Source organism: Sinomicrobium halophytocola, assembly GCF_052983395.1.
The window spans coordinates 1-170,404 of record NZ_JBRKIT010000037.1 but is presented as its reverse complement, the minus strand read 5'-3'; the positions used below and the strand labels follow the sequence as shown (position 1 = coordinate 170,404).

133 protein-coding genes and 2 tRNA genes are annotated in these 170,404 nt (G+C 43.6%); 77 read left to right on the top strand and 58 right to left on the bottom strand.

Going from position 1 to position 170,404, the window contains the following annotated elements; genetic code table 11:
- Positions 1-14: 14 nt before the first annotated feature.
- From ACVBDY_RS16295 to ACVBDY_RS16285, 3 genes are all read right to left on the bottom strand, one after another.
- Positions 15-893 (bottom strand): IS982 family transposase, encoded by an 879-nt coding sequence (locus ACVBDY_RS16295; protein ID WP_447174384.1) that lies wholly within the window; start codon positions 891-893, stop codon positions 15-17.
- Between the two features lie 64 nt (positions 894-957).
- Positions 958-1,341: a S26 family signal peptidase gene (locus ACVBDY_RS16290; protein WP_447176522.1), complete on the bottom strand. Its 384-nt coding sequence runs from the start codon at positions 1,339-1,341 to the stop codon at positions 958-960.
- A gap of 151 nt (positions 1,342-1,492) precedes the next feature.
- A complete protein-coding gene (locus ACVBDY_RS16285) occupies positions 1,493-2,482 on the bottom strand; it encodes a hypothetical protein (protein WP_447176519.1) in 990 nt (329 codons plus the stop codon).
- 703 nt (positions 2,483-3,185) lie between these two features.
- Between ACVBDY_RS16285 and ACVBDY_RS16280 the strand changes: the two genes are divergently transcribed.
- The 3 genes from ACVBDY_RS16280 (at position 3,186) to ACVBDY_RS16270 (ending at position 6,184) form a co-directional block, all read left to right on the top strand.
- Complete coding sequence (locus tag ACVBDY_RS16280) at positions 3,186-4,463, top strand: hypothetical protein (RefSeq protein WP_447176518.1); 1,278 nt, start codon at positions 3,186-3,188, stop codon at positions 4,461-4,463.
- A gap of 162 nt (positions 4,464-4,625) precedes the next feature.
- The gene (locus tag ACVBDY_RS16275; protein ID WP_447176517.1) at positions 4,626-5,021 is read left to right on the top strand and encodes a hypothetical protein; all 396 of its coding nucleotides are present in this window, start codon (positions 4,626-4,628) and stop codon (positions 5,019-5,021) included.
- Positions 5,022-5,044: 23 nt separating this feature from the next.
- Complete coding sequence (locus ACVBDY_RS16270; RefSeq protein ID WP_447176516.1) at positions 5,045-6,184, top strand: DUF4934 domain-containing protein; 1,140 nt, start codon at positions 5,045-5,047, stop codon at positions 6,182-6,184.
- Positions 6,185-6,733: 549 nt separating this feature from the next.
- On the opposite strand, the gene ACVBDY_RS16265 is transcribed toward ACVBDY_RS16270, so the two are convergent.
- On the bottom strand, positions 6,734-7,114 hold the full coding sequence (locus tag ACVBDY_RS16265) for a YegP family protein (RefSeq protein ID WP_447176515.1): 381 nt from the start codon (positions 7,112-7,114) through the stop codon (positions 6,734-6,736).
- 816 nt (positions 7,115-7,930) lie between these two features.
- On the opposite strand from ACVBDY_RS16265, the gene ACVBDY_RS16260 reads away from it, so the two are divergent.
- Genes ACVBDY_RS16260 through ACVBDY_RS16250 form a run of 3 tightly spaced genes read left to right on the top strand, consistent with a single transcriptional unit; the run spans position 7,931 to position 11,077 of the window.
- Complete coding sequence (locus tag ACVBDY_RS16260) at positions 7,931-9,079, top strand: COG1470 family protein (protein WP_447176514.1); 1,149 nt, start codon at positions 7,931-7,933, stop codon at positions 9,077-9,079.
- A 2-nt stretch (positions 9,080-9,081) separates the two neighbouring features.
- Entirely contained in the window at positions 9,082-10,059 is a 978-nt protein-coding gene (locus ACVBDY_RS16255; RefSeq protein ID WP_447176513.1) for an ABC transporter ATP-binding protein, read from the top strand.
- Positions 10,034-11,077: an ABC transporter permease gene (locus tag ACVBDY_RS16250; protein ID WP_447176512.1), complete on the top strand. Its 1,044-nt coding sequence runs from the start codon at positions 10,034-10,036 to the stop codon at positions 11,075-11,077. Before ACVBDY_RS16255 ends, ACVBDY_RS16250 begins: the two co-directional genes overlap by 26 nt.
- On the opposite strand, the gene nagA is transcribed toward ACVBDY_RS16250, so the two are convergent.
- From nagA to ACVBDY_RS16235, 3 genes are all read right to left on the bottom strand, one after another.
- Positions 11,074-12,180, bottom strand: a complete 1,107-nt coding sequence (gene nagA / locus ACVBDY_RS16245; protein ID WP_447176511.1) for an N-acetylglucosamine-6-phosphate deacetylase — start codon at positions 12,178-12,180, stop codon at positions 11,074-11,076. The two genes, ACVBDY_RS16250 and nagA, sit on opposite strands and share 4 nt — an antisense overlap.
- 83 nt (positions 12,181-12,263) lie before the next feature.
- Positions 12,264-13,514, bottom strand: coding sequence for an aspartate kinase (locus ACVBDY_RS16240; protein WP_447176510.1), 1,251 nt, complete (start codon positions 13,512-13,514; stop codon positions 12,264-12,266).
- A gap of 106 nt (positions 13,515-13,620) precedes the next feature.
- Positions 13,621-14,103, bottom strand: a complete 483-nt coding sequence (locus ACVBDY_RS16235) for a GNAT family N-acetyltransferase (protein WP_447176509.1) — start codon at positions 14,101-14,103, stop codon at positions 13,621-13,623.
- Positions 14,104-14,458: 355 nt separating this feature from the next.
- Here ACVBDY_RS16235 and fbp point away from each other — a divergent pair, with 355 nt between their 5' ends.
- The 5 genes from fbp (at position 14,459) to ACVBDY_RS16210 (ending at position 18,985) form a co-directional block, all read left to right on the top strand.
- Positions 14,459-15,466, top strand: coding sequence for a class 1 fructose-bisphosphatase (gene fbp / locus ACVBDY_RS16230; protein WP_447176508.1), 1,008 nt, complete (start codon positions 14,459-14,461; stop codon positions 15,464-15,466).
- Positions 15,467-15,529: 63 nt separating this feature from the next.
- Positions 15,530-15,886, top strand: a complete 357-nt coding sequence (locus tag ACVBDY_RS16225) for a fructose 1,6-bisphosphatase (RefSeq protein WP_447176507.1) — start codon at positions 15,530-15,532, stop codon at positions 15,884-15,886.
- Between the two features lie 286 nt (positions 15,887-16,172).
- Positions 16,173-17,003 (top strand): cell envelope biogenesis protein OmpA, encoded by an 831-nt coding sequence (locus tag ACVBDY_RS16220; RefSeq protein ID WP_447176506.1) that lies wholly within the window; start codon positions 16,173-16,175, stop codon positions 17,001-17,003.
- Positions 16,990-17,475, top strand: coding sequence for a Rab family GTPase (locus tag ACVBDY_RS16215; RefSeq protein WP_447176505.1), 486 nt, complete (start codon positions 16,990-16,992; stop codon positions 17,473-17,475). The genes ACVBDY_RS16220 and ACVBDY_RS16215 overlap by 14 nt, the downstream gene beginning before the upstream one ends.
- A gap of 1 nt (position 17,476) precedes the next feature.
- Positions 17,477-18,985, top strand: coding sequence for an ATP-binding protein (locus ACVBDY_RS16210; RefSeq protein ID WP_447176504.1), 1,509 nt, complete (start codon positions 17,477-17,479; stop codon positions 18,983-18,985).
- Between the two features lie 342 nt (positions 18,986-19,327).
- Here ACVBDY_RS16210 and ACVBDY_RS16205 read toward each other — a convergent pair whose 3' ends face one another.
- Positions 19,328-19,759 carry a tellurite resistance TerB family protein gene (locus ACVBDY_RS16205; RefSeq protein ID WP_447176503.1) on the bottom strand — a complete coding sequence of 144 codons (432 nt, stop codon included), beginning with the start codon at positions 19,757-19,759 and terminating at the stop codon, positions 19,328-19,330.
- A gap of 373 nt (positions 19,760-20,132) precedes the next feature.
- Between ACVBDY_RS16205 and mfd the strand changes: the two genes are divergently transcribed.
- The 6 genes from mfd to ACVBDY_RS16175 all read left to right on the top strand — a co-directional run bounded on the left by mfd (position 20,133) and on the right by ACVBDY_RS16175 (position 27,222).
- Positions 20,133-23,489, top strand: a complete 3,357-nt coding sequence (gene mfd, locus ACVBDY_RS16200; RefSeq protein WP_447176521.1) for a transcription-repair coupling factor — start codon at positions 20,133-20,135, stop codon at positions 23,487-23,489.
- A 133-nt stretch (positions 23,490-23,622) separates the two neighbouring features.
- Positions 23,623-24,501: a cell division protein FtsX gene (locus ACVBDY_RS16195; protein WP_447176502.1), complete on the top strand. Its 879-nt coding sequence runs from the start codon at positions 23,623-23,625 to the stop codon at positions 24,499-24,501.
- A gap of 35 nt (positions 24,502-24,536) precedes the next feature.
- Positions 24,537-24,803 (top strand): DUF3098 domain-containing protein, encoded by a 267-nt coding sequence (locus ACVBDY_RS16190; protein WP_447176501.1) that lies wholly within the window; start codon positions 24,537-24,539, stop codon positions 24,801-24,803.
- 66 nt (positions 24,804-24,869) lie between these two features.
- Entirely contained in the window at positions 24,870-25,670 is an 801-nt protein-coding gene (locus ACVBDY_RS16185) for an undecaprenyl-diphosphate phosphatase (RefSeq protein WP_447176500.1), read from the top strand.
- Positions 25,670-26,368 (top strand): tRNA pseudouridine(55) synthase TruB, encoded by a 699-nt coding sequence (gene truB, locus ACVBDY_RS16180; RefSeq protein WP_447176499.1) that lies wholly within the window; start codon positions 25,670-25,672, stop codon positions 26,366-26,368. The genes ACVBDY_RS16185 and truB overlap by 1 nt, the downstream gene beginning before the upstream one ends.
- 110 nt (positions 26,369-26,478) lie before the next feature.
- Positions 26,479-27,222: a hypothetical protein gene (locus ACVBDY_RS16175; protein WP_447176498.1), complete on the top strand. Its 744-nt coding sequence runs from the start codon at positions 26,479-26,481 to the stop codon at positions 27,220-27,222.
- A gap of 15 nt (positions 27,223-27,237) precedes the next feature.
- Here ACVBDY_RS16175 and ACVBDY_RS16170 read toward each other — a convergent pair whose 3' ends face one another.
- Together ACVBDY_RS16170 and ACVBDY_RS16165 are read right to left on the bottom strand one after the other, a co-directional pair.
- The gene (locus ACVBDY_RS16170; RefSeq protein ID WP_447176497.1) at positions 27,238-28,170 is read right to left on the bottom strand and encodes a helix-turn-helix domain-containing protein; all 933 of its coding nucleotides are present in this window, start codon (positions 28,168-28,170) and stop codon (positions 27,238-27,240) included.
- 232 nt (positions 28,171-28,402) lie between these two features.
- Positions 28,403-29,173 carry an SDR family NAD(P)-dependent oxidoreductase gene (locus tag ACVBDY_RS16165; RefSeq protein WP_447176496.1) on the bottom strand — a complete coding sequence of 257 codons (771 nt, stop codon included), beginning with the start codon at positions 29,171-29,173 and terminating at the stop codon, positions 28,403-28,405.
- 100 nt (positions 29,174-29,273) lie between these two features.
- On the opposite strand from ACVBDY_RS16165, the gene ACVBDY_RS16160 reads away from it, so the two are divergent.
- Positions 29,274-29,636: a winged helix-turn-helix transcriptional regulator gene (locus tag ACVBDY_RS16160; protein ID WP_447176495.1), complete on the top strand. Its 363-nt coding sequence runs from the start codon at positions 29,274-29,276 to the stop codon at positions 29,634-29,636.
- Here ACVBDY_RS16160 and ACVBDY_RS16155 read toward each other — a convergent pair.
- Entirely contained in the window at positions 29,620-30,816 is a 1,197-nt protein-coding gene (locus ACVBDY_RS16155; RefSeq protein WP_447176494.1) for an anhydro-N-acetylmuramic acid kinase, read from the bottom strand. The genes ACVBDY_RS16160 and ACVBDY_RS16155 overlap by 17 nt on opposite strands.
- Positions 30,817-31,034: 218 nt before the next feature.
- Here ACVBDY_RS16155 and polA point away from each other — a divergent pair, with 218 nt between their 5' ends.
- Complete coding sequence (gene polA / locus ACVBDY_RS16150) at positions 31,035-33,872, top strand: DNA polymerase I (protein ID WP_447176493.1); 2,838 nt, start codon at positions 31,035-31,037, stop codon at positions 33,870-33,872.
- Between the two features lie 13 nt (positions 33,873-33,885).
- Here polA and ACVBDY_RS16145 read toward each other — a convergent pair whose 3' ends face one another.
- Both ACVBDY_RS16145 and ACVBDY_RS16140 read right to left on the bottom strand, forming a co-directional pair.
- Positions 33,886-36,540, bottom strand: a complete 2,655-nt coding sequence (locus ACVBDY_RS16145; RefSeq protein ID WP_447176492.1) for a DUF5916 domain-containing protein — start codon at positions 36,538-36,540, stop codon at positions 33,886-33,888.
- Positions 36,541-36,702: 162 nt separating this feature from the next.
- Positions 36,703-42,774: an alpha-2-macroglobulin family protein gene (locus ACVBDY_RS16140; RefSeq protein ID WP_447176491.1), complete on the bottom strand. Its 6,072-nt coding sequence runs from the start codon at positions 42,772-42,774 to the stop codon at positions 36,703-36,705.
- A gap of 324 nt (positions 42,775-43,098) precedes the next feature.
- Here ACVBDY_RS16140 and rplM point away from each other — a divergent pair, with 324 nt between their 5' ends.
- The 12 genes from rplM (at position 43,099) to ACVBDY_RS16080 (ending at position 57,517) form a co-directional block, all read left to right on the top strand.
- Positions 43,099-43,554 (top strand): 50S ribosomal protein L13, encoded by a 456-nt coding sequence (rplM, locus tag ACVBDY_RS16135; protein WP_123214577.1) that lies wholly within the window; start codon positions 43,099-43,101, stop codon positions 43,552-43,554.
- Positions 43,554-43,940 carry a 30S ribosomal protein S9 gene (gene rpsI / locus ACVBDY_RS16130; protein WP_447176490.1) on the top strand — a complete coding sequence of 129 codons (387 nt, stop codon included), beginning with the start codon at positions 43,554-43,556 and terminating at the stop codon, positions 43,938-43,940. The genes rplM and rpsI overlap by 1 nt, the downstream gene beginning before the upstream one ends.
- Positions 43,941-44,130: 190 nt before the next feature.
- On the top strand, positions 44,131-44,958 hold the full coding sequence (gene rpsB, locus ACVBDY_RS16125) for a 30S ribosomal protein S2 (protein ID WP_447176489.1): 828 nt from the start codon (positions 44,131-44,133) through the stop codon (positions 44,956-44,958).
- 106 nt (positions 44,959-45,064) lie between these two features.
- A complete protein-coding gene (tsf, locus tag ACVBDY_RS16120; RefSeq protein WP_447176488.1) occupies positions 45,065-45,889 on the top strand; it encodes a translation elongation factor Ts in 825 nt (274 codons plus the stop codon).
- A gap of 162 nt (positions 45,890-46,051) precedes the next feature.
- On the top strand, positions 46,052-46,759 hold the full coding sequence (gene pyrH, locus ACVBDY_RS16115; RefSeq protein WP_447176487.1) for a UMP kinase: 708 nt from the start codon (positions 46,052-46,054) through the stop codon (positions 46,757-46,759).
- Positions 46,760-46,798: 39 nt separating this feature from the next.
- Entirely contained in the window at positions 46,799-47,356 is a 558-nt protein-coding gene (gene frr, locus ACVBDY_RS16110; RefSeq protein ID WP_447176486.1) for a ribosome recycling factor, read from the top strand.
- Between the two features lie 105 nt (positions 47,357-47,461).
- Positions 47,462-49,987, top strand: a complete 2,526-nt coding sequence (locus ACVBDY_RS16105; protein WP_447176485.1) for a DUF5686 and carboxypeptidase-like regulatory domain-containing protein — start codon at positions 47,462-47,464, stop codon at positions 49,985-49,987.
- A gap of 95 nt (positions 49,988-50,082) precedes the next feature.
- Positions 50,083-52,470 (top strand): efflux RND transporter permease subunit, encoded by a 2,388-nt coding sequence (locus ACVBDY_RS16100; protein ID WP_447176484.1) that lies wholly within the window; start codon positions 50,083-50,085, stop codon positions 52,468-52,470.
- A gap of 320 nt (positions 52,471-52,790) precedes the next feature.
- On the top strand, positions 52,791-54,224 hold the full coding sequence (gene asnS, locus ACVBDY_RS16095; protein WP_447176483.1) for an asparagine--tRNA ligase: 1,434 nt from the start codon (positions 52,791-52,793) through the stop codon (positions 54,222-54,224).
- Positions 54,225-54,460: 236 nt separating this feature from the next.
- Positions 54,461-55,225, top strand: a complete 765-nt coding sequence (locus tag ACVBDY_RS16090) for a hypothetical protein (protein WP_447176482.1) — start codon at positions 54,461-54,463, stop codon at positions 55,223-55,225.
- 181 nt (positions 55,226-55,406) lie between these two features.
- Positions 55,407-56,870: an RNA polymerase factor sigma-54 gene (gene rpoN, locus ACVBDY_RS16085; protein WP_447176481.1), complete on the top strand. Its 1,464-nt coding sequence runs from the start codon at positions 55,407-55,409 to the stop codon at positions 56,868-56,870.
- Positions 56,871-56,920: 50 nt separating this feature from the next.
- Positions 56,921-57,517 (top strand): hypothetical protein, encoded by a 597-nt coding sequence (locus ACVBDY_RS16080; protein ID WP_447176480.1) that lies wholly within the window; start codon positions 56,921-56,923, stop codon positions 57,515-57,517.
- Here ACVBDY_RS16080 and ACVBDY_RS16075 read toward each other — a convergent pair.
- The 9 genes from ACVBDY_RS16075 to ACVBDY_RS16035 form a co-directional block, all read right to left on the bottom strand.
- Entirely contained in the window at positions 57,512-58,225 is a 714-nt protein-coding gene (locus ACVBDY_RS16075; RefSeq protein WP_447176479.1) for a porin family protein, read from the bottom strand. The genes ACVBDY_RS16080 and ACVBDY_RS16075 overlap by 6 nt on opposite strands.
- 283 nt (positions 58,226-58,508) lie before the next feature.
- A complete protein-coding gene (locus ACVBDY_RS16070; protein WP_447176478.1) occupies positions 58,509-58,991 on the bottom strand; it encodes an ExbD/TolR family protein in 483 nt (160 codons plus the stop codon).
- Between the two features lie 10 nt (positions 58,992-59,001).
- A complete protein-coding gene (locus ACVBDY_RS16065; protein WP_447176477.1) occupies positions 59,002-59,619 on the bottom strand; it encodes an ExbD/TolR family protein in 618 nt (205 codons plus the stop codon).
- A gap of 2 nt (positions 59,620-59,621) precedes the next feature.
- Positions 59,622-60,050, bottom strand: coding sequence for a hypothetical protein (locus tag ACVBDY_RS16060; RefSeq protein ID WP_447176476.1), 429 nt, complete (start codon positions 60,048-60,050; stop codon positions 59,622-59,624).
- 20 nt (positions 60,051-60,070) lie between these two features.
- Entirely contained in the window at positions 60,071-60,877 is an 807-nt protein-coding gene (locus tag ACVBDY_RS16055) for a MotA/TolQ/ExbB proton channel family protein (RefSeq protein WP_447176475.1), read from the bottom strand.
- 237 nt (positions 60,878-61,114) lie between these two features.
- Positions 61,115-61,202 (bottom strand) — tRNA-Ser (locus tag ACVBDY_RS16050).
- Between the two features lie 86 nt (positions 61,203-61,288).
- Positions 61,289-62,317, bottom strand: a complete 1,029-nt coding sequence (locus ACVBDY_RS16045; RefSeq protein ID WP_447176474.1) for an asparaginase — start codon at positions 62,315-62,317, stop codon at positions 61,289-61,291.
- Between the two features lie 131 nt (positions 62,318-62,448).
- Positions 62,449-63,579: a 1-acyl-sn-glycerol-3-phosphate acyltransferase gene (locus ACVBDY_RS16040; protein ID WP_447176473.1), complete on the bottom strand. Its 1,131-nt coding sequence runs from the start codon at positions 63,577-63,579 to the stop codon at positions 62,449-62,451.
- 202 nt (positions 63,580-63,781) lie between these two features.
- Entirely contained in the window at positions 63,782-64,549 is a 768-nt protein-coding gene (locus ACVBDY_RS16035) for a TatD family hydrolase (protein WP_447176472.1), read from the bottom strand.
- A 124-nt stretch (positions 64,550-64,673) separates the two neighbouring features.
- Between ACVBDY_RS16035 and ACVBDY_RS16030 the strand changes: the two genes are divergently transcribed.
- Entirely contained in the window at positions 64,674-65,129 is a 456-nt protein-coding gene (locus tag ACVBDY_RS16030) for a retropepsin-like aspartic protease family protein (RefSeq protein ID WP_447176471.1), read from the top strand.
- A 147-nt stretch (positions 65,130-65,276) separates the two neighbouring features.
- Positions 65,277-65,993 carry a LexA family transcriptional regulator gene (locus tag ACVBDY_RS16025; RefSeq protein ID WP_447176470.1) on the top strand — a complete coding sequence of 239 codons (717 nt, stop codon included), beginning with the start codon at positions 65,277-65,279 and terminating at the stop codon, positions 65,991-65,993.
- A 20-nt stretch (positions 65,994-66,013) separates the two neighbouring features.
- Here the strand turns inward: ACVBDY_RS16025 and ACVBDY_RS16020 are convergent, their stop codons facing one another.
- The 13 genes from ACVBDY_RS16020 to ACVBDY_RS15960 all read right to left on the bottom strand — a co-directional run bounded on the left by ACVBDY_RS16020 (position 66,014) and on the right by ACVBDY_RS15960 (position 84,230).
- A complete protein-coding gene (locus ACVBDY_RS16020; protein ID WP_447176469.1) occupies positions 66,014-67,084 on the bottom strand; it encodes an alanine racemase in 1,071 nt (356 codons plus the stop codon).
- Between the two features lie 3 nt (positions 67,085-67,087).
- Positions 67,088-68,503: a sodium:solute symporter family protein gene (locus ACVBDY_RS16015; RefSeq protein WP_447176468.1), complete on the bottom strand. Its 1,416-nt coding sequence runs from the start codon at positions 68,501-68,503 to the stop codon at positions 67,088-67,090.
- A gap of 3 nt (positions 68,504-68,506) precedes the next feature.
- The gene (locus ACVBDY_RS16010; RefSeq protein WP_447176467.1) at positions 68,507-68,950 is read right to left on the bottom strand and encodes a GNAT family N-acetyltransferase; all 444 of its coding nucleotides are present in this window, start codon (positions 68,948-68,950) and stop codon (positions 68,507-68,509) included.
- A gap of 574 nt (positions 68,951-69,524) precedes the next feature.
- Entirely contained in the window at positions 69,525-70,616 is a 1,092-nt protein-coding gene (locus ACVBDY_RS16005) for a heparan-alpha-glucosaminide N-acetyltransferase domain-containing protein (RefSeq protein ID WP_447176466.1), read from the bottom strand.
- Between the two features lie 212 nt (positions 70,617-70,828).
- Entirely contained in the window at positions 70,829-73,210 is a 2,382-nt protein-coding gene (locus tag ACVBDY_RS16000) for a TonB-dependent siderophore receptor (protein WP_447176465.1), read from the bottom strand.
- Positions 73,211-73,282: 72 nt separating this feature from the next.
- Positions 73,283-74,674 carry an AMP-binding protein gene (locus ACVBDY_RS15995; protein WP_447176464.1) on the bottom strand — a complete coding sequence of 464 codons (1,392 nt, stop codon included), beginning with the start codon at positions 74,672-74,674 and terminating at the stop codon, positions 73,283-73,285.
- Positions 74,675-74,695: 21 nt separating this feature from the next.
- Positions 74,696-74,938, bottom strand: coding sequence for an acyl carrier protein (locus tag ACVBDY_RS15990; RefSeq protein ID WP_447176463.1), 243 nt, complete (start codon positions 74,936-74,938; stop codon positions 74,696-74,698).
- Between the two features lie 26 nt (positions 74,939-74,964).
- Positions 74,965-76,380 carry an MATE family efflux transporter gene (locus ACVBDY_RS15985; protein ID WP_447176462.1) on the bottom strand — a complete coding sequence of 472 codons (1,416 nt, stop codon included), beginning with the start codon at positions 76,378-76,380 and terminating at the stop codon, positions 74,965-74,967.
- A 1-nt stretch (position 76,381) separates the two neighbouring features.
- Positions 76,382-78,220 carry an IucA/IucC family protein gene (locus ACVBDY_RS15980; RefSeq protein WP_447176461.1) on the bottom strand — a complete coding sequence of 613 codons (1,839 nt, stop codon included), beginning with the start codon at positions 78,218-78,220 and terminating at the stop codon, positions 76,382-76,384.
- 23 nt (positions 78,221-78,243) lie between these two features.
- Positions 78,244-79,590, bottom strand: a complete 1,347-nt coding sequence (locus ACVBDY_RS15975; protein WP_447176460.1) for a lysine N(6)-hydroxylase/L-ornithine N(5)-oxygenase family protein — start codon at positions 79,588-79,590, stop codon at positions 78,244-78,246.
- A gap of 5 nt (positions 79,591-79,595) precedes the next feature.
- Positions 79,596-82,067 carry a GNAT family N-acetyltransferase gene (locus tag ACVBDY_RS15970; RefSeq protein WP_447176459.1) on the bottom strand — a complete coding sequence of 824 codons (2,472 nt, stop codon included), beginning with the start codon at positions 82,065-82,067 and terminating at the stop codon, positions 79,596-79,598.
- On the bottom strand, positions 82,006-83,565 hold the full coding sequence (locus ACVBDY_RS15965) for a pyridoxal phosphate-dependent decarboxylase family protein (protein WP_447176458.1): 1,560 nt from the start codon (positions 83,563-83,565) through the stop codon (positions 82,006-82,008). The genes ACVBDY_RS15970 and ACVBDY_RS15965 overlap by 62 nt, the downstream gene beginning before the upstream one ends.
- Before the next feature lie 29 nt (positions 83,566-83,594).
- Positions 83,595-84,230, bottom strand: a complete 636-nt coding sequence (locus tag ACVBDY_RS15960) for a nitroreductase family protein (protein ID WP_447176457.1) — start codon at positions 84,228-84,230, stop codon at positions 83,595-83,597.
- 263 nt (positions 84,231-84,493) lie between these two features.
- On the opposite strand from ACVBDY_RS15960, the gene ACVBDY_RS15955 reads away from it, so the two are divergent.
- Positions 84,494-85,615: a Fe(II)-2OG oxygenase family protein gene (locus ACVBDY_RS15955; protein ID WP_447176456.1), complete on the top strand. Its 1,122-nt coding sequence runs from the start codon at positions 84,494-84,496 to the stop codon at positions 85,613-85,615.
- Between the two features lie 33 nt (positions 85,616-85,648).
- Here the strand turns inward: ACVBDY_RS15955 and ACVBDY_RS15950 are convergent, their stop codons facing one another.
- The gene (locus tag ACVBDY_RS15950) at positions 85,649-86,128 is read right to left on the bottom strand and encodes an acyl-CoA thioesterase (protein WP_447176455.1); all 480 of its coding nucleotides are present in this window, start codon (positions 86,126-86,128) and stop codon (positions 85,649-85,651) included.
- 375 nt (positions 86,129-86,503) lie between these two features.
- Between ACVBDY_RS15950 and ACVBDY_RS15945 the strand changes: the two genes are divergently transcribed.
- The 3 genes from ACVBDY_RS15945 to ACVBDY_RS15935 all read left to right on the top strand — a co-directional run bounded on the left by ACVBDY_RS15945 (position 86,504) and on the right by ACVBDY_RS15935 (position 88,330).
- Positions 86,504-86,992, top strand: a complete 489-nt coding sequence (locus ACVBDY_RS15945; protein ID WP_447176454.1) for a c-type cytochrome — start codon at positions 86,504-86,506, stop codon at positions 86,990-86,992.
- A gap of 82 nt (positions 86,993-87,074) precedes the next feature.
- Positions 87,075-87,671 (top strand): GDP-mannose pyrophosphatase NudK, encoded by a 597-nt coding sequence (gene nudK / locus ACVBDY_RS15940; RefSeq protein WP_447176453.1) that lies wholly within the window; start codon positions 87,075-87,077, stop codon positions 87,669-87,671.
- Positions 87,668-88,330 (top strand): VOC family protein, encoded by a 663-nt coding sequence (locus ACVBDY_RS15935; RefSeq protein ID WP_447176452.1) that lies wholly within the window; start codon positions 87,668-87,670, stop codon positions 88,328-88,330. Before nudK ends, ACVBDY_RS15935 begins: the two co-directional genes overlap by 4 nt.
- A gap of 79 nt (positions 88,331-88,409) precedes the next feature.
- On the opposite strand, the gene ACVBDY_RS15930 is transcribed toward ACVBDY_RS15935, so the two are convergent.
- The 3 genes from ACVBDY_RS15930 to ACVBDY_RS15920 are packed head-to-tail and all read right to left on the bottom strand — an operon-like array spanning position 88,410 to position 91,767.
- Positions 88,410-89,342, bottom strand: coding sequence for a hydroxypyruvate isomerase family protein (locus tag ACVBDY_RS15930; protein WP_447176451.1), 933 nt, complete (start codon positions 89,340-89,342; stop codon positions 88,410-88,412).
- 60 nt (positions 89,343-89,402) lie between these two features.
- Entirely contained in the window at positions 89,403-90,044 is a 642-nt protein-coding gene (locus ACVBDY_RS15925) for a gluconate 2-dehydrogenase subunit 3 family protein (protein WP_447176450.1), read from the bottom strand.
- Between the two features lie 10 nt (positions 90,045-90,054).
- The gene (locus tag ACVBDY_RS15920; protein ID WP_447176449.1) at positions 90,055-91,767 is read right to left on the bottom strand and encodes a GMC oxidoreductase; all 1,713 of its coding nucleotides are present in this window, start codon (positions 91,765-91,767) and stop codon (positions 90,055-90,057) included.
- Between the two features lie 143 nt (positions 91,768-91,910).
- On the opposite strand from ACVBDY_RS15920, the gene ACVBDY_RS15915 reads away from it, so the two are divergent.
- The 10 genes from ACVBDY_RS15915 (at position 91,911) to nadD (ending at position 101,944) form a co-directional block, all read left to right on the top strand.
- Positions 91,911-92,921 carry a sugar phosphate isomerase/epimerase family protein gene (locus ACVBDY_RS15915; protein WP_447176448.1) on the top strand — a complete coding sequence of 337 codons (1,011 nt, stop codon included), beginning with the start codon at positions 91,911-91,913 and terminating at the stop codon, positions 92,919-92,921.
- 93 nt (positions 92,922-93,014) lie between these two features.
- Entirely contained in the window at positions 93,015-94,247 is a 1,233-nt protein-coding gene (locus ACVBDY_RS15910) for an MFS transporter (RefSeq protein WP_447176447.1), read from the top strand.
- A gap of 175 nt (positions 94,248-94,422) precedes the next feature.
- Positions 94,423-95,556 (top strand): Gfo/Idh/MocA family protein, encoded by a 1,134-nt coding sequence (locus ACVBDY_RS15905; protein ID WP_447176446.1) that lies wholly within the window; start codon positions 94,423-94,425, stop codon positions 95,554-95,556.
- A 209-nt stretch (positions 95,557-95,765) separates the two neighbouring features.
- Positions 95,766-96,905 (top strand): Gfo/Idh/MocA family protein, encoded by a 1,140-nt coding sequence (locus ACVBDY_RS15900; protein WP_447176445.1) that lies wholly within the window; start codon positions 95,766-95,768, stop codon positions 96,903-96,905.
- A gap of 55 nt (positions 96,906-96,960) precedes the next feature.
- Entirely contained in the window at positions 96,961-98,031 is a 1,071-nt protein-coding gene (locus ACVBDY_RS15895) for a sugar phosphate isomerase/epimerase family protein (protein WP_447176444.1), read from the top strand.
- Between the two features lie 41 nt (positions 98,032-98,072).
- Positions 98,073-98,834, top strand: a complete 762-nt coding sequence (locus ACVBDY_RS15890; RefSeq protein ID WP_447176443.1) for a 3-keto-disaccharide hydrolase — start codon at positions 98,073-98,075, stop codon at positions 98,832-98,834.
- A 20-nt stretch (positions 98,835-98,854) separates the two neighbouring features.
- A complete protein-coding gene (locus tag ACVBDY_RS15885) occupies positions 98,855-99,613 on the top strand; it encodes a 3-keto-disaccharide hydrolase (RefSeq protein WP_447176442.1) in 759 nt (252 codons plus the stop codon).
- Between the two features lie 232 nt (positions 99,614-99,845).
- Positions 99,846-100,703, top strand: a complete 858-nt coding sequence (locus tag ACVBDY_RS15880) for a YicC/YloC family endoribonuclease (protein WP_447176441.1) — start codon at positions 99,846-99,848, stop codon at positions 100,701-100,703.
- Between the two features lie 38 nt (positions 100,704-100,741).
- On the top strand, positions 100,742-101,338 hold the full coding sequence (gene gmk, locus ACVBDY_RS15875; protein ID WP_447176440.1) for a guanylate kinase: 597 nt from the start codon (positions 100,742-100,744) through the stop codon (positions 101,336-101,338).
- A 15-nt stretch (positions 101,339-101,353) separates the two neighbouring features.
- A complete protein-coding gene (gene nadD, locus ACVBDY_RS15870; RefSeq protein ID WP_447176439.1) occupies positions 101,354-101,944 on the top strand; it encodes a nicotinate (nicotinamide) nucleotide adenylyltransferase in 591 nt (196 codons plus the stop codon).
- A 22-nt stretch (positions 101,945-101,966) separates the two neighbouring features.
- On the opposite strand, the gene ACVBDY_RS15865 is transcribed toward nadD, so the two are convergent.
- Positions 101,967-102,965, bottom strand: a complete 999-nt coding sequence (locus ACVBDY_RS15865) for an NAD(P)H-dependent glycerol-3-phosphate dehydrogenase (RefSeq protein ID WP_447176438.1) — start codon at positions 102,963-102,965, stop codon at positions 101,967-101,969.
- A 221-nt stretch (positions 102,966-103,186) separates the two neighbouring features.
- Here ACVBDY_RS15865 and ACVBDY_RS15860 point away from each other — a divergent pair, with 221 nt between their 5' ends.
- The 7 genes from ACVBDY_RS15860 to ACVBDY_RS15830 all read left to right on the top strand — a co-directional run bounded on the left by ACVBDY_RS15860 (position 103,187) and on the right by ACVBDY_RS15830 (position 114,230).
- On the top strand, positions 103,187-104,131 hold the full coding sequence (locus tag ACVBDY_RS15860; RefSeq protein ID WP_447176437.1) for a nicotinic acid mononucleotide adenyltransferase: 945 nt from the start codon (positions 103,187-103,189) through the stop codon (positions 104,129-104,131).
- Positions 104,132-104,456: 325 nt separating this feature from the next.
- Positions 104,457-106,805, top strand: coding sequence for a penicillin-binding protein 1C (pbpC, locus tag ACVBDY_RS15855; RefSeq protein ID WP_447176436.1), 2,349 nt, complete (start codon positions 104,457-104,459; stop codon positions 106,803-106,805).
- 542 nt (positions 106,806-107,347) lie between these two features.
- Entirely contained in the window at positions 107,348-107,899 is a 552-nt protein-coding gene (locus ACVBDY_RS15850; RefSeq protein ID WP_447176435.1) for a GbsR/MarR family transcriptional regulator, read from the top strand.
- 16 nt (positions 107,900-107,915) lie between these two features.
- A complete protein-coding gene (locus ACVBDY_RS15845; protein ID WP_447176434.1) occupies positions 107,916-109,043 on the top strand; it encodes an efflux RND transporter periplasmic adaptor subunit in 1,128 nt (375 codons plus the stop codon).
- A gap of 8 nt (positions 109,044-109,051) precedes the next feature.
- Positions 109,052-112,201 (top strand): efflux RND transporter permease subunit, encoded by a 3,150-nt coding sequence (locus ACVBDY_RS15840; protein ID WP_447176433.1) that lies wholly within the window; start codon positions 109,052-109,054, stop codon positions 112,199-112,201.
- Between the two features lie 19 nt (positions 112,202-112,220).
- The gene (locus tag ACVBDY_RS15835) at positions 112,221-113,624 is read left to right on the top strand and encodes an efflux transporter outer membrane subunit (RefSeq protein WP_447176432.1); all 1,404 of its coding nucleotides are present in this window, start codon (positions 112,221-112,223) and stop codon (positions 113,622-113,624) included.
- Between the two features lie 9 nt (positions 113,625-113,633).
- A complete protein-coding gene (locus tag ACVBDY_RS15830; protein ID WP_447176431.1) occupies positions 113,634-114,230 on the top strand; it encodes a TetR/AcrR family transcriptional regulator in 597 nt (198 codons plus the stop codon).
- Positions 114,231-114,323: 93 nt separating this feature from the next.
- Here the strand turns inward: ACVBDY_RS15830 and ACVBDY_RS15825 are convergent, their stop codons facing one another.
- Positions 114,324-114,803, bottom strand: a complete 480-nt coding sequence (locus ACVBDY_RS15825; protein WP_447176430.1) for a CYTH domain-containing protein — start codon at positions 114,801-114,803, stop codon at positions 114,324-114,326.
- Positions 114,804-114,852: 49 nt separating this feature from the next.
- Here ACVBDY_RS15825 and dinB point away from each other — a divergent pair, with 49 nt between their 5' ends.
- Entirely contained in the window at positions 114,853-115,935 is a 1,083-nt protein-coding gene (gene dinB, locus ACVBDY_RS15820; RefSeq protein ID WP_447176429.1) for a DNA polymerase IV, read from the top strand.
- Positions 115,936-116,058: 123 nt separating this feature from the next.
- On the opposite strand, the gene pyk is transcribed toward dinB, so the two are convergent.
- The 5 genes from pyk to ACVBDY_RS15795 form a co-directional block, all read right to left on the bottom strand.
- Entirely contained in the window at positions 116,059-117,489 is a 1,431-nt protein-coding gene (gene pyk, locus ACVBDY_RS15815; RefSeq protein ID WP_447176428.1) for a pyruvate kinase, read from the bottom strand.
- Positions 117,489-117,956 (bottom strand): IPExxxVDY family protein, encoded by a 468-nt coding sequence (locus tag ACVBDY_RS15810; protein ID WP_447176427.1) that lies wholly within the window; start codon positions 117,954-117,956, stop codon positions 117,489-117,491. Before ACVBDY_RS15810 ends, pyk begins: the two co-directional genes overlap by 1 nt.
- A 98-nt stretch (positions 117,957-118,054) precedes the next feature.
- Positions 118,055-118,786: a ribonuclease III gene (gene rnc / locus ACVBDY_RS15805; RefSeq protein WP_447176426.1), complete on the bottom strand. Its 732-nt coding sequence runs from the start codon at positions 118,784-118,786 to the stop codon at positions 118,055-118,057.
- A gap of 19 nt (positions 118,787-118,805) precedes the next feature.
- Positions 118,806-120,056 carry a beta-ketoacyl-ACP synthase II gene (gene fabF / locus ACVBDY_RS15800; protein WP_447176425.1) on the bottom strand — a complete coding sequence of 417 codons (1,251 nt, stop codon included), beginning with the start codon at positions 120,054-120,056 and terminating at the stop codon, positions 118,806-118,808.
- 399 nt (positions 120,057-120,455) lie between these two features.
- Entirely contained in the window at positions 120,456-120,689 is a 234-nt protein-coding gene (locus ACVBDY_RS15795; RefSeq protein WP_072316774.1) for an acyl carrier protein, read from the bottom strand.
- Between the two features lie 265 nt (positions 120,690-120,954).
- Between ACVBDY_RS15795 and purN the strand changes: the two genes are divergently transcribed.
- The 4 genes from purN to ACVBDY_RS15775 all read left to right on the top strand — a co-directional run bounded on the left by purN (position 120,955) and on the right by ACVBDY_RS15775 (position 125,038).
- The gene (purN, locus tag ACVBDY_RS15790; RefSeq protein WP_447176424.1) at positions 120,955-121,524 is read left to right on the top strand and encodes a phosphoribosylglycinamide formyltransferase; all 570 of its coding nucleotides are present in this window, start codon (positions 120,955-120,957) and stop codon (positions 121,522-121,524) included.
- Positions 121,525-121,568: 44 nt separating this feature from the next.
- Positions 121,569-122,036, top strand: coding sequence for a ribonuclease HI (gene rnhA / locus ACVBDY_RS15785; protein ID WP_447176423.1), 468 nt, complete (start codon positions 121,569-121,571; stop codon positions 122,034-122,036).
- A 121-nt stretch (positions 122,037-122,157) separates the two neighbouring features.
- The gene (locus ACVBDY_RS15780) at positions 122,158-123,084 is read left to right on the top strand and encodes a PfkB family carbohydrate kinase (protein ID WP_447176422.1); all 927 of its coding nucleotides are present in this window, start codon (positions 122,158-122,160) and stop codon (positions 123,082-123,084) included.
- Between the two features lie 55 nt (positions 123,085-123,139).
- A complete protein-coding gene (locus ACVBDY_RS15775) occupies positions 123,140-125,038 on the top strand; it encodes an amidophosphoribosyltransferase (RefSeq protein WP_447176421.1) in 1,899 nt (632 codons plus the stop codon).
- Positions 125,039-125,329: 291 nt separating this feature from the next.
- Here the strand turns inward: ACVBDY_RS15775 and ACVBDY_RS15770 are convergent, their stop codons facing one another.
- Positions 125,330-125,938, bottom strand: a complete 609-nt coding sequence (locus ACVBDY_RS15770) for a superoxide dismutase (RefSeq protein ID WP_447176420.1) — start codon at positions 125,936-125,938, stop codon at positions 125,330-125,332.
- A 260-nt stretch (positions 125,939-126,198) separates the two neighbouring features.
- On the opposite strand from ACVBDY_RS15770, the gene ACVBDY_RS15765 reads away from it, so the two are divergent.
- The 4 genes from ACVBDY_RS15765 to ACVBDY_RS15750 all read left to right on the top strand — a co-directional run bounded on the left by ACVBDY_RS15765 (position 126,199) and on the right by ACVBDY_RS15750 (position 135,339).
- Positions 126,199-129,348, top strand: coding sequence for a UvrD-helicase domain-containing protein (locus ACVBDY_RS15765; protein ID WP_447176419.1), 3,150 nt, complete (start codon positions 126,199-126,201; stop codon positions 129,346-129,348).
- Between the two features lie 426 nt (positions 129,349-129,774).
- A complete protein-coding gene (gene kbl, locus ACVBDY_RS15760) occupies positions 129,775-130,968 on the top strand; it encodes a glycine C-acetyltransferase (protein ID WP_447176520.1) in 1,194 nt (397 codons plus the stop codon).
- A gap of 113 nt (positions 130,969-131,081) precedes the next feature.
- Positions 131,082-132,425: an OmpA family protein gene (locus tag ACVBDY_RS15755; protein ID WP_447176418.1), complete on the top strand. Its 1,344-nt coding sequence runs from the start codon at positions 131,082-131,084 to the stop codon at positions 132,423-132,425.
- A 139-nt stretch (positions 132,426-132,564) separates the two neighbouring features.
- Positions 132,565-135,339, top strand: a complete 2,775-nt coding sequence (locus ACVBDY_RS15750; protein ID WP_447176417.1) for a PD-(D/E)XK nuclease family protein — start codon at positions 132,565-132,567, stop codon at positions 135,337-135,339.
- Positions 135,340-135,436: 97 nt separating this feature from the next.
- On the opposite strand, the gene ACVBDY_RS15745 is transcribed toward ACVBDY_RS15750, so the two are convergent.
- Together ACVBDY_RS15745 and ACVBDY_RS15740 are read right to left on the bottom strand one after the other, a co-directional pair.
- Complete coding sequence (locus ACVBDY_RS15745; RefSeq protein WP_447176416.1) at positions 135,437-137,227, bottom strand: RagB/SusD family nutrient uptake outer membrane protein; 1,791 nt, start codon at positions 137,225-137,227, stop codon at positions 135,437-135,439.
- Positions 137,228-137,250: 23 nt separating this feature from the next.
- Entirely contained in the window at positions 137,251-140,559 is a 3,309-nt protein-coding gene (locus tag ACVBDY_RS15740) for a SusC/RagA family TonB-linked outer membrane protein (RefSeq protein ID WP_447176415.1), read from the bottom strand.
- Between the two features lie 1,000 nt (positions 140,560-141,559).
- On the opposite strand from ACVBDY_RS15740, the gene ACVBDY_RS15735 reads away from it, so the two are divergent.
- Positions 141,560-144,643 (top strand): SusC/RagA family TonB-linked outer membrane protein, encoded by a 3,084-nt coding sequence (locus tag ACVBDY_RS15735; protein ID WP_447176414.1) that lies wholly within the window; start codon positions 141,560-141,562, stop codon positions 144,641-144,643.
- A 58-nt stretch (positions 144,644-144,701) separates the two neighbouring features.
- Complete coding sequence (locus tag ACVBDY_RS15730; RefSeq protein ID WP_447176413.1) at positions 144,702-146,324, top strand: RagB/SusD family nutrient uptake outer membrane protein; 1,623 nt, start codon at positions 144,702-144,704, stop codon at positions 146,322-146,324.
- 45 nt (positions 146,325-146,369) lie between these two features.
- On the opposite strand, the gene ACVBDY_RS15725 is transcribed toward ACVBDY_RS15730, so the two are convergent.
- From ACVBDY_RS15725 to ACVBDY_RS15715, 3 genes are all read right to left on the bottom strand, one after another.
- A complete protein-coding gene (locus tag ACVBDY_RS15725; RefSeq protein WP_447176412.1) occupies positions 146,370-147,419 on the bottom strand; it encodes a substrate-binding domain-containing protein in 1,050 nt (349 codons plus the stop codon).
- Positions 147,420-147,676: 257 nt separating this feature from the next.
- Positions 147,677-147,750 (bottom strand) — tRNA-Ala (locus tag ACVBDY_RS15720).
- Between the two features lie 158 nt (positions 147,751-147,908).
- Positions 147,909-149,201 (bottom strand): aminopeptidase P N-terminal domain-containing protein, encoded by a 1,293-nt coding sequence (locus ACVBDY_RS15715; RefSeq protein WP_447176411.1) that lies wholly within the window; start codon positions 149,199-149,201, stop codon positions 147,909-147,911.
- Positions 149,202-149,438: 237 nt separating this feature from the next.
- Between ACVBDY_RS15715 and ACVBDY_RS15710 the strand changes: the two genes are divergently transcribed.
- The 3 genes from ACVBDY_RS15710 (at position 149,439) to ACVBDY_RS15700 (ending at position 152,994) form a co-directional block, all read left to right on the top strand.
- A complete protein-coding gene (locus ACVBDY_RS15710; protein ID WP_447176410.1) occupies positions 149,439-150,101 on the top strand; it encodes a succinate dehydrogenase cytochrome b subunit in 663 nt (220 codons plus the stop codon).
- 9 nt (positions 150,102-150,110) lie between these two features.
- Complete coding sequence (locus ACVBDY_RS15705) at positions 150,111-152,120, top strand: fumarate reductase/succinate dehydrogenase flavoprotein subunit (RefSeq protein WP_447176409.1); 2,010 nt, start codon at positions 150,111-150,113, stop codon at positions 152,118-152,120.
- 130 nt (positions 152,121-152,250) lie between these two features.
- Positions 152,251-152,994 (top strand): succinate dehydrogenase/fumarate reductase iron-sulfur subunit, encoded by a 744-nt coding sequence (locus ACVBDY_RS15700; protein ID WP_447176408.1) that lies wholly within the window; start codon positions 152,251-152,253, stop codon positions 152,992-152,994.
- Positions 152,995-153,058: 64 nt separating this feature from the next.
- Here ACVBDY_RS15700 and ACVBDY_RS15695 read toward each other — a convergent pair whose 3' ends face one another.
- The 3 genes from ACVBDY_RS15695 to bioA all read right to left on the bottom strand — a co-directional run bounded on the left by ACVBDY_RS15695 (position 153,059) and on the right by bioA (position 156,239).
- On the bottom strand, positions 153,059-154,219 hold the full coding sequence (locus ACVBDY_RS15695) for a beta-ketoacyl synthase N-terminal-like domain-containing protein (protein ID WP_447176407.1): 1,161 nt from the start codon (positions 154,217-154,219) through the stop codon (positions 153,059-153,061).
- 22 nt (positions 154,220-154,241) lie between these two features.
- Positions 154,242-154,838, bottom strand: a complete 597-nt coding sequence (locus ACVBDY_RS15690) for an SET domain-containing protein (RefSeq protein ID WP_447176406.1) — start codon at positions 154,836-154,838, stop codon at positions 154,242-154,244.
- Between the two features lie 129 nt (positions 154,839-154,967).
- Complete coding sequence (gene bioA, locus ACVBDY_RS15685; protein WP_447176405.1) at positions 154,968-156,239, bottom strand: adenosylmethionine--8-amino-7-oxononanoate transaminase; 1,272 nt, start codon at positions 156,237-156,239, stop codon at positions 154,968-154,970.
- Between the two features lie 60 nt (positions 156,240-156,299).
- On the opposite strand from bioA, the gene ACVBDY_RS15680 reads away from it, so the two are divergent.
- Positions 156,300-157,796, top strand: a complete 1,497-nt coding sequence (locus tag ACVBDY_RS15680; protein ID WP_447176404.1) for an ArnT family glycosyltransferase — start codon at positions 156,300-156,302, stop codon at positions 157,794-157,796.
- Here ACVBDY_RS15680 and bioD read toward each other — a convergent pair.
- The 3 genes from bioD to ACVBDY_RS15665 are packed head-to-tail and all read right to left on the bottom strand — an operon-like array spanning position 157,793 to position 159,974.
- Positions 157,793-158,419: a dethiobiotin synthase gene (gene bioD, locus ACVBDY_RS15675; RefSeq protein WP_447176403.1), complete on the bottom strand. Its 627-nt coding sequence runs from the start codon at positions 158,417-158,419 to the stop codon at positions 157,793-157,795. The two genes, ACVBDY_RS15680 and bioD, sit on opposite strands and share 4 nt — an antisense overlap.
- Positions 158,416-158,826 carry a putative signal transducing protein gene (locus tag ACVBDY_RS15670; protein WP_447176402.1) on the bottom strand — a complete coding sequence of 137 codons (411 nt, stop codon included), beginning with the start codon at positions 158,824-158,826 and terminating at the stop codon, positions 158,416-158,418. The genes bioD and ACVBDY_RS15670 overlap by 4 nt, the downstream gene beginning before the upstream one ends.
- Positions 158,823-159,974, bottom strand: coding sequence for an aminotransferase class I/II-fold pyridoxal phosphate-dependent enzyme (locus ACVBDY_RS15665; protein ID WP_447176401.1), 1,152 nt, complete (start codon positions 159,972-159,974; stop codon positions 158,823-158,825). Before ACVBDY_RS15665 ends, ACVBDY_RS15670 begins: the two co-directional genes overlap by 4 nt.
- Before the next feature lie 804 nt (positions 159,975-160,778).
- On the opposite strand from ACVBDY_RS15665, the gene ACVBDY_RS15660 reads away from it, so the two are divergent.
- The 8 genes from ACVBDY_RS15660 to ACVBDY_RS15625 all read left to right on the top strand — a co-directional run bounded on the left by ACVBDY_RS15660 (position 160,779) and on the right by ACVBDY_RS15625 (position 170,346).
- Positions 160,779-161,558, top strand: a complete 780-nt coding sequence (locus ACVBDY_RS15660) for a DUF3108 domain-containing protein (RefSeq protein WP_447176400.1) — start codon at positions 160,779-160,781, stop codon at positions 161,556-161,558.
- Positions 161,559-161,562: 4 nt separating this feature from the next.
- Positions 161,563-162,531 carry a tryptophan 2,3-dioxygenase family protein gene (locus ACVBDY_RS15655; protein WP_447176399.1) on the top strand — a complete coding sequence of 323 codons (969 nt, stop codon included), beginning with the start codon at positions 161,563-161,565 and terminating at the stop codon, positions 162,529-162,531.
- On the top strand, positions 162,531-163,802 hold the full coding sequence (locus ACVBDY_RS15650) for a M23 family metallopeptidase (protein ID WP_447176398.1): 1,272 nt from the start codon (positions 162,531-162,533) through the stop codon (positions 163,800-163,802). The genes ACVBDY_RS15655 and ACVBDY_RS15650 overlap by 1 nt, the downstream gene beginning before the upstream one ends.
- A 109-nt stretch (positions 163,803-163,911) precedes the next feature.
- Entirely contained in the window at positions 163,912-164,220 is a 309-nt protein-coding gene (locus tag ACVBDY_RS15645; protein WP_447176397.1) for a GIY-YIG nuclease family protein, read from the top strand.
- Between the two features lie 130 nt (positions 164,221-164,350).
- The gene (gene pgi / locus ACVBDY_RS15640; RefSeq protein WP_447176396.1) at positions 164,351-165,994 is read left to right on the top strand and encodes a glucose-6-phosphate isomerase; all 1,644 of its coding nucleotides are present in this window, start codon (positions 164,351-164,353) and stop codon (positions 165,992-165,994) included.
- A 275-nt stretch (positions 165,995-166,269) separates the two neighbouring features.
- Positions 166,270-168,951 carry a TonB-dependent receptor gene (locus tag ACVBDY_RS15635; protein WP_447176395.1) on the top strand — a complete coding sequence of 894 codons (2,682 nt, stop codon included), beginning with the start codon at positions 166,270-166,272 and terminating at the stop codon, positions 168,949-168,951.
- A 103-nt stretch (positions 168,952-169,054) separates the two neighbouring features.
- Positions 169,055-169,453: a hypothetical protein gene (locus ACVBDY_RS15630; RefSeq protein ID WP_447173800.1), complete on the top strand. Its 399-nt coding sequence runs from the start codon at positions 169,055-169,057 to the stop codon at positions 169,451-169,453.
- A 5-nt stretch (positions 169,454-169,458) separates the two neighbouring features.
- Positions 169,459-170,346 (top strand): IS3 family transposase, encoded by an 888-nt coding sequence (locus ACVBDY_RS15625; RefSeq protein WP_447173799.1) that lies wholly within the window; start codon positions 169,459-169,461, stop codon positions 170,344-170,346.
- Positions 170,347-170,404: the final 58 nt, after the last annotated feature.

Genomic DNA, 170,404 nt, shown 5'->3' with positions numbered 1-170,404 from the left:
ACCCGTTGTGCATTTTAAACAATGCTGATCTTAATATTATTGATATTTCTGTTGAAAATGAATTTATTGATGTACTGAATCACAGTAAGTGCCGTTATTTTTGACAACACCCTTGTTTTGAGCCCTTCGAAGGATTTAGCATAGTTCCTGCGGATCATAAACTGGTCACATAGCTGTGAAAATAAAGTTTCTATGCGTTTTCTGGATTTTTTAAATACAAAGGGCTGCTCTCTGTAATCACCTTGGTTCTTGCGCATCGGGGTACTCAATTCAATTTGGTGGTTCTCAAAGAGGTTCAACTGGACTTCTGCCGAAAGATACCCCTTGTCCCCGAGCAGGACACAATCAGACAACTGCATCTTGATATCATCGAGGTAATTAATATCATGTACAGAGGCCGGGCTCAGGTCAAAACTTTGAAAGACCCCACCTATAGAGCACACCGCATGTAACTTATACCCATAAAAATAAAGGTTTTGAGAGGCGCAGTACCCTTTGTCGGGGAAAGCATAATCCTCTTCCCTGCATACCTTGCTGCGGGAGGAGCGGGAAAGCTTGCATACTTCCAAAGGCATACTGTCCACTACAAAGTAATCTTCAAACTCATTGAAATGCTTGGCCAATGATCCCCGTATCTTATCCAAATAGGGCATTAAACGTCTACGGCGACGGTTGTACACGCTGCGTTCAATCTTACTGGTAAGATGGTTGGGGAGCATCCGGAAAAGATGGTTTTCGCTGTCAATTGCCATATATTCAGCGGTTAAACATAAGCCAACTACTTCCAAATCACTCATCCGAGGGCTTCGCCTTTGGTAAGGAAGCAGTTGTTCTTCCGATATTTTTCTTAGTACTTCCAATATTCTTTCGTAATTTGCATTTAAGTTGTTCATCGTAAATGTTTTGTGGTAAAAACAATTTACTGACTATCAGTCAAATTGAACAACTTTTTTCTTTTTAAATCATAATGCACAACGGGTTAATATCATTTCTCTTGGTTTGAGAAAATCCATCGAGTCGTTTGTAATCCCACCACGCGGAATCTGATTTGATCCCCTTTTTGTTTAGGTAGATCAAAAGGTTTAGCCATGGTATTTCCAATGGAGTTTCGGGCATTCTCGGACCATAATGTAATTTACTCATCACAATTTTATCTCCGACCCACACTCCCTTTTCCATGGAGGAACTTGAGATATTATAGATGTCAATAACAAAGACCTTTATTGCTATTACCAGCATAAAGACGAAAATAATACTAGAAAAGGTATATAGCCAGATATTATTTCGAATATGGTAGAAAACTGAATTATTTGATATAAATAACAGATAAAAGGATCCCATGAACAAAATACCGGGAGCCATCCAATACAATCTTAAAAAGGAAGTAAATATGACCAAAAATATAAGGCCCATCCATTGATACAATCTTCTATGCCCTTTATTTTTCAATTTAGCAATTTCAGGTTATTTATAAAAGCCAATATTTTTGATCTTAGTCCAAAAGATTTAGAAAAAGTAGCACTGTTGATATCAATATTACGGAAATTCCAGAAAAATAATTGAATGGATCATCCCAGATTTTCCACGTAAAATAATCTGATTCTGTAGAAAGTGGTCTAAATCTGTTACACCAATAAATAAACAAAAAAACCAGGCTGGCATTTCTAAAGAATAAGAGTGCCGTTCCAAAAACTGTTGTTTTTCCAAGGGTATGATTGCTTATGTTAATGATATCGGAAACATACAAATAGGGAAAAATCAATACTGTTAAAACCAGGGCAAATCCCCAAATCAAAGTCAGACCCCATTTTTTCCCAGGTAATAAAAGTGAGAAAAAGGGCATTACTAAGAGTAGGAATTGCGTTGAAAGCACTTTACTAAAAATCAGCATAGCCATCAGGCTAAGCAAATAACCACCCCCCAACCAATAGGGGGCGGTTTCCCTCAGTATCTTTTCTTTTATTGAAACATCAAAATTTTTAATATAGGTAATTTTATATATGGCATATAAAGTTCCAAATAGGATTAGTATGGGGGAGATAAGAGAAAAAAAAGGGCTTACTGAAGAAATGATATTTTGACTTCCAAAGGAAGTTTCCAACCTGTAGTCCATTCCGAACCAGTGGAATAATTGGATAATAGTGCTATAAGTTGATTCAATTTGAATACCGCGACTATCGTGATAATTCAAGAAGGAAAATGCCTTCGTACCAAAATTGAATAAGGAAAGGGCAAAAAACAAAAAACAAAAAATGAACAGGGAAGCCATTGGGCGGGCTAGGTAAGATAAAAGTTTAAGATTCCCTTTTAGATCTTTTCTTATCATACCGGGCAACCAACCTAATAGCCAAATAGGCAATAGGACAATAGGAATCAACTTAAAAAAAATACCCATAGAAAGAAATAAAGCTGAAATTATCATATATCCCTTAACCTGGAAGAAATAACATAAAAAAATCAAACAAGCTAATACTAAATCCAATCGATCGTAAATAAGATTAAACATGAGGTGTCCGCTTATGACATATACAATGCATGAATAAATTAATTTCTTGAACTTATACTTATACATTTTGAGGTTTAATAATATCAGGAGTAAGAATATCAAACAATCGCAGAAAAACAAAGAAAGGCGGTATATTTTTTTGTAACTTACATTGTATGTATTAACATCCCCTGTGGGATTCATAAAATTATTAGGGAAGTTTATTAGAAATGCTGCAAAAGGGGGGTACTCCATATCTCTTACCTGGTAAATGGATAATTCTTTTTCATTTGTAAGGGATATTTGCTTTCCTATTTCTGCATAATAGTCCAAGTCCGTGAAAAATATCTCAGATTTCAGGATTATTATCCTAGATAGTATAAAGAGCATTATAGCCAAGAAAAGCAGGTACTTCATTTATATAACTATTAAATACTTCTGGAACAAGGATAGTATCGGAATCTACTTCATAATACCGAATAAATATTTTTTAATCACAAACACAGAATTAGTGATATTTTTTTTGTGAAAATAGTAAAAAAAAACTAAATTAGACATCGTTGTGCTTGTTGTTATAAAGCTAAAACGATTTAATAGAAATAATGCTTAACCAACCAGATCTTATTTAAAATTGAAAGTTACCGAACGTTTCTACTTTAATGGTATATCTCTATCATTTTTTATAATGATACCATTGGTTATGGTAACAATCCTGGTATTCATCCCCACGTTTTCCAACAGTTTCCAAACAGAATGGGATGATCAATGGGCCATTATAGGAAACCCCTTTGTACTTTCTCCTACATCTGAAAATTTAAAAATACTCTTTACCACTTTTTACTATGGGCAGTATGCTCCTATCAATGTGATTTTTTACTGGCTTCTCTATGAAGCCTCTGGTTTTAACCCGATGATTTTTCATGCCGCTAGTCTAATCATTCATATCCTGAATGCTATTATCCTGTATAAAATTATATCAAAATTCATCACTCAGATCAAACCTGGTTATTCCACTAGAAGGACTGTAGGTTATGCTTTCTTCACAGCACTTGTATTTGCCATCCATCCGTTACAAGTAGAATCCGTAGCTTGGGCCAGTGCCACAAAAGTTGTTTTGTATTCCCTTTTTTATTTGAGTGCGATCCGACTATACATTTATTATCTGGAAGATGGTAGAGCCAAATGGTTGTGGCTAATTGGAGTACTTTATATTCTGGCTATCGGTACTAAAGAACAGGCCATTATACTCCCTGTTTCCTTATTGGCTATAGATTACATATATGGCCGTTTCAGTCAAATAAGAATTGGTGTTTCGTTCTTCAAACAAAAAGTAATTCTGGAGAAACTAACATTTTTTGTTTTGGCCTTTGTTTTCTGGTATTTTTCGGCTAGTTTCAACGTAGGCAGTTTGACATTGGAAAACACCTATCCGTTAGACCAGAGGTTATTAATGACGTGTCAGAGTATTGTGGATTATATATTCCGTGTTATCGCACCGGTAAAATTGCAATTCTTTTATTTTTTCCCCATTGGCATAGGGGAGCAATTATCTGATTACTATTGGGTATATGCAGGATTGGTTTTGTTATTGTGTTATTTTGTTTATATCAATTATAAAAAAAATAACAAACTGATAATTTTCGGAATTTTATTCTTTTTAATTAATATAGCCTTAGTCCTGCACATCCTTCCATTACCCAGAAAATTTATCACTGCAGATAGATACATGTATTTGAGTATAATAGGCCCTTCCATTATTGGAGCTTGGTTTATAGATTATTTGATGTTAAAATTTCAAAACTTCAAAAATATTTTTCTGGCGTTTACGGCAATATATCTTATTTGTTTGGGGACTAAAGCATTTTATCAAACTCAAAAATGGAAGGATAGTGACAGCTTAAAACAAGAAGTAGAACAGCTAATTCGGGAGAGGTCCAAGATGGAAGCCAATGATATATATACCTTGGAATTTAAATAAGAACAGAATAAATAACATTTAAACTTAAACTAAAGAAAGGAGGTTAATAATAAAAACATGGAATACATGGAGAAGTACTACTATTAAAACAGTATCTTAAATTCTTGTCACTACTTGGGAATTGTTTTGATAAGACATAACTAACTTTTAAACATTTAAATTATGAAAAGAAAGATAAAAAGAATCATTAGTTATTCATTGAGTGTCATATTTTTATTCGCACTAATAACCAATATTAAAATATCATTGGACAATCCCTTTAGTTTGCTCAGTAACGATGCTATTGCCCAAGCTACCAGCAGTTCCGGAGATAGCGGACCCGGCGGCACCAGTGACGACGGCAGTTGTCCTAAAGTAAGTTATAAATCAGAAAACAAATCAACTTATAACGAATTTGTTCCCTATAATGGGGAGTTATGCCTGATTGTGACCTACGAAAAAGTAGAAATCCTATGTATGGGAAACGGTACGGTAGCTTGTTGTCCGGCCATAAAAAGTTTTAAAATCGTGGGAACTACCTTTGGTGCATGCCCAGGTACTAGTAGCACCTCCGGTTAACCTTAAGAAAAATTCAGGATCTAATGAGATATAGAACATTACTTTTTGCAGGGCTATCTTCGGTATTTTTTATCCTGTTGTTTGTAGGGTGCAAGGAAAAAGGTAGCACCGGACAGCAGCAAAGAACGCATTTTGATCTATCTGAAGGAATTGAATTGCAGGAAATTCAAAATACGGTTGCAGACACTCTTTTTCTTCAGAATTCAAAGGTTATATTTCTGGAAAACAATCCGTCATCAGTTCTCAATGAAGTCAACAAGATTTTTATGGATGACAATAAACTTTTCGTCTTAGACAAAGCCCTGTCTAAAGTGGTGGTTTACGATATATCCGGAAAATACTTGAATCATTTGGAGGCCATAGGCAATGGCCCGAGAGAATACACAGGGTTAATTGATATATTTGTTAATGATTCAACCAAACAGATTCATTTACTATGTGATCATCCGTTTAAAATTATGACCTATGACTATGATATGCATTACATAAATGAAATTAAAATTGATGATTTATACTTGGAATTTATTCAACAAGGAAATTATTTTATATGTCGCAGGGCAGAGTTAGAAAACAATATCCCAAATAAGTTTTATGTGGATGTCGTGGATGTACAAACCGGAGACATTATTAAAAGCTTGTTACCTATTGAGTCCAATACAAAGAGGCTCAATAAGCCAAAAATTCCCGGAAGTATGATTACCAAGTCATCTTCCATTTTAGTATCGACACTTGATAATAATTTCATTAATGAATTTAAGAGCCAAGATGATGTTTTGGAGAAAAAATATGACATGAACCGTCTTTCTTCCACGAATGGTCAAATTGTAAACATGGTGGAATCGGATAGCTTTTTGATATTTAAAACCGGAGAAGGGATGTTTTTATATGATAAAAAAGCAAAAAAATTAAAAGGATATAAGTATGGTATATTAAACACGGCTGATTTAAATGCCGGCCTGAGTGAATATTTACCTGTTGGGAATACCATTAATAAAGTAGCATTTATCTATTCTCCTTCATTATTAAAGACCGTTGAAAAAGCATTTAAAGAAAAGCAATCCAGTATAAAAGATTCAGGAAAGGTAAATAGAAAATTTCTGGACTTTGCTTCGAAGGTGAAATTTGATGATAATCCCATACTATTCATTTATGATCTGAATTGAGACCCGAGTTATTTTAACTTTAGACACTATCCCATAAAGTGTGTAAACTAAAAATACTTAGGGTTGGATTTTCACTTAAAGTGGTAGCATCTCATAAAAGGGTTTGTAAAGAAGTATTATATTAAGACCAATCCCGCTCTCCGAAGTGTCATATGCTCTGCATGTCTCTGACTTCGCAGCCCACAGCACATCAATGACAAACCAATATGTTACGCTCCTACTTCGGCAAGTGCTCAGCACAGGTCTCTGAGGAGTTTCCAAAATGGTGTTTCATAACGTTGAATCACATTTTCGTAACTTGTTTAAAGCCTTCTTCATTGACCAGGTCTTTACAGCAATACATAAAGTAAGACTTATGAGAGATTGGGATACACCTAAGAGTGTGTGTTTTTCGTTTTTTCTTCTCATTAAAGGTTTGGGCCGCGAAGTTGCAAACTCGCAGAGCGGGGGTCACTGGTTCGAACCCAGTAGGGCCCACAACAGTAAACACGAGACCTCCGAGAGTCCTGGGGCTTTTTTAATTTCTGCCTGGTACAACAAAAAAGCAGATCATGCCTGGTCGGTCTCCCCAGCAGAAGTATCGACATCCGGGAAAACAAACTCGTTTACGGAAAAATCCAGTATTTCTGCTTCCGGAACATTCCTCATTGTTTCATCGATCCCTTTGGCGAGTCGTAATTCCGTAGAAAATTTCCGGCTGGTGGCTAAAACCAGTCCGCCTTTGGACAACCGGAAAAAAAATTTACCGGAAACCGTACATTTTCGCGTAATGGTAAATACTTCAATATGATCCCTTATTGCATGTATTATCATTTCGCAATCCGATTTTTGTTTACAGGCGATACTGGTAAAAACAGGTTTTCCTTTTCTGGATGTAAAAACAAATTTATAGTCTCCGTTATGCTGTTTACTGATTACAAACATTCCCATAATTCATCTTCAAATTTTAATCCCATTAAATGGGTTTGATTTCCCGATGCCCTGCATCGAAATAAGCTAAGGTTTGCTCGTTTGATTACCGCGTGGGCTTGTCCCGAGGTAGTTGATTTCTGAAATTCTTTCCCATTTTTTCGGGGTCGCAAATCTAAAACAAAATAAGGTGAATACGGGACTGTTATTTATCACACTAAAATCCTATATTCCGGAAGAAGCCATCCCTGCTTTCCATCCAGTTATTTTTCTGTCCGGTGTACCGTTGTTTTACATATCCCAGTGTAATCACGAATTTCTGACAGGCATCACTCCGTATGCCCTTATAGCAATTGAAATATGTTGAGACTACATATCGCTACTTAAAACCGAGAAATGAATGACGGAGAACTACATACAACTTAAATAATTACCTAGAAAGTCCGGGAACGCACCGGAAAAAATACTATTTGAAGTCAACTACCTCGGGGCAATCCCGATATTATCGGGACGCGAGGCATGAGGCGGAAACTATAGATTACTTTTCGACGCAAGCGTCGGAGCATTTAAATCTCACTTAGTGAGTAAATTCAAAAAAATTCACCCACACTGCACGACATATTTTCTTTTCCGGAGAACAAAAAATCCACAAACACTTCTAGATCATTTTAATATAATTTTAACATTTGATTATCCGCATATTTTATAGATTAGCACTGTTTTTTTGATAAACAATATGACATAATTAAAGAATTTGGCAATGAAGTCCTGTTTATTGCCGTAATCATATATTTTAAAGTACGCTCTGAATTTAGTATAATTAAATATAATTAAGCTATGTTTGTCTGTACAAAACGCTGGTTCTACTTATTATGCAGCACTTTTATTTTCACCTGTTTATTACCACAAACTATTTCGGCACAGGGATTATCCCTCTACACGCCATATACCAGGATCTCGGTGCCGCCCGGAGAAACGATAGACTACTCCGTAGATATTATTAACAATACGGGATCTGTAAGAACTTCGTCCATAAAAATCTCGGGGCTGCCCGAAGAATGGGATTACGAGCTCAAATCCGGCGGTTACAGTATAGAAGAGATTGCCGTACTGCCCGGGCAAAAGAAAACCTTGTCATTTACGTTACACGTACCCTTTAAAATAGACAAAGGGACTTATAACTTTCACCTGACTGCTCCCGGTTATACTTCATTGCCTCTGGCAGTCACGATTTCAAGACAGGGGACATCCCAGGCCCGGTTCAGCTCCAAACAAACCAATATCGAGGGAGCTGCCAACTCTACATTTACATACAATGCCGAACTGCGGAACGGCAGCGGGGAAAGCGAGGCATATGCCCTACGTGCCATGGCACAGCGCGGATGGAATGTCATATACAAAGTCAATGGCAAACAGGTATCTTCCGTAAATGTCGAGCCCAATCAGACACAACGTGTGACCATAGAAGTACACCCCCCGGCGGAAGTAAAGGCAGGTACATACAAAATACCGGTAACCGCCAGTTCCGGAACTATTTCCGCCCGGCTGGAACTGGAATCCGTCATTACCGGGACCTACGACCTGGCGCTTACCACTCCCACCGGGTTATTAAGCACGCAAATAACCGCAGGGGATCAAAAGAAAATAAAACTGTTGTTAAAAAACACGGGGTCGGCAGCAATCAATAACCTGGAACTGAAATCCAAAAAACCTGCAAACTGGGACGTGAGTTTTGAACCTGCGAAAGTAAATAACCTTGCGCCCGGAAAAACCGAAGAAATTTACGCCACCATCTCAGTCGATGATAAAGCTCTGGCGGGCGATTATGTAACCGAATTACAGGCCACTTCCACCGAAGCACGTTCTGAAGCGGCTTTCCGGATTTCTGTAAAAAATTCAGTTCTGGCCGGCTGGGCAGGCATCTTTGTCATACTAGCCGCCCTGGGCAGCGTATATGCTTTAATACGGAAATACGGAAGGAGGTAGCCATGAATAATAAAGCGCCTGTTATAGAACTGAAGGAGCTTACCAAACAGTACGGAACGCTCACGGCGGTGAACAAATTAAGCCTGAATATAGAAAAGGGTGAGGTCTTCGGCCTTCTCGGACCCAACGGGGCAGGTAAATCCACTACCATACTCATGATGCTGGGCCTCACGGAACCCACCTCGGGCTATGCCGGAGTATGCGGATACAATGCCACTTCTTCTCCCATTGAAGTTAAAAAACGCGTAGGATACCTGCCGGACAACATCGGTTTTTACGAAACCCTTACCGGGCCGGAAAACCTTATGTATATGGCCCGTCTCAACAACATTCCGGAAAGTGAAGCAAGAGACCGGGTATCCCACCTGCTTCATAAGGTAGGGCTGGAAAATGCAGCCGGAAAAAAAGTGGGGGCATATTCGAGGGGGATGAAACAGCGTCTCGGGTTAGCGGACGTGCTCGTTAAAAATCCGGAAGTCATCATCCTGGATGAGCCTACACTTGGGATAGACCCCTCAGGTGTCCGCGATTTCCTGCAACTTATCCGGCAACTCAGCAAAGAACAACAACTCACTGTTCTGCTTTCCTCGCATCATCTCCATCAAATACAACAGGTCTGCGATCGTGTAGGCATTTTTGTGAATGGCTCTCTTATTGCCAAAGGAGAAATCCCCACACTTTCCAAAACACTTTTTGAGAGCGAACCTTTTATGATAGAAGTAGAAGTAAAACACCCTTTTTCCATAACCGGGCACCCACTGGAAGATGTTTTGTTAAATATGGAGGAAGTAAGCGGTATAAAAGAGGTAAACCGAAAAATTCATATCGCATGTACCGAAGATATCACTCCGGTCATCGCGAAAACTTTCGTAGATGCAGGACTGGATATCCTTTACCTGTGTAAAAAAGAATACGGGTTAGACGAGATTTACCAACGTTATTTTGAAAAAAGCCATGAAAATCAATACCACATTGCCTAGCCATTACCTGACGTATGTAAAACGTATTCCATTATTACAAAAGCGTACCGGAAAGAAGAGGACCAAGCAAAAACAATCACTCCACCCCTTTTGGGCCATTGTACAAAAGGAAGTCTCGGACCACATCAGGAGCTGGCGTTTTATTATTCTACTGGCCATGATAACACTCACTTGTTTCGGGTCTCTTTATATAGCCGTGAATAACCTTCCCGAAGCCCTGGCCAATGCCAAAGACCCCAACCGTAACTTCGTGTTCCTGAAATTGTTGTCCGCATCGGACGGAACACTTCCTCCCTTTCATATCTTACTGGGCTTTCTCGGGCCTCTTTTGGGGATAGGTATGGGATTTGACGCGGTAAATTCGGAACAAAACGGCGGCACACTGGTGCGCCTCATGGCGCAACCAATACACCGGGATTATTTCATCAACGCCAAATTCACCGGGGCATTAATGGTTATCGGCACCCTGTTTATGGCTTTAAGCTTTCTCGTAACCGGCCTGGGAATCCTGGTCACCGGGCAAATGCCTATGCCGGAAGAGTTTCTGCGCATTATAGGATTTACAATTCTCTGTATTATATATGTTGCCTTCTGGCTCAACTTATCCATATTATTTTCTGTAAAGTTCAAACGCGCAGCTACTTCTGCACTAGCTTCAATAGCAGTGTGGCTATTCTTCACCATTTTCTATCAGATTTTAGTGGGCATAGCCGCTAAAGCCCTTGCATCGCCGGGGCTTTCACGAACAGGTTACAGGGTGCAAAAGCTATTGGTTACTCTGCTGGATATTGCTCCAAGCAGGCTTTTTACTGATGCCACAACCACTATCCTTGTCCCCTCCGTAAGAAGCCTGGGGCCCCTGTCAATACAACAGATGCAGGGAGCCATTCCGTCTACCCTTTCCCTGGGCGACAGTCTTATGGTTGTATGGCCACAATTAACCGGACTTATCGCAGCAACTGTCGCATGTTTTGCACTTTCATATTATCTGTTTATGCGGAAAGAAATACGGTCTTAGGAAAAGGAAGTTATCATCCGGCGTATTTCCAGGTCTTTATCCAAAACCACCATATCCGCCCGGCATCCTTTGGCAATGCGTCCCAGCGTATCTTCACCAAGAAGTTTGGCAGGATAAGCCGAAGCCATCCGTAATGCTTCGTCCAGCGGAATTCCCACATGCTTTACGGCATTGCGTATACATGCTATCATATTCAGTGATGAACCGGATAAAGTACCATTCGGCAAAACATACCGGTCTTTGCGGAAAAGATGTTGATATTCCCCTTCGGAAGTCTCTGTTACGGCATCGGTAATAAAGAACAAACGGTTACCCATAACTTTTTTTGCAGTACGTACGGCAGCATAATCTACATGGACCCCATCACACACAATACTGGCCATGACTGACGGATGGTCCATTACAGCCCCCGGCAAACCCGGCTCCCTATGATGAAAAGGAGACATGGCATTAAACAGGTGCGTAGCGGCAGAAATTCCCATATCAAAGCCCCGCATGGCTTCGGCATAGGTGGCATTACTGTGCCCGGCGGCAAGAAGAACACCGTGTTCCTGTAAAAGTCTTAGCGTTTTTTCATCACATTGTTCCGGGGCGAGAGTCATCATTTTAAAGAGCCCCTGTCCCCTTTCTGCAAAAAGTTCAATTTCCCCGGCATCCGGAAACCGGACACACTCCCTTAGATGCGCTCCTCTTTTATCCGGGTTTATATAAGGACCTTCAAGATGTACCCCAAGAAGTCCTTTACCTCCTCCACGCACATATTCCCCGGCAACTTCAAGACCTTTGACAAACTTTTCCCTGGTGTTCGTAGCAAGGGTGATCATAAAATGCGGGCACCCTCCGCGAAGACAATAGTCATATGTAGCCCGAAGGGAGGCCACGCTTAAGGCATCGGAAAATAATTTACCGTCCCCTCCGTATATCTGAAGGTCCACAAATGCCGGGGCAAGGTACATCCCTCCAAGGTCTTCTCTCGAATATTCCGGGGGAATCTCCCTAAAGGGAATAACGGCTTCTATGATATTGTCCTTTACCAGAACGGCTTTCTCCGTTTCTACGGTAGTTCCGGTAAAGACTTTCGCATTTATATAGGCTATCGGCACAGGTCTCTTATTTGTATTGATGCATAAATATACAAAAAGTACCTGCGCCGTGCCGTGCCCATTACCGGGGAAAATTCCCGTGCTTACCTGGTTACCAGTTGTACGGTATTCTGCAAACGCTGTTTCAGCAGTATATCCTTTCCTTGTTCCAGTTCTTCCAGGGATTCCTGTGTAGCATGCCTTACGGTATAAAGCGATACTCCTTCTTCACATTCCACCTTAAACTTGGCTTTGAGGATATTGATCAGACCTTTCAGATTGTTGAACTTATTATCCGCACATACCGAAAAACTGATCGCGGAGTTCTGGATGACGTCAACTTTCATACGATGATCGTGCAGCAATTTGAATATTTCACTGATATTCTCTTCAACAATAAAAGAGAAATCCAGAGATGAAAGAGAGATCAGCACCTGGTCTTTCTTCACTATAAAACAAGGCACATGTGGTTCCAGGTCCTGCCCTTTACTAACACTGGTTCCGTGGCCGGTAGGATTGATAAAAGACTTTACATATAAGGGTATCTCCTTACGTTGCAAGGGTTGCAGTGTTTTCGGGTGTATAACGGATGCACCGTAAAAAGCGAGCTCTATAGCTTCGGTATAGGATATCTGGTTCAGCAGGCTCGCGTTTTCAAAATATCTCGGGTCCGCGTTCAAAACTCCGGGAACGTCTTTCCATATGGTCACACTCTCCGCATTGAGACAATAGGCAAAAATGGCCGCGGTATAATCCGATCCTTCCCGGCCCAGGGTGGTTGTAAAATTATTGGGGTCACTTCCCAAAAATCCCTGGGTAATATTGAGCAGGCCTTTATTAACCCCTTCGCTTATGTTTTGTTGCGTGTTCTCCCAATCCACATTGGCATCCCGGTAGGTTGCATCGGTTTTTATAAAATTCCGCACATCCAGCCAGGTATTCTTTATGCCCGTTTCCTGCATATACTGACTTATAATAGTCGTAGAGATCAGTTCCCCGAAACCGATCACCTGGTCATAAACAAAGTTATAATTAGGGGATTTATTCCGTCCCAGAAAAGAACTCAGTTCGGCAAACAACCCGTCTACCTTCCAGAAAACAGGGTGGCTTTCCTTCTCAAAAAGCTCCAGTAAAATCTCATTGTGGTATTTCTTGACCTCCTGTAGCGAACTTTGCAATTCCTCTTTGTTCTGGAAGTAGTTTTTTATGACTTCTTCCAGGGCATTGGTGGTTTTTCCCATTGCGGAAACTACCAGCAAGGTGTTATCATAACCAACCGTTTCCAATACCTTAACTACATTTTTCACCCCTTTGGCATCCTTAACCGATGCTCCTCCGAATTTAAATATTTTCATAGATTTACTTTCTCTTATAAAACGCAAAATTCCGTAGCAAAACAGCTGCTGTGTCACCGGTTATTTGCCCATTCGTATTTGCTCAGGTATTCCGGAAATGCGTTTTTTACAAACCGGAAACATAATTTTTTATTCCCTTTTCGTCAAGCTGAACTACGTTCCATTCTCTCAGCACCCTGGCGCCATTGTACTCATAAAACTTTATGGCGGGCTCGTTCCAGTCCAGCACTTCCCAGTTGATCCTTTTGACCCCCAGTTCATGACCATACCGGATCACTTCGGAAAGCAGGGCTTTTCCCAGCCCCTTTCCCCGGTATTTACGGGAAACTACAAGATCTTCCAGGTGAAGCGCTATACCTTTCCATGTGGAATATCGCGGATACACCAGGGCTATTCCCCCGATTTCCCCTTCGATCTCCGCAACAAAGCAATGAAAGGAAGGCCGTTCCCCGAAACCATCCCTTTCCAGGTCTTCGACAGAGATCTCCACTGCATCCGGCTCCTTTTCAAAAAGAGCCAGCTCCCTGATAAGGCCTAAAACACCTGGCATATCTCCTATAGTCGCATCTCTGATGACATATGGTACCATTCTATGTATTGTGTTAGTTTTTGTAAGTGTTCTAAATGTAACACAAAGTTATATAAGTATTTTTTAACCAGGAATAAATTTGTACCGAAATCGTTTTAGTTTCACAATTTTATCGATATTTGTGACCGCAACAACGTTTGTATCCTATACATATACCAAACTCCGAAGAAACAAGTGCCCAAAACGGAAGCATGGAGCGTGAAAACACACACATATCCCGGCAAAAACACTGCGGTAAGCGCAGTAACTTTCCGGGCTTTTTATTTATTACCCGCAGCAACTGTTATATCTACCCCTCCTATACGTCAAAACACCCATTATCACATAATCTATCATCTTTTTGAAGCGCATACCTATGAGAAAGAACAAGACCCTAGGAGAATTCATTATTGAAAAACAAGCAGAGTTCCGATACTCATCCGGCGAACTTTCCAAACTCATCAATGCCATAAGACTGGCCGCCAAAGTGGTGAATCACGAAGTTAACAAAGCCGGACTTGTGGACATTATAGGCGCTTCGGGCGATACGAACATACAGGGCGAAGATCAACAGAAACTGGACATTTTAGCCAATGAAAAATTTATTCAGACCCTTACCAACCGGGAGATCGTTTGCGGCATAGCTTCCGAAGAAGAGGATGATTTTATCTCTATAAACAGCAAGGACGAAAAACACCAGAACAAGTATGTCGTTCTTATAGACCCCCTTGACGGGTCGAGCAACATTGATGTCAATGTCTCCGTGGGTACCGTTTTTTCCATTTACCGAAGAATTACCCCAATAGGCACCCCGGTAACTCTCGAAGATTTTTTACAACCGGGAAAAAACCAGGTAGCCGCAGGCTACGTCATTTACGGCACTTCTACCATGCTGGTATACACCACCGGGCATGGTGTAAACGGGTTTACACTCAACCCTGCCATAGGCACCTTTTATCTTTCACACCCCAACATGCAGTACCCGGAGACCGGTAGCATATATTCCGTCAATGAAGGAAACTATATACACTTCCCCCAGGGCGTAAAAGATTATATCAAATACTGCCAGAAAGAAGAGGACGACCGTCCGTACACCTCCCGGTACATCGGCTCCCTCGTTTCCGATTTTCACCGGAACATGATAAAAGGCGGTATATACCTCTATCCGAAAAGCAGTAAAACACACAATGGTAAATTACGACTATTATACGAATGCAACCCCATGGCATTGATCGCCGAACAGGCCAACGGAAAAGCCAGTGACGGGTTCCGCCGCATACTCGATATACAGCCTGTAGAACTTCACGAGCGTACTCCTTTCTTTTGCGGCAGTATCAATATGGTTGAAAAATTAGAAGAATTTATGCTTAAGTCCCCGAGTTAAAGGTAATTGAATCGTTTTTACATGATTTTTGTTACCTTTGTCGCAAATTCATACCGTACAACCATGTCTAAGGAAAAAAATCACCCCGAAGCAAGTGGAGCTTCAGTGGATCCTACGTCTAAGATAGAGGCGATCAGGAATCTTATATTCGGTGAGAACATACAGGAATACAATTCCGAATTCGAGTCTCTGAAAAAAGATATCCTTCAAAAAAGAAAGGAACTACAGAACCTGATCGAAGATACCCGTACAGAACTCATGCAAACCATTGATAATCTGGGAACAGATGTCAATATTAGGATCACGGAGCTCGAAAATTCCCTCCAGGAAAAAGCGGATACACTGGATCAGAACAAAGTAGACAAGTCCACTCTCGGGAAACTCCTCATTCAGATCGGAGAAAAGATAAAGGACAATTAGAGACTGTCTAAATTTTGTTTTTGGAATATTTTATAGTGTATTTTTTTGGCAGACGAAGGTATTTTGAGGCACATAGCCATAGCTACGTGGCGAAAAATAGCTGAAGTATGGCGGAAAAAGACGCATAAAAGAACCGAAGGATAAAACTTAGACAGTCTCTTTAGATAGGATAAGTACCTGCGTATTTATCATATAAAATTTTATGAGGCCGCCCCGTTAAGGTGAGCCTATTGCCTGTTTTTGAAAAACAAATATTCGGGAACACGCCTTACCTGCAATTATCTTGATGATGAATGAGAACGATAAATTGAACATCCTGAAAGATATTCTCCTTACAGATGACAGGGAGTATGCGGAAACCATTGCCCAAAAAATCAGCGCACTGGAAAAGGTCCTTCATACCCGTTCGGAACTGGCGGGAAAGGTAGATCCGATCATAGACAGCAAACTGGATGAGTTTATTGAGGAGATCCCCAAAACCCTCGGTCCGACCATTACGAAAACACTTAAAGAAGAAATAAAGAACTCCAAAGAACAGGTTGTGGAAGCTCTTTACCCCATAATGGGGAGGATGATCAAGAAATATGTGTGGCAGGAAATAAAATTGCTATCCGAGAGAGTGAGCACTCAGGTAGAAAACAGTTTTTCCTTCCGCGCGTGGAAACGAAGGTTCAAAGCCTGGGTCACCGGGGTCAAGGAACACGATCTGATCTTATCAGAACTGGGAGATGCCTCCATAGAGCAGGTCTTTGTCATTGAAAAGAATTCGGGTATACTGCTGGGAAATTACGCCAAGAAAGAAACCATCGACAAAGAGATGTTTTCCGGGATGCTTACGGCCATCAAATCTTTCGTGGAAGACGCATTCCAGCAAAAAGGCCAGAACCTGGAACTTATAGAATACGAGTTATATCATATTCATATACAAAGTTTTGTTTCGTATTACATTGCCGTAGTGGTCTCCGGGCAGTACAGTACCCCACTCAAAAACAAATTACAGGACACCATTTTTAAGTTTTCGGAAAATTTCCTCAACCTGATGGTCTATGATCCGGATATTACACAAGATGATATCGTAAACGAACTAAATTTTTATTTTAATAATGATCATATCTAAAAAAATTGTTCTTTTGGGGCATTTTGGTGTTGGCAAAACCTCTTTGGTAAGACGTTTTGTCGAAGATACCTTTTCGGACAATTACAAAGTTACTATTGGTGTACATATACTCAAAAAAGAAATGGTATTACCAGAAAACCAGGTAAACCTGATTATCTGGGATATCGAAGGTAATGAAGATATATCCAAAACCCGTTCCTCCTACTTGCTGGGATCTCACGGTTTTATTTATGTTTTTGATACTACCCGGAAATCTACCTACGAAAACCTGCACGAAGACCTGGATTATATTAAATCCGGTTATAACGATGTTCCCGTAATCGTTGTAGGAAACAAAAGTGACCTGGTTACCAAGACCCACTTAAAAGAAAACAAACAGTACTTTAACCTGGCACATTATTTTTCAAGTGCCAAAACCGGGGAAAATGTGGAAACCTTTTTCGAAGATCTTACAAAAAAATTAATCAAATAGCATGCTTGAATCCTATAAAGAGCAGTTCCTATACCCCAAAGTACAATTTATCGCCATATCCGAAAAAGGGGATATCCTGGAATCGGACGACACTCTTTTTCCATTTAAAAAGGAAAAGAACATCATCCGCTGTCACCCGTTTTTCGAAAGTGTGCTCCCCCTGCTCAACCATAAGGACAATACCATCTCCTTCTCTTGTGTCCATATCAACGGAAAGGTATGCGATATCAATTGCAGGACTTTCCCCGATAAAGACCCGTTGATTATTATGCACGACCTGTCCGAGCACTACCAGTCCCTCCAGGTTGTCGCACAAAAACGCAATGAAACGGTCATAGAATCGGAAATACTCACATTGCAAAACACTTATTTACAGGAAAAAGAAGCTTTTAAGCGCACCTTTATTGCCAATTTCAGCCACGAGATCCGAAATCCGCTTACCGGAGTATTCTCATTTACCGAGATGCTGGAGAAAACCAATATGTCAGACGAGCAGTTTGACCTGGTAGAAGTGATCAAATCGCTTTGTCAGGACCTCAATATTATGATAAACGATATTCTGGACCTTTCGAAAATAGAAGTAGGTAAGTTTATGGTGAATGACGAAATATTTGATTTTTCCGAGCTGCTTCATTCCATCGGTTTCATTTATGCGACCAAAGCGAGGCAGAAAAAACTCCAGTTCCGTATGTATGTGGACGACAAGCTCCCCAGGTATATCGAAGGAGACAAAACGCGGATAAAACAAATACTCACCAACATTATAGAAAATGCCATCAAGTTTACCGAAGAAGGATATATAGACCTTCATGTAAGACTAAACCACAAGAGGGCGAACAAGGTTAATATACAATTTGAAATTACTGATACGGGAATAGGGATCTCAAAAGAACATATCAAAGACATATTTACCAGCTTCACCCAGGTACACGGAGACAGTAAGTATCCGGGAACGGGCCTGGGCCTTACCATTGTTAAAAACCTCATTGCCCTGATGCAGGGAGATATCACGGCTGAAAGTGAGCCCGGCAAAGGCACAACAATAAAATTCAACCTGAAGTTAAGATTCCCCATAAACTACAAGGAACCGAACAAAAAAGACAAAGACAACGGAAAAATCCTCTTCAATCCAAAAAAGAAATTCAACATACTTTTGGTTGAAGACAACAAGATAAGCCAGATCATTGTCCTTAAAATACTCGCTTCCCAGGGAACTTTCTTCCTGGATATAGCCGAAAACGGGGAACAGGCTATGGAAAGAGTGGATGAAACCCAATACGACCTCATACTTCTTGACATTCGCTTACCGGACGTTACCGGGTACGAACTCGCTCCGGTTATACGAAGCCTGCCGGAGAAAAAATATGCGAAGGTACCTATTATAGCTCTTTCCGGAAGCATGCTCGGGGACAGCAAGAAAAAATATAAAAAGGCCGGAATTAATGACGCTTTGCAAAAACCGTTTCAGGAACAGCAATTATTACAAAAGCTGCATAAATTCCTGAAATAATTCCTGACCAACAAGAAAAAAACAGCTCCGGGCGGTAAAAACTAAACCTCTCCGGATTGCAAGTCCAGAAGTTAAAAAGAGGCAATCCTGCCCGTCCGGGCGGGGAAATTGCCATAGTTATTAGGTTACTCGGTTATTTAGGCAACACGCAATTACCCAATAACTTAATAACTGAACAAAGTAAAAGTTTATAGAAACCAAAGTAGCTGCAATAGTCCCGATAATCCCGATAATCCCGATAATTATCGGGATCGGGATCGGGATCGGGAGCAGGGTTTTAACCTTCAACTTCATAATAAAAGAAGTAGCCAGACACCCTACCGGAATGCACTAAGACCGGAATTACCTGTTCATATGCTTCATTTCTTCCTTGAAAGCATCCAGATCCACACCATGAGATACCAGATCATAAGCCTTACTTACGATATATTTTACGTTGCCCGGGGTAAATCCGAGACCAACTGCAAGCTTATAAAGCATTTGAGTTTCTTCCTCATCCGCTATGTGATCCGCATAGATCATACGTGTCAGATCATACAGCCTTTCCAATCGGGAATCGTAAAAGAAAGGAGGGTTTATGGGATATTTGGCCGGATCCTTTAATATGTCCGCATAATCCTCTTCGGAAATGTTGAGGTTGTTTGCAAGACGGTCCAGAAAAGCTTTTTCTTCCGTATTGATATCACCATCGGACAAAGCCACACGTACTATGGCTGCAAAATGATCCCTATTGCGCTCCAGGAATGCACTGGAATATAAATCTAAGATCGACATATCTTTTTGTTATTAACTCTCCAAATTTTGCGCAAATATACATCTTTATACAAAACCCGGACAACATATTTGTCCAAACAAGCCTCAGGAAAACCTATTTTATACACGGGGATGTCAACTTTATATGTTGGGACGTCTACTCTACTCCCGGAGACATTTACTTTGTTCCCGGAGATGTATTTGCCCGCCGTATATCCGAACCCATTCCCCCGACAAATCCGTTTTTATTACCTTTGCACAAAATTTTTATCTTGTGAGCAAGACCCATGCCTCGCCAAATTCACTCCCGGCTGCTCCCGATCCCGATCCCGATAATTATCGGGATTATCGGGATTATCCGGACGGGACAATGGGAACAGGACAGTCTCCGCAAATGCGGAAACTGCAGGATACTATTACCCGGACCCAACCCCCGCAAAGAATATATATCAATGGTCTGGTAGGTTCCTCCCTGTCTTTTGTTATAGCGGAAAGCTTTAAAAACAATGACCTGCCCTACCTGCTTATTCTCAACGAGAAGGAAGAAGCAGCCTACTATCTTAACGACCTGGAACAGCTTGTCGGTGAACAGCACGTGCTGTTCTACCCGGGCAGCTACCGAAGGCCTTACCAGATAGAAGAGACGGACAATGCCAATGTGCTCCTCAGGGCCGAAGTCCTGAATCGTATAAATTCCCGGAAAAAACCGGCGCTTATTGTCACCTATCCGGATGCCCTGTTTGAAAAGGTGGTGACCCGGAAAGAACTGGAAAGAAACACCCTCAAAATGAAAGTCGGTGATACGATATCGCCCGATTTTATCAACGAAGTCCTTTTCGAGTACCGTTTCAAAAGGGTGGACTTTGTTTCCGAACCCGGGGAATTCTCAGTGCGGGGAGGTATCATAGATGTATTCTCCTTTTCCAATGACGAACCGTACCGTATAGAATTTTTCGGTGATGAGGTAGACAGTATCCGGACCTTTGATGTGGAAACACAGCTCTCTGTAGAGAAACTGAACAAAATTTCCATTATACCCAATGTGGAGAACAAAATACGAAGCGAATCCAGGGAAAGCTTTTTAAAATACATTTCTCCGCAAACCGTTATTTGTCTTCAGAGCAACGAAATTTTGTCCTCCCGCATAGACAATTTGTTCCGTAAAGCGGAAGAAGCTTTTGCTTCGCTTCCCAAAGAAGTAAAACACGCTTCCCCACTGGAACTGTTTTGTACCCCAAAGTTACTCCACGAACAACTTTCCGGCTTTGTTGTTGCAGAAACGGGAAACCAGTCCAGGCTTCCTTTCAGGCACCTGGAAAAAGAAAAGCACGGGGAGATCATTACCTTCCACACCCGGCCACAGCCTTCCTTTAACAAACAGTTTGACCTGCTTATTGAAGACCTCAACAAAAACCGGGCAGAAGGATATACCAATTATATTTATTGCGTCAGTGAACAGCAAGCCAAACGCTTTCACGATATTTTCGAAGAGATCGAAGGGGAAGTGCATTACAAAACCGTGGTTTTTCCCATATACCAGGGCTTTATTGATGACGACCGGAAAATGGTCTGCTATACCGATCACCAGATATTCGAACGTTATCACAAATTTCATCTCAAAAACGGCTATGCCAAAAAACAGGCCATCACCCTTAAGGAACTTACCCACCTTGAAATCGGAGATTATGTTACCCATATAGATCACGGTATCGGAAAGTTCGGGGGATTACAGAAAATACAGGTAGAAGGAAAACCCCAGGAAGCCATAAAACTCATTTACGGAGATGGCGATATCCTGTATGTAAGCATTCACTCCCTCCACAAAATAACCAAGTACAACGGTAAGGACGGCAAGCCCCCAAAAATATTCAAACTCGGAGGCAGTGCGTGGAAAAACCTAAAAAAGAAGACAAAAAGCCGGGTCAAGGAAATTGCGTTCAGCCTTATAAATCTTTATGCCAAAAGGCGGACGGAAAAAGGGTTTGCTTATGCGCCGGACAGTTATTTACAACACGAGCTGGAAGCTTCCTTTATCTACGAGGACACCCCAGACCAGAGCAAAGCGACCCAGGATGTCAAAAACGACATGGAGAGCGAACATCCCATGGACCGTCTTGTCTGTGGTGACGTAGGTTTCGGTAAAACGGAGGTTGCCATACGAGCGGCTTTCAAGGCCGTAGACAATAGCAAACAGGTTGCCATACTCGTCCCGACGACCATTCTTGCTTTTCAACATTTCAAGACCTTCGGCGAACGCCTGAAAGACCTCCCCGTAACCGTCGATTACCTGAACCGTTTCCGCACGGCAAAAGAAAAACGGGAAATACTCGAAAAACTGGCTGATGGAAAAATCGATATTATTATAGGCACTCACCAGCTGGTGAACAAAAATGTACATTTTAAAGATTTAGGGCTTCTTATTGTAGATGAAGAACAAAAATTTGGTGTTGCCGCCAAAGAAAAGCTGAAGAACCTGAAGGAAAACGTGGATGTACTGACCCTTACGGCAACACCGATCCCAAGGACATTACAGTTTAGTCTTATGGCCGCAAGGGACTTATCGGTCATTACCACACCGCCACCAAACCGCTATCCCATAGAAAGCCATGTCACACAATTTAACGAAGAGGTGATACGCGACGCCGTTTCTTATGAAATACAACGGGGCGGACAGGTGTTTTTCATTCACAACCGCATTGAGAATATCAAGGAAGTTGCGGGAATGGTGCAACGGCTGGTCCCGGATGCCAAGATCGGCATCGGTCACGGGCAGATGGAAGGAAAAAAACTGGAACAGTTAATGCTCCGTTTTATGAACGGGGAATTTGATGTCCTCATATCTACGACCATCATAGAAAGCGGGTTAGACGTCCCCAATGCCAATACCATATTCATTAACAATGCCAACAACTTCGGACTAAGCGACCTGCACCAGATGCGTGGGCGGGTAGGACGAAGTAATAAAAAGGCATTTTGCTATTTTATCGTACCTCCCTATTCGGTCATGACAGACGATGCCAGGAAACGGATCCAGGCTCTCGAACAATTCACCGAACTGGGAAGCGGTTTCAATATAGCCATGAAAGACCTGGAGATACGGGGAGCAGGAGATTTACTGGGCGGAGAACAAAGCGGCTTTATAAACGACATCGGCTTTGACACCTACCAGAAAATACTTAGTGAAGCTATAGAAGAACTCAAAGAGAATGAGTTCAGGGACCTGTATACCCAGGATGATGAAGTACGTGAGTACGTAAAGGACACCCAGATAGATGCCGATTTCGAATTGCTTTTCCCGGACGAATATGTCAACAATATCACCGAAAGGCTCAATCTCTATAACCAACTAAGCAACATCAATACCGATGAAGCCCTGGAAAAATTCGAATCGGATATCCATGACCGTTTCGGACCTCTTCCTTCACAGGTACATGATTTACTAAACAGTGTCCGGATAAAATGGATGGCATCGAAAATTGGATTGGAAAAGATGGTCCTGAAACACGGAAAAATGGTAGGTTATTTTATTGCCGACCAGCAAAGCAGTTTTTACCAGAGTAAACCCTTTAACTACGTCTTACAAACGATACAACAACATCCCGGTTTGTGTAAGATGAAGGAAAAGAACACCCGCATGGGGGGACTGCGATTGCTACTCACCTTTGAGAACATAACTTCGGTGAACAAAGCTTTAAAAGCCCTGAAGCCCTTTGTTATGGAAGAAGAAACGCACGCAGCGCTAAAAAATTAAATACAAGAACACCAAAAACAGGGAGATTTTTATTTCAATCTCCCTGTTTTTGCATTAATCCTGTCTGTCAGGCAAGATTCGAATTCCTAATTCGTTATATTTGCAGGGAAGCCGGATAAATATGTCATAAGCCATGAGCAAATCTTTTGAAAGGTATCAGAAACGAAGGCTGATCTCTTCGTATTTCTCCGTTATTTTAAGTATTTCTTTGGTCCTGTTTTTATTGGGTATGCTGGGGCTTCTGGTTATTAACACCAAAAAACTGGCTGATCATTTCAAAGAACAGGTCGCTGTTTCCATTTTCCTGAAGGACGATGCCAAAAAGGTGGAAATAGACCAGTTACAAAAAAGCCTTGCCCTGGCAGAATACACCAGGTCGGTAGAATTTGTGTCCAAAGAAGCGGCAGCAGAGGCCCAGAGCGCAGAGATCGGAGAGGATTTTATGAAATTCCTCGGTTATAACCCTTTGCAGAATTCCATAGACGTAAGGTTAAAGGCCGATTATGTGGATGCCGTAAAACTGGAAGAGATATCGGGTGAAATCGCAGCTAAGGACTTTGTAGATGAGGTTTCGTACGACCGCCCTTTAATAACCATGCTCAATGACAATATAAAACGACTGAGTTTCTGGATACTGCTGGTCAGTGTCGCCTTTACCATCATAGCGGTTTTGCTTATCAACAGTTCTATCCGTTTATCCATTTATTCCAAACGCTTTATCATTAAGACCATGCAGATGGTGGGGGCCACTAAACGCTTTATCCGCCGTCCCTTTATCTGGACCAGTGTAAAACTGGGTATTACGGGGGCCATCATCGCAGTTATTGCCATGGGAATATGCCTTTACTATTTCAACGAAAGATTCCCGGAACTTAATCTTATGCAGGACCCTCTATGGCTGATCGTACTTTTTGCAGGGATCTTCCTGATGGGGACCATAATAAGCTGGATCAGCACGTATTTTGCCGCACAGCGATTCCTTAACCTGAGAACAGATGACCTCTATTACTAGATGAGCCACAAAACAATGAAGTAAAAGCTTTAACCATGAGTAAAAAAGATAAAAACACAACACCACAGGAGTTTATCTTCGAGAAAAAAAATTACACCATCATGTTTACAGGCCTGGCGTTTATTGCCCTGGGCTTTATACTTATGAGTGGCGGTGGTGGTGATGATCCTAATGTATTTAACCCGGAAATATTCAGTTTCCGGAGAATCCGCCTGGCCCCTACCCTTGTCATTATCGGATTTGCCCTGGAAGTATATGCCATTTTGGTGCCGGCCAAAAAAAAAGAAGGTCCCGGCAAATAAAACCGGAAAACCTTCGTTCTGGCCAATAGTCAGCTATAATTTCCGCACCAAAAATGATTATGATTCATGGACATCATTGACGCTATTATCCTCGGGATCATCCAGGGACTTACCGAATTTCTGCCTGTTTCCTCCAGTGGTCACCTGGAGTTGGGAAAAGCGATTATAGGGGATAATTCCATCCCGGAAGAAAGTCTTATCTTCACTATTGTACTGCATTTTGCCACCGCGCTCAGTACTATCGTTATATTTAGAAAAGATGTTCTGGAAATCCTCAAAGGCCTGTTTCAGTTCCGTTGGAATGAAGAAACCAGGTTTTCCCTGAAGATCATTTTATCCATGATCCCCGCGGTCTTCATTGGCTTGTTCTTTGAACAGCAATTGGAACAGCTTTTCGGAGAGAATATTCAGCTTGTGGGCTTTATGTTGCTCATAACGGCATTATTGCTATTCCTTGCCGACAGGGCAAAGGACACCTCAAAAAATGTTACATACAGCAATGCTTTTATTATAGGCGTGTCGCAGGCCATAGCCATGCTTCCCGGAATTTCCAGGAGCGGATCCACGATTTCGACTTCCGTATTGCTGGGCATTGACAAAAGTAAGGCTGCCCGGTTTTCGTTTCTTATGGTCGTCCCCCTCATATTCGGGAGTATCGCCAAAGAGACCCTTTACGGAAAAATAAGTTATGATTCCCAGCAATTTATTCCCCTGGCCGCAGGGTTTGTAGCTGCTTTTATTTCCGGATTAATCGCTTGTACCTGGATGATAAAATTGGTCAGAAACAGTAAACTTACGTACTTTGCCATATATTGTCTCGTTGTCGGTGCAATAGCCATTGTTTATTCTTTTTTGACCAGTTCATAATGTATTCGGAAGAAGATTTTAAAAACGGAGAAATCCTGCTCATAGACAAACCCTTGCACTGGTCATCCTTCCAGGCCGTTAATAAGATTAAATGGGCCATCCGCAAAAAGTACAGCCTGAAAAAGATCAAAGTAGGCCATGCCGGCACTCTCGATCCCCTGGCTACGGGATTACTGATTATCTGCACCGGGAAATTCACAAAAAAAATACCGGAACTACAGGGACAGATCAAGGAGTACACCGGTTCCTTTACCCTCGGTGCTACAACTCCTTCTTATGATCTGGAAACCACAACAGATCACACCTTCCCTACCGAACATATCACGGAAGAGCTTATATACAACACCACATCGCAGTTCATAGGCGACATTGACCAGGTACCGCCCGTTTTTTCTGCAATAAAAAAAGATGGCAAGCGATTATACGAACACGCCAGAAAAGGAGAAACCGTAGAGATTGCCTCCAGGAAAATACATATCAGCAAATTTGAGATCACCGCGATCGATCTCCCGGAAATTTCCTTTCGTGTAGTATGCAGCAAAGGCACCTACATCCGTTCCCTGGCCCACGATTTCGGAAAAGCCCTGGGGTCCGGCGCCCATCTTTCCTCACTTCGGAGAACCGGAATAGGGGAATATCGTGCAGACAATTCCGTCTCTCCCGAAGATTTCGTATCCGGACTGAATATCGAAAAATAATTTTTTTAGTATCTTAGCACATCTTCCCCCAAAGAGACCATAATGAACTTATTTAAATGAGTTCAATTAAAATTTATCCAATTATTTTCCGGTTTGAACGTTTATATCATATGAACCTGAACAGAAAACAACTGTCGTTACTCATATCATTTTTTATAATGATGCTGGTAGTTCTTACCCTGTTCAACATACACCTCGCCGGAAAAGAAGACAAGGAGATCCTTTACGAGCTGTACTTCGAAGATCCCCAGGAAAAACCGGAAATCACCACTCCCGATGAAGACAAACTACAAACTCATATGGCCTATAACGAAGCGGTTAAAAGCCGGTTCGATAAGGAAGTAAGGGAATTCAAAACCCTGGAAGAAATAGAGGAAGGCAAAAAATCGGAGGATGCGGAAGAGAACCCGGATGAAGAGGCCTCGGAAGAGGCTTCATCTGACCCGGAAAACGATTATCTCAGTTCCGAAACGGGAGAAGCGGTACCTTCACATACTATCGGAACAAAAAAGAAACAAGCCAGGCAATCGGACGGAGACAACACTTCCGATGCCACCGTAAAGAACAACAGCGTTAATACCCACAGCTCTATTTCCTATTCCCTGACGGGAAGAATTCACAAGCGCCTTCCAAATCCGGTATATACCTGTTCGGCACGCGGAAAAATCGTGATTAACATTAAAGTAAATGCATTTGGCAATGTTACTGAAGCCACATTTAACAGGCAAAGTTCTACTTCCAGCAACGGCTGTCTGGTAGATCATGCTATTTCATATGCCCTCCGGGCGAAATTCGATAATAAGGAAAGTAAAAACAACCAGATAGGCACTATTACATACCTGTTCCAGGGATGACCTGTCCGGCCATGGTTAAACTGTCTTCTTTTTGAAAATCCCATCCCGGTATCCCCGGGGAGTCTTCCCGGTCTGTTTCCGGAAAAAATTATTAAAATATGCCGGGTTTTCAAATCCCAGGCAGTATGCTACCTCCGCAATATTCCAGTCCGTATACTTTAAAAGCGCTTTGGTCTCTTTAATAATCCTGGCAGCAATATGTTCCGTAGTTGTCTTTCCGGTAACCTTCTTCACTGCCCTGTTCAGATGATTGGTATGCACTGATAAGCGCAGGGCATAATCACTGGCCGATTTGAGCTGCAGGATATGTTCGTAAGAAACCGGAAACTGACGTTCCAGCAATTCCTGGAATAAAGCGGTGATCCTGGATGCCGCATCCGTATGTTTAAAATAGGAATCCGCCGGCTGCATTTTCAATGCTTCGTGCATGATGAGGTTCATATAGTTCCGGATAAGATCGTATTTGTACCGATAATCGGTATCGATCTCCGTAAACATTTCCTCAAATAAACCTTCAACTTTTTTTTCCTGTTTTTCATCAATAAAATATACAGGATTTCCTCCGATCCTGAACAGGGGAGAATTCTGTAAACTTTCACTTTGATGACCGGTATTCACAAAATCGTCTGTGAACAGACAGAAATACCCGGTCTGCCTATCATCCCGAGCTTCCCAGGCATAAGGGATATTCGGATTGGAAAAGAGCAACGCCCTTTCGTTAATGGCTATTCCTTTGTCGGCATAATACAAGGTGCCGGAACCGACGATCAGGGAAATTTTATAAAAATCCCTCCGGTTATAGGGAGAATAATCCTTGTAACCTATATCATCTCTTCGGTAGACGTTAAAGTGCCCCCATTCCTTTACCCGTGTCTGCCGGGAAGCCGGAGATGTTTCTTTAGAGGAAATTTTCTGGTAAAAATCGTTCAAAGATTCATTGTTTTTCATAGCAGGTAAAAAATGTCTTTTTGTTTATAAGAAACTTTAAAATTATAAAATTCAAACCAGATAATACTACAAGTCACTTATAACCCGACCAATACTTTCAGAGACCCTTCATTCCCAAAAGCCGGAAGAAGATGTTCTACAGAAAAAATCCCGAAGGCAGAAATGCCTCCGGGACTTCTTCTCTTTCCACACAAACGAAATAGCTGAAAATCCGGTTACCTCTTCGTGTGGTTTAACTGTTAAACCCTCCGTCTATGGTAATGGAAGTCCCGGTGATAAACCGACTTTCCGGGCCAGCCAGGAAAGAAACCAATCCGGCTATTTCCTCCGTACTTCCGTAACGTGCAAGAGGGATAAATTTTCTGATCTCACCCGCCATTTCACTATCCGCGGGGTTCATATCCGTATCAATTGGTCCTGGTTGCACCAGGTTTACAGTTATATTCCGCGGACCGAGTTCCCGGGCCATTCCCATATTCAGACCGCTCAGGGCCGACTTGCTCATTCCGTACAGTCCCATGTTAGGGTCACCGACACGATCGGCCACATTACTACCGATGGTAATTATACGTCCCCCGCCGGGCATCTTGGCCGCAGCTTCTTTCATGGCCAGGAAGACTGCCTTAACATTTACAGACATCATCCTGTCAAATTCTTCTTCCGTACTTTCCTGTGTCTGTTTATAGAGGAAAACGCCGGCATTATTGACCAGTATATCGATCCTTCCGTGATCGGAGATCACTTTACGCACTGCAGCGGTTATACTTTCGGGACTTTCACTGTCTGCTACCAAATGGCTTGCCTCTCCCCCGTCAATTTCAACTTCGCGGACCACGAGATCGGCTTTCTCCGTATTATTTCCGGAGTGTGTAAAAATAACCCGGGCACCTTCGGAAGCCAGTCTTTTTACTATTGCAGCTCCCATACCACGGCTACCTCCTGTTATGAATACTATTTTCTCACGGAGCTGTTCGTTTTTAAGAACGGATGTGTTGCTTGTCATAAGAATTTATTTTTAAGATTAATTCTTTGCTAAAGTAAACAAGCAACTTTACATTTGTAAGTACTGTAAAAATTATCAGGTACTAACAAAAAAGTAAGTTATGAGAAAAGAAACATCTTCAAACGCTTTGAATGAAAAGAAAATCAATGCTATTTGCGGTATGGGTTACGCCCTTTCGCTTATAGGCGGAAGATGGAAATCCAATATGCTGTGGCAGCTTCTCAACAACGACAAATTAAGGTACAGTGAATTGCGACGTCTCATACCCGATATCTCGGAACGTATGCTGGTCTCCCAGTTAAGGGAACTGGAAAGCGACCGGCTTGTTCTGCGGATCGTTTATCCGGAGGTACCTCCAAGGGTCGAATATGCACTGACCGATTTAGGAAAATCCATGCGTCCTATGCTTCAGAGTATTTCGGACTGGGGAGAAATGCACCGCAAGATCACTGCGGAAGACTGATCTTCCCCATTCCCACCCAGGGATATGCGGCCGTACCTTCCATTGCCGCCGAACCGCTTACCATTTCATTGGCCAGTAATGCAAACAGTACAGCCTCTTTAGCATCCGGATTGAGCCCCAATACGGAAGTATCCGAAAACTCCAGATCGGGACAGGCTTTTTTCAGGAGTTCGAAAATTAGCGGATTGGAAGCACCTCCCCCGCTAATAAAGCCCTTTATTTCTATTCCGGCGGGTAAATATACGGTTATACATTGTGCTATACTTTCCACGGTAAAATGTGCCAGGGTATGCAATATATCTTCATGCGAAACATCTTTTCCTTCTCCGGATGCTTCCAGCGCCCTGTGCAGATAGTCCATATTAAAAAGCTCGGGACCTGTAGTTTTAGGAAATGGCAGCCGGAAAAAAGGATCATCCATAAGACTTTGCAGCAAACCTTCCCTTAATCTCCCCCGCGATGCGATCCGGGCATCTTTGTCATAAGGGATATTAAAATATTGTTGTACATATGCATCCATCAATGTATTACCCGGTCCTATGTCCGTACAGAGAACTTTACCGAAACTTCCCGCGGCAGGAAGAAAAGTAAGATTGGAAATCCCGCCCATGTTAAGCAGTAATCTGGATGCTGTCGCATCCGCAAAAAGCAGGTAATCCCCGTAAATAGCCAGCGGAGCCCCCTCTCCTCCTGCCGCGATATGTTTCTGCCGGAAATCGGAAATGGTAATGATCCCGGTTATTTCCGCTATATGATCTCCGTCTCCCAACTGAAGTGTTGCATTCGGGAATTCGGGAAAATTGTGAAAAGAACGCGGTGCATGGTAAACGGTTTGTCCATGACTCGCAATAAGATCTATTTCTCCCGGCAACTTCCCCCAGTCTTCCAGGGCGTTCAGTACCATCCTCGCATGCTCCCGGGCGATCCAGGGATGCAACAGGCATATCTTTTCCAGCGCCCCATCTTTTTTAGCAAACACTTCCCGGACGCGTTCACGGAAAACGGATTCGTAAGGCAGTGTAACAAATTCCATAAGCTCCGCCTTTGTCTCCCGGCCGTTCCCCGTAATCCTGCACAAGGCAATATCCAGTCCGTCCAGGGAAGTTCCGCTCATCAGGCCGATAACAATACGGGATTTTTTATGTGCTATTTTATACAGTGTTTCTATGGAATTTTTCATGTGTTTATTTTTATGGTTTTCTATGGTCATACGGAACCTTAAATAATCATTACCCTGTGTGTTTAATGATTATTTTGAATATGTCGGTTTCATTATATCTTTGACTTTTAAGAGGCAAGGGATATTTGTAATATATCACAAATATATGTTATGACGGCTTCTCTGCCGGGAAAAAAATTAAATCCTTACTTTTACACAAATAAACTTCAGAAATTCTTATGTCAGAACAGAAACGTCTTTTCCTACTGGATGCTTACGCCCTGATATTCAGGGGATATTACGCCTTTATCAAAAACCCGAGGATCAATTCCAAAGGTATGGACACTTCAGCCATAATGGGATTCACCAATTCTCTTCTGGATGTGATAAAGCGTGAAAAGCCCAACCATCTCGCCGTAGCTTTTGACAAGGGAGGTTCCATGGCAAGAACGGAAATGTTCGAGGCATATAAAGCAAACCGGGACGAAACCCCGGAAGCGATCCGTATAGCCATTCCGTATATTCAGGCCATCCTGAAAGCCATGCACATCCCGGTCATTGAAAAAGAAGGTTTTGAAGCAGATGACATCATCGGCACCCTGGCCAAACAGGCGGAAAAACAAGGATATCTCACCTATATGGTGACCCCGGATAAGGATTTTGCACAACTGGTATCCGAAAATATCTTTATGTACCGTCCGGCACGAATGGGGAACGGTATTGAAATATGGGGCATCAGGGAAGTGCAGCAGAAATTTGAAGTGGAAACCCCGGAGCAGGTCGTCGACTATCTCGGGATGATGGGAGATGCTGTGGATAACATTCCCGGTTTTCCCGGTGTAGGGGAAAAAACGGCAAAAAAATTCATCAAGGAATTCGGCAGTGTGGAAAACCTTATTGCCAATGCTGACAGCCTGAAAGGCAAGATGAAGGAAAAGATAAAGGACAATGCCCAACTGGGGATCCTTTCCAAAGAACTGGCCCGGATCATGCTTGATGTCCCGGTGAAATTTCACGAAGAGGATTTTGAACTGAACACTCCCGATTTCGATAAGGTCAAGGAAATTTTCCAGGAACTGGAATTTCGTCGTCTTACGGAAAACCTAATGAAAGCTTTCGGACAGGAAGGCGCTGCTGAAGCTACTTCGGTAAATAATGGCGCTGCCGCGGCAAAAGTGACAAAAGCGCAGGACAACATTCAATTTGACCTGTTCGGCTCTCCGGCAGAGGAAACCACAACGACTCCTGCAGTTTCGTCGCTCTATAATACCATCGAAACCACGCCACATCACTATCAGTATGTAAACACCCCCTTGGGGCGAAAATTGCTCCAGCAAAAACTCATGTTACAGAGCAGTGTGTGTTTCGATACGGAAACCACCAGTCTCAAATCGCTGCAAGCCCAACTTGTAGGGATCGCATTTTCCTGGGAGACGGGAAAGGGATATTACGTAGCTTTTCCCGAAGACCAGGAAGAAACAGCTACCATACTCGAAGAATTCCGCCCTTTCTTTGAAGCGGAACAGATTGAAAAAATAGGACAAAACCTGAAATACGACATCAAGGTACTCTCCAATTACAACATCCGGGTCAAAGGCAAACTCTTTGACACCATGATAGCGCATTACCTCATCAATCCGGATATGCGCCACAATATGGATGTCCTGGCAGAGACTTACCTGAAATACCAGCCCGTTTCCATAGAGACCCTGATCGGTAAAAAAGGAAAGAACCAGAAATCCATGCGTTCGGTAGAACTCGGAAAACAGACGGAATATGCCGTGGAAGACTCGGACATTACGCTTCAACTCAAACTGCTTTTCCAGGGAGAACTTCCCAACCGAAACGCCTTGAAACTGTTTGAAGAGATCGAGGCCCCGCTGGTACAGGTACTCGCCGATATGGAAATTGAAGGTATCCGCGTCAATACGGATTTCCTGAAATCACTGTCACATGCCCTGGATAAGGACGTAAAAGAACTGGAGAAAAATATTTACGAGCAGGCCGGAGAAGAATTTAACCTGGCTTCTCCCAAACAGCTCGGCCCTATTCTCTTCGAAAAATTAAAACTGGTCGACAAACCCAAAAAGACGAAGACCGGACAATATTCCACGGCAGAAGATGTATTGTCTTATCTCGCAAAAGATAACAAAATCGTTGAAGACATCCTCATGTGGCGACAATTGCAAAAACTGCAAAACACCTATGTAGATGCCCTCCCGAACGAGATCAACCCGAAGACAAACCGGGTGCATACGGTATACAGCCAGGCTGTCGCAGCAACGGGGCGATTGAGCAGCAACAACCCCAACCTGCAGAACATTCCCATACGTACCGAAAGAGGGCGGCAGGTGCGAAAAGCATTTATTCCGAGAAACGAGGATTATATCCTGCTCGCTGCCGACTATTCCCAGATAGAATTACGGATCATCGCGGCACTGAGCGAAGAGGAAAATATGATCAAGGCGTTCAAAGAAGGCGAAGATATCCACGCATCTACTGCCGCAAGGGTATTCGGGGTTCCTCTGGAAGAAGTGACCAGGGAGCAGCGGAGTAATGCCAAAACCGTAAACTTCGGTATCATTTACGGGGTTTCGGCTTTCGGGTTGAGCAACCAGACCACCCTTTCGAGAAGTGAGGCCAAAGAACTTATAGACACGTATTACAAGACATATCCGAAGTTAAGGGCATATATCAGCGACCAGATCCACTTTGCCCAGGATCATGGTTATGTGGAGACAATTCTCGGCAGAAGGCGTTATCTGCCGGATATAAATTCGCGAAATCAGGTAGTCCGCGGTGCGGCCGAGCGAAATGCCGTGAATGCCCCTATACAGGGAAGTGCGGCAGATATCATTAAAATAGCTATGATAAACATCCACCAAAAACTCCGGGAAGGCAATTTCAAAACCAAAATGCTGCTACAAGTACATGATGAATTGGTCTTTGATGCCTTCAAATCCGAACTGGATACTATTAAGCCGCTGATTAAATCCGAGATGGAAAGTGCATACCAGCTGATTGTTCCCCTGGATGTAGAGATAGGGCTGGGAGAAGACTGGCTGACGGCGCATTAAACCGTCTTTGGCCTTACAATACAAATCGATACGTAGCCTTAATCAAAAAGATATTCCTCGGCTGGGTTCCCAGGATATTCCGGTCCAGGGCGGTGAACAGGTTATCACGGGGATTTCCCGATCTGGTGATCCCCTGTGACCATACCAGGAACAATTCCGAACCCGGAATATACTCCCACCGCAATACTAAATTGGAACGGAACTGTACGAATGAAAAATCAGGATTTCCGAAGGAATAATCCACTATACCGTTAGCTCCCTCATCCACAATATAGACCTTGTTATCCTCTTCATACCGGATCTCATTGACATTGTAAGCATAAAACCTGCTCTCAAAACTACTGGCCTGCGGGTCGGCAATATGTTTAAAACCCGAATATCTCCCCCTGGAAATAAAGGGTTGTCCCCAATATTGTATGGTAAGGTTAGGGTTGATCGTATAGTTAAACCGCAGGGATGCACTTAATGTTCTCTGATCTATTTCCGCATTGAGGTATCTTACCCCGTTATCCGTACGGATGTTTTCCACAAACTGTAATTTGTCCCTGTTTACCTGATAGGAAGGTTCGAGGGAAATTTTAAGGGCATTTACCGGCTGGTAAACAAAATAGGTAGAGTATTCATCCACATTATGTGCCTTGTCCTCACCATCAGAGAAGAAGACCTCAAATCCGTACCGGAATTTCTTCCTGTCGTCCGAATCCACATAAAACCAGTAACTGACATTATCCGGCAACCTGAGTTTGGGACCGCCTCGCAATGCCGTATTGGAATACAGCTTCGGACGCAGATTGAGCCCCGAACCTATATACCAGTTGTTTTTGAACTGCGCATGGGTGTTTACATTCCATTTCATTTCGTTATGTGCCCCGCCAAAGTCCCAGGAATTCCAGTGGTTGTAATTAAAACGCGCACTGCGAAATACGGAGAAAGGTTTGGTAATGCGGTATCCTGCCCAGGCATAATGTGTTACATAATCGGCCCGGCGCAAAAAACCCACATCGTTGAGTTCCAGCCCGGGGGAACGCCAGGTAACGCCGCTCTCAAAATTCAGGTTCCCCCTTGCCTTCCCGATCTGGATGTTTCCACCGTGACCGGCCAGACTTGTCCTGGTAGTGTCCACTTCCGTATAAGTGGCATCTATGCGCTGATACAACCGCGCGATATCTTTCTGCGTGTTCGTTATGGCCCTTTCCGAACCGGAAACATTGCTCACAAGCAGATTACCTGCGGTATACCAGGTCCTGTCTTTCCACTGGTGCTTGAAATCCAGTCCTCCTGAATAAGCGGACTTATGCAGAAAATCCATGTTTTCCGAAAGGTCTCCCCGGTTAGTGGCCGTAAAGATCCCTCCCACAAACGAATTTCTGTCGTTAAAGTCCTTCTGCAACCTGCCTATAAAATAGTTGGTAAGGGGTTCTATCAGTTCCTCCCTGCGGTCCCCGTTATTACTTATCCTGGCATACTCCTTTGCGGTAACACTTTCCAGTATACCAATGGACCACCCGTTCCTGGTTTTTCCGCTGAACTTTGCCGCGCCGAGTATGGTGGTCTTTTCCGGTTGTTCCGCATACTCCCCTTCATATACATTCGGGGATGCCTGGGGACTTCTTCCGATACGCCTGGAATAAAAAAGGTTATCCGTACCATCCGTATCTCCTGCTATGGTATTAGAAATACGATAGTCGAAAATATTTTTGTTTTCCACAAAAAAGGGGCGCTGTTCTTCAAAAAATATCTGGAAACCATCCAGGGCTATGGCCGAAGGGTCTGCCTCTACCTGTCCGAAATCGGGGTTTACCGTGAAATCCAGGGTAAGGTCGTTGGTTACCCCGACTTTACCATCTATCCCCGCGCTCAGTTTTGCATCGCTGCCACCCATAAACGGATTTCCTTTTTCCTCTTCGTACGTTTCCAGGGAAGTTACCATATAGGGTTGTATTTCCAGTTGTTTTTGCTCCTTCAGGTCTACCAGGCCATACAACCTGCCTGCTTCACTGATCCACCCGGGAGCATTGCGAGGTAGAAACTGCCATTCGGAACGCTCGTTGTTACGGAAATACATCCTGGACAATTGCAGTCCCCACACCTGTTCCCTGGCTTTTCCGAATCGCAGCTGGCTTAAAGGTATCCGCATCTCCGCAGTCCATCCTTCGGCATCCGTACCGGTTTTCACATACCAGATAGGGTTCCAGCTGGGGTCCCAGTTATTACCGTTTTCAGTTACTACTTCGTCTCCTTTAACCCCGGCTGCGGTTATGGTAAAAGCAAATGCGGTCCGGAGATCGAGATTACTGTCAAAAAGTATCGAGATACGGTCGCCTTCAAATCCATCTCTTCGGGAAAGTCGTTTTACAATTTTTTCGGGTTCGGTATCCAGACAGTGAATGGCTACATACAGGTTTTTATCGTCATACAGTATTTTGAAGCGGGTCTGCTGCGTCGGCGGTGCTTTTTCTATGGGGTCTCTCTGAATAAAATCATCCCCCCATTCCACAATTTCCCAACTACTGTCATTCAGGACACCATCTATTTCCGGGGGTGTGTTTTGCCCGAGAGACTTCGTGGTATAATTCTTTTTGGGTATGACGGAAGCCGAATCCTGTGCAGAAAGAATTAAACAGCAGACCAGGCCCACTGAAGAGAGAAATACTTTTCCGGAAAACATGGTATATATGTTGGTTATTTCCCTAAAGATACCATCCGGAGCAAATTGTTACACTTCCGGATGGTTTTCCCATACAAAAATGCCATGAGGAAGGCCGCTGTTATTCTACTGTATAAGATAAAGAAGCTACCTCCTAAAGAAAAAAGGAGGCAGCTTTCACCATTATTTTATGCGTACCCTTATGCCTTCGGAATGCGCACTCATTTCGGGGGCATACATACATTGCAAGGAGGTTATTCCATTGGAAAAATTACCGCTGTTATTGGCTCTCAGGTCATATTCGAATACATAAACCCCTTTCGGCATCCTGTCCGCAAAGAAATTGGTGGCGGCATCACGCGTGCTTTCGTAATATCCCAGTCCGCCCTGCCACTTGTAGCGGGACAAGACATTTACGGGTTCAAAGCCACTGGCACGCATATCCTTGATATGTACGAACTCCATATCCCGGTCGTTTTTGATTTCGAGCCGTACTGTTACCAGGTCGCCGACCTGTATCGGCGTATCTTCTGTTATCCGCTGTAATTCGGGCCCGTTGTCCGTCATTTTTTTCAGGAAGAGTTCTTTTTTGAAACGCACCCCGGTCTCTGCCGAGGTAATCTGGTCCAGATCTTCGAAATACTGCCAGTACAAAGCGCCCCAGGCAACACCCGGTGAAGTTTTCTTTACTTCCACTATTCCCATTTCCGGTTTTATTTCCTCTTTATCCCAGGCGGTTTTTACGTACCCGCTTCCTTTTTGCTTTTCTTCCATCTTTTCGATATCCAGCTTCTCTCCCCCGAGGCTCACCTCCAATCCGCCCTCTGCATTTACCCAGTCTTTCCCGGTACTCATCAAGGCAAAAACAGCTTCGGTAGTGGCCTTGGTAGATGCCCAGCGATTGGTTTGGCGGTTTTTAAGCAGCCAGACTTTCATCAGTTCCACACTCTCCGTATCCTGCAGTACTTCATCAAAGGCTTCGATAAGTAATGCCTGTGTTTCTATCGGTGCGTTGTACCAGTACCATCCGGGACGGTTATCTTTCCAGTACATCCCCATTTCATCACTTTCCACGGACTGGTCTTTTACAGAAAGTAATAGCTTCCTTGCCGGGTCATTTTTTCCGAAACGGTGAAATACGAGAGACAGCATAGCCTGGTGATACCTGGAACCGCTGAATTTTTCTTTTTCCATCTTCCCAAGGAAATAATCAGCCATTGCCTTTCCTTTTTTGCTGAGCGGGTACTCTTTCAGGAAATAGCTTCGGGCATACATCCACGACACTCCGCTGTATAAAGAAGGTGGATATTTGTCATTCTTTTTATAGCGGTCCCATTCCTCTTCCATTTTCTCATCCATAAATTTGATGGCTTTCCGTATCATGTTATCGGGACGGATATCGAAATTCTTATCGTAATCCATTCCCATAGCTCCAAGATGGCCAAAACCGGAAACGATATGTGTGGTTATATACACATTGGCATCACCCCCTTCGAACCAGGGGAATCCCCCGGAAGACAATTGTTTGTTTTCCAGTTTCCGGAATGCGGACCCCAGTTCGTTACGCATCTTGTTCAGATCAAACAAAACCGCAATGCGTTTCATCTGTTCCTCTTCATCAGCGGCCTGGCGTACCCAGGGGGTTTCTTCCAGCAAAAGGGATTTCAGTTCTTCATTGAGTTCCAGCCTGGATTGCAACTGCCCTTTGCGGTTCCAATCGTCAAAGACTGCTTTTATTTTAGGATTGGAATTAACGAGATGCTGTGAAATCAAATTTCCGTACACTCTGGAAAATACCTGTTCGGAACACTCATAGGGGAATTCCCGGAGATAAGGCAATGAAAAAATGGCGTACCACACCGGGTTGGTGGTCATTTCAAATGTTAGTTTGAAATTTTCCCGGGTAGCGGATTCGGTCTCCGTGAGTTTCTCCAGTTTAAATGTCTTTTCCTGTCCTTCGCGGATATGTAGCGGTAATGTCTCGGTAACCAGCATGCGATTGGTAAGCACCGGTAATGCCGATTCTTCCCCGTCGGAATAACTGCCTGCTTTAGCCACTACACGGTATACGACTGCCTGCTGTCCGGCGGGAACATGTAACTTCCAGGTGAGGTTGCTGCTTTGGCCTTCGGAAGCCGTGAACTCCCGGTTGTTTTCTTCATTGCCGAAGTCTCCGTCAACGGGCTGCATCGTAAAGGCATCGAAAAGCAGTAACTGTGCATTCCCGGATAGTTTTTTCCCGGAAAGATTCGTGACCTTTGCCTGGAATTCGATAACATCCCCCTCCCTTAAAAACCGTGGGGGATTGGGAACGATCATCAGTTCTTTCTGTGTACGGATGCTGGCTTCGTAATTGGCGGTATGCAATTCCGGGGTATGCGCCAGGGCCATGAATTTCCATTCCGTAAGACTTTCGGGAGTGGTGAAACTTATTTTTACATTACCATCCTTGTCCGTTTTAAGATGCGGAAAGAAAAAAGCGGTTTCCTGGAGGGCACGCCGGGGTTGTACCCCCGTTAAGCCGGACAAATCTTCCGCTTCGGCACTGCCAGTAATGCTCTCATTGGTCTCTGCTATTGTCACAACCTCTTCCAAGGCCATACTGTCATCCATAGCATATTCCTGCACTTCGGATTCTTCCGCCGGCGCCGCTGCTTTTCTCGCAGTAGCCATTGCAGACATGCCTCTTATACGTATATTCTGGTGATTTCTCCCGTTAATATCGAATCCGAACCAATTAATCTGATCGAAAAGAGGTGTTATTCCATTTCCGGGGACAGAAAAGGGGATATTAAAAATGCGAGCAAAGGATGCCACACCATACCCCGTATGAAGATTCCAATCGCTGTACCTGGAGTATCGTACAAAACTACTGTATGGAGACCATTGAATGTTATGGGGGTTGAACTGGTCCAGGGAGGCATCGTACATCGCAGCGAGCACTTCGGCCCCTCCGGTAGCCAGTCCCGCCAGGAAAGCATCTTTGCCTTCCCCGCTTACCGTGAGTTCCCAGGTCTCTTCATCGCCGGGCTGCAATTTATCGCGCATAGTCCCCGCGGTGATCTCCAGTTTATTTTCTTCGAAAGGAACGGTTATGGTTTGCGTACCCTGCTGTGCCGTATTGTATTTCCCTAAATAATAGTGAACGAATATATTACCCCGGTAACTTTCTTTTACAGGGAATGAAAATACCTTTACACCATTGTTTATTTTCAGTTCTTCTCTTTTTACAATCTTGCCGTCGTATTCGAGTTCTGCCACCACAATGGCATCCGGTGCGGAAGAAGCAAAAGTAAGCCGGGCCACATCCCCCGGCACGTAACTGTCTTTATCCGTCGTCACGGAAAAAAGCTCTTTGTCCACCGGGTCTTTTTTATCTTTCTTATACAGGTAAACCAACTTTTCGGCAGGAATGCTGTCCTGTCCGTCCCGGATGTATCCCCGAAGCAGGTAGTATCCTTCTTTCCATCCTTTCCCGGGTTTTACATCGATCTCTTTTTCTTTACCGGTATCAAAATTCACCGAGATCGCCGGGCTTTCCTCTTTCCAGTTTTCCTTTTTGTCTTCTTTGGCATACGGATCGTTCGGAAACCGTTTTACAAACTCTTCTTTATCATACAATTCATAATCTCCGGCCTGTAACGGGCTTTCCCGCAATACGCGTTCCGGAGGTATTATTTTGGTAAGCGTAAGCTCTCCTTTTGCCGGCATGAACTGCCCGTTGAGGTTTTCGGTACGAATGCCTGCGGTTTTCAAATCTTCCCATGCCACTTGTGATGGCATGTCCAGGTGGAGTGTATACCTCAGGTCCCCCACTGTGATACTCTGACTCCCCGACCGGGTCTCCCCATTAATATCGGTAATATCCGCTTCTACGGTATAGGTATATGTCCGCGGATCCTTTTTCTTTCCGGAAGAAACGGAAGGAACAGGTGCTTTTGCTTCAAACGGGATTCTAAAATTCCCTTCCGCATCCGTCGTTGTCTCTCCGTGCGTGATTTCCTCTCTCGGCTCCGGGTTTACGTACTGACGTCTCCACCAGGGAAGATAAGGATATATGGCCTGGCGATACACACGGTATACCACTTTAGCATTGTCAATATCAGCTCCCGAATAAGCCTTTGCTTTTGCCCCCGCTGTTATTTCTTCTCCGAGACGAAAAGTCTCCTTTACCGTATCGAACACCACTTCAAAACGGGGACGTTTATATTCTTCCACGCTGATAGTATAGGTTTCTCCCGAATCGCTTTCCAGGGTAAATATCCCCGTTATACCACCAGCGGGCAGTACAAACTCGCCGGATACGGAACCAAAAGCGTTTGTTGTCAGTTCCAGTTCTCCGATGGTATCATCGTTTGGGTCCAGCAACTCTATATCAAGCTTTTCGTTATCTATAACTTCTTTGTTACCGTCGGGGGCCTCCTTATAATGTATCGCTTTAAAATAAACCGTCTGCCCGGGACGATAGATGGAACGGTCCGTAAAAAACCGGGTGTGGTATGCCGTTTCCGCCCGGTAATCCCGGTCCGTATAATAACTGTATTGGTTGTAAAAGACATCTTCTCCTTTAATCCGGTAATAATACTGGTAATACCGCTGGTTGTTATAGTAGACATCTGCCTTTCCGGAGGCATCGGTTTTAATGGTCTTTGCCAGTTTCAACCTTTTGTTGTCTCTTTCATAAACCTCTATGGTTTTCCCGGCTTTCGGGTGACCTTCCTGTCTTTCCGTAACCAGTAATTCCCTCCCGTTTCCTATGATGGCGTAATCGGTTATGTTGACCAGTTGCGATTGCAGAACAACTCCTTCCTTATCTGTTTTAAAATCCGGGTCATTTGTTGCGAGAACAATGTACATTCCTTCGGGCAATACTTCCAGGGCTGCGGTTGTCGTATGATCCTGGTAATCGTTAAAAGTTTTCAGAGAAAGTGTGAACTCTTTTTCCAAAGGGTATTTCCGGAACAGTTCTTCCAGTAATTTTTGCCTGTCTTCTTCACCGGCATAACGTATATCGCGCACCGGGTCCTGGAAATAATCGTTGAGATCAGGATGGAATTTCAACACTTTAAAGTAAATCCGGTCCAGGTTTTTATGTGTTACGGATAACGGATTGTATTGTCCGGAAGGAATATAGGATTCTACACGGATAGAAAAATCTTTAGCATGTATCTGTTGTCGTATCCGTGCAGCTTCATTGGACGAAGAAGTTTTGGCATATTTTTTTTCAATATTTCGGGTAAGTACCAGTGTTTTATCAAACCATTCTTTCCTTGCCGTAAAATCCCCGGTCTCTTCCCGGCCTGCCCGTTCCTTATAAAAACGGGCCAGTTCCAATAATATTTCTCCGGTATACCAGTCCCCGGGAGAAACACGGGAGAGTTTCTCAAGTTCTTCAATATAGGAGTCCCCTGCATATTCCTGTTTACATAGTTTCAGGATTTCCAGTTCATTATAAAGTATGGCATTTGTATGTTTCTTTTCTTTGTGAAAATCAGCCAGTTCACGAAGCAAAGCCGCAGCTCTTTCTTTTTTATTCTTAGAATCCTTATCTTCTGCAAAGGAGTTGAAGAAAATACCGGGCTGATCGCGGAAAAAATCTATGGCCCGGTGTGAAATGAGGTCATATATTGTGGGGCGAAGTTCCCTTCCCTTTGCAATACGGTCATCCCTGGTCTTATCCTTATCGGCACCCGTGGTGTCATAAATCCTTTCCCATTCGTAAACTTCGAGTATTTCTTTCCAGTTTTCGACAGGTTGTTGTTTCAACGCCTCTCCATTATCCAGAGAACGGAGATAAAGTGCCGTAATTCTGTCGTTAAAGATATTTTCACTCCAGAAACGAAAATCTTCCGTGGAAGCTTCTTCCATCCGGGTCCGTTGGTTAATACTCCACCGGTTGCTCCGGTAGTACTTATAAATTGTCTCTGCCAGCATGGATTCCAGGATATTTTTCTCAACCGCGCCGGCTTCAGCGATCTCTTTCTCAAAATCCCGGATAACACGCAACTGCACTTCATCGTCATCATCTGTAATTACGGCTATTTTACCCCGGTAAAGCAAGGCACGGATCCGTTGCTTGACATTCCCGTCCTTTTTTGCCGCCTCGTAAATTTCGTTTACCGCGGGCAATATATTTTTGAGCAGGCCTTCCGTCTCTTTCTTTTCAATCTCTTTCCACTTCTTTTCATAAGGAAATTCCTGGGCGGCCAAAGGAATACAAAAAAGGGCCACAATACAAAACAGATATGTTCTCATATAACTAAGTGTTTGTCCGTACACCTGCCGAAAATGCCATATACTCCGGGACGGGATACTGATGTTTATTTCCTATTTTTAAAAATACATCTTTTATACAGTATTACATCGACAAATAACAAATAATATGCCATAAAAAACCTACAACACATTCTTATACCTGCCGGACACCCTTCACTTCATTTTCCCGGCCAATTACCTGATGAAAACCAAATGGTTATCCACTTCAAAATAATAATAAGCCTGTATTTGTAATTACGATTTATAGTTGTACATTTGCACCCCGTTTATTGGGAATGGAATGTTTAATTTAAAAAAATTAGTGTGAACACGTTAAGCTACAAAACCATCTCGGCCAACAAAGCGACTGCTGACAAGAAGTGGGTGCTGGTTGATGCCGAAGGACAGACGTTAGGACGTCTTGCCTCTAAGGTAGCAAAGATCCTCAGAGGTAAGTACAAGCCTAGTTACACCCCGCATGTGGACTGTGGAGATAATGTGGTTATTATCAACGCAGAAAAAATCAATTTAACAGGTAACAAGTGGGAAGCAAAAGAGTATATCCGTCACACGGGCTATCCGGGTGGTCAGCGATCTCTTAACGCAAAAGAACTTTTTGCTAAAGATCCGGCCAGAATCATCGAGAAATCCGTTAAGGGAATGCTGCCGAAAAACAGGCTGGGAGCAGCTTTATTCCGCAACCTGAAAGTATATGTAGGCGCTGAACACAAACAAGAAGCACAAAAACCTACTGCAATTAACTTAAACGAGCTGAAGTAATGGAAGTTATTCACAAAATCGGCAGAAGAAAAACTGCAGTTGCACGTGTATATGTTTCTCAGGGAAGCGGAAACATTACCGTCAACAAGAAAGAACTGAACACCTATTTTCCTACTGCTACTTTACAGTACAAAGTAAAACAGCCGCTGACCCTTACCGAGAACGCAGAAAACTTTGACATCAAGGTTAATGTTTACGGAGGTGGCAGCACCGGACAGGCAGAAGCCGTACGCCTCGCCATATCCAGAGCACTTTGTGAAGTAGATGCGGAAAACAGAACCACCCTGAAACCGGAAGGTCTGCTTACCAGGGATCCGCGAATGGTAGAACGCAAGAAATACGGCCAGAAGAAAGCCCGTAAGAAATTCCAGTTCTCCAAACGTTAATTTTTTTCAGGATATTTTTATCCGAAATGCTACCGAACCCGGTTTTTTACCGGCACAGGTATAAAAATAACCATGTTGTCGTTGTCCCGGACGAATAAATCGGGAAATTAGTTTAGCATCCAAATGACGGAGGCCTCATCATGAGCCACTTCAGCATTGCTAACTCAACGGAACGTAAACTATTACAAAAATGGCAAGCAAAATAGACGTAAAAGATTTATTAGAAGCAGGTGTACACTTCGGACACCTCACCAGGAAATGGAATCCTAATATGGCTCCTTACATTTATATGGAGCGTAACGGAATCCACGTTATTAACCTGTACAAGACCGCTGCAAAAATCGATGAGGCCGGAGAAGCCCTTAAGAAGATTGCAGCTTCAGGCCGGAAAATACTTTTCGTAGCCACTAAAAAACAGGCAAAAGACATCGTTGCTGAAAAAGCAGGTGCTGTTAATATGCCCTATATTACAGAAAGATGGCCCGGCGGAATGCTCACTAACTTTGTGACCATCCGTAAAGCCGTTAAGAAAATGACGTCCATCGACAAGATGAAAAAAGATGGCACGTTCAACACCCTCTCCAAAAAAGAACGTTTACAGGTGGATCGTTTAAGGGCTAAGTTAGACAAACAACTTGGTTCTATTGCAGACATGACACGTCTTCCCGGAGCACTGTTTATCGTGGATACCATGCGTGAGCACATTGCTGTGAAAGAAGCACAGAAATTAAACATTCCAATTTTCGCAATGGTAGACACCAACTCCGATCCCCGTGATGTGGACTACGTGATTCCGTCCAACGACGACGCTTCCAAGTCTATAGAAAAAGTTCTTTCACATGTAACAGCTTCTGTTGCCGAAGGGCTTTCCGAAAGAAAGGCCGAAAGATCTGAAAAAGAAGTTGCAAAAACCGATAAGGAACCTTCAACAAACGAAGAGGCACCGGTAGCCGAAGCTAAAGAAGCTAAAACCGAAGAGGCAAAAGCTGAAGCAACAGAGAGCAACAACGAAAATTAAACCTAAAATTAATATTGAGGTGCCGACCGCATAATGTCAAACCAATATATTTGTTCAGGGCTTATTTGGTCGGCCCTTTGATTTTACTCAAATAAAAAGATAAAAAATGGCAAACATCACAGCCGCAGAAGTTAACAAATTAAGACAAGCTACCGGTGCCGGTATGATGGACTGTAAAAAGGCGTTGGTAGAAGCTGAAGGCGATTTTGACAAAGCGATAGAAATACTTCGCAAAAAAGGACAAAAAGTAGCAGCTAACCGTGCAGACAGGGAGTCTACCGAAGGTGCTGTTATCGCTAAAGTAAATGACGACGCCACTCAAGGTGTAATCGTTTCCCTGAATTGTGAAACCGACTTTGTTGCCAAAAACGAATCTTTTGTAAAACTGGCTACGGACCTGGCTGAAATGGCCCTGAATTATACCTCTAAAGAAGAACTGCTTCAAGCAGATTACAACGGCATCACCGTAGGAGAAAAACTTACAGAACAAACCGGGGTGATCGGCGAAAAAATTGAGATCGGCGGATTCGAATCCATCCGGGCCCCTTTCGTAGGTTCTTACATCCATGCCGGAAATAAAATTGCTACCGTCGTTGGTTTGTCGTCTAATGTAGACGGCGCTGAAGAGGCTGCTAAAAACGTAGCTATGCAGGCTGCAGCAATGAACCCTATTGCTCTTGACGATGCAGGTGTTGACCAATCTGTGATCGACAAAGAGATCGAAATTGCAAAAGATCAGCTTCGTGCAGAAGGAAAGCCGGAAGCTATGCTCGAAAATATCGCCAAGGGAAAACTCAAACGTTTCTTTAAAGACAATACCCTGGTAAACCAGGATTATATAAAAGACAACAAAGTAAGTGTTGCGGCTTACGTAAAATCCGTAAATAGCGACCTTACCGTAACAGGATTCAAAAGAGTTGCTTTGGGATAAGCAATTAATCCTACCATATATTTAAAAGCCGTATTCTGACACAACAGGATACGGTTTTTTTTCATATACGCTTATATAATCTCATCTTTTTTCTCCTTTTAATTTTCCATTTTCTTAATTTGAGATTATCCTTATATTTGCACACAACTCATCCGAAAAACTATGCAATACAAGAGAATCCTCCTCAAACTAAGTGGCGAAGCCTTAATGGGAGAAAGACAATACGGAATAGACCCCAAACGCCTTGCCGAATACGCAACAGATATCAAGGAAATAGTAGACCAGGGCGTAGAAGTAGCCATTGTAATAGGAGGAGGTAATATTTTCCGGGGAGTGGCCGGAGCCAGCAATGGCATGGACCGTGTACAGGGCGACCACATGGGCATGCTCGCCACCGTCATTAACGGACTCGCACTTCAGAGTGCACTGGAAAATACCGGAGTACAGACCAGGCTGCAATCTGCCATTAAAATCAATGAAGTTGCGGAACCTTTTATCCGCCGAAGAGCTATCCGTCACCTGGAAAAAGGAAGAGTCGTAATCTTCGGGGGTGGTACCGGAAACCCTTATTTCACCACAGACTCGGCAGCAGTACTGCGGGCTATTGAAATCGAAGCCAATGTCATTCTCAAAGGCACCAGGGTTGACGGCATTTATACTTCCGATCCGGAAAAAGACAAAAGTGCAACCAAGTTCGATTTCATCTCTTTTGACGATGTCCTGAAAAAAGGACTTAAGGTAATGGACACCACAGCTTTTACCCTCAGTCAGGAAAACGAATTACCTATTATTGTCTTTGACATGAATAAAAAAGGAAACCTTTACAAAGTAGTTTCCGGTGAAAATGTAGGGACCAAGGTGAACCTGTAACCTATCCGAAAGCTTTACAACCAAATAAAATCAACAATCATGAATGAAGAGATCGATTTTATACTAGACAGCGCCAAAGAAGCCATGGACGATGCCATAGCTCACCTCGAAAAGGAGTTTGTTAATATCCGTGCCGGAAAGGCAAGCCCTGCCATGGTGGGAAGTGTATTTGTAGATTATTACGGATCACAGACACCTCTGAGCCAGGTTGCCAATGTCAACACTCCCGACGCCAGGACCATATCCATACAACCGTGGGAAAAAGGTATGCTCCAGACAATCGAAAAAGCTATCATTGTAGCCAATATAGGATTTAACCCTATGAACAACGGAGAGACCATCATTATCAATGTTCCCCCGCTAACCGAAGAAAGAAGGCGCGACCTTGTAAAACAGGCCAAAGGCGAAGCCGAAGATGCCAAAGTAAGTATCAGGGCTGCAAGGCAGGAAGCCAATAAAGACATTAAAAAATTGGAAGATGCTTCCGAAGACCTGAAGAAAAATGCCGAAGTGGACGTACAGGAACTAACCGACAGTTACATCAAAAAAGTCGATGACCTCCTGGCCGTAAAGGAAAAAGAAATCATGACAGTATAAGTTAAACTTCACATAATTTTTTTTAAGTGCCCGCATATCACGGGCATTTTTTTTGTAACATTACCGTTTTTAATCCGTTATGAGATACATAAAGACATTTACTTAATGAAAAAGCAGCTACTCCTCTTTTTTGTTTTTTTTATTCCCGCTTTCTGCCTTTCCCAGGAGATTATCTCAGGCGTGGTTCGCGATCAGAATACCGGGACTCCCCTGCCCTTTGCCAATATCCTAACCGACACAGGAGAAGGTACTATAACCAATGCTGACGGAAAATTTGAAATAGACAACCGGAAAGAAGAAATACATAGTTTTACCTTTTCCTACATAGGTTATCTCGAAAAAACCATAGATATAGAGGACGGTAAATCGTTCTACACCATACCCCTTGAAGAAACCCCCGAGAAACTTCGCGAAGTAGTGGTTACCGGAGGAGAAAACCCAGCCGTTGATATTATCAGGGAAGTCATACGGAAAAGGGCGGTCAACGATCCGGAAAGAGTATTGAACACCTTTAAGTACAATACCTACAACAAACTCCTGATTACCGCAAATCCCGATTCCATACAGGGCACCATAGATTCCATCTTCAAGAAAACCAACGGAAAAAAGAAATTTGAAAAACTGGACTCTACCGGTTATGAGCTAAAGAAACAATTATCCCACTCCCACCTTTATATTTCCGAAAAGGTATCCGAATATACTTTTAACCGAAAAAAGGGCAAAAGAGAAACCGTACTGGCTACAAAAATGGCCGGTTTTGAAGAGCCTGTCTACGAATTTCTGGCCCTGCAAATGCAATCTTTCTCTTTTTACCAGAACAAATACACCATTTTTGGTACGGACTATCCCGGTCCCGCCGGAAACGGTGCCCTAAGCTCTTATCACTACAGAATTCTCGATACGGTTCCTAACCAAAATAACCGGAGACCTGCATACATGATCTATTACTATCCGAAGGGAAAAGCTAAAACCGCCAGCATGGAAGGGGTATTATATGTAGATACCGAATCTTATGCCCTTCAAAAAGCCGTAGCGCAGCTAAAAGCGGTCATAGATATCAGTGCTTCACAGACTTTTGCATATTTCCCGGAAGAAAATATCTGGTTTCCTTCTTCCAAACAAATAAAAATCGTCCGGGGAGAAAACAAGGACGCCATATCGCTAATGGGAGCTTCCATTACAGGGCCGGAAGATAAATCCGAAGACCCTACTTCCGTTTCAACAAGCCAGGATGTATCCAAACTTATGCATTTTATAAGCAGGGAGGAAAATTTTGACATTTCCCTGAACACACCTGTAGAGATCAAGGGAAGAGGCATTGCTATGGAAATCGTAGATGACGCCCACCATAAAAGTGAGGAATTCTGGAATTCTTACCGGACATCTCCCCTTTCGGAAAGGGGTGCAGAGACCTATAGTGTGGTAGACAGTATAGCAGATGCCAATAATATTGAACGAAAAGTCAACCTGGCAAGGAAGTTACTGATTGGTTACTACCCGTTGAAATATGTGGACCTGGACCTGAGGTACCTGCTAAAATATAACAACTACGAAGGCTTCCGGTTAGGAATAGGGGCTATAACCAATACCGATTTTTCATCCAGGTACCGCTTACAGGCATATAGTGTTTATGGCACTAAAGACCAAAGGATAAAATTCGGCGTCGGTGCGGCTGCCAGGCTGGCCAAAATAACCAATACCTGGATAGGTGCTTCTTACATGGACGATCTTGTAGAAACCGGAAGTGCAGAGTTCATCAATGAATCCCGGAGCTTTTCCTTGTTCGAACCGCGTCTTTTCAATATCACCATGTTCCACAAAACACGCAGGACCAGCGCTTACCTGGAACATGATATTACGGCCAAGATCGGTGCCAAATTCCAGTTCAGCCAAAGCAACATTGTTCCCACATACAATTACCTTTACATCCACGACGGTGCATCTTATTACGACTTTAAACTTACCGAAGCTACATTGGCTTTACAATGGGTTCCTTTTAGCCGTTACATGCAAACCCGGCACGGCAAGGCCACCATGCGGAACAGTTATCCCAACTTTACCTTCCAGGTAACCCGGAGCCTTCGCAATGTCCTGGAAGGGGACTTTGAATTTACAAAACTCGATTTCCGCGGTATGCACCAGATCGTACACCCCAACCGCACCGTCACCAGCTTGCTCGTGAAAGGAGGGCTGGCATACGGAGATATCCCGGTTACCCACCTCTATAACGCATCACCGAACCAACCTCAGGGAAATGCCATACTACAGCGGTTTGCGGTTGCCGGGAGAAATAGCTTCGAGACGATGTACTTTAACGAATTCTTTTCGGACCGTTATGTTATGGCCCAGTTTAAACATCAATCCAACAGGTTCAAGCTGATCGGAAAAATAAGACCGGACTTCACCCTGATATCCCGTTTTGCCATAGGAAGTATAACTCATTCCGAAAAACATATAGGACTGGATTTCAAATCCCTCAACAAGGGATATTTAGAAAGCGGTTTCGAATTAAATAAGATATTCAAAGGATTTGGTCTCAGTGCCATGTATCGTTACGGACCATATCGACTACCACATTTTGATGACAATATTTCTTTCAAATTCACATATTACATGAGCTTAGGATTTTAAGCGGGTAAAATATTACTCCGCCCGCCCGTTTCTAACAAAAACTTAAGAGGCTATTATGCACTAATTTCTTACCTTTGCCGAGTTAAAAAAACGAGATGGTCGCTTGGATACGTAAAGGCTTTTGGGAAAGGGTCGCACGAATAATTCTACGGAACAGGATTTTCATACTCCTTTTAATTGCCGGCATTACTGTTTTTCTTGCATTACAGTGGAAAAACATGCGCTTTACCTACACCGAGGCTAACCTGTTGCCCGATCATCACCCGGTGAATGTCGAATACAATAGATTCCTGAAAACATTTGGTGAAGAAGGTAACCTGATCGTCCTGGCTGTAAAAGATCCTGCACTGTTTACCCCGCGTAATTTTAGCCTGTGGAACAAATTGAGCAAACAGCTAAATGCCTTCCCGGAAGTGGACCTGGTCGTCTCTACGGATAACCTGAAAGAACTGGTCAAAAACACGGAGAAACAGGAATTCGAACTAAAACCTTTCCTGGACCACCAGCCGGAATCGGAAGCGGCTATAGACACCCTAAAAAACCATTTGTTTCACGAACTACCGTTCTACGAGAGCCTTTTGTTCAACAAAGAAACCGAAACTATTCGTACCGCGGTATATATCGATAAGGAGATTGTAAACACACCGGTACGAAAAGATTTTATTTTTAACGACTTCATTCCTCTTGTCGAAAAATTCGAGAGCAATACCGGGTTAAAGGTACACGTTTCCGGAATGCCTTATATAAGAACTTTAAACTCGCAGAACATTATAGATGAAATAGGTGGTTTTATCCTCGCTGCACTGGGGGTTACATCGCTTATTTTCTTTTTCTTTTTCCGCTCATTCCGGGCCACCCTGATCTCAATGATCGTGGTTATCATCGGTGTTATGTGGGCCTTTGGCATTTTGGGACTGCTACATTATGAAATAACCGTGCTTACCGCGCTTATCCCTCCTTTGATCATTGTTATCGGTATTCCAAACTGCATTTTCCTTATCAACAAATATCAACAGGAAGTAAAAAAACACGGTAACCAGGCAAAATCACTTCAAAGAGTAATCTCCAAAATAGGTAATGCTACTTTAATGACCAACGCCACCACCGCCGTCGGTTTTGCTTCCTTTATCGTAACGGAAAGTAAACTGCTTAAGGAATTCGGTATTGTGGCTTCGATAAACATACTGGCAATTTTTATCCTGTCCTTGCTTATTATTCCGATCATTTACAGCTTCATGCCCTTACCTAAAAAAAGACATCTGAAGCATCTGAACAAACGATGGATAGGTGGTTTTGTAAACTGGATGGAAAAAACGGTAAGATACAGGCGTATTGAGATAAGCATATTTTCCCTGGTCCTTCTTGTCGCCAGCATTATCGGGATATACCAGATACGCATATCCGGAAGTATTATCGAAGATATGCCCAAAAGCACCGGTTTTTTTGATGATATACGTTTCTTTGAAAAGGAATTTGACGGCATCATGCCACTGGAGATCATGGTGAATACCAAGCGGAAGAACGGGGTTATGAAACTGTCCACACTCCGCAGGATGGACGAACTGGAAGAATTGATCAGGGATATTCCCGGGCTTTCCAAACCCATTTCGGTAGTCAACCTGGTCAAATATTCCAAGCAGGCTTATTATAACGGCAATCCGGCATATTATCAACTCCCGTCAAACCAGGAAAACCACTTTATCCTTTCCTATGCCAAAAAATCTGCGGACAATGCGGACCTGTTACGTAGTTTTGTGGATTCTACAGGACAAATAGCCCGCATCACCACTTTTATGCAGGATATGGGAACGGATGAAATGGAAGACATACAAAACCAGTTATGGACGACCATACACAAGGTTTTCCCGGAAGACAGGTACGATGTAAGCATGACGGGGAAGGCCCTGGTATTTATGAAAGGAACCAAATACCTGGTCAAGAATCTAGTTCTTTCCCTAGCCCTGGCCGTAATTTTGATTGCCATATTTATGGCCTACATGTTCCGCTCTTTCAAAATGATCATCATATCACTGATACCTAATCTTTTCCCTCTGGTCATTACTGCCGGGGTAATGGGATTTTTGGGTATCCCCATCAAACCTTCTACCATACTGGTATTCAGTATTGCATTTGGTATATCGGTAGACGACACCATACACTTTCTTGCCAAATACCGGCAGGAACTCGTAAGCAATGGCTGGAAAATACGAAAATCGGTCTTCGCGGCGCTGCGTGAAACCGGGGTAAGTATGTTCTATACTTCCATTGTTCTCTTTTTCGGCTTTTCTGTCTTTACAACCTCCAGTTTCGGCGGTACGGTAGCACTTGGAGGGCTGGTTTCCACAACGTTGTTGTTTGCCATGCTTTCCAACCTTATACTACTGCCTTCCTTATTGCTATCGCTGGAAAAAAGTATTGCCAACAAGCAGGTCTTAAAAGAACCTAATATAGATGTTCTTACGGAAGATAATGAGGAAAAATAAAAAAACCTGCCGGATAAAGCCCCGATTTTTCACAATCAGAGTGGGACCGACAGGCTCTTATGGTTTCCCCAAACCTACTTTTCCTAATTCAAATAATGTCATGTATTAATTACAACTCAAAAATACGGCTGTAAACAATGCGAAATAAGGGGAAAAATCCCCTTTTTGTTTTTCGCAATCCCGGGACATTCTTTAAAAAAACACCTATATTTGCCAACTGATATCAAACACATCACGTGTTTCTGTTCCGGTTGACTTCCGGTGCCCGGCAGTCACTAAAGCCCGGTCAAAAACATATCATTTATCAAGAAGATTAAAAAATGAAGGCGTACAGTGTAAAAGACCTGCTTGTCGAAGATCTGCTATTACAGGAAGTAAGTGTTCAGGGATGGGTAAGAACATTCCGTAGCAACCGTTTCATTGCTTTGAATGACGGTTCTACCGTTCATAATATTCAATGTGTGGTAGACTTCGAAAAAACATCCGAAGATGTCCTGAAACGTATTACAACCGGGGCTTCGATCCGGATAAAGGGAACTCTCGTAGAAAGCTCCGGAAAAGGACAAAAAGTGGAGATCCAGGCCAACCAACTGGAAATCCTAGGAGATTCACATCCGGAAGAATATCCTATTCAGCCGAAAAAACACTCCCTGGAATTCCTCAGAGAAAAGGCTCATTTGCGTACACGGACCAGCACTTTCAGTGCGGTAATGCGTGTACGATCGGCACTGTCGTTTGCAGTACACCAATATTTTCAAAATAACGGGTTCAACTACGTAAATACTCCTATCATAACGGGAAGCGATGCGGAAGGAGCCGGAGAAATGTTCCGGGTAACTACCCTGGATGCCACAAATCCTCCGTTACATGAAGACGGTCATGTAAATTATAAAGAAGATTTTTTCGGTAAGGAGACCAACCTCACCGTTTCCGGGCAACTGGAGGCCGAGGCCTATGCCATGTCTCTGGGTAAAGTATACACTTTCGGCCCTACTTTCCGTGCCGAAAACTCCAATACTTCCAGGCACCTCGCGGAATTCTGGATGATAGAACCCGAAGTGGCCTTTATGGATCTCGATGGTAACATGGACCTCGCGGAAGATTTTATAAAATACGTAGTCCGCTACGCTCTGGAAAACTGTCAAGACGACCTGGAATTCCTGGAACAACGTCTTTCGGATGAAGAAAAGACCAAACCTCAGAACGAAAGAAGCGAAATGCCTCTTACGGAAAAGCTCCGTTTCGTTCTGGATAATAACTTTAAAAGGGTAAGCTATACCGAGGCTATTGACATTCTCCGGAATTCAAAACCCAACAAAAAGAAAAAATTCCGGTACATCATTGAAGAATGGGGTGCAGACCTGCAAAGTGAACACGAACGTTACCTGGTGGAAAAACACTTTAAATGCCCTGTCATCCTGTTTGATTACCCGGCGAAGATCAAAGCTTTTTATATGCGCCTGAACGATGACGGCAAGACCGTAAGAGCCATGGACATCCTGTTTCCCGGTATCGGAGAGATCGTGGGGGGATCGCAAAGGGAAGAACGTTATGATGTACTCCTGGAAAAGGTAAAAGCCCTGGGAATCGATGAAAAAGAACTTTGGTGGTACCTGGACCTCAGAAAATACGGTACTGCTGTTCACAGTGGTTTCGGACTAGGCTTTGAACGGCTTGTATTGTTTGCGACGGGTATGACCAATATACGAGATGTTATCCCTTTCCCGAGGACACCACAAAATGCAGAGTTTTAATATTCTTATTATATATCCCGGTCCGAATTAATCCGGACCGGGATTTTTCTTTACCTCCTTCCCGGCATATTATCAACATCAAATACGTGTTGTCTTCTTTTCGAAAGTCCCGGAAACATCCCGTTATTTTCTCACATCAAAAAACACCATCTTTAATCCGGGATTTTACCTATTCGACATATTGCGAATATTTTTTTTAGCTATATTTACACGACCAAATCTTTAAAACTTTACTTATGATCTTCCGTACTGCCCTGTTAAGGCCGCTTATAGCCTTGATTATTATCGTTCTCTGTACCGCCTGTAGCAGTGATGACGATACGATACCGGAACCGGAACTGACCTTCGAGGAACTCTATTACCTATCCATTTCGGATGCTATGGTAACCGAAGAAGATGAGATCATCGACTCGTTATGGGCAATAACCCCGGAAAATGAAGGACTTCAATGGAAAACCATCAACGGTCGCGAATATATATTGATGGCCAGTTTTCACAAATATCCTTCCAGCTATCCCGCGGGAGATTCGATCACCAACACCTGGGGGGAATCCTGGTTATTTATTCCCGGCCAAATGAAATCGCGTATAAAAAATGATTTCATTCAAAGTTCGGATACAATAATGCGTATTTGCCAGGTACTGGGGCTTCCCCCTGCCGATGAAAACAGTAACACACACATCAGCACCCTGTGGGTACGTCCGGAAAGCCTTTACCGCCCTGCCGGTAATCCGGATGTCAGTACGACCACAACGGGATCTGCCCTTTCGGAAAATGTGTCGGAGAGCTACACCTCCTGGTTTAACGACTATATCATTTTTGCCTATTACCGGACACTTTCCTACGAAACCGATCATCATTATCCCTGGACACGTCTCGGATACACATACGATTGGTCTCCGGAAACGGCAGAGGTCGGATTAGGCGAATTCGTTTTGTCTACGAGTTCCGGTATCTGGGTTGAGGAAACTTCTGCCGCAAGTGATTTCTTTACGGACTGATCTTTTGTTGGTGCCGAACTCCGGATAACTATAAAACATAGTTCTCCTTTTTCGGTCCGGAGTGACGGAAATAAAATTACAGTATTGTTTTCAACGAAACTCCTATTTATACCTTTATTATTCCCCGGTTCAAAGTTTTCGATTATTTTTGTATTATAAGCCAGGAGTAATTGAAAGACAGATGCTGAAACAACAGTTACAGTTTAAATTATCGCAGAAATTATCGCCTCAGCAAATACAGCTGATGAAGCTGATCCAATTGCCTACATTGGCTTTTGAGCAACGGCTGAAACAGGAGATAGAGGAAAACCCTGCTTTGGAAAGTGGTAAAGAGGAGGAGGCAAATTATGAGGACGATATCAACGATCCTTATGAGGATCTCTATGAAGACGGTAATGAAAAAATAGAGGCCGAGGATATTAATGTGGATGAATATCTCAGTGATGACGAAATTCCGGATTACCGGCTGCATGCCAATAACTACAGTTCCGATGACGAAGAAAAGACCGTTCCGTATGCTGCCGGTACTTCTTTCCACCAATATCTGGTAAATCAGCTAAACACCTATTCCCTGAATGATGACCAACGAGACATTGCCGAATTCCTGGTGGGGAGTGTGGACGAAAGCGGTTATATAAGGCGGTCTGTTGAGGATATTATGGACGACCTTGCCTTTACCCAGAATATATATACGGATGAAGCCTCGATTGGAAAAATCCTGCAGATCGTCCATCACCTGGACCCGGCGGGGGTAGGCGCCAGGGACCTGAAAGAGTGCCTGCTTATCCAGTTAAGGAGAAAAGAGCCTGCACCTTCGGTAGAACTGGCCATTGACATCCTGGAAAAGTCCTTTGAACAGTTTACTAAAAAGCACTATAAAAAATTACTGCAACGGCACCACATTGATGAGGAAGAACTCAAAAATGCCGTACACGAAATTGAAAAATTAAACCCGAAACCCGGAAGTTCTTATTCCGGAAGCAACCGTATGGTAGAGCACATCGTGCCCGATTTTACCATACGTATCGTGGATGGCGAGCTGGAACTTTTCCTTAACGGGAGAAATGCTCCGCAACTGCATGTCTCCAAAGAATACAGTAACATGTTGCAGGGATATAAGGATGCGAAAGAAAAATCCAGGTCTCAGAAAGATGCCGTACAGTTCATCAAACAAAAACTGGATGCGGCCAAATGGTTTATCGACGCCATAAAACAACGCCAGGAAACCCTTTTCGTGACGATGAACGCTATTATGCATTATCAGTCGGAATATTTTCTGACGGGTGATGAACGGAAACTGAAACCAATGATCCTGAAAGACATTGCAGATAGTATAGGGATGGATGTCTCAACCGTTTCCCGGGTGGCCAACAGCAAGTATGTAGACACTCCGTACGGGACCAAGTTTATCAAGGACTTTTTCTCGGAATCCATGAAAAATGAGCAGGGCGAAGATGTCTCGACACGGGAGATTAAAAAGATACTCGAAAATATTATCGAAGAAGAAGACAAAAAAACACCGCTTACGGACGACAGGCTGGCTGTACTCCTCAAGGAAAAAGGTTATCCTATTGCACGAAGGACCATAGCCAAATACCGGGAACAGCTGGACATCCCCGTAGCGAGATTGAGAAAACAGATATAAAAAACGGAAACAGGCATAAGTTATGTCTCTTTCAAGCCCGGAAACTACACATGTATTTTTCAAAACTATTCAGCTACCTGCTTCACCCTGTTTTTATGCCATTTGCCGGCACAATCGCCTATTTCATGATCTCTCCTTCTTATTTCCCGGAAGAAGCCCGAAAAAGCATCATAATACCCGTACTCATACTCACCCTGATCGTTCCGGTAGTGTTGTACTTCCTGCTGAAAAACCTCGGATGGGTCCGTTCCCCGGAACTATCGGGAGTAGAAGAACGCAAAGTACCATTGTACACCGCCATTCCCATCACTTTTATCATTGCACGGCATATTACACCTGCCTCTACCGAACTGCACTATTTTTTTATGGGGATATTGGTGACCCTGTTCCTCTGCCTGTCACTGGTACTATTAAAGGTTAAGGCAAGTATTCACATGATGGGTATAACCGGACTGACAACTTTTATACTGGGACTCAGCATGCATTACCGTCTGAACATGACCTTTTTACTGGCTGCACTCATCCTTTTTACCGGTATTGTGGCTTCGTCAAGGTTACATCTGAAGGCTCATAATATCGGGGAGATCGCCCTGGGAATATTGCTGGGGGCGGTACCCCAGGCCATCATTTTTCCGTACTGGTTATAGGGCATAAAAGATAATACCCACTTTTAGGGATTTCATATCTATCTGCTCTCCGCTTTCCATTACGGCCCCATCCTTAAACAAATTTCTCAACCCGTAATAAGCATAAAAATTCCAGGTATTGTATCCTGCACTGAGGTGAAGACCTGCCTGGAACCTGGATATGTCTTTATTAGAGAACTTTTTCTTCTCATCCCCTACAAATTTATACCCGTTAGCAAAAACATACCCTAATTTAACCCCGGCATATACTCTCCAGAACTTATAAGTGGCAGCAGTGGAAGTCCGCCACCTGAATTCTATGGGCATCTCTAGCAAATGCGCATCCATTCTATTACGACTGTAATCCACAGAGTCCGGTATAACCCTGTAATTCATCCCTGCATCTCCTTTCAGAAACTCTAGGTTGTGAAAGTGCGCGTTGTACGCATACCCAAGCCCAATCCCCAAAGCCACGTTCCTCCGCCCGTTCAGGGGCATGTCCTTAATCACCCCAAACTGTATACCCCTGGACAGGTTGTTCTGTTTTATATCCGAAGGACGGTTTAACAGTATATTGTAAGTAACACCAATATATATCTGGTCTTCCTTATATTTATGGTCCACCGTAGTACTATCCGGAGTCAGTGTGTTCAATCCGGAATCTTGCTGAGCAATGCCGATCGCACAATAAAACAGGATCAGATAAACTACGCAAAACGAGCCTTTCATACATCTCAATTTTAAACAAATATACTCTATTTAGAATTTCATACGGACCAAGTCTGGGAGTTATGGAGGTTTCTAATTGGTAGTCCTAAATTGTTTCTCTGCAATAATTCTGTCTTGCTCCTGAAAAAATCAGCTTCCTTAAATCTAAAGAAATACTATCATTATGGCTTATGGTCCTTTGGCAAATAGGCCTATCAAATAATCCCAAAACTAACAACTCACAAAAAAACCGGCGCGTAAAATACGGCCGGTTCTCTCAAAATATAAGTTTAAGAAATGAGGATTATTCCATATTCCTCATTGCATCTCCTTCCTTGGTTGTGTAATTTACCTTTAAAGCATTTACTTTTCTCAACTCCTGCTTAATGTCAGATATAAGTCCCATATTGGTTTCTTTATCCACTTTAAGAGCTGTAGTCATCAAGGGTTGAAGTTCCTGCCTCATTTTGGCTCTTTCCGCCAGAATGTAAGGCGCCACCTCGTCCACACCTGCAAATTTATCGTTCAACTGAATCCTTGCCTGCGAACCGTACTTAGACTGATATCTCGGATGTGGTTTCCCGGCATATACATACACCACCCTATCTCTTTTATCCAGTTTTTGCACCTGGTCTGCGATAGGCAGGACATTATCTACCATTAACGAATCATCCTTCATCACAGTAACGGTCATAAAGAAAAACAGTAGCATAAATACGATATCCGGCAGCGACGCGGTGGAAACGGCTGGCAATTCGCCATCTTTCTTCTTTGTGAATTTAGCCATAATAGTATTTTTAGTTTTTCTTTGGTTCCGCTTCGGACAAAAATTGCGGATACATTTTCTGTATACGTTCTACTCTCGGTTTCAGCTTTTCTTTCTGATCATCCGGAGTTTTAGGGTCACTATACATATCCTGCATTGCCGTAAAATCGGTTTTATACAAACGTTGTGCTTCACGGTTCCGCAATTCATTATATGCAGCTACCAGTTCGTTTTGCACAGCAATATATGTACTATACTTGGTTTCCCTGTCGTTCTGAAGAGAGATTATCGCTTTTTCGGGGTGTACAGAAGATTTAGGATCTTTAGCCCCCTGGCAATAGTCGCAAGATTCTCCATTATCATTCAAGCCTCCGCCGTTATCGATAAAATCCTCAGCAACTTTACGAAGGTCTTTCAAATCCGTGACCTCATCGTTAACCATCAGTTGATCACTCTTATTGATGATCACCTGTAGCAAGTTTCTCTCCTTTATAATAACATCTTCATCTGGCGGCTCCAGTGGTGGGAGCTTACGGTCCAGCCCGGAATCTGTCTCAATGGTGGTTGTCACCAGAAAGAAGATAAGGAGCAAGAACGCAATGTCCGCCATGGAACCAGCATTTACTTCTGGTATACCTCTTCTTGCCATAATTACTTCATTAATATTTTTTTCACGCTTGACATTACCATTGCAATAATTGCAACAATTGCCAGTATGTAAAAGGCTATGAGTCCCCCCCCTACTAATTTGGAGGTTTCGGCAGTAGCCAACACACTACCATCTGATGACATAACTTCGCTTCCGGAAGCTAACGCATAGCTAACTACCAGTATTATAACGAAAGCCACCAGTGAAATGAGCATTTCTTTTAGTTTGTGGTGCGAGAACAAACTTTTTATACTGAATATCACTGTGATAAGAACAGCTATTCCGAACAGTATATAAGAGACGATAAACATCAGGTTTACGTTCGAATTTGTAGCTGCTTCTTCTACCGGCACATCAGTACTGGGCAACAAAAACCACAGTACGGCGCCGATTATACCAGCAATAATTAATAATATCTTATATATTTTCATAACTACTTTTTAATCTGGTTTTACTTTTTGTGAGCTACCAACAAATCGATCAGTGTAATGGAAGCCTCTTCCATATCGTTTACTATACTATCGATTTTAGCAATGATGTAGTTGTAAAATATTTGCAGGATAATTGCCACAATAAGACCAAATACCGTAGTCAATAAGGCCACCTGAATATCCGCCGCAATCAAAGATGCGTCCAATCCACCGGCTGCACTAATTTTGTCAAATGCCTGGATCATACCGATTACCGTACCCATGAACCCAAGCATCGGGGCTACTGCGATAAATAAAGATACCCAAGACACATTCTTTTCCAGCTGTCCCATTTGCACACCTCCGTAGGCCACAACTGCTTTTTCAGCAGCTTCCGTTCCTTCGTCAGCTCTTTCCAGCCCTTGATAGAATATGGAAGCAACAGGGCCTTTTGTGTTTCTGCACACTTCTTTCGCAGCTTCTACACCACCTGAAGCCAGTGCATCTTCTACTTTAGAAGTAAGCTTTCTTGTATTGGTAGTAGAAAGGTTAAGGAAGATGATCCTTTCAATTGCAACTGCAAGTCCGAGAATCAAACACAATAACACGATTCCCATAAATCCGGCACCACCTTTTATAAAATATTCTTTCAATACCTGATGAAAAGGTTTGCTTTCTTCACTTGAAGCAGCAGCATCGTCTTGGACGAAAGCAGCAGCGTCGTCTACGGGAGCAACTATTTCCGAAATATTTTCAGATACAACAGGAGCAAGATCCTTCGCTTCTGCCGTTGTTGCGTTAAGAGCCATCAATCCGGCAACAGCCAGAACAGAGAATAATCTTTTCATTTCTTCTAAACTTAAATTTTGTTAGTTAATAGGGTTAAAGATATAAAATTTTTACAATTAATGAATTTATAATAAAGAAGGGAAAACTCTTCCGATTCCATCCTCCCGAGTTCCGTTACCGGAAAACTAATAGTTTTTTTAAGAACTTTGTAACGGTTCCGGCAATTATATTTTTTTAAAGATATATTTGCCGGTTTTTTTATAATACAAATGCTTCAATTTCACTTGTTAAACTTGCAGAGAGGAAGGGATTCGAACCCTCGATACGCTTGTGACGTATACACACTTTCCAGGCGTGCGCCTTCGACCACTCGGCCACCTCTCTGTATTTTGAAGAATTGTTTCTTTGATTTTCTTCGGGGTGCCAAATAACGAATTTTTTTTTAGTTGATAAAATTTATCTTGTTATTTTTAATGTAATTCCCCCCTTAAAGGTGTTTCGAACACAGTTTTAAACGCTTTTTTATTGATTTTACACCCCAAAAGGTACATAAGCTTAGCAATCGCGGCCTCTGTGGTGATGTTTTTTCCATTGATAACCCCCATTTTCCGAAGGTGTGTACTGGTCTCGTATTTCCCCATCAGCACACTTCCTCCCGAGCATTGTGTCACATTAACTATAAATATCCCCTTTTTTACCGCTTTTTCCACCAAAACCCGGAACCATTCTTCTGTCGGGGCGTTACCGGCTCCATAGGTTTCGACAATAACCGCCTTCAGTCCCGGAGTTTCAAATATACCGGAAAGGACAGCTCCATTTATTCCCGGAAAAAGTCTTATTACCGCTATATTAGTATCCAGTTCTTTATGAACCTCGAACTTTTTTCTCCTGTTCGGCACTAATAGATGTTCGTCATTAATCTTCAGATGTACACCACTTTCCGCAAGGGGCGGATAATTCAGGGATGCAAATGCTTCAAAATGTTCTGCATTTATTTTGGTCGTGCGGTTGGCCCTGTAAAGTTTATACTCAAAATACAGGCACACTTCGGCTACTTTTGGCTTTCCTTTTTCCTTAAGCGCAGCTATTTGTATAGACGTTATCAGGTTTTCTTTGGCATCGGTACGCAAGTCTCCTATGGGTAATTGCGAACCTGTGAGAATGACCGGTTTGGTCAGGTTTTCCAGCATAAAACTCAATGCCGCCCCGGTATAACTCATGGTATCACTGCCATGCAATACGACAAAGCCATCAAAAGCATTATAATTATCCTCTATGATCCCGGCAATCAGTACCCAGTACTCCGGATTCATATTGGATGAATCTATAGGATCATCAAATGAAACTGTTTTTATATTACAATCCAGATGCGAAAGCTCGGGAATTCTTTTTAACAGTTTATCGAAATTAAAGGCACGTAACGCCCCGGTTTCATAATCTTTTATCATTCCGATGGTACCGCCTGTATATATAAGAAGTATATCAGATCTTTTTCCCATAATCGAAAAACTGTTTTGTAAATTCTGTCTCTATATCTTCTTATGCGAAATCAAACGGCCCCGCTTCGTATGTATAAGAGGTAACGCTCTTTTCTGTCATATATTTCATTATATCTTAATCCCTAAATGTATTACCTATCATATTCCATCCGGTTCACCACGGGGTTGGCATACATGGAAAGAAAATTTTTCCTGGCTACTTCGTTTTCTTTGCCCACTCTCCTTTCCAGTCTTCTTTCAAACTGGCGCTTCTCTTTTTCGTTATACTTATCCGTATACTTTCCGGTACCATGCAACAGATCGTATGCCAGGTAATTGGTAGGCCACAGCCGGTAATTCTTATGGATTTGCTCGTCGATAAGGTCTGCAAGTATCTGAAACTGCCTGTTCACAGGCTCACCGCTGTTCCGGATCTCATCCAGTTCGGTATCCAGCACATCCCCTACCTGTATACAGATGCGTTTCTTTTGTCCCAGTGCACCTTTGAGTATGGAGTTAAAATCCTCGTTACTGGTTTTTACATATTCCATGTCGTAATGTCTCGCCAGGAGCTCGGGCATTTTCAACAGATCGGTAGGATCGTATTCATATGAGATAGAAACGGGGGCAATACGCAACTTTTTAAAATAGTCCATAATCTCCTTTTCATCATTGGCCAGTGCCAACATCTTCAACACCCCTTGCTGTGTACGATCGTTACCATCTTTTGTACGGCCTTCTCTCTGGGCGATCCAGACGGACCTGTTCTCATCCTGCAACAGGTGTTTTATATAACCGGAAACTTTTCTGGAACTTTCGAGCATTTCCCGCGGCGAAAGCCCTCTCCGGATGAGAAAATTTCTTACAAGTTTGGATAATGCCAGCAAAAACGGCTTGTGTACAAGATTATCCCCTATCGCCGATGCGGTTAATACCAGCTTATTATCCATCAGGGCCACATTCAGCAGGGAAGTATCCATAACTATGTCGCGGTGATTGGATATAAAAAGGTACGAGGTATCCGGTTTTAATTTTTCAAAGCCCGTAGTAAAGAACCCTTCCGAACTTTTTTCCAGGACATTACGAACACTTTGATATATTACTTTCTCCTGAAAATCATTGACGGAATGACAGGAATCAAGTACTCCTTCTATTTCTTCCTGCGTCTTGTCCGGAAAAGTAAAATAGAGCAAAGCCCGGATCAAAGGATGATCCTTGTACTCTTTAAGAGCTCCATTTACCTCACTGTCCAGATAAGGACGAATTTCTTTATAATTATCCAACGATTAATTCTTTAAATACAGAACAGGATCTCCTTCACAACGACAAGACAATGAAATACAGCGATATCAACTTCATGACAAACAACTGTTCGGGACCCGTAACAAATTTAAGCACATCGGGCAAATGAACAAAAATTTATTGACTTTACCGTCTGTGTAATATTTAAAATTTCACATAACAGGGTTTCCGGCGCTCTTCTTTTCAGACCCCGAAAACATCGCTTGCATTTTTTGTGGTTATTTTGGCGGTCTCTTCTTCTGAAAGTCCGTAAATATCGCTCAGTTTCTTCAGTACGTTAATAACATACGCGCTTTCGTTTCGTTTACCGCGATAAGGCACAGGTGCCAGGTAAGGAGCATCTGTTTCCAGGACGATATTACGGATATTCACCTCATCCAGGAAACGATCTATTTTTCCGTTCTTAAAGGTTACAACTCCTCCGATACCCAGTTTCATATTATAGGATATGGCACGTTCGGCCTGTTCCCTGTTTCCTGTAAAGCAGTGAAAAATACCAAACAGATCCTCTCCTTTCTCTTCTTCCAGTATATCAAAAACCTCATCAAAGGCTTCCCGGCAATGTATAACAATAGGTAACCGGTGTTTTTTGGCAAGCTTTATCTGGTATCGAAAGGCTTCCTGTTGCCAATGAAGATAACTTTTGTCCCAATAGAGGTCTATTCCTATTTCTCCTATAGCATAAAACTTATGTGTATCGAGCATTTGTTCTACATGGGCCAGTTCTTCCTTAAAGTTTTCCTTAACATGTGTGGGGTGCAGTCCTGTCATCAGGAAAATATGACCGGGATAATCTTTTTCCAGTTGAAGCATGCGTTCGGTGTATGTAGAATCTATGGCAGGCACAAAAAAGCGTTTAACATCTGCTTTGAGGGCGCGTTGTATCATCTCATGCCGATCCTCGTCATAGGCTTCACTATATAAATGTGTATGCGTATCTGTTACCATCATGAGGCAAAAATAGAAACATTAAAGCTATCTTTGCACAAATTTTTAAAAAGACCGTCCCTATAGAAGAAAGGAAAACGGTAAAAGTTGAATGAAGCGCCCCGTACTTTAAATTGAAAAACAACATATGAAAAGTTTAAAGACTCTCCTAGGCGAAAAAGGATTCGTTAAGATTCCCATGGTATTAACCAACACGAATCACTTCGAAATACAAGCCAAAATAAATGGTATCGAAGGGCGCTTTATACTGGACACCGGGGCATCCAGCACGTGTGTAGGAGTAGATTGTGCCGAACACTTTAACCTCAATACGGAAGATTCACAGGTAAAAGCCGCAGGGGCAGGGGCCAATAATATGGATACCCGCATGTCCAAACGAAATACAGTTACCATAGGCCCGTGGAATAAGGATAAGGTAAAACTGGTATTGTTCAACCTCTCTCATGTCAACGAAGCACTGATACAACATGATTCCCTGCCTGTACACGGCATCATTGGTGCGGATATACTAAAAAAGGCCAAAGCTATTATCGATTACGGTAAAAAATGTGTTTACCTCAAGAGTAATCGAAACGGTATATAACAACCGGACAGACAAATAGCAAAAAATAGTTATCTTTGAAGTACCCCTTACTTACTGTACATTTCCAAGTACCAAACAACTAACACACGTCATTTCACAGACAATTCATACATTTTTGTGGATGGCTTTTAACCAAATTACTACCCCATGAATACTGTTTTAATGCCAGAAAATAGCACAAAGATCCTCACGGAAACCACTGCTTTATTACAAAGGCTCAAAGAGCTCATCGGAATCCGGACCGATGTTGAACTTTCGGATGTCCTGGGTATAAAACCCAATACGCTTTCCACCTGGAAAAAGAGGAATACCCTGGATTATAAAAAGGTGCTCACTGCATGTTATAATTACCGCCTGGATGTAAACAAGCTGTTTTTTAGTCAAAAAGCGCTTTCTCTTTCGGAGGCCGATGCGAACAGAGGTTTTCTGGTAGTCTCCAGAGAAATGTATTACCCGTATGTCGCCAATTTGAAAGACCTGATTTTTATCAATTCGCTTCCGAGGTTTGATTTCCCGTTTATTTCGGGGAAGAATATACGGGCGTTCCAGATTGTCGGTTCAGGCATGTCCCCTAGGCTGGAAGACGGTGATTTTGTAGTAGGGGAATACGTAAAAGACACCAATTCAATTATCAGCGGACATATTTATGTACTGATAAGTAAGATCAAAGGGATCTTCATTAACCGGGTGGAACCCGACCCTAACTTTCCCGGTTTTCTGCATATCCTTAATGACAAAAAGCTGATTTCTCCTCAAATGCGGATGGCAACAGACGAAATTGTAGAGCTGTGGAAAGTAACCTCGGTATTCTCACTCGATTTCATAGAAGATGAACAAAACGGCGAAGAGATGCGCACTTCATAAAATCATCGTGCGCCTACAGCTTATTCCAGGTGTTTTTCTATGTACTTCGAATTGAGAAGGCGCAAGGCTCCCATATAATTTATGTGGAAGGGAACCATGTCGCCCACCTTGATATTGTGGTTATTTTTACCCACATCCAGAACTATCATATCGGAACTCCCCCCTTCGAGGTGATATTCTTCGTAAAGAGGTTTTATGTTTTTTATTTCGATATCGAGTATACCGATATCCACCAAAATCCGTATGCTGGTTTCCGAATAATCCTCTATTTCAAAAACCGGCGTTTCTCCTGCCACATTGGAACCGACATACCCGGTTGGATTGGTTGGTTTTTCCATAACTTCCAGCACTTCCGCATACAACATAAAGACATCCTGTTTCATTCCCTCCATCGGAGAATCCTCAAACAGATCGTTGCCGAAAAACAGGGTTTCCCCTATCCGGAAATGGTTGACACCTTCCGGCACGAGGTTTTTACGCAACAAGGGTATGGTTACCGAAGTTCCCAGCGACACCCACGGGATCTTTTTATTGAACTTGGCCTCTATAAGCTGTTCGTATAAACTCATCTGGATGAGCTTGTCATGCGAAGGCATGATGCCGTTAAGACAGTTAAGGTTAGCGCCAATCCCTACCACTTCCACAGCTTCAAGGTCAAATACCCTGGCATAAAAATCCACAAAATCCTCTCTCATTACTCCTTCGCGAAGGTCTCCCATCTCAATCATAATAACAATACGGTGTACTTTGCCTGCTTTTATGGCATACCGGTCTATCATTTCGATAGTTTCAAACTGGGTGTTGAAACTTATATCCGCCACTTCTATCAACTCGTCTATACTGCGTGTTGGTGGTGGTTTGATATACCCGGTCTTAATTTCCGGGTTGATTTTTTTTATCATGGCCAGGTTGCTGAGACGGGAATCGAAGATACAATCGGGGCGAAGTTTTATGACCTCTTCCAGAAAAAGTTTGTTACCACACAATAACTTGGTCACTATCCCCCAGTCTTTGTCATGACTTCCGAAAAGGTCTTTCAGGAAGAGGTAATTATGCTTTAAAGCACGTGTATTTAATTTAAGATATGCCATGTTTTACGTACGGTTAATTGCCAGGAACACCAGCCCGGAGGATAAAATCCCTATAATGATCGGGTCAAAACCAAAGGGGACAGGAATAGTAAATATACTAAAAATCAGCGTACTGCCTCCACCAACTAACATCGACACCAGGGCTGCGGAAGATTTTACTTTGTGTGCAAAAAGCATTCCGAGAACCGGAATAAAAAGTCCCGAAACCATAAAGGCATAGGAATTAAGCATCAGGTCCAGAACATTTTGCATCTGAGATGCTATAAGAATTGCCAGAATACCTATAACCAGTGTAATGGCCTGTGATATCCGGATTACTTTGCTATCTGTACTTTTAAGTCCCAGGATATCGGTCACGAAATTTCCCGAAGCTGCCATAAGACAGCTATCTGCCGTAGACATTATTGCCGAAAAATAGGCAGACATCATCAATCCTGTTAATCCTACGGGAAGAATGGAACGCAAAAGTAGCGGCAAGCCCATTTCCGGATCGGTTTCTGCCATAGCCTCTCCCGTAGCGTAATCGAATTCGGCAAACATTCCCGCATCGGCAGCCACCCGTGCAAAAAGGCCGAGCAATACTCCCATAAAAGCCATTACCGGGTATTCGAACAGACCGGCAATGTACCAGGCTTTCTTAGCCGTTTTTTCGTCTTTACAGGAAAATATTCGTTGATACAGGGTCATCCCTATGAACCAGATGGGTACAATGGTTACCAGCCAGTTGACAAACTGTACCCAGCTCAGGTTTGAAAAACTGAAAAACTCATCCGGTAAACTTTCGCGTATCACGGACATCCCTCCCAGTTTTATGTAAGCCATGGGTATTCCTATACATATGAGTCCTCCCATAAGAAGTATCCACTGGAAAGTATCGGTATAAATAACCGCTTTTATACCTCCGGCCACAGTATAGGCCACGGCAACCGCGCCCATGATTATAAGGGCATTGTCCATGCTCAGCGCCGGGAATGTCCCGGTGGCCAGTTTGGCTCCCGCCAAAAGCTGTGAAGAAGTGAAACCGAGGTAACCTACGAAAGAAATCATCCCGGCCAGTAAAGCAACATTTTTACCGTAAAATTTCTGTAATAATTGAGGAAAGGTCAGTAATTTGTGCAAATGTCCCATTCTTATCACTTTCGGAATGAGGAAGACTGCTGCCAGCCATGCCCCTACCAAACCGGTAAAGAGCATCCACGAACCGGATATCCCCATGACAAACCCTAGACCTCCCAGACCTATGGAAAAGCCGCCCCCTACATCAGTGGCAACTACAGAAAGCCCCACATGGATACTGCTCATATTACGCCCCCCTACATAATAGTCCTCATTACTCTCGTTTTTGAGATAATAATACCACCCCACGATCATAACTCCTATGATGTAGGCGGCAAAAATAACAATGTCAATAAAGCTCATGCCCTATTTTTTGGTGAAGCGCATTTCTAGGTATTTATTTACAAATCCCAGTTTTTCGTAAAGGTGTTTGGCAGGATTGTCAGGTTCGACGTGAAGGGCAATACTACCTTCGGCCAGCTCTATAGCTTTCTGCATGAGCTCTTTCCCAATACCCTTCCCTCTTTTATCTTTATGTGTAGCAATATACACCAATATGTTTTCGGGAATATATCCTTTCATTCCCGTACTGTTTATGACTGTTGCGGCGACGATCTCTTTATTCTCTTTGGCTACCAGGACAAACCCTCCCAGAGAGGGTATCGTATCTCTCATGGAAAAATCAACAGCAGCCAGAATGTCTTTTTCCTCATCTCCGTAATTTTCGAGATGGGTGTATAAAAAATTCACCACTTCTTTTTTTTGATCATCCGACAATTTTTGATTGGGATTGTAAATAACAAATGTCATAGCAGAAATACTTTTAGATTGTAGAAAATATGGTAAAACAGCAGGGGTTCCACCCGCTATTCATGGTGTATCCGCCTCTTCCGGAAAAGACGGTTTGTGACATTGTTATGGCGGGGATATGATTTTGAAGAACTTTTTCAGAGAGGACAAGTCTGTTAAAGCTTCTAACATAAAAATCCGGTAATTAGGCTTTACTTTTTTTCGCATTATTACAAATATACGGAATCTTATAGAAAGTATTTTTCACTGGCGGCCGAAGGCAATTAAAACCCTGTATTTCAGCATGAAGAATATAAAAAGCAGATCATACGACCCCATACCTTACTGAAAAGTATTTCCCGAAAATGACCTGCTTTCCAACAGTAGGTTAAGCTATTATATTGTATGGATATAAAATAGGATATTTATGCGAAAATCGACTATAGTTTATATTCATAAATAAAATATCGCCTTCCGGGAAGATGATCCGAACAGTTTGTCATTTGGTATCCTTCCGGAAGGCAATTATTAAAGTACATCATTGCTTTCGGCGAACAACTTCTTAGAGCTTGTTTAAATCGGATTCGCTGAATCATCATATTGTTCTTTTTATTGTCGGCAAGCCCTGCTTTTCTCCTTTAATAAAGTCTATAAGAAACTGCACTGAAAATGTAAGTATGATAAAAAATATAATTAAGATGAACACCGTTAGCATTTGATTTTGACGGTAACCAAAAACTCCTTTCCCCCAGGATATTAAAACCCACTGTATCACATATAAAGATGTAAGATTCTTACTAGAGTATTGCACAATGCGTATACATATATTGTTCCCGCTCTTTAAGAATAGTTTATGAATAATCCACAGGAAAACCAGTGTCCACCCACCAAAATAGATTACTCCACCAGGCCCCATATGATAAAAATCATTGTAGTTATATTCCTCATACAAAAATACAAGCGGCGCTCCAATAGCTATAAACAGAGCTCCTGCCCAAAGCATATGCTTAAATAAACTTTTTTTATCATAGTTCAACTCCACATACCATTTACCGAAGAACATTCCAAAAATGATAAAAGACATCCACGGGAAAACAGGAAAATATACAAATGCAGGGAAATCGTTGCTAAAGAGTAAGTCCAAAATATAATTCAAAACCGGAATATCAATATTGATTCCACTAAGTTCCCTCGATAAAACCGCCACTGATAAACCAATGAGCAGAATTGCATACTTATTTTGTACAAACCTCCTGATAAAACCTATCACCAATAAAGACATCCCTGCCAACTGCAAAATATCTCCTAACAATACCAAATAAATATATTGTACCTGTATCGGGGCGTCCCATCCATACCGCTGGATAAAGTTATCCGGAGCAAAATCAAACCATACCGGAATTATGAACTTCGTAAAATTCATTAGTAAAGCAATTCCCAAAAGCAGGCATCCCCGCTTTAAAGCACTTTTCAGGCTTTGGTGACGGGAGGTCATAAAGGTGACTCCCATACAAACTAAAAAAACGGAAGTTCCTCTTCCCAGAAACACAATAAAATTTCCGGCTATCGACCCTGATTGTACTGCAACATCGGCATAAGTAAGCGAGGTATGTATAATTATCATCCCAATAACACTCATTCCCTTTATAATATCCAGTGCCAAAATCCTCTTGTCCTGATGTTCCATGCTTTCGAAAACCATTACTTGTTAAATATTGATGCAAGGGGCCATCTGGCGATCGTTTGCAACGAGTGCCCATTTACCTGGCATTTGCAATGCCCTTTATTAGCGTTACAAACGCTTTTTACAACTGGCACTCGTTACCACTATACTCAAACGAGTGCTAGTTATGCTATTACAACCGAATACCGGCCTTACTTTATTACGTTTGCCCTGCATCAAAACTTAACAACGAGGTTTGTCGCGAAATTCCTGAGCATTTGCGGGGCGATCACACCCTGACCTACAAAATAACGTTCATTGGCCAGGTTGTCCACTTTTACGCCCAGGCGATAATGTTTGGTATCGTAAAATGCGGTAGCGTTGACCAGCGTATAAGCCGGCAGTGTAAATACACCTGTAATAGCGGAATTTGACGTAAGGTGTTTCCCTACATAGTTTCCTCCGGCTCCCACTCCCAGTCCTTTTAGTTTTCCTTTAGGCAATACATAACTCACCCAGGCATTGACCAGGTTTGCCGGTCCGGCAGAAGCGGGCCTCCTGTGTATTAAAGCGGGAACCCCCTTGGTGAGTTCACTGTCGTTATAGCTATAGCCGGCAATGATATTGAGCCCTTCTACCGGGTTTGCAATGACTTCCAGTTCTATACCTTTACTGCGCTGTGTTCCGTCCTGGACTGTTATAGAAAATTCCTGGTCGTCTCTCACAATGGCATCCCTGTAGGTCATATTATCTACCCGGATGTCGTAATAACTGGCCGTAAGAGTGAGCCTGTTATTAAACAGGTTCATTTTTACTCCGCCTTCTGCCTGGTTGGCATGCTGGGGCTCAAAAACTCCTGAAATATCCGGCAGCGGCTGGGATACAGGGCTTACATTCAAAAAGCCATTCATATAATTCCCGAAAAGGGAAACCTTATCTTTAACAACCTGGTATACCAGCCCGAATTTCGGGGAGAGTGCGGTTTGGTTATATGTATCGTTCCAGAAACGGTCTACACGTAAACTGAACATGGCCATTAAATCATCTGTTACATTAAGCATGTTGGAAGCGTAAATGCCAGACATGCCGTTTGAACTTCGGCCCTTTGTCGGGGCACTCCCGCTTTCGGCGAGTTTTGCTTCTACCGCAGTACGGGTTAAATCGTTATAATTATCGCCTGGTATTACCCCATTGACATAATCGAAAACTATGTAAGGGGAGTTGTCCATCTTAACAGTCTGATTCAGGTAATCAACCCCAACGACAAGCCTGTTCCTAAGTCCCGCAATCCTGAAATCGCCTGTGAAATTCTGTTGTACATTAGTAGAGGTATTGACAGTATTCATTTTAACAACATTGCGCTCTAAAGTATCGTCTGTGGCCATCCGGATAAATTGATACTGATAAAACCCTTTGGACCTTCTGTCATTATGAGCGATAATGGTCTGTGAGTTCCATGTATCCGATATTTTATAGTTTACCTCACCCCGTAAATTCGTAGTAGGGTTCTTCATCGTTACGTCATCACTGGTATACGAACGGTCCCAGTCAAAATTCAACTGTTCGGGCCTTGTAGCGATAAACGGACGGGTACGGGACAGGAATATTACGGAAGGGCTGGTGCTTTCGGCATTGTAAAAACTGGTATTCAGTTTTATATTGAGACGCTCGCTTGCACGGTATTCCACTACAGGGGCGATAAAAAAGCTCCTTTTAAAACCGGCATCCTGAAAACTGTTCTGATACTGATATGCCGTATTTACCCTGAACAGCAGGTTTTTCTTTTTATCAACCGGGCCGTAAACATCTGCCGTAACGCGATTCAGGTCATTACTTCCCCCGGTATAGGATACTTCTCCTCCAAAAGTACCCAAAGGTTTTTTAGTAATGATATTGACCAGTCCACCGAATGAGGTAACCTGTCCGCCGTATAAGGTGCCGGAAGGTCCTTTCAGGACTTCCACCTTTTCCACGTTTGCCGGATCGTATTCCGCATTGGTTTCTCCCAATACGCCATCTACCAGGCCTGTCCCCGTTCTAAAACCACGAATCGTATAAAAAGAGCCGCCACTGGTGTTGATGTTCCTGTTGCCTTGTATCTTGTATACTCCGGGACTGTTTTTAAGCACATTGCTAAAATCGGTTGTGATCTGCTCGGTCAGTAATTCATTGGAGATCGAAGAATATACCTGCGGGTTTTCCAGGTCCTTCAGCGGCATTTTGGCTACCGTCTCGCTTTGTTTTTTCGCAAATTTATTGCCCCTGGACGAAGACACGGTTACTTCCTGTAATTCCTCTGTCTTTTCAGCAAGTACCAGGTCGGGCACGACGAGTACTCCTCCCCTGGCGGTGATTTTTTCTTCTACCGGGACAAATCCGATAGTGGTGACACGGAGCGTATATTCTCCGGGTTCAACACCGGCAATCCGGTATTCTCCGGATGCAGAAGTGTTCGTGCCCTTTACAGTTCCTACCAGCTGTACGGAAGCCCTTTGTAAAGGGGTGCCGTCAGCAGCCAGAACTTTCCCTTTAATTGTTGTCATTTGCTGGGCATACCCCGATTGTATACTGCTCAGGAATAACAATACAGTTATACATAGTGTAAAAAAATATTTCATATTTATTTTTTTAGGTTAGAAAAATTAAAAAATGGTTTTATTCAGGTTAAGATCATCGTATTTTTTCGGGGCTTATGATACAAGGCTCCCTGATTCGAGCCATTCTTTAATTACCGGGTAATTTACTTTTCCGTTTGACGTTAGGGGGACATCTTCTATATGACTGATTTTTAAGACGCTCGCATGAAGGTTGAGCTTTTCTTTAAGAACCTCTACAATCGACGCTCTTTTTAAATATTCGTCCGTGTACATTACGGCCAGATATTTATCATTGATCCCTGTACAGATAAAGGTTTGCCCTCCCAGTGCGTCTTTCAGAAGGAGTTCCGTTTCGTCGAGATTCAGCCGGACACCGAACAATTTTACGATCCGTTTTATCCGCCCTGTGATATAGTAATAACCGTCTTCGTCTTTCCTGGCCATATCGCCCGTATGCAATTTATCCTGTCTATCGAAAAACTGCAGATCGGTGCTGCTATTGGCGTAACCGCCAAAAACATTCGGGCCGTGGTAGATCAGTTCGGATGTTTCTTCGTCTATTTCAAACCTCCCGTTCTTTATCGGAAAACCGATAGATGTTCCTTTTCTCTGCAGATCTGCCGGTGGTAAAAAAGCCATCCTTCCACCGGCTTCGGTCTGCCCGTACTGTGCAAAAAACTGTTTGCCGAATTTCCGGGTGTATTCGGAAATGACCTCTATCAACTTCTGATTTAACATTCCCCCGGTGTGGGTGAGGTATCGCAGCGAAGGGTAATCTTTCTTAAAAAACCCGATGCGGTACAGCATTTCATAAAAATAGGGCACACCCCCTAAGGTGGAGTACCCGTATTTTTTAAAGTCCGACCAGAATTCTTTTTGAAAAGCATCTTTGTCCGTACAGACAATGGTCCCGCCTTGCATACAATTTGTCGTGAAAATGGAGAAGCCGTATACAAAATTGAGAGGTACGTTTAACGGCACCACATCTTCCGCTTCAATAGGCATATATTCCATAATGGCCCTGGCGTTATGCACAAGGTTATTATCGGAGAGCCTGACGAACTTCGGAGAGCCTGTTGTTCCGGAGGTACTCAACAGGAGTTTGATCTCCGGGTGAACGGGGTAATCTGCCTTTTGATGACGCTTGAATAACACCACGGTATCCGAGGCATTTATCGCACTGTATCCTTCTATACCCGGGCGTGAAGGATCATAGATATAAAAGGGCCTGTATTTCTCTTCCAGGTTTTGCTTAAAATGGGCATTCAAACCAGCTCCCAGCAATGCCACCGCGTGTTTTTCCCGGTAAAAATTCAACAGGGTTTCTATGGCCGGCAACTGGTTGTCGTTATAGATAAAGACCAGAGACCGTACATCGTCAACATCCAGGGACCGGTGCATTTCCATAACGGATTTGGAAACTCCGGTCCGTGTATCCGTAAAGGTCAACCTTTCATTTTTCCTTATTAAATCGTAAAGTTCCATGGCCTGTTCTCAGTATATCTCTTAATTGATCTCAATTCCGTGTTTTTTGAGTATTCCCTTTACTTTTTCTACATTTCCCATCTCCAGCACATCTTCCATATCAATAGAGATACTATAGGAATTTTCCAGTTCGCTTACCAGGACCAGGTGGCTCATGGAGTCCCATTCGGCTATCCCCTGGTATTCCAGTTCGTCAGTTACTGTTTCTACAGGTATTTCAAAGGCTTTTGCAAATACCTCATACAATTGTTCGGTTGTGTTCATCTTTTTTTTATTAAATTAATTGAGACTTAAACTTTTGTTTTTTTCCACTTCCCTTTGCGAAAAACCAGGATACAGGCCGTAGCAAGAACGAGTTCCGAAGCCAATATGGCTGCGAAAACACCGTTAGGCCCCAGGTTAAACGTAATTCCAAGTGTATAGGAAAGAGGAATCTGTGTTACATAAAACATGAGAATGTAAAGCAGGGTCACTACCATAACCTGTCCCGCGGCATTCAGGGCCCTCGAAATGACCATGGTATACCCCAACAGTACGTAAGCCATGGAAATGAAATGTATATATGTAGTGCTATGGCCAATGACCTCCGGCACATCGGAAAAGATCTTCACTACGGGATCTGCCAGGAAAACCCAGCAAACGGCTATAAGTATCAGAAATCCCATATTTATCATTCCCGCTCTCCACACCGATTTTTCTGCCCGGTCCGGTTGGTTGGCACCGAGGTTCTGCCCCGTCAGTATACCGGCAGCATTACCTATGCCCCAGGCAGGCATCGTGGCTATGGAAGCTACCCGCTGGGCCAGGATATAGCCGGCCAGGGCATTTTCCCCGAAGTGCGAGATAATCTTTATCATAAAAAGCCAGCTGGAAGCCGGGATAATATATTGCACCGTACCTCCGAATGTCAGTTTGAGTACTTTTTTAAAAATACCCCAGTGGAAGATCAATTGTTCCATACCGATCTTCAGAACGGTTTTGCCTTTTGCCAGGTGCCATGCCTGATAGCATACTCCCACCATTCTGGCAACTCCCGTAGCTATTCCCACGCCAAGAAGCCCGTAAGCCGGCACCGGTCCCCATCCGAAAATAAGGATGGGGCACAACACTATGTTCAGCGCATTAGACAGCCACAGTGTTCTCATCGCTGTAGAGGCGTCACCTGCTCCTCGAAATATACCATTGACCGCTATACGGAGAATAATAAATCCGCTGCATGCAAACATCACCCTGGCATAAGAGAGCCCTTCCCCGACCAATGCGGGAGAGAGGCCTATCACACCCATAATCTCCACAGTCCACACAAAACACAGTACACTTATAACCAAAGCCAGGGACACCGCGAGATAGATAACCTGCATAGCTGTGAGCCCGGCCATTTCAAACTTCTGCTCGCCGACCCTCCTGGAGATCACAGCCGAAGCCGCTATGCTGAGACCTATGGAAACGGAATAAGAAAAAGTGACCACAGATTCCGTTGCCCCCACAATGGAAATCGCATTGGCCCCGAGACTACTTACAAAAAACAGGCTTGCGCAGACAAATAAAGACTCCATAAGGAGCTCCAATACCATGGGGACGGCAAGCAGGGTAATGGCGCGGTTAATACTTCCCGTAGTATAATTCTTTTCCCTGCCGAGGACTGCCTTTATAAACAAGTCGGCATAAGGCTGAACCCGGAATGCCGTATTTTTGAAGTAACTCATCTTATTTGGCCCGTATCTGTTCATTCATCAAAGCAGTTTCCTTTTGTCTTACCAGGTAGAGCGGATTGGTCAGCTTACCTCCTTTCTTAGGAATGGCAAACCCGGTCCTTTCCGTATACCCCTGGTTGAGCAATCTCGAACTATTGATATAAAACCGCTTGAACTCCGCAACGAACAGATCGTACTTTTTAAAACGATCCGCCAGGTGCGGATGCTCCTCCTGATATTCAAATATTGTAGCTGCAACAGTATTCCAGAACGATTGTTCGTCATAGTTAAGATAGCTGTGCAAAATATCGGAGAGGTACCTGAAGAAGGCATCAAAGACACCCAGCAGGATAAACAACGGTATATTTTCCTTGTTGGAAGACCGTATTAACCCGTCTGCCAGTTCGGGCGGCAATTTTTCACTGACATCGGCCGTGAGGACAATATCATCTACAAAATCCTTGATGATCATCCTCACGGGAATACCGTCTTTCATCACCAGGATGATATTTTCCCCGTGAGGGGTCACGCAGAGGGAATGCTGGTAATAGATATGCAACAGCGGCTTTAAATAGGCTTTTAAATAAGTACTTACCCAGCCCTGAACGCTTAGCCCGGATTTGCGTACCAATGCCTTCACCAGAGGACAATCTTCATTATCCACATACAATAAGGCAGCCATTGTCATCAGTTTTTCCCCTGGCCTCAGGTATTTTTCCGCACTTTCTCTCCATAAAACACCCAGCATCTCCCGGTATTGATAGGGGCTGTCTTTAATCAAACTGTATTGAGGATGTTTATAAGACACCGTTGCTACCTCTCCGAGAAGTACTACCCCTGCCTTTTGGAAGTATAGATCTTCATCCAGCAGTCCTTTTACCCATTTGGTAACGTTTGGCGCAATAGCCATCTGTTTGGGCGATAATCCCCGGATATTCCCGGTGCTCAGAATAGAAATCGCCGTTTTGACATAATGTTTAGTGGGATCACTCGTATTAAAAAATGTCCTGATACTCTGTTGCGGGGCATACAGGTCATCGCCAATGCCCAGGAGAACCAGGTGTTGAGATGCCAGGTCCTGGTGAAACTGAAAAGCAATTTTATTGTTCAGTTGCCAGTCGTGTACGGGCAGAAAGACGTAATCTTCCGGGGCGAGCCCCTGATCTTTTAACTTCGTTTCAAAGGCCAGTATCTTTTCTTCTCCCAGTTCATCCCGGTAAAAACGCTTTATCTCTATCGTTTCCAGGGCGTGGAACTGTGCCCTGTCCTTATGGGCAGCCAGCCAGAAAAGCCTGGTTTGTTTGTCCATTTCAGGCGCATAATCCGCATGGTCCGTGTAATTGAAACCTATACGCCCTTTGTTCACGATTACCCAGGGATGCCCGTCCATCTGGTGTTCTACCGTCTGATAATCTGCCTCCGCCAGGTTCGCAGAGCTGAGCTTCCCCCTGGAATGTACACGGGCATCGGCATAAAGTGTATTTAACAGTTCTTCGATGTAGTGGGCTAATGTAAACGAATCCACACCGAAAGTATGCTGCAGTTCCATGAAAAAGTCCAGTACGTCTACCGCAGCAATTTCCCGCCCGTTTTCCCGTTTGCGAATACTCTTTTTTTCGATATGCCAGTAGTCCAGGAACCTCGGATAAGCAGAAAAGGTATAATGTATGTGTTCATGGTCTGTTTTTAAGCGGAAATGTGTCAATCCGTCTTCTTCTTTTAACAGGATCTCCGGGATAAAAACCTGTTCGTGCATCAATTCCGCGAGACTCTTGGCCAGAAGATCGGTATTTACCTTTTTCCAGATCTTTACGTCAGTCTGTTGTGTTAATATATCTTTGGTGGTTGTCATGGTCGCCTGTTTTTGGTATTGTTCTATTTAATCCCTTCGGTCACAGCCGCAAAATCCTCTTTTCGGGAAAACCGGCCTTCTTCCTTCGCTATACCAAATTCCTGGAAAGCAATGCGCTTTTCAACCTTGTAAACTTCCCGGTTTGTCAACTGGTTGATGATATGGGAATTGCGATAAGCCCCCATTCCCAGGTCGGGGGATACAAAACCGTGGGTGTGCAGTTCGGCATTCTGAACAAATATCTCTTCACCGTTCTTATCGATAGTATAGTTACGCTGCACATTGAACAGGCCGCTATCTATCCGGTCTATTTTATGTTCTATTCCCTCCAGAAAATCCGGTTCTTTATAGGTATAACCGGTAGCCAGGATGACAAAGTCGCTCTGACATCTATATGCCCGCTGAAGTTCCGTTTGCGTAAAATGAAGGTCGTAGGCACCATGGTCTGCAGCCATAACTTTGTTGAGCTGCATATTAGAACGCAGCTCAACATTTAAGGGCGTATTTTCAACACTCATTTCATACAGGGTATCGAAAATTTCATTGATCAGGTCGTAATCAATCCCCTTGTAAAGTGCATTTTGCCTGGCCAGCAGTTGTTTCCGTTGCCCGTATGTCATATTGTAAAAATGGTCTACATATTCCGGAGAGGTGAGTTCCAGGGTCAGTTTGGAATATTCCATAGGAAAGAAACGCGAGGAGCGGGTGAACCAGTTCAGTTGCAACCCGTTTTCCGTAGCAGGCAAAATATCCCGGAATATTTCGGCCGCACTCTGCCCGGAACCTATGATAGTCACAGAAGTGTTTTTCAGAATATCCGGTTTGAAATATAAATATTGAGAAGCATGGATCACCTTTGGCATGGTATTCTTATCGATAAAATCCGGGATATACGGTGAAGTCCCGGTGCCCAAAACAAGCTTTTCCGCATAGTAAACGGACGTCAACGCGGTGCGGGTATTCAATACAGTAACGGCATACAGTCCACTGTTGTGTTCTACAGAAACTACTTTATGTGAGAACCTACAGTTGGGCAGCCTGGAAACCACCCATTTGCAATAGGCATTGTATTCTTTCCTGAGGATATAAAAATTTTCACGGATAAAAAATTTGTATAACCGTCCGCTTTCTTTCATGAAATTGAGGAAGCTGTACTTACTTGCCGGATCGGCCATCGTCACCAGGTCGGCCAGGAATGGGACCTGGAGGGTTACATTATTCAGCATTAAACCCGGGTGCCAGTCAAAGCCATCCGACTGATCGAAAAAAACGGAGGACAGTTCCTCCACCGGTTCCATAAGGGCAGCAAGGCCAAGATTAAAAGGTCCGATACCAATACCTATTACATTATATTTTTCTTTGATACTCATTGTTTTCAATTTTTAATCCCGATAGATTCTACCGGGAGGGGTTCTGAGACCGGAATGTTCTTAAAATCTTTTGCTGCGGGAAACTTGGCCCAGTACCATTCCCTGTAACAGAAATTGAGGTTCGCCTTTTTGTGCGGCATTTCAATGACCTTTTCAATTTTGAACCCTACATGCGCCTTGTTCATCATGGAAGCCAGGGAATCTACGGCGCCTTCTCCCACCATTTTTCCAACCTGTGTTTCGGCAAAGACAAAATCCATCATGGATTGTGTAGCCGGAGAAGCAAATTTTAACTTAGGATCTGTAGGGGCAATAAACTGGTGGGTTCCGTAATCCGTAGGCAACACCTCGTAATATTCACCAACAATATCCCGGCCGGCCCAATACACTTCAATATTAAATGTTGGTACGCCGTTAGCTTCACCGATATAACTGTGCAGCATATCTCCCGGAAGCAATGTTCGGTAGTATGTTTCGAGTTCCCGGATAGGCCAGTTCATTTGCCATATTTTAAGGGCATGTTCCCGATGGAACCATTCATGAAGCATCTCCAGGTCACGGTCTATATCTACCGGTCGCAAGGTTATGGTTACCTGTTCTTTTTCGAAATACCGGCTGTACACCACATTTTTACTTTGAGGGCAGATCAGTTTTTCCGAATAGAAATATTTATTGAGGGGGTTGGGAAATGTTTTGTAAACCGCAGGGTTCGCCCTTGGTGCACTGGCTTCGTCCATATTATTCAGGCTCGTAAGCAAATTGCCTTTTACCATCAGCTTCACACTGTTAAGCAGGTGGGAAACCAATCCGGTATCGTCTGATTCTTCTTCGGCTTTCAGGGATTCGTATAAAAGATGTATAAGGGTCCGTTCCGGTGCCAGGTTGTTTTTTCCCAGCGCACCGATCACTCCGAAAAGGTGGTTGACCAGAAGGTAATATCCCCAGAAATTTATCATCCTGGGTTCGGAAATAAAAGATCTGCTGTCTTTTCCAAAACCGGGAAGAATACGTAAAAGCTCTTCTACTTTACCTTCACGGAAAAAGTACCCCTGGTTATCTCTGTAATAAAGTTTTCGGGGGAAAAGATCATCGTCAAATTCTACGAGCATATTTTGCTGATGGAACTCCATACCGAATCCGTATGTGTTGAAAATACCCACTAACGGACGTATGGTTATATCGAGATATTGTTTAAACCAGGCTACAGCAACATCTTCTATAGTCTCCTCCCTTCGTTTTGCCGCCTCCTTAATAAGTTCCCGTATTCTGGGTTCCTGTCCCAAAACACTGTCCTGGCAAAGGGAAGCTACAAGACCTGTGTTTTTTTCCGCCGCTTCTCCCCGGAAGGGATTCCGGCGCACACTGGTACTAAAACCGTCGATAACCTTATCCTTATAGACGACCATCATAAATGCCGGATCGGGAATAAGTTCTACTTCGGGAAAGTCTTTCCGCATATCTTCCCCCCACGCTGTTTTCAACAGCTCACTGGCATCGTATCCGCGATTTAATTCATGAGGATAGTTAACACGAAAAGAATTGGTGATCTTTACATGCAGGGAAAACTTATACATCCATTCGCTTTCGGCATTGTAAACCGTACGAACGGATGAAGTAGGTGTAAATAGCAAACCGAATTGCCCCAGGCTGAACAGGAGCTGTTCCGAAAGCATTTCTTTTACTTCCTGTTGCTCCAAAAGATAAGAAGCCTCCCACGGATGCACAGGTATGACTTTCCATTCCGGGTATTGTTCCAGTAATGTCCGGGCAGCAGAATCTGCCTGTGGCGTAATTTCTTTTCGCAGCTGACTTGTGACTAAAGATTCTGCAGAGCTTTTTTCCCTTACATTATCCGGGTGAACCAGGAAGTAATGCAGCGGAAACTGCCCTGCGGTCTCCGGGGAATATTTTATGAGTTCTTCAGTAGAAAAACCTTCTCTGCTTTTAGGCAAGGGGTGCACACTATGCCCCAGGATCAATGCCTGTTCCGATGCTATGAACGTCTGAGTTGGGTTATTGACAACACGATGATTTTTTTCCGTATGGGCCAGATATTCCGCCAGGTTGTGAATACTGTTCTTCATGCGTTCTTTGGTAAATGCAGCATCCGCTTCGGGATAGTCTTTTTTAGCATATGCCACAACAAGATCCGTAAATTCCAAAGGTGTTATTTCCCTGATCTCATCGGATTCGTAATGGCGTTGTATTACGGGAAAACCAAAGGAATGTACGCCGGTCTCCGAGAAATATGTCAAAGGGGCAAAGACTTCCGTGACATTATCCGTAAAATCAAACCGGAGAAAGGAAAAATGGTCAACGGAACGCATATGATCTGCCAGGGACGGATCGTATTTGGGGATGCCTTCATAACGGCTCCAGTTATTAAACTCCCTGCAATAACTGTTCAGCAGGGACTTAAAATTGATTTGCTCCGCTTGCGGGAGAAACCGGGTTAAGCTGTAGGTATTCGAGTCCATGTTTTTTTATTTTGGTAAGGATAACTTGTATATCTTGAATGGTTGTAAGGGGGTTGAAGATGGTAAATTTGAGATAAAATTCTCCGTTTACCTTTGTACTGGCCAGCAGCACTTCACCGCTGAAAAAAAGTGTTTTTTTAATGAACTGGTTCAGTTCGCATATCTCGTCTTTTTCCGTATCCTTTACGTAACGGAAAACCAGGACTCCTATATCCGAATGGCACAGCAGTTCAAAATTGTCGTCTTTATCCAGGAAATCGGCGGTCTGTACGGTCGTCTCTATGATGGTGTCCGTATATTGTCCGAGTTTTTCTTTTCCGAGGTACCGGAGCGTAAACCACAGTTTGAGTGCATCAAAACGACGTGTACTTTGCACAATGGATTTATTGATCTGGGCTGGCAGCTCGTCATAATCCTGCTCTTTCGGATTAAGGTAATCGGCGTGGTGTTTAATGATATTAAGGTGAAGTCTGTTTTTGATGATAAACGCACTGCTGCTGATGGGTTGAAAGAAGGATTTATGATAATCGATCGTCACCGAATCGGCCTGTTCTATACCATCCAGAAGCTGCCTGTGTTTATCGGTAAGTAATAATCCGCAGCCATATGCAGCATCTACATGAAGCCATAAACGATGTTCCCTGGCTATGTCGGCTATATCTACAAGAGGGTCTACATTTCCAAAATCAGTAGTTCCTGCCGTTGCCGTAATGGCAATCGGGATGTTCCCTTTTTCTCTTTCCCTTAAAATGGCCTCTTCCAGTTTTCGGGGATCCATACGATAACGCTCATCAGTCTCTACGGGAACAATGGACTGCTCTCCCAAACCGAGGATGGATGCATTTTTATGGTTGCTGAAATGTGCTTTTTCGGACACGAAAATCCGGAATTTAGTGGCTTCAGGCGGACATCCGTCCAGTTTTATATTCCATTTCAGATATTCCAGCGAAAAATAATCCCTGGCCAGGAGCAATCCCATCAAATTGCTTTGAGACCCGCCCGCCGTAAAAATACCGTCACAGTCAGACGAAAATCCTATCTGCTCACCGGTCCACGCTATGAGTTTACGCTCCATAAACGTTCCCCCGGCACTCTGGTCGTAAGTATCCTGGGAAGAATTAATAGCGCTTATCAATACTTCTGCCGCAAGTGCCGGGATCACTACCGGGCAATTCAGGTGGGCTATGTATTGCGGAAGGTGATACGCCGTAGCATGTTTCACATATAGTTCATCGGCCTCGTTAAGCAGGCTCTCATAGTCTTCCAGTGGTGTGCTGAAATCTACAGATTCTACTTTAGACCGGATGTCTGCCGGCTTAATCCCGCTAAAAGGTTTCCGGTTATTTTTCAGGAACCGGGAAACACGTTCCCGGGCCAATTGTATTACTTTGGCATACTCGTCCGCAGCCTGCCCGTAAAAAATATCTTTGCAGAGGTCCTGCTGCGGGGAAAGCACCCCGGCAGGAGGTTCCTCATCGTTCCATAATGTTTTGTTCATACTATTTAAGGTTTAAGTTCAGGTAAGATTCATTTGAGATAGATTACTTTTTTGGAAAGAGGACTTCTCTTCTTTTTCGACAATTTCAATGCTTCGGGATAATAACCCAGGTAAAGTAAGCCCAGTGATCTTTCATTACCGGCAAGACCGAATCCCGATACATAATCGATCGCGACACTTTTCGTACTCCAATAACTTCCTATGTTATTGGCGGTACAGGTAAGGGCCATATTCTGTACGGCAGATGACACGGCGGCAATTTCTTCCCATTCCGGCAGATCGATTTTTTCGTTGCGGACCAGGACAACACCAATCATACATGCTGCATTCAGGGGATAGTTCCGAAGAAAAGACAGTCGTTCCGAGAGTGCTTCGGGCGAAAGCTGTTTAGCGTAGTAATCCTTGTAGTATTCTGCCATGTATTCGCCATACGCTTTAAGGTGCTTTCCTCTGAAGACAATAAATCTCCAGGGCTCGGTCATCTTGTGCGTAGGTGCCCACGTAGCATTGATCAGAATTTCGTCCAGCAGTTCATCCGGTATCTCTCTTTTTATAAAATCATCGGCATAAATACTTCTCCTGTTCCGGATGATTTCAGAAAATTCTTTGGATAAATTCAAACAATCCTCCATAGTATTTACAGTAGTTTCATTGATAAAGTTCACTTTTTTGGGTAAAAAATTAAGTCAGCTATTGTTATTTAGACTTATTCAAAATATATTTGTGTAATCAATATTTATTTAGACTTATTAAAAACAAAACTATAAACATTAATTTTCAAATCAAAATAAATATGAAAGATTTTATGTCTGCCTCAATCGTAATTATGTATTCAACACATAATTAACCACTTAAGAAAACGCATTAACACATCTTACTATAAACCAAATAAAATGTCCCTAAACATTATTCATAAAAGATTTATAAAATGGACTTACAACCAATTACTTCATCTGAAAGATCTCTTGAGCAAACCCCGACTTACGTTACAGCCCCGATTTCACCTTTAATTATCGATGTGACCCCACAGGAAAGAAATATTCTCTCCAGTGTTGGCAACCTTCTCGTAAAGGCATTCCACAGCTATGAAAATCCAGATTATATTTCCTCGCTCCACCTTCATGCCTATCAACTGCTTCCAGAGCGTATTACCAGGATACTCAGCAAATTCGGAACCGACTTTTCTTCGGACCAATACGGGGCTATTATTTTCAGGGGACTAATGGAAGTAGACCAGGATGCTTTGGGTCCTACTCCCCCGAACTGGCAACAGGCCGACTATAAAAAGTTGAGAAAATACGGTTTTATCTGCTCCCTTCTTCACGGGGCCGTTCCGTCCAAACCGGTACAGTATTATGCCCAACGAAAAGGAGGAGGTTTATTACATGCCATTATTCCGGATGAAAAAATGACGACAACACAAACAGGAGCCGGGTCCAAAACCGACCTGTTCGTCCATACGGAAGATGCTTTTTTATATAACCAGGCTGATTTTCTGAGTTTTCTTTATCTACGAAATGAAGAGAGAGTTCCTTCTACCCTGTATTCCATACGGTCGCACGGAGCGATAAACCCGACTTTGGAAAAATTATTTGCGCCCATTTATCAATGTCCGAAAGATGCCAATTATACAAACAATGATAATGTGGAACCGGGACCAGCAACATCCGTCCTGTATGGGAACAGGACGTTACCCTTTATCCGGTTTGACGCCGCAGAACAAATATTCAATGAAAAGGCCGGGCAAAGTCAGCAGGCTCTCAATAACCTCATCAATTTCTGGGAAGAGGCCAAACCACTTATAAATAATGAATTCATACCGGAATCCGGAGATGTAATATTCGTAAACAACCATTTATGTGCTCATGGCCGAAGTGCCTTTATTGCCGGCCAGCGTACCGATAACGGAAGAATTGTAAAGTGCGAACGCCGGCAGATGCTACGTATGATGAGCAAGACCAGCCTTATACAGATCCGCTCGGTAACGGACACTAACGATCCCTATTTTATTATGGAAGAGCACCTCGGGAAAATTTTCGCAACAGAATAAATCCCCACAGGAAAAATTAATGAAAAGTACTTACTAAAGATTGAGATCTTTGGGCACTTTGCCGTATTTTCGGGTGTCTTCTTTAGTGAGTACTTTAAAATCTTCGGTCTTAAAGAGGCCTTCCAGGATATGTGTGAATTCCGGCGGAAGCCCTGTAAGCTTTCGGGTATTCATGTCTATCCAGGCACCCATCATTTCACAACGAGCAAAATTTCTCCCTTTGTCGTCATAAAAATTATGATGAAATTCAAAAAATCTACCGTCTTCACTCATCCCGGCAAGTTCCAGAGAAACCTTTATCGGCTTCCCGGCAAAAACTTCCTTGAAATAATAGACATGTTCGTAAAACACCACGGGACCGATATGATGTTTTGCCAGTTCCCTCTGGGTAAGTCCGTTTTCAATAAGGAACGACATGCGCGTATGGCTCATAAAATTAATATAAGCCGAATTGGCCAGGTGACGGTTGGCGTCTATATCACTCCATCGTATATCAAATTCTTTAAAATACATGATTTCCGTTTTTAATGTTATGCACGCATAATATATGGTAAATATAAAGCTTTTTAAATAACACACCACAGCATAGCAACATCAATAACAACCTGGAGCCACAGAACATGGAATTCTCCATCACTGATATTTCAAATTTCACAAAAAGGTTTTTAAAATATGTTAAAAGCGACAGGTAAAATCTGTTTTATTACCTATATTAGTGGCTTAAAACCATAAATTCCCCAAAAGCCGGATGAATAAATTGACTAACCCTTTTTCCGGCAGGGTATTAAACAAGATGAACAGTAAATGTTGCCCGGGAAACGACTTTGGAGAGAATTACACGATAATTTCCGAACTATATCCGGGTACATGGGCAAAAATTCAAAAAAGATGAAAAAATTATTGCTGACAATGGCATTGGGCACTGCCGTCATGCTGGTAAGTTGCGGAGAGAAAAAGGAAAAGAAGGAAAAATTCAGTTACGAAAGAACCCAAACTGAAAAGAAATCCGGAAATTCCGGAGCTCAAGCCTCCAAAGTTCCAGTGGACATGGACAACAAAGGTATCGGTCCCATTAAAGAGGTAGAATTCGGTGATATCGATAATGATCTCGCCGCCAAAGGCGAAGAGGCTTTTAAAGTAAAATGTACGGCCTGTCACAAAACCGATCAGAAATTCATAGGACCTGCCCTCAACGGTGTTTATGAGCGCAGAAGCCCGGAATGGGTAATGAACATGATGCTCAACCCGGATGAAATGCAGAAGGAAGATCCTATTGCCAAAGCACTGGTAGAAGAATATAACGGAACCCTGATGCTCAACCAGAATCTTACGGAAGACGAGGCCAGGGCCATTGCGGAGTTCCTGAGAACACTTTAACCGGATTATAAAATATACTGTTTTTGTCCCTCTTCCTTTTTCCGGGTAAGAGGGATAATTTTTTGTAAATTAAGAGAAAATTATGGGCAACTCCAAAGTAAGGGATCTGAAGGTGGATATCCTGTCTGATAATTGGTATACCTTAAAGAAAGCTACTTTTGAATATCAAAACAAAGACGGGGAATGGCAACCACAAAGCCGGGAAGCGTACGATCGCGGAAACGGGGCCACTATCCTGTTATTCAATAAAGAAGAACAAACCATTATATTAACCCGGCAATTCCGGATGCCCACTTATCTGAACGGTAACGAAACAGGAATGATGATAGAGGCTTGTGCCGGCCTGTTAGACGAGGATAGCCCGGAAGCGTGTATTAAACGGGAAGCAGAAGAAGAAACCGGCTATAGGATCAGGGAGGTCTGCAAGATATTTGAAGCATACATGTCACCCGGTTCCGTAACAGAGATCATCTATTTTTTCACCGGGGAATATTCCAAAGAAATGAAAGTAAGTGATGGAGGTGGCCTGGAAAGCGAACACGAAAATATCGAAGTCCTGGAAATTCCTTTTTCCGAAGCCCTGGCCATGATTACGGACGGCAGGATAAAAGACGGAAAAACAATTGCTCTTTTACTCTATGCCCAGGCTAACGCATTATTCGCTCCCGATAAGCCATGAAACTAAAAGAAATACATTTAAGTACGGATAATTTAGAAGAAACAGCCGGTTTTTATGCCGACATTATGGGCTTACCCGTCCGGTCCGATAATACACTCTTACACATACAGGCGGGAGAAACACTGCTCGTTTTTAATACATCCGAGAAATTAAAGCCGGTATACCATATTGCTTTTGATATCCCGAACAACAAGCTGGAAGAAGCCCATTCCCTCATGAAGGGAAAGGTAGGTATCCTGTTCGTTTCCGATGAAGACAATGAAACTATAGCAGATTTCTCAAGATGGAACGCCAAATCCTTTTACTTTCGCGATAACAATGGTAATATACTGGAATATATTACCCGGTATGACCGTAAAAAAACATCCGATCGTGACTTTGATGGCCTGTCTATACTCAATATCAGTGAAACAGGACTGGTCGCTGATGATGTACCCGGTCTTGCATCTGAAATCACGAAAAAATACGGGGTGAAAATATATCCGAAACAACCTCCGCAGGAACATTTTACCGTTATGGGAGATGAAGAAGGACTTTTTATACTGGCTGCTTCAGACAGGGATTGGTTTCCCACCACACAAAAGGCATCTTCTTTTCCGACAAAAATAATCTTCCAGGCAGATGGACAGGAGCATATACTCCACAGGGAGAAAAAATAAACAGACTATCCTCCGGTAATTCCCTTCATTGTGTTTCCGGGTTTTACTGATAAATGGCCTGTTTTTAATTTTTAAAAGTTTACAGAAATTTATCTACCTCCTTATAGGCTTCGATCACGGCAAGCTCGCCTTCTCCGTTCGGTCTGGAATTTCCGTGTTCCATACCTACAACTCCTTGAAAACCTTTATCATAAATATACTTGAATACATTTTTGTAGTTGATTTCTCCGGTGGTAGGTTCGTTCCTTCCCGGGTTATCCCCCACCTGGAAATAAGCGATCTCGTCCCAGCTTGCTTCTATATTGGGAATGAGATTTCCTTCGGTTATCTGCTGATGATAGATATCGTACAATATCTTACAGGAAGGTGAATTTACCGCTTTGCAGATCTCATAAGCCTGTGCTGACTTCTCCAGGAACAGCCCGGGGTGGTTCATATAATTCAACGGCTCCAGAACCATCGTTATACCATGAGGTTCCAGTATCTCTGAAGCCTGTTTAAGAGATTCCACTACATTTGCCGTTTGATATCCCGGTTCTTTCCGGAAATCCTTATAACCGGGAACAACGGTAACCCATTTTGCATTTACTCTTTTGGCCACTTCTACGGACTTTCGTATATCTGCAAGAAATTCTTCCCTTTTCCCCTCGTCTCCACTGGTGAGATTTGGTTCTGTCCAATATATCTTATGAGCCACGAACACCCCCATTTCCATACCGAGGTCCTGCATGGTTCTGGCCATTGCTTCCTGTACATTGACAGGGCGCCCGGTCATACCGTTATCCTCGAAAGCGGTAAAACCCTGTTCCGCCATATATTCGAGCTGGGAGATAATATCCCCGCCGGCATTGTGTTTAAACATCCCGTCGTGAGGGGCATATTTAAGATTGAATTTATGTTTTTCCTGTGGTGTCTCTTTTGTATTCCCGGCAAAACCGAAAGCTCCGGTGGTAGTCACCGAAGCTCCCAGGGTTGCCATAAGAGAATTCTGTACAAATTTTCTTCTTTTCACAATTGGTTGGTTTAGTCAAATGCCATCCCGCGCTTTTTACAGGTTCGGGGATGAGTTTTTTTATAAAGACCACAATTTTCCTCCGGTAGCTTCTTCCAACGAGATACAGCCCTGTTGTTTCCCCGGAATGGGGTCATAAGCGAGGACTTCCTCCCCAATATATTCACTGATCTTAAACCCGGAAATGGTTTTTCCTCTTACGTCCTTTACAAAACCAAAAACCAGGGCATCTTCATTTTCCGGAGCAGCTCCATCGTCAGAATCCCTGTATTCCCGTAGTTTTCTTTCGAGATCCTTTCTCTGATCTTCTCCTACACCCAAAGAAGCAGCTATAACTTTTTCCACTTCTTCCTCTTTGACTTTAGGAAGGTCCGCAGGATCTTTAACTCCCAGTTTATTGGTAAAAGCCTTCATTCCGTCCTTAACCAGTTTCTGGTCCTCCGGGCCGTACACTTCTTTAATATATTTATCAATAAACTGCGGCACATTCAATTCTGCGGCCCCGGGAAGATCATCGGTTTTCGGGAGGATAATATCTACCATTTTAGATAGCACACTACCTTCCTCAGGAGTAAAGAATTCCGGGATCCATTCTACTTTCGGGTCTCCCGTACAACTTTGAAGTATACTTAACAGGGTAGGCGTAGCAGCAACAAACCCCAAAGAAAGCCCTATATTTTTTATTACTTCTCTTCTTTGCATGGCATTTGTTTTAAATATTCATTTTTTTCAGTTCGTTCACCGCGTGATCCGCTGCCCGGGCAGTTAGTGCCATATAGGTAAGCGACGGGTTTACACAACTGGCAGAAGTCATTGCAGCACCATCGGTTACATATACGTTAGGTACCGTGTGTATCTGGTTATTCCCGTTTAGTACGGATGTCTTAGGATCTCTTCCCATACGTGCCGTTCCCATTTCATGGATACCGAGACCGGGAGCTCCGGGATTGTCGTAAGGGCTTATATTTTTGAATCCGGCAGCTTCCAGCATATCAATCGCCTGTTGTTTCATATCCTTACGCATATTAAACTCATTCTCACGGAATTTAGCATCAAAAGTTACGGTTGGAAGACCCCATTTATCCGTCTTTTCATAATCCAGGAACATCTTATTATCGTGATGTGGCAGCATTTCTCCGAATGCAGTCATACCTATGCTCCATTCTCCCGGTTTCAGGATAGCTTCTTTTAATTCCTTTCCATAGGCCAGTTCCTTCACGGAAGAAGCCCAATCTCCTCTTCCACCACCACCTTGATAGCCATATCCTCTAAGGAAGTCTTTTTTATCCGTATTTCCTCCCAGGTTACGAAACCTCGGAATATAAAATCCGTTAGGCCTTCTGCCTTTAAAATATTTATCTTCAAAACCATCCACTTTTGCAGAAGCTCCTACCTGGAAATGGTGATCCATCAGGTTGTGACCCAGTTCTCCGGAATCATTTCCCATTCCTTCGGGGAAACGCTCGGATTTAGACTGCATCAGGACTGAAGTAGACCCGATAGCAGAGGCACAAACAAAGATCACTTTAGCTTTAAACTCATAGGTTTCGTTGCTCTCCGCATCTATAATCCTTACACCGGTGGCTCGTTTTTTATCTTTATCATACATAATTTCGTGTACGATAGAAAACGGCCTCAAAGTCATATTCCCGGTACGTTCGGCAGCAGGAAGTGTAGAAGAGTTACTGCTGAAATAGCCTCCGAAAGGACATCCTCTTGCACAACGGTTACGGAACTGGCAATGGCTTCTACCATCAAACTGCCCGCCGGTTAAATGTGCTACCCGGCCAATAGTCAACAATCTTCCATCGTCAAACTTGCTGGCCATAGCTTTTTTCAGGTCTTCCTCCACACAATAGAGTTCCATTGGCGGGAGGAATTGTCCGTCAGGTAATTGAGGTAAACCCAGTTTTTCACCGCTCACCCCTATGTGCTTTTCTACATAATCATACCAAGGCGCTATATCTTTATAACGGATGGGCCAGTCTACTGCAACACCCTCCTTTAAATTCGCTTCAAAATCAATGTCACCATGCCTGTAACTCTGTCTCCCCCACATAATCGAGCGTCCTCCCACATGATATCCCCGCATCCAGTCAAAACGTTCTACTTCATTGTAGGGATGTTCCAGGTCATTCACGAAGAAGTGTTTCGTATCCTGCCGGACAGTATAACCGGTCCTCGCCTGCTTTCCCTGCTTGCGAAGGTCTTCCTGCGTGGCAGCCCCTCCGTTTTCCATATCCCATGGGTCCAGGTGCATTGTAGGATAGTCTTCAATATGTTTGACCATGCGCCCCCGTTCCAGCACCAGGGTTTTTAAACCCTTCTCACATAATTCTTTAGCAGCCCATCCGCCGCTCACTCCGGTGCCTATTACAATAGCATCGTATTCCTCCTGCGGAGGATTATAGTACATAGTGCCCATTATTCGTAATTTGTTTTTATATTAGAGTAAGCTTCAAATATATAAATTTTATATATTTTTCGATAAATTTTTTTGTAAGATATATACATATTACTTTTAAAACTTATTATTTTAGCAATTCTTAAATTAAAATACCGATCATAATGAACAGACGAAATTTTATCGGGAATTCCGGTAAAGCCGGTATAGCCTTATCGTTGCTGGGACTATATGCCTGCAAGAACTCCAAAAAAGATAAAGGGACTATGCTTGTAACACCGGAAAAAGCTACTACTAAAATAGAAAACACACCTTTCTTTAAATTATCTCTGGCACAGTGGTCTATCCACAAAATGATCATGGAACAAGGCTTTGACCCGTTAAATTTTGCAAAAAAAGCAAAAGAATGGGGATTTGAGGGACTGGAATATGTAAGCCAGTTATACCGGAAAGAACTGGAAAAAAATTCCAACTCTGCTACAGCTGTCAATAATCTGGTCAGGGAACTCAACAAACGCAGTACTGACAATGATATAAAAAACCTTATTATCATGGTAGATGCAGAAGGCAATCTCGGGGTTAAGGACAAAACAGAACGGACCAAAGCTATAGAAACTCACCACAAATGGGTAGACGCTGCCGCTGCATTGGGTTGTCATTCCATACGGGTAAACCTTTTCGGCGAACAGGATGCCGACGCGTGGAAACAATACGCTGCCGAAGGCTTGTCCGGACTTGCCACATATGCCGCGAAATCCAATGTGAACGTACTGGTAGAAAACCACGGAGGCTTTTCCTCCAACGGTGCCCTGCTGGCAGAAGTCATGCAGGAGGTAAATATGAAAAACTGCGGAACACTGCCCGATTTTGGTAATTTCTGTATAAAAAGGGAAAACGGCGAACCCTGGGGAGCCCCATGCGTGGAGGAGTACGACAAATATAAAGGAGTGGAAGAATTAATGCCCTTCGCCAAAGCAGTTAGTGCAAAATCTTACGACTTCGATGAAGCCGGAAACGAAACAAGTATAGACTACATAAAAATGCTTCAAATTGTTAAAGATGCAGACTACACCGGGTATATCGGCGTAGAATATGAAGGGGAAAGGCTCGGTGAAGAGGAAGGCATTCTCGCCACTAAAAAACTGCTGATCAATGCTGCAAAACAAATTTCATAGGCCAAAGCAACGCCGGCTTTGCCAGCATATCCGTCCTGCAAACCTTGTCTAACATCTGAAATCTCATATCTTAAATCTAATATCTGACCCTCTATGAATAAAAAAACACAATTCCAGCTCTCCCTGATGATGTTTCTCGAATTTTTCATCTGGGGAGGGTGGTTTGTCTCCCTGGGAACTTTCCTGGGGCATAACCTGGACGCAACTGCGGGACAATCTGCCCAGGCATTCTCCACGCAATCCTGGGGTGCTATTATTGCTCCTTTTATTATCGGGCTTATTGCCGACAGATATTTTAATGCGGAGCGAATTCTCGGAATACTTCATCTCCTTGGCGCCGTTCTCATGTATCAAATGGCAGGCGCTACCGAATTTACCGTCTTTTACCCCTATGTCCTCGGGTATATGGTCTTGTATATGCCTACCCTCGCACTGGTAAATTCAGTTGCATTTAATCAAATGAAAGACCCTGCCAAGGAATTCTCTTTCGTACGGGTATTCGGCACTATCGGGTGGATCATTGCCGGAGTACTTATAAGCCGTGTATTCCATTGGGATTCTGCAGAAGGTGTGGAAAACGGTATGCTGAAAAACACCTTTTTAATGACAGCAATAGCTTCAGGAATACTCGGGATTTTCAGTTTCACCCTTCCAAAAACTCCTCCGAAAGTAAACAAGGGTGAAAAAGTTACCCTATCCGACGTACTTGGATTGGAAGCACTGAAACTATTAAAAGATAAAAACTTTCTCATGTTTTTTATCTCTTCCGTACTTATTTGTATTCCCCTTGCGTTCTATTATCAGAACACACATCCTTTCCTTACGGAAACAGGATTGGAGAGTCCTACGGAAAAAATGGCTTTGGGCCAGGCATCCGAAGTTTTATTTATGCTGCTATTGCCATTTTTCTTTAAAAAATTCGGTTTTAAAAAGACCATCCTCGCCGGAATGCTGGCATGGACCCTTCGTTATCTCCTCTTTGCTTACGGCAATTCCGGAGAACTCGCATTTATGCTTATTACAGGTATAGCCCTGCACGGCCTGTGTTATGACTTCTTCTTTGTTTCCGGACAAATATATACAGATACCAAAGCAGGAGAAAAATATAAAAGTGCGGCACAAGGACTTATTACCCTGGCAACCTACGGCGTAGGTATGCTTATCGGGTTTTGGGTAGCCGGGCAGATTACGGATACATACCTCGCTGCAGATGGCTCTCACAGTTGGGAGAACATATGGATATTTCCCGCTATTTTTGCTTTGGCCGTATCCCTGCTTTTTACCCTATTGTTCCGGAACGAAAAAGTGGAATACAAAAACTCATAAATTGTTCCGTCCCATACCGGGACAAGAATATTTATCACATAAAAAACTCAAAATGAGGGATTCTTCATTTTACAGAACATATTAAATTCAAGGAATGGAAATCCGGGATTTTTCGGATTTCCGTTCCTCTTTTCCATTAACCCAGTTTTTAAACAAAATAACACACTAACTAAAAATGAGCACTAAAATCAGATTAGGAATTCTCGGAGGTGGTGGCGATTCGTTAATCGGGGTATTGCACCGTGTTGCTTCCTCCATGTACGATAGTTATCAATTAGTAGGCGGCGTATTTAACCCTGATTTTGAACAGAATATCGGCTTTGCCGAGAAAATTGGTATCCCTACCAACCGGGTGTATAAAGACTTTGACATACTGATCGAAGAAGAACTTAAACTCCCCGAAACCGAAAGGATGCAGGTAGTTTCTATTCTGACACCAAATTTCCTTCATTTTCCAATGGCCAAAAAGCTGCTGGAAAACGGATTTAATGTTATTTGCGAAAAGCCGATGACCACCACCTATGAGGAAGCTAAAATATTAAAAGAGATCCTCGATAAGTCCAATACTATATTTGCGGTAACCTATACCTATACAGGGTATCCGATGGTCCGCCAGATGAAGGAAATGATCACGTCGGGGGTTATCGGTACTGTGCAAAAGATCGATGTTCAATATTACCAGGGATGGATCAACCCTATCATCCACGATGCGGAAAAACGTGCTGCCACATGGCGACTGGACCCGGAAAAATCAGGGATCAGCTGTTGTATTGGAGATATCGGCACACACGCTTTTGATATGATAGAATATGTTACGGGAATGGAAGTGAAAGAGATACTGGCAGACCTCAATTACGTATATAGCGACAATAAAATGGATGTTGACGGCACCGTACTTCTCCGTTTTTCCGAATTCGTCAAAGGACTTATCCGCACCAGTCAGATTGCAACCGGCGAGGAGAATAACTTCACCGTAAGCATCTACGGAAACAAGGGAGGATTAAAATGGGAACAGGAAAACCCGAATTACCTGTATCACCTGACCGAAGACGAGCCGTTAAAAATATTAAAGCCCGGACACGCGTATAATAGTGAATTGTCATTAGACGGTAGCAAATTACCCCCGGGACATCCGGAAGGTATTTTCGACTCCATGGGTAATATATATAAAGGGGTTGCAAGAGCTATCCGGAACGAAAAACACCACCCCGGAGAATTCCCCACTATGATTGATGGCGTTCGCGGAATGAATTTCATTGAGAAAGCAGTTGAGTCCCATAAAAAAGGGAATATCTGGGTAAGCGTATAAGTTTTTCATCCCGGGAACCTTATTTTTTCTAAAAATTTTCTTTTCACCGAAGAGAAAGTGTATGAAAAACGTTTTTTAAAGTACCTCTCGGGTTAAATGCAGTTAAACTTGTTTAATTTTCAACATATATTTTGTATTTTTTTGCCCCCTTTCTCAGGAAAGACTTTCGATAATCCGTGAATTAGCGGCTAAAAAATAAACAGAAAAAAATGAGAAGACTAAGAATGGGTATGATCGGTGGCGGAATCGGTTCTTTTATGGGCGGTGTCCATAGAAAAGCATCTGCCATGGACGGTATGATAGAATTGGTATGCGGTGCTTTTAACAGTACTGCTGAAAAATCCAAAGAAACCGGAAAATCGCTTTACCTCCCCGAAAACAGGTGTTACGGTAGTTTTCAGGAAATGATCTTAAAGGAAAAAGAGCTTCCCGAAGGAGAACGAATGGACTTCGTATCTATTGTCACTCCTAACCACCTCCATTTTGAGCCTGCAAAAATGGCCCTGGAGAACGGGTTTCACGTGGTATGTGATAAACCCATGACCCTCACGGTAGAAGAAGCAAAAACCCTGGAGAAACTTGTACGGGAAACCGGACTTTTATTTGCCCTGACCCACAATTACACAGGCAATGCCATGGTAAAACAGGCCAGGAAAATGGTAGAAAACGGCGATCTCGGGAACATCCGGAAAATCCATGTTCAGTATTTACAAGGATGGATGGCAGCCGAACTGGATGAGCAGGCCGCTATAAAACCCTGGAGGGCCGACCCGGCAAAATCGGGTGTGGGAGGTTCCCTGGCAGACATTGGTACCCATGCCGAAAACCTGGTTTCTTACATCACGGGAACAGACATTACCGAAATCGCAGCCGATCTCGGAAGGATCGGCGAAGGCAGGGTTCTGGATAATGACGGAAACATCCTGTTCCGTATGAAAAATGGCGCAAAAGGTACCATGTCCATCTCGCAGATAGCAGTGGGCGAAGAAAACGACCTGGCTATACGTGTATATGGCAGTAAAGGAAGTATTCAATGGAACCAGGAAGATTCTACCCGGCTCTATGCCAAATGGGTGGACAAACCGGAACAGACGTTTACCCCGGACGGAAATTCCATTTACGATGAAGTAAGAGCCGTGTCCCGGATACCAAAAGGACATCCCGAAGGATACCTGGAAGCCTTTGCCTCCATTTACAGAAGTTTTGGCAGACACCTTTTGAGCGTACTGGGAAATAAACCTTTTGAAAATCCCGACTACCCTACGGTAAGTGACGGTGTAAAAGGAGTCCGGTTCATACATGCCGCAGTAGAAAGCGATAAGAACAATACTGCCTGGGTAGAGATGTAACTATGAAAATTCCCGGGAAAACACACAAACGCTATAAAAAGTTAAAATAATCATAATGAAAACAATTAAAGGCCCTGCCGTATTTCTGGCACAGTTTGTAGACAACAAAGCCCCTTTCAATTCGCTGGACGGTCTTTGTAAATGGGCTGCAGGACTGGGTTATAAAGGTATTCAGATACCCACCCCCGAAACTTTCCTGATAGACCTGGACAAGGCGGGAAGTGCAGACGAATCGGAAGGACAGGAGTATTGCGATGAACTCAAAGAAAAAGTAGGTTCCTACGGACTGGAAATAACCGAACTCTCCACACACCTTCAGGGACAACTCGTAGCGGTGCATCCGGCTTACGATATTATGTTCGATAATTTTGCCCCGGACAAGTATAAAAACAATCCGAAAGCCAGGACAGAATGGGCCATAGACCAGGTAAAAAAGGCTGCAGTAGCCAGTCGTAGATTAGGGCTTAAGGCACATGCTACCTTCTCCGGGTCTCTCCTGTGGCACACTGCGCACCCCTGGCCGCAACGTCCGCCCGGACTTGTGGAAATGGGTTTTGAAGAACTCGCTAAGCGCTGGAAACCCATCCTCGATACTTACGATGAAAATGATGTGGACGTGTGCTATGAGATCCACCCCGGGGAAGACCTGCACGACGGGGATACTTTTGAAAGATTTTTAAAAGCCACCGGCAATCACAAAAGAGTAAACATATTATACGATCCCAGTCACTTTGTACTGCAGCAACTTGACTATATCTCCTATATCGACCACTATCACGAATTCATAAAAGCCTTCCACGTCAAGGATTCCGAATTTAATCCAACAGGGAAAAAAGGAGCTTTCGGAGGCTTCAATGACTGGCGGGACCGGGCTGGAAGATATCGTTCCCTGGGAGACGGACAGGTGGATTTCAAGACCATTTTCACCAAACTCACACAATACGGATGTGACGTATGGGCCGTTATGGAATGGGAATGCTGTATAAAATCACCGGAACAGGGAGCCCGCGAAGGAGCCCCGTTTATTCAAAGCCATATTATCGAAGCTACGGAAAAAGCATTTGACGATTTTGCCGGTGCCGATACGGATGATGAAAAACTAAAGAAAATACTGGGATTGTCTTAGGCAATATCCAATCCTGATTAATTAGCTAAAAATACATTAACATGAAGAAGATTAGTTATTGCGCACTGGCACTGGTTTTCCTGGCAGGCTGTAAAGAAGCAAACAAAAAAGATGCACAGGAATCCGTTTCAAAAGAAGAAACAGCCAGTGTGGAAAAACAGGAAAAAAAGAAAGAAGGAGAATGGGAACCGCTTTTTGACGGTAAGACCTTTGCCGGATGGCATGGTTATAATTCCGAAGAAATCTCCCCCGAATGGAGTATCGAAGACGGCGTCCTGGTCCTGACCCCGGATAAAAACAACAAAACAGGCGGCAAAAACCTGGTAACCGATAAAGACTATACCAACTTTAAACTTTCTCTCGAATGGAAAATTTCCGAAGGAGGAAACAGCGGTGTCTTCTGGGGTGTAAAGGAAATACCCGAATTACATGAACCGTACCAAACAGGCCCGGAAGTCCAGGTATTGGATAATGAAAAGCATCCCGATGCCAAAGCCGGAAAAACCCATCAGGCAGGTGCCCTTTATGATATGGTCCCTCCGTCAGAAAATGTAGCCAAAGCTGTAGGCGAATGGAACACCATGGTCCTGAAGATAGACCACAACACCAATGAGGGGAAAATATGGCTCAACGGTGTGGAAATCGTTAAGTTCCCCGTACATGGTGAAGAATGGGAGAACATGATTAAAAACTCCAAGTTTAACGGCTGGGAAGGTTTCGGCGCTTATGAAACCGGAAAAATCGGGCTACAGCATCATGGCAATGGAGTTTCTTTCCGGAACATAAAGATCAAGGAATTATAATGCTGGAAGAAAGAACAAAGATGAAAAAGACACATATATTTATTACTATCTGCCTCTTCGGAAGCATATACACCCGTGCACAGGAAAAGCAAGGTGAAAAAGAACCCACCAAACCGGAGGAAACGGAATTTTATGAGCCCGTTCCGCCCGTGGTGACTCCTGCAACCGAGAGCAGTGCCCCGAGTGACGCTGTCGTATTGTTCGACGGTAAGAACCTGGATGAGTGGATCAGCACAAAAACTTCTTCCAAAGCGCAATGGACGGTAAATGCGGACGGAAGCATGTCCGTAAAACCAGGAACAGGAGATATACAAACCAAAAAGAGCTTTGGTGACGTTCAACTACACCTGGAGTGGAAATCTCCCGAAAAAATAAAAGGTGACGGACAAAACCGCGGAAACAGCGGAGTATTCCTGCAGGATCGTTATGAGATACAGGTTCTGGACAATAACGACAATGACACCTATGTGAACGGCCAGGTAGGGGCTGTTTACAAACAATTTGTACCTCTTGCTAAGGCCTCTGTAAAAACAGGTGAATGGAATACATACGATATCATCTACCATGCTCCTGAATTTAACCAAGCCGGAGAAAAAACCAAACCGGGCACCATTACCCTGTTACACAACGGTATCCTGGTCCAGGATCATGTAAAGATCAAAGGAACTACGGAATATATCGGATGGCCTAAAAACGAACCACATGGCAAAGGCCCTATAAAGTTACAGGATCACGGTAGCGAAGTAAGCTTCAGAAACATATGGATACGGGAATTATAATTCCGCCTTCCATTACCATAAACCATAACGGTGTCCTGCTATCATACAGGGCACCGTTGTTTTATATAGAACCATAAAACAATAAATCTGGCCGGGGCATCATTTTCTGAAAAAGTTCCATCTCCAGGTACTTCCCCCTATAAAATACCCGTAAATCAACCTATATGGCATGGCTTTTTCTAAACTTTTCTATTTTACTTACCTTTGTGCAACTTTTCTTTAAAAAAACCGGATGATAAAATCTATGACAGGTTTCGGGAAGTCTGTAATACAGCTTTCCACCAAAAAAATAACCGTAGAGTTGAAATCGCTCAACAGCAAGAGCCTGGATGTAAATGCCAGGATACCCTCCCAGTATCGGGAGAAAGAACTACAGATGCGGAGCACTATTGCCAATACCCTGGTAAGGGGTAAGATAGACTTTAGTCTATATGTGGAAGTCACCGGAGAAGAAACCTCGTCGCAGGTCAACGAAGCCGTGGTAAACCAGTACATAAAACAATTGAAAAATATTGTTGACGGGGAAGAGATAGAACTTCTGAAAATGGCCGTAAGAATGCCTGACGCACTTAAAACCGAACGCAGCGACATCGATGAAAAAGAATACGAAGCCATAAACCGTGCCCTGGAAGAAGCACTCGTAGAGATCAATACTTTTCGCGACGAAGAGGGAATAGCCCTGGAAAAAGATTTTCTGTTGCGGACAAACAACATTTCTTCGCTCCTCGACCAGGTAAAACAACTGGATCCGGAGCGCATGGTCCAGGTTCGGGAACGCCTGGAGAAAGCGGTGGCGGATATCCGGGAAAATGTAGATCATAACCGTTTTGAACAGGAACTCATTTACTACCTGGAGAAATTCGATATTACCGAAGAGAAGGTGCGCCTGTCCAACCACCTGGAATACTTTCTCAGTACCCTGAAATCTGACGACTCCAACGGCAGGAAACTCGGATTTATTTCCCAGGAGATCGGAAGGGAAATAAACACTATCGGATCTAAAGCCAATTTTGCGCCTATGCAGAAACTGGTCGTGCAGATGAAAGACGAACTGGAAAAAATTAAGGAACAGGTACTTAACGTATTGTAAGATTTTTCAGGAAGCCCTTCCAAACCAGATTATACAACATGGCAAACAACAACTCCCAAAAAGGTAAACTCATTGTCTTTTCCGCTCCTTCCGGAAGTGGAAAAACTACTATCGTACGTCATCTTCTCGGCATTGAAAAGTTCAATCTCGATTTTTCCATATCGGCTACCTCCCGCGCTCCCAGGGGCAATGAAGTAGACGGAAAAGATTATTACTTCCTCAGTCTCAAGGAATTCAAAAACCATATAAAGCAAGGTGACTTCCTGGAATGGGAAGAGGTTTACCGGGATAATTTTTACGGCACCCTGAAGAGTGAAGTAGAACGCATATGGGCCAAAGGCAAACATGTTATTTTTGATATTGATGTGGCCGGCGGATTGCGTATAAAAAAGAAATTCCCGGAACAGACCCTGGCTGTTTTTGTTAAACCCCCGAGTGTGGACGAACTGAAAATACGACTGAAAAAGCGCAAAACCGAGCCGGAAGACAAGATTAATATGCGTATAGCAAAAGCTTCGGTAGAATTGGCCACCGCTCCCCAGTTTGACAAGATCATTAAAAATTACGATCTGGAAACTGCCCTGAAAGAAGCAGAACAATTGGTGGATGAATATGTAAACGGGGAGAATAAGTAATACAAATCACTGCTTTTGGAACTACATAAAAAAACCGGTCTTTATTTCGGGACATTCAATCCCATCCACATCGGGCATATTATCATAGCCAATCATTTTGCCGAACACAGTGATCTGGACGAAATATGGCTGGTCGTTACCCCACACAATCCGTTCAAGAAAAAAAATTCCCTCCTCCCGGACCACCATCGTCTGGAAATGGTGTACAAGGCAACAGAAGAACTGGAAAAGCTGAAACCTTCTGATATAGAATTCAAATTACCACAACCCAATTATACCGTAAATACCCTCGCACACCTGCAGGAAAAGTATCCCGGGCGGGAATTTTGCCTCATTATGGGCGAAGACAATCTGAAGGGCCTGCATAAATGGAAAAACCACGAAATTATACTACAAAATCATTCCGTATATGTATATCCCAGGGTAACCGCTACACCGGAGCCTTCTCCTCTCCTCGATCATCCCCGTATCCATACAATAGATGCCCCCGCCATAGAAATATCATCAACGGCCATACGCAGGGATATAAAGGAGGGAAAAAATGTCACCCCCCTTCTGCATCCGGCGGTTTGGAAATATATCGATGAAATGAATTTTTACAGGTAAATACAAAGAGGGGGTTGTTTTATCAATCCAGTTTTTCCGAAAGTTTCTTAAACACCTTTTTGGGCTCTTTACCCTCGTACAACACATTATAAACGGCATCCATAATAGGGGTCTTGATCTTTTTATCGTGCTTTTCGTTTATGATATGCGCACTTTTGGCCGCGTAATATCCTTCGGCCACCATACTCATCTCCATCATGGCGGATTTTACCGTGTATCCTTTGCCTATCATATTGCCAAACATCCGGTTTCGTGAAAAAACGGAATACCCCGTAACCAGCAGGTCCCCCAGGTAAGCGGAATTATTGATGTTTCGTTTCATCTTATGCACCCGTTTTATAAAACGCCGCATTTCCCGAATAGCATTGCTCATCAGAACACTCTGAAAATTATCCCCGTATCCCAGGCCATGGGCAATTCCCGCAGCTATAGCGTAGATATTTTTCAATACCGCGGCGTATTCCGTACCTATAATATCATCGGAGATCTTGGTTTTTATATAATCACTTGCAAGGCTTTGGGCCAGTATTTTGGCTTTTTTCGGATCGGCACAGGCAATGGTCAGGTAAGACAATCGCTCCAGGGCGACTTCTTCCGCGTGACAGGGGCCCGTGATAACCCCGATATTTTCAAAAGGTATATCGTATTCGTTATGAAAATGCTCGCCTACGATAAGTCCCGTTTCGGGTACAATACCTTTTATGGCCGAAAAAATGATCTTATCCTTTAAAGAGACGGTAAGTTTTTCCAGTTCCGAATGCAGGAAGGCCGAAGGTACGGCGAAAATCAGTATGTCCGCATAAGCGACCGCTTCATTTATATCGTTCGTCAGGCGAAGCTGTTCCGGGTGGAATTCCACGGCACTCAGGTAATTGGGGTTATGTCCCTCGTGCAGAATATGCTCCTTTACAAAGGTATTGCGCATATACCAGCCTATTTCTTTCAGGTTTTCCGATAACATCTTAACAATAGCCGTGGCCCAGCTGCCCCCACCGATCACAGTAATTTTCATAGCACTCATTACAGTATATTTCATTAATATGACAACCTATCTTTTCCCGATAAAGCAGGCTTTTACCTTCACACATTCCATCATAATGTCCAGATCTTACCGGAGAATTTCATAAATCAAAAGTAACCAAAAAACAGCGCACTTCATTATTATCTGATTACCAGCGTATTAATTTTTTTGGCACAGGAATTGGTAATAACTCATCAGTCAACATAGAAACTGTTTAAGCTATGAAAAATATAAAATTATTCTTAGGATGTGTTTTGATTTTAGCAACTGTGACCTCGTGTTCCGTACAAGATGATTATTTTGATGATGAAATATCTCTGAACCGGCTTTTATCTTCTTATGACCTGTGGTATGTGGATATCCACAGCACAGCCGGGAACGGGGAGGTTCCCTTTCTTCAGAACGCATTTACCATATCTTTGAGAAACGGAACATTATATGCCAATAATAATCTCGCCGGCATCGGGTCAACCGGGAATGGTTTTGGTATAGATGTCGGTTATTATGATGTCTACGACCTTTCCATTGTCATCGATCACGATATAGACGGGCAATGGGAGTTTGAAGTTTACCAGTCGGCAAGCAACGAAATAGAATTGTATAACCGCTATACCGGGACTTCGTATTTCCTCATAGGCTATCAACGAAGTAATTTTGATTATGATAAGGTATTCTATGAAAACATCCATTATTTCCTTCAGGAATATGAAGCCTGGGAGAAAACATATACCGCCCGACAGGGAGACCCGAATATTTTTGACGAAGAGAATTTCCTTCAGTTCCTCCCCGATTCCAGGGACATATTCTGGTCTTCAAAAGATCGTCCCGGCACTAATATCGATAATCTGTTTTGGGCTTTTAAAGGCCAGTATGAGATCTTTAACGTTTCGGGTGAGCCATACCTCAAAGTTTTAACATTAGATTATGAATCGCCGGACAATGAACGTTTTGAACTCAGCGTTATAGATGACAGAACCATTGAATTGTACCATATCCGTTCGGGAAGTGTATATCAATTTACGGGAAGGAGATTCATCCAGTACCTGAGACCGGAAAGCAATTCAGGGCAAAAAACCGAAAGTACGGGAAGAAAACGAGAAAAGATCATAGACAAGACAATACAGATAGAAAGACAAAGCGAAAGCAGAAAAATAAAGGTTAGTTGATTTTTGGTTGGTTATTTAGTTTGGAAACCGCCCTTTGCAGTACTTGTGCAAGGGCGGTTTCTTTTTGAAGACAAGTATAAAAGTTGTGGCGTTTTTAGTTGGGAGCTCTTTAGCCAACTATCCTCGGGCAAGCCCGCGAGGCACCACATGAAAAGGTAAAAAACATCGTGACGAAGCCTTTCAAATCTGAATATTCGGGGCTTCAGATTTTATTTGATCCTCCATGGCTCCAAAACTATTATGAGCCTCATCCTTCTTTTTTAACAGCCAGGCCTGTTCCGTTTGCGGAAAAAAGAATAATTTCATCCGGTAAAACAAATTTCCATTGCGTCTGCTTATACGCTTCATAAAAAAACATCCCGTTAAGACGACGATCTTTATCGTTCTTCTTATCACCTATTTCTTTTGCCTGCCCGATCCCCTGTTCCGCGATCCTTCTTCTACAGTTATAGAGAGTAAAAACGGGGAACTGCTGGGCGCCAGAATAGCTGAGGACGGGCAATGGCGTTTTCCGGAGAGCGACAGTGTCCCGGAAAAATTCGAACAGTGCATCCTTCATTTCGAAGACGAATATTTTTATTATCACCCGGGCTTTAATCCGGTATCTATTGCCAAAGCCATGGCACACAACCTGAAAGCGGGAAGGGTGATCCGTGGTGGAAGTACCATTACCCAACAGGTCATTCGCCTTTCCCGGAATGGAAAACGGCGCACCTACTTCGAAAAAATGGTCGAGATCGTACTGGCTACCCGTTTGGAGTTGCGTTATTCCAAGAAAAAAATACTCGGCCTGTATGCCTCACACGCGCCTTTCGGAAGCAATGTAGTGGGACTGGATGTAGCGGCATGGCGCTATTTTGGCGTGCAACCACATCAATTGTCCTGGGCCGAAAGCGCTACCCTGGCCGTTCTGCCCAACGCACCTGCCCTTATCTATCCCGGAAAAAACCAGGAAACCCTTCTTAAGAAACGGAACCGTCTGTTACATAAACTTCACGCAGAAAAGATAATCGATGCTACTACTTACGAACTGGCCCTAACGGAACCGCTGCCTCAAAAACCATTTCCCCTGCCGCAAAGTGCCCCTCATTTACTACAATATGCCGCGAGGAAACATGCGGGAAAGAGAACTCGCACTACCGTAAACCAGGACCTGCAACACCGGGTAAACAGCATTGTAAAACAGCATTATGAGATACTGAAACAAAACGAAGTATACAACGCTGCCATACTGGTCATGGATGTCCGTACCCGTGAAATCCTGGCCTATACAGGCAACTCACCTACGGATAAAAAACACCAGAAAGATGTGGATATTATCCACGCTCCAAGGAGTACGGGCAGTATAATCAAGCCTTTCCTTTATGCCGCTATGCTGGATGCGGGCGAACTGTTGCCGAACACCCTGATCCCGGATGTCCCTACACAGATCTCCGGTTATACCCCGGAAAATTTCGACCCTAAATACGATGGGGCTGTGGCAGCAGATCATGCCCTGGCCAGATCCCTTAATATTCCTTTTGTACGCATGTTACAGGAATACGGACTGGAACGTTTCAGGGATAAACTCACAAAATTCCACCTGCGGGATATAAACAAACCTGCAGATTATTACGGACTCACCCTGATCCTTGGCGGAGCCGAGAGCAACTTATGGGACCTGTGCAAAACCTACGCCTCACTGGCCTCTACCGTAAATCACTTTCAGGAAACCTCCAGCGAATATTATACCGGAGAATTTACAGAACCCGTATGGATGGCCGGTGAAAAAGCCGGTTTCGGAGACATTTCCCGGGAAAAAACCGTATTAGATGCCGGAAGTATTTATCTAACCTTCCAGGCCATGCAGGAACTGAACCGTCCGGAAGGTAACGAAGCCTGGCAATATTTTGATTCTTCCAAAAGAATTGCCTGGAAAACAGGGACGAGTTTCGGGAACAGGGATGCCTGGGCCATAGGAGTCACCAAAGATCATGTGGTAGGTGTATGGGCCGGAAATGCGGACGGGGAAGGAAGGCCGGGCCTGACCGGTGTTACTTCGGCAGCCCCTATGTTGTTTGCCGTATTTGACGCTTTGCCCGTATCCTCAGAATTTGCCGTACCATTCGATGAACTGGCCGAAGCCGAAGTATGCCGTAACAGCGGTTACCTCGCTACTCCCCTATGTCCGGTAAAGACCATGCAAATTCCGGTAGCGGGCCAACGTACCAGCCCATGTCCGTTCCATCATCTTGTCCACCTGGACCAAAACCGGCAATACCGGGTAAATGCTTCCTGCGAATCGGTCACCTATATTGTAACGGAACCCTGGTTTACCCTTCCGCCTATCATGGAATACTACTATAAGTCGAACCATACGGGCTATAAAAGCCTCCCTTCTTTTCGTGCCGATTGTTTTACCGAAGGTCCGGCTGTTATGGATTTTATCTACCCGGAAGAAGGACGTGCGGTTGTGCTGCCCAAAAACTTTGAAGGCACTACCAATCAACTGGTGATAAAGATAGCCCACTCCAAGCCCGGAACTACAGTATTCTGGTACCTGGACGAGCGCTTCCTCGGGCAAACCAGGACTTTCCACGAAATGGCTGTCCTTCCCGAAGAAGGAAAGCATCTTATAACGGTTATCGACGAGTTCGGGAATGAAATCAAACGCAGAATCGAAGTCAAAAGATAAACTTTTCTCTTTCTGCCGATTAGAAATAGTTAATACATATTACCATTTTTTACTATTTCACTTTTAATCTTATAACACACTGACTCACAAAAATTTTAAATCATATTAGCCATACAAACCCGTAGGGAATGGCTTAAAAAGGGATGCTTCGATAGGGGACATAGCCCCTGCCGTACCGGCATTTTCACTTCCGCTACCCACGCTTCTTATATTGGGTCTCTTATCTGCCGGGAGTTATTTTTCCTCTCCCGTACACCTTATAGCATTGTCCATAACGTTTTTGCCGCCGGAGTGCTTTCTGCACTTTATAACAAACGAAAAACGCCTTGGGAAACTCCCGTTTCCCCTCCGCAAAAATTAGTATTCGAAGATCAAAACAGCTAAACGCTTGTTTCAAGTTGGTTTAATTAAAACCCGTTTAAACAAATAACACACAATGACCCCTCAAACAAATACAGAAACATCCGGGGCCTGTTCCGGAACGGATGACATTAATACTCCTGTTTTTATTTAACAATAAATTAACTCCCTTTTAGTTCGGTATGAAACGAACCTTACCTATATTTGCCCGAAATTTCAACATTGGAATACATATGAAGTGCGATGATTTAGAGAACGAGAAATGTAATCTGGTAGAGGAACTCGGAGTATATTTTGAAAAGAACGAAGCTTTCTCCCCGCTTTCCGCCAGAATTTTTTCCATTATGGTCCTGACAGGCGAAGGCGGAGTTACTTTTGATGAACTCCTGGATAAACTGGAGGCCAGTAAAAGTTCTGTCTCCACAAATTTACAGTTATTGCAATCCCAGGGAAAAATAACTTATTTCACGAAAAAGGGCGACAGAAAACGGTATTTTAAAATAGCCCCCGATCAAATGTTGGTCCGCCTCGATGAAAAAATAGAACAGTGGAAACAGGAGAAACAACTATTGCAAAAAGTACATTGTTACAAAACAAAATACATGCAAAACAGTGGCCAGGACGCCGATAAGGTAGGTTTAATGTTTAACATGCATTACATCAAATTCACGGAAGAAATGCTGAACAACCTGACACGATTAAGAGAAGATATTTCAAACACCATAAACCAATAATAATAAGCAGACTGACATGAGAACAAAAACTATTTTAAAATACATGGTGGCGATTGCCGGAATTGTTCCGTTCCTCACAAGTTGTAACGGGGGGCAACCTCAGGGACAACAGGCTATGGCGATGCCATTTCCTACAATAAAGGTCGGGAAAAAGGACGTACTGGCCTTTAAACGGTTTCCTGCCAGCATAGAAGGGGTAGTAAGCAGCGATGTACGTGCTAAAGTTTCCGGATATATACAGGATGTACTGGTTGACGAAGGAGAAAATGTAAAAAAAGGACAAATACTCTTCCGCCTAGAAACCCTGTCTCTAAGCCAGGATGCCGAAGCTGCCAAAGCGCAGGTAGACGTGGCACAGGTTGAAGTGGATAAACTTGTTCCGCTCGTGGAAAAAGGTATTATAAGTGAAATACAACTACAAACTGCAAAAGCCGGTCTTGCACAGGCCAAAAGTAATTATAACAGTATTTCAGCCAATATAGGCTATGCTACCATTAAAAGTCCGGTAGATGGCGTTGTAGGTTCTATTCCTTTCCGTAAAGGGGCATTGGTTAGTGCAACCGATGCTACACCATTGACCAATGTTTCCACGATAGACCGTGTCTACGCGTTCTTTTCCATGAACGAAAAAGACTTCATCTCCTTTACGAGAAATGTGGAAGGCAAAACACTGGATGATAAGGCAAAGAATATGCCTGAAGTAGAACTGTTGCTCGCGGATGGTTCCCAATATGACGAAAAAGGGACCATAGAAACCATTACAGGTCAAATAGATTCACAAACCGGTACGGTAAGTTTCAGGGCTATTTTCCCGAATCCCACCGGATTGCTGAGAAACGGAAGCAGCGGAACAATACTTGTACCCGAACAATACGATGACGCGTTGATTATACCCGCACTGTCTACCTTTGAACAACAAGGCAAAAAATTCGTCTATATCGTGGCAGACAATGATTCCATCTACTCCAGGGCTATAGAATCTGTAGCAGAAGTAGAAAACCTGCTGGTTATCCGTGACGGAATAAAGGAAAATGAAGAAATACTGGCCAAAGGTGTTGGAAAAGTACGCCCGGGTATGAAAATCGCTCCGCAACCGACAAGTATAGATAGCATCGTAAATTCATTCAACACCGTATTCAAATAGGAAAAACCATGCTTAAAAAGTTTATAGAAAGACCGGTATTATCTACAGTAATATCGATCATCATCCTAATATTAGGGGTTCTGGGGCTCTACACACTGCCCGTTACGGAATACCCTGACATTGCACCTCCCACGGTACAGGTAACAGCCAGTTACCCGGGAGCTAATGCAGAAACCATTCTGGAAAGTGTCATCATCCCTATAGAAGAACAGGTGAACGGGGTGGAAGGAATGACCTATATGACCTCTACCGCGAGTAATGACGGTAGTGCAACCATCCAGGTATATTTTGAACAGGGCGTTGACCCGGACATTGCCGCGGTAAACGTACAGAACAGGGTAGCAAGAGCCAATTCGGTACTGCCTTCCGAAGTTACCCGGTCCGGGGTAATCACACAAAAACGTCTGAACTCGGCATTAATGTATTTGGGAGTGTACTCCGAAAACCCGGACTATGACGATACCTTTGTACAGAACTATCTGAGTATAAATATCCGTCCTGAATTACAAAGGATAAAAGGAGTTGGTGATGTATCTGTATTCGGGGCCAAGGATTACTCCATGCGTATCTGGATAGATCCGGCCAAAATGGCTTCCTACGGTCTGACGACAAATGATGTGATAGGTGCTATCGGAGAACAGAGTCTTGAGGCTGCCGCAGGGTCCCTCGGCCAGAACTCCGGAGAGTCCTTCGAATATGTTATTAAATATAAAGGACGTTATAAAACAGCCGAAGAATACGGAGATATCGTTATAAAGGCTTTAGGCAATGGCAGGTTTTTACGGGTTAAAGACGTAGCCAAGGTAGAACTCGATGCCTTCTCTTATACCGGATTGAGCCGTACCATGACATACCCGGCATCTAACGTGGGTATCTTCCAGACCCCGGGTTCCAATGCCCAGGAAGTTATAGAAGCTATCCATGCCAAAATGGACGACCTCAAAGCCAATTTTCCCGAAGGGATAGATTATGTTGTGTACTACGATACCAATAAATTCCTTTCTGCGTCTATTGAAAAGGTACAACATACCCTGATAGAAGCGTTCTTACTGGTATTCGTCGTGGTTTTCATCTTCCTACAGGACGTGAAATCCACACTGATTCCTGCCATTGCAGTACCCGTGGCCATTGTTGGTACATTCTTCTTCCTGCAGCTATTCGGGTATTCGATCAACCTGCTCACTCTTTTCGCCCTGATCCTGGCAATCGGAATTGTGGTGGATGACGCCATTGTCGTCGTCGAGGCCGTCCATTCCAAGCTGGAAGAAGGATACGACAGCGCGCTAAATGCCACCGTCTCGGCCATGAGCGAGATAAGCGGGGCCATTATATCCATTACCCTGGTCATGGCGGCCGTTTTTGTGCCTATTACATTCATACAGGGACCTTCGGGGGTATTTTACGAACAATTCGGGGTAACCCTTATCGTTGCAATCCTGATCTCTGCAGTCAATGCATTGACACTCAGCCCGGCCCTGTGTGCCCTATTCCTCAAGCCGCACAAAGACCATCCGGACGCCAAGAAAAATGTGTTACAACGCTTTTACAGCGCATTTAACATTGCTTTCAATAAAATGACCGAGAAGTATGCCAAGTCTTTGGGCTTTCTTACCAAACACAAATGGATCACTGCGGTTATTCTGATTGCGGCGGTATTGGGTATATTCTGGGCAAATAACACCACTCCTACAGGTTTTGTTCCTTCGGAAGACCGTGGTTTTGTCATGGTCAACGTAGAATTGCCCCCGGGTTCTTCTCTGGACAGGACGTATAGTATAACAGAGGAACTACACGAGATTATCAGTAGTATAGACGGTGTTCGGGCTGCCGGTCTAATTAATGGTAGAAACTTCTTCTCCGGTTCAGGTAGCTCATATGCCATGGGATTTATTATCCTCGAAGACTGGGAAAAACGTACAACTGATGCTACTTCGATAGATGCTATTGTAGGTCAGCTTTTCCAAAGGTCCGCGGCGATATCCGATGCCAATATTATCTTCTTTACCCCGCCCAGCGTACCCGGATTTGGTAACTCTGACCTGGAATTACAGATCCTCGACCGTGCCGCAGGGGACATAAAAGACCTGGACAATGTAGCTAAACAATTTGTAGGAGCACTCAACCAGAGTCCGGAGATCGGTTTTGCGTCCAACTCATTCAGCACCAATTACCCGCAATTGGAAATGGAAATAAATGTTCCCAAAGCCAAAGAGTCCGGAATTGGTATTAGTGACATATTGTCTACGCTTCAGGGATATATCGGTGGTTTTTATGCGACCGACTTCAGCCGGTTCGGAAAACAATACAAGGTGTTTGTACAATCGGAACCCGATGATCGAAAAGACCAATCCAGCCTGAACAGCATGTTTGTTCGTAACGGTGATGGAGAGATGGCGCCTATTTCGGAATTCGTCACACTGAAAAGGGTATACGGGCCGCAAACGGTAAACCGCTTTAACCTCTTCAACGCCGTAACCGTTAACGGGGCCACTGCACAGGGGTTCAGTACCGGGAATGCGATCGCTGCGATCGATAAGCTGGCGGAAGAAACCTTACCTAATAACTATGAGATAGCATATTCGGGACTTACCCGCGAAGAGATCAATTCGGCCGGACAGTCCATTATTATCTTTGCCTTGAGCATACTCTTCGTATACTTCTTCCTGGCAGCACAATACGAAAGTTACCTTTTACCCCTTTCGGTATTATTATCGCTTCCGGTCGGAGTAGCAGGTGCGTTCATTGCTACCAAACTTGACGGACTGCAGAATAACATCTACTTCCAGATAGCACTAATTATGCTTATCGGGTTACTTGCAAAAAATGCCATTCTTATTGTGGAATTTGCCATACAACGACGTAAGCATGGTATGTCTATTATAGAAGCTGCCATTGATGCCGGTAAAGCACGTCTGCGACCGATCCTTATGACGTCCTTTGCGTTTATCGTCGGACTTATGCCCCTCGTACTTGCCAAAGGTGTAGGTGCCGAAGGTAATAATTCCATAGGTACCGGTGCCGCTTTCGGTATGCTTATCGGTACCGTTGTCGGAGTGTTCATTATCCCTACGCTTTTCGTCGTGTTCCAATGGTTACAGGAACGTATAAGCGGAGCTCCGAAATTCGAACCCGTACAGGAAGAATCAAAAGAAAGCTAACAACACCATATGATAAGATATGAACTATAAAAGAATATTTAAAATAACTGCGGTAGCAGGGTTTGCACTTCTCGTGCAATCCTGCTTCGTAGCCAAGACCTACGAGCGTCCCGACGTGGAAGAGACCGAAGGGCTCTACCGTACGGACGAGCTGCCACAGGACAGCATATCCATGGCCGATGTATCCTGGGAGGAACTCTTTACGGACCCTTACTTACAGGATCATATAAGAAAAGGACTGGAAAACAACCTTGATATCCGTATAGCCATACAACAGATTGTTGCTGCAGAAGCTTACATGAAACAAGGAAAAGCCGGGTATTTCCCTACCTTGAGTGTAGGTGTGGATGCAAGCCGCCAGTTTATCTCCAAGAACAGCCAGTTCGGATCTATATTCAGCGGGCATATCGATCAGTTTCAACTTACCGGGGATCTTTCCTGGGAAGCGGATATCTGGGGAAAAATACGGAGTAACCGCAGGGCATTCCTGGCATCTTACCTGCAAACCGTATCGGCTCACCAGGCCGTAAAAACGGAACTCGTAGCTTCTATAGCTTCCGCATACTACCAGTTACTCGCCCTTGACGAGCAATTGGAAATTACCCGGGAAACCATAGAAAACAGAGAATCCAGCCTGGAGACTACGAAGGCCCTTAAAGATGCCGGAAACGTTACCGAAGTAGGTGTAAAACAAACCGAGGCGCAGCTTCATACAGCCGAAGCCCTCCTGGTTGATCTCGAAGCCAGTATAAAACTCATGGAGAATACCATGAGCATTCTACTGGGGGAAAACCCCGGTCAGATCGAAAGAGGATCGCTTGAAGGGCAGCGTATAGATACCGAACTCAAATTGGGCGTACCGGCACAACTGTTGCAAAACCGTCCTGATGTAGTCGCTGCCGAATATGGTCTCGTCAATGCTTTTGAACTGACCAACGTAGCCAGGAGCAATTTTTATCCTTCCTTTACGCTCACTGCTACCGGAGGTTTCCAGAGTGTGGATTTTGACCAATGGCTCGATTCGGGATCACTTTTTGCAACTATAGCAGGGGGATTGGTACAACCCATCTTTAACAGGAGACAAATAAAATCCGAATTCGAGGCATCCAAAGCAAGACAGGAATCATCTTTACTCGAATTCAGGAAGACCCTTCTAAATGCCGGAAAAGAAGTTTCCGATGCTTTGTATACCTACCAGGCCGAAACCAAAAAAATAGACATCCGTAAAAAAGAACTGGATGCCTATTCCCTGGCAACCGAATATTCCGAGGAATTACTGAACAACGGTATGATCAACTACCTGGAGGTATTGACAGCCAAGGAACAAATGCTGAATTCGGAATTAAATTATATTAATTCCAGGTACGAACAACTGAATGCTGTCATTTCCCTTTATAAAGCTCTGGGGGGAGGATGGAAATAGTACCGGAAAATGATAACCAAAGAAGAATTTTTAAAGTTATCGATCACCAATTTTACCCGTTTCGGCAGCCGAAATTTCACTATGGATCAACTGGCTGCCGAACTCGGTATTTCAAAAAAAACCATATACCAGCATTTCAGTAATAAACACCAACTGGTTTCTGCCAGTTTTCAATATCTGCTCAATACTATCAAACGGGAATTGGCCTGTATTGAGCAAAAGCAGAAAAACAATCCCCTCTATTGTATCGTTAGTTTCTATAAACTGGGGATGGACAAATTGCAATCATTCAACCCCTCTTTTTTACACGGTCTCAGAAAATACTATCCCGAGGCTTATGTCCAATATGAAGTTTTCAAAAAAGACATCGTGTACGGAAAGATCATCTATCTTTTAAAAGAGGCACAGCAACAGAATCAACTGCGGGAAAACATACACCTGGAACTGTTTTGCAAACTATATCTTTTACGTATGGATGAGATTATTTTCTCACAAAAACTGCTCGATGATTATGATAAAAATATCCTGCTGGAACATCTCATAATCAATAACCTTCGCGGGTTAATGACACCGGAATATATCCGCAGACAAGGTTTGGAATTATAGATCCAGAACCGGAAGAACGATTTTGTTTTCGTTTTAATAAATGGTTAATTGTAGAAAACCGTTGGGTATTACAGGTAATGACCAACGGTTTTTTTATTCTTTCCTTTCCCATGTCGTATACGGATTCCTGCTCAGCTGTGAATTGTAATACCTGACATCACCGGTTACCTCCTCTCCCAGCCAGTCCGGTCTGCCAAACTCGTCTTTCTCCGTAAACAATTCGATCTCTGCTACAACGAGCCCTGCGTTCTCTCCGGCAAATTCATCGATCTCAAAAAGGTGCTTCCCGTTTGGTATCTCATATCTGGTTTTCTCTATAACCCCTTTTTCACATAACAGTAAAAGTTCTTCGGCTTCTTGCACCGGGATTTCCTTTTCCCATTCGTACCTGGACATTCCTTTCGCATCGGATTTTCCTTTTACCGTTATAAAACCTTTATCTCCTTTTATACGTATACGTACGATCCTTTCGGGATCCGTATTTAAAAACCCCTGTACGATTCGGGTTGCGGACTTCGCATCCTTTTTAAATCTGTCAGATCTCACCAAAAATTTGCGTTCTGTTTCTATCATCGTCTTTTTATTGACCAAAGTTTCGGAACTTTGTCAAAGTTAGCTAATAATGGGTGATATCCTTACATACCGTAAAATTATCCATGTCGATATGGATGCTTTCTACGCCTCGGTAGAGCAAATGGACCATCCCGAACTCCGTGGAAAACCTGTTGCAGTTGGCGGAGGGAGTAAGCGGGGCGTTGTTGCCGCGGCAAGCTATGAAGCCAGGAAATTTGGTATACGCAGTGCCATGAGCGGTGCCCTGGCCCGGAAAATGTGTCCGGATCTCATTTTTGTCAAAACCAGGTTTGACCGCTATCGGGAGATCTCACGGAAGATCAGGAACATCTTTTATGAATACACCGATCTTGTGGAACCGCTATCCCTGGACGAAGCTTACCTGGACGTCACCGAAAACAAAAAGGGCAATCCTTCCGCTACACTCATAGCCTCAGAAATAAGGAAACGCATCCTTGAAGAGATAGGTCTTACGGCATCTGCCGGGATTTCCGTAAACAAATTCATAGCCAAAATTGCATCAGATTACAATAAACCCAATGGACAGAAGACCGTAAATCCGGAAGAAGTAATTCCTTTTCTGGAAAACCTGGATATTAAAAAATTCTATGGTGTGGGTAAAGTTACCGCCGAAAAGATGTATAAACTGGGGATTTTTACCGGAAAAGATCTGAAAGAGAGATCTGCCGGTTTTCTGGAAGAACAATTCGGCAAGTCGGGCTCACATTACTACCACATTGTACGCGGTATTCACAACAGCCCCGTTAAACCGGATCGCATCCCTAAGTCGGTAGGGGCAGAACGGACCTTTTTTGAGAACCTTTCTTCCGAAGTATTCATGCTCGAACGCCTGGAGCATATTGCCGAAGAACTCGAACAACGTCTCGTGCAAAACCGAATTTCCGGAAAAACGATAACCCTTAAAATAAAATACAGCGACTTCACCCTGCAAACACGAAGCAAAACCCTCGCCTATTTTATTGCAGACAAAAGCCTTATCCTCGAAACGGCTGAAGAACTGTTGTACCAGGAAAAACTACAAAATTCCGTACGCCTTCTCGGAATTTCCCTTTCCAATCTGAACACACAAAAGGAAGAACAGGTGGCTGTGCAACTGAAATTCGATTTCTGAACAAATACACCAACAAGAAAAACGCAGTCGAAAATGCCGTTTCAACATTCCCGACTGCGCCTTTACAACACAGTACTTATATTTTCATAAATATGCTTACCCGGATATCCGGACGGAAACTCGTTAATGAATTTCCGTTACCCGTAGTGTATTTACCATTCCCTTTTCCTGGATTGGCATCGCGGCAAGGCTTATCATCATATCGCCGGTTTCCACAAAACCCCGTTCTTTGGCAAGGCCATTGACATCTTCTATGGTTTCGTCCGTAGATACATACCTGTCATAGTAAAATGCTTTTACTCCCCAAAGCAAATTGAGTTGTGTAACTATTCTTTTGTTCGAAGTAAAGACAAGTATGTACGCCTGAGGTCTCCAGGCAGATATCTGAAAGGCAGTATATCCGCTATTGGTCAGGGTAGATATGACCTTGGCCTGGATCTCATTTGCCATCAGCGCTGCATGGTAGCAAACCGATTTGGTGATGTATCTTTTGGTACGTATGTGTGGTGGCTCCTGGGGCACTTTAATCAACGGCGAATGCTCCACACTGTTTATAATGCTGGCCATCTTTTCAATAACCTGTACCGGATAGCTCCCTACGGATGTTTCCCCCGAAAGCATTACGGCATCCGCGCCATCCATAACAGAATTGGCTACGTCATTTACCTCGGCACGTGTGGGAGTAAGACTGGTTATCATACTTTCCATCATTTGCGTAGCAATGATTACCGGGATCCTTGCTTTTTTTGCACGAAGTACAAGTTGTTTCTGGATAAGCGGAACTTCTTGTGCAGGGACTTCCACGCCAAGGTCTCCACGCGCAACCATCAGGCCATCACAATGAGCTACGATCTTGTCTATATTATCTACACCCTCGGGCTTTTCTATTTTGGCAATGATCGGAATTTTCTCATCCGAGTGCTTTTTGATAAGTTCCTGCAAGTCCAGCAGATCCTGACTGTCCCTTACAAAAGAGAGCGCGATCCAATCCACATCATTTTTAATAGCGAAAATGGCATCCTCTATATCTTTTTTTGTCAGAGCGGGCAGCGAAACTTTAGTGTTAGGCAGGTTTACCCCTTTTTTCGATTTTAAGGCTCCTCCTTGTATAACTTTGGCCTTTACAGTACTTTTCTTGTCGGTCTCCACGACCTCGAAAATAAGCTTACCATCGTCCAGAAGAATACGTTCGCCGGGCTTAACGTCTTTAGGAAAAGCCTTGTAATTCATATATACCTTCTCCTTCGTCCCTTTAAATTCCTCTCCGGTAACAAAAGTTATCTCATCTCCTTTGTTTACCACAACATCTTCAGCCATGACTCCTACTCTCAGTTTCGGCCCCTGCAGGTCGGCCAGAATGGAAGTATTATATCCCATTTCTTTATTCAGTTCCCGTATCATCCCGATACGTTCCGTCACATCTTCATAATTGGCATGGGAAAAGTTAATACGGAAAACATCTACTCCCGCTTCTATCATTTCCTTCAAGATTTCCTTCTTGCTCGTAGCGGGGCCTAATGTGGCAACAATTTTTGTTTTTTTTCTGTTTGGCATTATAAAAAAATTAAATTGTGTTTCGATTTTAGTTGGTTTACATCTACCTCATAAGCAGTAATCACACGAGGTATTTTATTTATTCTTTGTACTATCTGTTTATCTACGTCATAACCTTCGGCATTATCCACCTTTAAAAAATAATCCACCTTTTTCATCTCGGGGATGAGATACTTCGTCATAGTCAGTACATCGGACGGAAACAAATCGTTTCCGGCGGATGAAACCGTCGTTCTTGTAGCATTGACAATAAGACTCCATACCGTTTCTTCCATTCGGTTCTCCCATTCGTAATATTCGGACAGCACATTGCCTTCATTCGGTTCTTTCCCGGCAATCCTCCTCAATCCGATCTGAAGATGTAAGTTTAAAAAATAGGCCAGCCGATATGCTTCCATCGGGCAATGAACAGCAACTAGAGAACAGGTAGGTTCATAAAAGTCATCTGACAATTTTAGTGTAGCCATATAATGTTACATGGAAGTGTAAATATATGATTCTATAGAAGATTAGGCAACAATAACAAAAGGTTTAATCATAATTTAAAGTCCGAAAACGATTTAGTTTACTGCATTTTATCCTGCAATGCATAATATGCTCTTTTCGAAGCCTGCTCTTCCGCCTTTTTCTTGGATGTTGCCCTACCCTTGGATATCACTTCTCCGTCTATAAACAACTTTACAGAGAAATGTTTGACCGACTCGTTTCCGCTATCTTCATAAATTTCATAGCGAAATGCCTTTTTCTCTTTCTGGCACCATTCTATAATAAAGCTCTTATAACTTATTATTTTTCCTTCCAGTCGTTCTATGTCCACATATGGCTCAATAACTTTCTGGTGAATGAACTTTTCACAGTATTTATAGCCCCGGTCGAGATATATAGCCCCCAGTAATGCTTCGAACAAATTACCGTGAATATTATCCCCGAAACTATCCTTGGCTATTTTCGAATCTATATAAGTGATCAGGCTCAGGTCTTTTCCCAATTCGTTCAGGTGTTCCCTACTTACCACTTTGGACCTCATTTTGGTAAGATATCCTTCATCCCCCGAGGGGACTTCCTTATAGAGATGGGAAGATATAATAGTGCTCAGCATCGTATCGCCCAGGAATTCCAGACGCTCATAGTTCACAGGGTTGCCCTGGCTGTCTCTTTTGTTGGCAGACCGGTGCGTAAAAGCCTTTCGGTAAATGTCCAGGTGCCTGGGATTAAAACCCAGCATTTTCTTGAGTACTAAAAAAAAATTCCCGTCTTCATTTGAGCGGGAATTTAATATGTTCTGAACAATTTTCATGCAATGCCTGCCTATACTACTAATCCAATCTCTTAAACACTACGCAGGCATTATGCCCGCCAAAGCCAAAAGTATTACTCATCGCCACCCTAATATCCCTTTCCTGAGCCTTATTCAGGGTAAGGTTCAGCTCCGGTGATATTTTCTCATCCGGTGTGCTGTGGTTTATTGTCGGAGGCACCAGTTTATTCTGTATGGCCAGTATGGAGGCAATAGCTTCTATAGCTCCTGCGGCACCCAGCAAATGCCCGGTCATGGACTTCGTAGAGTTTATATTGATATTTTTTGCATGCTCTCCGAAAACTTCTGTAATAGCTTTGAGTTCGGCAACGTCTCCCAGGGGAGTTGAAGTTCCATGCGTGTTTATGGCATCCACATCTGCAGGTTCCAACCCGGCATTCTCCAGACAGTTTTTCATTACGGCTTTCACTCCTGTTCCATCCGGATGTGGTGCGGTCATATGATAAGCATCTGCGGAAAGCCCTCCACCGATTAATTCCGCGTATATTTTAGCACCACGCGCCTTCGCATGTTCATACTCTTCGAGGATCAACGCTCCGGCTCCTTCACCGAGAACAAAACCGTCCCGGTTTTTATCAAAAGGCCTGGAGGCTGTTTTAGGATCATCATTACGGGTAGATAATGCATGCATAGCATTAAATCCACCCATTCCGGCAGCAGCGACCGCCGCTTCGGATCCTCCGGAAACAATAACATCGGCATAACCGAGGCGAATGTAATTGAGGGCATCTATCATGGCGTTTGCCGAAGAGGCGCATGCAGATACCGTCGTATAATTAGGCCCCATAAAACCGTGTTTGATAGAGATCAGCCCCGGGGCCATATCTGCTATCATTTTAGGGATAAAGAAGGGATTGAATCTGGGTGTCCCGTCTCCCCTTCCGAAATTGAGCACCTCTTCCTGGAAAGTTTCCAGACCACCAATACCGGCACCCCAGACAACACCAACTCTTCCTTTATTGATCTTATCCAGTTCTATCCCGGAATCTGCGATCGCTTCATCCGAGGCCACTATGGCATACTGGGAAAACTTATCCAGTCTTCTCGCTTCTTTCCGGTCTATAAAATCGGTAACGTTGAAATTTTTAACCTCACAAGCAAATTGTGTTTTGAACTTAGAAGCGTCAAAATGAGTTATGGGAGCAGCTCCGCTCATGCCGTTTTTCAAGCCTTCCCAATATTCTTGCACAGTATTACCTATTGGGGTCAAAGCTCCTAATCCTGTGACAACAACTCGCTTTAGTTTCATTCGAATAAATTTAGTCCAAACTATTTTTAATGTATACGCTACGAACCTTATTTCCGGCGGATATACCTCCGGGATGTTGTTACACCTGTTTCAATAACGACCACTCTATCCGCTTCCCATCACCAACCGACCCCATAACATACAAGAAAAGTATGGAATAGCAGGATACGATTTGGGGGAATAACTAGCTTTTCAACCTTGCAAAACTTTACCCGAACACAGGGAAAAAGAAGGAGATATTTCAGATATCTCCTTCATACCTTGCTTCTTCGTCAAGTCCGGGTCCATCAGACATAGCCCGAATACGTGCAGATAATTTAATACAATATATCCTGTACAAAATAGAATGCTTAACAAAGTAAGCATTCTATCCATACTCATTGCATATAATATTCTTCCTTATTTTGCTTCCTCGATGTATTTTATTGCCTGCTCTACCGTAGCGATATTTTCTGCCTGGTCATCAGGAATCTGGATATCGAATTCTTTTTCAAACTCCATGATTAATTCCACAGTGTCTAAGGAGTCTGCGCCGAGATCGTTTGTGAAGCTAGCTTCCGGCACAACTTCATTTTCATCAACACCTAATTTGTCTACGATAATCGCTTTTACTCTTGATGCAATGTCTGACATAATCTTTAGTTTTTAAATTTAAATTGTTGGCAAAAATAAAAAACTTTGGTTGAAAACAACATTTAAGTTCCAAAATGTGGCTGTAATTTAATAAAAAATAAGATACCGAATTTACTTTTAATTTCTAATTCTTAATAATTATTCTTTCTTTTGCTGCGATAAACAGGGACACAAACGACGATTGTGCATGTATAGAAAAGTCTGGAAAAAACTGCTTTCCCCTATCTTCAACAAGCATCCGTTTACCCCGTAAAAGCAAGTATCGGTGAAAAAGATTGTCATATTCGCTTCGGGCTCCGGCACCAATGCAGAAAACATCATACGTTATTTCTCGAATGGCGAAAATGCCCGGGTAGTCCTGGTTCTCTCCAATAATAGAAATGCAGGGGTACTGGACAGGGCAAACAAACATGATATAGACGCCCTGTATTTCAACCGAAAGGCTCTTTATCGATCCGATATTATCCTGAACCTGTTGAAAAACATCGGGCCGGACCTTATTGTGCTTGCAGGCTTCCTGTGGAAATTTCCCGAAAATATCCTTCGAACCTTTCCCGACAGCGTTATTAATATACATCCCGCATTACTGCCTAAATACGGCGGCAAAGGCATGTATGGTATGAACGTTCACCGGGCCGTAACCGAAAACAGAGAAACCGAAAGCGGCATCACTATTCATTATGTCAATGAAAATTATGATGAAGGCGCCGTTATTTTCCAAACGAAAACCCCCGTATTACCGTCCGACAGTCCGGAGGATGTTGCACATAAAATCCACACCCTGGAGTACGAGCACTTTCCAAAAGTAATCGAAAAGCTTCTGACGAAAAGATAAGAAAAACATTTGATAATTTCACAACACATCAAACACTTTTGCCTGTGAGCACTTTTGACGTACATGTATATACCGATGGCGCAGCCCGTGGAAATCCCGGCCCCGGAGGATACGGAATTGTAATGGAATGGGTAGGGAAAAAATATGTAAAGGAATTTTCGCAGGGTTTTAAACATACCACCAATAACCGGATGGAACTGCTGGCGGTTATTGTAGCACTGAAAAAGCTGAAACATCCGGATACGAATGTAAAGGTATTCACCGATTCGAAGTATGTAGCCGATGCGGTTGAAAAAAAATGGGTCTTTAACTGGGAACGCAATTATTTCAAAGGAAAGAAAAATGCAGATCTCTGGACCGAATTCCTCAAAGAATACCGCAGACACAAAGTGCATTTTCAATGGATTAAAGGCCATAACAACCACCCGCAGAACGAACGTTGCGATTTCCTGGCCGTGGAAGCGTCCAAACAGGGAAAACTGGCTACCGATCACGGTTTTACGGCAGGGTAAAGCCTTTGTCCCAAATTCCCGGTCTACAAAAGCCCAACCGGTTTTCTTCAGCAGCGTCAATAAAAAGACAAGCCGTTTTCTGAAAGCAATAAAATTGCGTAAGTTTGCAAAAAATTTCAGCATGGGCAAACTGTTAGCGGTGGGTAGCATGGCATTTGATGCTATAGAGACACCTTTTGGTAAAACAGACAAAATTCTCGGCGGCGCAGCTCCCTATATTGGTTTGGCCGCTTCCCAATTCGACATCGACATAGCCGTTGTATCCATAGTCGGCGAAGACTTTCCGGAAAAATATTTATCCCTCTTACAAGACAGGAACATCGATATTTCGGCCATAGAAATAGTAAAAGGAGGTAAAACCTTTTTCTGGAGCGGTAAATATCACAATGACCTCAATTCAAGAGACACCATTGAAACACAGCTCAATGTACTCGGAGACTTCAATCCTGTTGTTCCGGAAAATTATAAAGATGCGGATGTGGTAATGCTGGGTAACCTGCACCCCAATACGCAACTCGGGGTCATAGAGCAAATGGCCAGAAAGCCGAAACTCATTGTTCTGGACACCATGAACTTCTGGATGAACAATACCTGGGATGAACTGATGCAGGTCATAGCCAAAGTAGATGTCATTACGATCAACGACGAAGAAGCCCGTCAGCTCACCAACGAGTATTCGCTGGTAAAAGCAGCACAGAAAATAAGGGAAATGGGCCCGGAATACGTAGTCATTAAAAAAGGAGAGCATGGCGCCCTGTTGTTCCATGAAGACAATGTTTTCTTTGCCCCTGCACTTCCTTTAGAAGAGGTATTTGACCCCACCGGGGCCGGAGACACTTTTGCCGGGGCCTTTTCAGGATATATCGCGGCAACCGGGGACATCTCTTTTGATAACATGAAAAACGCGGTGATCTACGGATCTAATCTCGCTTCCTTCTGCGTGGAGAAATTCGGAACGGAGCGAATGCAGCAACTGTCGAAAAGCGAAATACAACGACGACTTCTGCAGTTTAAGGAATTGACACAGTTCGAAATAGAATTAACTTAATATCGCGCCCTGAATTTTCAGGGCCTTTTTTGTTCATACAAACACAACAACACCGATGAGCGACGCTATTAAACACGAATGCGGTATTGCCGTAATAAGACTCTTAAAACCCCTCGAATACTACAAGGAAAAATATGGTAGTGCATTTTACGGGGTTAACAAGATGTACCTGATGATGGAAAAGCAGCACAACCGTGGACAGGATGGCGCCGGGTTTACCGGCATCAAATTGGATGTAAGCCCCGGAGAACGGTATATAAGCAGGGTACGCTCCAACCAGTCGCAACCCATACAGGATATTTTTTCCCAGATAAATACCCGGATAAACAATACCCTGAAAGAAAATCCGGAATATGAAAATGATGTGCAGCTCCAGAAAAAACACATCCCTTATCTCAGCGAATTATTCCTGGGACATGTGCGCTACGGTACTTATGGCAAAAACAGCATTGAAAACGTACAGCCTTTACTCCGTCAGAACAACTGGAAACACCGCAACCTTATCGTTGCCGGAAATTTTAACATGACCAATGTCAATGAGCTTTTTGACAACCTTATCCGTCTCGGACAGCATCCGAAAGAAAGGGCAGATACCATAACGGTCATGGAAAAGATCGGTCATTTTCTGGACGATGCGGTAGCCAAACTCTACAAAGAGATAAAAAACGAAGGATATAACAAAATGGAGGCTTCCCCTCTTATTGCGGAAAGACTGAACGTAGCCAAGATACTCCGGAAATCTGCCAAAAACTGGGATGGCGGATATGCCATGGCGGGATTGTTAGGTCACGGCGATGCTTTTGTACTGCGCGATCCCGCAGGTATACGTCCCGCATATTACTATCACGATGACGAGATCGTGGTCATTGCTTCGGAGCGTCCGGTGATCCAGACGGTGTTTAACGTGCCTTTCGAAAAAGTGGAAGAGATCAGCCCGGGACATGCGGTCATCGTAAAGGCCAACGGACAAATATCCCACAAAAAAATACTCGACCCACTGGAGCGGAAGGCGTGCTCTTTCGAAAGAATATACTTTTCACGCGGAAGTGATGCCGAAATATACAAAGAACGTAAGGACCTCGGAAGACTATTGATGCCCAAGGTACTGGATGCCATTAACAAGGACACCTCCAACACCGTATTCTCCTATATTCCGAATACTGCCGAAACATCCTTTTACGGGTTGGTGGAAGCCGCCCAGGACGAACTGAACAAGGAAAAGAACAGGCAAATACTGGACGAAAAGGAAACCCTCACGGACGAACGCCTCACCGAAATACTATCCAGAAGGCTCCGGACTGAAAAAATAGCCATCAAAGATGTTAAGCTCCGGACTTTTATTACGGAAGACAGTAGCCGTGATGACCTTGTAGCTCACGTATATGATGTTACTTATGGCGTTATAAAACCGGAAGACACTCTGGTGATCATCGACGACAGCATTGTAAGAGGTACCACTCTGAAGAAAAGCATTATCCGGATGATGGACCGTCTGAACCCGAAATCCATTGTTGTGGTATCTTCGGCGCCTCAGATCAGGTATCCGGATTGTTACGGCATAGACATGGCAAGACTGGAAGACCTTGTGGCCTTCCGTGCTGCCCTGGAATTGCACAAAGAAAAAGGCACTTACGATATCGTCGAAAAAATATACCGGGAGTGTAAAGACCAGGTAGGTTATATGGATACGGATGTAAAAAATGCGGTACAACAACTCTACGATCTGTTTACCGATGAGGAAATATCAGAAAAAATATCGCAGCTTCTTTGCACCGATGACATCAAGGCAGAAGTAAAGATCATCTTCCAGTCCGTAGAAAACCTACACAAGGCATGCCCTCAAAATCTGGGAGACTGGTACTTTACCGGGAACTACCCGACACCCGGTGGTAACAGGGTGGTAAACCGGGCATTTATTAATTTTTACGAGGGCAACAAGGAGCGGGCTTACTAGTTGTGAAGCACAACTGAAAAGTAACTTTTTAATAACGTTCTCTTTATCGGATTTATGTGTAATTCATCGAATTAATTTTACCGGGGAGATTTCCCGACATACATTTGAATCACCATAGCATAAGTAGGTTAAGTTCATGGTAAGATTTGGGGCAAAAAGGTGGAGTTCTACTCCGCCTTTTTTTTATGCTTTATATTTTCCCTTCTATTTTTCTCAAAAAAAATCCGGTTCCGCATACAAAAAAAGCGGGGCCAAAACCCCGCTTTTCATATCATTATCCTGTTGTCGGTATTATTTATTGGCTGCGTAAAGCTCAGCTACTTTATCCCAGTTTATCACATTAAAAAATGCGGTAATATAATCCGGCCTCCTGTTCTGGTAATTCAGGTAATAAGCATGTTCCCACACATCCAATCCAAGAATAGGAGTTCCGCCGCAACCTATTTCGGGCATTAACGGATTGTCCTGGTTCGCGGAAGAACAAACTTCCACCTTACCTCCTTTGTGCACACAAAGCCAGGCCCATCCGGAACCAAATCTTGTGGCGGCCGCTTTTGAAAACGCATCTTTGAAAGCCTCAAAAGAGCCAAACGCCGCATCTATAGCTGCAGCCAGCTCACCGGAAGGAGCGCCTCCTCCATTCGGAGACATCGTCTGCCAGAACAGGCTGTGATTGTAAAAACCACCCCCGTTATTTCTAACAGCCGCATTTCCCATATCCAATCCGGTAAGGATATCTTCGATAGATTTCCCTTCCAGATTTGTTCCTTCTATTGCTTTATTGAGATTTGCGGTGTACCCGTTATGGTGTTTCGTGTGATGTATTTCCATTGTACGTGCATCAATATGAGGCTCTAAAGCATCATAAGCATACGGTAATTTCGGTAATTCAAAAGCCATGATATCAAATTTTAGATTATTAGTTAATACTTGTAAGTAACAAATTTAAGTATAAACTTAAACAATCCATAATAATAAATAGTAAAGAACTCATAAAGATTGCTTATTTTGCCATAGAAATCATGTATCGGGTAAGCCGGTAATTTTCCCTGGATAAAAAAGGAAAAAACACCTCGAAGTTCGGTTTAACAGAAGACACAAACCGCCTTTTCCATCCCGTCTGCCCGTCATGACAAAACCATAACCACAATTATTACGATTTGTCCGCTACTACATTTCAAATTTACAACGCGTCGGCAGGTTCGGGAAAAACTTTTACCCTGGTCCGGGAATACCTGAAGCTCTTACTCGCTTCCGAATACCCGGACACCTACAAACAAATACTGGCCATCACCTTTACCAACAAGGCTGTAAACGAAATGAAAGAGCGGGTGATAAACAGTCTACGGGAAATGGCTTCCGAAAATATCCTCTCTTCTCCCACCGATATGTCCGGTCAGCTTCAGGAAGAACTGGGTATTGACGTACCTACTCTGCACCAGAGAGCAAAAAAAGTATTGAAGAGAATATTACACAATTATGCCTTTTTCGATATCGCCACTATCGACAAGTTCAATCACCGTCTGTTACGGGCTTTTGCCCGCGACCTTCACCTACCCGTAAATTTTGAAGTTGCCATAGACACTGTTTCCCTCCTCAATGAAGCGGTAGACAGACTTGTATACAAAGCCGGGGAAGATCAACTGCTGACCAGGGTACTCATAGACTTTGCCCTGGAAAAGGCCGATGACGACAAAAGCTGGGACATAAGCCTGGACCTGAAAAAAATAGCAAAGCTACTGCTTGAGGAAAACCATTACGAACACATCCGGGAAATTGAAAACAAAAAACTGGCCGACCTGAAAAACCTGTCTTCCCTTCTGAAAAACGAGGTACAGAAAGACGAAAAAAAGCTTACTGAAAACGCAGGCATATTCTTTACTATAATAAAAACTAACGGGCTAGCCCCGGAAGACTTTACCCGGAACTCCATCCCGAATTTTTTCCTAAAGGCAGAAGACAATGCTTTAAAAAGCCTGGATTTCCAAAAGAAAAAATGGCAGGAAGAAATCCGCTCGGCACCGCTTTATACTAAAGCCACGGAAAAGAAAAATCCGGAAAAGACCAATATCATAGATCAACTGCAACCGGAGATAGCATCTCTTTTTGAAAACACGAAGGCCCTGTTTTTTCACACGCAATTTTTACGGAATTTCCGGAACAAGCTTATTCCTCTCTCCCTTCTCAATGCTATCAACCAGGAGCTAAACCATATCAAGGAATCTGAGAACCTGATGCTCATTTCCGAATTTAACCGTATCCTGGCAGGGGTCATCAAGGATCAGCCGGCGCCTTTTATCTATGAGCGTCTCGGGGAAAAATACCGGCATTATTTTATAGATGAGTTTCAGGATACTTCCGAGATGCAGTGGAAAAACCTCCAGCCACTTATCGGTAATGCACTCGAAGGAGAATCCGTTACCGGAAAAAAGGGCACTCTGCTCATCGTAGGCGATGCCAAGCAGGCCATTTATCGCTGGCGTGGTGGAAAGGCTGAACAGTTTATAAGTTTATACAACGAAGAAGAAACACCCTTTCAGATCAAACAGAAAGTAGAACCTCTCCCCGTCAATTACCGCAGTTTTGACGAGATCATCCGGTTCAACAACCGTTTTTTCCGGCATGCCGCTGAGCAGTTATCATTTCCCCAATACAAGGACCTTTACGAAAACAAGAGTCACCAGGAAGCCAATTCCAAGAAAGGCGGTGCGGTAAGCATTGCTTTCCTCGATAAAGAAAGTGAAAACATCCGGAGGGATTACTGCGATATCACTTTACAAAAAATAATAACGCTCCGGGAGCAGGGCTTTACATTGAATGACATCTGCATACTTACCCGTAAAAAAGACCAGGGCGCCCTGTTAGCCGGGCATTTGCAAGAGAATGGCATCCCGGTTATTTCATCGGAATCCCTTTTACTCAATAGCCACCCGAAAATACTGTTCCTGATTCATTTGATGTACTGTTTTTTACAGCCGGAAAACAGAGAAACCCGCTTGCAGATACTTATGTTTCTGGCAGAAAAAGAGAATGCGACGGACAAGCATCGCTACCTCTGCTCCGGTTTGAACGACATTTACCCGGTATGGAATGCAAGCAATTTCTCACCGGACATCTTTTTACAACATTCCCTGTATGATGCCATTCAGTATGCCATAGCCTGTTTTGATCTGAACGCTCCTTCCGATGCCTACCTCCAATATTTCCTGGATGTGGTCCTGGAACAGGTAAACCGAAATCATACGGGCCCGGCCGAGTTCCTTAACTATTGGGAAAAGAAAAAAGACACCCTGGGAATCGCAGCCCCGGAGGGCATTGATGCCGTTCAGATCATGACCATCCACAAATCCAAGGGACTTCAGTTCCCGGTGGTGATCTTCCCTTTTGCCGATACCAATATTTACGAGGACCGCGACCCGCTTGTCTGGTTTCCCGTTAATCAAGACGCCTTTGGCATACCCTACGCTTTAATATCCAAGAACAAAGACCTGGAGCACCTAGGCGAATACGGAGCGGAGATGGTAGCCGAATACGACGCCAAACTGGAACTGGACAGCTTTAATATCCTGTACGTAGCACTGACGCGTGCCGTAGAACAGCTTCATATTATCGGCAAAACCGATACCGATAGAACCGGCAGAGAAAACACCAGGTCTTTCTCGGGCTTATTCATCCATTTTCTCAAAGCCGAAGGATACTGGGACGAAGGAAAAAAAATCTACGATTTCCCGGTTAATGAAGACATCGGCAAACTGCAAAGAAAATCGCGGAAATCATTTTTACCGGACACACCTTACATTCCGTACGTTTCCAATATTTCGGAAAAACAAAAGTTCCGTATTATTACCAGATCCGGCGCCTTGTGGAGTGCAGGTCTCGACGAGGCCATCGAAACGGGAAACATTTACCACAACCTTCTGGCACAGGTCCGCTATAGCTCCGATGTGGAGAATGTTGTCAGGGAAGCGCTAATCCGTGGTACCATACCCCCTTCCGGTAAAAAGAAATTTCTGGAGCAACTCCGGGCCGTGACAACACATCCGCAAATAGGAAAGTACTTCACCCCTGTTTATACCATACTCAACGAAAAAGACATTTTTACTATGCGGGGAGAAACGCTGCGGCCGGACCGTATAGCAGTCGACGAAAAAGGCAATGCTACCATCCTGGATTACAAAACAGGAGCTTATGACAAAAAACACGAACAACAACTACAACAATACAAAGACATTCTTTCCGAAATGGGTTATACCGTCACCGAAGGTTTTCTGGTGTTCATAGACCGCGACATCCGTATTTATCCCGTATAGGGATAAGTATCTTCCCGCCATCTCATACCCTTCCTCCGGAATCATAAATATATTGCCGGAAATAAAAAAATAAAATTCGCTTGGGACCCATGCCCGTCCGCGGGGTATAATTAACAGATCCCCGCAGAATATTTTCTGAAAATTGGTTTACACAAAAGGGGACAGAATTACTGAAACCGGCCTCTTACAAGGTCAGTACTGTTGTTTATTTTTTGGGGCAATCCGGTGTGAATACCGGGTGGTAAACACAGTGCTCGCGAAGGTCGTCCGGATATTCCGGGCGGCTTTCTTTTTTGAGGAATAATGCAGGGCTGTTTTCCCTAAAAACTATACAGAAAACAATAAAAACACCGGGAATACCGTTTCGGAAAACAACATGTGTACGAACATTTATTTACCTTTGTTGCCAATCACAAACAGATAGATATGTACGGAAAAATAAAACAACATCTGCAACAGGAATTACAGGACATTAAAGACAATGGCCTATATAAAAAAGAACGTGTAATTACCTCCTCCCAGGATGCGGTCATAAAGATATCCACCGGTGAAGAGGTTATTAATTTCTGTGCCAATAATTACCTGGGGCTTTCATCTCATCCGGAGGTCATAAAAGCGGCCAAAGACACCCTCGACACACATGGTTTCGGCATGTCTTCGGTAAGGTTTATTTGTGGTACACAGGACATCCATAAAGAACTGGAGCAAAAGATCGCTGATTTTTACGGTACGGAAGACACTATTTTATACGCTGCGGCATTTGACGCCAACGGGGGTGTATTCGAACCCCTCCTCTCTGCCGAAGATGCCATTATTTCCGATTCCCTGAATCATGCTTCCATCATAGACGGCGTACGCTTGTGTAAGGCTATGCGTTACCGATACGAGAACAATAATATGGAAGACCTGGAGGCCAAATTACAACAGGCCGATGCAGACGGGGCCAGGTTCAAGATCGTAGTTACCGACGGTGTCTTTTCCATGGACGGTCTCGTAGCTCCACTGGACAAGATAAGTGCCCTGGCTGAAAAATATGACGCTATGGTGATGATAGATGAATGCCACGCTGCAGGATTTATAGGAAAAACCGGACGTGGAACTCCCGAAGAAAAGGGAGTTATGGGCAAAATAGACATTATCACCGGAACCCTGGGCAAAGCACTGGGTGGAGCTATGGGAGGATATACCACGGGTAAAAAGGAGATCATAGAGATACTGCGGCAACGGTCCAGGCCTTATTTATTCTCCAATTCTCTTGCCCCCTCTATTGTCGGAGCTTCCATCAAAGTTTTTGATATGCTCTCCGAGAGTACCGAACTCCGGGATAAACTCGAAGAAAATACACGTTACTTCAAAAAAGGAATGAAAGAAGCCGGTTTTGATATTATAGACGGCGATTCTGCCATTGTTCCCGTAATGCTTTACGATGCCAAATTATCTCAGGTAATGGCAGACAAACTTCTGGAAAAGGGAATTTATGTAATCGGGTTCTTCTATCCGGTAGTTCCTAAAGGAAAAGCAAGAATAAGAGTACAATTGTCGGCCGCACACCAAAAAGAACATTTAGATAAGGCTATTCAGGCTTTTACAGAAGTAGGTAAGGAATTAAATGTTATTTAAAACCGTTGTATTTTCTTAATAAAAACAAAAAAATTACTATATTTATCTTTGTTAATATGCCGTAACGGCTTACATTTGCTCTTAATTAATACTTAAAATTTAAATAATTGAACATGAAACATCTTAGCAAATTATTTGTTGCTGCGCTCTTGTTTATAGGGTTTAGCAATGTTCAGGCGCAAGATTCCAATAACCCATGGCAGGTGAGTTTTGGTGCAAACGCCGTTGATGTTTACCCCACCAATCAACCCGGAATGGGACAGTGGCTTGACGAGTATTTCAATGTCAGCGATCACTGGAATATCCTCCCTTCCGTTTCTACAATAGCTGTTTCCCGCTATGTAGGTGACGGTTTCTCCGTTGGTGCAAGGGGATCCCTTAACAAAATTGATAAATGGGGCGATGAAGATGTAGATGATCTATCATACTATGGTGTGGACGGAACCGTTAAATACAACTTTATAGAAGGAAAAGTATTCGATCCGTTCATCGAAGTTGGTGGTGGTTATACCTGGATTGACGAAATTGGTGCCGGAACACTTAACGGAGGTATCGGTTTTAACCTGTGGTTTACTGACAACATAGGTCTTACCCTCCAATCCAGCTACAAGCACTCTTTCGAGGATTACCTGGCTCCTCACTTCCAACACCTTGCCGGTATTGCTATTAAATTCGGTGGAACAGATACCGATGGGGATGGCCTCTATGACAAAGACGATGAGTGCCCGGAAGTAGCCGGACTTCCTGAGTTTAACGGATGTCCTGATTCTGACGGTGATGGCATTCCGGATAAAGACGATGCCTGCCCGAACGAAGCTGGCCCTGCCGAGCTTAACGGATGTCCTGACTCTGACGGTGACGGTGTTCCGGACAAAGACGATGCTTGTCCTGACACTCCCGGATCAGTAGAACTTAACGGATGTCCTGATTCTGACGGTGACGGTATCGTTGATAAAGACGATGAGTGCCCGAATGAAGCCGGCCCTGCATCTCTTAACGGTTGTCCTGACAGAGACGGTGACGGAGTAGCTGATAAAGATGATGCTTGTCCTGATGTAGCCGGTACTGTAGCTAACAAAGGTTGTCCTGAAGTGACAGAAGAAGTTCAGAAAAAACTGAACGAGTTTGCCAAAACTATCTTGTTCGACACCGGAAAAGCTACTATCAAAACTGAGTCTGCCGAAGTATTAGACCAAATAATGAGTGTACTTAACGAATATCCTAATTCGAAATTTACTGTAGAAGGTCACACGGATAGTACAGGTAGTGCTGCCTTAAATCAGAAATTGTCTGAGCAAAGAGCTGAGTCCGTAAGAAAATACCTGGCTGAAAAAGGTATCAATCCTTCCAGGTTGTCTTCCATCGGATTTGGAAAAGACAAGCCTATCGCTACCAATGCTACTGCAGCAGGTAGAAAAGAAAACAGAAGGGTGGAAATAAACCTTGTAAAAGAGTAATTTACACTCGTAGAATAAATTAAAAATCCCGTCCTGAAAAATCAGGACGGGATTTTTTTTATTTTTAGGCTTTGAAAATGTCCTTGCAATTCACCTGCCTGTCCGGTAGGTCCGGCAATAACCATAAACAACAACAACCGTGAAAACTTTTCTGGCCGAAGTCGTGGAAAACATTCTTGCTGAAAACGGAAATATCAGCGATATAGCCTTCGTGGTACCCGGAAAAAGGGCCGGGGTGTTTTTAAAAAGGGAAATACAAAACCGAATGACTCGTACCGTATTTGCTCCGCAAATTTACAGTGTGGAAGAATTTGTACAGGAACTGTCCGGTTTAAGCCTTATTTCCAATATTCAACTTATATTCGAATTTTACGCCGTATACCAGAAAATCACTCCAAAGGAACAACAGGAAGATTTTTATACCTTTTCCAAATGGGCACAGGTCATGCTTCAGGATTTTAACGAGATCGACCGTTACCTCATTGCACCCGAAGACATCTTTTCTCACCTGTCGTCCGTAAAGGAACTGGACCACTGGTACCTCTCCGACCAGAAAACCCCGTTACAGGAACAGTATGTCGAATTCTGGAAAACCCTCGGAATGTATTACACCACTCTTCGCGAAGAACTTCTCACCAAACAATGCGGGTACCAGGGGCTTATCTACAGGGAAGCCATAGAGAATATAGAACATTATTTAAACCACAACAACTACCGCAAGCATATCTTCGTAGGCTTTAACGCATTGAACAATGCCGAATCTTCCATACTACAAGAGTTCCTTGCAGCCGGCGCCGAAGTATACTGGGATACGGACAAGGCCTTTATGGAAGATCCGGAGCACGATGCAGGCCTCTTTATGCGACAATATAAAACAAAGTGGAAATACTACCAGAAATACCCTTTTAAAAATATTGACAATCATTTTTCAGGACCAAAGAATATAGAGATCATAGGTATTCCCGGCAAAACAGGACAGGCTATGTACATCCACTCCATCCTGTCCAACCTGAAAAACGAAGGAAAACTGGAAGGAACGGCAGTAGTACTGGGCAATGAAGAATTATTAAACCCGGTACTGAATGCCATTCCCGAAGATATAGAAAAGGTCAATATCACAGGAGGTTTTCCCCTGGCCTACGGTCCTATCGCCTCGTGGTTCCATGCTTTTTTTCAGACACTTGAAAACGAGCGATCGGGAAAATGGTATTATCAGAATGTATTAAACCTCGTATCTCATCCGGTCTCCAAGCCCCTGCTCTCCCACAACGGACGCGACCTGGCTTCCGAATTTATCCGAACCGTCCAGGACAACAATATCGTATTCGTAACACAAGAGCACCTGCGAAAAGCATTTTCCGACCTAATTGACGATACCGGAGAAGACGTTGTCCCGATAACCGAACTTCTGTTTTTTTCCAAAGATACGTCTACCGTGAGTGAAGTTATTCAGAAATGCAGCGCCCTGACCCTGCGACTAAAGAATGTTTACTCTCTACAGGGGAACCAGATATTCCTGGAATACCTCTATTGCTTTTACGAGATCTTCAACCAGATCCGTTTTTTTGACGAAAAATACCAAGCCATGTCCATTCATGCCCTTACGGGAATCTATAGGGAACTCCTGCTCCAGCAAACAGTGGATTTTCAGGGAGAGCCTCTCGAAGGCCTACAGGTAATGGGCGTGCTGGAAAGCCGGAACCTCGATTACGAAACCGTAATCCTGACCTCGGTGAACGAAGGCGATCTCCCTTCGGGCAAATCCGGGAACTCTTTCATTCCCTTTGATATCAAAATAGCTTACGGCCTTCCCACATACAAGGAAAAGGATGCCATATATGCATATCACTTTTACCGGCTCCTGCAGAGAGCCAAAAATGTTTACCTGCTTTATAACTCCGACTCCGGATCTTTTGACGGTGGGGAAAAAAGCCGTTTCATACAACAACTGACAACATTCCGGCAGGAAAACCATATTATCCGCGAGCGGATTGCCGTACCACAGGCAGGAAACCTGCCCGGACCGCAAGCGCCCGTCAAAAAAACCCCTTCCCTTATGGAAGCCATACGAATTATGGCAGAAAAAGGCTTTTCCCCGACCTCCCTTACCAACTACATCCGAAATCCTATGGAATTCTACAAACAATCCATCCTGAAGGTTAGTGACGAATACGAGGTAGAAGAAACCATAGCAGCCAATACATTGGGGACCATCATTCACGACACCCTTGAAGACCTTTATAAGCCCCTCACCGGGCAGATACTAACCACAGACCATATAGAGGATATGCGAAATAAAGTAAACGCACTCATCGGCCTTAAATTCGGGGACGTGTACAAAGGTGGGGATTTTAGCCGTGGAAAAAACCTCCTCAGCTATGAAGTGGCCAAACAATACCTGAAAAATTTCCTGAAGGCAGAAGAAAAACGGCTGCGGGACGGGAACTCCATAAAAATTATTGAAATTGAGAGGAATCTCCGGGTTCCGATAGATGTTCCGGGTATATCCTATCCGGTATACCTGAAAGGAAAAGTAGACCGTGTCGAAGAGACCAACGGTGTGTTCTGTTTTATCGATTACAAAACCGGGAGAGTTGACCAGGCCGATGTGGAACTTGCGGAATGGGAAAACCTCATCATCGATTACAAATACAGTAAAGCTTTCCAGCTGTTATGCTACTCGTATATGCTTATGCATAACAGTTCGTATTCCCTGCCTGCCGAAGCTGCTATTATTTCATTTAAGAACCTTCAGAAAGGATTTCTGAAATTTGCCAAAAAAGGAGTATCCAGGTCGGAAAAGGAATATGCCATTACCGAAGAAACATTCGATAATTTCAAAGACCAGCTTCACCGGTTGATCGGTGAAATATGTGACTCCGAAATACCTTTTGCCGAAAAAGAAATTGTTTAATCCCGCATAAAAAAAACATCCTCCCGGCAGCCATTTACTACCGGGATAGATGTTCATCAGCATAAGAAGGGGATGCTATCTCCTGAAAAATTTAAGTTTAGTATCCGGGGTTTTGTTGTAATGTCGGTTGCCCTGTTTCATTGACGCTTAAGTCAATCTGAGGCTGTGGAATCGGGTAGTACTCGTTTTTCCCGCTAACGAATCTCCCTCCACGAACATCAGTGGTTATTCCTCCCTGGTATTCAAAATAACTATTAAGCACTTCTTCGGCAATTCCCCAACGTACCAGATCAAAGAATCGGTGACCTTCCATTGCCAATTCAAGTTTTCGTTCAAAATAGATGGCCTTCAGGGCGTCTTCCTTCGAACTGAATTGAGCCGAGGTATATTCCTCTATAGTATAATTTGCCGCATTGGTACCTTCATCAAATCCTCCCATTGGTTTCTCATCATCGATATATTCTTTAAGGAAACCGTCCGGATTAGCAGCACGTCTCCGTACCCGGTTAACATATTCCATGGCTGCGGAGAGGCTTCCTGCCTCGGCCTCGGCCTCGGCCGCCATAAGCAACACATCGGCAAACCGAATGACATGAACATTAATGGCTGTTCCCGGGGCCCAGGAACTCTGATCGGCATACTGATCTTGTGTAGCCTGCCAGTAAATATTCTTTTTCGGTGCATATGGACCTCCGTACCTCTGGTCGCGTATCCAGGCAGCGCCGGGATGGTCTCCCCAGTCATGAAACGGAATTCCACGGCGTCCTACGGTCCAATCCAGCCTGGGGTCCAATGATCCGGTATACGGATCAAAAGAAGCATTGGCAGAAACGCCCATATCGCTTTTAACCGAGTCTTCATTATAATTATCCAGATCCGGCAGACCGGTCCCGGCATCCGTTTTATAGGAATTCACCAGGTCTTGTGTGGGCTGAAGAAAACCGCAACATCTGAATGGACTGTTATACGGGAAGTTCAACTTCCCCCCTTGATTGGAGTTTGTGATATTGCCAGTTCCATCGTTAGCTACCATCTGGATGTCAAATACTGTTTCCGCATTATTTTCTGTAGCCGCGTCAAAATTATCTTTGAACAGCGGAACGAGGTCATACTTTACACCTCCGGAATTCACCCCGGAATTAATGGTTTCGTCAAAGATCTCCTTGGCTTCGGTAAACTTATTCTGGTAGAGATAGGTTTTTCCGAGATACGCGGCGGCGGCCCATTTATTGGCCCGGCCGAATTCTTCCTGTGTGGGCGGCAGATTTTCATAGGCATACTGAAAATCAGCCTCGATCATAGGCCAGATGTCTTGGTCATTGGGCTGGTTCGGATCTTCTGTAGTTTCGTCAATCCAGGGAACCATATTGAACATTTTCTTCAGTTCAAAATAATAATGTCCCCTCAAAAAACGAGCCTGCCCGGCTATATTTTCCCGGTCTGCTTCGGATACATCGGGTGCATTTTCCAGGTAATAAAGGGTATTGTTACTTCTTTTCACACCTTCGTACAATGCTTTCCATTTGGAATTAAAAAAGCCATTTGAAGCATCCGATGTAAATTTTGCAATCGGGTCAATTGCAGGCTGATCTCCCCCGAAACTCCCCTTGCTGGCGGCTCCTCCGGCGACAGCACCATAGATCCAGTTGTCCGGCGCGGCCTCCCAGGGATTTCCTCCCCCGATCGCTTCATCATCACCCTGTCCGTCCAGAACGGCATAAGCACCTATCAGTAATTTTTCAACTCCCGCCTGATCCGTTTCATCCAGTACACTCCCCTCCAGGGATCCCAAAGCAGGCTGATCCAGGAAGCTATCGGCACATGAAAACACCAGCAGAAGTACAAAAACAGGAACACAAAATCGTTCTATTTGTTTTATAAGTTTCATATGTTTTATTTTTAGGTTTATCATTAGAATATTACATTAAGTCCGAATAATAACTGTCTCTGATTCGGATAAGCCCCTTCGTCGATTCCAAAATTCACGCTTTCTCCGGATATTTCAGGGTCCAGACCGGAATATGAGGTAATAGTAAACGCGTTTACCATTTGCACATACAACCTCAACTTGGTCAACTGGATTTTTTCCAGAATGGCGGAAGGAAGCGAATATCCCAGTTGAATCTGTCGCGCTCTTAAATACGAACCATCTTCCACAAAGTATGAATTAGGGTTGCTTGCAGCGCTGGTAGCTCCTCTTGTTTCCTGAATAGGAGCGGAAGCATTTGTATTTTGCGGGGTCCAGGAATCGTACAATGCGGTTTTACTTTTAGCGCCCTGAAACGAGCTGTAAAAATCGGTCCACCAGCGTACGTTGTTCCAGATATCATTGCCCTGAGATCCATAGAGGAACGCACTGAAGTCCCAATTTTTATAAAGCAGTTCAATATTCAATCCGTAAGTAAAATCAGGGTTCGGATTTCCCAGGAAGGTCCTGTCATCGGCCGTGATCCTGCCATCGTTGTTGATGTCTGCATAACGGAACCGTCCCACTCCTCCTATCTCGGGATCTGTACTGACATCATTCTGATATTGTGCATCCGGATTTCCCGTGGCTTCAGCAGCCTGTGCATTCGCCTCTTCAATCTCCTCATTCGAATCCCAGAAACCATCCACTTTATATCCGAAAAACTGACTTACCGAATGGCCCACCTGGTTTCTGATAATAGAACTACCATTAAAACGCCGGCCTTCCAGGTCAAAATAATCCCTGCTGTTAGACACTTTGGTTATTTCGTTGCTATAAGTAGTAAACGTAACGGTAGTGTTTAATCTCAGGTCCTCTCCCAAATCAAAATAGGTAGAAAGGTCCACATCAAACCCGCTGTTTGTCATTGAAGCTATATTCACATAAGGAACGGTCGCCGCTCCTTCGGTTCCCAATAATTCCGGATTGAATAATAAGTCTTTAATATCTTTCCTGTAGTAATCTGCTGTTAACTGCACCGTATTATTGAACAATGAAGCATCGATCCCGATATTTGTATTAGTATTCTTTTCCCAAACAGCACCCGGGTTTCCTATCCGGGATTGTTCAAATCCTTCCGCCAATGCGGAATTACCTCCTCCTATAGCGTAAAACGAGGTCCTGTTATTTCCTCCGAAAGTTGTGAATGAATTTGGTGGATCGACATTTAACTGATTTCCCATAACACCATAACCCCCTCGTATTTTCAGGTCATTGACCCAACTATCCTCCGGGAAAAAGTTTTCGTTGGCCATATTCCAGCCCACACTAAAAGCGGGGAACCAGCCATATTGATTGTTTAAAAACCTGGATGATCCGTCTCTACGGATTGTGGCACTTAACAGATACCGGTCATCAAAATTATAATCCAGCCTTCCGAAATAGGAGGCCAGGGCATCGGCATATTTAAAACTGTAATTCGTTTGCGTTCCCGAACCGGTCTCCAGGGTCACATAATCCGGGTCAAAAGAAAAATAGCCCTGCCTGGAACCTCCTACTTCACGTCCTTTGTTTTGATAGGCCTCCGTTCCCAGCAAAACGGTTACATTATGAATATCATTAAAAGAATTGTGATATTTTACCGTATTGGTCCAGGTCCAGTTGAAGTTGGTAGCCGCTGCTTCGGAATACTGATTTACAGATAAATTCTCCGAATTTTCATATTCGGGAAACTGAAAAGAATTGAAGCTATTGGTAAAGTACTGCCCCCCGAAACTGGTCCTGAAAGTAAAGTGTTCCAGAAAATCCGCTTCGGCGAAAACATTACCGAATATCCTGGTAGACACCCCCCGGTTATTCCGCGTACGGTCCATGATCGCAACCGGGTTTTTGGCATTCCCAAGCTCATTACCGAAGGAGCCCGCATAATTTCCCATAATATCGTGAACCGGGATAATAGGTTGTTGCCGGAAGGCCATTCCTATGGCACTGTCTTCGGTTAATGCATCAATTTGTGGGTTGTCCCGAATAGTAAAACTTATATTTTCACCCACACGAATATTGTCACTAATATTATATGTTGAATTTGCCCTGATTGTATAGCGTTTTAAGTAAGTATTCTTCAACGTTCCTTCCTGGTTAAAATAATTCAGGGAAAAAAGATAACTCCCCTGCTCATTGCCGTTACTTACCGACAAATTATGACTTTGTATACTCGCAGGACTGAAAATTTCCTGGAACCAGTTGGTTCCTTTTTTGTTTGCCATTACGATCCGGTAAAAACTATCCAGATCTTCCGAACTGGTATAATTGGGATTTATATAGTACAAAGACTCATCGACAGAATTTGCTCCCACGGGAGCGATATAATTCGGAAGCACAGGGGCAGCTCCGTTCCCGTACTGTTCGCTGCTCGGAGTGGCACTCGGGTCGGTGTTCCGCTGTGCGATGAAATTGAGTTCTGCCATTTCCTGTGAATTCAGAATATTCCACGGATTTCCTTTCTGGACCATCTGAACACCATAGAAAGCGTCATAAGTAACTTTCATTCGGCCTTGCCCCTTTTTTGTGGTAATAATGATTACCCCGTTTGCCGCTCTTGAACCGTAAATGGAAGCAGAAGAAGCATCCTTAAGTACCTGCATGGTCTCTATATCGTTAGGGTTAATATCCCCGATCCCGTCTGTCGGAATACCGTCTACAACATAAAGAGGCGTATTGTTACCAAAGGTATTGGCCCCGCGTATTTTCACCTGTGCTGCTTCCCCGGGTTGTCCTCCTCCGGTTATGGTAACCCCGGAAACCCTCCCCTGAAGCTGATTGGTGACATCGGCTGTAGGCTGTTGCGTCAATTCTTCCGTTTTCACGACCGACACCGCGCCGGTGAGGTCTTGTTTACGCTGTGTCCCATACCCCACAACAACTACTTCGTCCAACAGTGCGAGGTCTTCCTGGAGCGATACATCCACAACGTCCCGTCCGTCTACCGGCACTTCCAGTGTTTTAAATCCGACATAGGAAACCACAAGGACTGCTGCATCGCTACTTACTTCTATAGTATAATTCCCGTCAAAATCGGCAACCACACCATTAGTTGTCCCCTTCTCCATCACACTGGCCCCTACCAACGGCTGGCCATCTTCAGAAGTGACCTTACCGCTTACCTGTAAAAAAACAGACATTTTTTCTTTTTTTTCTGACTCCGGCGGTGTACCGAAGACATGTCCTGACACCAGGAACATACAACAAAAAAGCAAAACACACATGGCATTTTGCAGCACGATACGAATTCTCGTAAAGGTTCTTTTTCTCATAAAGTAAAGTTTGTTAGTTGTTTAATTAAGACGTCCTTATACACAAAACCGGTTTAAACAACAAGGCAGAAATCCCTTAAATACTGTTATCCGTTGTTTTATTCTTTTGATTTGACAAAAAGACTATTTCGGCCGGGGTCTTTCCGATATTGTGAATAAGCTGTTTCTTCACAAAAAGTAGGAATAAAAAAATTCATTTTCTTTTTATGAAAAAGATCGGCTTCTAAGAAAAGTTTAAAGTAGGATTATTAAATTTTTCTTAAAAAAAATTTATACCAACGACATGATTTTGTTTATGAACGACTTGTTTTTTAATACTAAAAGAATATTTGCTAATATAAACACAAAAAAATTAACAGTAATTATACTTTTTAATCAATTATTTGTACAATTAATTTAGCAGAAGAAAATAACAATTTCTTTACCCCTAATACTCGGCGTAAAAAAGGATTACAAAAAATAACTCAATAATTGTCTATTATACAATTCAGTATTTAAGAATAAACTTATAAGAGGTAACGGAATATATTCTTATTACATTCCGGAAAAAAAGAAGCAATTGCAAATTGCGTAAAATTTCTAACGGCCATCAGGTATAAAAACGGGAGGAGTCTGCTTTGTTGTGAACCAGCAACCTCAGGGCAAGTTTATGAATCAAACGGGCAGACCTTAGTTCATTTCAAAGCAGGACCCCTAGACAAATATTGGACAGACATTGCGAAATAGACTTTATTTAATGGGATTTAAAAGTTACTATTGTCGCACCTTCTGATTCCCACTACAAGCCGAGACAAACAGTAGCCATAAAACTACCGGATTTTTATCCTTTTAACTTGATATTACAGCCTCCCCGGTATTTCTTTTTTCACAATAAAAACATGGGGATTTCACTATATCCTAACAATAAAATCTTATTTGTGTTAAAAAAACACTCGTTATTTTATATATTTGCTATTCGTTAACGTTAACTATCCCCGAATGCTTAACCAAAACTTAAACCATGAATAAAAAGATCACGGATAAAATTCTCTTTCCTATTCAATTCACCGGCAAGTCGTTTATTCTCCAATTTTTACTGGGAGGTTTCTTTATTTTTGGCGCTGTAGCGGCAGAAGATCCCGGAACGTTCGAATATATCCAACAGGAAATAAGCGGTACGGTTCACGATACCAATAACACTCCCCTCCCCGGTGTTAGTGTGCAGTTAGTAGGTACAACCAAAGGAGTTGTCACAGATTTTGACGGAAATTATGCTATAGAAGCAAGAAGCGGAGATGTTCTTGAGTTCTCTTATATAGGCATGCGTACACAACGTATCACCGTAGCAGATGACAACACCATAGCGGTAGTCATGGAAGAAGATTACGAATCGTTGGACGAAGTTATCATTACAGGGTATGGTAGTCAGAAAAAAGGCGAAGTCACTGCGGCAATTTCTTCGGTAGATGCCGGGTCCATCGAAAAAATAGCAACCTCCAGCGGTGTGGATGCCATAAAAGGCCAGGTAGCCGGCGTGGATATTGTTCCCCAGGGCGGAAGGCCCGGAGAAAATGTTACCGTAAGGATACGGGGACGCCGTTCTATTGGGGCCTCCAACGACCCTCTTTATGTGATAGACGGTATCCCACAGATAAGCGGAACCAGTTCCATTACCGACATCAACCCACAGGACATCGAATCTATGCAGGTATTAAAGGATGCCGCCGCAACGGCCATATACGGCTCCAGGGGAGCCAACGGGGTTGTCCTTATTACAACCAAACGCGGAAAAGCGGGAAAAACATCGGTATCGTACAGCAGTCACTTCGGAATCACTTCAGCTACCCAGCTTGTAGATATGATGGACGGTGAAGAGTTCGCCCGGATGAAACGGGAATCCCAAAGAAGTTCCTGGAACGGAACGATACCAAATGACGAAAAGATCTTTTTAGATGCCGTAGAACTTAAATCCATCGCCGAAGGGAGATCGACAGACTGGCTCGACGAGGCCATTGCCACCGGCTGGCAGACCAATCACCAGATCAGCGTTAGTGGCGGATCGGAAAAAACTACCTTCAACACCTCTATAGGCTATTTTAAGGAAGAGGGGATCATTCCCACCATAGATTACGAACGCTATACCGGGAGAATAAACCTCGACCACAAAATAAGTGATGTCTTTAAGGTTGGGGTTTCTTTTGCTATATCGCATGCCATACAAAACTGGGGTTCTTCGGCCACAGTCTCCGAAGCACTGTTAAACAACCCGCTGGGCGTACCGCGCGACGAAAACGGCGAACTCATCTTTTTGCCCACCACCGATGGCTTGCGGACCAATCCCTTAAGTGAGCTCGTAAAAGGCTCTTATATAGACGAGCGTAAATTCACCCGCATCTTCGCACCGGTTTACCTGGATATTTACATAAACAGCAACCTGAAATGGACCACGACCTTCGGTCCCGATATACGTTACAGGCGGCGCGGCCTGTTCCAGGGCAGTTATACCAATGCCAACCGGGGCGGCCCCGGGGATGCGTCCATAGAACACAATGACAACTTCGGGTATACGCTGGAGAACCTGCTTACCTACAACCAGACCATCGGTGCGGATCACAACCTCAAGGTAACCCTGCTCCAAAGTATCCAGAAATCCAGGACAGAGAATTCCCTGGCCGGGGTATCTAATATCCCCTATGAAGAACAACAGTTTTACAACCTTGGTTCGGCATCCGTCAAAGGGGATATTACTTCCGGACTGATAGAATGGAGTCTGGCATCTTTTATGGGACGGGTAAATTATGATATCGCCGGAAAATACCTCTTCCAGGCCTCTGTCCGGGCCGACGGGTCATCACGCCTGGCCGCCGGGAACAAGTGGAATTACTTTCCCGGTCTTTCCGCCGGGTGGCGGATATCCCAGGAAAAATTCATGCAAGACTCCGAGGTTTTCGATGATCTCAAACTACGGGCCTCTTACGGAGAAGTAGGGAACACCTCAGTAGATCCTTACCAGACCGCAGGAAGATTGGAAGGCACCGTATATGCCTTTGGTAATACCCCCGCCCTGGGCCAGGGATTAAACGAAATTGCCAATCCCAATCTCGGATGGGAAGTCTCCAAAACCATAGATATAGGACTGGATTACAGCCTCTTCCGCGGCAGGGTCCAGGGAAGTATCGACTGGTATCATACCAAAACCTCCGATATCCTCCTGGATCGCGGCCTTCCATACACTTCCGGGTATGAGGATATTCTTCAGAACATCGGAGCTACAAGCAGTAAGGGACTGGAATTTAATATCGATGCCAATATCATAGACAACCCGAAAGGATTTAAATGGAACCTTGCCTTCAATATTGCCGGGTATAAGGAAAAGATCACCGAACTGGCCCTGAGGGACGAAAACGGAAATCCCGTAGATGATGTGGGTAATCAGTGGTTTATAGGAAAATCCATCAATGTCTTCTACGATTACCGGAAGATTGGTATTTACCAGTCTGATGAAGCAGACCTGGCCGCAACCGCCGAGGGAAAGGTACCCGGGGAAATAAAACTGGAAGATCTGGACGGCGATGGCATTATATCTCCCGACGACCGGGTGATCCTGGGCTCGGATGTTCCCGATTTTTACGGCGGTATCACCAACAGTTTCGCCTATAAGGGCATAGATTTCAGTTTCTTTTTCTATTTCCGCCAGGGGCAAATGGTACGAAGCCGTTTCCACGACGATAACAATACGCTGTTTGGGCGCTTCAACAACCTGGACGTGGATTACTGGACCATAGACAATCCCACCAATGACTATCCCCGCCCTAACCAGAACCAGGAAAGGCCCAGAAATGCATCTACCTTGAGTTATTTTGACGGCAGTTTTATAAAGCTGCGCAATGTCAGCCTCGGCTATAATCTACCCGAATCGGTCACCGAAAACCTGGGTGTGTCTTCCCTGAGGTTCTATGTTTCCGGGCAAAACCTGTTCTTCATATCCAAATTCGACACTTTCGATCCGGAGAACACCGGGAATCCGGACAGTAACGGACAATTAAACGGCAATACCATACCAAGTAATAAAATGTACCTTTTGGGGCTGAAAGTAGTTTTCTGACGCCCCTACTGTTCCCCTCGGAATACAAGGAATTTTTAACCCATAAATGCTATACGTTATGAACAGAAAAATATATGCAGGACTCGTACTGTTACAGGTATCACTCCTTACCTCCTGTAACAAATTCCTGGAAGAAGACCTGGTAACAAATGTATCCGCATCTTCATACTACACTACCGAAAAAGGGCTCGAAGATGCGGTCAGGGCCACTTACGCCTCTTTAAAGACCGTTTACGGTCAGGAAGTAGGTTTCACCATGACCACATTCGGCACGGATATCTTCACCAATGGTTCAGACGGAGGATTTAAATACTACAATTTTTATGACGGTACGCTCAATGCGTCCGACGCTTATGTACGGGATGCCTGGAGAGAATGGTATAAAGGGATCAACCAGGCCAATGCAGTAGTGGACAGGTCCGAAGGATTGGAGATGAACGAAGCACTGAAAGAAAACCGCCTGGCAGAAGTGCGTTTTTTACGCGCACTGTTTTACTTTAACATCGTGACCACCTATGGCGATGCCCATCTCACGCTCGAAGAAACCGAAGAAATAGAGATCGAGGCCAACAGGACCCCGGTTGCGGAAATATATCAACAGGCCATTGTTCCGGACCTGGAATATGCCATAGAAATGCTTCCTGACACCCAATCGGATTACGGACGCATTACCAAAGCAGCGGCGCAGTTCCTCCTGGGGAAAGTACTGCTTACCAGGAGTTACACCTCTTATGGGGAAGAAGATGACGCCTCCCGGTCGGAATCGTTATTCACCCATGTCATCGAAGACTACGGGTTCAGGCTCCTGGACCGTTATGCGGACCTGTGGGATATTAACAACAAGCAGAACGATGAAATTATTCTTTCCGTGATCAATTCCAAGGCCCAGGTCGATGACGGCACGGATGACCTGGGACATCGCGGACACCTCTTTTTCCTGATGGAATACGACATTTTGCCGGGGATGGCCAGGGATGTAGAAAACGGAAGGCCCTGGAAAAGGTTTAAACCCACCGACTTTCTACTCTCTTTGTGGGACAGGGAAAAAGATGCCAGGTATGATGAAGGCTTTACCCATGTCTGGTATACCAACAATCCGAACGAAAAACTCCAGCTCGGAGATACGGCAGTATATATTCCCGGTCCGGGAAAAGATGAACTATGGCCTCAATCCCGACAGGATACAAAACCTTACATGGTTATTACGAAAGACGAATACACGGAACGGTTATTTCCGAGCGTACTGAAATGGCTGGATCCCACCCGTCCCGATCACCAAAGGGAGCCATCACAGCGCGATCATATTCTCATGCGCCTGGCCGATGCCTACCTCCTCCGTGCAGAAGCGAGGCTTATGCAGAACAACACCACAGGAGCTGCCGAAGACATTAATGAAATAAGGCGCCGGGCAGCCCAACCGGGTATGGAAGCCGAAATGGAAGTAAGTGCATCAGACATTACACTCGATTTCATACTCGATGAAAGGGCACGCGAACTCTACGGAGAAGGGTATCGCTGGTATGACCTGGTCAGGACCGGGAAACTTGTGGAACGGGTGCGGCTACACAATCCCATGGGCGCAAATAATATTAAGGATTACCATGTTCTGCGCCCCATACCACTGGACCAGATAGACCGTACGATTAACGAATATCCTCAAAATCCGGGATACCCGAATTAGGCCACGGTTTTTCGACAAAATATATTATTACGTTTGAGGATGCTTCTAAAAGCCATGGAGATTTTCTTTCACTACAATTTCCACCGGAATGTCAATATGCAGTTCGGAAGCATCCTTTTCCGTTAAAAATTTAAATAATCCTTTTACGGCATTATATCCCTGGTATTCCGGTTTTTGATTAATGAGAAAAGATATTTCATCACGGTTCAGACAATCCAGATTCTCTTTATTCAGGTCAAATCCCACAACAGGGACATCAGTTACGCCATACCTGCGGAAAACCGGAGGAAGCATATACGCACGCGAATTCGTTACAAATATCCCTTTATTCCTTTGGTCCTTCAACAATTTCTCCATACCGGAAACCACTTCCAGGGGTTGGTTTAACGGGTAATTTACAGTATATATTTCTATCTTCTCTTTCGTATTCCCGGAATCGAAAAATTCCCGGAACCCGTTCTCCCGTTGCCTGCTGTTTTCGTGAAGCCCTTTGGCATTTACAATATTTAACACGATGTAGATCCCTTCTCCACCTACCAGTCCATGCAACAACCTGCCGGCTACCAGCCCTGCCTGATGTGCATTCTGACAGATAAAATAGCCGGGATGATCGAAGGTTACCCTGGTATCGAGAAACACTACAGGTATCTCCTTCTCCATGGCTTTCCTAAGCAGCCGATCACTTTCGGGTGTGAAAAAGGGGACCGTGACTATGCCATCAAAAGGTGTATTGAGCATTTTCCGGCTCATGGAAATAAAAACAAGAGGATCGGAAAAATAAAAATAGGTAATCTCAATGCCGTGGTCATTCAACTCTTCCGCTGCTTTGTCCATTCCTTTCTTTGGAAGTTCCCAATACACCCAGTTATTAGTAGCTTCGGGAATAAGCACGGCTATTTTTACTTTTTTATGGGTGCCCAACCGAAGACGGCTCGCTACCGTATTTTTTTTATAACCGGTTTTTTTTACAACATCACGTATCCTTTGTTCGGTGATTTTAGATACCCCTCCCCGGTTGTGAAGCACTCTGTCCACAGTACCAATAGATACTTCAGCCAGTTTTGCTATCTGTTTAATTCCAACAGGTTCTTTCATATCTGATCTGAGACATTTTGCAGCAAACTACTGCCTGCTGTACTGTATTTAATATCGTATAAAGATAATAAAGGGATTTTTAAAAGACGTTTCATTGACCATACCGGATCGAGTGTCGGAGGAAATATTGAGGATCCGGTGTAAAAGTTGCAGCGTGTTACATGGGATATAGCAGATTACTAATTCCGGATTCAAAAAAAGATTATCATCCAAAAAAACAAAACCCTTGTAAACACAGGGGTTACAAGGATTTTCTGTGGAGAAGATGGGATTCGAACCCACGACCTTTTGACTGCCAGTCAAACGCTCTAGCCAACTGAGCTACATCCCCATAGTATCATTATAAGGTAAAAGAACTCCCTTTTCCCTTTTCAGGGGGCAATATTACGCATTTTTTTTATTACACTGCAAAAAAATAATCTCTTTTTCATGCTACAAAAAAGGCCGGCACCCCGGCCAGCCTCTCTATACATACAGATTTTATACCGGTTATTTGTTCATATATTCCTCTATTTCCTCTACTTCCAAAGGAATATCTTTCATCAGGTTTACGGGCTCTCCGTGCTCCTGTATCACCATATCATCCTCCAGGCGTATTCCCATTTTCTCTCCCGGTATGTAAATTCCCGGTTCCACCGTAAATACCATATTCGCGGTCATCGGTGTTTTCAACGCGCCGTAATCGTGCGTGTCGAGCCCCATATGGTGTGATGTTCCATGCATAAAATATTTTTTATACGCAGGCCAGTCCGGGTTTTCGTTTTGTACATCGGCTTTGTCAAGTAATCCCAGGCCCAGTAATTCGGAAGTCATTATCTTACCTACTTCTTTGTGGTATTCGGCCCACATTGTACCGGGAACCAGCATTTTCGTAGCTTCTTTTTTCACCCGCAATACGGCGTTATACACCTCTTTCTGCCTGTCGGTAAAACGTCCGTTTACAGGAATCGTACGGGTCATATCACTGGAATAGTTGGCATATTCCGCCCCAACATCCATGAGTAGCATATCTCCGTCCTTACACTGTTGGTTGTTCTCTATATAATGCAGTACACAGGCGCTGAACCCGGAACCGACTATAGGTGTATACGCAAATCCCCTTGACCGGTTTCGTAAAAACTCGTGCATGTACTCTGCCTCAATCTCATATTCCCACACCCCTGGTTTTACAAACCCCAGTACACGTTTAAAACCCTTTTCGGTAATGGTACAGGCCTGCTGAATCAATTCTATTTCCTGAGGTTCTTTTATCCCCCTTATATTCTGGAGTATCGGGTTGCTCTTCTCCCACTTATGCGCCGGGAATTTTTCTTTGCACCAGCCTATAAACCTGTCTTCCCTGGTTTGTGTCTCCACAGCCTGGCGATAATGTTCATTCGTATTGAAATATACCATTTCGGCTTCGGTCATAATACTAAAAAACACTTTGTTAAAATCCTCAAGCCAATAAACTGTTTTTATTCCGCTCACCTCATAGCCCTTCTCTTTGTCAAGTTTGGCGCCTTCCCATATCGCTATATGCTCATTCGTTTCCCGTACAAAAAGGATTTCCCTGTGCTTTGCATCTGTCGCATCCGGAAATAGTACCAATACACTTTCTTCCTGGTCTACTCCGCTCAGGTAAAAAATATCCCTTGCCTGCTGAAAGGGCATGGTACTGTCCGCCCCGATAGGATATATATCATTACTATTGAAAACCGCTATACTTTTGGGCTTCATTTTTGCGGTAAACTTGGCGCGGTTTTTCACAAACAGATTCCTGTCTATAGGGTTGTATTTCATAATGGAATAACTTTTTTGAAGATTGCATTTTCCGGCATTATCGCCGCGAAACAAAAGTATAAATTTGCCAAATAACTCCACATTTTATTCTCTTAAAGTTTAAAATGTAACACCCCGGATAACAAAACCCGAACACCCTTCTTTATACTCATTCTAAATTCCCGTGAAAACAAGAGTCAAAGTTTTGCCAAAATCTTCTTCCGCAGTATTTTTGTCAGGTTAAAAAACAACTAAACGATGAGTGGAATCATAAAATCTTCCATTGCCAGAAAAGTCTCCATGGCTCTTTCTGCCCTTTTTCTCTTAATTTTTCTTTTACAACATGTTGTCATTAACTTCAGTTCGGTTCTAAGTGCCGATATGTTTAATGAATTTTCCCATTTTATGGGAACCAATCCTTTAGTACAATTTGTTTTGCAGCCCATACTTATTTTTGGTGTTGTATTTCACTTTGTGATGGGGTTCATCCTAGAAATACGGAACAATGGTGCCAGGGACGTGAAATACGTCCACTATAAAGGTAGTGCCAACTCTTCCTGGATGTCCAGGAACATGATATACAGCGGTATTGTGATTCTCGCTTTCCTGGGACTTCACTTTTATGATTTCTGGTTTCCGGAAATAGGCCACAAATACATCCATTTCCTTCCGGAAGACCCTAACAGGTATTACGGGGAGCTCGTGGAAAAATTTCACAACCCGGTAAGGGTAGGATTGTACTGCCTCGCTTTTGTTTTCCTGGCCTTGCACCTTTTACACGGGTTCAGTTCTTCTTTCCAGTCCGTTGGGTTTAACAACAAGTACACCCCCGCCGTAAAAAAAATCGGAAAAGCATACGCGATACTGGTCCCGCTGGGATTCGTTTTCATAGCGCTTTTTCACTATTTCAATTCACTATAATTCGCAATTATGGCTACTTTAGATTCCAAAACACCACAAGGCCCTCTGGCAGATAAGTGGACCAATTATAAGAACAATATCCGGCTGGTCAACCCTGCCAACAAGCGTAAGATAGATGTTATTATCGTAGGTACCGGGCTTGCAGGCGGATCGGCCGCCGCAACCCTGGCCGAATTGGGATATAATGTAAAGGCATTTTGCTACCAGGACTCCCCGCGGCGCGCGCACTCTATTGCCGCACAGGGAGGTATCAATGCCGCCAAGAATTATCAGGGTGACGGGGATTCCGTATACCGGTTGTTTTACGACACCATAAAAGGAGGTGACTATCGTTCGCGCGAAGCCAACGTATATCGCCTTGCGGAAGTTTCCGCAAATATCATAGACCAATGTGTAGCCCAGGGAGTTCCTTTCGCACGGGACTACGGCGGACTCCTGGACAACCGTTCTTTCGGTGGCGTCCTGGTATCCCGTACTTTTTACGCAAAGGGACAAACCGGACAGCAATTGTTACTCGGGGCGTATTCTGCCATGAACCGGCAGATCGCGAAAGGTAAAATAACCATGTACAACCGTCACGAAATGCTCGATGTGGTTGTTGTAGATGGCAAAGCAAGGGGTATCATAGCCCGAAACCTCATCACCGGGGAGATCGAAAGACATTCGGCACACGCGGTTGTCATTGCTTCGGGAGGATACGGAAATGTGTTTTTTCTTTCCACCAACGCCATGGGGTCCAATGCCACTGCAGCCTGGAAAATACACAAACGCGGGGCTCATTTTGCCAATCCCTGCTACACCCAGATTCACCCTACCTGTATACCCGTTCACGGAGACCAGCAGTCCAAGCTGACATTGATGTCCGAATCGCTCCGTAACGACGGGCGCATATGGGTGCCCAAAAAACTGGAGGATGCCAAAGCGGTACGTGAAGGGAAACTAAAACCTACCGACATCGCCGAAGAAGACAGGGACTACTACCTGGAAAGACGTTATCCTTCTTTCGGGAACCTCGTTCCGAGGGACGTTGCCTCCAGGGCAGCCAAAGAACGTTGCGATGCCGGCTTCGGAATAATAAACAACAGTACCAACGAAGGAGTGTTCCTCGATTTCTCTTCAGCTATCCAACGATACGGAAACGAGCAGGCACACATACAGGGCATCCACAACCCTTCCAAAGAAAGGATCATTCAACTCGGTGAGGAAGTCGTAGCTTCCAAATACGGAAACCTGTTTGATATGTACCAGCAGATCACCGACGACAACCCGTACAAAACACCGATGAGAATATACCCGGCGGTACACTATACCATGGGAGGTATATGGGTAGATTATAACCTGATGACTACCGTACCGGGACTTTATGCCATAGGAGAAGCCAATTTCTCCGATCACGGGGCAAACCGCCTCGGAGCCTCTGCGCTTATGCAGGGACTTGCCGACGGATACTTCGTGCTGCCATATACCATAGGAGATTACCTCGCCGATGATATCCGTACCGGTCCGATCCCGACCGACACCCCGGAATTTGACGCAGCAGAAAAGAACGTTACCAACAGTATCGAACAACTTATCAATAACAACGGTAAACACTCCGTAGATTATTTTCATAAAAAACTCGGGCTTATTATGTGGAACAAAGTGGGTATGGCCAGGAATGCCAAAGGACTTTCTGAAGCCATCCACGAAATCGCAGAGCTCCGTGAACAATTCTGGAAAGAAGTAAAAGTGCCGGGAACGGCAAACGAATTCAACCAGGAGCTGGAAAAAGCAGGCCGTGTAGCCGATTTCCTCGAACTCGGTGAACTATTTGCAAGGGATGCCCTGGAAAGAAACGAATCGTGTGGCGGGCACTACAGGGAAGAATATCAAACCGAAGAAGGAGAAGCGAGAAGGGATGATGAGAACTACACATACGTAGCAGCATGGGAATACACAGGAAAACCCTCCGAAGCCATTCTTCATAAAGAAGATCTCAAATTCGAGAATGTGGAATTAAAGACCCGTTCCTATAAGTAAGGGTAAGACGCCATGCATGGCGTCTCCGCAATAAAAAGACACACAACCATGTGCCTCAAACCGGGAACCTTAAGGTTCCGCAATGAGACTCCGGGTCTCAACAACAGTATAACGCATAACGAAATAACAAATGAATCTCACACTAAAAATATGGCGCCAGAAAAACGCAGATGCGAAAGGTGGCATGGACACATACAAAGTAGAGAACATTTCACCGGATAGCTCTTTCCTGGAAATGCTGGATATTCTCAATGACCAGTTGATAAACGAAGGAAAAGAGCCCGTAGCTTTCGACCATGACTGCCGCGAGGGTATTTGCGGTATGTGCTCTCTCCAGATCAACGGACAACCACATGGTCCCGGAAGAGGGATTACCACCTGCCAATTGCACATGCGTAAATTCAAGGACGGAGACACTATTTACATAGAACCTTTCCGTGCGAAAGCTTTCCCTGTGATCAAGGACCTGGTTGTAGACCGCACTTCTTTTGACAGGATACAACATGCCGGAGGGTATATTTCCGTCAACACTTCCGGGAACACCCAGGATGCCAATGCTATTCCGATAGAAAAGCACAACGCCGATAAAGCCTTTGATGCGGCAACCTGTATAGGATGCGGGGCCTGTGTGGCGGCCTGTAAAAATGCCAGCGCCATGCTCTTTACCTCAGCCAAAGTATCACAGTTCGCTTTACTCCCCCAGGGACGTATAGAAGCAACCGAACGTGTGCTGAACATGGTAAAACAAATGGACCTGGAAGGTTTTGGAAACTGCACCAATACCGGAGCATGTGAAATTGAATGCCCAAAAGGTATTTCCCTGGAAAACATTGCCAGAATGAACCGGGAATACCTCAAAGCAAGCGTGAAATAAAAAAGATAAAATTTCTTTATATACTTCGGGACGGGATTTTTACCCGTCCCTTTTTTTATCCCGGTTATTCATTGGTTAGAAGTACACTTACCGCATTACCCCCAAAACCTACGGCATTTACCATCACCTTCCGTATCTGTTCAGGCGCCTTCTGTTCCATACCAAACGGCACGGCGATAAACCCCGATTTCTGCATCATTAACACCCCCAATTCCAGGCTGAGCATACCCGAAGCGCCGAAACTGTGCCCCACCTTCCATTTATTCGTGGTTAATGCCGGCATATTCTTCCCAAATACCTTACAGATGGCGTTGTATTCCGACGAATCTCCTTTTATAGTACCCGGCGCATGCATGACGATAACATCCACTTCTTCCGGGCTTACCCTTCCAAGAGCCATTCGCATGGACTGCTGAAAACAGTCCGCATCTGTAGAAATCGACGTATTATGCCGAAGCACTTCCGTAGCATATCCTACGCCTTCTATCAAGGCCAGGGCATTTTCTTTCCGGCCGTTTTCCAGGCAGGCTACCGCGGCGCCTTCTCCCAGCACCATGGTATTGATATTCTTATCCATATCCAGCGCACGGCACGGATACCCGTCCAGTACTTCCCTGGCATAGACTTTAAGAGCTTTCATCTGGGCTATAGTAAACGGTGTTAACGGCGCTTCACTGCCCCCGGTAAGAAACTTATCCGCCATCCCGCTGCGTATCCAGGCAACACCGTTTAACAGGGCGTGTAAAGCCGTAGAACAGGTAATGGAATGGGATATTTGCGGACCGTTGGTCTGCAGATCGTGCCCCACCCAGGAAGAGATATTCCCCAGGGTAGTTGTAGGCGAAGCAAGCGTACCTGCCCTCCCCCGTTCAAGAAAATCCTTATGATACTCTTCAAACAAGCCAGTAGCCCCCCGGGAAGATCCTATATTGATGCCAAATCCGGAGCCTTTCCCCCAACCTGCCTGCTCTACCGCATTCCTTGATGCATACAGAGCATAGAGCACAGAACTATCCAGGTTTTTATATTTAATATCCGCGTTTTTCACCTTTGCAACTTCTTGTGTTGCCCTTTGCGAAAGCGCGGATATAAATGCTTTATCAAACCCGAAATCCCTTTCCGTGATAAGGTGGTCCGGTTTCAGATAACTCTCCCATACGGAAGCAGAATCCGTACCGAGAGAAGAAACAGAAGATATGGCTGTAATTGATATTGGTGTATACAAAACTTTTTGCCCACAAAGGTAATCAATTATCCTCCTCTTCCTGGAAGTAACAGGACAATATGGATTCCAGTTCTTCCTCCCCTTTACTTATGTCCTTTATCTTTTGCAGCATCCCTTCCGGCAATATTTCGCGCAATGGCTGTTCCACTTCCATAATATGGGTAAAGGCTTCGGCAATAGACCTGTCCCACTTCTTGTGATATTTCAAAAGATCATCCGGATATACTATGCGTCTCCTGGTGCCTTCGTGAACGGCACGGAAGGGACGCGATATGTTCAGGTAACCGTAATCATCTGTCAATTGCTCTCCCGGATAAATATCCCTTATGGCAATTTCAAAATCATAAGGTGTGGTAAGGCAATTACTTCTAAAACTGTGATTAACGTACTTGGCATGGTCCCAGCAAAGTACATAATCTCCCTTATTGTTCCGGAAGGTGTAAACATCGAGAATGTTCTTGTAAAAATCGCTCATCTCATCGATCTGAGCGGAAGAGAGCACAATGTCCAGCTTATCCTGGACCCAGGTAATTGTTCCCTTGGGGATCAATCGTGTAGCCACAACGCCATAACCCATTTCGTCCGAAATGAATTGCAGCTCGGTATGCGGGTGAATCATCTATATTATACATATCATACTACGAATGTATATTATTTTTCGATTCGCTGTATCGGTGTACCTGAAATTTTTATATACTCCCTTTACTCCCGGTTCCTTCCCTCATTATACACTGCTCCGAACTCCACATTACAATACCTCATCCAGGGCACGCTCAATGGTTCCGTATATCTTCTGTAACTGTTCATCCGTAACAATATACGGGGCAAGAATGTAAATAGTGCTGCCCAAGGGACGCAGAAATACGCCGTTATCCATAAAGAAGCGAAATAACCTGTCCCGAAGATCACCGTAACGTTCCATTTGCACCTTGAGGTCCATAGCATAAATGACCCCGAGTTGCCTGGTCGACGCTATTTTGGGATGTTTGCATATTTTCTCGTCAAATTCCCGGTGCGCGCCGATCACTCTTTTTATGTTCTTCTGCATTTCTTCAGAACGAAGGAGCTCCATACCGGCAAGGGCTACGGAACAGGCAACCGGGTTTGCGGAGTAGGTATGGCCATGGAAGAGTCCTTTGGAGATCTCATCACTGTAAAAAGCATCATATACGGCCTGTGTACAACTTGTAATGGCCATCGGCAACATTCCCGCCGTAAGGGCTTTGGACATACTTATAATATCGGGCAGGTTATCCATATATTCCGAAGCAAAATTTCTGCCGGTCTTACCAAAACCTGTCATGACCTCATCGGCTATGGTAATCACTTCGTGTTCCTTACAAATGGCTATCAGGTCGTTCAGTCCATCCGCATCGTGCATTTTCATGGCTGCCGCTCCCTGTACCAACGGTTCGTATATAAACCCTGCCACATTCCCTTTGCTGACAATGCCTTTCAGCCTATCCGCCACTTCCGCATTATTCTTTCCATCCGGCACGGGAATACGCTCCACGGTAAGAAAAAAATCCTCGAACGGGCCATTATAGACGGATAAGCCCGAAACGGACATCGCCCCGAACGTATCGCCGTGAAACCCTTCTTCGAAAGCCACCAGAACATTTTTTCTGTTTCCCCGGTTAAAATGGTATTGTAACGCCATCTTTATAGCTACATCGGATGCGGTGGAACCATTATCGGAAAAAAACAGCTTTTGCTGGTTATCGGGTAATATTTCCATCAGTGCTTCCGACAGTTCTACGGCCGCACCATGTGTAAAACCGCTGAACACCACATGGTCCAGCCGCTGCATCTGCTCATGGGCCTTCAGGACAATATAATCATTACAGTGGCCATACATACAGGTATACCAGGAGGCAATGCCGTCTATATATTCCCGGCCTTCTTCATCGTATAAAACAGCTTCTTTTGCGCGGGTTATCGCTACTGCTTCCGGATGTAATTTATGCTGTGTCAGGGGGTGCCAAAGATGCTTTTTATCGCGTTCTGAAATATTTCTCATGAAGAATCGTTATTTATAGTACCTTGCAAAGATCAGAATTGTAGCTAAACCAGACTAACATTGAACATACTAAAACAGGGGATTAACATAAATTACTCCTCGTTAAAACCATATCAGATCTTCCTGATTTTCCTGGGAGTTGCCTTGTTCATTCGTTTTCCCTTTTTTTTCAGGGATTACATAGACCGGGACGAGAGCACTTTTATTCTCATGGGACAGGCCTGGACGGAAGGGCACCTGCCTTATACCCACCTTTGGGACCTGAAACCCCCGGTTGCATTTCTTTTCTTCGCTATAATTATTAAGATCTTCGGAAAAAGTTTTATTGCCATACGTCTTGCAGGCACAATAGGTATTGCCATTACTTCACTTTACCTTTTTAAGATCGGTGATCGCCTGTCGGGAAAAAAAGTGGGCTTCTGGAGTGGTATGCTCTATATCTTTTTATCGAGCCTGTTCGGAAATCTACAGGGGGTGATGACAGAGCACCTCTCTATGCTCTTTTTGATTCCCGGATTCTGGTTCCTTATCAAGGCCACAAAGAACAGACATATTTTCCTGACCGGTTTCCTGTTCGGTATCGCAGCCATGATAAAACTCAACCTGGCCTACCCCATATTGTTTACGGGGCTTGGGCTTATGTATTTCGAATTCCGGTCCAAAGGCATCTACGCCTCCATAAAAAACGGCTTCATATATGGTACAGGTGTTGTCTTTCCCGTACTTCTCACGATTATCCCTTATTACACCAACGACCTTCTCAACATATGGTGGGAATCCGTTATACTGGCACCGCTGCATTACGACACTCCGGACCCCGCCAATAATATTAAAGCCTTCACCGACCTGTTACCTTTTATCGGTATTGCCGCACTCCTCATTTTTGTCAACAACAGAAAAAAATGTTTCCCGAAATTGTGCAGGAATTACACCTATATTTTGCTTGCGCTTACAGGAACAATGGTTTCTTTTATACAATCGGGCGAAATGAACAGTCATTATCTCATTCAGCTATATCCTTTCCTTATATTGATGCTGGCCGTCATTGTAAGCCATATGAAATGGTCCTGGAAAATAGCCTATACCCCTTTTGTTGCCGTAGCCTTGTTACTCATGCAGTTTGAACCCGTAAGGGAATACTGGTTTCTAGGAGACAGGGCTTTAAAGGGAAAGTCGCTCTATAGCGGCGAGGGTATCGAAGTGCCGGAATACATCAGAGCACACTTTGGCGATGTCCGGTCGGTCTTTTTCCTGGAAAACCATATAGGCTACTGGCTTATCGACGAGCAACCCCCTACCAAATCCGTTACCCATCCGTCTAATCTGGACCGCGAACAGCTATATCAGTTCTACGACAATCCGAGAAAAAACAGTGTGGAAGAATTACAATACATATGTTCCGTCATCAACCCGCAGATCATTGTAACGGAAAGAGGAAAAATACCTTTTATGAAAGATAATACCCCGGACAATATCTACTTTAAAAATATCCTGGCCAAAAATTACCGGTTTTTAAAGCGGATAGGTGAAGCCGAAATATACCAGCGGGTATACTAAAGTGCACGCAGTACGGGAGCAAACATTTGCGCATATTTCTTTATCACGTCCTTATCAAAGAATTTCTCTTCGGCCACCCTTCCAAGAATTGGGACATTTCCCATTTCTTCTATGATACTTTCGGTAGACCGGTTTTCGTCTCCACTGATGATAATCCCCCCTATCTGTGCTCCCCGTTGTTTTAATGCTTCTATAGTAAGCAATGTATGATTTATACTCCCCAGGTAATTGCGCGACACGATCAGCACCTTATAATCCGGCTTTATCAGGTCCGCAATAGTTTCCGTATTGTTCAGCGGCACCAGTAAACCTCCGGCTCCTTCTATAACAAGGTTTCTTTCCGTTTGCGGCTCCGTGATCTTACCGGCTTCTATACGGACGCCGTCAATCGCCGCCGCCGCATGAGGGCTCATAGGTGTTTTTAAAGCGTAACCATTAGGATGTATTTTGGTTTTCGGATTGGAAATAAGTCGTTCTATCTTATGAGAATCCGAATTATCGAGGTCCCCGGATTGTATGGGTTTCCAGTAATCGGCTTCGAGAGCTTCCGTAACTATGGCAGAAACGATGGTTTTCCCGACTTCCGTGGAAATGCCGGTGATAAAGAATTTCGAATACGTCATACATTAAATTTTTTCTTGCACACCTCACAGCGGTATTCATATTTTACATAAAAGGGTAAAGTCCCGAACAAAAAGCCAAGCAGGAAAGATACTAAGGATTTAAAATCGGTTACATTGGTAAAATACTCTACTTTATCACTGTTGCAATTAGGGCATAGAATAGTTTTACCTTCATCATCCAGGGAATATTTACTCACCATTTTTAATATTCTCAGCGCCCTGTCCTTATCTTCCCCGCGTACCTTCAATTTCACCCCTCCAATGGCATTACTAATGAGCGGATCGACATCAACAGTATGATGGTCTGCCATAATAACCTCAATACCTTCAGCTTCCAGTCTGCCCTTAATAACCTGTGCCTCTGACGAATATTGAAATGTTGCTATGGTTACAAAAGTTTCTTTCATACTACAAATGTAGCCAACAACTTCAAAACCCCGGATATCTCCTCGTGTGAATTGTAACTGTGCAGACAAAAACGCAGTCGTTCCTGCCCGGCGGGAACCGTAGGAGAAAGAATGGGTTTTACGTCAAAACCCTTTTTATAAAGACAGGAGGCTATATTTTTTACCTTTTCATTTCCGGGAATAACACAGCAATGTATTGCAGAATCACTGGGAACAAAAAAAGTGTCCATCCCCACGTTACGTAATTCGGATTTGAAAAAAGAAATATTCTCATGAAGGGTTTTTCCGGGATATGCTCCGGATAACGCACCGTAAGCAGCCTGAATCGTCGCCAGGGAATGCATGGGCAATGCTGTAGTATATACCAGGCTCCTGGCAAAATTCACCAGGTAATTCTTCAGCTTTTCAGATCCAAGGACAGCTGCTCCGTGACATCCCATTGCCTTACCGAAAGTAGCTATCCTTGCAAAAACACGATCTTCCAGGCCGAGTTCCTGTACCAGTCCCCCGCCACTGCTTCCAAAAACACCTACGGCATGCGCCTCGTCCACGACAAGATATGCAGAATATCTCACAGCCAGTTCTGCCATTGCATTAAGGTCCGGAGAATCTCCGTCCATCGAAAAAACCGATTCGGTCACTATATAGACATGACCTTCCTTTCTATTGTTATTCCCCCGGACTCTTAACAACTTTTTCTCCAGGTCTTCCACATCGTTATGCCGGAACTTATAAGCATCGGCCGTCCCCATTTGTATGCCGTCCCGGATACTGGCATGTATCCATTCGTCATAAAACACCACATCTCCTCTTTGCGGGACACTGGAAAAAAAGCCGGTGTTGGCATCATAGCCCGAATTAAAGACCAGGGCCGCTTCCGCTTGGTGAAAGTATGCCAGCATTTCTTCGGTTTCCTGATAGAGAACATGATTCCCGGTCAGTAACCGCGATCCTGTGGCGCCGTTCCGTATACCTCCGCTCTCATCAAGGATACTCCCGGCTTCCCGGAAAACCATCCCGGACGCCGACAACCCCAGGTAATCATTGGAAGAGAAATCCACACCCCCAACCGGCCCGGGAAGCTTCCGCAAAGCATTCTTTTCTTCCCTGCTCTGCAATTTTACCGCTAATTTCTTCGGAAATTCCATAGGGCTCAAAGGTAAAAAAAACCGGCAAGCGCCGGACGGTTAATAAAAATGTACAATACCGGGATCAAAAACATGTTGATTCATAGTGCTTTTTATATGGTTTATGCTACTTTTGTAAAGTAACATTTCCTCCGCAAATGAGGAACGAGCACAAAACGGAATGTGTCCGGAAACCACTACAACGTTTTCGTAACTTAAAAGCACATAACCCCAGCGTTTATAAGGTATAGCAACCCATCAACAGGGAGCGGTTTTCTTTGCAAACTAGCTAAAGTTCCTTAACAAAAAATATTGTTTTCCCCCGCTTTGCGTTAAAGTTTCTTAAAAGCATTTCCAAATGCAGATTTCTGCCATATCTTTGTATCATCAAAAGGGGTGGTGCCCTTTTGTAACTTTAAGTAAAGTTTTCATAATTTAAAGTTTTGGTTGGTTAATTAAGAGGCTCGGAATTTCCGGGCCTCTTGTTTTTTATGTATGGATGGAAGTTTGTTAGTTGGTTAACGGGTTTATGAAACATGTAACTTCTACTCCAGAAAACATCCGGCAAACACAATCCCTTTCCCATTCCAACTAAACAGCGCCAAACCCCAAACGCCACAACTTAAAAACAGGACTTCAATCCACCTCTAACATATTCCACAAAAACATCCGTGAATCTGTGGCTAAAAAAACTACCTGGCCCCGGGACTCCGGAAGTTTTAATCACTATCCACAATTTTTTTGGTTTCATCCGGTTTAATAACTGGCTCTCTTCCGGGCTGAGTAACTACAATTTATTATTTTTACGGTATATTTTTAGCAGTGATGAAAAAAATTGTCTTAACCACTATACTTTTTGGCTTTTTTGCAAACCTACACGCTCAAAACGGAAACGCTTTTACTTCCGGCGAATGGCTTGAGTTTCGCGTGCACTACGGCATCTTCAATGCCAGTTATGCCACTATGGAACTCAAAGAAGCCAATCTCAACGGAAAATCCGTCTTTCACGTTGTCGGAAAAGGCCGGACCACGGGACTCGCCAGGCTATTCTTCAAAGTCGATGACAACTACGAAAGCTATTTTGATAAAAAAGACAGCAGACCATACAAGTTTATCCGGCAAATAGACGAAGGCGGCTACACCAAAGACATGGAGATCAACTTCGACTATACCAGTAACGAGGCCATAGTAAACAACAAAAAGCACAACAAGACCACCACAATAGCCATACATAAGGATATTCAGGACCTTCTCTCTTCCATATACTATCTTCGGAACCATTACAAAACCGAAAACCTCACCGAGGGGGACGAAACGGAGCTGGATTTGTTATTCGATGATGATAAGTCCTTTAAATTTAAGCTTAAGTTCTTGGGAAAAGAGGTATTAAAGACTAAATTTGGCAAAATTTCCTGTATAAAGTTTCGACCATATGTACAGGCAGGAAGGGTCTTTAAAGAAAAGGGTAGTTTAACCTTATGGGTTTCGGACGACGAAAACAAACTCCCCATGCGGATAAAGGCAGATTTGCGGGTAGGCTCTATAAAAGCAGATCTCGAAGCCTTCCGGGGGCTAAAACACCAGTTCAAAGTTGTAGTAGATTAATAAAATGGACATAAAACCGGAAATTGCCGAAAGGATCCACCAGTTAGAAGACAAGTACCGAAATTCCGGCCAGGACCTCGGGGCCTACCTCGACGGCCTCTTACATCAACGCTTTCTTACCTATTGGGATTATATCCACCTGGACACCCTGCTCAGCCTTCAAATACCTCGGACCCATTTCCCTGATGAAGAGATCTTTATCCTGTACCACCAGATCACTGAACTGTATTTTAAACTCATTATCCACGAACAGAAACAGATCATAGACGATAAGCTACAGACCGCGGCTTTCTTTACACAAAAAATAGAACGGATTAATCGTTACTTCAAGGCACTTATCACGTCCTTCGAAGTCATGATTAACGGAATGGAACGCGAACAGTTCCTGCAATACCGCATGTCCCTTTTACCCGCCAGCGGATTCCAGTCCGCACAGTACCGGATGATCGAAATTTATGCCACACCGCTGGAAAACCTGGTACATCATTCCGTAAGGAGCAAATTTTCCTCCGGAACATCCCTTGATACGCTCTATGAAAATATCTACTGGAAAAAAGGCGCTACGGATAATACCACAGGGGAAAAAACACTTACGTTGAAACAATTCGAATATCGCTACACCCCGAGGTTCATGCGAATTGCCAATGAAGTAAAAAACGCCTCCATATACCACAAATACCTGCAACTCCCCGAAAAAGAGCGGAAAAACCCGGCGCTCACAGAAGCTATGAAAGCCCTGGACACCAATGCCAATGTAAACTGGCCGCTTATGCACCTGGGGTCCGCTTACAGGTATCTGAAAAAGGATAATAACACCATAGAAGCCTCCGGAGGAACCAATTGGAGAGATTATTTACCCCCAAGTTTTCAAAAAGTCATCTTTTTTCCTGAAATTTGGAACGAAGAGGAAAAAAAAGAATGGGGAAAAGAATGGGTAGCACACATGTTTAATCCGGAAAACACGAAAAATTAATGCTCAAAAAGGTACTTTTAGTTGCACTGGCCATTACCGTCGTGGCATGCAAAAAAGAAAAAGAAGAGGAACAAGCCGGGGAAACGGCAAAAAGAGAGATGCTAAAACCCATTGAAGTCAAGGAGTTTGGTTTCAATCTCCACAATTATGTGGTCCGCAGAGATACGGTTAAGTCAGGTGACAGCTTCGGAGAAATACTCGCCAAAAACAATATAGACTACGCCAAAGTCTACCAAATAGCAGAAATAGCCAAAGATACTTTCGATGTTGTCCGGGGTCTGCGCGTAGGGAAACCCTATACCCTGCTCTGCAGCAAAGATTCCCTTCAGACACCGGAATGTTTTATCTACCAGCCCAACAGCGTAGATTATGTAGTGATCCAATTTGCAGATTCCATTCAGGCCTATAAAGAGAAAAAACCCGTAACCACCGTAGAACGGGAAGCTTCCGGGATTATAACCAGCTCTCTTTCCGAGGCCATTATGGAAAAAAATATGGATTACCAGGTGGTTTACGACCTCTCCAACATCTATGCCTGGACGGTAGACTTCTTTCGCCTGCAACGGGGAGACCGCTTCAAGGTTATTTACGAAGAAAAATATATCGACGACACCATATATGCGGGAATAGGAAATATCAAAGCAGCATATTTCGAACATAACGACAAACCTTTTTATTCCTTTAAATTCCAGACGGACTCCGTAAACGGCATAAGTGATTTTTACGACGAAGAAGCGAACACCCTTCGCCGGGCTTTCCTGAAAGCGCCGCTGGAATACAGCAGGATATCTTCCCGCTATACCGCCAGACGCTTCCACCCTGTTCAGAAACGATGGAAAGCGCACCTGGGCACCGATTACGCTGCGCCGCATGGCACTCCTATCAAAGCAACGGCAAATGGTACCGTAACCAAATCCGGGTATACTTCCGGGAACGGAAATTACGTTAAAATACGCCACAACAGCACCTACGAAACCCAGTACCTCCATATGTCCAAACGCGCCGCCAGGGTAGGACAGCATGTAATGCAAGGACAGGTTATCGGCTATGTAGGAAGCACTGGACTGGCCACCGGCCCGCATGTTTGCTACCGCTTCTGGAAAAACGGACAGCAGGTAGATCCGTACAAACAGGATCTCCCGTCTGCCGAACCCATTGCAAAAGAGCTGAAAGAAGGCTATTTAGCCTATATAAAACCCTTACAATTGCAACTGGATAACATACTGTTCGACGACGAACAGGAAGAATTCATTACTTCTGCGGAGGAGTGATGGCAATAAAGATCCGGGAGAGTAAAGGACTTTTCTTCTATTCAGGAGATTCCTCCTACCGTCGGAATGACACTATTGTTTTGATCCAATAAAACAAAATTGATCGTTGGTGAGACCTATACGAAGTCATAATTATTATGTATACATTCTGACAAACAGAAAAAGAACGGTCCTTTACATCGGAGTCACCAATAATTTAAAAAAACGGCTTTATTACCACATAAATGCAGATACCAATAGTAAAGCCTTTACAGCAAGATACAGATGTTTTTATTTGATCTATTGGGAACATTTCGAATCTATCATCAAAGCTATAAAAAGAGAAAAGGAGTTGAAAGGATGGCGGAGGGAGAAAAAAGAGAACCTAATTAATACATTCAATCCTGAATGGAAGTTCTTAAACGACAAAATTGATTAAAATATCACCGCAAAAATACTACTCTCCGTCATTCTGAGCGAAGCGAAGAACCTCCACTCTAGCCGAAAAAATATTTTTCGGCAATATAGTTTTAATGAAAATAAAATAACTAATAACAATACATATAATAATGCCACTACAAAAAACAAACCCCACACAAACCGGAGCATGGAAAAAGCTTGCAGATCATTTCCGGAAGGTCGGCAATACGGAAATGAAAGGTTATTTTAACGAAGCCCCGGAAAGAGCCTCCGGATTTACCGTGCAATGGAATGATTTTTATGTGGATTACTCCAAAAACCGGATCACGGAAGAAACCATGGACCTGCTTTTATCCCTCGCGGAAGAAGTACAACTAAAGGATGCCATCCAAAAATATTTTTCCGGCGATCTTATCAACGAAACCGAGCAAAGAGCAGTGCTTCACACCGCCCTTCGTGCCGGGAAAGACACGGAGATCACCGTAGATGGCGTGAATGTGGTCCCCGAAGTCTTTGCGGTCAAAGAGAAGATCAAAACCTTTTCGGAAAGTATTATTTCCGGGGAGAAAAAAGGATATACCGGCAAAGCGTTTACCGATGTGGTAAATATAGGCATCGGGGGTTCTGATCTCGGTCCGGCTATGGTTACCGAGGCATTAAAATTCTATAAAAATCCCCTCAACGTACATTTTGTAAGTAACGTAGACGGGGATCACGTATATGAAACCCTCAAAAACCTGGACCCGGAAACCACGCTCTTTGTCATTGTTTCCAAAACGTTCACTACCCAGGAAACACTGAGTAACGCCACTACGATTAAAAACTGGTTCCTAAAATATGCCGGGCAGGAAGACGTAGCCAAACATTTTGTCGCGGTTTCCACCAACCTGCCCAAAATTGCCGAATTCGGCATAGCCGGTGAGAATGTTTTCCCGATGTGGGATTGGGTAGGCGGACGTTTTTCCCTTTGGAGCGCCGTAGGTCTATCCATTGCCCTGGCCGTAGGTTATGACAATTTCGATAAGTTACTGAAGGGGGCACGGGCTATGGACGACCACTTTAAAACTACAGATTTTAAAGATAATATTCCCGTCATCTTGGCCCTTATAGCCACATGGTATAACAATTTCTTCGATGCGGAAAGTGAAGCTATCATACCTTACACCCAATACCTGAGCCGTTTTTCTGCTTACCTCCAGCAAGGTATTATGGAAAGTAACGGTAAAAGTGTAGACCGTGCGGGTAACCGGACGGATTACCAGACGGGTACCATTATCTGGGGAGAACCGGGCACCAACTCACAACACGCGTTCTTCCAGCTTATCCACCAGGGCACCAAACTTATTCCCGCGGACTTTATCGGTTTTGTACATTCCCTGCACGGCGATAAAGATCATCACGATAAGCTTATGGCCAATTTCTTTGCACAAACCGAGGCCCTGCTCCAGGGTAAAACGGAAGAAGAGGTTATTACTGAGCTCAAGGCTAAAAATACGGGAGAAGAAGAAGTAAGCAAATTACTTCCGTTCAAAGTATTCGAAGGGAATAAACCTACCAATACCATCCTGGTTGACAAACTAACCCCGGAAAGTCTCGGGGCGCTTATCGCCATGTACGAGCACAAAATATTCGTACAAGGTGTGATCTGGAATATTTTCAGCTACGACCAGTGGGGCGTGGAATTGGGCAAGCAGCTTGCAAACAATATATTAAAGGACATCCAAAGTCCGGAAATCGCCAGTCACGACAGCTCCACTACAAATTTACTGGAGTATTTCAAGAAAAAGGCCTGAATAGCATAGCCTTTCCTGTCCGATAACACGACAAAACCCCGGCCACACCTTAAAAGCCGGGGTTTCGTACTTTATGCGAAATCCCATTTCCTAAATTACTGTTAATAAATACGTGTAAAAATTAAACAGCTGAAAACCAAGAGGACAGGTTTTATGGCTATTTTTGTTTTAAAAAGTTAAAGGATCGCACTGTTAAAACATTTAACATTTACTTAATGTTCGGTAATTTTATAAATGTCAATTTTGCACAGCTAAATCAAATTTAATTAACACAGATGAAGACAATTTACAATGGGTTTTTCACAGTGGTTTTTGCCCTTATCGCAACGACCGCTTTTGCACAGGGTATTATTACAGGTACTGTAATTGATGCCGAACTGAACGAACCACTACCCGGGGCCAACGTTGTCGTAAAAGGCACGACCACCGGAGTATCCACAGATTTTGACGGAAAATTCCAGATCGAAGTACCGCAGAGCAGCGGTACCCTGGTTGTTTCTTACATTGGTTTTGTGAAGAAAGAGATTAAATTTACTTCTACAGGTGATATCGGGAACATTTCCCTGCAGGCAAATGCTGATGAACTGGAAGGGGTTGTTGTAGTTGGTACCGGAGTAATTGACCTGGTAAAAGACCGTCAGACACCTATTGCAGTTTCCACTATCAAAGCATCAGACATACAAAAAGCAAGTGGAAATGCCGAATTCCCTACACTACTTCGTTCCATGCCATCTGTATATGCAAATACATCCGGAGGAGGTTATGGAGATGCCGAAATACGTGTTCGGGGTTTTGACCAGAGTAACACTGCCTACCTTCTTAACGGGCAGCCAATAAACGGCATGGAAGATGGAAATATGTACTGGAGCAACTGGCAAGGTGTAAGAGATGTAGCTACAGCTATTCAGTTGCAGAGAGGTCTTGGTTCTTCTAAACTTGCGATTTCCTCCGTTGGTGGAACCATGAACATTGTAACACAATCTTACAATGAAGAGGAGAATGGATTTGTAGAAGGTGCTATTGCCAATAGTAATTATATAAAAAGTACCGCATATTATTCTACCGGAAAGAATGAAAACGGTTGGTCCTCCACATACATGCTTTCCTATTGGGAAGGAGATGGTAACTACTTTGAAGGTACAGAAGGTAAAGGTTTGACTTATTTCCTCTCTTTTGGCTACAAACCTTCAGATAAACACGCATTCAATCTTTTGATAACTGGTGCTCCACAAACACACGACCAGGCTTATCAAGGTAGTATCGAAGACGCTCTTACTTATGGCAAAGACTATAATGAAAACTGGGGCTATAAAAATGGAAAATATTACAATGAGCGCACTAATTACTACCACAAACCGGTTATAAATTTCAACTGGGATTGGAACATAAACGATAGATCCAGCCTTTCTACGGTTTCATACGCATCAATTGGTCGCGGTGGAGGGACAGGACCTTTCGGTTATCACAGCAATAAATTCGACGACAACGGACAAATAGACTTCGACAGGGTTATTGCAACCAACAGAGGACTTACACCGACCGAAATCAATGGTAATAATTACCAAATAGGTAGAGCGATAAGAGATGTAGAAGCGGGTTATATTACCAGAGCATCTGTTAATAATCACTTATGGCTAGGAACTGTATCTAACTTCAATCACAAAATCAACGATAACCTGGAGTTCAATGTTGGTTTTGACTACAGGTTCTATAAAGGAAAACACTACCGGATGGTTACCGATTTCTTAGGCCTTGACGGATGGGAAGTTACGGATAACAATTCTGTTCCCGGAGGTTATAATGTATTCAAAACTTACGACATTAATCTGTTTGACCCAACCTTTAAAAATGCCAGAGATACTGAAAAAATTGATTATGATTATTCTGAACAAATCAGCTATTTAGGTGGTTTTGGTCAAATAGAATATAAAGAGGATGCTTTCTCCGCTTATATACAAGGAGCAATCTCCAGCCAATGGCATCAAAGATGGGACTACTTTAACTACATGCTGCCTAATGAGCAGAAATCTCAAAAAGTTAATAATGGAGGATTTAACGTTAAGGGGGGCTTAAGCTATAATATAGATGAACATCACAACGTTTTTGCCAATGCCGGTTATTATTCAAGACAGCCATTCCACGACAATATTTATCTGAATTTCACAAACGATCTGAACCCTTTAGCTGAGAATGAAAAAATCACTGGTTATGAGTTAGGATACAAATTTAACAGCAGTATATTCAGCGCTAATTTAAATGGATATTATACAGTTTGGGATGATAGAGTTGATGTTAGTTCCGTGAGGTTAGACTTAAACAACGATGGTGTTGATGAAGATTATTTTTCTCGTTTTGCAGGATTAAAACAAGTTCATTATGGAGTAGAATTTGATTTCATGTTAAGACCACTTATGACGGATCAACTCGGAATCTATGGATTTGCTTCCTTAGGAAACTGGAAGTACGGGGACAACAGTATCCAAACCCTGGTTAGACAAGATAATCTTGAAGTAGTACCAGGATATGACGGAGAAACCGCTTACATAGACGATGTAAAAGTGGGAAATGCTGCTCAAACTTCATTTAATCTCGGAGCCAACTACAAAATTATTGATGAGTTCTCTGTGGATGCAGATTGGTATCACTATGCGAATGTCTATGCCAACATAGATCCTGTAAGATTCACATCTCCAGGTCAAGAAATAATTAAATTACCTTCTTATAATTTGTTTAGAGCTGGTTTGTCTTACAGGCTACCACTTAAAAACACTGAAAAACAATCGTTCTTCTTCAGATTCAATGTAGACAACCTGTTTAATACCATGTATCTGCAAAGCCTGGCAACAAATATTGCTCCTGAAGATGGAGTAGATAACTATAAAGGTATCAACGTAAATAACCGAGGTACTTTTGGCTTCGGAAGACAATGGAGTTTTAGCGTTAGGTATAACTTCTAAAAAAACTTATAATAAAATAATTAAAACCTCACCCTCCCGGTGGGGTTTTGTTTTTTATATCATGTCTCGTCCTGAAATAGCGTTACACTAAAATGAAAGTGTAATGAAAAAAGAACCACAGACGACTTATGTAAAGCGCACACAGAAAGACTATACGATGTCTTTTAAACTTCGAGTAGTGGGCGAAATAGAGCGCGGAGAGCTTACCCGATCACAAGCGTTAAGCAAATATGGGATTCAGGCTAAATCGACTATAGTGGATTGGTTGAAAAAATATGGTAATTTTGATTGGGATAATCAAAGTTATAACCCCATGCCCAAGAGTCCAGAACAACGAATCATCGAGTTAGAGCAAAAAATAAAGCTCTTAGAAAAACAGAAAGCCCGTGCAGAGCATATCGCCGAACGAGCAGACAAAAAGGCTATTTTGTTCGATATGATGATAGAGCTTGCTGAAAAAGAATATAACATTCCTATCAGAAAAAACTCCAAACCCAAGTAATCGATATGTTTAGGGCATATTATGATGAAAGTATCTCATCGACCTGTGAGTTACTTGGGGTCAGCAGGCAGGTGTATTACAGAGCAATTACATCCAGAAAAAAACGGCAAGCCACGGCCGAAAAAGTCCTCGAACTGGTCAAAGAGGTCCGTATGGAACTTCCTAAGGTTGGAACAAGGAAGCTGTACCATATCTTACAAGACCCCTTACAAGATCTGTCCGTAGGGAGGGATCGTTTATTTGCTATACTTAAGGCTAATCATTTGTTGATAAAGCACAAGCGAAGTTACCATATAACCACCAACTCGCACCATCGCTTCAAAAAGCATAAAAACCTGATCGAAGATAAGGTTATTGATAGACCAGAACAACTATGGGTAGCGGATATTACCTATATAGGAACCAGGCAAAACCCCATGTATTTATCGCTTATCACAGATGCATATTCCAAAAAGATTGTTGGATACTCCCTATCCAATACCTTGGAAACAGATAGCTCTGTTAAAGCATTAAAATTTGCTATTAAAAACAGAAGTTACCCTAAAAAGCGATTAATACATCATTCCGACAGAGGTTTTCAATATTGCAGTAAAGAGTACCAGAAAATATTGGCGAAAAACCACATAAAATGCAGTATGACTGAATCCTATGACCCTTATCAAAATGCTGTTGCCGAACGTATCAATGGTATTTTAAAGCAGGAGTTCTTGATCGATATCCAAAAGTTAGATATCAATACCGTGAAACAAATCGTGAAACAAAGTATCGCTATTTACAACGCAAAAAGACCACATCTGTCATGTGCTATGAACACGCCAGAAGACATGCACAAACAAAATGAAGTAAAAATAAAATCGTACAAAAAGAAAATATCCCATCAAACGATCGTTTGATGGGATATTTAGTATTTTTAATCCTGTTAATCCTGTAACGCTTTTTTAGGACGCTACA

Excerpts from the sequence above, each read along its gene's own strand:
- ACVBDY_RS16295 (WP_447174384.1), bottom strand. The coding sequence starts at position 893 with ATGAACAACTTAAATGCAAATTACGAAAGAATATTGGAAGTACTAAGA.
- ACVBDY_RS16290 (WP_447176522.1), bottom strand. The coding sequence starts at position 1,341 with ATGGGATCCTTTTATCTGTTATTTATATCAAATAATTCAGTTTTCTAC.
- ACVBDY_RS16280 (WP_447176518.1), top strand. The coding sequence starts at position 3,186 with ATGGTAACAATCCTGGTATTCATCCCCACGTTTTCCAACAGTTTCCAA.
- ACVBDY_RS16275 (WP_447176517.1), top strand. The coding sequence starts at position 4,626 with ATGAAAAGAAAGATAAAAAGAATCATTAGTTATTCATTGAGTGTCATA.
- ACVBDY_RS16270 (WP_447176516.1), top strand. The coding sequence starts at position 5,045 with ATGAGATATAGAACATTACTTTTTGCAGGGCTATCTTCGGTATTTTTT.
- ACVBDY_RS16265 (WP_447176515.1), bottom strand. The coding sequence starts at position 7,114 with ATGGGAATGTTTGTAATCAGTAAACAGCATAACGGAGACTATAAATTT.
- ACVBDY_RS16260 (WP_447176514.1), top strand. The coding sequence starts at position 7,931 with ATGTTTGTCTGTACAAAACGCTGGTTCTACTTATTATGCAGCACTTTT.
- ACVBDY_RS16255 (WP_447176513.1), top strand. The coding sequence starts at position 9,082 with ATGAATAATAAAGCGCCTGTTATAGAACTGAAGGAGCTTACCAAACAG.
- ACVBDY_RS16250 (WP_447176512.1), top strand. The coding sequence starts at position 10,034 with ATGAAAATCAATACCACATTGCCTAGCCATTACCTGACGTATGTAAAA.
- ACVBDY_RS16240 (WP_447176510.1), bottom strand. The coding sequence starts at position 13,514 with ATGAAAATATTTAAATTCGGAGGAGCATCGGTTAAGGATGCCAAAGGG.
- ACVBDY_RS16235 (WP_447176509.1), bottom strand. The coding sequence starts at position 14,103 with ATGGTACCATATGTCATCAGAGATGCGACTATAGGAGATATGCCAGGT.
- fbp (WP_447176508.1), top strand. The coding sequence starts at position 14,459 with ATGAGAAAGAACAAGACCCTAGGAGAATTCATTATTGAAAAACAAGCA.
- ACVBDY_RS16225 (WP_447176507.1), top strand. The coding sequence starts at position 15,530 with ATGTCTAAGGAAAAAAATCACCCCGAAGCAAGTGGAGCTTCAGTGGAT.
- ACVBDY_RS16220 (WP_447176506.1), top strand. The coding sequence starts at position 16,173 with ATGATGAATGAGAACGATAAATTGAACATCCTGAAAGATATTCTCCTT.
- ACVBDY_RS16215 (WP_447176505.1), top strand. The coding sequence starts at position 16,990 with ATGATCATATCTAAAAAAATTGTTCTTTTGGGGCATTTTGGTGTTGGC.
- ACVBDY_RS16210 (WP_447176504.1), top strand. The coding sequence starts at position 17,477 with ATGCTTGAATCCTATAAAGAGCAGTTCCTATACCCCAAAGTACAATTT.
- ACVBDY_RS16205 (WP_447176503.1), bottom strand. The coding sequence starts at position 19,759 with ATGTCGATCTTAGATTTATATTCCAGTGCATTCCTGGAGCGCAATAGG.
- mfd (WP_447176521.1), top strand. The coding sequence starts at position 20,133 with ATGCGGAAACTGCAGGATACTATTACCCGGACCCAACCCCCGCAAAGA.
- ACVBDY_RS16195 (WP_447176502.1), top strand. The coding sequence starts at position 23,623 with ATGAGCAAATCTTTTGAAAGGTATCAGAAACGAAGGCTGATCTCTTCG.
- ACVBDY_RS16190 (WP_447176501.1), top strand. The coding sequence starts at position 24,537 with ATGAGTAAAAAAGATAAAAACACAACACCACAGGAGTTTATCTTCGAG.
- ACVBDY_RS16185 (WP_447176500.1), top strand. The coding sequence starts at position 24,870 with ATGGACATCATTGACGCTATTATCCTCGGGATCATCCAGGGACTTACC.
- truB (WP_447176499.1), top strand. The coding sequence starts at position 25,670 with ATGTATTCGGAAGAAGATTTTAAAAACGGAGAAATCCTGCTCATAGAC.
- ACVBDY_RS16175 (WP_447176498.1), top strand. The coding sequence starts at position 26,479 with ATGAACCTGAACAGAAAACAACTGTCGTTACTCATATCATTTTTTATA.
- ACVBDY_RS16170 (WP_447176497.1), bottom strand. The coding sequence starts at position 28,170 with ATGAAAAACAATGAATCTTTGAACGATTTTTACCAGAAAATTTCCTCT.
- ACVBDY_RS16165 (WP_447176496.1), bottom strand. The coding sequence starts at position 29,173 with ATGACAAGCAACACATCCGTTCTTAAAAACGAACAGCTCCGTGAGAAA.
- ACVBDY_RS16160 (WP_447176495.1), top strand. The coding sequence starts at position 29,274 with ATGAGAAAAGAAACATCTTCAAACGCTTTGAATGAAAAGAAAATCAAT.
- ACVBDY_RS16155 (WP_447176494.1), bottom strand. The coding sequence starts at position 30,816 with ATGAAAAATTCCATAGAAACACTGTATAAAATAGCACATAAAAAATCC.
- polA (WP_447176493.1), top strand. The coding sequence starts at position 31,035 with ATGTCAGAACAGAAACGTCTTTTCCTACTGGATGCTTACGCCCTGATA.
- ACVBDY_RS16145 (WP_447176492.1), bottom strand. The coding sequence starts at position 36,540 with ATGTTTTCCGGAAAAGTATTTCTCTCTTCAGTGGGCCTGGTCTGCTGT.
- ACVBDY_RS16140 (WP_447176491.1), bottom strand. The coding sequence starts at position 42,774 with ATGAGAACATATCTGTTTTGTATTGTGGCCCTTTTTTGTATTCCTTTG.
- rpsI (WP_447176490.1), top strand. The coding sequence starts at position 43,554 with ATGGAAGTTATTCACAAAATCGGCAGAAGAAAAACTGCAGTTGCACGT.
- rpsB (WP_447176489.1), top strand. The coding sequence starts at position 44,131 with ATGGCAAGCAAAATAGACGTAAAAGATTTATTAGAAGCAGGTGTACAC.
- tsf (WP_447176488.1), top strand. The coding sequence starts at position 45,065 with ATGGCAAACATCACAGCCGCAGAAGTTAACAAATTAAGACAAGCTACC.
- pyrH (WP_447176487.1), top strand. The coding sequence starts at position 46,052 with ATGCAATACAAGAGAATCCTCCTCAAACTAAGTGGCGAAGCCTTAATG.
- frr (WP_447176486.1), top strand. The coding sequence starts at position 46,799 with ATGAATGAAGAGATCGATTTTATACTAGACAGCGCCAAAGAAGCCATG.
- ACVBDY_RS16105 (WP_447176485.1), top strand. The coding sequence starts at position 47,462 with ATGAAAAAGCAGCTACTCCTCTTTTTTGTTTTTTTTATTCCCGCTTTC.
- ACVBDY_RS16100 (WP_447176484.1), top strand. The coding sequence starts at position 50,083 with ATGGTCGCTTGGATACGTAAAGGCTTTTGGGAAAGGGTCGCACGAATA.
- asnS (WP_447176483.1), top strand. The coding sequence starts at position 52,791 with ATGAAGGCGTACAGTGTAAAAGACCTGCTTGTCGAAGATCTGCTATTA.
- ACVBDY_RS16090 (WP_447176482.1), top strand. The coding sequence starts at position 54,461 with ATGATCTTCCGTACTGCCCTGTTAAGGCCGCTTATAGCCTTGATTATT.
- rpoN (WP_447176481.1), top strand. The coding sequence starts at position 55,407 with ATGCTGAAACAACAGTTACAGTTTAAATTATCGCAGAAATTATCGCCT.
- ACVBDY_RS16080 (WP_447176480.1), top strand. The coding sequence starts at position 56,921 with ATGTATTTTTCAAAACTATTCAGCTACCTGCTTCACCCTGTTTTTATG.
- ACVBDY_RS16075 (WP_447176479.1), bottom strand. The coding sequence starts at position 58,225 with ATGAAAGGCTCGTTTTGCGTAGTTTATCTGATCCTGTTTTATTGTGCG.
- ACVBDY_RS16070 (WP_447176478.1), bottom strand. The coding sequence starts at position 58,991 with ATGGCTAAATTCACAAAGAAGAAAGATGGCGAATTGCCAGCCGTTTCC.
- ACVBDY_RS16065 (WP_447176477.1), bottom strand. The coding sequence starts at position 59,619 with ATGGCAAGAAGAGGTATACCAGAAGTAAATGCTGGTTCCATGGCGGAC.
- ACVBDY_RS16060 (WP_447176476.1), bottom strand. The coding sequence starts at position 60,050 with ATGAAAATATATAAGATATTATTAATTATTGCTGGTATAATCGGCGCC.
- ACVBDY_RS16055 (WP_447176475.1), bottom strand. The coding sequence starts at position 60,877 with ATGAAAAGATTATTCTCTGTTCTGGCTGTTGCCGGATTGATGGCTCTT.
- ACVBDY_RS16045 (WP_447176474.1), bottom strand. The coding sequence starts at position 62,317 with ATGGGAAAAAGATCTGATATACTTCTTATATATACAGGCGGTACCATC.
- ACVBDY_RS16035 (WP_447176472.1), bottom strand. The coding sequence starts at position 64,549 with ATGATGGTAACAGATACGCATACACATTTATATAGTGAAGCCTATGAC.
- ACVBDY_RS16030 (WP_447176471.1), top strand. The coding sequence starts at position 64,674 with ATGAAAAGTTTAAAGACTCTCCTAGGCGAAAAAGGATTCGTTAAGATT.
- ACVBDY_RS16025 (WP_447176470.1), top strand. The coding sequence starts at position 65,277 with ATGAATACTGTTTTAATGCCAGAAAATAGCACAAAGATCCTCACGGAA.
- ACVBDY_RS16020 (WP_447176469.1), bottom strand. The coding sequence starts at position 67,084 with ATGGCATATCTTAAATTAAATACACGTGCTTTAAAGCATAATTACCTC.
- ACVBDY_RS16015 (WP_447176468.1), bottom strand. The coding sequence starts at position 68,503 with ATGAGCTTTATTGACATTGTTATTTTTGCCGCCTACATCATAGGAGTT.
- ACVBDY_RS16010 (WP_447176467.1), bottom strand. The coding sequence starts at position 68,950 with ATGACATTTGTTATTTACAATCCCAATCAAAAATTGTCGGATGATCAA.
- ACVBDY_RS16005 (WP_447176466.1), bottom strand. The coding sequence starts at position 70,616 with ATGGAACATCAGGACAAGAGGATTTTGGCACTGGATATTATAAAGGGA.
- ACVBDY_RS16000 (WP_447176465.1), bottom strand. The coding sequence starts at position 73,210 with ATGAAATATTTTTTTACACTATGTATAACTGTATTGTTATTCCTGAGC.
- ACVBDY_RS15995 (WP_447176464.1), bottom strand. The coding sequence starts at position 74,674 with ATGGAACTTTACGATTTAATAAGGAAAAATGAAAGGTTGACCTTTACG.
- ACVBDY_RS15990 (WP_447176463.1), bottom strand. The coding sequence starts at position 74,938 with ATGAACACAACCGAACAATTGTATGAGGTATTTGCAAAAGCCTTTGAA.
- ACVBDY_RS15985 (WP_447176462.1), bottom strand. The coding sequence starts at position 76,380 with ATGAGTTACTTCAAAAATACGGCATTCCGGGTTCAGCCTTATGCCGAC.
- ACVBDY_RS15980 (WP_447176461.1), bottom strand. The coding sequence starts at position 78,220 with ATGACAACCACCAAAGATATATTAACACAACAGACTGACGTAAAGATC.
- ACVBDY_RS15975 (WP_447176460.1), bottom strand. The coding sequence starts at position 79,590 with ATGAGTATCAAAGAAAAATATAATGTAATAGGTATTGGTATCGGACCT.
- ACVBDY_RS15970 (WP_447176459.1), bottom strand. The coding sequence starts at position 82,067 with ATGGACTCGAATACCTACAGCTTAACCCGGTTTCTCCCGCAAGCGGAG.
- ACVBDY_RS15965 (WP_447176458.1), bottom strand. The coding sequence starts at position 83,565 with ATGAACAAAACATTATGGAACGATGAGGAACCTCCTGCCGGGGTGCTT.
- ACVBDY_RS15955 (WP_447176456.1), top strand. The coding sequence starts at position 84,494 with ATGGACTTACAACCAATTACTTCATCTGAAAGATCTCTTGAGCAAACC.
- ACVBDY_RS15950 (WP_447176455.1), bottom strand. The coding sequence starts at position 86,128 with ATGTATTTTAAAGAATTTGATATACGATGGAGTGATATAGACGCCAAC.
- ACVBDY_RS15945 (WP_447176454.1), top strand. The coding sequence starts at position 86,504 with ATGAAAAAATTATTGCTGACAATGGCATTGGGCACTGCCGTCATGCTG.
- nudK (WP_447176453.1), top strand. The coding sequence starts at position 87,075 with ATGGGCAACTCCAAAGTAAGGGATCTGAAGGTGGATATCCTGTCTGAT.
- ACVBDY_RS15935 (WP_447176452.1), top strand. The coding sequence starts at position 87,668 with ATGAAACTAAAAGAAATACATTTAAGTACGGATAATTTAGAAGAAACA.
- ACVBDY_RS15925 (WP_447176450.1), bottom strand. The coding sequence starts at position 90,044 with ATGCAAAGAAGAGAAGTAATAAAAAATATAGGGCTTTCTTTGGGGTTT.
- ACVBDY_RS15920 (WP_447176449.1), bottom strand. The coding sequence starts at position 91,767 with ATGGGCACTATGTACTATAATCCTCCGCAGGAGGAATACGATGCTATT.
- ACVBDY_RS15915 (WP_447176448.1), top strand. The coding sequence starts at position 91,911 with ATGAACAGACGAAATTTTATCGGGAATTCCGGTAAAGCCGGTATAGCC.
- ACVBDY_RS15910 (WP_447176447.1), top strand. The coding sequence starts at position 93,015 with ATGAATAAAAAAACACAATTCCAGCTCTCCCTGATGATGTTTCTCGAA.
- ACVBDY_RS15905 (WP_447176446.1), top strand. The coding sequence starts at position 94,423 with ATGAGCACTAAAATCAGATTAGGAATTCTCGGAGGTGGTGGCGATTCG.
- ACVBDY_RS15900 (WP_447176445.1), top strand. The coding sequence starts at position 95,766 with ATGAGAAGACTAAGAATGGGTATGATCGGTGGCGGAATCGGTTCTTTT.
- ACVBDY_RS15895 (WP_447176444.1), top strand. The coding sequence starts at position 96,961 with ATGAAAACAATTAAAGGCCCTGCCGTATTTCTGGCACAGTTTGTAGAC.
- ACVBDY_RS15890 (WP_447176443.1), top strand. The coding sequence starts at position 98,073 with ATGAAGAAGATTAGTTATTGCGCACTGGCACTGGTTTTCCTGGCAGGC.
- ACVBDY_RS15885 (WP_447176442.1), top strand. The coding sequence starts at position 98,855 with ATGAAAAAGACACATATATTTATTACTATCTGCCTCTTCGGAAGCATA.
- ACVBDY_RS15880 (WP_447176441.1), top strand. The coding sequence starts at position 99,846 with ATGATAAAATCTATGACAGGTTTCGGGAAGTCTGTAATACAGCTTTCC.
- gmk (WP_447176440.1), top strand. The coding sequence starts at position 100,742 with ATGGCAAACAACAACTCCCAAAAAGGTAAACTCATTGTCTTTTCCGCT.
- ACVBDY_RS15865 (WP_447176438.1), bottom strand. The coding sequence starts at position 102,965 with ATGAGTGCTATGAAAATTACTGTGATCGGTGGGGGCAGCTGGGCCACG.
- ACVBDY_RS15860 (WP_447176437.1), top strand. The coding sequence starts at position 103,187 with ATGAAAAATATAAAATTATTCTTAGGATGTGTTTTGATTTTAGCAACT.
- ACVBDY_RS15850 (WP_447176435.1), top strand. The coding sequence starts at position 107,348 with ATGAAACGAACCTTACCTATATTTGCCCGAAATTTCAACATTGGAATA.
- ACVBDY_RS15845 (WP_447176434.1), top strand. The coding sequence starts at position 107,916 with ATGAGAACAAAAACTATTTTAAAATACATGGTGGCGATTGCCGGAATT.
- ACVBDY_RS15840 (WP_447176433.1), top strand. The coding sequence starts at position 109,052 with ATGCTTAAAAAGTTTATAGAAAGACCGGTATTATCTACAGTAATATCG.
- ACVBDY_RS15835 (WP_447176432.1), top strand. The coding sequence starts at position 112,221 with ATGAACTATAAAAGAATATTTAAAATAACTGCGGTAGCAGGGTTTGCA.
- ACVBDY_RS15830 (WP_447176431.1), top strand. The coding sequence starts at position 113,634 with ATGATAACCAAAGAAGAATTTTTAAAGTTATCGATCACCAATTTTACC.
- ACVBDY_RS15825 (WP_447176430.1), bottom strand. The coding sequence starts at position 114,803 with ATGATAGAAACAGAACGCAAATTTTTGGTGAGATCTGACAGATTTAAA.
- dinB (WP_447176429.1), top strand. The coding sequence starts at position 114,853 with ATGGGTGATATCCTTACATACCGTAAAATTATCCATGTCGATATGGAT.
- pyk (WP_447176428.1), bottom strand. The coding sequence starts at position 117,489 with ATGCCAAACAGAAAAAAAACAAAAATTGTTGCCACATTAGGCCCCGCT.
- ACVBDY_RS15810 (WP_447176427.1), bottom strand. The coding sequence starts at position 117,956 with ATGGCTACACTAAAATTGTCAGATGACTTTTATGAACCTACCTGTTCT.
- rnc (WP_447176426.1), bottom strand. The coding sequence starts at position 118,786 with ATGAAAATTGTTCAGAACATATTAAATTCCCGCTCAAATGAAGACGGG.
- fabF (WP_447176425.1), bottom strand. The coding sequence starts at position 120,056 with ATGAAACTAAAGCGAGTTGTTGTCACAGGATTAGGAGCTTTGACCCCA.
- ACVBDY_RS15795 (WP_072316774.1), bottom strand. The coding sequence starts at position 120,689 with ATGTCAGACATTGCATCAAGAGTAAAAGCGATTATCGTAGACAAATTA.
- ACVBDY_RS15780 (WP_447176422.1), top strand. The coding sequence starts at position 122,158 with ATGGGCAAACTGTTAGCGGTGGGTAGCATGGCATTTGATGCTATAGAG.
- ACVBDY_RS15775 (WP_447176421.1), top strand. The coding sequence starts at position 123,140 with ATGAGCGACGCTATTAAACACGAATGCGGTATTGCCGTAATAAGACTC.
- ACVBDY_RS15770 (WP_447176420.1), bottom strand. The coding sequence starts at position 125,938 with ATGGCTTTTGAATTACCGAAATTACCGTATGCTTATGATGCTTTAGAG.
- kbl (WP_447176520.1), top strand. The coding sequence starts at position 129,775 with ATGTACGGAAAAATAAAACAACATCTGCAACAGGAATTACAGGACATT.
- ACVBDY_RS15755 (WP_447176418.1), top strand. The coding sequence starts at position 131,082 with ATGAAACATCTTAGCAAATTATTTGTTGCTGCGCTCTTGTTTATAGGG.
- ACVBDY_RS15745 (WP_447176416.1), bottom strand. The coding sequence starts at position 137,227 with ATGAAACTTATAAAACAAATAGAACGATTTTGTGTTCCTGTTTTTGTA.
- ACVBDY_RS15740 (WP_447176415.1), bottom strand. The coding sequence starts at position 140,559 with ATGAGAAAAAGAACCTTTACGAGAATTCGTATCGTGCTGCAAAATGCC.
- ACVBDY_RS15735 (WP_447176414.1), top strand. The coding sequence starts at position 141,560 with ATGAATAAAAAGATCACGGATAAAATTCTCTTTCCTATTCAATTCACC.
- ACVBDY_RS15730 (WP_447176413.1), top strand. The coding sequence starts at position 144,702 with ATGAACAGAAAAATATATGCAGGACTCGTACTGTTACAGGTATCACTC.
- ACVBDY_RS15725 (WP_447176412.1), bottom strand. The coding sequence starts at position 147,419 with ATGAAAGAACCTGTTGGAATTAAACAGATAGCAAAACTGGCTGAAGTA.
- ACVBDY_RS15715 (WP_447176411.1), bottom strand. The coding sequence starts at position 149,201 with ATGAAATACAACCCTATAGACAGGAATCTGTTTGTGAAAAACCGCGCC.
- ACVBDY_RS15710 (WP_447176410.1), top strand. The coding sequence starts at position 149,439 with ATGAGTGGAATCATAAAATCTTCCATTGCCAGAAAAGTCTCCATGGCT.
- ACVBDY_RS15705 (WP_447176409.1), top strand. The coding sequence starts at position 150,111 with ATGGCTACTTTAGATTCCAAAACACCACAAGGCCCTCTGGCAGATAAG.
- ACVBDY_RS15700 (WP_447176408.1), top strand. The coding sequence starts at position 152,251 with ATGAATCTCACACTAAAAATATGGCGCCAGAAAAACGCAGATGCGAAA.
- ACVBDY_RS15690 (WP_447176406.1), bottom strand. The coding sequence starts at position 154,838 with ATGATTCACCCGCATACCGAGCTGCAATTCATTTCGGACGAAATGGGT.
- bioA (WP_447176405.1), bottom strand. The coding sequence starts at position 156,239 with ATGAGAAATATTTCAGAACGCGATAAAAAGCATCTTTGGCACCCCCTG.
- bioD (WP_447176403.1), bottom strand. The coding sequence starts at position 158,419 with ATGACGTATTCGAAATTCTTTATCACCGGCATTTCCACGGAAGTCGGG.
- ACVBDY_RS15670 (WP_447176402.1), bottom strand. The coding sequence starts at position 158,826 with ATGAAAGAAACTTTTGTAACCATAGCAACATTTCAATATTCGTCAGAG.
- ACVBDY_RS15665 (WP_447176401.1), bottom strand. The coding sequence starts at position 159,974 with ATGGAATTTCCGAAGAAATTAGCGGTAAAATTGCAGAGCAGGGAAGAA.
- ACVBDY_RS15660 (WP_447176400.1), top strand. The coding sequence starts at position 160,779 with ATGAAAAAAATTGTCTTAACCACTATACTTTTTGGCTTTTTTGCAAAC.
- ACVBDY_RS15655 (WP_447176399.1), top strand. The coding sequence starts at position 161,563 with ATGGACATAAAACCGGAAATTGCCGAAAGGATCCACCAGTTAGAAGAC.
- ACVBDY_RS15650 (WP_447176398.1), top strand. The coding sequence starts at position 162,531 with ATGCTCAAAAAGGTACTTTTAGTTGCACTGGCCATTACCGTCGTGGCA.
- pgi (WP_447176396.1), top strand. The coding sequence starts at position 164,351 with ATGCCACTACAAAAAACAAACCCCACACAAACCGGAGCATGGAAAAAG.
- ACVBDY_RS15635 (WP_447176395.1), top strand. The coding sequence starts at position 166,270 with ATGAAGACAATTTACAATGGGTTTTTCACAGTGGTTTTTGCCCTTATC.
- ACVBDY_RS15630 (WP_447173800.1), top strand. The coding sequence starts at position 169,055 with ATGAAAAAAGAACCACAGACGACTTATGTAAAGCGCACACAGAAAGAC.
- ACVBDY_RS15625 (WP_447173799.1), top strand. The coding sequence starts at position 169,459 with ATGTTTAGGGCATATTATGATGAAAGTATCTCATCGACCTGTGAGTTA.